At 43.4% G+C, this 230,686-nt stretch carries 177 protein-coding genes and 3 tRNA genes (1 of these 180 cut by a window edge); 109 read left to right on the forward strand and 71 right to left on the reverse strand.

The window, feature by feature from the left end:
- Nucleotides 1–110 precede the first annotated feature (110 nt).
- The 3 genes from M3085_RS03390 to M3085_RS03400 form a co-directional block, all read right to left on the reverse strand.
- On the reverse strand, nt 111–593 hold the full coding sequence (locus tag M3085_RS03390) for a cytidine deaminase (protein ID WP_178256662.1): 483 nt from the start codon (nt 591–593) through the stop codon (nt 111–113).
- 379 nt (nt 594–972) lie between these two features.
- Nucleotides 973–1,320 (reverse strand): hypothetical protein, encoded by a 348-nt coding sequence (locus M3085_RS03395; RefSeq protein ID WP_013619458.1) that lies wholly within the window; start codon nt 1,318–1,320, stop codon nt 973–975.
- A gap of 371 nt (nt 1,321–1,691) precedes the next feature.
- On the reverse strand, nt 1,692–2,591 hold the full coding sequence (locus M3085_RS03400; protein WP_191710077.1) for a helix-turn-helix domain-containing protein: 900 nt from the start codon (nt 2,589–2,591) through the stop codon (nt 1,692–1,694).
- 135 nt (nt 2,592–2,726) lie between these two features.
- On the opposite strand from M3085_RS03400, the gene M3085_RS03405 reads away from it, so the two are divergent.
- The 3 genes from M3085_RS03405 to M3085_RS03415 are packed head-to-tail and all read left to right on the forward strand — an operon-like array spanning nt 2,727 to nt 5,040.
- The gene (locus tag M3085_RS03405) at nt 2,727–3,503 is read left to right on the forward strand and encodes an MBL fold metallo-hydrolase (RefSeq protein WP_087428940.1); all 777 of its coding nucleotides are present in this window, start codon (nt 2,727–2,729) and stop codon (nt 3,501–3,503) included.
- On the forward strand, nt 3,500–4,168 hold the full coding sequence (locus M3085_RS03410) for a radical SAM mobile pair protein A (protein ID WP_087428939.1): 669 nt from the start codon (nt 3,500–3,502) through the stop codon (nt 4,166–4,168). The genes M3085_RS03405 and M3085_RS03410 overlap by 4 nt, the downstream gene beginning before the upstream one ends.
- A complete protein-coding gene (locus M3085_RS03415) occupies nt 4,165–5,040 on the forward strand; it encodes a radical SAM mobile pair protein B (RefSeq protein ID WP_249052280.1) in 876 nt (291 codons plus the stop codon). The genes M3085_RS03410 and M3085_RS03415 overlap by 4 nt, the downstream gene beginning before the upstream one ends.
- A gap of 742 nt (nt 5,041–5,782) precedes the next feature.
- Here M3085_RS03415 and M3085_RS03420 read toward each other — a convergent pair.
- Both M3085_RS03420 and M3085_RS03425 read right to left on the reverse strand, forming a co-directional pair.
- Nucleotides 5,783–6,145, reverse strand: coding sequence for a hypothetical protein (locus M3085_RS03420; RefSeq protein ID WP_149942414.1), 363 nt, complete (start codon nt 6,143–6,145; stop codon nt 5,783–5,785).
- Nucleotides 6,146–6,155: 10 nt separating this feature from the next.
- Nucleotides 6,156–7,367, reverse strand: a complete 1,212-nt coding sequence (locus M3085_RS03425) for a site-specific integrase (RefSeq protein WP_175327148.1) — start codon at nt 7,365–7,367, stop codon at nt 6,156–6,158.
- Nucleotides 7,368–8,524: 1,157 nt separating this feature from the next.
- On the opposite strand from M3085_RS03425, the gene M3085_RS03430 reads away from it, so the two are divergent.
- From M3085_RS03430 to M3085_RS03465, 8 genes are all read left to right on the forward strand, one after another.
- Nucleotides 8,525–12,517 carry a hybrid sensor histidine kinase/response regulator transcription factor gene (locus M3085_RS03430; RefSeq protein WP_249052281.1) on the forward strand — a complete coding sequence of 1,331 codons (3,993 nt, stop codon included), beginning with the start codon at nt 8,525–8,527 and terminating at the stop codon, nt 12,515–12,517.
- A gap of 265 nt (nt 12,518–12,782) precedes the next feature.
- Nucleotides 12,783–13,703 carry a family 16 glycosylhydrolase gene (locus tag M3085_RS03435; protein WP_191709646.1) on the forward strand — a complete coding sequence of 307 codons (921 nt, stop codon included), beginning with the start codon at nt 12,783–12,785 and terminating at the stop codon, nt 13,701–13,703.
- Nucleotides 13,704–13,731: 28 nt separating this feature from the next.
- Nucleotides 13,732–16,923, forward strand: a complete 3,192-nt coding sequence (locus M3085_RS03440) for a SusC/RagA family TonB-linked outer membrane protein (protein WP_249052282.1) — start codon at nt 13,732–13,734, stop codon at nt 16,921–16,923.
- Nucleotides 16,924–16,956: 33 nt separating this feature from the next.
- The gene (locus M3085_RS03445) at nt 16,957–18,651 is read left to right on the forward strand and encodes a SusD/RagB family nutrient-binding outer membrane lipoprotein (protein WP_191709648.1); all 1,695 of its coding nucleotides are present in this window, start codon (nt 16,957–16,959) and stop codon (nt 18,649–18,651) included.
- 38 nt (nt 18,652–18,689) lie between these two features.
- Nucleotides 18,690–19,985 carry a hypothetical protein gene (locus M3085_RS03450; RefSeq protein ID WP_249052283.1) on the forward strand — a complete coding sequence of 432 codons (1,296 nt, stop codon included), beginning with the start codon at nt 18,690–18,692 and terminating at the stop codon, nt 19,983–19,985.
- Between the two features lie 29 nt (nt 19,986–20,014).
- Nucleotides 20,015–22,354 carry a glycoside hydrolase family 3 N-terminal domain-containing protein gene (locus tag M3085_RS03455; RefSeq protein WP_249052284.1) on the forward strand — a complete coding sequence of 780 codons (2,340 nt, stop codon included), beginning with the start codon at nt 20,015–20,017 and terminating at the stop codon, nt 22,352–22,354.
- Between the two features lie 281 nt (nt 22,355–22,635).
- Entirely contained in the window at nt 22,636–23,442 is an 807-nt protein-coding gene (locus M3085_RS03460; RefSeq protein ID WP_410554207.1) for a transposase, read from the forward strand.
- A 585-nt stretch (nt 23,443–24,027) separates the two neighbouring features.
- Complete coding sequence (locus M3085_RS03465; RefSeq protein WP_178256808.1) at nt 24,028–24,918, forward strand: glucosaminidase domain-containing protein; 891 nt, start codon at nt 24,028–24,030, stop codon at nt 24,916–24,918.
- Nucleotides 24,919–24,932: 14 nt separating this feature from the next.
- On the opposite strand, the gene rlmH is transcribed toward M3085_RS03465, so the two are convergent.
- Nucleotides 24,933–25,406 carry a 23S rRNA (pseudouridine(1915)-N(3))-methyltransferase RlmH gene (rlmH, locus tag M3085_RS03470; protein WP_178256809.1) on the reverse strand — a complete coding sequence of 158 codons (474 nt, stop codon included), beginning with the start codon at nt 25,404–25,406 and terminating at the stop codon, nt 24,933–24,935.
- An 83-nt stretch (nt 25,407–25,489) separates the two neighbouring features.
- Between rlmH and nadC the strand changes: the two genes are divergently transcribed.
- Together nadC and M3085_RS03480 are read left to right on the forward strand one after the other, a co-directional pair.
- Nucleotides 25,490–26,344 (forward strand): carboxylating nicotinate-nucleotide diphosphorylase, encoded by an 855-nt coding sequence (gene nadC / locus M3085_RS03475; protein ID WP_191709658.1) that lies wholly within the window; start codon nt 25,490–25,492, stop codon nt 26,342–26,344.
- Nucleotides 26,345–26,579: 235 nt separating this feature from the next.
- Nucleotides 26,580–27,188, forward strand: a complete 609-nt coding sequence (locus M3085_RS03480) for a DUF4923 family protein (RefSeq protein WP_191709657.1) — start codon at nt 26,580–26,582, stop codon at nt 27,186–27,188.
- Nucleotides 27,189–27,281: 93 nt separating this feature from the next.
- Here M3085_RS03480 and M3085_RS03485 read toward each other — a convergent pair whose 3' ends face one another.
- The 6 genes from M3085_RS03485 to M3085_RS03510 form a co-directional block, all read right to left on the reverse strand.
- The gene (locus M3085_RS03485) at nt 27,282–28,475 is read right to left on the reverse strand and encodes an ectonucleotide pyrophosphatase/phosphodiesterase (RefSeq protein WP_249052286.1); all 1,194 of its coding nucleotides are present in this window, start codon (nt 28,473–28,475) and stop codon (nt 27,282–27,284) included.
- 116 nt (nt 28,476–28,591) lie between these two features.
- Nucleotides 28,592–31,795: a carboxypeptidase regulatory-like domain-containing protein gene (locus M3085_RS03490; protein WP_249052423.1), complete on the reverse strand. Its 3,204-nt coding sequence runs from the start codon at nt 31,793–31,795 to the stop codon at nt 28,592–28,594.
- A 718-nt stretch (nt 31,796–32,513) separates the two neighbouring features.
- The gene (locus M3085_RS03495; RefSeq protein WP_178256814.1) at nt 32,514–33,059 is read right to left on the reverse strand and encodes a 30S ribosomal protein S16; all 546 of its coding nucleotides are present in this window, start codon (nt 33,057–33,059) and stop codon (nt 32,514–32,516) included.
- A gap of 111 nt (nt 33,060–33,170) precedes the next feature.
- A complete protein-coding gene (locus M3085_RS03500; protein WP_249052287.1) occupies nt 33,171–35,159 on the reverse strand; it encodes an OPT family oligopeptide transporter in 1,989 nt (662 codons plus the stop codon).
- A 180-nt stretch (nt 35,160–35,339) separates the two neighbouring features.
- Nucleotides 35,340–35,723, reverse strand: a complete 384-nt coding sequence (locus M3085_RS03505; protein ID WP_178256816.1) for a hypothetical protein — start codon at nt 35,721–35,723, stop codon at nt 35,340–35,342.
- 335 nt (nt 35,724–36,058) lie between these two features.
- Nucleotides 36,059–36,505 carry a PepSY-like domain-containing protein gene (locus tag M3085_RS03510; protein WP_249052288.1) on the reverse strand — a complete coding sequence of 149 codons (447 nt, stop codon included), beginning with the start codon at nt 36,503–36,505 and terminating at the stop codon, nt 36,059–36,061.
- A gap of 360 nt (nt 36,506–36,865) precedes the next feature.
- Between M3085_RS03510 and M3085_RS03515 the strand changes: the two genes are divergently transcribed.
- The 6 genes from M3085_RS03515 (at nt 36,866) to M3085_RS03540 (ending at nt 45,964) form a co-directional block, all read left to right on the forward strand.
- Nucleotides 36,866–38,050: a DUF4105 domain-containing protein gene (locus tag M3085_RS03515; protein WP_410554209.1), complete on the forward strand. Its 1,185-nt coding sequence runs from the start codon at nt 36,866–36,868 to the stop codon at nt 38,048–38,050.
- Complete coding sequence (locus M3085_RS03520; RefSeq protein ID WP_249052290.1) at nt 38,047–39,630, forward strand: alkaline phosphatase family protein; 1,584 nt, start codon at nt 38,047–38,049, stop codon at nt 39,628–39,630. Before M3085_RS03515 ends, M3085_RS03520 begins: the two co-directional genes overlap by 4 nt.
- Before the next feature lie 43 nt (nt 39,631–39,673).
- Complete coding sequence (secA, locus tag M3085_RS03525) at nt 39,674–42,973, forward strand: preprotein translocase subunit SecA (RefSeq protein ID WP_178256819.1); 3,300 nt, start codon at nt 39,674–39,676, stop codon at nt 42,971–42,973.
- Between the two features lie 381 nt (nt 42,974–43,354).
- Nucleotides 43,355–44,341 carry a DUF6340 family protein gene (locus M3085_RS03530; RefSeq protein ID WP_249052291.1) on the forward strand — a complete coding sequence of 329 codons (987 nt, stop codon included), beginning with the start codon at nt 43,355–43,357 and terminating at the stop codon, nt 44,339–44,341.
- A gap of 120 nt (nt 44,342–44,461) precedes the next feature.
- On the forward strand, nt 44,462–44,911 hold the full coding sequence (locus M3085_RS03535; protein WP_178256821.1) for a hypothetical protein: 450 nt from the start codon (nt 44,462–44,464) through the stop codon (nt 44,909–44,911).
- Between the two features lie 54 nt (nt 44,912–44,965).
- Nucleotides 44,966–45,964 carry an MBL fold metallo-hydrolase gene (locus M3085_RS03540; RefSeq protein WP_178256822.1) on the forward strand — a complete coding sequence of 333 codons (999 nt, stop codon included), beginning with the start codon at nt 44,966–44,968 and terminating at the stop codon, nt 45,962–45,964.
- Nucleotides 45,965–45,971: 7 nt separating this feature from the next.
- Here M3085_RS03540 and M3085_RS03545 read toward each other — a convergent pair whose 3' ends face one another.
- Nucleotides 45,972–46,610 carry an HAD family hydrolase gene (locus tag M3085_RS03545; RefSeq protein ID WP_191709643.1) on the reverse strand — a complete coding sequence of 213 codons (639 nt, stop codon included), beginning with the start codon at nt 46,608–46,610 and terminating at the stop codon, nt 45,972–45,974.
- An 807-nt stretch (nt 46,611–47,417) separates the two neighbouring features.
- On the opposite strand from M3085_RS03545, the gene M3085_RS03550 reads away from it, so the two are divergent.
- The 11 genes from M3085_RS03550 (at nt 47,418) to M3085_RS03600 (ending at nt 55,666) form a co-directional block, all read left to right on the forward strand.
- Entirely contained in the window at nt 47,418–47,924 is a 507-nt protein-coding gene (locus M3085_RS03550; protein WP_249052292.1) for a dihydrofolate reductase family protein, read from the forward strand.
- Between the two features lie 193 nt (nt 47,925–48,117).
- The gene (locus M3085_RS03555; protein WP_249052293.1) at nt 48,118–48,960 is read left to right on the forward strand and encodes a GyrI-like domain-containing protein; all 843 of its coding nucleotides are present in this window, start codon (nt 48,118–48,120) and stop codon (nt 48,958–48,960) included.
- 7 nt (nt 48,961–48,967) lie between these two features.
- The gene (locus M3085_RS03560) at nt 48,968–49,582 is read left to right on the forward strand and encodes a GyrI-like domain-containing protein (RefSeq protein ID WP_249052294.1); all 615 of its coding nucleotides are present in this window, start codon (nt 48,968–48,970) and stop codon (nt 49,580–49,582) included.
- A gap of 27 nt (nt 49,583–49,609) precedes the next feature.
- Nucleotides 49,610–50,458: an RteC domain-containing protein gene (locus M3085_RS03565; protein WP_249052295.1), complete on the forward strand. Its 849-nt coding sequence runs from the start codon at nt 49,610–49,612 to the stop codon at nt 50,456–50,458.
- Nucleotides 50,459–50,857: 399 nt separating this feature from the next.
- Nucleotides 50,858–51,166, forward strand: coding sequence for a helix-turn-helix domain-containing protein (locus M3085_RS03570; RefSeq protein WP_249052296.1), 309 nt, complete (start codon nt 50,858–50,860; stop codon nt 51,164–51,166).
- A 9-nt stretch (nt 51,167–51,175) separates the two neighbouring features.
- Nucleotides 51,176–51,583, forward strand: coding sequence for a helix-turn-helix transcriptional regulator (locus M3085_RS03575; RefSeq protein ID WP_025019711.1), 408 nt, complete (start codon nt 51,176–51,178; stop codon nt 51,581–51,583).
- Entirely contained in the window at nt 51,549–53,609 is a 2,061-nt protein-coding gene (locus tag M3085_RS03580) for a bifunctional DNA primase/helicase (protein ID WP_249052297.1), read from the forward strand. Before M3085_RS03575 ends, M3085_RS03580 begins: the two co-directional genes overlap by 35 nt.
- Nucleotides 53,606–53,878 carry a helix-turn-helix domain-containing protein gene (locus tag M3085_RS03585; protein WP_117674015.1) on the forward strand — a complete coding sequence of 91 codons (273 nt, stop codon included), beginning with the start codon at nt 53,606–53,608 and terminating at the stop codon, nt 53,876–53,878. The genes M3085_RS03580 and M3085_RS03585 overlap by 4 nt, the downstream gene beginning before the upstream one ends.
- 112 nt (nt 53,879–53,990) lie before the next feature.
- Entirely contained in the window at nt 53,991–54,572 is a 582-nt protein-coding gene (locus tag M3085_RS03590; protein WP_249052298.1) for a Panacea domain-containing protein, read from the forward strand.
- A complete protein-coding gene (locus tag M3085_RS03595; protein WP_249052299.1) occupies nt 54,566–55,027 on the forward strand; it encodes a hypothetical protein in 462 nt (153 codons plus the stop codon). The genes M3085_RS03590 and M3085_RS03595 overlap by 7 nt, the downstream gene beginning before the upstream one ends.
- A 102-nt stretch (nt 55,028–55,129) precedes the next feature.
- On the forward strand, nt 55,130–55,666 hold the full coding sequence (locus tag M3085_RS03600) for a hypothetical protein (RefSeq protein WP_249052300.1): 537 nt from the start codon (nt 55,130–55,132) through the stop codon (nt 55,664–55,666).
- A 136-nt stretch (nt 55,667–55,802) separates the two neighbouring features.
- Here M3085_RS03600 and M3085_RS03605 read toward each other — a convergent pair whose 3' ends face one another.
- The 8 genes from M3085_RS03605 to M3085_RS03640 form a co-directional block, all read right to left on the reverse strand.
- Nucleotides 55,803–56,870, reverse strand: coding sequence for an XRE family transcriptional regulator (locus M3085_RS03605; RefSeq protein WP_249052301.1), 1,068 nt, complete (start codon nt 56,868–56,870; stop codon nt 55,803–55,805).
- A 58-nt stretch (nt 56,871–56,928) separates the two neighbouring features.
- Nucleotides 56,929–57,549 (reverse strand): hypothetical protein, encoded by a 621-nt coding sequence (locus tag M3085_RS03610; RefSeq protein WP_249052302.1) that lies wholly within the window; start codon nt 57,547–57,549, stop codon nt 56,929–56,931.
- A 202-nt stretch (nt 57,550–57,751) separates the two neighbouring features.
- A complete protein-coding gene (locus M3085_RS03615) occupies nt 57,752–63,928 on the reverse strand; it encodes an N-6 DNA methylase (RefSeq protein ID WP_249052303.1) in 6,177 nt (2,058 codons plus the stop codon).
- A gap of 12 nt (nt 63,929–63,940) precedes the next feature.
- Complete coding sequence (gene topB / locus M3085_RS03620) at nt 63,941–66,043, reverse strand: type IA DNA topoisomerase (RefSeq protein WP_249052304.1); 2,103 nt, start codon at nt 66,041–66,043, stop codon at nt 63,941–63,943.
- 11 nt (nt 66,044–66,054) lie between these two features.
- Nucleotides 66,055–67,416 carry a DUF3945 domain-containing protein gene (locus tag M3085_RS03625; RefSeq protein WP_249052305.1) on the reverse strand — a complete coding sequence of 454 codons (1,362 nt, stop codon included), beginning with the start codon at nt 67,414–67,416 and terminating at the stop codon, nt 66,055–66,057.
- Nucleotides 67,417–67,514: 98 nt separating this feature from the next.
- On the reverse strand, nt 67,515–68,360 hold the full coding sequence (locus tag M3085_RS03630) for a hypothetical protein (protein WP_249052306.1): 846 nt from the start codon (nt 68,358–68,360) through the stop codon (nt 67,515–67,517).
- Between the two features lie 3 nt (nt 68,361–68,363).
- Complete coding sequence (locus M3085_RS03635; RefSeq protein ID WP_249052307.1) at nt 68,364–68,849, reverse strand: Panacea domain-containing protein; 486 nt, start codon at nt 68,847–68,849, stop codon at nt 68,364–68,366.
- A gap of 111 nt (nt 68,850–68,960) precedes the next feature.
- Complete coding sequence (locus M3085_RS03640; RefSeq protein ID WP_249052308.1) at nt 68,961–69,773, reverse strand: hypothetical protein; 813 nt, start codon at nt 69,771–69,773, stop codon at nt 68,961–68,963.
- Between the two features lie 953 nt (nt 69,774–70,726).
- Between M3085_RS03640 and M3085_RS03645 the strand changes: the two genes are divergently transcribed.
- Both M3085_RS03645 and M3085_RS03650 read left to right on the forward strand, forming a co-directional pair.
- Complete coding sequence (locus M3085_RS03645; protein WP_249052309.1) at nt 70,727–72,769, forward strand: phospholipase D-like domain-containing protein; 2,043 nt, start codon at nt 70,727–70,729, stop codon at nt 72,767–72,769.
- Nucleotides 72,770–72,782: 13 nt separating this feature from the next.
- Nucleotides 72,783–74,318, forward strand: a complete 1,536-nt coding sequence (locus tag M3085_RS03650; protein ID WP_249052310.1) for an ATP-binding protein — start codon at nt 72,783–72,785, stop codon at nt 74,316–74,318.
- Nucleotides 74,319–74,582: 264 nt separating this feature from the next.
- Here M3085_RS03650 and mobC read toward each other — a convergent pair whose 3' ends face one another.
- Genes mobC through M3085_RS03665 form a run of 3 tightly spaced genes read right to left on the reverse strand, consistent with a single transcriptional unit; the run spans nt 74,583 to nt 78,197 of the window.
- On the reverse strand, nt 74,583–76,577 hold the full coding sequence (gene mobC, locus M3085_RS03655; RefSeq protein ID WP_249052311.1) for a conjugal transfer protein MobC: 1,995 nt from the start codon (nt 76,575–76,577) through the stop codon (nt 74,583–74,585).
- Nucleotides 76,578–76,581: 4 nt separating this feature from the next.
- Nucleotides 76,582–77,820, reverse strand: a complete 1,239-nt coding sequence (mobB, locus tag M3085_RS03660; protein WP_249052312.1) for a conjugal transfer protein MobB — start codon at nt 77,818–77,820, stop codon at nt 76,582–76,584.
- On the reverse strand, nt 77,805–78,197 hold the full coding sequence (locus tag M3085_RS03665; protein WP_249052313.1) for a hypothetical protein: 393 nt from the start codon (nt 78,195–78,197) through the stop codon (nt 77,805–77,807). Before M3085_RS03665 ends, mobB begins: the two co-directional genes overlap by 16 nt.
- A 477-nt stretch (nt 78,198–78,674) precedes the next feature.
- Here M3085_RS03665 and M3085_RS03670 point away from each other — a divergent pair, with 477 nt between their 5' ends.
- The 14 genes from M3085_RS03670 to M3085_RS03735 are packed head-to-tail and all read left to right on the forward strand — an operon-like array spanning nt 78,675 to nt 89,577.
- Nucleotides 78,675–79,469 carry a ParA family protein gene (locus tag M3085_RS03670; RefSeq protein WP_249052314.1) on the forward strand — a complete coding sequence of 265 codons (795 nt, stop codon included), beginning with the start codon at nt 78,675–78,677 and terminating at the stop codon, nt 79,467–79,469.
- Nucleotides 79,459–79,911 carry a DUF3408 domain-containing protein gene (locus M3085_RS03675; protein ID WP_249052315.1) on the forward strand — a complete coding sequence of 151 codons (453 nt, stop codon included), beginning with the start codon at nt 79,459–79,461 and terminating at the stop codon, nt 79,909–79,911. The genes M3085_RS03670 and M3085_RS03675 overlap by 11 nt, the downstream gene beginning before the upstream one ends.
- A gap of 6 nt (nt 79,912–79,917) precedes the next feature.
- Entirely contained in the window at nt 79,918–80,541 is a 624-nt protein-coding gene (locus M3085_RS03680) for a hypothetical protein (protein WP_249052316.1), read from the forward strand.
- 20 nt (nt 80,542–80,561) lie between these two features.
- Nucleotides 80,562–80,861 carry a DUF4134 domain-containing protein gene (locus M3085_RS03685; protein WP_117674172.1) on the forward strand — a complete coding sequence of 100 codons (300 nt, stop codon included), beginning with the start codon at nt 80,562–80,564 and terminating at the stop codon, nt 80,859–80,861.
- A 2-nt stretch (nt 80,862–80,863) separates the two neighbouring features.
- Nucleotides 80,864–81,196, forward strand: a complete 333-nt coding sequence (locus tag M3085_RS03690) for a DUF4133 domain-containing protein (RefSeq protein ID WP_249052424.1) — start codon at nt 80,864–80,866, stop codon at nt 81,194–81,196.
- Nucleotides 81,183–83,714: a TraG family conjugative transposon ATPase gene (locus M3085_RS03695; protein ID WP_249052317.1), complete on the forward strand. Its 2,532-nt coding sequence runs from the start codon at nt 81,183–81,185 to the stop codon at nt 83,712–83,714. The genes M3085_RS03690 and M3085_RS03695 overlap by 14 nt, the downstream gene beginning before the upstream one ends.
- Before the next feature lie 12 nt (nt 83,715–83,726).
- Entirely contained in the window at nt 83,727–84,356 is a 630-nt protein-coding gene (locus tag M3085_RS03700; protein WP_117461998.1) for a DUF4141 domain-containing protein, read from the forward strand.
- 18 nt (nt 84,357–84,374) lie between these two features.
- Nucleotides 84,375–85,403, forward strand: coding sequence for a conjugative transposon protein TraJ (gene traJ / locus M3085_RS03705; RefSeq protein ID WP_249052318.1), 1,029 nt, complete (start codon nt 84,375–84,377; stop codon nt 85,401–85,403).
- A gap of 25 nt (nt 85,404–85,428) precedes the next feature.
- A complete protein-coding gene (gene traK, locus M3085_RS03710; protein WP_249052319.1) occupies nt 85,429–86,052 on the forward strand; it encodes a conjugative transposon protein TraK in 624 nt (207 codons plus the stop codon).
- 4 nt (nt 86,053–86,056) lie between these two features.
- The gene (locus tag M3085_RS03715) at nt 86,057–86,332 is read left to right on the forward strand and encodes a hypothetical protein (RefSeq protein WP_249052320.1); all 276 of its coding nucleotides are present in this window, start codon (nt 86,057–86,059) and stop codon (nt 86,330–86,332) included.
- Entirely contained in the window at nt 86,322–87,596 is a 1,275-nt protein-coding gene (gene traM / locus M3085_RS03720; RefSeq protein ID WP_178537778.1) for a conjugative transposon protein TraM, read from the forward strand. The genes M3085_RS03715 and traM overlap by 11 nt, the downstream gene beginning before the upstream one ends.
- 19 nt (nt 87,597–87,615) lie before the next feature.
- Nucleotides 87,616–88,548: a conjugative transposon protein TraN gene (gene traN, locus M3085_RS03725; protein WP_117461993.1), complete on the forward strand. Its 933-nt coding sequence runs from the start codon at nt 87,616–87,618 to the stop codon at nt 88,546–88,548.
- Nucleotides 88,548–89,117, forward strand: coding sequence for a conjugal transfer protein TraO (locus M3085_RS03730; protein WP_249052321.1), 570 nt, complete (start codon nt 88,548–88,550; stop codon nt 89,115–89,117). Before traN ends, M3085_RS03730 begins: the two co-directional genes overlap by 1 nt.
- Nucleotides 89,118–89,151: 34 nt before the next feature.
- Nucleotides 89,152–89,577 (forward strand): DUF3872 domain-containing protein, encoded by a 426-nt coding sequence (locus tag M3085_RS03735; protein ID WP_249052322.1) that lies wholly within the window; start codon nt 89,152–89,154, stop codon nt 89,575–89,577.
- 917 nt (nt 89,578–90,494) lie between these two features.
- On the opposite strand, the gene M3085_RS03740 is transcribed toward M3085_RS03735, so the two are convergent.
- From M3085_RS03740 to M3085_RS03775, 8 genes are all read right to left on the reverse strand, one after another.
- Entirely contained in the window at nt 90,495–92,840 is a 2,346-nt protein-coding gene (locus M3085_RS03740; protein ID WP_249052323.1) for a hypothetical protein, read from the reverse strand.
- 23 nt (nt 92,841–92,863) lie between these two features.
- Nucleotides 92,864–98,440 carry a hypothetical protein gene (locus M3085_RS03745; protein WP_249052324.1) on the reverse strand — a complete coding sequence of 1,859 codons (5,577 nt, stop codon included), beginning with the start codon at nt 98,438–98,440 and terminating at the stop codon, nt 92,864–92,866.
- A gap of 78 nt (nt 98,441–98,518) precedes the next feature.
- Nucleotides 98,519–102,172: a hypothetical protein gene (locus M3085_RS03750; RefSeq protein ID WP_249052325.1), complete on the reverse strand. Its 3,654-nt coding sequence runs from the start codon at nt 102,170–102,172 to the stop codon at nt 98,519–98,521.
- 14 nt (nt 102,173–102,186) lie between these two features.
- Nucleotides 102,187–108,786, reverse strand: a complete 6,600-nt coding sequence (locus M3085_RS03755; protein ID WP_249052326.1) for a DUF6603 domain-containing protein — start codon at nt 108,784–108,786, stop codon at nt 102,187–102,189.
- 236 nt (nt 108,787–109,022) lie between these two features.
- Entirely contained in the window at nt 109,023–111,827 is a 2,805-nt protein-coding gene (locus tag M3085_RS03760; RefSeq protein ID WP_249052327.1) for a response regulator, read from the reverse strand.
- Nucleotides 111,828–113,103: 1,276 nt separating this feature from the next.
- A complete protein-coding gene (locus M3085_RS03765) occupies nt 113,104–114,138 on the reverse strand; it encodes a hypothetical protein (protein WP_249052328.1) in 1,035 nt (344 codons plus the stop codon).
- A 948-nt stretch (nt 114,139–115,086) separates the two neighbouring features.
- Complete coding sequence (locus M3085_RS03770) at nt 115,087–116,373, reverse strand: PcfJ domain-containing protein (protein WP_249052329.1); 1,287 nt, start codon at nt 116,371–116,373, stop codon at nt 115,087–115,089.
- A gap of 2 nt (nt 116,374–116,375) precedes the next feature.
- On the reverse strand, nt 116,376–116,792 hold the full coding sequence (locus M3085_RS03775) for a PcfK-like family protein (protein WP_249052330.1): 417 nt from the start codon (nt 116,790–116,792) through the stop codon (nt 116,376–116,378).
- Nucleotides 116,793–117,299: 507 nt separating this feature from the next.
- Here M3085_RS03775 and M3085_RS03780 point away from each other — a divergent pair.
- The 5 genes from M3085_RS03780 (at nt 117,300) to M3085_RS03800 (ending at nt 121,048) form a co-directional block, all read left to right on the forward strand.
- Nucleotides 117,300–118,619, forward strand: a complete 1,320-nt coding sequence (locus M3085_RS03780; protein ID WP_249052331.1) for an AAA family ATPase — start codon at nt 117,300–117,302, stop codon at nt 118,617–118,619.
- Between the two features lie 242 nt (nt 118,620–118,861).
- Nucleotides 118,862–119,269, forward strand: coding sequence for a TIR domain-containing protein (locus tag M3085_RS03785; RefSeq protein ID WP_249052332.1), 408 nt, complete (start codon nt 118,862–118,864; stop codon nt 119,267–119,269).
- A 12-nt stretch (nt 119,270–119,281) separates the two neighbouring features.
- A complete protein-coding gene (locus M3085_RS03790; protein WP_249052333.1) occupies nt 119,282–120,262 on the forward strand; it encodes a caspase domain-containing protein in 981 nt (326 codons plus the stop codon).
- Between the two features lies 1 nt (nt 120,263).
- A complete protein-coding gene (locus M3085_RS03795) occupies nt 120,264–120,806 on the forward strand; it encodes a TIR domain-containing protein (protein WP_249052334.1) in 543 nt (180 codons plus the stop codon).
- A 68-nt stretch (nt 120,807–120,874) separates the two neighbouring features.
- On the forward strand, nt 120,875–121,048 hold the full coding sequence (locus M3085_RS03800) for a hypothetical protein (protein ID WP_249052335.1): 174 nt from the start codon (nt 120,875–120,877) through the stop codon (nt 121,046–121,048).
- Nucleotides 121,049–121,666: 618 nt separating this feature from the next.
- On the opposite strand, the gene M3085_RS03805 is transcribed toward M3085_RS03800, so the two are convergent.
- From M3085_RS03805 to M3085_RS03835, 7 genes are all read right to left on the reverse strand, one after another.
- The gene (locus M3085_RS03805; protein WP_249052336.1) at nt 121,667–122,041 is read right to left on the reverse strand and encodes a hypothetical protein; all 375 of its coding nucleotides are present in this window, start codon (nt 122,039–122,041) and stop codon (nt 121,667–121,669) included.
- Between the two features lie 54 nt (nt 122,042–122,095).
- Entirely contained in the window at nt 122,096–122,395 is a 300-nt protein-coding gene (locus M3085_RS03810; protein ID WP_249052337.1) for a hypothetical protein, read from the reverse strand.
- A gap of 222 nt (nt 122,396–122,617) precedes the next feature.
- Entirely contained in the window at nt 122,618–123,070 is a 453-nt protein-coding gene (locus tag M3085_RS03815) for a DUF1896 family protein (RefSeq protein ID WP_249052338.1), read from the reverse strand.
- 5 nt (nt 123,071–123,075) lie between these two features.
- The gene (locus M3085_RS03820) at nt 123,076–124,305 is read right to left on the reverse strand and encodes a site-specific integrase (protein WP_249052339.1); all 1,230 of its coding nucleotides are present in this window, start codon (nt 124,303–124,305) and stop codon (nt 123,076–123,078) included.
- Between the two features lie 381 nt (nt 124,306–124,686).
- Nucleotides 124,687–124,773 (reverse strand) — tRNA-Ser (locus tag M3085_RS03825).
- 35 nt (nt 124,774–124,808) lie between these two features.
- Nucleotides 124,809–124,881, reverse strand: a tRNA-Glu gene (locus M3085_RS03830).
- Nucleotides 124,882–124,891: 10 nt separating this feature from the next.
- A tRNA-Ser gene (locus tag M3085_RS03835) sits at nt 124,892–124,978 on the reverse strand.
- 162 nt (nt 124,979–125,140) lie between these two features.
- On the opposite strand from M3085_RS03835, the gene M3085_RS03840 reads away from it, so the two are divergent.
- The 6 genes from M3085_RS03840 (at nt 125,141) to M3085_RS03865 (ending at nt 132,842) form a co-directional block, all read left to right on the forward strand.
- The gene (locus M3085_RS03840) at nt 125,141–127,783 is read left to right on the forward strand and encodes a valine--tRNA ligase (RefSeq protein WP_249052340.1); all 2,643 of its coding nucleotides are present in this window, start codon (nt 125,141–125,143) and stop codon (nt 127,781–127,783) included.
- A gap of 31 nt (nt 127,784–127,814) precedes the next feature.
- Nucleotides 127,815–128,558 (forward strand): polyprenol monophosphomannose synthase, encoded by a 744-nt coding sequence (locus M3085_RS03845; protein WP_178256905.1) that lies wholly within the window; start codon nt 127,815–127,817, stop codon nt 128,556–128,558.
- Nucleotides 128,559–128,652: 94 nt separating this feature from the next.
- Nucleotides 128,653–129,987, forward strand: coding sequence for a dihydroorotase (locus M3085_RS03850; protein WP_249052341.1), 1,335 nt, complete (start codon nt 128,653–128,655; stop codon nt 129,985–129,987).
- A gap of 11 nt (nt 129,988–129,998) precedes the next feature.
- Nucleotides 129,999–130,898 (forward strand): vitamin B12 dependent-methionine synthase activation domain-containing protein, encoded by a 900-nt coding sequence (locus tag M3085_RS03855; RefSeq protein WP_204499912.1) that lies wholly within the window; start codon nt 129,999–130,001, stop codon nt 130,896–130,898.
- A 31-nt stretch (nt 130,899–130,929) separates the two neighbouring features.
- Nucleotides 130,930–132,084, forward strand: coding sequence for a metallophosphoesterase (locus tag M3085_RS03860; RefSeq protein ID WP_249052342.1), 1,155 nt, complete (start codon nt 130,930–130,932; stop codon nt 132,082–132,084).
- A gap of 26 nt (nt 132,085–132,110) precedes the next feature.
- On the forward strand, nt 132,111–132,842 hold the full coding sequence (locus M3085_RS03865) for a lysophospholipid acyltransferase family protein (protein ID WP_178256909.1): 732 nt from the start codon (nt 132,111–132,113) through the stop codon (nt 132,840–132,842).
- A gap of 173 nt (nt 132,843–133,015) precedes the next feature.
- Here the strand turns inward: M3085_RS03865 and M3085_RS03870 are convergent, their stop codons facing one another.
- On the reverse strand, nt 133,016–133,714 hold the full coding sequence (locus tag M3085_RS03870) for a DUF4369 domain-containing protein (RefSeq protein ID WP_178256910.1): 699 nt from the start codon (nt 133,712–133,714) through the stop codon (nt 133,016–133,018).
- A gap of 203 nt (nt 133,715–133,917) precedes the next feature.
- Between M3085_RS03870 and M3085_RS03875 the strand changes: the two genes are divergently transcribed.
- From M3085_RS03875 to rpmA, 10 genes are all read left to right on the forward strand, one after another.
- A complete protein-coding gene (locus M3085_RS03875) occupies nt 133,918–136,089 on the forward strand; it encodes a S46 family peptidase (protein WP_249052343.1) in 2,172 nt (723 codons plus the stop codon).
- Between the two features lie 16 nt (nt 136,090–136,105).
- Nucleotides 136,106–138,274 carry a S46 family peptidase gene (locus M3085_RS03880; protein WP_249052344.1) on the forward strand — a complete coding sequence of 723 codons (2,169 nt, stop codon included), beginning with the start codon at nt 136,106–136,108 and terminating at the stop codon, nt 138,272–138,274.
- Between the two features lie 394 nt (nt 138,275–138,668).
- Complete coding sequence (gene ilvD, locus M3085_RS03885; protein WP_178256913.1) at nt 138,669–140,468, forward strand: dihydroxy-acid dehydratase; 1,800 nt, start codon at nt 138,669–138,671, stop codon at nt 140,466–140,468.
- 23 nt (nt 140,469–140,491) lie between these two features.
- Nucleotides 140,492–142,189 (forward strand): biosynthetic-type acetolactate synthase large subunit, encoded by a 1,698-nt coding sequence (ilvB, locus tag M3085_RS03890; protein ID WP_178256914.1) that lies wholly within the window; start codon nt 140,492–140,494, stop codon nt 142,187–142,189.
- Nucleotides 142,190–142,191: 2 nt separating this feature from the next.
- A complete protein-coding gene (gene ilvN, locus M3085_RS03895) occupies nt 142,192–142,743 on the forward strand; it encodes an acetolactate synthase small subunit (protein WP_178256915.1) in 552 nt (183 codons plus the stop codon).
- An 86-nt stretch (nt 142,744–142,829) separates the two neighbouring features.
- The gene (locus M3085_RS03900; RefSeq protein ID WP_178256916.1) at nt 142,830–143,573 is read left to right on the forward strand and encodes an acyl-[acyl-carrier-protein] thioesterase; all 744 of its coding nucleotides are present in this window, start codon (nt 142,830–142,832) and stop codon (nt 143,571–143,573) included.
- A gap of 56 nt (nt 143,574–143,629) precedes the next feature.
- Nucleotides 143,630–144,673 (forward strand): ketol-acid reductoisomerase, encoded by a 1,044-nt coding sequence (gene ilvC, locus M3085_RS03905; protein WP_178256917.1) that lies wholly within the window; start codon nt 143,630–143,632, stop codon nt 144,671–144,673.
- A gap of 555 nt (nt 144,674–145,228) precedes the next feature.
- Nucleotides 145,229–146,239, forward strand: coding sequence for a Fic family protein (gene rhuM, locus M3085_RS03910; RefSeq protein WP_249052345.1), 1,011 nt, complete (start codon nt 145,229–145,231; stop codon nt 146,237–146,239).
- Between the two features lie 320 nt (nt 146,240–146,559).
- Entirely contained in the window at nt 146,560–146,877 is a 318-nt protein-coding gene (gene rplU, locus M3085_RS03915) for a 50S ribosomal protein L21 (protein ID WP_191709635.1), read from the forward strand.
- A 20-nt stretch (nt 146,878–146,897) separates the two neighbouring features.
- Nucleotides 146,898–147,167, forward strand: coding sequence for a 50S ribosomal protein L27 (gene rpmA / locus M3085_RS03920; protein WP_178256921.1), 270 nt, complete (start codon nt 146,898–146,900; stop codon nt 147,165–147,167).
- A 91-nt stretch (nt 147,168–147,258) separates the two neighbouring features.
- On the opposite strand, the gene M3085_RS03925 is transcribed toward rpmA, so the two are convergent.
- The gene (locus M3085_RS03925) at nt 147,259–147,549 is read right to left on the reverse strand and encodes a chaperone modulator CbpM (protein ID WP_178256922.1); all 291 of its coding nucleotides are present in this window, start codon (nt 147,547–147,549) and stop codon (nt 147,259–147,261) included.
- Between the two features lie 19 nt (nt 147,550–147,568).
- Nucleotides 147,569–148,498 carry a DnaJ C-terminal domain-containing protein gene (locus M3085_RS03930; protein ID WP_191709634.1) on the reverse strand — a complete coding sequence of 310 codons (930 nt, stop codon included), beginning with the start codon at nt 148,496–148,498 and terminating at the stop codon, nt 147,569–147,571.
- Nucleotides 148,499–148,755: 257 nt separating this feature from the next.
- Here M3085_RS03930 and M3085_RS03935 point away from each other — a divergent pair, with 257 nt between their 5' ends.
- From M3085_RS03935 to M3085_RS03985, 11 genes are all read left to right on the forward strand, one after another.
- Nucleotides 148,756–150,450, forward strand: a complete 1,695-nt coding sequence (locus M3085_RS03935) for a bifunctional metallophosphatase/5'-nucleotidase (protein WP_410554211.1) — start codon at nt 148,756–148,758, stop codon at nt 150,448–150,450.
- Nucleotides 150,451–150,469: 19 nt separating this feature from the next.
- On the forward strand, nt 150,470–150,817 hold the full coding sequence (locus M3085_RS03940) for a hypothetical protein (RefSeq protein WP_178256925.1): 348 nt from the start codon (nt 150,470–150,472) through the stop codon (nt 150,815–150,817).
- A 166-nt stretch (nt 150,818–150,983) separates the two neighbouring features.
- Entirely contained in the window at nt 150,984–153,278 is a 2,295-nt protein-coding gene (locus M3085_RS03945; RefSeq protein WP_249052346.1) for a TonB-dependent receptor, read from the forward strand.
- A gap of 168 nt (nt 153,279–153,446) precedes the next feature.
- Nucleotides 153,447–154,616, forward strand: coding sequence for a DUF3843 family protein (locus M3085_RS03950; RefSeq protein ID WP_204499873.1), 1,170 nt, complete (start codon nt 153,447–153,449; stop codon nt 154,614–154,616).
- A 157-nt stretch (nt 154,617–154,773) separates the two neighbouring features.
- A complete protein-coding gene (locus M3085_RS03955; protein WP_249052347.1) occupies nt 154,774–157,413 on the forward strand; it encodes a DUF5686 family protein in 2,640 nt (879 codons plus the stop codon).
- Nucleotides 157,414–157,589: 176 nt separating this feature from the next.
- Entirely contained in the window at nt 157,590–158,864 is a 1,275-nt protein-coding gene (locus tag M3085_RS03960; protein WP_249052348.1) for a sigma-54 interaction domain-containing protein, read from the forward strand.
- A 22-nt stretch (nt 158,865–158,886) separates the two neighbouring features.
- Nucleotides 158,887–159,378, forward strand: coding sequence for an LPS assembly lipoprotein LptE (lptE, locus tag M3085_RS03965; protein ID WP_410554213.1), 492 nt, complete (start codon nt 158,887–158,889; stop codon nt 159,376–159,378).
- A gap of 4 nt (nt 159,379–159,382) precedes the next feature.
- Nucleotides 159,383–160,129 carry a tetratricopeptide repeat protein gene (locus M3085_RS03970; RefSeq protein ID WP_178256931.1) on the forward strand — a complete coding sequence of 249 codons (747 nt, stop codon included), beginning with the start codon at nt 159,383–159,385 and terminating at the stop codon, nt 160,127–160,129.
- A 5-nt stretch (nt 160,130–160,134) separates the two neighbouring features.
- Nucleotides 160,135–160,503 carry a preprotein translocase subunit SecG gene (gene secG / locus M3085_RS03975; protein ID WP_178256932.1) on the forward strand — a complete coding sequence of 123 codons (369 nt, stop codon included), beginning with the start codon at nt 160,135–160,137 and terminating at the stop codon, nt 160,501–160,503.
- Nucleotides 160,504–160,620: 117 nt separating this feature from the next.
- Complete coding sequence (locus M3085_RS03980) at nt 160,621–161,808, forward strand: DUF418 domain-containing protein (RefSeq protein ID WP_249052349.1); 1,188 nt, start codon at nt 160,621–160,623, stop codon at nt 161,806–161,808.
- Between the two features lie 114 nt (nt 161,809–161,922).
- The gene (locus M3085_RS03985; protein WP_191709627.1) at nt 161,923–162,927 is read left to right on the forward strand and encodes a M20/M25/M40 family metallo-hydrolase; all 1,005 of its coding nucleotides are present in this window, start codon (nt 161,923–161,925) and stop codon (nt 162,925–162,927) included.
- A 110-nt stretch (nt 162,928–163,037) separates the two neighbouring features.
- Here M3085_RS03985 and M3085_RS03990 read toward each other — a convergent pair whose 3' ends face one another.
- Complete coding sequence (locus M3085_RS03990; RefSeq protein WP_178256935.1) at nt 163,038–164,294, reverse strand: phosphoglycerate kinase; 1,257 nt, start codon at nt 164,292–164,294, stop codon at nt 163,038–163,040.
- Nucleotides 164,295–164,369: 75 nt separating this feature from the next.
- On the opposite strand from M3085_RS03990, the gene M3085_RS03995 reads away from it, so the two are divergent.
- The 3 genes from M3085_RS03995 to ffh all read left to right on the forward strand — a co-directional run bounded on the left by M3085_RS03995 (nt 164,370) and on the right by ffh (nt 167,267).
- Entirely contained in the window at nt 164,370–164,537 is a 168-nt protein-coding gene (locus tag M3085_RS03995) for a hypothetical protein (protein WP_204499868.1), read from the forward strand.
- Nucleotides 164,538–164,553: 16 nt separating this feature from the next.
- A complete protein-coding gene (locus tag M3085_RS04000) occupies nt 164,554–165,876 on the forward strand; it encodes an MATE family efflux transporter (protein WP_178256936.1) in 1,323 nt (440 codons plus the stop codon).
- 65 nt (nt 165,877–165,941) lie between these two features.
- Nucleotides 165,942–167,267 (forward strand): signal recognition particle protein, encoded by a 1,326-nt coding sequence (gene ffh / locus M3085_RS04005; RefSeq protein WP_178256937.1) that lies wholly within the window; start codon nt 165,942–165,944, stop codon nt 167,265–167,267.
- A gap of 70 nt (nt 167,268–167,337) precedes the next feature.
- On the opposite strand, the gene M3085_RS04010 is transcribed toward ffh, so the two are convergent.
- From M3085_RS04010 to rho, 17 genes are all read right to left on the reverse strand, one after another.
- A complete protein-coding gene (locus M3085_RS04010) occupies nt 167,338–167,991 on the reverse strand; it encodes a hypothetical protein (protein ID WP_249052350.1) in 654 nt (217 codons plus the stop codon).
- An 83-nt stretch (nt 167,992–168,074) separates the two neighbouring features.
- Entirely contained in the window at nt 168,075–168,803 is a 729-nt protein-coding gene (locus M3085_RS04015) for a hypothetical protein (RefSeq protein ID WP_249052351.1), read from the reverse strand.
- A gap of 11 nt (nt 168,804–168,814) precedes the next feature.
- Complete coding sequence (locus tag M3085_RS04020) at nt 168,815–170,803, reverse strand: RagB/SusD family nutrient uptake outer membrane protein (RefSeq protein WP_249052352.1); 1,989 nt, start codon at nt 170,801–170,803, stop codon at nt 168,815–168,817.
- Nucleotides 170,804–170,815: 12 nt separating this feature from the next.
- The gene (locus tag M3085_RS04025) at nt 170,816–174,091 is read right to left on the reverse strand and encodes a SusC/RagA family TonB-linked outer membrane protein (RefSeq protein ID WP_249052353.1); all 3,276 of its coding nucleotides are present in this window, start codon (nt 174,089–174,091) and stop codon (nt 170,816–170,818) included.
- A 730-nt stretch (nt 174,092–174,821) separates the two neighbouring features.
- Entirely contained in the window at nt 174,822–175,991 is a 1,170-nt protein-coding gene (gene dnaJ, locus M3085_RS04030) for a molecular chaperone DnaJ (protein WP_204499866.1), read from the reverse strand.
- Between the two features lie 83 nt (nt 175,992–176,074).
- Complete coding sequence (locus M3085_RS04035; protein ID WP_225230869.1) at nt 176,075–176,674, reverse strand: nucleotide exchange factor GrpE; 600 nt, start codon at nt 176,672–176,674, stop codon at nt 176,075–176,077.
- A 158-nt stretch (nt 176,675–176,832) separates the two neighbouring features.
- Nucleotides 176,833–178,614, reverse strand: coding sequence for an ATP-binding protein (locus M3085_RS04040; protein ID WP_178256940.1), 1,782 nt, complete (start codon nt 178,612–178,614; stop codon nt 176,833–176,835).
- Between the two features lie 19 nt (nt 178,615–178,633).
- Nucleotides 178,634–179,320 (reverse strand): response regulator transcription factor, encoded by a 687-nt coding sequence (locus tag M3085_RS04045; protein WP_178256941.1) that lies wholly within the window; start codon nt 179,318–179,320, stop codon nt 178,634–178,636.
- A 110-nt stretch (nt 179,321–179,430) separates the two neighbouring features.
- On the reverse strand, nt 179,431–180,483 hold the full coding sequence (locus tag M3085_RS04050) for an asparaginase (protein WP_178256942.1): 1,053 nt from the start codon (nt 180,481–180,483) through the stop codon (nt 179,431–179,433).
- A 118-nt stretch (nt 180,484–180,601) separates the two neighbouring features.
- The gene (trpA, locus tag M3085_RS04055; protein ID WP_249052354.1) at nt 180,602–181,378 is read right to left on the reverse strand and encodes a tryptophan synthase subunit alpha; all 777 of its coding nucleotides are present in this window, start codon (nt 181,376–181,378) and stop codon (nt 180,602–180,604) included.
- Nucleotides 181,375–182,019 (reverse strand): phosphoribosylanthranilate isomerase, encoded by a 645-nt coding sequence (locus M3085_RS04060; protein WP_191709624.1) that lies wholly within the window; start codon nt 182,017–182,019, stop codon nt 181,375–181,377. Before M3085_RS04060 ends, trpA begins: the two co-directional genes overlap by 4 nt.
- The gene (gene trpC, locus M3085_RS04065) at nt 182,016–182,807 is read right to left on the reverse strand and encodes an indole-3-glycerol phosphate synthase TrpC (protein ID WP_249052355.1); all 792 of its coding nucleotides are present in this window, start codon (nt 182,805–182,807) and stop codon (nt 182,016–182,018) included. Before trpC ends, M3085_RS04060 begins: the two co-directional genes overlap by 4 nt.
- A 1-nt stretch (nt 182,808) precedes the next feature.
- Nucleotides 182,809–183,807: an anthranilate phosphoribosyltransferase gene (trpD, locus tag M3085_RS04070; protein WP_249052356.1), complete on the reverse strand. Its 999-nt coding sequence runs from the start codon at nt 183,805–183,807 to the stop codon at nt 182,809–182,811.
- A gap of 140 nt (nt 183,808–183,947) precedes the next feature.
- Complete coding sequence (locus tag M3085_RS04075) at nt 183,948–184,538, reverse strand: anthranilate synthase component II (protein ID WP_249052357.1); 591 nt, start codon at nt 184,536–184,538, stop codon at nt 183,948–183,950.
- 14 nt (nt 184,539–184,552) lie between these two features.
- On the reverse strand, nt 184,553–185,953 hold the full coding sequence (locus M3085_RS04080; protein WP_178256948.1) for an anthranilate synthase component I family protein: 1,401 nt from the start codon (nt 185,951–185,953) through the stop codon (nt 184,553–184,555).
- An 11-nt stretch (nt 185,954–185,964) separates the two neighbouring features.
- On the reverse strand, nt 185,965–187,149 hold the full coding sequence (gene trpB, locus M3085_RS04085) for a tryptophan synthase subunit beta (RefSeq protein ID WP_178256949.1): 1,185 nt from the start codon (nt 187,147–187,149) through the stop codon (nt 185,965–185,967).
- A gap of 288 nt (nt 187,150–187,437) precedes the next feature.
- Nucleotides 187,438–189,405, reverse strand: coding sequence for a transcription termination factor Rho (gene rho, locus M3085_RS04090; RefSeq protein ID WP_249052358.1), 1,968 nt, complete (start codon nt 189,403–189,405; stop codon nt 187,438–187,440).
- 323 nt (nt 189,406–189,728) lie between these two features.
- On the opposite strand from rho, the gene M3085_RS04095 reads away from it, so the two are divergent.
- The 5 genes from M3085_RS04095 to M3085_RS04115 are packed head-to-tail and all read left to right on the forward strand — an operon-like array spanning nt 189,729 to nt 193,964.
- Nucleotides 189,729–190,106 carry a RidA family protein gene (locus M3085_RS04095; protein ID WP_249052359.1) on the forward strand — a complete coding sequence of 126 codons (378 nt, stop codon included), beginning with the start codon at nt 189,729–189,731 and terminating at the stop codon, nt 190,104–190,106.
- Entirely contained in the window at nt 190,107–190,832 is a 726-nt protein-coding gene (locus M3085_RS04100; RefSeq protein WP_249052360.1) for an MBL fold metallo-hydrolase, read from the forward strand.
- Between the two features lie 22 nt (nt 190,833–190,854).
- The gene (locus tag M3085_RS04105; RefSeq protein WP_249052361.1) at nt 190,855–191,232 is read left to right on the forward strand and encodes a VOC family protein; all 378 of its coding nucleotides are present in this window, start codon (nt 190,855–190,857) and stop codon (nt 191,230–191,232) included.
- Nucleotides 191,233–191,245: 13 nt separating this feature from the next.
- Nucleotides 191,246–192,064, forward strand: a complete 819-nt coding sequence (locus M3085_RS04110) for a DUF3805 domain-containing protein (RefSeq protein WP_249052426.1) — start codon at nt 191,246–191,248, stop codon at nt 192,062–192,064.
- Between the two features lie 31 nt (nt 192,065–192,095).
- On the forward strand, nt 192,096–193,964 hold the full coding sequence (locus M3085_RS04115) for an ABC-F family ATP-binding cassette domain-containing protein (RefSeq protein ID WP_249052362.1): 1,869 nt from the start codon (nt 192,096–192,098) through the stop codon (nt 193,962–193,964).
- Between the two features lie 179 nt (nt 193,965–194,143).
- On the opposite strand, the gene M3085_RS04120 is transcribed toward M3085_RS04115, so the two are convergent.
- Complete coding sequence (locus M3085_RS04120) at nt 194,144–194,830, reverse strand: MIP family channel protein (RefSeq protein WP_178256955.1); 687 nt, start codon at nt 194,828–194,830, stop codon at nt 194,144–194,146.
- A 160-nt stretch (nt 194,831–194,990) separates the two neighbouring features.
- On the opposite strand from M3085_RS04120, the gene M3085_RS04125 reads away from it, so the two are divergent.
- Both M3085_RS04125 and M3085_RS04130 read left to right on the forward strand, forming a co-directional pair.
- On the forward strand, nt 194,991–195,218 hold the full coding sequence (locus M3085_RS04125) for a winged helix-turn-helix domain-containing protein (protein WP_178256956.1): 228 nt from the start codon (nt 194,991–194,993) through the stop codon (nt 195,216–195,218).
- Nucleotides 195,219–195,223: 5 nt separating this feature from the next.
- The gene (locus M3085_RS04130; RefSeq protein WP_249052363.1) at nt 195,224–198,229 is read left to right on the forward strand and encodes an AsmA-like C-terminal region-containing protein; all 3,006 of its coding nucleotides are present in this window, start codon (nt 195,224–195,226) and stop codon (nt 198,227–198,229) included.
- A gap of 62 nt (nt 198,230–198,291) precedes the next feature.
- Here the strand turns inward: M3085_RS04130 and M3085_RS04135 are convergent, their stop codons facing one another.
- Together M3085_RS04135 and M3085_RS04140 are read right to left on the reverse strand one after the other, a co-directional pair.
- Nucleotides 198,292–198,936: a hypothetical protein gene (locus M3085_RS04135; RefSeq protein WP_249052364.1), complete on the reverse strand. Its 645-nt coding sequence runs from the start codon at nt 198,934–198,936 to the stop codon at nt 198,292–198,294.
- Entirely contained in the window at nt 198,917–199,729 is an 813-nt protein-coding gene (locus tag M3085_RS04140) for a metallophosphoesterase family protein (protein WP_204499844.1), read from the reverse strand. Before M3085_RS04140 ends, M3085_RS04135 begins: the two co-directional genes overlap by 20 nt.
- 161 nt (nt 199,730–199,890) lie before the next feature.
- Here M3085_RS04140 and M3085_RS04145 point away from each other — a divergent pair, with 161 nt between their 5' ends.
- The 7 genes from M3085_RS04145 (at nt 199,891) to M3085_RS04175 (ending at nt 204,908) form a co-directional block, all read left to right on the forward strand.
- Nucleotides 199,891–200,157, forward strand: a complete 267-nt coding sequence (locus M3085_RS04145; protein WP_249052365.1) for a BF3164 family lipoprotein — start codon at nt 199,891–199,893, stop codon at nt 200,155–200,157.
- A gap of 104 nt (nt 200,158–200,261) precedes the next feature.
- Entirely contained in the window at nt 200,262–200,768 is a 507-nt protein-coding gene (gene fldA, locus M3085_RS04150) for a flavodoxin FldA (RefSeq protein ID WP_178256959.1), read from the forward strand.
- Between the two features lie 59 nt (nt 200,769–200,827).
- A complete protein-coding gene (locus M3085_RS04155; protein WP_178256960.1) occupies nt 200,828–201,199 on the forward strand; it encodes a DUF2023 family protein in 372 nt (123 codons plus the stop codon).
- A 256-nt stretch (nt 201,200–201,455) separates the two neighbouring features.
- Nucleotides 201,456–202,886 (forward strand): carbon starvation protein A, encoded by a 1,431-nt coding sequence (locus M3085_RS04160; protein ID WP_178256961.1) that lies wholly within the window; start codon nt 201,456–201,458, stop codon nt 202,884–202,886.
- A gap of 76 nt (nt 202,887–202,962) precedes the next feature.
- Nucleotides 202,963–203,331, forward strand: coding sequence for a YbaN family protein (locus tag M3085_RS04165; protein ID WP_249052366.1), 369 nt, complete (start codon nt 202,963–202,965; stop codon nt 203,329–203,331).
- Nucleotides 203,324–204,319, forward strand: a complete 996-nt coding sequence (locus M3085_RS04170) for an aminodeoxychorismate synthase component I (protein WP_249052367.1) — start codon at nt 203,324–203,326, stop codon at nt 204,317–204,319. Before M3085_RS04165 ends, M3085_RS04170 begins: the two co-directional genes overlap by 8 nt.
- On the forward strand, nt 204,303–204,908 hold the full coding sequence (locus tag M3085_RS04175; protein ID WP_249052368.1) for an aminotransferase class IV family protein: 606 nt from the start codon (nt 204,303–204,305) through the stop codon (nt 204,906–204,908). The genes M3085_RS04170 and M3085_RS04175 overlap by 17 nt, the downstream gene beginning before the upstream one ends.
- Here M3085_RS04175 and M3085_RS04180 read toward each other — a convergent pair.
- Complete coding sequence (locus M3085_RS04180) at nt 204,890–205,885, reverse strand: pyridoxamine kinase (RefSeq protein ID WP_410554171.1); 996 nt, start codon at nt 205,883–205,885, stop codon at nt 204,890–204,892. The two genes, M3085_RS04175 and M3085_RS04180, sit on opposite strands and share 19 nt — an antisense overlap.
- 179 nt (nt 205,886–206,064) lie before the next feature.
- Between M3085_RS04180 and M3085_RS04185 the strand changes: the two genes are divergently transcribed.
- The 14 genes from M3085_RS04185 (at nt 206,065) to M3085_RS04250 (ending at nt 223,349) form a co-directional block, all read left to right on the forward strand.
- Complete coding sequence (locus M3085_RS04185; protein WP_249052369.1) at nt 206,065–207,579, forward strand: peptide MFS transporter; 1,515 nt, start codon at nt 206,065–206,067, stop codon at nt 207,577–207,579.
- Nucleotides 207,580–207,844: 265 nt separating this feature from the next.
- Nucleotides 207,845–209,521 (forward strand): glycogen/starch synthase, encoded by a 1,677-nt coding sequence (locus M3085_RS04190; RefSeq protein WP_249052370.1) that lies wholly within the window; start codon nt 207,845–207,847, stop codon nt 209,519–209,521.
- 22 nt (nt 209,522–209,543) lie between these two features.
- The gene (glgP, locus tag M3085_RS04195; protein WP_249052371.1) at nt 209,544–212,114 is read left to right on the forward strand and encodes an alpha-glucan family phosphorylase; all 2,571 of its coding nucleotides are present in this window, start codon (nt 209,544–209,546) and stop codon (nt 212,112–212,114) included.
- A 193-nt stretch (nt 212,115–212,307) separates the two neighbouring features.
- Nucleotides 212,308–212,985: a response regulator transcription factor gene (locus M3085_RS04200; protein ID WP_191709614.1), complete on the forward strand. Its 678-nt coding sequence runs from the start codon at nt 212,308–212,310 to the stop codon at nt 212,983–212,985.
- Nucleotides 212,982–214,253 carry a sensor histidine kinase gene (locus M3085_RS04205; protein WP_249052372.1) on the forward strand — a complete coding sequence of 424 codons (1,272 nt, stop codon included), beginning with the start codon at nt 212,982–212,984 and terminating at the stop codon, nt 214,251–214,253. Before M3085_RS04200 ends, M3085_RS04205 begins: the two co-directional genes overlap by 4 nt.
- Nucleotides 214,254–214,364: 111 nt before the next feature.
- Nucleotides 214,365–215,315, forward strand: coding sequence for a DNA adenine methylase (locus M3085_RS04210; RefSeq protein ID WP_204499810.1), 951 nt, complete (start codon nt 214,365–214,367; stop codon nt 215,313–215,315).
- Entirely contained in the window at nt 215,312–215,872 is a 561-nt protein-coding gene (locus M3085_RS04215; RefSeq protein WP_204499809.1) for a hypothetical protein, read from the forward strand. Before M3085_RS04210 ends, M3085_RS04215 begins: the two co-directional genes overlap by 4 nt.
- Nucleotides 215,869–216,738 carry a DNA-methyltransferase gene (locus M3085_RS04220; protein ID WP_249052373.1) on the forward strand — a complete coding sequence of 290 codons (870 nt, stop codon included), beginning with the start codon at nt 215,869–215,871 and terminating at the stop codon, nt 216,736–216,738. Before M3085_RS04215 ends, M3085_RS04220 begins: the two co-directional genes overlap by 4 nt.
- A 174-nt stretch (nt 216,739–216,912) precedes the next feature.
- Nucleotides 216,913–217,350, forward strand: coding sequence for a PepSY-like domain-containing protein (locus M3085_RS04225; RefSeq protein ID WP_191709612.1), 438 nt, complete (start codon nt 216,913–216,915; stop codon nt 217,348–217,350).
- A gap of 163 nt (nt 217,351–217,513) precedes the next feature.
- Nucleotides 217,514–221,002 carry an isoleucine--tRNA ligase gene (gene ileS, locus M3085_RS04230; protein ID WP_249052374.1) on the forward strand — a complete coding sequence of 1,163 codons (3,489 nt, stop codon included), beginning with the start codon at nt 217,514–217,516 and terminating at the stop codon, nt 221,000–221,002.
- Between the two features lie 86 nt (nt 221,003–221,088).
- Nucleotides 221,089–221,469, forward strand: coding sequence for a TraR/DksA family transcriptional regulator (locus tag M3085_RS04235; protein ID WP_178256973.1), 381 nt, complete (start codon nt 221,089–221,091; stop codon nt 221,467–221,469).
- A 59-nt stretch (nt 221,470–221,528) separates the two neighbouring features.
- The gene (locus tag M3085_RS04240) at nt 221,529–222,164 is read left to right on the forward strand and encodes a lipoprotein signal peptidase (RefSeq protein WP_249052375.1); all 636 of its coding nucleotides are present in this window, start codon (nt 221,529–221,531) and stop codon (nt 222,162–222,164) included.
- Entirely contained in the window at nt 222,151–223,005 is an 855-nt protein-coding gene (locus M3085_RS04245; protein ID WP_249052376.1) for a DUF4296 domain-containing protein, read from the forward strand. The genes M3085_RS04240 and M3085_RS04245 overlap by 14 nt, the downstream gene beginning before the upstream one ends.
- A 2-nt stretch (nt 223,006–223,007) precedes the next feature.
- Nucleotides 223,008–223,349 (forward strand): hypothetical protein, encoded by a 342-nt coding sequence (locus M3085_RS04250; protein WP_249052377.1) that lies wholly within the window; start codon nt 223,008–223,010, stop codon nt 223,347–223,349.
- Nucleotides 223,350–223,537: 188 nt separating this feature from the next.
- On the opposite strand, the gene M3085_RS04255 is transcribed toward M3085_RS04250, so the two are convergent.
- The 7 genes in view from M3085_RS04255 to M3085_RS04285 are tightly spaced (at most 45 nt apart) and all read right to left on the reverse strand, a layout consistent with a single transcriptional unit that may run on beyond the window.
- Complete coding sequence (locus tag M3085_RS04255) at nt 223,538–224,638, reverse strand: Wzz/FepE/Etk N-terminal domain-containing protein (protein ID WP_249052378.1); 1,101 nt, start codon at nt 224,636–224,638, stop codon at nt 223,538–223,540.
- A gap of 3 nt (nt 224,639–224,641) precedes the next feature.
- The gene (locus M3085_RS04260) at nt 224,642–225,460 is read right to left on the reverse strand and encodes a glycosyltransferase (RefSeq protein ID WP_249052379.1); all 819 of its coding nucleotides are present in this window, start codon (nt 225,458–225,460) and stop codon (nt 224,642–224,644) included.
- Between the two features lie 5 nt (nt 225,461–225,465).
- Entirely contained in the window at nt 225,466–226,668 is a 1,203-nt protein-coding gene (locus M3085_RS04265; RefSeq protein WP_249052380.1) for a Coenzyme F420 hydrogenase/dehydrogenase, beta subunit C-terminal domain, read from the reverse strand.
- Complete coding sequence (locus M3085_RS04270) at nt 226,665–227,759, reverse strand: polysaccharide pyruvyl transferase family protein (protein WP_249052381.1); 1,095 nt, start codon at nt 227,757–227,759, stop codon at nt 226,665–226,667. Before M3085_RS04270 ends, M3085_RS04265 begins: the two co-directional genes overlap by 4 nt.
- Nucleotides 227,760–227,793: 34 nt before the next feature.
- Nucleotides 227,794–228,915 (reverse strand): glycosyltransferase family 4 protein, encoded by a 1,122-nt coding sequence (locus tag M3085_RS04275; RefSeq protein WP_178256981.1) that lies wholly within the window; start codon nt 228,913–228,915, stop codon nt 227,794–227,796.
- Between the two features lie 11 nt (nt 228,916–228,926).
- Entirely contained in the window at nt 228,927–229,955 is a 1,029-nt protein-coding gene (locus M3085_RS04280) for an EpsG family protein (RefSeq protein ID WP_249052383.1), read from the reverse strand.
- 45 nt (nt 229,956–230,000) lie between these two features.
- On the reverse strand, nt 230,001–230,686 hold the 3' portion of the coding sequence (locus M3085_RS04285) for a glycosyltransferase family 2 protein (RefSeq protein WP_249052384.1). Its footprint extends 259 nt past the window's final position; 686 of the gene's 945 nt are visible here — the last part of the coding sequence; the start codon falls outside the window, past its right edge; it ends in the stop codon at nt 230,001–230,003.

Consider the following 230,686-nt stretch of genomic DNA (forward strand, 5'->3'; position numbering starts at 1 on the left):
TATATTTGTATTTTATTGGGATGCGCAGAAATGCGCAAATGTTAGGCAAGCCACGGCTGGAAATAGTCGGGACTTGCCTTTTTTATTGACTGTTTGAAAACTCAAGGCAGTTACTTTGACAAGAAATCTCCGCCAAACGAGAGCGGCAACAAGTCTTTTACTCCGTCTATCTGATAAATTTCTTTTTCACCGTATAACAAGATACGGATAGGCTGGTGGTAGCGTTGCTCCGTTTCAAGCAATACCTGCCGGCAGGCTCCGCAGGGAGGGATGGGAGTGTCGATAAACCCTGATACCGTGCGGGCGGCAATGGCAAGTGTCTTTACGGCTTGGTCGGGATATTGCGAATTGGCGTAGAACAGGGTAGTTCGTTCGGCGCATATTCCTGAGGGGTAGGCGGCGTTTTCCTGATTACTGCCCGTTACGGTTGCTCCGTTGGCAAGCAGTGCGGCTGCGCCCACTGAAAAGCCGGAGTAAGGCGAGTAACTTCGCCGTGTGGCTTCTTTGGCAAGATCTGTCAGCCGACGGTCTTCTTCACTCAGTTCGTTGTAGCTTAAAGCACGGATTCGGATGTCTAATTTAATTTCTTTCATGGCAGTAATGTTACATTTTCTGCGATTACAAAAGTACGAATAAAAAGTGATAAACAGAAAAATGTAGCAAAGTTATTGGCAGATAGGCGTTTTAGGAAGATGGCTTGAAAAAATGAAAGACAGAAAAAGCAATGAAAAAGCCAAGTTAGGACATCGCACCGTTACCAATTCGTGACCATGCCCAAAACAGGTTATGACGAGGTTGGAAGAATATAGAAAACACTAACTTCCAGTGAGTTACTAACAACTCACGCAAGAAAATGCGGCGTGAACGAGAATTGCAGTATTCCTCAATGATTTGCGTAGCGACGAAGGATTCTTCACGAACTAAATTTGAAACCAAAAAAATTTTAGAACGATGAAGAGTTCATTGCTGCTGTCATTTTGGGTGTCGTTTGTCAAGTTCTACAATTCTGTCAATTCTTCCGTACAATATCTTGCGGAGTGCCGTCTTGTCCATAGCCTTGTATTCTCTCCATTGTCCGTACTGGCTTACAAGGAATGTCCTCAGTATGTCGGAGAAGTCAAACCGCCATCCTTGCAATGGTATCGCACTTTTGAAATAGGTATTGCCGTTTACCTTTTCGGTTATCCAATTCTTTTCCTCTCTGTTCAGTACCTCGCCATTGTTCACTTTCATACGAAGTCTGTAAACCTTGCACTCATGTAGGCTTTCCAATGTCGGAACTTCCCACTTCACGAATTTTGTTGCTACTGCTGCTTCCATATCCATTTGTTTTTATTTTTAATGCGGATTCGAGAGCTGAGGGAGTTGAGTTTCCAACCTTATATGCCTCCCGTTTATCCGACATTTTTTTTAATGCGTCTTTCTGTCGCTTTGGTCGTTTTCGTTTCGGGTGCTTCAAAAAAGGTAGGGAGTGGGTAGAGCAAGGGTTTTCAAATAAAATTCGATACACAAATAGGAATCTGTTAGAAACAAGCTATTTATAAGCTTTTCTCAAAGAGTGAGGTAATGACTTGGCAACGGTTGCTAATTCTGTGATATGCGGTGTATTTCCACCTAAAAACTCTCGCCGACTGCAAAAATACAAAAAAAGAGGATAGGAGTGCAAGTCTTATAAAGTTTTTTCTTGCTTTTCATTCGTATATTCCATTTTGGTAGTCCGTGATATATTGCGTAAACGTCTTTCCCGTCTGTTGCTTGAAGAAACGCATCAGATGGCTGGGGTCGGAAAAGTGGAACTCGTCCGCCAACTGGCTCACGTTGCGGTCGGAGAACAACAACTCGTTTTTCAATTCCTCCAACAGGCGTTGTTTGAGCAAATGGGTGGCGGACACGCCGAACTGCGCCACGACGGAGTTGTTCAGCGTGATGCGACTCACACGGAGCATATCGGCATATTCCTGAACACGCTGCACGGTGCGGATATGCTTTTCGAGCAAGTCCTTGAACTGGAATGCATAATTGTTCTTCGGCACTTCGACCGGCAGACGGTAAGTTTTGGCGTATGCCCGGTTGATAACCACCAACAGATAGTAAAGCACAGATACGATAAGGTTGTAAGTGTCTGCCACAGGATGCAGCAGCTCCTGTTTTATCTTCCCCAAGAGGCGCATATATTCCGCCAGTTCTTCCGGCGCGGCAAACAGGTACGGTGGCGTGTCGGTCTGATAATAATACAGCAGGCGATAGACGAAGAACTTGTCGGCGATGAACGTGTGCATAAAGTCCTCGCGGAAGATAAGGAAAGTGTAGTCCAGTTCCGCTTCATCCACGTGCCATTCCTGTTGCTGGTGCGGCGACAGGAGGAGCACCATATCGTCCCGTAACTCTATTTTGCGGAAGTTTAACAGCACATAGCCATTGGCGCGGCGAAAGAAATAGAAACTGAAAAAATCCGTCTTGAACGTCCGGTGCTCGGTCAAGACACCACAGATGTCCTTGCTCTCGCCTGTGTTGATGTAGAAGTCCACGCCGCAACGTGTCTTGCTGAACGGGACGCTGACCAGTCTTTCGGGGTTGGTTATCGTTTTCATCGCTCTTGTTCTTTGCTTTCTGCAAATATACATCATTCTTTTATCAAAATGGCATATATTCCTCTTTTTAAGGCATAGAGGCATCAGGGGAATCTTCCGAACTTTGCACCCGACAAATCATAAAAGCGTAACATTATGAACGAGAAAGCTATTATCCGGTTGGTGCGCAGCGCCACCTTGAAAATCAATTATGCAGGACACACCATCCTTGTTGACCCCGTATTTGCCGACAAAGGAACCCTGCAATCCGCTCTCGGCGTGTATAAAAGTCCGAGGGTGCATCTGGTAATGCCCATCAGCGAAATCACCGAGGGCGTGGATATGGTACTGCTCACACACAACCACATTGACCATTATGAACCGAGCGTGAAACAACATTTGCCGAAAGACATCCCTTTCTACACCCAGCCGCAAGACAAGGAAACCCTCGTGCAAGATGGTTTTACAAATGTAGAAGCAATTGAAAAGAGCAAGACAATAGGCAACTTGACCATCCACCGCACCACGGGTCATCACGGTTTCGGTCAGATAGGCCAGATGATGGGACCCGTGTCGGGCTATGTGCTGATGGCGGAGGGACTTCCGACCATTTATATAATGGGCGACTGCAAATGGGAACCGTGCATCCTTGAAACCGTGGAAAAATACCGCCCTGATTATATCGTTGTAAACAGCGGCGGTGCGGTGTTCCCCGAATTTTCCAAGACAGACGGCTGCATCATCCCCGACGAACAGGAAGTGATGGCGATGCTCGACACGCTCCCCGCACAAATCAAACTGATAGCCGTACACATGGATGCTATTGACCATTGCCAGACAACACGCGAAATTCTGCGAAACGAAGCCCGCCACCACGGAGTGGATATGAACCGACTGATTATGCCGGGAGATGGGGAGAGCATTACGTTATGAGTGTTTGCATCAAATCGCTGATAAAGAATATGAACATAGTGATAGGCTGCTCAATAGGGTGCAGCTACTGCTATGCCCGTAATAACTGTCGCCGCTTCCATATCACGGACGATTTTTCTGTACCCGAATATATGGGGCGCAAGCTACACATCATCGACACTCCAAAACCTCACGTATGGCTGATGACCGGAATGAGCGACTTCTCCGATTGGAAGCCTGAATGGAACGCGGAGATTTTCGGAAGAATGAAAAGCAATCCGCAACACGCTTATATCTTTCTTACGAAACGTCCGGATAAGGTCTGTTTTTCTACGGATGACGAAAATGTCTGGATGGGCGTGACCGTCACGCGCAGTTCCGAGAAAAAAAGGTTAGAAGATTTGAAAAGAAATATCAAGGCCAAACATTACCACGTCACCTTTGAACCTATCTTTGACGAAATCGGAGAGATAGACTTCGCGGGTATCGATTGGGTTGTCATAGGCACGGAAACGGGACATCGGAAAGGCAAAGTGGATTCCCGTCTCGAATGGGTGCTTCACATTGCCGACCAAGCCAAAGCGCAAGGAATCCCCGTATTTATGAAAGAGGATTTGCTGCTTATAATGGGTGAAGAAAGGATGATTCAGGAACTGCCGGAACAATTTATCAAACGCATACAATGAATATTGAAACAATCAAGGAAATAGACGTACAGAGCGTTATGACCAAATCCGCACTGCCAGTCGGAGGATATTCGGTCAATCCTTACGTGGGATGCCCTCACGCCTGCAAGTATTGCTACGCATCGTTTATGAAACGCTTCACCGGGCATACAGAACCGTGGGGCGCGTTTCTGGACGTGAAGAACTGGAAACCGATAGCCAATCCGCACAAATATGACGGTGAGCGCATCGTGATAGGTTCCGTGACGGACGGTTACAACCCCTATGAGGAACAATTCCGCCGTACCCGCAGGCTGCTCGAAGAACTGCGCGGAAGCAACGCCGAGATTATGGTATGTACGAAGTCCGACCTCGTCCTTCGCGACCTCGACCTGTTGAAACGTTTTCCCAAAGTAACAGTGTCTTGGTCAATCAATACGCTTAACGAACAGTTTCGTGCGGATATGGACAACGCCGTGAGCATAGAACGCCGCCTGAAAGCAATGCGCCAAGTCTATGAGGCAGGCATCCGTACCGTGTGTTTCGTTTCGCCCATATTTCCGGGAATAACCGATGTAAAGACGATTATCAAGGAAGTGAAAGGATATGCCGATTTGATATGGCTTGAAAATCTGAACCTGCGCGGACAATTCAAAGGAGAGATAATGGCATATATCCGTGAGAAGCATCCCGAACTCTTCCCATTATACGATGAGATTTACAACAAGAAAAGGCTTGATTACTGGCAGGCATTGGAGCAGGACATATCCCAATATGCACAGACGCAAGGATTTCCCTATCGGGTGAACGATTTGCCTTACGGACGCTCGGAAAAAGGAAAGCCTGTCATCGTAAATTATTTCTATCACGAAAAAATCAGGCTCAAAAAATAAGATGTATATAAATTCCCGCTATGGGATGATAGCAAACAGCTTCGGTATGCCCGAAACACAAACTTGCTACCATAAAAACAGAGTTCAGACTTTAAAACAACTCATAAACTTTGGGCAACTCAAAGGACTGCTCGCAGCTTCTTTCGGAAGCAAACGGGGGCGTTCAGGGGGCAACCCCACTGGCTCATTGGGGAGTTTTTAGCATGAGCGTCAGCGGTGCGTGAAGAAAACGCCATAATGAGCTATGGCTTTTGTTCCCAAAAGCCTGCGGCGGTGTCGGTTTTCCCTTGTCGGTCGGCAGAACGGAAGTCCGTCTGGCCAGCCTGCGGATGGTGATACTCACCTCCGTTGCTTCCACAGCAGGCTTGATGATGAATGAAAATCCGATGAATTGATGAATGGGCGACTTAACATACTAAAAGTCATAGCGATACATGCTCAACATTCTTTCATCAAACCGCTTGTCAAAAGAAAAGCGATGAGTAAGGCTGTGTCCGTTTTCTCTTTTCATCAGCCATATCCTTTTGTTGAGAGTTTGATGAGGATGTAAACCGCTGTTATTCTTTATGTTTATATATACTTTCATCAATTCATCAAAATAATAAATAGCACTCATGCAAATTACCATGCCGTATTCCGGCAGACTTGCAGGCAAGTCTGAAAGTTTTGAATTATTGAGAAGTGAAGATAACGCATTGATGTTCTGTAATATACGACCTAAACAACCGTTCAACAAACCCGTTCACAAAACATTTGGCGACGAAAAGAAAAATAGCACTTGTCTGTCTTTTCGCAAGCACAGCCTTTCCAACAGGGCGTTGCGTACCCTTGCGGCATTGGGTGTGTTGATACGGAAAGCGATTGCCACGACCATTGGCAGGGCATACGCCTCCGCACAATAACCGTTGGGAAGCCTGATGCGCCTTTCCACATCGCAAGGCTTCAGCACTCCGCTTTTGTACACGGCTCGGATGGCGGCACGGAGTGTCGGGGCGATTACATCGAACAGCCTTACCAACTCCATTTCGTTCATCCACACGTTGGCGGCATCGGACGGCACGGCAATCCTGCCGCACCCGTCCATCGTGATTGTTGTCCGTTCCATAGACTGTGCGTTATAGGACGAAACGTCCGCTTATCTTGCTCTCAAAGGCGGATATGTCGTTTTCAAGTTTAGCGTTGGTCACCTTCGCGTAAATTTGCGTGGTGGTTATATTCGTATGCCCCAAAATCTTGCTCACGCTCTCTATCGGCATACCGTAATTCAATGCCAAAACAGCGAATGAATGGCGGCTCAAATGGAATGAAACCGGCTTTTCTATCCCGCATTTCTTCGCCACAGCCTTGATGCGTTTGTTCACCATGTCAAGCGAGCCGATGTTGAAAAGTCGCTTGTCTCTTCTGAACGGCTCGTAACGCCTGATTATCTGCATGGGGATGTCCATCAGCTTGATTTGGAACGGTACGCCCGTCTTTTGGCGTTTCGACACAATCCATGATGCGCCATTCATCTCAACGATGTTGTCGGTGGTCAGGTTCTTGATGTCCGTGAACGAGATGCCAGTCCAGCAACCGAACAGGAACAAATCCCTCGCCAATGCGAAGTTGGGATTGTCCAGACTGATTGTACTCAACGCCTGAATTTCATCTTCCGTGAGAAAGCCTCGTTCCTTGTGGTCGGGGTCAACGTGGTACATCGCAAACGGGTTTCTCGGTATCTTGCCATTGTAGTGCGCCGTGGTGACGATGTGTTTCAACGGTATGGAGTATATCCACACGGACGATTGCGCCAGCCCGACCTCGTTTCGCAGGTACAGGCAGTAGTCACGGATGAAATCCTCCGTCAATTCGTTCATCGCCATGTCCGTCCGCTTGTACTGCCTCTTAATAAACTCCGCTACGTATTTGCGGACGGTCAGGTACTTCTGGTACGTACGCTTGGAGCGGTCTTTGCCCACCCGCTTGGCAAACGCCTCATTCTCCTTGTCAAAGGCTCGTAACAATGTTTCATACTCCGTGCCGATGCCTTGATAGGCGTTGCGTACCATTTCAGCCGTGACAAATGCCTCACGGTCGGAAAGCCGCTGGTAGTGCTTCGTTATCTGCGCCTTGATGTTGTCAAGCGCATAGTTCACCGTCACCGCCTCGCGGCTCTTGCCTTTCGCCCTGTTGCCTTTAGCATCCCACAAATCCTTGGAGATACGCTGCTTGCAACTGAACTGTGCGATAGTCCCGTTGATTGTAACCCGTCCCATGATGGGGACAATTCCATTCTTTTCCTTGCTTCCGTTTACATAGAAGACGGTCTTGAAAGTACTCCTCATAATCCTTGCTTTTTGTTTGGTGCAAAATTAGTTTATGGGAGTTGTAAAGGCAGAATGTAAACCTACGCAGAACGCAGAAATAGAGACCGTTAGTGTTAAATGTGCATCAGGTGTTGGGTAATGATTTGGAAGTGCATCTATTGCTGTAATCCGCCCAAATCCGTTTTTCCGCCCTTATGTCATTCCGTGCCACCCGAAGCCAAACCCTCTGACCGTCAGTGAGAATGCTCAAATTCGCTTTATTCTGCGTTTTATCCTATTATTTTCAAAGAAAAAATACTACCCGTAGGGCTGGAGATTTTTTCTAAAAACCATTGAGCATCCCAATCCCGGATTTACCTTTGCACCCAGAACGGGAACGATCCACCTGATGCGACTGCCTGAAAGACCATCAAAATGGAGGTAAACGGATGTGGAGGCATATTGGATATGAAATGTTCCGGGAAAAGAAAGGAAATGTCAAAAAAAAGGATACGGCGAAAACGTGAAACTGGCAAACATTCCAAGAAAGTATGTTGCAACCGTGTGGCTAAACCTGTTTAGTTATGCGGTTGCAATTTTCTTTCCGGTTTGCCGTCATGGGTAATGGCACTTTTCATTTATGGAAGGTGTGGTTACCCATGACTTCCGTTTTCGATTAGAGGAACCGACAAAAAAAAAGAAAATCAACAGGTGACAGCCGTAAAAGCACCGCTTGTGGCATAAGCAAAAAAAGAAAGGGGCCTTGCATCATCAGTCTGAACATGGTTCAGGCGTGACGCAAAGCCCTTTTCTATGCTTATGCAATAGTAGGAACATGGTCGTCGATTTATTGACGATGGTGTTCCTACGCCTTAAATCGCTTTTACGGAAAAACTTGTCTGTGGAGCTTAAAAAGCTGGATTTTTATTTCAATATATGCCATTAATATGCTACTTTTGCATACGAAGAGTTCTTTGAAGGTTACGCAACGCATAGAAGAATAAAACAGTAGATAACTAACTAATTCGTAACCTATTACTACTATGAGTTGGTAACTGCAACTCATTTTCAATCACTTAGACCTTTTTCGTAATTTCGTTTGGCGACATTAATATAGTGATAATCATTGAATCATCAAACTCTTTAGCCTTTTTTTATTACATTATTTGAGTACTTGCGAAACTTGAGTTATTTAATATATGAAAATAAATTTAAAATATATCTTATTAGTCATATCTTTTGTGTTGTCTATTTCTGCTTTATATGCCGAATCGTTTGACGGTATGTTTAGTGTTCGTCACATCGGGCGCACTGATGGATTGAGTAGCGAAAGAGTATTCTCGATAGTTGAGGATAATGACAATGTGATGTGGATTTCAACCAGAACTGGAGTGGACAGATATAATGGTCGTACAGTAAAGAATTATTCATTGTCTGCCAATTATTATTATGGTGATTTGGCAGGGAGAATAATCAGGCTTTATTTTGATAATAAACTGGGACTTTTGGCATACGATCATACCGGGAGAATATATAAATATCAACCGAATACGGACAGCTTTGAGTTGTATTTGTTTTTGGGCGAGTATATTGAGGGGGAAATTATTCTTAATAAAATATTTTCAGATGAAAATGGAACGCTTTGGTTTGGATTGAGTAGAGGATTATATTCAAAAAAGTCAGACGGTGCTTTATGTTGCGTTTTAGAAGACAATTATATAAATGATATAGCATGTTTGTGTGATTCTTTATTTGTTGGTACATCGAATGGAGTTTTTCGTTTATCATGTAGGGAAGATTCTGTTTCAAATCAACTTGTTGAAGATAAAAATGTACAAACTCTTTATTTCGATAAGTCTGAAAATAAGTTGTGGATTGGTACTTTCAACAGCGGATTGTGGACTCTGGATCTCGGAAATTATTCATTACATCGTATAAAAGGTCAACATCTGTCTTTTTTTAATCCTATTCGCGCCATTACTCCTTATGACAATAACAGAATACTTGTTGGAATAGACGGTGGTGGAGTATATTTTGTGGACAAACATACCTCAGAAACAAAGTTGTTTGTAAATACAGAGGATAGTGGGGAGTTCTTTTTACGTGGCAATGGAATCTATGCCGTAACCAAAGACTTTCAGGATAATATATGGATAGGCAGTTACACTGGTGGAGTGTCTGTGGCTATTTCTTTGAAGTATCCTATCAATATAATGACACATGAACGGGGAAATCCGCAGTCGTTGGTAAATAATAATGTGAATGATATAGAGGAGAATATAAATTATGATTTGTGGTTTGCCACGGATGATGGTATAAGTATTAGGAATAAGTCTGATCATCGTTGGAAACATATATTAAAATCTATTGTAATAGTAGATTTATGTAGTTCAGGCGATGGAAATGTCTGGGCTGGAACTTATGGAGACGGTTTGTATCTGATTGATAAAGCCGGACGTGTGTTAAAACATCTTGTTCAAAAGCCGGGAGGTCTTACTACGAATTATATTTTTTCGGTGAAGGAGGACAAGGACGGAGATCTTTGGATTGGGGGACTTGACGGAAATTTAATTATAGCCGACAAACAAGGAAAGCGTAAAAATGAGTTTGAAATAAACTGGGTTCATTCCATAGAAGAAGTTGATTCTTTGAGAATGGCTGTTGCTACAGTAAATGGTTTTTGTATTGTAGAAAAATATACATCTCAGTTCAGACGTTATGCCACAACCTCTGAGTTCAATGATAAGAATGTCAGTGCTTATATCATTTCAATGTTGTTTAATGGTGACGGTACTGTATGGCTTGGCACTGAAGGAGGTGGTCTGAATCTGTATGATATGAATTCAGGTGATGTAAAGATCATTACCACTAAAGAAGGCTTGCTGTCCGATGACATATATAGCTTGCAACGTGATAATAAAGGTCGTATTTGGGCAAGCACAGGTAAAGGTCTTGCCGTTGTAAATGGCCTGAAGGTTTCAAATCTGAATTATATTCATGATACAGATAAGACATATAATAAATCGGCATGTATCAAACTTTCTGATGGTAGGTTTGCTTATGGAAGTACTTATGGGGCTATTTTTATAACTCCTGGCGCGATGGCTGTTGAGGAATACGACGCGCCTGTCAGGATAACAGATTTAAAATTGGAGTATATCTCTCCTGAGAAGGAAATACAGATGCGTCCGTCCATTTATGCTATGCTCATGGATAAGAAAGTTGATCTTGATTACAGTTATAATTCATTTTCTGTTACTTTTGAGTCAATAAATTATCGTTTTCAGCATGATATAGCTTATCAGTATATTCTTGAAGGATATGAAAAATCATGGAGTGCGGTGTATTCGAATGGAACTGTCAGATATACTAATGTATCGCCGGGAATGTACACATTAAAAGTCAGAAGTTTGAGAAAAAGTAATGGAGAAATCATTTCAGAAGCTTCGCTTTCAATAAACATTGATCAGCCGTGGTGGAATTCATGGTATGCATGGATAATATATTTGTCATTAGTTTTCGGTATATTTTATTTCATACTTAGATATAAGAGTAATCAGCTTCAAAAAAGACATAATGAGGACAAAATAAAGTTCTTTGTAGAGACAGCACACGATATACGGACTCCTGTAACACTTATCATGGCTCCTTTGGAAGACCTTAGTAAGAAAAAAGACCTTTCGGATGATGTAAGTTACTTGTTGGAAACTGCGCGTAATAATACACGTAAACTACATGCGCTTGTAAGTCAATTGCTTGAGTTTGAGAAAATAGATACAAATAAGAAAAATGTAACTCTTAAACCTGTAAATATCAACGATTTGTTAGTGAAGGAATGTGTAAGCTTCCAGTCATATTGTGATAAGAAACAATTGCATATAAAGATATCTTTGCCTGAACATGATGTGTTTGCAATGGCAGATGAGCAGATGATGGAAATGTTGCTTGACAATCTTATTTCGAATGCTTGCAAATATACCTTGGCAAATGGGACAATCAGCCTGTCACTTTTATCTGATAAAAAGAATGTAGTTATAGAGGTTCAAGACACAGGTATTGGCATTCCGGCTGATGCCGGCAGACAGCTGTTCAAGAATGTTTATCGTGCTGTTAATGCAAGACAGACAAACGAACCCGGCACAGGATTCGGGCTGTTGCAGGTACAGCGTTTGGTGAATATGATGCATGGCAAAATTTCATACAAATCTGAAGTAAACAAGGGCAGTACGTTCTATGTTACGTTACGCAATGCTGATATTGATTCTTCTTTTGATAATAATGTTATACATAAACAGATATCTCCGGTTATAGAAAATAGAACTGAGTATATTGGTGATGATTCTGAAAATATTAAAGAATCTTTGGATACATTGCTTATAGTCGAGGATAATGATGAATTACGCTGTTATTTAAAGAAGATTTTTGAACGTGATTATCGGGTTATAGATGTATCTGATGGAAGTAAGGCTTTGGAATGTTTGGCAGAAGAATATCCGGATCTTATTCTGTCGGATGTTATGATGCCTGGTATCCAGGGTGACGAGCTTTGTCGTATAGTAAAGGAAAATCCACAAACATCCGGCATACCGTTTATATTGCTTACTGCCAAGGTAACCCATGATGCCATGGTTACCGGTCTGAAAAGTGGAGCGGACGACTATATTCCTAAACCTTTCAGTGCAGAAATTTTAAGATTGAAGGTTCATAGTATTCTCGAAACCAGAAATCATCTTCGTGAATATGTTCTGAAAAATGTGGTGGCGCAAATAGAGAAAAATGAAACTGTTGGCACTGATACTTTGAACAATGATGATGAAATACGGCAAACAGACGAGGGCAATGTTCAGAATGATACAGTACCGGTATCAGAGGATGATTTGAATTTTATTAAGCATGCAACACAACTCGTCATGGATAATATGGATGATGAAGAATTTAATATTAACCAATTGTGCCAGGAAATGGCTATGAGCCGTACATTGTTCTACAACCGTTTGAAATCACTTACAGGAAAGGCACCGCAGGACTTCATACGTCTGATTCGCCTTCAGAGGGCGGCAGAACTGTTGAAACAAGGAAAGCCTGTGGCAGATGTAGCCGCTGAAACCGGATTTGTGAATTCTAAATATTTCAGTATATTGTTCAAGAAACAATTTGGTATATCACCAAGCAAGTTTCTGGAGCAAAACTAATAGATAGTTCTATATTTATATTACGGGCTGACAAATCAATAATGTCTTATTTATGAACATTTATTGATTTGTCAGCCCGATTTTTATATGTTTTCTTGGTTAAAAAGCAAAAATGATAGATTTCAACCCTTTTCTGTCAGCATTCAAACCCTGAAAAACAGGATTATACCCAATTTTACCAACAGCTTGGAAGCTGAATGTAATCTTTAGTTAACAGTAAAAGAGAAAGTGAAAATACATAATGTTTAACCAAAAAACTATCGGTATGAAAACAGTAATTTTATTTCTATTATTCTTTTTGGGAGTAAATCTGCAATCGTGTTCGACAAATAATGAACCGGTAAAGCCTGATAATCCGGAAGAGGAAATCAAAGATGATAATGAAGGACAGGAGGAGGAACCTGAGCTGCCTGATGAGCAACCAGGAGAAGAAGATGAACCCTCGAAACAGTGGAAACTTGTGTTTACAGAAGATTTCAACACATTTGATAATTCTGTTTGGACAAAAGAGACTCATGAGCCTGGGTGGGTGAACAATGAACTTCAGGAATATATCGAAGAGTGTGTAAGTGTCGGGAAAGACGGTGACAAGACAGTGCTTGTTTTGACTGCCAAGAGAGAAGGAGATAAATTTTATTCTGGTCGTGTAAACAGCAAAGGCAAGAAAAGTTTTCAGTATGGGAAAGTGGAATCAAGTATAAAACTTCCCAAAACGGCTAATGGATTATGGCCGGCATTCTGGATGATGGGAGACAACGACAAGGAATGGCCTGCTTGTGGTGAAATCGATATTATGGAGATGGGAGAAAAAGCCGGTATAGCCAATAATACAACAGAAGCATACATAAATTCGGCAATTCATTATGGTCCTGATGTTGAAGGACATGAGCAGATTTTCCAGACTAAGACTATGGAAAAAAGTCTTCAGGATGGCAACTATCATGTATATTCTCTGGAGTGGAATGAAAATGAACTTATTGTAAAGGTTGATGATATACTGATCAAAACTTTTAATATCGGACCGGACAGTGGTCGTTTTGAATACTTTAACGATAAATTTTATTTCTTGTTCAATTTGGCTGTAGGTGGTGACTTTCCCGGTATAACAGATCCGGCACAAATTACAGCATTGAAAGATGGAGAAAAAGCCCAGATGTTCATCGATTGGGTGAAAATATATAATTAATCTTAATACTATTACTTATTAAAAACTTATGAGAAGATTAAACTACAAGTACACATTGTATTGCGGTACATTGTTTCTATCCCTTTTTGGAGGAATGCCGCAGTTGAATGCTGGGGTTACGGAAAATAATCTTTCAGTAATGCAACAAAGCCGACAAGTGTCAGGTAATGTCAAAGATGCTATGGGAGCTATAATCGGTGCTTCTATTGTTGAAAAAGGTACTACCAACGGAACCATTACCGATATGGATGGTAATTTTGTCTTGAATGTGCAACAGGGTGCTACACTGGTTATAAGTTTTGTAGGCTACAAAACAAAAGAAGTAAAAGTTGGTACTGCACCACTGGATATCACCCTAGAGGAAGACAGCAAGGTTTTGAGTGAGGTCGTTGTTACCGCATTGGGTATCAAACGTGAACGTAAGGCACTTGGTTATGGTGTTGATGAAGTTAAGGGAGAGGCTTTGACAAAAGCTAAGGAGACTAATGTGATTAACTCTATGGCTGGTCGTGTTCCAGGTCTGGTTGTCAGTCAGACTGCAGGTGGTCCTTCAGGCTCTACACGTGTGCTTTTGCGTGGTAATACAGAAATGACAGGAAACAACCAACCTCTGTATGTCATTGATGGAGTACCTTTGGATAATACAAACTATGGCAGTGCCGGTACGGAAGGAGGTTATGACTTGGGTGACGGTATTTCAAGCATTAACCCTGATGATATAGAGAATATGTCTGTTCTTAAAGGTCCTGCTGCTTCAGCGTTGTATGGGAGCCGTGCCAGTCACGGTGTAATTCTTATCACAACAAAGAAGGCTAGCGGTAAGGATGGTGAACGTATGAGTGTTGAGTATAATGGTACAATGACATTTGAAACTCAACTTGCTAAATGGAACGAAGTTCAGCAAATATATGGTATGGGTAGTGATGGCACTTACAGTATAAATGCTGTTGCAAACACAAATAAGAGTTGGGGACCAAAAGCCGACGGTTCAAATATGCTGGATTATTTTGATGGTGTTTCGCGTCCGTATTTGATAATTCCTGATAATGTATCAGGTTTTTTCCGTACAGGTTTGACTGCAACAAATACATTGACTTTAAGCTCAAGTCATGGAAAGTCGGGAGTACGTTTCACTTACACCGATATGCGTAATAAAGATATAGTTCCTAATACCAATATGAGCCGTAACATATTCAATTTGCGTGCCAATACGAGTATGGGAAAAGTAGATCTGGATTTCAGTACAAACTATACACGCGAATCGGTAAAGAACCGTCCGGCTCTTGGCGACAGCAAAGGTAATGTCGGTAAAAACCTTATGACTCTTGCCACTACATACGATCAGGAATGGCTGAAAACATATCAGGATGCAAATGGTGAATACTCTAATTGGAATGGTTTGGATCCATATAATGTAAACCCTTACTGGGATGTTTACAAAAACTCGAACCAATCTGATAAAGACCAGTTCCGTTTCAATGGTAAGGCAATATGGAACGTTGCTGACCATTTTAAGCTTCAAGGTACTGTCGGAGCTGAATTCAACTGGTTTAAGTTTGAGGATTTCAAGGCTCCTACTACTCCTGGCTATGAAGCAGGCAGATTGCAGATAAGCAATTTCAGAAACCGTATGTACAACTTCGAAATGTTGGCTCTATATAACAACTCCTGGGGGGATTTCGATTTCAATGCGACATTGGGTGCCAACTTGTATAAAGTGAATAATGAGACTACAATCACTACAGCTCAGGATATGAAGATACGTGAAACTGTGGCGCTCATGAGCTTTAATGAAACAAGTGTGGAACAGAATTATTACAGAAAGCAGATAAATTCTATTTATGGTGCAGTAAATGTAGGATGGAGACACCTGATATATCTTGATGCTACATTGCGCGGAGACCGTTCTTCCACATTGCCTTTGAATAACAATACATATATCTATCCTTCATTCTCAGGTAGCTTTGTATTCTCTGAACTTATCAAGAATCACAATCTTCTGCCTTACGGTAAACTACGTGTTTCTTGGGCGCAGGTTGGTAGCGATACAGATCCTTATCAGTTGGGACTGGTATATACGAAATCTAAATTTACTTATCCAGGATATACTTTAGGTTCTATCAGTAACAGTACTATCCCTAATCGTGACCTAAAGCCTACAAGAACCAATTCATACGAAATGGGATTGGAATTGAAATTCCTGAATAACCGTATTGGTTTGGATTTTACTTATTATAATCAGACTAGTAAAAACCAGATTATGGCGATGGCGAGTTCATGGGCTTCCGGTTATACATATCGTATGATTAACGCTGGAGAAATCCAGAATAACGGTATTGAAATAGCTTTGAACACTCGTCCTATCCAGACAAAGGACTTTTCATGGGACTTGAACATCAACTTCTCCAAGAACAATAACAAGGTTAAGGAGTTGGTTGACGGTATTGATTTGTTCGAGCTGGAAAAGGCTACATGGCAGGATGTTCAGGTAGCAGCTGTAGTAGGAGAAAATTTTGGTTCTATCATTGGTCCTGATTTCAAACGCAATGAAAATGGTGATATCTTGATTGATCCAAGCACCGGTTTGCCACAATACGACAATAGCAATCATATTTTGGGTAACGCTTCATGGGATTGGACAGGTGGTGTAGTAACGAACTTCACATACAAGAATGTTTCACTTGCTGCTGTATTCGATATTAAGGTTGGCGCCGATTTGTATTCAATGTCTGCCCGTGCCGCATACGAATCCGGTAAAGCATTGGAAACATTGGAAGGACGCGAAGAATGGTATAAATCAGAAGAACAGCGTAAGGCTCTTGGTATCAGCGAAGCAAACTGGACACCTACAGGCGGTTTCATTGCCCCAGGTGTAATAGACAATGGTGACGGAACATATCGTCCTAACGATATTTACGTAAATCCTGAGGATTATTGGATGAATATCAGCCGTTATGCACCGTCAATGTTCGTTTATGATAACTCGTATATCAAATGTCGTGAAATCACATTGAGCTATTCGTTACCAAAGACATGGTTGAAGAATAAGATTCAAGGATTGACAGTGTCTTTCGTTGCACGTAATCCGTTTATCGTTTGGAAAAATATTCCTAATATCGATCCTGATTCGAACTATAACAATACTACAGGTATGGGTATGGAATATGGCTCATTGCCTTCACGTAAAAGCTATGGTTTCAATGTCAACGTTAAGTTCTAATTAATCCTAAATCATTTCAAAAAGAAATACACAATGAAACGTTACAAATCATATATAAAAACAGCAATGTGCATGGCATTAGCACTTGCTTTTACAGCTTGCAGTGATGAATACATGAATGACATGAATACAGACCCGTCGAAAGCTGAAAATATTGACCCAAATTCACAGTTGACTTTTGCCGAACTACAGACATACGGCGACCTTGGAATGATAGAAATATACCGAAGCTATATAGGTGCCTTTACGCAGCAGCTTATGGGATGTTGGAATACAACAAACTACGGAGGTCAGCACAAAATTGACAATAACGAAATGAATCGTTTTTGGACAAATCTTTATACTACAGGAATCAAGAATCTTGTAGATGCTGAGGTAAAGACAGAAGGTGACGAGAACAAAGTGAACATACATGCCGCTGCTGTGATTTACAAAGTATATCTTATGTCTATCATAACAGATACATACGGTGATGCTCCATACTCAGAGGCAGCCAGAGGTTTTATCAGTGGTATAACAAGTCCACGTTATGATACACAAGAGGAAATCTACAACAGTTTCTTTACAGAACTGACTGAAGCCGCTGCCGCTTTAGACGATAAGAAAGATGAAATCACAGGTGATGTGATATTTAATGGAGATATAAGAAAATGGAAAAAGCTTGCAAATTCTCTTCGTATGCGTTATGCTATGCGTATATCTGATGTTTCTCCACAGAAGGCGCAGGAAGAGTTTGAAAAGGCATTTACAGATCCTGCCGGCTATATGACAAGTGCTGATGATGACGCATTGATTGAATATATGGAGCTTACATTCAATTTTGGTCAGGAAGCATATACAGATTACAGACGTAACGCTTTGTCACAGTTGTATTTTGGTAATGACCCTGCAAATAATCAGACTTATATCTGTTCTACTTTCTTCAATACTTTGAAGGACAATGACGACCCTCGTACTTTTGCACTTACCCGTTGTTATTTCGACAAGGGTCTGACTCAGTCAAATCCTAATAACCGTATTGATCTGACAGACGAAATGCTGGAACTGGGTGCACAGTTCAACCCTTCTAAACCGGGTGAATTCTGGTATGAACCATGGCCGGATAATGGATATTGGAGTGAAATTATAGCGGACCTTAAAGAAAGGTATCCTGACAATACGAATTACTCAAATCCATGGTTACAGGATGCTACCCGTCCTAAATTGGCCCAGAATTTCCTTAAATCTGACAACCCAGGTGTTGTGATGACATACGCTGAGGTTGAGTTCCTATTGGCCGAGGCTAAGCTTAAAGGATGGAACGTAGGTGCTACATCTGTTGAGCAGCATTACGAAAATGGAGTTAAGGCTTCGATGGCATTTCTAGTTGATAACTATGATTGCGAAATTGACGATCAGGATATAAACGATTATATAGCAAATCACCCTATTTCTGCTCTTAGTGACGAAGGCAAGAAAGAAGCAATAAATACTCAGGCTTGGATTCTTCACTTCCATAATCTGTCAGAATGTTGGGCTAACATACGTCGTTCAGGATATCCAAAGCTGAAATCTCCTGCAGAATATGGTTATGCGGCAGACAAGCTTACTGGTGGATACGACATTCCTGTACGTTTGTGCTATCCTATACTTGAGTCTTCTTACAACAAGGAAGGTTATCAGGAAGCTTTGGACCGTATGGGTGGAACTAACAGTTGGAATATTCCTGTATGGTGGGATAAAGAATAAAAATCTAGTACACTAAACAATTTAAATTTCGTATTAAAATGAAAAATATATATTGGATATTATTTATATTGCTCGGTGCAGGTTTCTCTTTTACATCTTGTAGTGAAGAAGAGCCATTTTCTACTGCAACAGCAGATGACGAGCCTCGTATCATAGCTCCTACGTTTCCGGAGCGTGACGCTAATGGTGGACTGGGAACTATTTCTGAAATAGACAGGGATGTATTGTTTTCAATAACAGTAACAACTACGCCTGCTGATTTCACTTCTGTGGTTTGGACTCTTGACGGTGAAGAAGTCGGAACAGAAAAGACGCTCGAGATGAATCTTAATGCTGGTGTTTATCATCTTAGGGTTGATGTCTCAACTCCTGTAGGAAAGACAACTTTCCGTGAAGGACTTGTAAAAATAAAAGCTTTGGCTGAAGATCCTCAGAGTGAAGAAGTAATATCAGAACGTATTGTCGCAACTGGAGGATGGGCACGTCTTAGTGGAACAAATCTTGAAAAGGTTGCAAAAGTAGCATTAAAGCAGATAAACATTGCCGAGTCTAAAACTAATCAGGAAGTGGAAATCTCTGATATAACATACGTGGAATCAGATGGTTATATTGAATTTAAAATTCCTTCAGAATTGTCTGACGGTGAGTATCGTGTGGTATTTATTGATGTGGAAGGCAATAGATACGGTGCTAATACAATGGATGTTACTTCCCGGCCGTTGATAACTGCAGGACCTGAAAACAAGCGTCCTGATGCTGAGTGGACTATTACCGGTTTGAATCTTGACAAGGTCGTTTCGTTGTCATTGGGTGGAAATACAATCACTACATTCGTTGAACAGTATTCAACTCGTCTTACATTCATTTCACCTGCAATTGCAGACGGAGATTATGTATTGACAGGTATATCCAAATCCGGAGAAAATGTTAGTTTCTTTATTGATGGTGAGATAAAGACAGAACTTGCAGTTACGGTAAAAGACTCTCCATTGGAAGTTGAATTATGGAAGGGTCATCACTATGTATCATGGGATTTACCTGAAGGTAATCCAAACAGATTGTTTGATGCGGTGCAGAATGATGTGAAGAATTTGCCTGTAGGAACAAAATTAAAGGTATATTACTCAATTAAATCTGATGATAGCTATCATAAAATCAGATTCTCTTCCGGATGGTGGACAGAACTTCCCGGGTACCCTGAGTTTGATGTTTATGCGGACGGTGTTAGTGACATAATTATGTCACAAGAGATACTTGACTTGTTGAATTCGCAAGATGGATTCCTTTGTGTAGGTTTCGGATATTACGTTGATAGAATTACTTACGAAGAATAATTTATTTACCAAGAAAAAAATTTATAAATATGAATTTAAGAAAAGTATTATTTGTATCGTCAATAATAGGAAATGCTGCCTGCTTCGTACAGGCGGCAACTCCTGTCAGTTTGACGAAAGATACAGAAATAGAGAAGAAGGTTGAAGCTACATTAGCGGGAATGACCTTGGAAGAAAAGGTCGGACAGATGACAGAACTGTCAATAGATGTTCTTGGCAATGTGGTGGGCGGAGAGTTCAAACTGGATAAGGAAAAAGTAAAAAATGCAATTGGAAAGTACAAGGTCGGATCTGTACTGAATGCTCCCGGACCGGTTGCTCAAAGCCGTGAGAAATGGAAAGAAATCATCGGTTATATTCAGGAAGTATCTATGAAGGAAATAGGTATTCCTTGTATTTACGGCTTGGATCAGACTCATGGTACTACTTATACCCTTGGTGGAACGCTTTTCCCGCAGAATATCAATCTTGGTGCATCCTTTAATCCTGAACTGACATACGAGTCGGCCGTTATAACTGCATACGAGACACGAGCAAGCAACTGTCCTTGGACTTATTCACCAACGGTGGATATGGCAAGAGATCCTCGCTGGTCGCGTGTTTGGGAAAATTATGGGGAGGACTGTCTGGTTAATGCCATAATGGGCAGTGAGGCTGTTCGTGGTTTTCAGGGAGATGACCCTAATCATGTTTCAGAAGACCGTGTAGCTGCTTCTGTCAAGCATTACCTTGGTTACAGCATGTCCCGTACTGGTAAAGACCGTACTCCTGCATATATATCAGAATCTGATTTGAGAGAGAAGTGTTTTGCTCCGTTTAAGGCTTGCGTAGAAACTGGTGCGCTGACAATAATGGTAAACAGTGCTTCCATTAATGGTGTGCCTGTGCATGCCAACAGGCAGTTACTCACAGAATGGCTTAAAGAAGATCTGGAATGGGACGGAATGTTGATTACCGACTGGGCGGATATTAATAACCTATATACTCGTGAAAGAATAGCAGCCAACAAAAAGGAAGCTATTGAAATTGCCATCAATGCGGGTATCGATATGGCTATGGAACCTTACAATCTTGATTTCTGTACACTGTTGAAGGAATTGGTAGAAGAGGGAAGAGTGCCGATGAGTCGTATTGATGATGCCGTACGTCGTATTCTCCGTCTGAAATACCGTTTGGGACTTTTTGAAAAACCTAATACTGACTATAAGGATTATCCTAAATTCGGCAGTAAGGAACATGCCGCAATCGCACTTAGAGCAGCCGAAGAATCGGAAGTATTGCTGAAAAACAAGAATAACATATTACCATTGGCAAAAGGTAAGAAAATCCTCGTGACAGGTCCTAATGCAAATTCAATGAGATGCCTTAACGGCGGATGGAGTTATACATGGCAAGGACATCTTGCCGACCGTTTTGCAGGTGAGTATAATACCATCTACGAAGCTGTAAGCAACAAGTTTGGCGCTGATTTGGTAACCCTAGAACAAGGAGTTACATACGTTGCCGAAGGAGCGTATTACGAAGAAAGCACTCCTGAAATAGAAAAAGCTGTGGCTGCAGCAAAGAATGTAGATGTAATCATCGCATGTATAGGCGAAAATTCATATTGCGAGACTCCTGGAAATCTGGCAGACCTTGCAATCTCTGAAAACCAGCGTAACCTTGTTAAAGCTCTTGCTACGACAGGCAAGCCTATTGTTCTTGTAATAAATGGCGGTCGTCCACGTGTTATAAGTGACATTGAACCTTTGGCAGACGGTGTAATTAATATCTTGTTGCCTGGTAATTATGGTGGAGATGCATTGGCAAATATCCTTGCTGGTGATGCAAATCCAAGTGCTAAGATGCCATATACATATCCAAGAAACCAAGCTGAACTTACTACATACGATTATCGTGTAAGCGAGGAAATGGATAAGATGGAAGGTGCATACGATTATGATGCTGTAATTTCTGTTCAATGGCCTTTCGGTTACGGTTTGAGTTATACTACTTTTGATTACAGGAATCTGCGTGTGAATAAAGATACTTTTACTGAAAACGAAAAACTGGAATTTACAATAGACGTTACAAATACTGGAAAGATTGCAGGTAAAGAAGTTGTAATGTTGTTCAGCAGCGATTTGGTAGCATCGCTCACACCAGAGAATCGCAGGCTGCGCGCATTCAAGAAAGTGGAATTACAGCCAGGTGAGACCAAAACTGTAACATTGACTATCAAAGGAAGTGATCTTGCTTTTGTAGGTGCTGACGGAAAATGGATACTTGAGAAAGGTGATTTCCGTATGCAGGTAGGAAATCAAGTCTTGAATATTAAATGTTCTGATACACATAAATGGGAAACTGCTAATATCTGTGTTAATAAATAGCATTGTCTGATTGCTTTTAACGAGCCTGGTCATTTTGAAATTGTAGATTCCAAAACGAAGTGCAACGTTTTGGTCTTTAAAAGTAGTAGATTCAAGGAGGAAAGTGTTAACTTTGTCTCGTGAATCAAAGAGGAGGCGAGCTCTGCTGAGGAGCAACTCGACCAAGCAATAGATTCATGTACCACACTGAAATAGTGTAAAGGAGCGAGGCTGTCTGATTTCAGCCCCGCTTTCATTATTTTAGGAGGTATGTATGGCTAAGAAAACCTTTCCCTGTGGCAATGCAAAAAACAAAAAGGGAGACCGAAGTCTCCCCAAGATTAATTAACTTTGTATTGCTTATGTACAATCAATTAACCCTTGCGCAAAGGTACACAATTTCTACCATGCGCCAAAATGGTTTTTCATTAAAAGCCATAGCAGACGAATTAAACCGTATTGAAGAGGAAGCAGCCATATCCTCCGGTAATCCTCTTCCCGAAAAGAAACGTTCAGCATCCACCATTTCACGTGAGTTGAAGCGTAATAGGACAAAGACCGGTAGATATAATCCCAAACAGGCTGATGAAATGGCCCGTGAAAAGAGGGAGCGAATAGTACGCAACACAGCAATAAAACCTGGGGTGCTGGAGCTTGCCATAAAGTTACTCAAAGGGAAAGGATGGTCTCCGGAACAAATTTCAGGACATCTGAAAAAAGAGGGGAAACGCATATCTAAGGAACGTATCTATCAGGAAATCAGAAGAAAGCCTGAGCAAGGGTTTTCAAAGAAAAAACACTACCCGCAGGGCTGGAGATTTTTTCTAAAAACCATTGAGCATCCCAATCCCGGATTTACCTTTGCACCCAGAACGGGAACGATCCACCTGTTGCGACTTTCTGAAAGACCATCAAAAATGGAGGTAAACGGATGTGGAGGCATATTGGATATGAATGTTCAGGGAAAAGAAAGAAAGGAAATGTCAAAAAAAAGATGCGGAGAAAACGTGAAATCGGCAAACATTCCAAGAAAGTATGTTGCAACCGTGTGGCTAAACCTGTTTAGTTATGCGGTTGCAATTTTCTTTCCGGTTTGCCGTCATGGGTAATGGAACTTTTCATTTATGGAAGGTGTGGTTACCCATGACTTCCGTTTTCGATTAGAGGAACCGACAAAAAAAAAGAAAATCAACAGGTGACAGCCGTAAAAGCACCGCTTGTGGCATAAGCAAAAAAAGAAAGGGGCCTTGCATCATCAGTCTGAACATGGTTCAGGCGTGACGCAAAGCCCTTTTCTATGCTTATGCAATAGTAGGAACATGGTCGTCGATTTATTGACGATGGTGTTCCTACGCCTTAAATCGCTTTTACGGAAAAACTTGTCTGTGGAGCTTAAAAAGCTGGATTTTTATTTCAATATATGCCATTAATATGCTACTTTTGCATACGAAGAGTTCTTTGAAGGTTACGCAACGCATAGAAGAATAAAACAGTAGATAACTAACTAATTCGTAACCTATTACTACTATAAGTTGGTAACTGCAACTCATTTTCAATCACTTAGACCTTTTTCGTATTTTCTTCTTACAAATGTAAGAAAAAACAATCTCTCCTTGTAAATTTCTGTATTTTTAAGTTTTTATCAGAAAGCAATCCGCTATCTTTGCGGGGCATAGTATTAACACCGGAAAGAAATGAAGTTATTACGTTATATCTTGATATGTTGCTTGGTAAGCATGGCCTGTGTGGGCAGTGCGGCCCAGCGTCGTAACAAAGCGTACGAAAGTTATATCCATAAATATCGTAAAGTAGCGGTCGACGAAATGCACCGCTTCCGCATACCCGCAAGCATCACGTTGGCACAGGGCTTGTTAGAATCGGGGGCGGGAAAAAGCGCGTTGGCGCGTCGGTCGAACAATCACTTCGGTATAAAATGCGGCGGAAGCTGGGACGGGAAAACCGTCCGTGCCAATGACGATGCCCCCAATGAGTGTTTCCGCGCTTACGACAGTCCGAAAGACTCGTACCGCGACCACTCGCTTTTTCTGAGTAACGGCGCACGCTATGCCTTTTTGTTCCGGTTGAAAATAACCGATTACAAAGGGTGGGCAAGGGGATTGAAAAAAGCGGGTTACGCCACCGACCCGCGTTATGCCGACCGGCTGATTAACATCATCGAGCTGTACGACCTTGATAATTACGACCGGAAAGGCGGACTGAAGTGGGTGGAAGAGTTCCCGAATCCGCACCAGCCTTATTTGGCAAACGGCATGTTATACGTGATAGCCCGTCGCGGCGATACTTTCAAATCGCTGTCAAAAGAATTGGGTATCAGCAAGAAGAAACTCCGTACGTATAACGAATTGCCGAAAGATTACCAGTTCAGGGGCGGCGAAGTGATTTACTTGGAAAAGAAAATGAAACGCGCCACGAAAGACAACATCGTCTACGTGGTACGCGCCGGCGACTCCATGTATTCCATATCCCAGAAGTTCGGTATCCGGCTGAAAAACCTGTATAAGCTGAACAAGATGGATGAAGATGCTCCGGCACCGAACGTGGGCGACATTCTGCGTTTGCGCTAATGGGATAAACGGTTCTACTCGTGGTGGTAGGGGCTGTTGTGCAGGATGCTCAGCCCGCGATATAGCTGCTCAATGAAGATGAGGCGAATCATCTGGTGTGAGAACGTCATTTTCGACAGCGATATCTTTTCGTGGGCAGCCGCATAAACGGCGGGCGAAAACCCGTATGGTCCGCCGATGATGAATACCAGCCGCTTGCTTACCGTGTGCATTTTCCGCTCTATCCAGTTTGCAAATTCGATGGAGCGGAACTCCTTTCCGTGTTCGTCTAACAGCACCACCACGTCTCCCGGCTGAAGCGATTTCAGTATAAGCTCTCCTTCTTTTTCCTTCTGTAGTTCGGGGGTAAGACTTTTGGTGTTCTTCAGTTCCGGAATCACCTCCATGTCGAACGACGCATACCGTTTGGTACGTTCCGTATAATCGTTAATGGCAGTAATAAAATGTTTCTCAACGGTGCGTCCTACTACGAGTAACGTAAATTTCATAATTCTTTTTCGTTAGTTTGTGTTTGCAAAGATAATGAATTTCTCTACCTTTGCCTTTGTAATTAAAACACATAAAAAACGATATGGACGAAAAAATTGTAAAAGATTTGATTGACCGTCTCATCGACCTTTCGTTTGCAGAGGATATAGGAGACGGTGACCATACTACTTTATCTTGCATCCCGGCAGATGCTATGGGAAAATCGAAACTCTTGATTAAAGAAGAAGGTATACTGGCTGGCATTGAAGTGGCGAAAGAAGTGTTTCACCGTTTCGACCCTGACATGAAGGTGGAAGTATTTATTCACGACGGCGCGCATGTAAAGCCGGGCGATGTGGCTATGGTGGTGGAAGGCAAAGTACAATCGTTGTTGCAAACCGAACGTCTGATGCTGAATATCATGCAGCGCATGAGCGGCATTGCCACGATGACCAATAAATATGTAAAACGCTTGGAAGGTACCAAAACCCGCGTGCTTGATACGCGTAAAACCACACCGGGTATGCGTGTGTTGGAAAAGATGGCAGTCAAAATAGGCGGGGGAGTGAATCACCGTATCGGACTGTTTGATATGATTTTGCTGAAAGATAACCATGTTGACTTTGCCGGAGGCATTGACAAGGCGATTACCCGTGCGAAAGAATACTGTAAGGAAAAAGGTAAAGACTTGAAGATAGAAATCGAAGTGCGTAATTTCGATGAACTCCAACAGGTGCTCGACTTGGGTGGTGTAGACCGTATTATGCTCGACAACTTTACGCCTGAAAACACGCGCAAGGCGGTAGAAATGGTAGGCGGACGCTATGAAATCGAGTCATCGGGCGGCATTACGTTTGATACGTTACGCGATTATGCCGAATGTGGCGTCGATTTCATTTCGGTAGGCGCATTGACTCATTCCGTAAAAGGATTGGACATGAGCTTTAAGGCTTGCTGATTTGATAGATTAAAAACAGGCTCTTAGAGCCTGTTTAAATTTTCCGATTAAGTATTTTTATCCGCCCCTTTTTGAGTTTGTTTCCGGTCTGTTTCCCTGTTTTTACTCGTCAGATAGCCCGCTATCCTCCTTGTAAAAGCCGAAAAACATCCTCGAAAACAATTCTCAAACTGAGGCAGAGCAAAATTTAAACAGGCTCTTAGCCGTTATGAATAAAAAATAGGAGGTAAAAACTATGAAAAGATTGTTTGGAGGTGTTTTGTTGGCTTGTTTGCTCTGTTTCGGAGTAAACCAACTGCCTGCTCAGGATTTAAAGTCAATTCTTTCCGGAGTGGCAAAGGTGGTAGGCAACAAAGTAAGCGGAACAAGCAGTTCGATAGAAGGTACATGGACGTTTGTGGGTCCCGACTGCAAATTTGAGAGTGATAATCTGTTGGCGAAAGCCGGCGGAGAGGTTGCTGCCCAAAAAGTGGAAGATAAAATGAGCGGTATTTTAAATACGCTCGGTTTTAAGGAGGGAACTACATATACGTTTAACGCAGACAGCACGTATACATCGGTAGTGGGCGGACGTACAACTAACGGAACGTACAGCTACAATGCCGAGTCGGGCGAACTGACGCTGAAAACCCGTTTGGGCATAAAGATGAATATGGTGGCTTCGAAAGGATTGACAGGTGATAAACTGAGCCTTTTCTTTAAGGCTGACAAGGTGATGTCGCTCGCCCAGTCGATATTGGGAAAGGTTTCAAACAGTTCATCTAACTCGGCTGTCAGCACTGCCAATTCGTTGCTGAAAGAATACGATGGCTTGCTGTTGGGCTTTGAGATGAAAAAGCAGTAAGAAACATAGAAGCCATTTATAAGTTAGCGGACGAAGTGGATGTATATATGCCACATTCGTCCGCTGATTTTTTTTGTCCTCAGTGAATGTATTTTACTCTGCCAACATGTTTCTTACAGCATCCAGACTGCCGTCGGTGGGAGCGGGAGTGATGTGGAGTAAGTGAGCCAAGAGCGAGTAGATGCAAACGTTCGGAAATTTAGGTGCTTCGTAGCCTTTTTTGAAATCAGGACCGCAGGCACGGAACATGACCTGCATATCGTCATACGTAGGGTCGAATCCGTGAGCACCGCCAACCCGGAAATCTGTTTTGTCGGTTACTAACCATCCCAAGTCGGGGACTACCACGATGTCTCCCACCGAAGGATTCGTTCCGTAATGCAAGTAAGCAGGAATCTCGCTTTTTTTCCATACCCGTACGTGGTCTAACCCTTGTAATGCCTGATAGATGGAGTCATGATATTTCTCCTCAGCATAAATCTGGGCAGGCAGATTACCTTCTATGCGCTTATACCATTCGGGCTTTAAACGTTGGGTGACGGATACACAGCGGTCGGGACTTACAGTAGCCATGCCGTGGTCGGAAGTAACAATCAGATTGACATCTTTGCCGAATGGAAGCGTTTGAATACCCTCCCACAGTTGCTTCATCAGCGCATCAAGTTCGGTGATACATTGGCGCGTTTCGGCACTGTGAGGACTGAATGAATGTCCGTAGTGGTCAGGGTCTTCGAAATACGCCATAATGAGTTGCGGACGGTCTGTCTCCGGTTTCTTTAGCAATTCCAAAACCTTTGCCACACGTTCCGCGTAGTTCAGGCGCGGTGTATGAGCATACACTTCATAGTATGTAGGATATTGTCCTTTGACAGCAATGTCCGAACCTACCCAATACACATTTCCGGTTTTCACCCCTTGCCGTTGTGCTGTAATCCAGATAGGTTCTCCCCCGTAAAAAGAAGCATCGTTTCGGGTCTCGGAATCACTCATCGAATATAACTTCTTTTTTTCGGGATGCCAAAACGAGTTGGCCACGATGCCGTGGTGGTCGGGATAAAGCCCGGTGGCAAGCGTGTAGTGGTTAGGAAATGTCTTCGAAGGAAACGAGGGAGTCATAACAGCCTGTACGCCCTCTGCCGCCATGCGGTCGAAGAACGGTGTGTGATACATCTTGACGTAATCCCATCGGAATCCGTCGAGCGACACGATAACTGTATAATGCTTGTTTCCGGCTGCGAGGGGTGAAAGCAGCAGAAGCAGAGTAAGCAATAAAAGGGGTCTTTTCATAACTGATGAGGTATTTAAATGTTTCAGGCACGAACTGCATCGGTAACACATTTGTCTGTTGAGGTGTACCCGGTGCAATCCGTGCCTGATTGTAAAAATGAGATATCAAATAAAGATTAGAATGTCAGTCTTACACCAACTTGAGCGTGCCAGCGAGAAGATACATCGCTCTTTTCAATTTCAGCTCTGTTATAAGAGTAAGCTGCCGTTTTAATTCCGTCGTTAGTAGTAGTCATATATTCTACTGACAGCGGAGAGAGGTTATAAGCCGAACTGTAGCTTGCTCCCCATTTCTTATTCAGCATATTGGCAAAGTTAATGATGTCAAACGTAAATTCCAGCTTGCCTACACCTTGAACGTTGTAAATTGTTTGGGCGAAGTGAAGGTCAATTTCATGTTCCCAGCGGCTTAGATTGGAGTTACGTTCAGCATATTGTCCGCGGTGGTTCTTTGCATAACTGTCGTTTTCAATCCATTGTTTAAATGCTTCGCGGCTTTCTTCAGCAGTCATCGATAATGGTTTACCGTCTTTATTGACATCAGTAAAGATCATCTTGTCAATTTCAGAATCGGTCGGAATATAAAGCAATGTGTTTCCCCCATTGCCATCTCCGTTAAAGTCAGGTACTTCATTCATGGTTAAGCTGTAACGGCTTCCTGAGAACCCGTTGTATATAACGGCAATAGTAGAACTCATCCATCCGTTCCAGTATTTCGGGCTGGTATAAGAAGCCTGTACCATTACGCGGTGAGGAACGTCGAATTTAGAGAATCCAAGTTCGTTTCCTGAGTTCGTATCACGCGAGTAATTGTATTTCCAGTTAGAATAAGCAACCGAACTTGTTCCATCGTTAACTGATTTGGCATGTCCGAATGTATAAGAAGCCGACAAGTCAAGACCAAAGTTGAAGCTCTTTTCTAACATAGCAGAGATAGCGTAAGTATATCCTTTGTTAGTATTCTTCAAATTGATGATGCTATAATAGTCGCTTTTTTCGTTGCTATAGAACGGAGCAGATGAAGCTTCTACACCGGGAACTACATATACTTTTTCACCGTTATTGCTGATGGCAAGGTTTTCAAAGAATACGTTGTTCATCGTTTTTGAGTAAATACCTTCTAATGTTAATTTTACATCGCCCGGTAAACGTTGTTCCAATGCAAGGTTAGCACGGAATACTTGCGGATATTTGAAATCTTTGTCTACGGTTACGATGTCTGGACGGGAAGCAGAACCTTGCTGTGAGTTGGCTGCTGCCATCGGGTCATGGGCGTATTGTCCCAATTTCGGTGCATCGTTCAGCCAGTTGTTTCCTTCTTTGTTACCGATGGTGGTACCTTTGCTTTCCATACCGGTATTGTTGAATGAATTTGACAACCATACAAACGGAACACGACCGGTGAAGATTCCTAAACCACCGCGCAACAGGGTGTCATGAGAATCGTTGAGATACCAGCGGAAACCTACACGCGGAGAAAACAAAACTTTTGCACTCGGGTTTTCGCCTACGCGCACTCCGAAGTTATGTTGTTCTGCGTATTGGTTGAAAGTTGGGTTTTCAGTCGGATTATTGAATATAACCGGAATATCAATACGTAAACCGTAAGTCAAGTTGAAATTGTTATTTATGTCCCATTTATCTTGGGCATAGAAACCGAATTGTCCGGCTTTCATGGCAGGTGCCCAGCGAGTGTCGCCTCCGGTCAGTTCCGGATCGGTATATTTATACTGGAATTGATAAGGTTCGTCATTCAAGAACTCATCTAAAGAATTGTAGTACCATGAACCGTTTACAGCTTGGATAAACAAGTTCTTCATACGGTATATTTCGTTATGTGTACCGAATGTCAATGTATGTTTTCCCAAATACCATGACAGGTTATCTTCAAAGGTATAGATGTCTTGATTCAAATAGTTAGCTCCTGAAGAATATTCTGTACCGATGTTAGCCGTGATACGTGTTATTCCGTCGGCTGCAAGGATGTTTTTAATTTGTACCGTAGGTCCTTGATAAGCGACATCGCGGTGGTCACGAATGAAACTTGCCGAAGCACGGAATTCATTGTATAAGTTTTCTCCTAAGTGTGAGTTTAATTCGGCTACGATAGAGTTGGTTTTGTTATTCATACGGTAGCCGCTATTGTTAAATGTATATGAATAAGCACTTGGGCCGTAGTTGTCATCGTAAGAATTATTATGCTGGTAACGGATAGCCAATTTGTGGTCTTGGTTGATATTCCAGTCGATACGGGCTAATAATCCGAATGATTTTTGGTCTACGTTACGCTGTGCATAGGCTTCGTTAAATCCAGTTAGTTTATTGTATTGGTCAGCTATTTGCTGGGCTACATCCGAAGTAATGTAATTGCTGGTATATCCCGGATAAACGCTTGACGGATAAGATTCTTTCTTGCCTTCTGCACTTACGAAGTAGAACAATTTGTCTTTGATGATGGCACCACCCAATGTTCCACCAAACGTACGGGTGTATTGCTGAGCCATGGGCGACTTGGCGTAATCGCGGATGGCGCTGTACTTGCCATACATGTTTTGGTTGTTGAAGTAAGTATAAGCCGAACCGTGTGTGGTGTTCGTACCCTGCTTGGTGATGGCGTTGATACCTCCTCCTGTAAATCCGCTCTGGCGAACGTCGAACGGAGCTACTACAACTTGAATTTCCTGAATGGCGTCCATTGAAATCGGGTTGGCTCCTGTCTGTCCTCCGTTCGTACCCGAAGCTGCCAGACCGAATACGTCGTTACTTACCGTACCGTCGATTTGGAAGCTGTTATAACGGTTGTTTGAACCTGCAAACGTGATACCGCCGTTTTTAGAAGTCATAGCCATCGGCATGTTCTTTACGATGTCATACACGTTACGGTCTACCGTCGGGGTGTTTTCGATGCGTTGAGTTGAGAAGTTTTGAGAAGCTCCGGCGTTAGGTCTTGCGTCAGCAACTACTACCACTTCGTCCAGCAGTTCGCTGCTTGGTTCCATTGTAGCGTTCAGGCTCAATGTGTTACCCAGTTCGAGGTAAAGTCCGGTATAAGCTGATTTCTTATAACCGACGTAAGTAATCTCGATTTTGTATGGACCTCCGGTACGCATACCTTGAATGGTATATCGTCCGTCGATGTTAGTTACCGCTCCATACATAGTACCGGATGGTTCGTGAACAGCTACCACTGTAGCGCCGATTACCGGTTCTTGGTTCTCGTCGATAACTTGTCCGCTGACTGCGGAAGTTGTCACTTGGGCGCTGGCACATATTGTCATTGCAGATGCCACTGCCGCCATCAAGAATTTAGATTGATTCATCATAAAGGTTTGATTAAATGATACTTAGTCTCTCTGTTTTCTTAAAGTTGTTATAGTTCGCTTTAGTCAATAGTAGTTTTCGTTATTCCCCTTGCGGGTTTTCATTGATTTTTGTTTCTTTTGATGCAAAATTAAGTATTTTTTTCAATACAGCGTATATTAGGTTTTATTTTAACAAATAAATCGGTAGAATATTAACCTTTTTGTAATGCAGAGTGAGCAAAATTCTTTTATTGATGTTCGTATTTCTTTGGAAAATAGGCGGGTAACAATAATTACAAAATGTAATCATCCCGTAATACAGATGAAAAAAACGTTTCTGTGTACGGTTTTTATACGCTTTATCAGCCTGTTTTTTTTCGGTGGATTCTCGTTGTTGGGGAAATATGTGTAAGTTTTGACGGGCTTTTTGTGTTGAATTTAGAAGAAACTGTTTGGCGAAAGTACGGAGGGGGAATTTCCTTGTCGGAATATCCCGCAAAACGCAACCGTTAGTGTTGCCCGGTTCTAACGGATGCGTTGCCCATTTCTATTCGTAAGACGAGGCAGTTCTACCGCTTGCGTTTTTAAAGCTCTCGGATAAGGTGTAAAAGGTTTAAAATGAACTCGTTGTAAATTAGCTCACTTCATCGATAATCGACCTTTTCGGCAACCTCTTTAACGCAAAAATGGCCGCCTCTTGATAGAGACAGCCATTCCTGTTTTCTTGTAAGAAGAATTATGCTTCAGCCGGAGCTTCAGTAGCTTCTTCAGCGGGAGCTTCTGCGTTTGCAGCAGCTTCAGCTTCAGCCTTAGCAGCAGCTTCGGCAGCTTTCTTTTCAGCTACTTTCTTAGCGATTTCTTCGTTTACTTTCTTTTCAGCTTCCAAGCGAGCTTTTTCTTCAGCTTTCTTAGCTTCCATTTCTTTAGCTCTCAATGCTTCCAAACCGGCTTGTTTGTTTTCTTTCCAAGCGTTGAAGCGTGCTTCAGCCGTAGCTTCGTCGAATGCACCTTTAGCAACACCGCCCATCAAGTGTTTCTTCATGTAAACACCTTCGCGAGAAAGGATGTTGCGTACTGTGTCAGTAGGTTGCGCACCTACCATTACCCAGTAATATGCGCGTTCAAAATTCAAATCTACTGTGGCAGGATTGGTATTCGGGTTGTAAGTACCAATTTTTTCAGTAAACCGACCATCACGTGGTGCTCTTGAATCCGCAATAACAATAGAATAGAACGCATAACCTTTGCGTCCGCGTCTTTGTAATCTGATTTTAGTTGCCATTTCTTAAACGTTAAATTTTAATGTTAATGATTTGAATTATGCCATTAGCTCGTAATGGCGGGTGCAAAGGTAAGACTTTTCTTTTGAATGACAAAGGATTAGTCTTTTTTTTTATTTCTTCAGTTTCATGCTTGCTTTTACGAGGAAGGTAATAAGCAGGATGTAGACAACGAGTGAAACGGCTTCGCTCATCGGGTTGTCAAGCCATGTTTCGTTGACGAAGTTGATGTCGCAATAACGCATGATGGCACTCACCACACCCATCAGTGCACCGCCGGCTATGAATCCCGATGCCAGCAGCGTTCCTTTTTCCCCGCGGGCGTTGTTTACGGCTTCGTCTTTGCTGCGTGTCGTCACATACCAGTTTACAGCTCCTCCTACCAGTAACGGCAGGTTCAGTTCCAGCGGGATAAACATTCCCAGCGCAAATGCCAGTGCGGGTACTTTACAGAATGTCAGTACGAGAGCCAGCAGTGCGCCGATGCCGTACAGCAGCCACGGAGCGCCTACACCGTTCATCAGCGGGTCGATAACCGCCGCCATTGCATTGGCTTGCGGAGCCGCTAATTGTCCGCTCGTAAATCCGTAAGAGTCGTTCAACACCATGATAACGCCGCCTACGGTAGCTGCCGACACCAATGTGCCGAGGAATTTCCAACTCTCTTGTTTCTTGGGAGTGCTTCCTAACCAGTATCCGATTTTCAGGTCGGTAATGAATCCTCCCGCCATTGAGAGCGCCGTACAAACCACACCACCCATTACGAGTGCCGCCACCATACCCGTCGCACCGTTCAGTCCTACTGCCACCATGATTACCGAAGCTAAGATAAGCGTCATCAGCGTCATGCCCGATACGGGATTTGTTCCTACGATGGCGATTGCATTGGCAGCCACGGTGGTAAACAGGAAAGCGATTCCTGCTACCAGCAGGATGGCTACCACGGTGTGGAGGATATTGCCTTGCATCACATCGAAGTAGAAGAACAGCAACACTAATAGCAGGGTAAAGATTGACCCGAAAGCGATAATCTTCATCGGAATGTCTTTCTGCGTGCGCTCTACGTTTTCTTCTGCTTTCTTTCCTCCCATTTCTTTCGCTGCGAGGCTTACCGCGCTTTTAATAATTCCCCACGAACGTACGATACCGATGATGCCTGCCATTGCGATACCACCTATACCGATGCTTTTGGCATATTCGCTGAAAATGGCTTCAGGCGACATGGCTCCTACGGCAGTGGTGATTTCAGGGTTCCATGCGTTCAATACTTGGTCGCCCCAGAACAGTGACATGCCCGGAACGATAATCCACCATACGGCGAGCGAACCGGCACAGATGATGGCGGCATACTTCAGTCCCACGATGTAGCCCAATCCCAAAACGGCAGCTCCGGTATTGATTTTAAATACTAATTTCGCTTTGTCGGCTATGGTTTCGCCCCAGCCGCACACACGGCTCGTAAAGTTCTCGTTCCACCATCCGAACGTTCCGGCTATGAAGTCGTACAGTCCTCCGATGAGTCCCGCCAGCAGCAATGGCTTTGCTTGGTCGCCGCCTTTCTCGCCCGATACCAATACCTGTGTGCTTGCCGTAGCTTCGGGGAAAGGATATTCGCCGTGTTTCTCTTTAACGAAATATTTGCGGAACGGTATGAGGAACAAGATGCCCAATACGCCACCCAGCAGCGAACTGATGAACATCTGCATGAAGTTAACCGTCATTTCGGGATATTTCTCTTGAAGAATATAAAGGGCGGGCAAGGTAAAGATGGCTCCCGCTACGATAACTCCCGAACAAGCTCCGATGGACTGAATCATTACGTTTTCGCCCAGCGCGCCTTTGCGTTTAGTTGCGCTCGATACGCCTACCGCGATGATGGCGATAGGGATGGCGGCTTCGAACACCTGTCCTACCTTCAATCCTAAATAAGCAGCGGCGGCAGAAAAGATAACCGCCATGATGATGCCCCACGTAACCGACCACAACGTTACTTCGGGATAAGTTTTACCGGGCGACATCAGCGGTTCGTATTTCTCTCCCGGTTTAAGCGGACGGAACGCATTATCGGGCAGTCCCGTCGGTTTTTCAAGTTCTTCTTTCATTTTGCAGGTTTACTATTTTTGATAATTAATAATTCGTTTGTGCGTCCAAAAATAGTAAAAGTATATTGAATATAGGGAGAAACAGATGAATTTTTCTTGTAGAGGGGGCGAGGGAGACGAGTTGTATTTGCGTTTGTAGGCGTTCGCCGACTGAATGACGGACGCCTACAAAGTGGGGGTTTACGGTTGCTGGTCTACCACCACTCTTACCAATCTTATGGTAGGTTGATGGGTGAATAGCGGATTTCTGTCTTCTTTCGCGTATTCTTCGGCAGGAGTGGCTTCAAGTTCTACATCATTAACGGTAATGGTTTTCAGTTGGGTTTCTTTGTAGTCTTCTCCCTCTTCCAGAATCCATGCGGTATCGAAAACAACGGGTTCTTTCCACAGCTCACAGCTTACCTCGAATTTGAAGTTGCGGTTATCGTCTAAATGTTCTTCTATTGAATGGTTAAATCGAGTATAGTAACGCCTGTCTTCCCCTTGAAAAACAGTTGTATACCAGAAATTTTTATATTCTTGTAGCGGTTTGATACATTTTATTGAGAAGTCTGTCGGTTCCATAGTTTTAGTAACAACGGGATATCCTTCGCTGTTTACAAATTCAACATAAAAAGTGTAGTTTATAAATTCACAACCGTCTATAGTTTCGTCTTCTTTGCAGCTTTGCATAAAAAGGAAACCGACAAACACTGATAGGATTAAAAAATAGATTTTCTTCATAACGTAGTACTTTAGGATTCCAGTCGCAAGTTAAGAAAATTTGTAAACATTTCAAAGCAAAAGCAGGGAATGTTTGCGGCAGTGCGTGGCTTTGCGGAATATGCAAAAATCGGCTGCTCCGGTAGGGCGGAACAGCCGATGGCTTACGTCGGTTTAATCAAACAGTGGTTAAGAAACTAATCGTTGTCTCGGTCTAAGTCGATAACATTGCATTTGAGGTCGAACTTGATTTCCCAGAAGTTAGACAGCTTCACTTCGTATTCGTAACGGTCTTTTTCGATGTGTACCACTTTTGCATCGGGATAATTTTCTGTAACAAACTTGTTGATTCCGGCGGGGATGGCAGAAGCTGGTACGGTAAGCGTGCGGCATTTGATTTCTTTCCAGTTTCCGTCGCTGTCAAATTCTAATTTGTCGCCGTTGATAAATACAAGGTCGTACGATTTTTTCAGGAAATCGGTCTCCTGTTTCACAAATGCCACCTTTGCATCCGGGAAGTTCTTTTTTACGAAAGTTTGCGCTGCTTGCGGAAGCTGTTCAAACGCAATCGGCTTTTCGCTGTCGGCAAACATCAATTGCATGGAAACCAAAACACCTACTAATAATAATGCTAACTTTTTCATAAGGCTATAATTTAAAGGGTTATTAAATACTTTGTTTGTTTTTCTATCACAAAAGTCGGCAGTGATTCTGAAAAGAATTAGGAATGTCGGCTTTTCTTACAAAAAAATCAAGAAAAAAACGGCAGAAATATGCGCCCGAAACGCAACCGCATACGTTGACCGGTTTATGCGGTAGCGTAAGGTAACTTATGCGGATGAGTAAGTGAACACATGCGGTAGCGTTTTTACCCCAAATTCCGGCATACCGAATCTGTCCTCAGCATGTCAAAAAACGGGTGTGCGGAAAATAAATCTCCATTTGTTTCGGCGATAGGATAAATAGCTGTATTTTTGTGCGCTCAAAGCAATGAAATGAATAATATGATTGTTCGGAACACGATAAAACTCATCATCGGTTTACTGGCGGTATTCGTAACGCTGGCGCCGCTCCGTGCCCAACAGCGCGACAGCATCCGCTTCAGCCTGCTTACGTGTGCGCCCGGAAGCGAGATTTATGAACTTTTCGGGCATACGGCGCTGCGCTATCAGAACGTTACGCGCGGAACGGATGTGGTGTTCAATTACGGCATGTTCAGCTTCAATACCCCCAATTTTGTTTACCGCTTCGTGAAGGGAGAGACCGACTACCAGTTGGGCATTACGCCTTATACATACTTTGAAACGGAATATGCCCTGCGAGGCTCGGCGGTGTACCAGCAGGAACTGAACCTGACCGCCGCCGAAAAAGAGACCCTGTTGGGGCTTTTAGAAGAAAACTACCGCCCTGAAAACCGCATCTACCGTTATAATTATTTCTATGATAATTGTACCACGCGCGCACGCGATCAAATAGAAAAAAGCATACACGGCAAAGTGGTTTATCCCGAAGGCTTGCCGGAAAAGTCTTTCCGCAGCATCGTCCATGAGTTTACGGCGCAATCCCCGTGGGATGAGTTCGGCATCGACCTTTGTTTGGGAGCGGAAGCCGACCGCCCGATTGACAATCGCTTGCAGATGTTCGCCCCCTTCTACATGCGCTATTTCGCATCGGAGGCATACATCGTAAATGAAGACGGAACCAAGCGTCCGTTAGTGGCTAAAGAGACAAAGATAGTCGACGTAGAGCCGGAATCCGTGCCGGGTTTCCCCCTGACCCCTCTGATGGGTGCTTCACTGTTTTTGGCGTTAAACGCTTTGGTGGCTTGGTGGCAGTGGCGGCGGAAACGGATTCTTTGGGGATGGGATATCCTGCTGTACGGCGCACAAGGATTGGCAGGATGTATCGTGGCTTTCCTTTTCTTCGTGTCGTCACACCCTACGGTCGGCTCAAACTGGCTTTTGATACTATTCAATCCCCTCCCGCTTTTATACCTCCCCCGGATGGTTTATTGCGACATAAAACGCAAAAAAGACAGGTACCACGTGGTGAATATCGTCTATTTAACACTTTTTATAGCTATATTCCCCTTTTCGCCGCAAGAATTTAATTTAACAGTATTACCTTTGGCACTCAGTTTGCTGGTAAATACAGCGAGCCATGTTTTAGTTTGGAATAAAAAAGAATGAAAGAACGCATACTGACATCTTTAATTACGGTATTTGTTATTACGGGGCTTCAGGCGCAAACCGCTCCGGGCGCACCGAGGCTGGTGGTGGGGCTGACCATCGACCAGTTGCGTGCCGATTACATCGAAGCGTTTTCCGCGCTTTACGGCGAGCGCGGCTTTAAGCGGCTGATGAAAGAAGGGCGCGTTTACTGTAATGCAGAATACGACTTTATAAACATTGACCGTTCATCGGCGACGGCATCCGTGTATACAGGTACTACACCTTATTATAATGGGGTGGTGGGAACCCGATGGATGGACCGAAACTCTCTGCGCCTTGTGGAGTGCGTGGAAGACCGCGATTTCATGGGCGTTTATACTCAGGAATATTCTTCGCCGAAACGCCTGCAAGTATCTACGCTGTCCGACGAGCTGATGGTGGCAAGTGGGGGAGAAGCGGAAGTTTACTCAATAGCTCCCACACGCGAAATGGCGATTCTTGCCGCAGGACACGCTGCAAAAGGAGCATTCTGGATTAACGACGATACCGGCAAATGGAGCGGAACCACCTATTACGGTACGTTTCCCCAATGGGTGACGGATTATAACGACCGCGAGGGGCTGGACTTCCGTATCGGTACGCTGGAGTGGCAGCCTTATCACGTAGTTACCGCCTACCGCTATGTTACTTCGAACAGCAAGCAGGTAACGTTTAAACATAACTTCTTCGACGAGCGGGCGGAAAAGTACCGGAAGTTTAAAACCAGCCCGTATGTAAACGATGAAGTCAACCGGCTGGTAAATGCTTGTCTGACGGCTACTCCGATGGGAAAAGACAACGTGCCCGACTTATTGACACTTTCTTACTACGCCGGGAATTACGACCATAAGCCCAATTCGGAATATGCAATGGAGATTCAAGACGCTTACGTGCGGCTTGACAACAGTCTGGGTGACCTTCTCGATATGATAGACCGCAAGGTAGGTTTGGCAAACACGCTGTTTTTTGTCACCTCTACGGGCTATACCGATACCGAGCCTGCCGACCCTTCGCAATACCGGATTCCGGGAGGAGAATTCCACATCAAGCGTTGTGCCGCCCTGCTGAACATGTACCTGATGGCAATTTACGGCAACGGGCAGTACGTGGAAACTTATTACGACCGGCAAATTTACCTTAACCATAAACTGATAGAAGACAAAAAGCTGAATCTGACGGAGATAATGAACCGTTCGGCGGAGTTTGTCGTCCAGATGAGCGGTGTTCGCGATGCTTATACCTCGCAGCGCCTGCTGTTGGGGGCATGGACTCCGAAGATTGACAAGATACGCAATTCGTTCAGCCGCGATTGTTCGGGCGACCTCTACATCGAAGTAATGCCCGGATGGACGGTTATCAACGATTATCCGCAGATATCGCAGGTGGTTCGCGAGGCTTACGCTTCTGTTCCGCTTATTTTCATGGGCTATAACGTAAAGCCGGAGATATTGTATGCTCCGGTAAAAATGGCAACCATCGCCCCCACGGTAGCCCACTACATGCGCATCCGGGCGCCCAACGCCAGCGAAGCAGCACCGCTGCTCGACATTCGGAAATAAGAGGAAATAAATTAATTAAGTAAAACAAAAACAATAAATACAAATGGGATTTAATGAATTTATAAGCAAGCTGTTCGGAAATAAAGCCACCCGTGATATGAAAGAAATTCAGCCGTGGGTAGAAAAAATAAAGCAGGCTTATCCGGAAATAGAGAAACTTAGCAATGACGAACTGCGTGCAAAGACAGAAGAATTAAAGAAGTATATTAAAGATTCTGCTGCCGAGGAAACAAAAAAAATAGAAGAACTGAAAGCTACCATTGAGTCGACCGACTTGGAACAGCGCGAAGGTATCTTCTCTCAGATAGACAAGTTAGAGAAAGACGTGCTCGACAAATATGAGAAAGCGCTGAACGACGTATTGCCGGTAGCCTTCTCGATTGTGAAAGATACGGCACGCCGTTTCTCGCAAAATGAAACCATTGAAGTAACGGCAACCGATTTCGACCGTGAACTGGCGGCTCAGGGAAAAGACTTCGTAAGCATAGAAGGCGATAAAGCCATCTGGAAAAACCACTGGAAAGCAGGCGGAAACGATACGGTATGGAACATGGTGCATTACGATGTGCAGTTGTTCGGTGGTGTGGTTCTGCATCAGGGGAAAATCGCAGAAATGGCAACCGGTGAAGGTAAGACATTGGTGGCTACGCTTCCCGTATTCCTGAATGCCCTGACCGGAAACGGTGTGCATGTGGTAACCGTCAACGATTACTTGGCGAAACGTGACTCGGAATGGATGGGACCGCTTTATATGTTCCACGGTTTGCGTGTGGATTGTATTGACAAGCATCAGCCTAACTCGGAAGCACGCCGTCAGGCATACATGGCTGATATTACCTTTGGTACTAACAACGAATTCGGCTTCGATTACCTGCGTGACAATATGGCAGTCAGCCCGCGCGATTTGGTACAGCGCAAGCATAACTACGCCATAGTCGATGAGGTGGACTCGGTGTTGATTGACGATGCCCGTACTCCGCTGATTATTTCAGGTCCCGTACCTAAAGGCGACCAGCAACTGTTTGAAGTGTTGCGTCCGCTGGTAGAACGCTTGGTTGAGGCTCAGCACCGTTTGGCAACACAATATCTTGCCGATGCAAAACGCCTGATTGCTTCTGATAAGAAAGAAGACGTGGAAGCCGGTTTCTTGGCATTGTTCCGCAGCCACAAGGCATTGCCTAAAAACAAACCCCTTATCAAGTTCCTTAGCGAACCGGGTATTAAGGCGGGTATGCTCAAGACTGAAGAAATCTACATGGAGCAGAACAACAAGCGTATGCCCGAAGCCGTAGAACCGCTTTTCTTTGTTATCGATGAAAAACTGAAGAGCGTGGAACTTACCGATAAGGGTATCGACTTGATTACCGGTAATTCGCAAGACCCGACGCTGTTTGTGCTGCCCGATATTACTGCTCAACTCTCTGAACTGGAAAACCGTAAGGATTTGAGCGAAGAAGAACGTTTGGCTAAGAAAGACGAACTGCTGACTAACTACGCCATCAAGTCGGAACGTGTGCATACGATTAACCAGCTGCTGAAGGCATATACCATGTTCGAAAAAGATACCGATTATGTGGTGATGGACGGACAGGTTAAGATTGTCGACGAGCAGACGGGCCGTATCATGGACGGACGCCGCTGGAGCGACGGATTGCATCAGGCAGTGGAAGCAAAAGAAGGCGTGAAGGTAGAAGCTGCTACACAAACGTTTGCTACGATTACCCTTCAGAACTACTTCCGTATGTATCATAAGTTGTCTGGTATGACCGGTACGGCAGAAACGGAAGCCGGAGAGTTCTGGGACATTTATAAACTCGATGTGGTGGTTATCCCGACTAACCGTCCGATAGCCCGTATCGACATGAACGACCGTGTCTACAAAACCAAACGCGAAAAATATAAAGCTGTAATCGAGGAAATCGAAAAGATGGTACAGGCAGGCCGTCCGGTACTGGTTGGTACTACTTCGGTCGAAATCTCCGAAATGTTGAGTAAGATGCTTACCCTGCGTAAGATTCCGCATAACGTATTGAATGCGAAACTCCACCAGAAAGAAGCCGAAATCGTAGCAAAAGCAGGTCAGAGCAGTACGGTGACTATCGCTACCAACATGGCGGGTCGTGGTACGGATATCAAGCTGAGCCCTGAAGTAAAAGCTGCCGGAGGTTTGGCAATTATCGGTACGGAACGTCACGAGTCGCGCCGTGTCGACCGCCAGTTGCGTGGTCGTGCCGGACGTCAGGGCGACCCCGGTTCATCTGTGTTCTTCGTATCACTGGAAGACGATTTGATGCGTCTGTTCTCTTCCGACCGCATTGCCAGCGTGATGGATAAGCTCGGATTCAAAGAAGGAGAGATGATTGAACATAAGATGATATCCAACTCCATCGAACGTGCACAGAAGAAGGTGGAAGAAAACAACTTCGGTATCCGTAAACGTTTGTTGGAATACGATGACGTGATGAACAAACAGCGTACGGTTATTTATACCAAACGCCGTCACGCACTGATGGGTGAGCGTATCGGCATGGATATCGTGGAAATGATATGGAACCGTTGTGCCAACGCTCTTGAGCAACCTACCTATGAGGATGCCCAGCGCGAAATCTTCCATACGCTCGCAATGGAAACACCGTTCACCGAAGAAGAATTCCATTCGGCTAAGAAAGACGATTTGGCAGAAAAAACATTCCAAGAAGCAATGGCGCTGTTTAAGCGTAAAACCGAACGCATGGCGCAGATAGCTAATCCGGTTATCAAACAGGTGTACGAAACGCAAGGAAACTTGTACGAAAACATCATGATACCGATTACCGATGGCAAGCGTATGTATAACATCTCTGTCAACCTGAAGGCTGCATACGAAACCGAATCGAAAGAAATCGTTAAGGCGTTCGAAAAAGCAATCTTGCTTCATACTATCGACGACGCTTGGAAAGAAAACCTGCGCGAGTTAGATGAACTGAAACATTCTGTTCAGAACGCTAGCTACGAACAGAAAGACCCGCTGTTGATATTCAAGTTAGAGTCTGTCAACCTGTTCCGTAACATGGTAGACAAGATTAACAACAATACCGTTTCTGTATTGATGCGCGGACAAATACCGGTGCAAGAACCTCGTCAGGTGCGTGAGGCTGCTCCCGAACAGCCCGCTCCCCGCCAGCAGTACAAGGAAGAAAAGCAAGATTTGAACGACCCGAATCAGCAGGCGGCCGCACAGCAAGATACGCGCGAAAAACAGAAACAGGAACCGATTCGTTCTGAAAAAACCGTTGGACGTAACGATCCTTGTCCTTGCGGCAGCGGACTGAAGTATAAAAACTGTCACGGTAAGAACGCATAAACAGGCTCTTAAACTTAGAAACAGTTTCAGAACACTTTCCTGAAATCATTATTGATTTTAGCTGATATAGGAGGATGGACAACAAACCGCTCGGTGTCCATCCTCTTTTTTTATGGCGGTTTGTTCCGAAAAAAAACGCTACGGGTAGTGTTGACCGGTTCATACGGATAAACCTCCCTGTTCTATTCGTAAGACACAGCAGTCCTATGGGTAGCGTTTTTCAGGCTTGCATGACCGAGTTAAATGTAACGAAAACAGGCATTTGTGTAACCGATTTATATTTAAATTTGTTTTTTCAGAGGCAGTTCTCAATTTTTAACGTATTCTTTTCGTGGAAAATCGTATTTTTGTCTCTCTATCTTATAATAAAGAAGCATGATTATGAAGAAGCATATTTTCCCGCTGTTACTGTTAGCAGCGACCAGCGTTTTTACAGCTTGTGGCTCTATGCAGAGTTTTACTTTTGATCAGCTTTATCCGGCAGACATCACTTATCCGGATCAGGTGAAAAACGTAGCTGTAGTCAACAATATGGCAGAAATCCCTACCCCTAAAGACGATTTGCTGACCATTGGCTTGCTGGAGGGCGACGGAAAAGTGGCAGCCGAAACTTTGGCAGAAGCGCTGGCGGATAGCCGTTATTTTAATCAGGTGATAATTTGCGATTCGGCTCTGCGGGCAAAAGACGAGCTTCCGTCCGATTATTCCACACTCACGCAAGCCGAGGTAGAATCACTTGCTTCGTCGTTAGGAGCAGATATGATTTTTTCGGTGGAACGTGTGTTGTTGCAGACCAACAGACGCGAAGTCTTTTATCCCGAATTGCCGATGCCTTTCGAGGCTGTGGAACTGAAAACCACTCCGTTGATAAAAATTTACATCCCTTCGCGTAGTAAACCGATGGCTGTGGTAAGTAAAACCGACAGTCTGTACTGGGACATCACGCCCGATTTGTCGGACAAGCGAATTGTAACCGACGGGACGATGGACGCCATGACAACGTTAGTGCCTTATCTGATTCCTCACTGGGGACAGGTTACACGCCTGTATTACACGGGAGGCAGCGTTGAAATGCGTGATGCCGTAATCTGTTTGCGTGAGAACGACTGGAAAGAAGCACGCAGACTGTGGCAACAGCTTTATGATAATCGGAAGAAAGGAAGCGCGAAGATGAAAGCCGCGTTCAATATCGCCCTGTCGTTCGAAATGGAAGGCGATATAGACCAAGCCATCGAGTGGTTAGGCAAAGCAAAACAACTGGTAGGTTCTGGCTCGGAAGATAGGCAGGTTATAGCTTATTATGAAGAAGCATTACAAAAGAAAAAACTCGATTTGCCCAAATTAAACTTGCAGATGGGGCGTTTTTAAGACTTCTCCGGTAAGAGAAAGGCTATTCGTCTTTTTTCTGCCTGCGCTGCACAAAAAAGAACAATATCGTTTGCATGACTGAATTTTTTTGTACATTTGAGGTATAAATAATGAATGCCTATGAAAATTAGCGAACAGTCGCACGCGGCGATAGCTTCTTGTGTAAAAGAAGCCGTGGCAAGATATGGTGCGAAAGAGGAAAATTCAACGATTACCGACATCCACTTGCAACCCAAACAAGAAACGGGCGAGTTAGTTATTTTTAATGACGATGATGAAGAACTGGCACGTACAATTATTGACGAATGGGTGGACGATGACAGTAATGATTTTTACACCGAAGTAGAAGGATTGTTACATTCTGAACTTACGGCATTAAAAGAAGAGGGGATTTTTGATAATCTCAATCTGTTAAAGCCATACTCTTTTGTATTGGTCGACGACGAAAAAGAGACGGTTGCCGACTTGCTGCTTATCGACGATGAGGATACCTTGTTATTAAGCGGAGAGTTGCTGAAAGGCTTAGACGAAGAACTCGATGCCTTTCTGAAAGATTTATTGGAAAAATAATACCGCTTATATGGCATGATGTAAGCGATTGTAAACACCGAAGAAGGAGAGTATATGGGAGAGCGAATCACATTCCGGCGAAATAATCATCTGGCTACGGTGAATCCCCGTTGGCGAGGAAACCCGGTGGCTAATGGTAAATTTTTTAACCGGCAGCACCGTTGGCGGCCGGGGATGGGAAGTGTGCTTAAGTGGCGTCTCTCTCCTAATCCGCAGCGCAAAGAAAAACGCACGATAAAATGGAATCCGAAAGTAAACTTCTTGCGTTCGCTTGACGGAGTGGTAGGCAATTCGCTAATCTGGTTGGGGCATAACTCTTTTTTCCTCCAGTTGGGTGGCAAGCGGTTTATGATTGACCCGGTGTACGGAAACATTCCTTTTGTCAAGCGCAGAAGTATGCTGCCGGCCAATCCTTCGATTTTTCAGCATATCGATTACTTGCTTATCAGTCATGACCATTTCGACCATCTTGACAAACCGAGCGTAGCGCGTTTGGTTGCCGATAATCCGCAGATGAAACTGTTTTGCGGATTAGGCACGGGCGAACTGATACAAAGCTGGTTCCCTCAACTGAAAACAATCGAAGCGGCATGGTATCAGCAATATCAGAACGACGGAGTAACGTTGACATTTTTGCCGGCGCAACATTGGAGCAAGCGCGGCGTAAGCGATGGCGGCGAACGTTTATGGGGAGCCTTTATGATTCAGGCAGACGGCATAACCATCTACAATAGCGGAGACACAGGTTATGCCCGCCATTTTCAGGAACTTCCGGAGTTATTTCCCCATATTGATTATTGCATGATAGGTATCGGTGCCTATAAGCCCCGGTGGTTTATGAAACCCAATCATATTTCGCCTTACGATGCATTGACGGCTTCCTCCGAGATGAATGCGTACATCACGATACCGATGCATTACGGGACGTTTGACTTGTCGGACGAGCCTTTGTTCGACCCACCTCATGTGTTTGCCGCCGAAGCCAAACGCCGCGATATGTCTGTGCTGTTGCCCGAATTGGGGGAAATCGTAAAACTGAAACCCCAGCGATAGGGGAGTATCAGATTAAAATACGCAGGCTGTCGGCCACGACAGTGTGCGGATACGCTTCCAACTCTTCGCGTGTGGTAGCTCCGTGAAGAATACCGGCAAAATCAGTACCTCCCGCCTGTGCCGTTTCCGCATCCACGGTACTGTCACCAATGTATAATGTCTCTTCTTTCGAACATCCCAACCGCTGCATGGCAAAGATCAACCCTTCGGGCGAAGGCTTGGCAGCTTTCACATCCTCCCCACCTACGATAATGTCGAAAAAGTCAGTCGGAAAATGTTTGCTTAACAACTCCATGATGCGGTAACGGAATTTGGTAGAAATAATACCTATCTTAGCTCCGCGTTTCTTCAAGCCGTTCAGCACCTCTGCAGTTTCCGGAAACAGGAACGTATTTGCCGTCATATACACATCCGCTTCTTTCACATACTCCTTTTTATATGCCGCAAGCGTATCGGTATCCGTAACCCCCGTCAGGATAGAAAAAGAATTTTCAAGTGTCTTTCCGATAGTCCGTTTTATCTCATTGTCGGTTACTTGCGAATAGTGGTGGCGTTCCAACACACGACGAAAACACATCACAATTCCCCGTGAGGAGTCAGCCAGCGTGTAATCGAAATCGAATAAATAAGCGTTGTAATGTTTCATTTATCATTATTTTTAGCCCCGCAAAGGTACGCTAATTTTTTAAAGAATATCTATTCCATTGAATGGATATTCTTTAAAATGCACGAAAATCAATAAGAAGTTAAGGGCTTAAGAATATGTAAAGACAAATATAAAAAGGAAATTGCAAAATAGAAGCGGAAGCTGGGGAACTCGAACCTTTCAGCTTCAACTCTGTATATCAATTAGTTTTACACTTGTCAAGACTTCTTTCTGTAGCATTTTTGTAGCAAAACTGCCAAATCTCTAATGAACCCTTGTTGACAACCTCCGTCATCACTAATTCATGGTTCAAAGATAATCTTTTTCGAACTAAACGCCAAATGATTGATAATAAATATTTTCCAAGGCTCTCTGCTACACTTTTAGTGCAAGGTGCAAGCCCCTTAATATATAAGGAGGCTTGCACCTTGCACTAAGTGGGCTTTGACCCATGTAATGCAATATAAAACAATATTTCCTATTTCATAGTAGGATATGTTATTGTATTTTGTTAACTTTGCGAAACTTACATAAGAGAATAACGGCGATTTAACGGGATTTTCCGGAATTTCGTCTTTATATATAACATATACGTTCGCCGAACGTCCCAAAGCGAAAACTGGCACTTTTCAAAATGAGGGGATATTCAGCGCAGGATATGCTATGCTTTGTCATAGCGTGGTCTTGCCTGTTTCCTCATTTGGGTATGCCAGTACCTCGCTTTGAAGCAGTGTGAGAACCACGCTTCTTTTTTGGATACTGGCGAACAGTAAAAACGAATTGTTTAACTGTTTAATTCCAAATAACATGAAACAGATTAAAGCACACATAGCCGTATCTCTTGACGGATTCATAGCTACATCAGACAATGAATTAGAATGGCTTCCCAATGATATAAAAGCAACTCTTTTTAAGCAGTATATCATAGCTGATGCTTTAATTATGGGAGCTAATACCTACCACTATATATTTGAGCATTGGGGAGGATGGCCATACAAAGACAAGCAAACTTTTGTGGTTTCACATCATAATACTAACGTAACACCAAATTGTGGAGTAAAATTCTTAACAAACGGACTACTAGATGAGATTTATAAATTGAAGCATAAAACAGATTTGTTAGTAGTTGGCGGAGGCAGCTTAATAACGACTTTAATAAAAGCTAAGCTAATAAATTGCATTACAATCTATACAGTACCTAAACTATTAGGAAATGGTATAAAACTTTTTCCTGAAACACCTAATTGGGACTTAAAACTAATGGATAGTAAGATTTTAAATGATGGTACAATTTGTTCAACTTACGTTTTTTAAAACGTACACTTTAACTTTTTTCCAATCAATCTACCTTTAAAATAGAACATATTAATACAAATGTTTGATTAGTATAAAAAATGGCTATAACACTTTGATATCGCTATAAGAGCTGTTGAAATATAAATTTGGCAAGATTGGACAATCTAATTTATATAATAATACCATATATTTGTGTATTATATTGTTAGCGATGAAAAGTTGTACTGAAAACATATATAAACAAAAAATCAACCAAGTTATTGATTATATAAATTATAATTTACATCAGCCATTACAATTAAATGTAATAGCTGATAAAGTAAATATGTCTAAACGACAACTACTACGTGTAATGGCTTTAGCTCTTGATGAACCTCTATATACGTATGTTGCACGGTTACGAATGGAGCGCGCTGTCATGTATATGCAAACAGAAGAAATTCATTTACAAAAGCTAGCAACAATGGTCGGTTATGATAATGCCCAATCATTTTCAAAAGCTTTTAAGAAACAATTTAAGATATCCCCCAAAGCATATATTAATAAATTAAGATTACAATTAAATGAGCCAATAATTGAAGATAATAAATTTGACTTATCTTCTCAAATATACGATTTTGAAGGATTAGACTTAGTTTATATTCGAATATGCGGTAAATATGGGGAAGAAGAAACGTATAAAAATGCATGGGAAAAGCTAATACATTTCCTTTACAGCAACAATCTACTAACATCAAATACCCGCTTTATTGGAATTAGTTTTGATAATCCTAATATTACAAGTAATAATCAATGTCGATATTATGCTTGTGCATCTATAAAAGAAAAAATATATCCAACAAAAGATTTTGGCACTATACATCTACCCTCTGGTAAATATGCCATTTATACATTAAATGGATTTTATTCAAATTTAGGTGATTTCCATAACCACATACAACGAAATAAAAATTATACTTTAAGGTTTGGAATAATGTTTGATGAATATTTGAATTGTCTAAATCAAGTATCACCTGATGAGTTAATTACAAAAGTTTATATACCAATTAAATAGAATTTATATGTTAGAAAAGTACGAATGGAAAAAAGAAGAAAAAAACTACTATCATCCAAGTAGCAGTCCACAAATAACAACTATTCCTGCGTTTAAATTTTTCGAATTATCAGGACAGGGTAATCCTAATGATGATTTTTTTAAAGATTATATTCAATGTTTGTATTCATTGTCTTATGCAGCCAAAATGCGTTGGAAAAAAGAAAACAAATTGGATTATAGTGTTTATCCATTAGAAGGTATATGGACACTAAAGACGTCTGATTCAATAGGCAAGAATGTTATTGACAAAAATGAGCTTATGTTTACATTAATGATTAGACAGCCTGATTTTATTTCTAATGAATATGCTCATGAGATTATTGAACAAGTTAAAATAAAAAAATCATATCCTTTATTAGAAAAAGTAAGATTTAGCACAATCGAAGAAGGATTATGCGTACAAATACTGCACACAGGAAGCTATGATACAGAATCTGAATCTTTTGAAAAAATGGATTCTTTGATATCATTACATAATTTATCGAGAATAAATTCTATTCATCGTGAAATTTATTTATCAGATGCCCGTAAAACCCAAAAAGATAAATTAAAAACCATTTTACGTTACCAAATCGGTTAAAAGAGATGATAAGATTGTATTTAAAACATGAACGAGTTGATTGATAATATCTTAGCTGAATTAGATGTTGATATTACAAATATCAACATCTATGGCTATGATATTATAGAGTTTTCTCTTTCAATGGTACACCGTTTACAGAAGGCATTAAATGATTTAAGGATCAAATTACAAACTCATAAATTCTCTACTAAAGAAGAAGAAATATTCTTTTTCAAAAATCAGAAACCAGAATTATTAAGTCGATTACTATATTTTCACAAAATATATTGTATTGAAGTACAATGTCCAACAGGCGGTAATGATGTTATAAAGTTATATATCAATAAAGAACTGGACAACTTGACCTATTTCTTCAATCGTAACTTGGACTTCTATCAATATTATCGTTCACATTCAACAATCTATGACGAGTATTATTTTTTACGTGGTAATACAGATCTCCGCCTTTATACAGATAGTACACTGTTAGATAAGGATCCTAATTTTTCAACAGGGTACGACTATAAAGTAGCGAAAATACTCGCCAATGAAATGCTACGTATTTATCTTAACAAAAAACTGCAGAAGCTCGAAAACGAAAGCTATATAGAAAAACAGTACCAAAGCATCAGCACTAAAATACCTATTCGTTTCACAGGAAAAAAAGCAGCATTAATAGAACTTGGCTATGCATTAGTTTCTTCCGGAGATATAAACCACGGAAATATTGAAATAAAAGAGTTCATGAATTATCTTAGCACCATGTTCAATATAGATCTAGGAGGTTACTATGATGCTTATATTGCAATGAAAGAACGCAAAGATCGTACCTCCTATTTAAATAAACTGATAGAAAATCTTTCTAAAAGAATGGATGAGGATGATAGAAGATAAGACCTCATAGATTTCGTATGATAAAATACCGTGTTTATACCAACATGGTATTTTTTTATTTGTATTTACTGTACATAGAATTACTCCACTTTATAAGCCAAAATAAAAGAAATAAGCCTTTATTTTATTTTTACCATGATGGTATAAACCATGACTTTTTATCATGCACATATTCCGACTTTTGCGAAAACAATTAGTCTGCAATATGGATACAACAATATTTAAGATACATGCAAAAACTGAATTGAGTTTATACCCTACTATACTCACATCTTCATTGGATATTATATTGATTAACGACATCATTATGCATATGATGAATTATTTGTTGCAAACGATGCAGGCATTTGCATATAGTGAAACATAACCTATTGGATGTAATTCCTAAATTTACATTATATGAAAACGATAAGTCAGAAACTTAGGAAATTAAGGGATGCAAAGGGTTATTCACAAGAGTATGTCGCTGAAAATATGGGAGTTTCACCATCTACAGTATCCAGAATTGAAACAGACTGTAGTTCAGCAAGAGTAGAGCAATTACAGGCATACTGCGATATTTTAGACATCACTCTTGGTGAGCTGTTTGCATGTGATGCAAGTGAATCCAAACAAAGGAAGATTTCACTTAGTATTTCTCTTAATGTAGATTCCAAAGAAGACTTGAACAGAGTTTATGAAGCATTTAAAATATTAGGTCACCAATAATAGTAAAGTATGGAAGTAATTACCATTGATAGTGAAGCTTTTCAAAGTCTGAAAGAGCAGCTGAACCGTATTGAGAGTTATATCGAGCGTTCAACTACCCTAAGTAAAGAGATTGATGATGCCCTGGAACTGAGTTCAAAAGATGTGATGGAAGCACTTGCCATATCTGAGTCCACGCTATACAGATGGAGAAAGAAAGGCATAATCAGATACAGATATGCTGAATCCGGCGACGTGCGATATTTCTATAATTCGCTTTTTGTGGGAATTAAATGTTATCAGATTAAAGTGCCGGCAATGCCAAAGGAAGAAGCTTTAAGAAGGCTTAGCGAATTCAAGGACAATATAATTCTAAACAGTTACATGAGTAAAGACAGACGAAATGATAAACAAGGAAGAAATACTGGACCGTACTAACCGGGGGCTTGATGTTTTCAAATATTATCTTCGGATAGATTTCCGACCTGGGAAGAACTTCAAGAATCCGTTATATGATGATAAAAACGCCTCATGTAACATCTACTTTGACAGACATTCACGCACCTTCAAAATGAAGGACTTTGGTGACGAAAGTTATTCCGGAGATTGTTTCTGGTTCGTTGCCACAATAAAAGGCTGGAATGTCAAATCAGACTTTTCCAATATAGTCAGTCTTATAAACTCGGACTTGAATCTTAATCTTGCACCAAGTACAACAGGAACATACACCACCACTACAGCAAAAACGACAACAGTATCCAAAGAGGATATTTCCTTAAATATAGCAGTAGAAAAGAATACAAGTTCTTTCAAAGTCGAATCAAAACAATTCACATCTACCGAACTTGGATATTGGCAAAAATATGGCATAAAACTCTCCACTTTAAAGCTTTATCATGTAACATCAGTAAAATCGTATGAAAGCATAAACAGGAATAATGAGCCATTCAAAATAGAATCATCAGATTTAGATCCCATTTTTGCCTATAACGGAAATGGATATGTAAAACTTTATAGGCCATTGAATAACAAAATGCGTTTTCTGTATGGTGGTGAAATGCCTGAAGTGTATTGTTTCGGACTGGAACAACTCCCAAATAAAGGAGATATTGTTTTCATAACAGGCGGAGAAAAAGATGTGATGTCACTCTATTCAAAAGGATTTTTTGCTGTATGCTTCAACAGTGAAACAGCATCTATTCCAACAACCATGATAGAAATGCTTGAAAGGAAATTCAGACACATCATCATTTTATACGATTCTGATGAGACCGGTAAAAGGGAATCACTACGCCATTATAATGCCTTATCAGACCACAATGTCATACGTCTGGAGCTGCCATTGTCAGGAAGCAAAAAGGAAAAGGATATATCGGATTTCTTTGCCCTTGGTAAAAGTGCATCAGATTTACGGGAACTTATCACAAATTCATTGGAAAAACTATATTCTCATACACTCATGTTACTCAAATCATGCGAAATGGACTATAACAATCCACCTGAAATTTCTAAAACTGTTGTATCGGTCAATGATGTACCATTAGGAACATACGACAATCTGTTTTGTATAACCGGAGGTGAAGGTACTGGTAAAAGCAACTTTATTTCAGCCATTATAGCCGGAACATTGATAGATGAAACAACCGATCCTTCTGTTGATACATTAGGATTGGATATTTGCCCAAACTATAATCAAAAAGCAATACTTCATTATGACACAGAACAATCAGAGTATCAGCTTTACAAGAATCTTTCAAAGACTTTAAAACGAGTCTGTATTGATTTTGTTCCGGAAACATATCACACATTTTATCTGGCATCCATGTCCAGAAAAGAAAGGCTACAGATTATAAGGGATAGTATGGACCTGTATTATCATCGTCAAGGAGGAATACACCTTGTCGTTATAGACGGAATAGCAGACTTAATCCGCTCTGCAAATGATGAAACAGAAAGTATAGCCATTGTTGACGAACTATACAGACTTGCAGGCATATACAAAACATGTATAATATGTGTTCTGCATTTCGTACCCAATGGCATCAAACTTAGAGGCCATATCGGTTCAGAACTGCAAAGAAAAGCTGCAGCTATCCTCTCCATTGAGAAAGATGAAAATCCGGCATACTCAGTTGTAAAAGCTATCAAAGTAAGGGATGGCAGCCCTCTTGATGTTCCCATGTTACTCTTTACCTGGGACAAAACAAAGGATATGCACGTCTATGCCGGAGAAAAATCCATTGAAGATAAGGAAAAGCGAAAACGTACAGAACTCTCCAATATTACCAAAGAGATATTCAAGTCACGAAAAAAGGTATCTTACAATAACTTGACAGAATTAATAATGGACATGCTTGACGTAAAAGAACGTACAGCCAAAAGCTATATCCGATACATGAAAGAAAACGAAATGTTGTTGCAAGATTCCAGTAACTATTATATAATCGGGAATATCAGCCTATGAATAATGATGAAGAAATGGATGTATGGATAAAAGAAATCCTTACTCGCCTTAAAGCCATAGAAACTACATTGAGCAATCTGGAGAAGAGCCAACTGCTGGTTGGTCCGGATACTCTTCTCGATGTAGTAGATGTTTCCAAAATAGTCAAGATTGCTCCCAAGTCCGTTTACCGCTGGGCTTACGAAAGAAAAGTAACCTCGGTAAAGATTGGTGGCAGACGATTGTTTTATGCAAAAGACGTTCTTGCACATCAAAAGGAAAGACGATAAGAATATAAGTATTAACGTTTTGCGAAATACGATAATAATTGTAATTTTGCAAACGCTAATAATATCTTCATACAGTTATTTATTAGAATGTTACAACTTTAAAAACAGCATTATGAGCTTTGGATATACAGTAAATAAAGAAAAGAATGGGGTTTTATTAGCATACCTCGCAGAAAGAATTCCTAACATAACCCTTAGGAAGCTATTGAAGCTGGTGTATCTTACAGACGAAAAATTCACTATCGAAAGAGGATTCCCTCTAACCTGGTTCAGTTACTTTGCATGGAAAAAAGGCCCTGTTGCACCTGAAGTATATGATGTAAAGAACGGATCATTTTCAGAGTATGTACAATGCCATCGTAACAACGAAGACAAATGTGAAGTATCTCCGGTTAGTGGTATTATCACACAAGAAAAGCTAAACCTCTACAGCCAGTATGAAATGGACATGATCGATAAAATCATTTCTACATACGGATCCATGTCAGCAGATGAGCTTACAGACATTACCCATCTTGATGATACCTTGTGGAGTAAAGTAGTGAATGAAAACAATCTTACTTTTTCAGATTCAGGTCGTTCTGACTGTGAAATTCATCTGAACCGTCTTATTGAAGGTGATGAAGAAAAAGAAGAAGTTTTTGAGGATGCACTGGAATATATGCAGTTCTGTAATGCGACATCGGTATGTTAAAGGCTAAGAATATTATCTACGGTTTTTGCACCTTTACAAATCCTCCCAAAAACAAGTATCTAATTTCCCTCTATAGAAGTGAGACACTGAATGTTGTTGCCGTATTTCCAACTTCGAGAAAACGTTCCGGTAGCTTATCACCGAAACACGGCAAGAACTACAGAGGACAGGATATTGTATCATACGTATTTGAAGCAAACAGGTGCATTGGAAAGAAGTATGGTTCTGACGAAGACTTCTCTTTTCCACTGGTTACTACCATCCCATTTGATTATTGCTTCCGGGAAGGTGAACAAGAAAACCTTCTAAAGTCCTTCGAATCTGCAGAAGTGGTAGGAGTTCTCTCGGATGAAGAATACATAAACTTGATTTATGCTTTTTCCAAAAGTCCATTAACTCCACGAAAATATATTCCGATTTTTGAGAAGATATTGAAAGAACATTATTCATTCTAAACCTAAGCCTGGTGGATTATGAATTGATATATTTTTTGCATTTTTTATTTAAGGTGTTTTAAATATATTACCATTTACTTCATAAATAGCTGTTATAATATCATGAGATTAAGGAGTTTAATAAAAAATCAAGTTTTATCAATAGACGACCATAAATGGGGATGTCAAGAAGAGAAAAAATGGGATTTCAAACATTGTGATATTCATGTTGATAAAAGAACTAATTTCCCAATTAATGGCAAAATAAGAGAGGTACAAATTAAAATACCTATAAATTCAAATCGTCCTATTGAAATAACAAATAAAAAAAATGGGAATAAATCAAAGCTAGATGATATACCTAATAATTTAAAAAAAGAAATAGAAAACGCTTTTAGCAATGAAGAAATACGAAATGCTTTTGTTGTTGATGTATATGATGTTCTAATAAATTTTTCATCAAAAATTTCCGATGAAGATAAAGCTAAAGAAACTCTTATGAAAATTGCAAAACATTTTAATTTAGGCATACCCACTGAAACAATACCAACTTACGTGGACAACGTATTGTCTAAATATTCTCTTAAATTCAAAATAACAAAAGATGAAGAATATACAGCTGAGATTCAAAAAGGAAATATAAAAATAGGACAATTTTAAGACCGTAATCCAGAAATAAATTAAAGGAGAAAGTCCCCTATGTAAAATATATAGGAACTTTCTCCTTTATCTTTACAAACACCAAATTAGCAAAAATGCAAATAACATTTAAATAGTTCAGTGTTTATTATTCTATTTAGAATGGCTTTAAAATCTTTAGTTTAACATTAAAACCAGGTTTCTCAAAATATTTAAATATTTCATTTACTGGTAATTTAAATGCATCAGCTAACTCCTGATCCGAATAGTCTAATTCTTTTTTCAATAATTCATAGGCTTTATAATAAACAACCGGAGTATCTATTGGAACATATACTGGTTCATTCTTTTTATAACCCTTACGACTTAATTCAATATTAAAATAACTATATTTATCATCAGTTATACACTTAAGATCTTTCGCTCTACGAATAATTGATGCCATAGATGTCATCCAATAAGATTTCAAAGAACTCAAATATTGTAGTTTAAGACCTTGTAATGAACCCTTTATTGCTGATTCTGGCATTAAAAATTCTGAGGCAAAACGATTTGCTTCATTTTCTTTATCACGATGATCTGGAATTGGGTATTTAGAAGACAAATGCATTATAATATGACCCAACTCATGGGCTATAGTAAAACGCTTATGGTCATTACTATAATTTTTGTTTAATATTAAAACCATAAACCCTTCATCTGTTACAAAAGAAACGCCATCAAATATATCTACATCATAATCTTGTTCGACAATAATTATACCATACCGTTCTAACAACGAACATATATTCTCTATAGGCTCATCCTTTAGACCCATATATTTTCTTGTAAATTGTGCGGCAGATTCTGGAGTATAACCTTCTTCCAAATCCAACATACAAAGTCCTATTGGAGGAAATTCAATACTTTCAGACATTTCATCTATTATGTAACCAATCAATTTATTTGCACATTCTATATGATCTTTCTTACTTTTAATAATTCCAGCTTTTCTTCGATAATGGGCATTCTCTACATTATTTGAAATCTTTTCTTCATAGAACTCTTCTGGAAATCCCAGGAAATCTATAATTCGCTTAATTACATCTTCAGATAATAATCCCACACCTTTTTCAAACTTTGACAAATTTGACTGGGACAATCCTTTAATGTGCGAAGCCAAGCTTGTTTGAGAATATCCTAAATACTCTCTCACAAATGTCAATTGTTTGTTATTAAATTTCATAATATTTTTCCTTTCGACTATTTATATAAGAAAATGGTGGTTCAGATTATATTTGTTATTAATTTACATTCTTCTTTATCTTCACATTCTCTTTAATACCCACTTCAGCAGTTGGCAACAAAGGGTGAATAGTTTTGGTTGCTTTAGACAAAGAATTAAGATTGTTTTCATTTATTTCCCAACAGACTTTTCCTTCATCAATATAAACAAGCTTCGGTTGAACAAATAGTCCCAAACTATCTTTTTTATAACCAAAAAACAGTATAGGAGAAGTTCCATCATAATCATCCTCAAAAAGTGAACCTTGTAACTGATTCTCTATGGAATCACTTAAAACAGTTCTTATATTCATAGGCATATTATTCTTATCCAACTTCTTGAAAAAGATAATATAACCATTTACAGTAAGCATTAATCTTCCATATTTACCACGTTTCAAATCTGAACCGAAATGATTTTGAACACATTGGATTAGTTTTGCTAATAGTAAGTTGGCTTCAAATGCTCTAGGTCTTGCACTTGGTGGCGTCTGAGCCACCTCTTTATTATACATCTTTAAAGCTTCATAATATGCTTCAAAAAGAGGCAACAGAACCTCTTTAAGGTCATATTCACATTCTTTTTTATTTATTATACGTTTCCTTTTTCTCGGAAACTCATTTATTTCTATTTTTGTCATAATTTTAAATTTGAAATTTTAAAATCTGAACCACCAGATTTTCTGAAAGAACCTCTGTTGCAGCAGAGGTTACTTTAGCCACAAAGATATATAATTTTAAACGAATATTGTATATTTCGCTATATATTTTTTTAAGATAATTGTATTTTCTGTGTTTGATTATAGTATTAGCTTTATGAGATTATCAAATTTCTTTATATAGCTACGTCATTTTTATCTTTGCTTTCTCATTTATTACTTTTTGTTGTTTTCGATTAGAAGTTTCTACATTTAAACCAACATTATTATCTCCTTCTTTATTCTTATTAATAGTAAGACTGATTTTACAATCCAGCTCAGAAAGTTCAGATTTCAGTTTTCTCAGCTCACCTTCCTTTTTCCACTCACCTGAAGCTATGGCTTTATACGTCTCAACGTCACGTTTTACTTTTTCAAGTTCACGTTCATGGTTTTCTATTACCTTGGGGATTTTCTCTAATGCGGACAGAAAGTTCATGCAAGCCAATTTGGGATCATTTGCCAAATGACCGTTATTATGAGTATAGTATATGTTTCCCATACCCTTAACCATAAAACGGTTATCCACAAAATCGAACATATCCTTTTGGGATGCTTCACTCTTTACTACCACCTGAAAACCATAAATCTCACCTATTTGCTGGTATTCACCATTGGTTCTGGCTTTATTAGAAATCTCCTGGAGCTTTGCTGCAAGGACTTTGACATCCTGACTTTCTATTCCATTCAACTTTAAGTCATTAAGCAAATTACCGTCACTATCTTTACGTGCAAGACGGTTGAACTGCTCCATATCCGCTTTAGCTTCATTCGCCTGCCTTGTATGAAAGTCAATAGATTTGTCAATCGTATTCAAACGGAATCTTGCTTCATCACGTTCCTTGGCAAAGCTCTTACGTTCACTTTCAAGTGCCGTAATCTTCTTTTCCAACTTGGCTTTCTCCAACAAATCCGTGTTGCCAGAAAGAATAGCCACATATTCACTGAAGTTAAGTCCATTCTGTTCATCCATTCCACCTTCATCAATGGTTCTTTTACCCAAGCTGTTAGTCTTTAGCTGATTGATAAACAACTGCTTGTTATGTAACAGATTGAATTTATATGAATCAAGGGACTTCTCTACAGCATATACAATCACATCAACTTTATTGTCAGCATGTTGTTTGGCTACCCAGTTGCCTTTACGAACAGCACGGCCATCACGTTGCTCCAAAGCAGAAGGAACCCAAGGCGTGTCAAGATGATGCACCGCAACCGCACGTTCCTGTGCGTTAACTCCAGTACCCAACATTTCTGTTGAACCGAACAGCACTCTGATAGTTCCTTTATTCATTCCCTCTATCATTGCTTTTTTAGCCTGTTCAGTCTTACATTCCTGAATAAAACGAACCTCTGAGGAAGGGATACCATAATCTTCCACCAGTTTACGTTTGATTTCAGAATATACACTCCATTCTCCAGGCTTATAAGTACCAAGATCGGAAAATATAAACTGTGTACCCTTTACAAAATCAAATTTATTGTAATATTCCGAAATCATTTTAGCACAATGAGAAGCTTTATTGTCCACATGATCCTCGTATGACGGATCTATCATTCGCATATCAAGTGACATCTTTCGTGCATAGTCAGTTGCAATAAGCATCTTTGCATTTTCTTCTTTTTGTGACAATGGCTCTCTGCCCAACAAAGTAGCATCACCTGTACGGGCAAACTCCACCAGCTTTTTTATAAATTCCTCCTGAACAGGTGTAGGTGGAATATTATGAAGAATCTCATTCTTTTCCGGACGGTCTATACCTATATCCTTCGCTGTACGATAGTCGCAGATTTCAGCATAGAAAGCAGCCAGTTCCGGAACTTTGATAAAGTGACGGAATCGTTCCTTCTGCACAATTTCATTAGTTACAGAAAACTCATAGTCAGTAGTCTTCTTCGCAAACACAGCTGCCCAAGCATCAAAACTGTTTATATTCTGCTTTTCAAGTGCCTGAGGCCTTAGATATTTGAACAGCAGATAAAGTTCCGTAAGCGAATTGCTGATAGTTGTACCACTTAGGAAAGTAGCACCAAGATCTTTTCCAGTTCTCTCCTGAATGGTACGGATAGCAAACAGCATATTAAGTGCCCTCAAACTTCCATTAGAGTTTCCAAGTCCGGCTACACGGTCATGGCGTGTGTTGAACATCAGATTTTTAAATTTATGGCTTTCATCTACAAACAGATGATCTATACCCATTCGCTTGAAATCCACCACATCATCCTTTCTTGAAGCTATATCGTCTGCAATACTTTTCAGTTTAGCTTCAAGATTCATCTTTCTCTTCTCCACACCTTTAAGCATGGCACGTGAAACCTCCTTACCCTGCTCGATAAGAACCTGCAGGTTTTCTTCCACACTGTCAAGTTCCTTCTGAAGAATTGCCTGCTGAATATCCAAAGACTGAGGTATCATTCCAAACTGCTCATGCGTAAGGATAATACAATCCCAGTCATTGTTCTTTATGTCATTAAAGATACGCTGTCTGTTCTGTGGAGTAAAATCATTCTTGCCGGGATATAATACTCTGGCATTTGGATAAGCCTTTCTGAAAGTATTTGCAATATCAAACACATTTGCCTTCAGTCCGATAATCATAGGCTTGTTTACAATACCAAGACGTTTCATCTCATATGCAGCACAACACATGATAACAGTCTTTCCGGCTCCCACCTGATGGTCACATATACCACCATTATTCACCTTCAGCATCCAGATAGCATCTTTCTGACTCTTATACAAATCAGGAAAGCCCAAACCTTTCAAATCAAGCTGGGGAAACTCCTGATGACTTCCATCATAATTAGGACGTACAAAACAGTTAAACAACCGGTTGTATTTTTCTGCCAACTTGTTCTTGAATCCATCCGGCTGCGACTGTAGCCAATCTGTAAACCCGTTCCGAATTTCTTCAATCTTTGTATTGGCCAACTGAATGGCTGCACCATCCCTTACCTTAATTTCAGTTTCATTACCATTAAAATCAACAACCGTCTTGCTTTTTGTTATGTCCGGTATCGTATTATGCAAAGCATGTTTCATCAAGTTAATACCGTCATAAGTTTTGAACTCTCCCTTTACGGCATACTTATGATTGATATTACCATTTTTACTGCTGCACTTTACTGAATATTCATCTGCACTTGCAGCAAAGCGCACACTTACATCTGTTTCAAAAAACTCACAGGCAAACTTTTCATAGACCTTTGCCGGAATCCATCTTTCGCCAAAATTAAAGTCAAGCTCTCCGAAAGATATTGGCGTAGGTACAGCAGCCTTCAATGCTTCAAGACTCTTTTTTGCCTCTTCATTGCCAGGATGATTCTCTAGCCACCATTCCACCTGCTCTGCCTTTTCCACGACATTGCCGGATATGAATCTGTCTGCAATTTCATAACCTCCTTCAAGAGGATTATAATAGATTCGTCCGTCCAAATCGGAAATTATCTCATCTTCCTCCTTATCAGGAAGAAGCGAACATATATAAGGCAAATTCACATCACCGTACTTGTTCAAAGAAGCAGCAAGTCCTTCAAGTGAAGTCGTAACAGTCTTGACCTCATTCACTTGAAACGAAACAGGATGGTCGAAAATATCAGCTTTTATAAACTGTCCTTCACGTGAACGTTCAAGAAAAAGTATCTCAGTAGAACCAGGATCCATTTTCAGCACATCCAAATTCTTTTTTGTATTCAGAAAGCCATAGAAACCTACAAAATCATCATAAAGCCGATTCAGTTTACTGCGTTCCTCCTTGTCTTCCGTTCTTGTTTCACTCTCGTTGTCATACAAACGATGATAGCAATCCCTTAAATCAATGTACTTGCCTAATTTTGTCAATTGACTGATTGGAAGATCAAGTGGATTGAAAGTCGGATTACCAAAGGAAGTATTCGACAGAAATCCAAGTTGTGTACCTTGCCTTACTATAGAACCGTCCTTCAGATGCGAAGACATCATTGTGGTATAAGGTCGTGGAGTAGTATCTATTATCAGTTTCGGTTCTACTTTTGGTGGTATAATGTTACGCTTGCCATCATCTATAAGCAGTTCAGAAAACAAGTCAAGCTGCACGTTGTTAGTCTGAACTTTCTTTGTTCTGCCTGAACGGTTGTTACCTTTTGTTTGTCCGGTTTTCTGCTTACTCGTTTGCTGTTTGCCAGTACGTTTCTTTTCAGATGGAACCGGAGTAATTTTAGGAGTAGAAGCCTTTATTTCCTGATTGAACCGTTCCACTTCTTCAGCCCATGCCTGTATAGCTTTATCCGGAAGATTATAATCTTCATCCTCTACCATAACAGAAATGGGATGATGCTCATCATCAAAGTACACAGTCTGACCGTCCATTTCACGTGGAGACTCTATATCTGTTCTTGCACTTTCATACAGTTCAAACAGAGTAAGAACCGGCACACCTTCAGGAACTTTTTCTACTTCCGTACTCTTCTGACGTTCCTCTTCCTCAATCTCTTTCTTATACATGTAGGCATAAACGGAAGGATCCATATTCTCCTTCCTCCATTCCCGCAAACTCATTCCCTCCAATTCTCTACATGCCCGTTCAAGACCTTCATCAAGCCAGTGAGCCTGAGAACCAGACAAAATAGTAATATATCCGTGTTTTGCAGCTTCCTGAAGAATAGCCTCTGTATTCCCATCAACCTTAGCCATAGACTCATAAGCTCTCAAAGCATCGCCTATAGCCTTAACAGAAAGTTGAACAGGCTCTTTTATCTCTTCTGCTATAGTATCCACCACTTCCGGAGTATAACGGTTGCCGACATATTCTTTTAACTCCTGGATTTCATGAAGCTTGGCCGGTTCAAAATGAATATCACGTTCTATCCTTACACCCCTTACTTCAACTTCCTCAATCTCATGAAGAGAAGCATATCCAAGTTCCCATCCATAGCCCATTGTGGTCAGTGTAAACAAATCTCCTGTTTTCCTATCCGCTTCAAGCACATAACAAGTATATGCACCAAACGGCATGAAGTATCTTATATAAGCTACCTTATCACCAATCAGTCCACCATCCGTTTCATACAGGGCAGGAATCTTATCAGCTATCTCCCTCGGCATATAGGTAAAAGCCTGTTTAGCTTCCATTTCACCTTGAAGTTTCTCCTCATAGTCATCATCTCCATAGAACAGTCCTTTTGATAACTCATTTAATATATCCCTGTCCAGCTTTAACTTCAAGTCACTACATATACCTTCAATTCCACCTTCATGGTTATATACCATACATTTCTTACCATAAGGATTAGTCGAAAGTTTTCTTGATGTAGCCACACAATTCTCCATGCTCTCCGTTGCAAACATGGCATTATGAGTAAACAATACCTTATCAGGATTATCAGGATCGGGAACATCAACCGTTTCTATAAACAAGCGTTCCTGTTCGGAAACAATACCTTTACCCGTATTTTTCTGCAAAACAATCAAGTCACTACCAACCTCCGTTCCGGCATTTTCTGTAAACAAATTTTCAGGCAAACGAATAGCAGAAACAAGACTTGAATTATTCATCAGATACTCTCTAATAGGTTTGTTGGACGGTGAATCCAACAAACCCAGTGAAGTAATAAAGGCAAGTATTCCACCTTCCCGAAGAGTATCAAGACCTTTAACAAAGAAATAGTTATGAATGGCACGAGTTGACAAGACCTTTGCTTCCTCCTTTGATTTGGAATATGCACGGTCATATACCACATAATTGCCAAAAGGAATATTACTGGAAATACAGTCGAAACGATTCATCAATTCAGGTGATATTTCCTCAAAACCACGATTGTGCAGAAAAACCTCTCCGGTACTGTTCAAAGCTTTCATTATCATTCCCGTGAGCAGATCCTTTTCAAAACAGAATCTTTCCTCTGCATTTTTCCCGAATGAGTTGATAAAAGAACCCATACCGACCGAAGGATCCAAAAAAGTTTCAAACTTGATACCGTTATCGGCAAAACTTGATGCTATGGTATCAGTTACCCTTGTATCAGTATAGAAAGAAGTAAGCACACTTGATTTGATACTATCCATGAGCAGTTTAGCCTGTACCGGATTTGCAGCACCTTCCTTGATTACCTGTTGTAACTCCTGAACCATAGGAAAAAGTTCAAGTTCCGATTTAGCCCATCTGGAACGGTCAGCCAACGTACTTGCCGGATTCAGGACACACTTCAATCCGCCAAATCCATTATATCTGCCAAGAATCTCCCTTTCCTCTTTACTCGGTATTCTTTTTTCCGCTTCAAGAAGCAATACTGTACGTATAGCCTCAATGTTGTTACGGAGAACAACCTTCTTGTTATATGACATAGGCTATACATTTTATTTATTGTTCTTGAATTCGAATGACGTAGAACCGTCCTCCTTTAATATCAGTACGGCATTGAACTTCTTGCCTGCTTTGCTAACAAGCCCTTTCAGCGTAGTAGTATGACCTTGAGTAATAAGGCTTCTCACTTCCTTATCAGTGAGCAGTTTACCACATACCTCCCTGAAAACTCGGAACTCACAACCCTCAGAAGTACATTTAGCTACTTTAGGATAAATCTTTACAGAATTATTCTTGCAAACCGGACAAGTAAGCAGTTCGGTATTATCCTTTGAGATAATTGACGATTCCAAAAGTTCCGTACATATCTGTCCGGTATAATCCTTTATTTCCTGGTTGAATCTGGCTGCATCATTCTCTCCATTCTCAATCTTAGCCAAGGCAAGTTCCCACATACCCGTCATTTCAGCATTGGCGATTCGCTTATCCTTAACAATATCATAGACTGCCATACCTTTATCAGTAGGAACAAGTGTTTTTTTCTCACGTCTGATATATTCTCTCAGAAGCAGAGTTTCTATAATATTGGCTCTTGTAGCCGGAGTTCCAATACCACAACCGTCCATAGCTTTTCTTACCTCGCCATCCTCAATTTCTCTTCCTGCATTCTCCATTGCAGAAAGAAGAGTCGCTTCAGTAAACAAAGGTTTTGGCTTTGTCTTATGTTCCGTCTCTTTCAATGAAGATATTCTAATGTTTTCACCCTCTTTAAAATCAGGCAAAAATTCAACTTCCTTATCTTCATCCTCTTCTTTTTCATTAAGCACAGCTTTCCACCCTGGATAAGTTACCTTTTCCGCTTTCAAAACAAAATCCACATCAGCACCACGCAATGTAACTGTCAATACATCCTTTTGTGAAGTTTCAGAAAATGCTTCGAGCATTCTTGCCATTATCATACGATAAATCTTATCCTCATTGGCACTCAACTGTTCAGGCTTATTGCCTGTAATCAATAGCGCATGATGGTCAGTTACTTTTGAAGCATCTACAGAACGTCTGTTCAGTTCATGTCTTAGGATCTCAGGAACAACATTTTCAAAACCGAAACCATCCTTTGAGAACTCTATCAGTCCACTGATTTCATCAAACACATCATCACCAATATATCTGCTTCCCGTTCTCGGGTAAGTTATAAGCTTCTTCTCATACAGACTTTGAGCAAGTGACAGCGTTGTATCCGCTGAAAAGCTGTATTTTCTGTTTGCATCTTTCTGCAAGGTGGTAAGGTCGTATAAGAGAGGTGGTTCGGTACGGACTGCCTTTCTTTCGACCTTCAACACGGAAAGACAGCCGTGTCCGTCAGTGGTGATGTTATCCGCAAGGATAGCTTTCACTGCGGACTGGGCTGTTTCCCTTCTCTCGAAAGTAGTCTCTGATACAGCTTTCCATAGAATACCATCTTTATCCAGCATCGCTTCAAGTTTCCAATAAGGAACACTCTTAAACTCTTTGTTCTCGATATACCTTCTGCATATAATAGAAAGTGTAGGAGTCTGAACCCTTCCAAGTGAGAATCCGTTTTTACCTGCAGAGATAGACAAGGCACGGCTGGCATTTATGCCAACTAACCAATCAGCTTCACTGCGTGCCTTGCCTGCACTATAAAGATTGTCAAATTCATTGCCCGGGCGAAGCTTTGAAAGTCCTTCCCTTATAGCCTTATCTGTAAGACTGCTTATCCATAATCTTACATAAGGCTTGTCAGAATTAAGATAGGAATAAATATATCTGAAAATGAGTTCACCCTCGCGACCGGCATCAGTAGCCACGATAATCTTTTCAGAACGATTGAAACAATTCTTGATAATCCCAAGCTGCTTGACTGCAGCCGGATCATTGATATACTCTCCGTCCTTTCTTATTTGACGGACAATAAGACGGAACGGTTCAGGAAGCAACGGAAGATCCTCTTTTCTGAATCCCTCCACACCATACTGTTGTGGCATAGCAAGAGTAACGAGGTGACCTATAGCCCAGGTAACAATATAATTGTTTCCTTCCATATATCCGTTCTCACGGCTATCTGCACCAACAATAGCCGCCAGTTCTCTGGCAACTGACGGCTTTTCTGCAATAATACAAGTCATACCCATAATACTGCAGATTAGATTTTACGACCTTTTTTCTTTTGAACCTCTTTCTTCTGTTTTTCAGTCGGTTCTGTCTGTTCTTTTTTCAGAGGTTCTTTTACATGTTTAGTTGCCTCATTGGTCTTGCCTTCATTGTTCACGGCAACCTGAGTCTTGTTTCCTTCAGCTACAGCAACAACTTGCGCTTCACCCTGTTCCTGTTTCCTGTCCGGATTCCATCTGTAAAACCTCGGTCGGTTTTCTTCCTTGTCAAACTTAACGTATGCATTGAAAGGCTGTCCGGCTTTATCAACCATATTCTTGATGTAAAGTGTACGTCCTTCATTAAGTGCAGCCTGCTGTTTTTCTGTAAGTTCCACTCCGCAAATTTTCCTTGAAACACCTTTCTGCTGTTCCTGATTTACATGCTGAGCCACACTCTGCCTTGGAGTATTGTCAAACTTGAATTCGATACCCTTCTTATCGGCATTAATCTGAATCTGGGCATTGAAAGGCTTACCGGCTTTGGAAATCATATTCTCCACGGCAACAGCCTTACCCATAGCAAGATCTGTCTTCTGTTGTTCGGAAAGCTTAACACCCTTGATTTCATCAGGGACACGCACACGGTCAGCTCTCAAAGCAATCAGTTCATTTGTTTGCGAGTCAACGGATATGAAAGCCTTGAACGGCTCTCCGTTTTTAGGAGTAACGTCAGCCAGTCTTCCAAGATTACCAGTTTCACGAAGCATCTTCTTGTCTTCCTCTGAAAACTCAACACCCATGAAAGGAAAGTCCAACCGTGGCTCTTTTCTGATTGTATGAATAGCCAGTGCAAGATTACCGTCAGTATCTTCACGAAAAGCAAGTCTAGCTTCCGTATAGATAGTCTTATCGCCAAAAGGAACTGCAATAGGCATCAGATTACTCTTTCCCCATCCAAGCATCTTTTCAAGATTGCCAGAAGCCTTCAACTGTTCACGGGTGATGCCAATTGCTGTAAGTTCATTCCAGTCAATACGTTCTTCATTTACCCGCCCAAGCTGTTCTTTTGGAGCATAATCCTCTAGGTTCACACGCATCAATTTGAGCTGTTCTTCATTCTCTTGCGGTTTCTGAAGTATTTCCTGGAGAATCATTACAGAACTTTCCACTTTATCTGCAACCAGTCTGTACAGTCCGGTTCTTGAAGGATCATTAAACTGTCTGGTAAAGTTCTCCATGAAGTTCTTGAAAATACTGTCATTTTCACTGAATTTCATGAACTGTCCTGAATGTGCATCAAGTGGCTCGACTGTCTGTACCTTACCTTCTGCATCAACTGATGAAACTACTGATAGCTTTTTCGATTCCTTATCCTCCAGTACGAGGATGTAGTCATTGGTGTTCGTATCCATAATTCTAAATTTAATGGGTTTGAACACCAAATATATAGCTTACTTATGCGGATGATGCAAGTGAGGGAAAAGTGGGGAAAATGGAGGAAAATTATATATTAATATTTATCTAAAAAGTACTGTTGCTTTTCAAATAAATCTTTTACACTTTGAAATAAGAACTGACTCATGTAATCAAAATGAGGCTTATTAGCAGACATCTTTGAATCTGAACCAAAATTCAAACGAACTCGATAATATTGAACCAATTCACCTTCAGGCTCATTATCAGCAGCAAAAAGATACACAAACTCACACCCAACCATATCCATCATTTGACGAATTTTATCCACCACCTTAATCCAAAACAAAGTTTCTCCCATTTTCATTTCTTCTGGTAAATCCAATGATTTCCAGTATGAATTAGCAGATGCATTTGTTCCAAACAACTTAATTTCAATAGCTGGATGTACTTTATGAACTCTTGTTATGTCTTTATCAACTTCTAATAATTCATCCTGCTTCATCAAAACTTTTTTAGAGGATAACTGTTCAAAGTCCTCAAAGGACAAACCTTCTTCCTGAGCCTTTTCAATATGGGACATTAACTCATCTCTTTCTGCCCCAGTTATAAAAGGATTAGACATCAAAGTACGAATAGCCGAATATGCATTATGACTTAGTTGCATCTTATAGGTAGATGATTTCTCAAACAGTTCTCCACATCTTAAAGAAAAAAAAGCCATTGGCAATCCAGATGGTGAAACAATAACAAAGGAGGCAAGATGACCATCTATGTCATTCCTAAGGTATTCATCAGAAGAAAAAATATCAATAATATTTCTAGCTTCTTCTCCATTTATTATTGGTCCCCTCATATTACGCAAAAAAGAAGGATCAAATTCTTTTGCACGTCTCACTTCAAAACTTTCTAAAATGGATTTTATTTTCTCATTCAATGCCATTTATTATGATTTTTGAAGTTCAGGAACAATGTTTTCAAAATAGAATCTACGAATTTTAATGCGTTCAGCATCTTTAACGATATCGTCTGTACTAATTAAAACATCGCAATGATCATCCGGACCATATCCATATCTTGCTTTTTTCCAACAACTCTCACCATGCGTTAAAATACTCAAACTCCAAGAGTCTTTAACGGCATAATTTTGGAAAACAAAATCTAAAGAATTTTTATACGGAGCTAATTCTTCTTCGGAAGGTCGTAAGTTCATATTTTCTAATTTTTTGAAGCTATTACGAACCACAACCATTACAGGACCATACTTCCATGCTTCAAACTGGTCATTAAACATAGGCTCTCCTGTCTGAATAATAGATTCTCTTTGAGCGAAGTACAATAATTTATGTAACTTCATTTCATCTATTTTTCCTTTCATTTCTTCTTGATATCTTTTAAAAATATAAGAAGCAACTTTAATTACATCAATCATAAAGCCTATATACTATGATAAACAACAATATTTACAATTAATAAAATATGGCATGCAAAATTAGTCATTTTTCAGGACTTTAGCAAACTTCTTACTATAAAACATAGATTTTTAATCATGAATAGTAATCAATCTTATAATCTTATCAAGTAAAGGTTTAGATTTTACTTCTACTTCTTTTGATTTGCCAACCATATTTGAATAAGCTATAAAAACAAGGAAAGCCTTTAAGACTGCTTTATCTAAGTCCTGAGAAATCAAAGCTTCATTATATTGTATTTCCATGAACCCTGAAATTGCGAGGAATACGAAATATGCTGCATAGATCAAAAAATTAATGTTGTTTTTATGAGTCACATAAAGAGCTAGTTCCTGCATTATAGCTTCGTATTTATGCTCTCCCCAATCTTTTAATGGCGATTGATTTTTTATTATCCATTGAATAAAATTAGGAAGATGAACACATAAAATTGCACCTGCTGTTAATGTTATAAAAACAATGGTGGACGTTGAAAAATTTAAATTACACAAATAATCAAAGGCCTTTATTATAATCAAAGGTAGAGCTAAAGAGTAAATTGCAATAGTCAAATAGCTCGCTATAATTGTAAATACTGGTTTTGTTAATTTAAGCCCAATAAAAATGAGATACATTGGTAACATTAATAAAAGCCATATGTTTCTTATTATTTTATTACACTTTTGAACTCTAGTATCACACAATAAAAATATGACTAAACTTGTGAACACATATATCAAAAAATATTCCAATGTTATTAAATCCACAATCCACCAAAACAAAACTAACAGTAAAACTTCAAAAATAAGAATACCAAGTATAATCAATGAGACTTTATTATTTTCTGATATTCTATTCCACCATTTATCTTTCTTTGAATCAATATTTTTTTCTTGTTTGTCCATAATACAATTCTTTTAGTCAAAATCCTTACAAAGGTATAAATTACTTTTTGTCAAAATGATATTTCCACCTCTCTAAAATCGTAAAACTTAATACTGAGCCAAAACAAATCACAATATTATGATTTTTACCGTGACTTATAAATTATATTTTGCTTACATAAGACAAAACAGCCCATAACTATAGCATAGAAATAGAATTAACCCCCAATAAGTAGTATAATAACAAAAACATAAATTTCTATCTAATGGTGAATCCATATTAAAACACAGTAAAATCAGCCCAATTTTCACTTCAAAATAAAACACTTTTCTGCATTTTTGAATAAACATCTCGGTATTTAATTAGAATACCAGCATATTTTAATGAAATAAGAGGTCGTTTTAGACTTCATAATTCTTAATGTATAATCTATCCTATTTAATTCAAATAACAACAATACCGGATAGAAAAAAACGTAAATAAAAATCATTTTGACAAACAATAAACCATCACTGTAACTTTATGTATAACAGATTTAGTATACAAAACTAAAAACCAAAATGTGTAAAACTGAATAGTGTACTTGTTATTAGTGTTTAAAGCAGATTTGTTAATCGCACTCTCATATTTAATAAGCATTTTTAGGCTAAGACACTCACCTGAGTACGAATATGGTAACATATTAGGAGGCTGCAACTTGGACTAGAGATATTAAGCAAAAGTTAATCAGTTATAGAAATATTGTAATAGGAAAACTACAACCAAGGAACAGTATGTCAAATAAATGCTTATCTTTGGGAACATAAGGTGTTGCATAAAGATAAGGTGACAATCCTACTAATTTTATCATTTTCTGAGGATAGAAAGAAACATTATGGCAACAAACTGAAGGGATAAAATAAAGAATTCCACAGACTTCAGGTTTAATGTAAAAATTTTTAGGTTAAAAAATTAAAATACTTAAAATAAAAAAATGATTGGAGATAAAAGTATTTGCAAAATAATTTCTTATACAAAAGAGAAACGTACATTTACCGTACAAGAAGTATATTCTCAAACTGAAGGTTACCTTCCTTTGTCCAAAGATCTTCTTAAAGACAAAACGAAGCTATTTGATGCAATGAAACAAGGAAAAAACATACCTCTACTATGTGTAAAGGTTATGAATGGGAAACCTGTTTATTCTTCAAACATGCAGGCTCTAGATGAAATATCAAAAGAAGAACCGCTTTCTATATCAATAAACTTTTCAGCTGAAAATGAAGATTTCAACTCATCATTATTTGATTCTGTATACAATTTACTTGGTGATACCATTGATAATGACATCAAGTATGATTTAGCAAGACAATTAATTCTTGCTAATAGGAAATTACGTATCCGCCCTTCTTTATATAAAGAGCTTTTCAGCAAATGCAACGCAAAATATGGTGCAAGAATGTGGAAGGAAAATTTAATTTCATATACAAGTAACAGTATCATTACAAGTCTTTGGAAAATTGGCGATACCACAGAACGTCAACAAATTCTTGACAAATTAGGTATTTCTTTACCAGAACCAGAGATTAAAGAAGTTGAGGTCTACAATGGTTCAGTTATTCCTTTATTTGAAAATATTGCCAACAATATTATTACCAAAATCAACGCAGCTAAACATTCTGTCAAAATAGCTGTAGCCTGGTTTACCAATTTTGATTTGTTCAATTGTATCAAGGCTGCTTTAAATAGAAATATACAAGTAACTCTTGTTACAAATAACGATTTGATCAATAATGGAGGATATTGTCTTAACTTTGACGAGTTAATTGATTGTGGGCTAAAATTACATCTTGTAGAATACCCTGAAATGCTTCATTATAAATTCTGTATTATTGATGATAGTACAATAATTACAGGTTCATATAATTGGACTTTCTATGCAGAAGAAATTAATAAGGAGGATGTTATAATTATAGAAGAATTACCTAAAGTAAAAGATGCATTTCTTGCTATATTTGACTCTCTATTAATGCAATTTAATCAGGTATATAAGATGCCTGAGACAGTTCCGGATAGACCACAGTATGATAGGAGTTCATTTAAACAATATATTAGTGATGAATTAGTCCTTAGGGCTAAGAGAAACATTGGCAATAGAAGACAAAATCTCATAGATGCACAAACATTATCTCCTGATAACCAAAATGTAATAGCTGCAATGAAAGAATTTGGAGTCAACACTGATAATTCATCACGTTCAATAGCAGAAATCGATTATGATACTTCACAGTCTGCAATAGCCAAGAGAACTCAAACCTTGGAAACCCTTAATCGTCAACATGCAATGATAAATCAGAAGATCACTGATATTGATAAAGAAAAAAATAAAATAATCCAACAGAAGGAAGAATCCCAAAAACAAGTCGAAGCGCAATTAATCTCAGCAAATTCTGAAGACGAAAGGAATTTGATAAGAAGACAAAGCGAAGAAAATGAGGCTAACTTAAATTCGAGAATAGCTCAAATTGAGCAAGAAAAAAAAGAGACTGAAGCTGAAATAAGCACCGTTGAAAATCAAATAAATACGCTCAATTCTGAAATCGAAATTATTAATAAAACATCTAATATTGAAAGTAAAGGAGGAAGGGGTGGTTTAAAAATTACATTGAAATGGAATACAATCGATGATTTAGATTTGCATGTTATAGATCCTGATGGACAAGAAATATATTATGGGCAAAAAGAACATAAGTGTCAAGATGTAATAGGACGATTAGATATAGATGCAAATGTAAGTACTCCATATACAACAACGCCCGTAGAAAATATATATTGGGATGGGACTGCTCCTATAGGCAAATATTGCGTAAAGGTAAGCTTGTATACAAATAGAAGTTCACTTATGGAGATTCCATTTACAGTAACTGTTTACCCAGAAAATGGAGAACCTGAGGTCTTCCCATCAATAATAATCAAAGAACCTATTGTTGTTACAGAATTTGATTATTCTGATAATGGTATAAAATATATAAAATAATAAATTAGAAAATATGAATATCAAGTCCGTTATTATTGAAAACTTTAGAGGTTATAAAGATAGGCAAGTTATAAATCTTAATAATTTTACAGCTTTTGTTGGTAGAAATGATGTTGGAAAATCAACAATTCTTGAAGCATTGGATATCTTTTTTAATGATAGTAAAGGTGTCGTTGTTATGGATTCTACTGATGTGAACAGAGAAGCAAAAGAAGCAAACGATAAAGTTGATATAGTTATAGGAGTAGAATTTATAAATTTACCTTCTGAAGTATGTATTGATGACAATAATACAACAACCTTGTCAGATGAATATCTTCTTAATTATGAAGGAAATTTAACTGTGATAAAAAAATATACAAATGGTAGTAAAACTCCAAAAGTATATATTTATGCTTATCATCCCAATCATAAAGAATGTTGCGATTTATTAAGTAAAAAACAAAAAGAGTTGCAAGAACTATCTGGAGATTTAGATTGTGATAAAACTAAGAATGCAGAAATGCGTAAAGCAATACGTAATTTATATTCTGATTTTTTAGATTTAAGGATGAAAGAAATAGAGGTTTCAAAAGAAGATGCAAAAAATATCTGGGATAAATTGAAACAATATATGCCTATTTATACCTTATTTCAGGCCGATAGAAGCAATGACGATAAAGATAAAGAGGTACAAGATCCTCTAAAGGAGGCTGTGAAAATAATAATGTCATCTACAAAAATAAGATCTAAATGTCAGGAAATATATGATGCCGTAATTGAAGAATTACAAAATGTTTCGGATAGAACTGTAAAGAAAATTAGTGATATGAATCCTTCATTAGCTAGTTCTTTACATCCAGCTCTACCAACAGCAGATGATTTAAAATGGACTGATGTATTTAAATCCGTATCTATAACAGGTGAAAACGATATTCCAATAAATAAAAGAGGAAGTGGAGTTAAAAGACTTATTCTTATTAATTTTTTTAGAGCAGAAGCCGAAAACAAACAAGAGAAAGCAAAAGCACCAGGAATAATATATGCAATTGAAGAACCTGAAACAGCACAACATGCCCATCATCAGAAACTTCTTATAGACGCTTTAAAAAAACTATCACAAAAAGATGATATACAAGTAATAATAACGACTCACAGTTCTCTGATATTAAAACAATTAGCATTTGACGAAGTACGAATTGTAAAAAACATAGAATCCGGTAAAGTTGTAAATAAAATAAGTGAATCACAATTACCTTATCCATCATTAAATGAAATTGCATTTACCGCGTTTGGGGATGTTCTTGTTGAATATCATAACGAATTATATGGTTATATTGAGTTCGAAGGATGGAAGAATGAATTTAAAAACGGAAAGGAGTTATACCCATATAAGAAAGAAACGACTAAAGGTATAAAGGAGGAAAATTTAATTAAAACTGAAATTATTAGACACCAGATTCATCATCCAGAAAATAAATTAAATACTTATTTTACCCCAGATGAACTTTATAATTCTATTAATGAAATGCGTTCATTCATAGAAACTTATAAGGCTGCTAAAAAATAGCAGCCTTATAACCCTAACAACCTTATCTTCTCGGCCATCTACGACAATGAGAATGAACATATTCAATACGCCCATATCTCTTACGATAATAGTCAGTTACAGAAACAGGTTTCAAGGGACATGTACACCTTATTCTCATATTAACACCTCCTTTCTTTTGTCCCTTGACTACTCAAATGTTGGTGCTAACGAATAATGAATAATAGTACATTACAAAGATAATTTTTTTTGTAATATTGTCCAAAACATATAATATATATTTCTTTAAACCGATAATAGTTTACTCAAATCAGGATCATTCTTTATCCGTTCAGTCTCAGACTCAACCAAAGCAATAATCTCCTGCTTAACTCTACGATAATTACTATCAATAGTCTCACGAAGAATATCGTTCCCGTCATTGTCGGTAAACTCGGCAATGACGGGAATCTTCTTATATGCCTTCATTTCAGCAGAAACTTTGGCAGAATTTACCACAATTTCAGCATGAAAGATTTTCTGCTCAATTCGTTCATCAAAGTTATCACTAACTGCCCCCACAAACATACCCTGAGTAAGATTGGAAATCTTGCTTGCGGGGATAAGAGAATCCATTTGTGTAGATATTGAGGTAGATTTATCATTACGGTTGATGGTCATGGATTGGCGCTTCTGCAACACTTTCCCGAACCGTTCAGAAAGATTCTTGGCTGTTTCACCGACAACCTGACCACTGAAGATATTACCAACAGTATTTTGGATGACCTTGCTTTCCTTGTCACCATAGTCACGGGTAAGCTGACTGAAATCCTGAAAACCCAAGCACACTGCAACCTTATTACTCCTTGCTGTAGCAATAAGATTATCAAGTCCTCTGAAATAGATTGTAGGTAACTCGTCAATGATAACAGACGACTTCAATTGCTTCTTCTTGTTTATTAATTTTACTATTCTGCTATTATATAGACCAAGTGCTGCAGAATAGATATTCTGTCGGTCAGGATTGTTTCCCACCACAAGAATTTTAGGTTCTTTCGGATTGTTTATGTCAAGTGAAAAATCATCACCTGTCATCACCCAATAAAGTGCCGGAGAAATCATTCTTGACAATGGTATTTTAGCAGATGCTATCTGCCCCTGGAGCTGATCTTGCGCATTGGATTCCCATGCATCCATAAACGGACTGAGGTAGTTCTCCAGTTCCGGATATGATGTCAGTATCGGAAATATCTGAGCGTATGGGCGGTTCAAAAATTCTATGGCATGAGGGAAAGTACAATACCTGCCGTTGTCATAAATCTTTAAATACCAGATTATAGCTGCAAGCAAAATTATTGGCGACTCAACAAAGAAATCTCCCTGCTTCTGAATCCAGCTTCGGTTAAGGTTCAACATAATGGTATAGGCAGATTCATATGCATCAGATATGTCAGTCATGAAGTTGGGATTAATAGGGTTACACCGATGGCTTCTTCTTGGATCATCGAAGTTGATTACATAAAATGTTGGTTTTACCTCGTAACGGTCGGCATATTTAAGAAGATGATTATAAGCTATTTCCGACAAATCCGGAAACTTATAATCGTATATATACATAGCAAAAGACTTCTCAATCTGCTGTTTGATGAAGTTGTTTACCACTGCATACGACTTTCCTGAACCAGGTGTACCCAATACTATGGTTGCTCGAAAAGGATTCACGACATTTATCCAACCATTGTTCCATTTCTTCTGATAGTAGAAACGTGTAGGAAGATTTACTGAATATTCGTTTTCCATCAGTCTTGTTTCCTGCATGAAACTTTCATTCTCGACATTGAAAACATCATCCATAAGATTATTTTTCAGCAGTCTGCTCATCCATGTTCCACCCATGAGCAAACATATATAACCGATAGTAAGAGAACTCATATAAAGTATTACCCCTACTTTTGGAATAGCTAAAAGCATCCAGTTAAGAAAGAAAGTAATGAAACCTACAACAAGAAGTATTATAATGTTTCTCCATGTAATTTTCTCGTCCTTCACACCACGTGTACCCAGACATGACAAACCTAAGAACAAAACTGCAAACAGTTTGGTCCATAGCAATGAAGAGAACAATCCAGTGTTCTTCTGAAAGTTCATCAGTATTCTGTCCATTACTTCTATAGTAATATTCCATTCACGGAATGATTCATAACAGAACCAATAACAGTGTATCAATACAAACAATATGGATATGGCACGCATAAAGTCAATGACCTTTGCCAATCCTCTCAAATCATCTTCCTGTGACATAACTTTATTTTTTTCGTTTTAATTTACCTGAATATAATCTTCTCATTTTGCGCTGGAACGCAAGTTCTCTGTAATCAATACCATGCGATGTGCCATCAAGCAGTGAACCTGTCATTTCTGCAATCACATCATCACCTGGTGTATCTGATTCTATAATCTGATCAACCTGCGTATCCTGAGGTAAAGCAGTAAGGAACGGATTGTCTCCATTTCCATTGAAATATTCGTTGAATACTGATGCTGCATATCCCTTTCCAAGTCGTGAGCCATTAGCTACAATACCGTTTTCATGGTCAATAAAGGTAATACCATAGATCCTTCCGGCATTGTTTTCACGAAACACTACATCTGTACCTTCAGCTTTAAGTGTTTCAACAAACTCCTTTCTGTCTGGATTCATCATCATAACCTTACGTACCTTGTTTCTTAAATCCGGCTGTATCTTCTTAAATTCTTTCTTTGAACGTATTATATGATTATGGATAGCATTATAACCATACTTGCGGCCAAGTTTTGCAGCATCTATAGGAACAGTGAGTTTTCTGCCTTCTGAATTTGTAACAGAATACACCATACCATTATATTGTTTTCCGTTATGCTCCTTCTTTACTTCCTCTGCCATTATGTTATAGGCAGAAAGCACAGCATTCAATTCTCCAACAGACTGGAAACTGTATTTCTTCAATATGGATGAAACAATTCCGGCAATCTGTTTCCTTATATCTCCCTTGTCTATATCTGCCTTTTGCAGCTGCTCCCTATCTGGAATATTCTGTTTTTTACAAGTATTCAGATTCCATTTTCTTTCAATCTCCTTACGAATTTTGTCGCTTCGTCTGAACTCGTGACTGTCATTTATCTTCCGTCCATTGGAATCAACGCGAAGAGAAACTATGTGTATATGTTCCCGTTCAATATCACTATGCTTGAAAACGATAAAAGGCTGATTGCCGTATCCCATCTTCTCCATATAATATGCAGCAATATCAAGTAATTCTTCATCGCTCAGTTTGTCGTCCGGATGCGGATTCAGAGAAGCATGAAATACGGTTTTCTTTGTCCTCATGGATGAAGGAAGTAACCTTTGCATATCCTCAAGGGCACGGTTCATATCAGTGTTGCCATTATTGTCAACACTCATGCCTGAGACGAGCAAAACTTTTGCTTCTCCAGCTTCCACTTTATGGAAGTTATACCCTAGTGCCCCTCCAAGGTTAGATGTAGAACTTATTTTTGCAACCATTTACTTCTAATCTCTTCTGCAAGACTTATCGAAGTTTCAAGAAGCCCTTGCAACTCTGCTGTATTATCATTCAGTTTCTCCAATAATGTATATGCCACTTTAGCAGAATGATAGCTGTTTATGGCTCGTACAGTCTGATTATATAACAGTCCGATTTTTCGGATCTGCGCGTTCACTTCTGTCAATCTGTTGTAAAAATCTACAGTGGATCTATCGGTTGTAATCACCTTGAATGTATGAGAAAACAGGCGTGCACGAATAAAATCTGATTTGGTTCTGGCACCGGAACGTTCATACAGACTGATAAAATCGGCATTCTCTTTTTCATTCAACCTTACATAATATCTGTAAGACGGTGTAGCGGATTCCTTATTCATAATCTTTGTTTTTAGTATTCAACTTGCGACTTTGGAGCAAGTATCTTCCCCTTTTCAGGGGCAAGAGTTTTTGGCGGACAAATTTCGGTTTGTCGGACAAAAACACATCTTGCCAAAGGTTATAAAAAAACAGAGATAGTATTCCTTTCAGTCATACTCTGCTTCGCTACAAAGTTAGTCTGTTTATTATCAACAGCTTCCATTGAAGCTGTACGCAATTTTCCACAATATTACCCGGTATTCTCCAAGGTGCGCCAGCCAATGTTTTTTAGATGTTTATTTGCAGTTGTAAGTATCTGCACGCACTGAACAAGTGCATAAAATTACGCACATACACACATTTGCAGATGTGTGGAAACATACATACTTACACACTTATGCATATATGCACAAATATATAAATGTGGATATGCAGATATACATACAAATGGAAATACAGATATGAATATGTTACCAACCATATAAATATTTACAGATATGAAAACAGAAACAAATGCAACTACACACATACGTGTAGGATTCGGCTCCCAGAAAGGGGGCATCGGGAAAAGTACCATTGCTGAAGTACTTGCAAGCTATCTCTACTATGAGAAAAATATCAGGCTGCTGATAATGGACTGTGACTATGCACAACACAGTTTCTACAGACTTAGAGAAAGGGATAAAAAAGCTGTTGAGGAAAGTACAGTTCTGCAGGAGAAATTGAAGGCATATATCAGGAAAACAGGAAAGCGTTCATACCGTGTACTGAAAGCCAAACCTCAGGAAGCCATAAAGGTAGCAGAAGAATACATAGTAGAACATCCGGAAGAGGAAATTTCTGTTGTAATCTATGACTTGCCGGGACGTTCAGACAGTTCTGACCTTCTTTCACTTGCCCTTGAAATGGACTATATAATTTCACCTATAGAAGCAGACCTTCAATCAATAGCCTCGTGCATGGCATACGCCATTACAATCCGTGATATGGGTGTAATGTTAAGTGGAAGCAGGATAAAACAGATATTCATGATGTGGAATAAGGTGGACCGGAGAGTCAATACGAGAATAATGGAAAGCTATGACAAGGAAATCGAGGAATACGGACTTGGACTGCTCAAAACCCGCTTGCCAAGATCTGTAAAGTTCAGCCGTGAACTGTCGATGAATACCGGAGGTGTATTCCGTTCCACCTATATGGCTCCCGAAAAAGACCAGCTTGCCGGAAGTAATATTGAAGAACTTGCCAATGAATTAATAGAAATCTTATCACTGAAAGCGTATGAACAATAACAAAGGAATTTTAGAAGCCAGAATAAAGCAGATGGCCGAAGGAAATTATAAGGAAATGGACAAGGAGTTTTCTCTTGATGACTTTGATCCAAAACCTGCCGAAAAAACAACAACACAGGAGGAAACTGAAACAATAGAAAACAAAAAACCTGAAAAGCCGACAACCAACAAGAAAAAGCCGGTAGAAAGGAATGATCCTTCTGACATGGAAGAATACAGGAACAGATTCCTGATAAGCCGTCCATTCGACAAAAGAACCTCTTTTCCGCTAAACCGTGTAACACTGGATATACTGAAAGACATATTACATGACACAAACAGTCGTGTAAGCCTTTCATCTTTCGTAGAGAATATTCTGCTTGACCATCTGAACAACTACCGTTCACTAATCAATGATGCCACAGCCAAGAATATAAGAAAACATACCATACCAAATATGTAAACAATTATGGATGCAATATTGACTTTAATACTTTCCATTGTGCTTATGGGAACAGCTGCTATTTTTCTGTGGCTATTCTTGCATACCGGAAAGAATGAAAATACGGATTCTATCCGTGAGAAGAAACCTCCCCAAAAAGAAGGAAACACCTCTTCCGTTATAGGCAGGACAAAAACAGATATTACACAATATTCTACAGTTTTACCCAATAATCCTGCTCCCGTAAAAGATGTAGATAATAGCGATAATTTTACGGGCGAGGAAAACGAGTTCTTTCCTGATATTGACGAAGTTGACGAGGAAGAAGTTGAATTGGAAGAACTTTTCGAAGTTACAAAAGATGATATCCGACTTAATGGAACAGAACTGATTAGTAAGGAAATATCCTTGCTTAAAAAAGTCGGCAGCAATGATTCTATTGAGGAAGAGGAAAAGGTTCCCGTTTCAGAAACCATATCAAAGCTGAATGGCAGTGATTTCCTGAAACTGCTGAAAGAGAATGAAGCAAAAGCAGAGAAGAGAAACCAGGAACTCATGCGCATGATAGAAGAGGAAGAACTCAAATCCCCCAAGCCGGCACGTAAAAAGAAAAACAAGCCGGAAGAGATTTCACTGGAAGATTTTTTATAAACCTTTTAAACGGTATTTGTATGAAGAATAAAATGATTATTACACTGCTCATAGCATGTATGCTTGTCCAGCAGACAAGAGCTCAAGGTAATGGACTTGCCGGAATACAAGAAGCAACACAGATGATTACATCTTATTTTGATCCGGCTACCAAACTTATCTATGCCATTGGTGCAGTTGTAGGACTGATTGGAGGTGTAAAGGTGTATAACAAGTTCAGTTCAGGTGATCCGGACACATCAAAGACTGCGGCATCATGGTTCGGTGCATGTATCTTCCTGATTGTGGCTGCAACCATATTACGTTCATTCTTCCTGTAATTATGGCCGGATGGGAAATAAACAAGGGAATCGGGAGGTCAGTGGAATTCAAAGGACTGAAAGCACAATACCTTTTCATCTTTGCTGGAGGACTGCTGGCTGTATTTTTGGTTACAGTCATACTTTACCTCTGTAATGTGGACCAGGTTCTCTGTCTTGTCATGGGAGTATTGGGTGCCACAGTTGTTGTGTGGCAAACTTTCTCCATGAACAGCAAATACGGTGAACACGGACTTATGAAAAGAGGTGCTGTCCGTGACCATCCCAGATATCTTATTAACCGTAAGACGGTGTTTCATATATTCCTAAACAACAGACGATATGAGAAACATTAGCAAAATGTCCACACTTGAACAGAAGTTTCCGCTTTTAGCCATAGAGAACGGATGTATCATTTCAAAGGATGCCGATATTACGGTAGCCTTTGAAATGGAACTTCCTGAACTTTTTACCATCACCTCTGATGAATATGAGGCAATGCACTCCACATGGTACAAGTCTATAAAAGTGCTGCCTAATTATACTATTGTACACAAACAGGACTGGTTTATAATGGAAAGGTATGAATCGGAACTGCAAAAGGAGGATATTTCATTTCTTGGCAGAGCCTATGAAAAGCATTTTAATGAAAGACCTTTTCTGAATCATTCGGTATATCTCTTCATCACAAAAACCAACAAACAGAAGATGATGCAGCAGAGTAATTTCTCCACTTTATGCAGGGGAAACATTCTGCCAAAAGAAATTACAGACAAAGAAGGAGTCAATGCTTTTCTTGAAGCGGTTGATCAGTTTGAAAGAATAATGAACTCATCCGGATTCTTCACTCTCAAACGGCTCGATGCTGATGAAGTAGCCGGGACAAGTGATAAACCGGGACTCCTGGACCGATACTTTTCACTTTCAGAAAGCAACCATGCTTCTCTGGAAGATATACGTCTGGGGGCTGATGAAGTACGTATCGGTGACAAGATTCTTTGTCTGCATACTTTATCTGATACGGACGACCTTCCGGCTCATGTAGTAACTGACTACAGACATGAAAGACTTTCTACAGACAGAAGTGACTGCAGACTATCTTTTGCTGCTCCCGTTGGATTATTGCTTTCATGCGACCATATATACAATCAGTATATTTTCATTGATGACAGTGCGGAAAACCTAAAGAAGTTTGAACGTCAGGCCAGAAATATGCACTCCCTTTCAAGATATAGCCGTGCCAATCAGATAAACAAGGAATGGTTGGAAGAATATATGAATACTGCACATTCAAAAGGACTGACTTCCATACGTGCACATTTCAATGTACTGGCATGGAGTGACGATCGTGAACAGCTGAAGCATATCAAGAATGATGTCGGTTCAGCACTTGCAATGATGGAATGCAAGCCGCGCCATAATACCATTGATACGGCAACTCTCTATTGGGCTGCCATGCCGGGTAATGCTGCGGACTTCCCAGCAGAAGAAGGTTTCTATACTTTCATTGAACCTGCACTATGTTTCTTCACTGCTGAAACGAACTACAAGGATTCACTTTCACCATTCGGTATCAAGATGGCTGACCGTATGTCCGGAAAGCCTTTGCATCTTGATATTTCAGACCTTCCCATGAAGAAAGGAATAACAACCAACAGAAACAAGTTTATCCTTGGTCCGTCAGGAAGCGGAAAGAGTTTCTTTACCAATCATATGATAAGACAATACTATGAGCAGGGAACACATGTTTTGTTAGTAGATACAGGAAACTCTTATCAAGGACTCTGTTCACTTATACAGAACAACACCAAAGGGAATGACGGTATTTACTTCACTTATACGGAAGAGAATCCTATCTCCTTCAATCCCTTCTATACAGACGACAAGGTTTTTGATATTGAAAAGGAAGAAAGTATATGTGCTCTTATCCTGACACTATGGAAGGGTGAAGACAAGTATATAGAAAAGACCGAATCCAATGAACTCGGAACAGCCATACATAATTATATAAGGATGATACAGAAAGACGAAAAACTGATTCCGTGTTTCAACACCTTCTATGAATATCTGCGTGACGTATATCGGGTAGAATTACAAAGCAGAGATATAAAGGTATCAAAAGATGATTTCAATATAGACAATCTGCTGACTACACTCACTCCATATTATCGTGGCGGAAGATATGACTTCCTGTTGAACTCACAACAGAACATTGACCTTCTTAGCAAGAGATTCATTGTCTTTGAAATTGATGCCATAAAGGACAATAAAGACCTTTTCCCGGTTGTGACCATCATTATCATGGAAAGCTTCATCAACAAGATGCGCCGGTTGAAAGGTATCAGAAAGATGATTCTCATAGAAGAAGCATGGAAGGCTATCGCTTCAGCTAATATGGCCTATTATGTAAAATATCTTTACAAAACAGTAAGAAAGTTCTTTGGTGAAGCCATCGTTGTCACTCAGGAAGTGGACGACATCATTCAGAGTCCTATCGTCAAGGAAAGTATCATTAACAACTCCGACTGCAAGATTCTGCTTGACCAGCGAAAGTACATGAACAAGTTCGACATCATCCAGAATATTCTTGGACTTACGGAAAAGGAACGTTCACAGATTCTTTCCATCAATCAGGATTTGGATCCGAAAAGAAAATACAAGGAAGTATGGATAGGACTTGGCGGAACACAGTCTGCCGTATATGCCACAGAAGTTAGCATGGAAGAGAACCTGGCTTATACAACAGAGGAAAGAGAGAAGATGGAAGTAATGGACAAAGTGGAACAACTGAACGGTGATATAGAAACGGCTATCCGTCAGCTTGCCGAACAGAAACGTGAGATAATCAGGAAAGAAGAATCAAGTCAAACTTAATACAATGGAATTATGAAATCAAGACTTATCATCATGGCTTTGACTTTATTGTTGTCAGGACATGAAGTTTATGCACAATGGGTCGTTACAGATCCTACCAATTTTGCCGGAAACATAGCCAATACCGTTAAAGAGATTGCCACAGCATCCAAGACGGTAAACAATACACTGAACAATTTCCGTGAAGTGGAGAAAATCTACAGACAAGGCAAAGAATATTATGATGCCTTGCAGAAAGTAAAGACTCTTGTGTCGGATGCATATAAGGTAAAAGAGACTATCCTAATGGTTTCGGATATATCCGGGATTTATGTCAACTCATACAAGAAAATGTTAAGTGACAAGAACTTTACTCCAAAGGAACTGGATGCTATTGCCTTCGGTTATGCAAGGTTACTTGAAGAAAGCAGCGAGTGTCTGAAAGAACTTAAAGATGTGGTGAACGTGACCTCACTTTCCATGACAGACAAGGAAAGAATGGATGTGATAGACCGTGTATATCGTGACGTGAAAGAATATAAGGGACTCGTAAACTATTATACAAACAAGAACATTTCCGTAAGCTATTTGAGGGCCTTGAAAGCCGGAGATACAGAAAGAGTACTATCACTATATGGTACTGCATCGGAAAGATATTGGTAAAACTAACCTGACTTTACTATGGATGTAAGTAATCTTCACGAGATTCTGAGAGATCTCTATAATGAAATGATGCCACTTTGCGCTGATATGGCTGGAGTGGCAAAAGGGCTTGCCGGACTAGGTGCTCTTTTCTATATAGCCATGCGGATATGGTCAAGCCTGGCACGTGCAGAACCTATAGACGTATTCCCTTTGCTTAGACCGTTTGCACTGGGACTCTGTATTCTTTTCTTTCCGACTATTGTACTTGGAACAATCAACGGACTGTTATCACCTATAGCTCAGGGATGCCATTCCATTGTTGAATCACAAACTTTCGACCTGCAGAAATATAAGGAAGAACGTGACAAGTTGGAATATGAGGCACTGATGCGTAACCCTGAAACTGCATACTTAGTATCCAATGAAGAATTTGACAGAAAGCTTGATGACCTTGGCTGGTCTCCTTCGGATTTGGCTACTATGACTGGTATGTATTATGATAGGGCTATGTACAACACCAAAAGAGCAATATCGGACGGATTCCGTTCCTTGCTTGAAATGATATTTGAAGCTGCCGGACTAATCATTGATACGATACGAACTTTCTTTCTGGTCGTACTATCAATACTTGGACCAATAGTATTTGCCTTTGCCACATGGGACGGATTACAAGGTTCACTGGCAATATGGTTCAGTAGATACATTTCAGTGTATCTGTGGCTCCCGATTTCAGACATTTTCTCGGCAATGCTTACCAAAATACAGATTCTTATGATGCAGCAGGATATTGAAGCACTCAGTGATCCAACATTCGTACCCGACCTGAACAATACGGTATATATCGTATTTCTACTTATTGGAATCATTGGATTCTTTACCGTTCCAACCGTATCCGGATGGATTGTCGAAGCCGGTGGCGGTGTTGGCAACTATGGTAAGAATATCAACGATACATCAAAAGGTGCAGGCAAAGGTGCGATATCAGGTGGCAAGGGTGTTGCTGCGGCATCAGGTGCAGCCGTTGGAAACATAGCCGGAAGAATAAAAGGAACACTTATAAAGTAATGATACAATATAAATATTTCTGATTATGGAATTTAAGTCATTGAAAAATATTGAGACTTCATTCAAGCATATAAGACTCTATGTTATGGTATTTGCAGGACTTTGTCTGTTGGTTTCCGCTATTGCTATATTTGCTTCTTTTTCATTTGCAAGGAAACAGAGAGAGAAGATATATGTACTTGATAACGGTAAATCGCTTATACTGGCATTGGCACAGGATGCAGCAGCCAACCGTCCGGTTGAAGCAAGAGAACACGTAAGAAGGTTTCATGAACTGTTCTTTACACTGGCTCCGGACAAAGATGCCATAGAAAGCAATATGAAACGTGCCTTTATGCTAACCGACAAGACTTCTTATGATTATTACAAGGATTTGGCTGAGAAAGGATATTACAACAGAATCATTTCCGGAAATATCCATCAGCGCATAGAGATAGATTCTATAAGCTGCAATTTTGTTTCACATCCTTACAAGGTAGTGACATTCGCCAAACAGTATATCGTCAGAAGTAGCAACACTACCATAAGATCATTGGTAACTGAATGTAATCTTGTCAACTCTGTACGTTCAGACAATAATCCTCAGGGATTTACCATTGAGAAGTTCATAGTATTGGAGAACCGTGATTTACAAACCATAAACAAATAAAAGCATGGGAAATATACTAAAAGGCATTAAGGAAACTATAAAAGAAAGATGTGAAGCTCTTTCTCCCAAACAGAGAAAACGGGTGCTTATAATCATGTGTCTGCTTTATTTTCTTGCATCGCTATGGATGATAATGGGCTTTTTTATAAAGGACAGACAAAATGAACAACAAGACTTTATGGAACTGTTTGACGGCTCAATATCTGAAGATACTCTCGACATGCCTGAACTTATGAATAACAATAACCAACCATTAAACAATCAAGATTATGAGCAGTGACAAAAGCAAAGGAACTGACCTTATAAAAAAGGAGAAGGCAAAGAAAGCTCTTGTCTTCGGAGGTCTTGGTATCCTCTTTCTGGCTTCAATGTATCTGATATTTGCTCCAACAGACGCAGACAAGGAAAAGGAAGCGTTACAGTCCGGACTGAACGTAAATATACCTCAGGCTACGGATAACAAGCTGACGGACGATAAGCAAAAGGCATACGAATTCAGTTCTGATGAAAAGAAAAATAAAGATAGAGAAAGAGCTATCGGGACATTAGCTGAAATGTATAGTTCTGACAACACAAATGAACCTGATACAGAAAACAGCAATAACAGTAATACAACTGTAAATAACAATAATGAAAGTAGCAGTCATATAGACCGTTCCGTACGTGAGTACCAGGCGGCTTCACAAGCTGTTTCCAATTTCTATGAAAATGATTATGACTACGAAAAGGAACAAATGCGCGAGGAACTGGAGTATCTCCGTCAGGAACTAAAAGATATGGAGGAAAGCCAATCAGAGGAAGAAAAGCAGTTGGAACTACTTGAAAAATCCTACCAGATGGCTTCAAAGTATCTGCCAACGAATATGAATACACAGACTTCTGTCAGTGATACAACCAATAAAAGCCATATAAGTTCGACATTCAATGGCCAATCAATGGAGGTGCTTCCGGCTTCAAAACCGGTTGTGTCTTCATTGATTCAACCAATGACAGACGAAGAATTTACAGAGGAATACTCCAAGGAAAGGAATATGTCATTTATCACACCTACAGCTAATACAGACAATTCGCAGAAAAATACAATTGCCTGTAAAGTGGATAGAACGACCACAATCAGAGACAATGAAACTCTGCAGCTCAGACTGCTTGAATCGGTACGTATCGGTGAAAACATCATTCCAAGAAATGCACTCCTTACAGCAAAAAGCAAACTGTCCGGTAACAGGATGATGCTTTATGTTACAACCATAGAACTAGGAGAAAATATATATCCGGTGAAACTGACTGCATACGACATGGACGGCCTGGAAGGGGTATTCATACCCGGATCCGACGAAATGGATGCATTGAAAGAAGTAGGTGCAAACGTAGGCGGTTCAGTAGGAACAAGCTTTACATTCTCATCATCGGCAAAAGACCAGATAATATCTGATGCGGCAAGAGGACTGATGCAGGGAACTTCCAACTACCTGGTCAAGAAAATCAGAACAATCAAAGTAACATTCAAAAGCGGGCACAGACTTATGCTGATGCCTACCAAGTAAAATAATAAAATCAGAAAATATGAAAAAAGGATTCTTAATTGCGGCTATATGTGTCGCATTCGGTTTGCAGACAATATCAGCACAGGATACAGAAGTAAAATCACACGGTGACTTGTTCCAGGGAATGAGCAGAACCATACCTCAGGGACGTGTGGTACTCCCATACGGACTTGAAGTAACTTTTGAAAAGACTGTTCATCTAATTTTTCCGGCTCCCATAAGATATGTGGATTTAGGCTCGTCAAACATTATTGCCGGACAAGCTGATGATGCAGAAAATGTACTTCGAGTAAAAGCTGCAGTACGTGACTTTGAAACAGAATGCAATCTCTCCGTTATCTGTGATGATGGCAGTTTCTACTCATATAATGTAAGATATGCGGAAGAACCTGAAAAACTGAGTATAGAAATGAAGGATTTTCTTTATCCGGGAAACAACAATCTGCCGGTCAATAAAGCTGACATCTATTTCAAGGAATTAGGTAATGAATCTCCCGTACTTGTGAAACTTATAATGAAAACCATATACCAGAACGACAAGAGGGAATTCAAACATATTGGCGCAAAACAGTTTGGTATGCAATTCTTACTGAACGGACTTTACACCCATAATGGACTTCTATACTTCCATACCGAAATAAAGAACAGAACTGATATGCCTTATAACGTGGACTTTATTACGTTTAAGGTAGTGGATAAGAAGGTTGCCAAACGTACAGCTATTCAGGAAAGAATACTCCAGCCATTAAGGGCATACAATCAGATTACCTGGATAAAAGGGCATAGGGAAGAAAGAAGCATTTTTGCACTCGAGCAATTTACACTACCAGAGGACAAGCGTTTGGAGGTTACTCTCTATGAAAGAAACGGTGGTCGCACAATGACGTTCTATATGGAGAATGAGGATTTAATAAGAGCAAAAAACATTGACAACCTCAAACTGAAATTCTGATGAAAAGGATACTTGTTATTATAATTGCTATTGTCGGTTTGAGCATACCGACAATGGCACAACGATTATTACCACACCAAAAAGGAATTGAGTTCTATGGTGGTGTACCTTTACAGAAACATAATACATTTGGAGACGGTAATTTCAATGCCGGATTTAACTTTACAAGATATATCCGCAACTATCACTATTATCATTTCGGACTAAATTATCTTCAGCAGAACTATCACTATAATGAACTGAAGGTTCCGGTCCGTGATTACATGGGCGAAGGTGGATTTATGTTTCACCTGGTTTCAAGTCCGGGAAAAAGTTTCCTTGTTTATGGTGGCCCATGTATTTCACTAGGTTATGAAGAAGTAAATGACGGAAACAAGTGGCTACCTGATGGTGCATACCTTGAAGCAAGAAACAGATTTGTTTATGGTGCTGGTGTCCAATTATCTATGGAAGGATTCATTACGGATAATGTCGTGGTCCTTGCTAAAGCCAAAGGAACATTCCTTTTCGGAACAGATCTGGATTTATTCAGACCTTCAGTATTGATAGGAATCCGTATTATCATGTAATATCTGTCAAACAAAATCAATGTAATAACACATTATGAAAACTATTAAACATATACAGTCACTTCTTGTGATAATAATTGCCTGCATGACATTTGGTTCATGCAGCAATGAGCTTAATGTCACAAAATCATTTCCATTTATAATTGAAACGATGCCTGTCCCAAAGGAACTCAGCCAAGGGGAAACCATTGAAATCCGCTGCACCTTAACCTGTCCGGCTGACTATTCCGGCACTAAATATACTATCAGATATTTTCAGTATGATGGTGATGGCATACTTCGTATGGGGAAAGACGGTGAGCCATTCATTCCCAATGACAGATACCCAGTAGAGAAAGGGGACTTCCGTTTATATTATACCTCTCAATCTACAGAACAACAAAGTCTGGAGATTGTTTTTGAGGACAATATGGGGCATTCTCAGGTGGTAGAGTTTGATTTTAATGATGAGAGTATGTAAATTAAACATTTTACAGAAGAACGCCATTTAATAAATATCCCTTAATAATAATAAAAAAAAGAAGCCGTGTCTCTATTAACACGGCTTCCAAGTCTTTTCGCAACGGGTTGAAAACACATTCTACTCCCTGCATCATGGAAGAATCACACTAGGAACATCTCACCACTCATGATAAGAAATCCAAAGGTTACCTACTCAATCAGACATTTTCGAATAAAGTTTCTCTTGTGTTTATCACTTTTCCCTATCTCTCAAGGACCTCTCAGTAAGAGCCCCCCTACCATTTCGTTGCATTAATTGTACCTCCTACGCTCATCCCCCCACTTCACGCAGCCGGTATATTAACCGCGCCGGTGACTAGGACATTGAGCAAGTGATTCCATCGTAATAGTTTAGCAACTCTATTGAACGTATAAGACCCACCTAAGATTAATACGAATCAAGCAGAAACAAAACAATCTTGTAAATCAAAAAACAAACTCAACTCAATTGAAAAGAACTACCTCAAACAGTACAATCTTAAAATAAATAATATAAATTCAAAGAACTACCCCTACGCTGATGGTCTGCTAGAGGCGCAATGATAATCTTATCTCCATTTTTCTTTGATACAAAGAAAATAATAAAATTATTAATAACCAAATTTCTAAAGACTTTTTTCAAGAAAAATATATTTTTTTTGAAAAATATCCTTAGTATAAAGCAAAATAGAGGGTATCAAAATTCTTTAAAAAAAATGAACCTTCAATTTGAAATTTGAACATTATAAAAACCTGAAGAAATGACCATATCAAGCTCATTTATGAATTATGATACGGCCATTTTTTTCAGTTTTACAGTTATAAAATATAACTTTTCAAAGGGAAAATTTAGTTTTTGACCACTCTCTTTTACATTGATAAAACGCCATTGTAATATTATTCATTCGGCTTCAGTTCATCAAAAATGAGACTGCTACCGGCTTCAGTATGCGACTGACGCTTGTAAAGTCCAAGCCAGTTGTAAGTCCGACCATTGAGCCAGCGGGCGCGCTGGTAATTCTTTGTCAAACGGATACCCGTAGCCTGGACTGCTTCTTCGTGAATAACCATAGGCAATTCTTTATTTATACCGTTTTCAAAGATAATCTCTGGACGAAGAATGGTTCCGAGCGGACGAACAGGAAGAATATCGAAATCATTAGTCTTCTCGTTGTAAAGATAGCATGGCATCTTTCCACGGCGAAGAATCATCTCACGGCCTCCCAAGAAAAACGGATTGTTCATGCTCTGACCATTTGTTATTCGCTGAGGAATGAATGGTATCCAGTTGTAAGGAACTTGTGACTGTAACATATAGCGATAGTTAGCCACTTGCGCATCATTTTCAGGTAACAATATCTGTGCATCCATACCGTCAGCAAATTGGACAATTTGAGGTTTACGTTTGGGTAATCCCTTTTCGTTAACTTTATTAACATAGGCTTGAAGATGTGTAGCATAGAATTTTGCATCAAGGGTTTCACCACATCCATCAGGCACGACTTCCTCTACCCCCCATACCATGTTTGCCATTTCATCGCGTAAAATCTTCACTTCCTCAATAGGCTTTCCCTCAACTGTTGCTGCTAACTGGGGAACAAAATAAAGCCCCTGAATATCAGTTACACGACGATTGCCAAAGTTGGTGTTAGTAAACATTTGCCAAGCCTCATTACGCAACCCCATACTACCTTGATCATACTCGAGCTTTCCAGCACGTTCATTACCAGAAATCACAGTCTTACCGCCGAAAGTATCAATAACTTCAATTTTCTCTACGGTGATATATTTTCCAATCTCAGTCTCTAAAGGAAACAGCATCCAATCATTAGAGTACATTGCAGCATACTTCATTACTACAACGTTAGCTTCAGATTGCTGAGAAAGACTGTTACCCATATAGACTTTACGATCTTCCATCTGCCAAAGTCGTTTATTAGGTGCCGCAGCGAAAGTTGCCGGAGTTGGAAGAGCCAAGACATGACGTTCAGATATCAATACTTCATTTTTATCTTTAATATCACCATTATTTTGTACTTTTTCAAGAAGCGTATTTTTAACAATCTTCAAAATATCCTCATAGCTAATTTTTCTTCTTTCTGATAAATCAATAATAAACTTTCTGATAGTATTAAACTCCATACTCCCTTTTAGGTTTTTACCTTCAATGGAATTTATAACATCTTTAATATCTATTCCGTTTTTAACGGAAAAATCTATAATATCATTTATAAGATTTTCAATGTCCTGTTCCATACTAGGCTTAGAACCAGGAATCAATATAGTCTGCTGTGAATTACGTTTAGGCTTTAAACCAAGATTTAAAGTAACTGCATTATGTCCAGCATTTAAAACATATTCTTCATTTGGTTTATCATATAAAGAATTTTTTAATTTAATAACTTTATCAGGGACTCTTGTTTCTGCATCATTTTTAATGGTTATATTATCATCCCTTTTATAATCCTTATCGTAATCGAATGAGTACCATGAAAGTCGCCCCCCCTGATATCGATCACCTTTGAAATGTTTTTCACCAGCAAAAGCTTCAACTTCATAACAAAGATCCTCATCTAACCAATGGTCATTAGACTTACTTGTCGGTTTATACTTATCACGAAACCAGTTAATAAATTTATCTCTGTAAGGTTCAAAACCTCTGATAGTCTTTCCTGTGGTCAATGCTTCATATAATTTACTTCCATCAAAGGATTTATTTACGTATCCTTTTATAAAATCTGCTTTGTTAGTATTAAGCAAGTATTCATATTCCAATATATCATTACTAGATAAGACTGTCTTATTGGAACTGTATAGATACTTCTGATCGATGCCGTAAAGGGTTCGACACTCATCCCTGAAAGCTTTTGTTTCCACAAAATCATGATCTTCTCTATACAAATCCAACGCAAATGTAGCAGCCTCAATGCGGGCAAAGAGATCAATTTCCGGATTCATCTGTTCTGTAACAGGTTCAATAGGATCAATTGAACAGTCCTCCTCTTTAATGATACAACGAACAGACATAGCTGTTCCTGCATTGTTACCACGAAACTCACCCATCTGCCACTGACGGGTCAACATCCATAGAGGATCATGTACGCGCAGCCGCAGAGCTTCAGTGATATCATTGTTACGGGTACGTCCCTCAATACGCGTTTTATTTAAATCTACTGTAAATGAATCAGCATTAAAATGTCTGATATCTACATATTTTTTGAGATAATCAGCAACCTTAATCATATGTTCAACTATTAAATGTTTTTCTAATATTCTTTGTACTCAAGAAGTGGGAAAACACCACTTGTCCACGAATCGCGGCTAATCAAATCTGGTGTGACAGTGCGAGTCTTAATCATATGGACAGCACTCTTTAAAGAGTTAACCAGCATATCTTCGTTCCATTGACTCTTCTTTCCGTCCTTTGTTGAAACGGCAAGAAGTATTGTCTGTGGTGCCTCAGCATCAGGCTGATCATAAGCGAAGCTCACGGCTGCACTCTGAGCACGATAAGGAATACGGTCAACAAAATGATCAAATACCAAACCTGCCAATTTAGGTTTTCCACTCTCAGTAGCCTTTACAATTCGATCAGGATTCATCACAATATATGTAAATGCATCAGTAACGGCATTCTCAGATGAGACCTCAGCACCAAGCCACTCATCACCAACAACTTCACTATTTTCTGAAACGATCTGCATCGGTACTATAGGAGCAACATCAAGATCGTTGATTTTCTGGAACATACGTATCTTGTGAAGATTCATTATAGGTTTCTCAACCTGAGCGAGATCGCCAACAAGAGTCTCGAGACCAATCCTGTCGATATTCTTGAAATAGTTACCACATGCTTGTGCTGCAAGATTTATGAGAGGAACGTACTTATCAGGCTGGAATGTAGCAACAACTTTGAAGCCATTGACAAGCAACGTCTGAATGGCAGTAGTGAAAACTGTATAATCAGGAACTGTAGCAGCAGCTATAGTCTTCTGTACACTACTAAGCTTTTGACAGAAATCATCGTATACAGATTGCAGACTCTTAAAAAGAGAATGTTGCTTATTAACGATTTCTTTCCAAGCCTTAATATCTTCTACCATTTTACGGTTACCGATGACGAGATCAGGCTCTATTTCATTGAGTGCTGTAACTTGTCCGATTCGATAAGAGTCTATAAGTAAAGCAATGGCCTTAAGAGTGATATCATCAGGCAATACGGTAATGTCGTAGTTACTAGTCTGAGGATTCTGTATTGCCATCTGCTCATTAAGTATTTTAGCAATTTCGTCAAGCATACGCTTGATGTATCCCTCAAGCTTGTAATACGCTCCGCTCATATTGTCAACGACAGAATGGTCAGGCATTCCCGTACTTTTTACCATCTCCTCATTACGCAAAGCATGAGCTGACACAAGAAGACTACGGACTTCATCTGCTGCAACTTGCATCTCTGACAGAGAATGACTGTCAAGACAATCGGTTGCCAAAACATCCTCTACAACAGATGCATAATCATAACCTTTCATCCAACGTTGCAATTCAATAAACTTAGTAAACGCTGCATTATCGGCTGAGAGATATACGAACTCTGATGCCGATATTCCCAGTTCGCCAAGACTGACAGAAGGAGAGTAAACAGTTTCATCGTCATCGTTTTTCTCTTTGAAAGAAACAAAAATATTATTCATAGAACCAAGCATCTGTTCAATCCACGCATCAACTTTGGGTTCTGTTTCTGCAAGAATGTTTGTCGTATTGCTATTACGCACAACATCCACATCAAGCATTGCCATTGTATAATTATCAATCTGTGCACTTGTGATAGGGATATTCACCACATCAGGCATTGGAATGTTTCTCATCTCATTGAGAGCCTGAGCCAATGCGTCAGAAGCCTCACGATTTCCAATCACAAGCTTATATACACTCTCCGAAAGTACAACATCAGTCAGTGCATCGTATTCATCATCTACCTGATCAATAAGTTCAAGCAGATAGTCATATTTCAACTCAACATCAATCTGGTCAGGGAAAAAACCTCGCCGTTTAATCCAGCTGCGCAAATAAATCTGCAATTTATCATTATTGCCACGAGCCATACTGATTGCGTAATTCTTTTCTTTACGATAATCCTCAAGAAGTGCAGCTCCATTGATTACAGATATATCATTATTGGATTTCATATCAACAAGAGGATAGCACTTACGCATAGGATAAATGCATACGTCCATCTCAAGATGATGTCCTTTGTAAGGCGTTTTATATGCTTCATGTATGAAACGTTCAAGATCGGCACCAAGAATATTACCTAAAGACAAACCGTTCTGAATACCCTCAATGATACGAATGGCTGAACGAACACGTTCTGACGACAGATTGACACTCATATCATAGTTCTGATCACCATTCTTTAGGCTGTTATTATACGAACTGCGAAGAACTGCGCCTGTAATAGCATGATTGACAGAAGGAGCAAGGATATACTCATTGGTATTCTCATTAGTGAGTTCATTTTCACGGAGGTTAAACAACCAACCAAAACTTCCTATAGCTACTTTGTGCGTATTGTTCTCCATACGCTCACGAAGCTTATTATTCAACATACCCATAAACCATGCGTCAAGACGATAGTTAAACAGGTCAAAAAACTCAATGACTTGATTCTTAAGAACTTCGCTGTCAGTACTAAGTTGAATACCTTTAATATTCTTGTTGTTCTCATCTTCAATTTTATTTTTAAGATAAGAGACTATATTATCAATCCTCAAGCCATCAACAAGTTTTGTTACGCTATTTTCAATGGCATTGCCATCCTTGTCGGTCTCGGTAAGAAAATCAATGACAGGGATATAGTCATAGTTTGGTATGATAGATTTCAATTCCTCCTTGCTCTTTACAAGACCCAGATCGTTAGCTATGGCAAACAATTCTTCAATTTGACGGCTATTTTCTTCACCACGGAAAAACTCGGCATTGAGCACATTTTCATTTTTGATCAGCGCACGTTCATAAAAAGCAGAACTACGAGGCGTACTGTTAAGAATATCCAGATAATCACGAGTAGTGACAGTCGTTGCATCTCCATTGTCTTTACCGTAACATTTGACATTATTATTTTCTACAATCTTATTCCAATGTGTAGTCAATGCTAAAAGAAACTTTTTCACGATACCAATAGATCTTCGCACCTTTAAATTACGGAAGTCACATATAGGAAGAATACCATAAGGCTGGTCAGAAATACGCAGCATTGGGAACGGTCCACGAGGCAATACATCATTTGCTACGAAACTGTAGATATCATTATTCTTCTTTATCGCTTTTATAAGTGGATTCCCCTTTTGAGCCAGATAGTCAATCATTAATTCATTAACTTTTCTACACAACTGTATCTCAGCGGAACCTGCAGACTTAGGATCGTCAAGATTGCCCAATACACTCTCCTTAAAGCAGCAGAGACGATCAAGAATATCGAGGTCGTTATTTGGTTCCGGTTTGTGAGGGTAAACACAATTATGAACCTGATACTTGAAACGCTCACGTTGTTTTTCCTCAGAGCTGTCAAATACAAATTCAGTATCTTTGTCATCAAGTATATTCGAAGGAGTCTCGAACGAAATAATATCCATAGGATAATCTGAATAGAGATGACCGCACATCAAATCATGAAGAATTTTGGAGCATTCATCAGCAGATGCCTCATTAATACCATACACATAAATTGAAGAGAAATCGAACGAACGTAGCCGAATAGAGGATTTGATTTCTCTTCTCTTTTGGAACATCTCGATTTTTCTCTCTATATCTTGTTTTATTTTTGTATTTTTTGAATTTTCGTACATCTTACGCAACTTATATAATCTTTTCAATCTCTCCCTTGCGTTTATACGGTCTGTTTTAGTATCGCTTCTTTCATATCTCATTTCTTCAAGAGGTAATGATATTGCCATACCCATTTTCTCTGCCAAATCATAGTCAGTCATCCAGCTAAGGCTACCATTCAGATAAAGTTGTTTCTGATTGTCAGTACCCGATTTCACTACGGTTGAATCTTCAAGATTGTTGAGGTCAAGACCTATTTGAAGTTCCGCAGGAAGACGATGTCCGTAGTGTACCATAGTACATTTCTTGCTTTTATTAATATTTATTTCTGCACGAAGGACAAAACGGTCGGGCAAGAGGCTGGTGGTAGGAATAGTGAAAAGTTTTTCCTCGTTATCAACATATGTTGTCGGGAATGAATTTACAAAGTTTTGGTCAATTTCTTTAATAAACTCATCTTCAGACAGTTTATTGTCGTTGAACTGCTTTGCCTTTCTGCACATCACATTATAGTTTTCTTTTGGGAAAGTTTGTTTAAGGATGAATGCGGAACGGTGAGCAGGGTATAGATCGCAGATTGACAACCAAAGCGAATGATTGTAATTCTCTATCTCAGTACTGTCTTTTGCCAACTTACGATTGTTGTTGAAAATATATTTCAACCAAAAACTCTTACCTACAAGATACTCTGCACGGTTAATTTGTTTTACGGTCTCTGTCATGGCTACTACATCTGGATATATGCGCACACAAAGACTCTTTTTTGCTTCTTTGCTTAAGAAACTACATTTATGTATAACTTTACAACTCTCGATATTTAATTCAAGATTACATTCTTTGGAGCTATTAACAAGTTCTTTATAATGATTGATGATAGTTTTGTTTATTTTACATAATAAGTTTTGTTCTGCATAGAAGTTGCAGTACACATGATTTATCAAAAATTTTGTAGAATCTAATTTCTTATAGAAATCCTTTCGCAGATTTTTCCGATAATCGTAATCCTTATTGTAACGGTACTTGGCAAGAAGAATTTCAAGAGACAGTAATCTTGTTGCCAATATGCTGTATCGTTGGTACGGTTTGTCAGAAGACATATCTTTCGTTCCAAGATTTGTTTCTAGATATTGAAAGATTTTATGCCATTTGCCATTTTGGAACTGCTTAATTTCTGGGAAAAGCTTTTCCTTTACAAATTTAATAAGTGCACTGCGCGCATTCATGCTGTTTATATATGCGGGGCTACCTTTGGGGGCTGTTATTTCGGCATAATTATAACGCCAAAGGAGAATATCAGCACTATTTTGACCAGAAATATTGCTATCAAGCAGTGTATTCCATTTTTTAACAAGGTTATTATAGCGGGTAAGCTGCTCCCTATAGACCATTCCCTGAGGAATACGGTAAACCTCGTTATCGACATTTTTAAGGAACTCATAAACCTTACGGAAATGATTTAGTGCCTTAGTATATTGAGCCTGCTGAGAGTAATAATCAGGGTTCATTTTACGTAACCATCCATTGTAGTCAGGTCTGGTTACTGTCTCAACTAACATTCTGGTAATTTTCTCCATTTTGTCCAGAAATGCTACAGAAGCCTTATCGCTTATTGTTGATACGCAAGTAACATCCTTAAGCGAAGTAATTACAGGCATGAAGGCATCCTGTAACTCTACAGTATGGAATGCATTGTACAGATTCTGCGTAAGTTCAAGTAATACAGCTTTATCCTCTCTGTACATCATATCAATCATCTCCACATCGGTCTTCATCTTGACAATAGCCTTCTTCACATTGATAAAACTGACATCGTCACAAGGCTTGTGGTACTCATTTAGTACATTAGCCAATGATTGAAAAGCTTGGAGCGAATTCTCTGGTTCAGCAATAGTGCTGTAATCATGCTGCATGATTTTTGTTTCCAGACGCACAGGGAACATCATCAACGATGTGTTCACTCCTTTCTTTGCAAAATTTCTTCCAGTCTGGTCACGCAATATGTCTTGATATTTTTCCATTTTTATCGTATGTTTTTCATTCAAAAAAATTGAATGTAATTATTAGCATAGTATATCTTATAATTTTGATTGGCAAAATCAGACGGGCTTCTGCCCTGCAGGTATTGCAAAAATGCAAGGCTTTACCACATTAAATGAATTATTGATAGGTGCACCGTCTTTTTGGTCAAACTGCAACGACATCGGCATCTGCTCAAATACGAGGTAGTATTTGTAAAGATATTCCTTTTTTATATCTTGGAAACCTACAAGGTATGTATCTTCTGTGAGCCATGACGACATACATGCTTTCAATACCCTATCTGTATCCTTTTCCCGCAGATAAATATCTGTATCAGGGAAAACCTGCATCAGTTCTCCCTTGATAGCAAACACTAGCATCTGAGATTTGCCTTGCATATGGTTTTTACCAAGTAAAGAGTCCCAATTATGGAGTGGTTCGACATCAAAATACTTATCAAGCTCGTCCTTTTTTGGAAGTTCAGATTGATCCCAAAACTTGCGGAAATAAGAGCCGCGCTGATCGGTCGGATATTCACGCCACAACAGTTCATGTCCCATCTCTGTATTCATACCCATGAGTAATGCTTCTTCAAAAGCAGGGTTGCTATAGAAGCATGATATGGTATTCTTAAGCAGTTCGCCGGCACCAGGAAGTACATAGTTTACTGACAACTCACGCAGATAAAAGAAAGTAGGGTCAAGAAAATCAGGATATACCATTATCGGATATTTGCTATTAAAGTTGTCCTTCAACTGAGCCACCTCCGTGATACCATATTCATTGACAATATTCACAATACGATCTTTCGCCAACTGGTCAGGATTAGGAATTTCATCGGAAATAATATGATCTTTATCTTCCACTTTCGCTGCCGGAGTCTTACGGTCAGCAAATTTTCGTTTAATATTGGCATATTCTGCTTTAATTTTAGTCAACAGTTCGTCAGTACTAAGGTCTATGTCATTTTCCGTCTTCTGAACATCCTTGACAAGTTCATTGGCCCTTATAATACTGAAGTCATCTAAATCCAGATCTCCAACATCTATATGAGTAGGCTGATAAAGAATATGTTCAAATTTGCTCAAATTTGAACGAATTTCCTCAATAGCATAAATATATGTCGAGTAATAGTATGTAAGAAGATTATTATCTGATCGGATTATATTTTTGTCAAAAGCATCCTTGAAATTCCAAATCTGCCATGGGTGTTCTATTTTTTTAAATGAGAACCCAATAGTCTTATTGGATTGAAATATACAGAATTGGCTCCATGGAAATTTTTTTAATGTACTTTTTCTTTTTTCCTTATTATAATCATCATGAAACCATCTGTCATAATCTCTCATAGCTTCACGAAGCGTATCTATAGTATATGAGATTTCATCAAATAAGAATTTCGAATAACTGTTAAATTTATATATATCTAATTCCGGCGAAGATGGCTCATCCGGTAAATTTACGCTAAAGCCACCATTTCTATTCAACTCACAACTATAAGAGTTCTGTTTGTATCTGAGTGAATATTTAACATTATTTATTCGTTTATCAAAGTAATCCTTCGTAATAAAGAAAAGATATTCTTTTTTATCATTATCACGTTGATATTCAATTGCCAGCGGCTTATCCAATTTCTTATTAGAAAAAGAATTACCTTCTAAAATATAACCATATCCCTGTTTTGACACAACATTTATAGGTCTTACATTAACATAATTGAAAACTTTCGTACTGTCATAAAGTACCCCCTTCTTGTTCAAATTTACTAGTGACAAAGCTCTGATAAGAGAATTAATATAAAAATAATATTCTCCATTCTCTTTAACACGTTGAACAGCAGAACATATATCATAAGCTGTATCATACCATCCTGTTAATGGGTGATATATGTATGAAGCATCATCAAGAGCTAAACAATCCTTATCTGTTAGTCTTGGACAGAAATATGCCTTATCATTTTTCCACCTTACATATAAAAATTTGTCAAGAAATGCATATTCTGAGAATGTCTGATATGCACTATCTCCCAAACGGCTATTTTTACCGGTAGTCTCTTTGATTTTATCCAATATAATACCTTCCCTTCGCGCTCCTTCCCACTGTTTTGGATCATAAAGTTCCAAAAGGAATTCACGTGGCAACCCTATTTTTGATATTGGATTCTCCTGCTTGTTCATCTCTGTATTTGCAACCATAAGCATCTTGTCAGGGGCAACACTATTGTAGTAAATGCCTGACGATTGTAGCATTTTCAGAGCAGCATCGCTGAGAAGACCGATGGTCTTCTCAGTAACTTTGTCCTTTTGGTTAAAGATATCCGTACGGGGACTACGTTCTTTGGCACATTCGTTTACCTGATTCATCTGGTAATACTCACGAATAACTTGATTAACGGTATTAACTACTTCAACCTTCTTCCAGGCACGATTCACGAATTGTTCCTGATTCTTTTTCACAATTTGTGCCCCCAATCCCGCCACTATACGGTTGCGCATACGAAGATTGACATCATTTACTATATTATAATGGTTATCGTTAATAGTATTATTTTCAAACTCCGTTTTTGTTGTAAGTTTATGACGCGCACCATATACAGGTGGAACAATCCAAGGGTCAGATTCCATATCAATCTCCTCGCTCTCATTTTCAGAGAGGACAGGATTGAGCATTAGTGTCTCCTTTAAGATCTGACGATAATCATCGTCTTCTTCGCGTAAGTTAGTCGGTTTCTCATTAACGATGAGAGAAGCTGGTACATCGATAACAGCATTTTCGGATTCTACATGGGCAGAGATCAGTCCACTCTGAGCAATATCAACATCAAGATATGCCCTCATCTCTTCATACTCTTTCTCACTGGTGTGGAAGAGTTTTTTAGCCAATGTTATGAAGTTGTCCGCACCAAACGATGTAGTTATCTTCCACTTTTTGTAAAGTGGAAAGGTCATGCCGTTTGGACGTTTCATTTGTTCTTCTAAAGTTGATGACCAGGCACATGTGTTGAGACCTGTAGAGTCAATACTTAAATCAAGCGCTGCAAGTCGCCCTAACTCGTAGGAAGGAATAAGGAGAATATTATAAACAGTGCTTGGTTCTAACTTACTTGAACATAGGATACGCGATATTCCACAGTCAGGGTTCTCTTCAAGAATCTCATTTACCAGTTTTTCTATCCTACTTTCATCACTATTATTTTCAAGTCGGTCATCTTTCGTATCAATCTGTACATGAGCTACATCCTTCAACACTTTGGATGTAGGAAATACTTCTATATAACGTTCGGCTGTAAGATTAAGTTCCACAATTTTTATACTTCCATGCATACTGACCTTCATCTCGTCTTCTTTCACGGCTATAAGAGCCATCCAAGGATGAAAATCCGGATGATCGGCCGCCAGTGGTGTATAGCGCCAAGGAAGATCCTCTTCATAGAATTCGATAAACGGACTGTACTTGCAATTGATCCGTATGTCACCGGTTTCAGCCGGTGACATGCGGATGATAGCATTACTACTCAACATCTTGATATCGGAAGGCCCCAAAAGCTCTATTGACTTCCCTTTTACAAATTCATCCGTATTGAAACTATCATCTGTATTGTTGACGGTTGACGCTTTCACTTTAAGGCCAACCTGTATTTCTGCACGTTTCTTTCCTTTAGTGTCTTCATCCTTATCAATATAGTTGGCGAGACCCTTTCGAAGATATGGAAATATATATACTTTACCCATAATATGTATATTTTTTATTGAATTGAATCAAGAACCTTCATATAACGATTAATAGCTGTCTTATCAGTTTTATGATAAGTGACACGCTTTCCTGTAACATTATTTGCACTTGTCAGTGGTGCCATTGACTCAGTTTGGACCTGATTATATTCATGAGTTTTGTATTCTCCATATTCATAGTCATAATCACCAAGTTCAACAGTTTTTCCTTTACCAACCTTTCTGCTTCCATCATTTTTCAGTGTAAATCCAGAAGCATATTTCTTATAAGACTTTGATTCCAATTTCTCTTGATTAGTCATTGATTTGAAAAGAGCTGGAGCAAAATCATTGTCTAAAGTTACACCAACAACCGAAAGTCTGAAATTCTCGTTTTCTTCTATTTTTCTATTCTCTTCAGCATTGAGAATTTGTCGTTCGTTCTTATTCAAGACTATTTGATCAATCATCATCTTTTTATAGTCGGTAGGAACAGCATTGTTACAGAGATCCATGGTTTCCTCCATAGGTATAGCGTTCTGGTTGAATGCCAAAATACTACCAGGAGCAAGAATAAGAACCTCACTTGTATCTTCAGACTGTCCTACCTTATTCTCAATGGTTACTACATCCCAGTCACGTCCAGACTCATCAACGAACCAGTTCTTTGGATTGTTAACCTGTTCTTTGAAGAGCCCCATAACATTTATCTGTTTCTTTGGCAGTTCAGATTGTTTGTCACCCCATGTTATATCAAAACCGACCTTAACAGGTATAAATAGGAAATAGAATTTTGCTTTACCTTTAGCGTTCCAAGGTTTAGGACCGCTAAGCGACAATGACAAGTCTATCGAAAGGACTTTTAAGCGTCCTACCATCACAGCCATGCCAGCTTCTATACTGAACATGAACATAAATGGATCGAATTGGAACAAAGCGTCGAAACCAGCATATCCGATGATACCAAACTTATCCCATCCAATCTTTATGTCAAGACGAGCACCTATCTGGAATGAATTAGAGGTAACAGCAAAATATGTCTCCAGTCCAACCCTCAGAACATCATAGTCAAGTTTCATAGACAGTCGGCGCATATCCGAAACATGCATACCCGCTTCCGGTTTATATGCCGGATGGAAACCACCGACACTCAGCAGGAATCCTTTCGTATCTCCGCCCCAGAACAGACGGAATGCCATGTCGCCTTCAAGTGTGATACCTACGATTGACGAATCGTAGATTGAAGCATCAAACTGAAGCCCCTTCTTGAAATCAAGACTGCCCGAGAACGCTACATTAATCCTTATAATATCAGTATCCTCTATTGACACCTTCAAGATTCCCACAAGGATTATCTCGAACGGGTCAGGCAATTGCAACATCAATCCGGCTGTACATTTCACTACCGGTTCGAAACTTATCTGCCCCAACAATCCTACAAAGAACTGGTCTTCTTTTGCAGGGAAAATCTTTTCGGCTGTTTTCTTCATTTCTGCAATATGTTTTACCACATCAGAAACAAAGAATGTACTTTCGAGCGTTCCGCTACGTACAGCCTCACGAATAGCATTATAGTCAAGCATGCGCTGCAACCCCAGCATACCGCCAATGGCTGTAAGTGAAAATCCCATACCGAGAGGTATACCTGGAGAGAAACGTGTAGAAAGCATCGCCATCATGCTGAAGAAATGACCGTCAACGATACCGAGATCGAGCAAAAGCATCGCAGAAACGCCAAATTTCTCTATGACATCAAGCTCAAGAGCACCAAACAACTCACCGGTATCTTGATTATAGTTGATTATGGCCGCACCTTTTACAGCCGGACAATCAATGGCAACGCCGATACCATCAGGGAATTTGAAATTGAAATCGAAATCAAAATCGCCTAGACTGAAGTCTTTCTTGAAAATATTTATATCAAAACCCAGTTTGAGGTTCTCAAACGACATTGATACGGCTTCGCCCATCTGTAAGCTGAACGTAGTGCCGGTACCCAGTCTGAGAGTTCCGAAATCATTCTTCGGACAACCGATATCAATTCCGAGATTTGCAAGTGTCAACGGACCGATCTTCTTGTTGTTACAGTCAATATCAATATGGAAGCAATATCCGCCATCCATCTTGAAGCCCTTAAGATAATCGTATAGCAACTGCAACGAGAACTTGGCTGATATATCGTCCTTAAGCAGTGTTGAAAAGAACTTGTTCTGCCGTAGCTTCAGTATGAATTCAACATCTTCCAATCCTCCCATAATTCCGGTACTGAATCCTTCAACAGGTTCTTTTTCATCGAGAATTGCCTGCACATCCTCCGGATATGAATGGTTGTAAAGCACATATCCGGTCATAGGATAATTTCCTATACGAATATCAAGGTATTCGGTACTGAGCAGATCGGCTGGGTTTGGATTTGCTTCGCTACTGATTCTCTTGAAATTGATATAGAATATACCATTAAGACCTTTTGTTGAACCAAAGCCATGGAATATACTCGTCACACCTTTTTCCGGATCTTTCTTCGACATACAGAAACCAATAGCAGTATCGCTCATAGCATTGTCTTTCTTCAGCATCTCACCGATATTTCCTTCTGCCATTATTTCCATGTTGTGGTTCTCACCGAGATTTTTACTGAAAAGAACCTTTCCACTAAGCATGATGGTGAAGAATACAGCCGGAACACTATTGTCTTCTTTTTCTTCTTCGGTATCGGCAGAATCCTCAGTCTCATCTTCATTCTTATCTTCAGTATTATCGTCGGTTATCTCTTCTACCTCGATAAACTCTTCACTTGTGTATCGTCCCACCATGATGAATAACTGCAGCTTCAGTGAAGCGTCAAATCCGTCAATGTCTTTTTCATCAGTCTTGAGGTCAAGCAGAGTAATGTTACACATCATGTTATCAAGGTCGTAGCTGCAACTTACATCATTCAACATGTCAGTAAAGCTGTTCTTCGGCAATGACGGCAGTGAAGGCATGACATCGGCGATATCATTCTTGATACTTTCAGGTATGCCCTTATATAGAGACTGTACAAGACTAATGACCTCCTTCAAGCCCATATCACTTTGAACAAAGTCGAGTGTTGAAGTAAGAATGTTCTGAATCCAGATAACATATTCGTAAGAAACCTCAATCTTTAAATCTGTCTTTATTTCTATACTGAGAGTAAGCTCCTTCAGTTTATCCATAACTGCAGGATTGTCTTTCACGAACTTGTCAATCACGTTGATAAGACCAGGCAACTGGTTCAAGTTGGAGATACCATTGACAAGGTCGGCCTGTTCGATATAATCCTTTACTTCCTTTATGTCCTTCACAGTATTATATACGCTACGGAACTTCTGTATGAAGTCTCGTTCGGCCATGAAGAGTGAATTTAAAGTAGGAAGTTTGCCTAGCATTTCCTGTACACCGTTCTCCACATTCTCCTGAACATTAGTTATCGCCTCTACTATCTTTCTTACAGTATTGCGGATAACATGTTTGACAAAGAATATCACCTGGTTCTTAATATAATTCAACAATGGAATGATATACTCGTTCTTAATGCGCTGCCATACTTCGCTAGCAAGGTCTTCAAGACGTTCCAGGAATTTATTGGCGAAGTCCTTAAGTTTGTCTTCTATAGTCGAACCAAGATTCTTAAGGATTGTCAAAACCTCGGTTGTGAAGAAATCCTTTACCTTATTAATTCTGTCAGGCAGTCCCTTTGCAATATCAGCAATGGTACGTGCAGTACCGATGATATTCTCAATGAGTGCACAAACGGCAACTCCAATCTGAGCAGCTTTTTTGTCAATAGCATCCTGCAGTTTCTGTACAAGATTCTCGGCAGCTGCAGGAATATTTTCGAAAGTCTTCTTTACTGCCGAAGTTATATTGACGATGTTATCCTTGATATTCTGAATCTCAGCCACTATACGCGCTGTAAGCTTTGATATAACCGCCAGTATAGTCTGCTTGAAGCTAGTATAGAAATATTCCGGATCAGGGATAACAACATCATTAACTGCTGTTTCCAGAATTGTGATATAGTCGGTAATATTAAGATTGTCCTTCAAATCTTTCTTTACAGCCGACGAGTCTCTCAGGAGTTTCATTGCCCCCTCTTTTGATATAAGTCCGGTGATATTGCCAAGATCGTTCTTGAATTCCGCTTTGAGCTGAGTCAATACGATATCGAGACGTTGCTTCCACACCTTCTTGTCAGTCAATGTCTGGATTGTTGTCAACATACCATGAGCCCATACGTTAAGGTCGGGCAGTACTTCCTGCTGTACAAGTGCAGCGATGTCAGGCATTTCTATTGCAACATCAGCACCGTCAAAAGCGAGAATGCCAAGAGTCTCGTCAAGATTCAGGATACTTGCCAGTTCTGGTTTTTTCTCTATTATAGTCGTCAGTCTGGTATAATCTTTTTTGAGTGATGTCACACATTTCATCAAGTCGTTACGCTCCTGACTAAAGTCGAAGAGACACTGGACATCAAGCTCCACAACCTCCTTGAGCGAACAGTTCACAGCATTTGTCAACGGTTCTACAAAAGTGTTTTTCACCATCTTTGGCATGTTCATCTCCGGCATCTTCGGCATTTGTTTTTTATATTTGCCGAAATTATCGGAAAAGTCCTTGACAATGTCAGACAAAATATTTGATGCCTGATTAGCACCTGTATTCAATCCGTCTTCCACCTGGTCGACAGCATCTGTAACCTTATTCTTGATGTCGGTCGCAATGGTATTTATTCCGTTCTCAATCTCATTAATCTTATCGCCCATTGTTTTGGCGATGTCATTCACACTCTTTCCGGCTTTATCCAGACCTTCTTTTACATCGTTTGTCAGTTCGGTAAAGCCTTTCTTTATCTCATTAAATTCATCCTGCAAATGGTCGGCAATGATATTTACACCTTCCTTTATATCCCCTATCACCTCGCTCATCTTCTCCTTTACAACTAGAGCCAGCTCCTTCAAGGTTTCGATGATATTACGTATAGTGGTGACTATAGGCTGGAACCAATCCCATACCTTATTTATAAGTTCCTGAAGTCTGGTTTTAGCTTCATTGCCAAGCTCCTTCATTTTATTCTTTACCTCTGTGATATATTTCATCACATGCTGCTGGAGTTTGCGCAGAAGGTCTTCAAGAAGATTCTTCAGTGAACCGAAGTCCGGTATGTCAGGATTGATATTGTGTAGGATATCCATGAATTTCCGCATCAGATCTTCTGCATCCTGCATGCTGTTTATAGGATAGATAGATTTGAAATGCTCTACAGGTCGGGTAAACAGGTCAACGATATTTTCCCAACTCAAGACATTAACCTTCACAGTATAACGGAAATTCTTTATATTCTCAAGTTCCCCTTTAAAATCGCCCAATGCACTTTGAGCCTTCGATGCATAACTTGATGCATTTCTCAAAGCACCGTTAGCTCCGGCAACCATTTGTGCAAGTCCCTTTTCGAACTCGGCCGTACCGCTGTTCACCATTTTTTCTACACACTGCAACTGTATGTCGAGTTTTCCTGCAGCAGCTACACCAATACCGGTTACCTCCTTAGTGGTCTTCATTACATCGCTCATCTCGTCCACAATATTCGATGTGGCGTTGCTTACAAGTTCATAAGCTGTATCTTCAGTCGAACCGATAGCTCCAGATACCTTGTCTGCGGAACTTTGCACTTTACCGATAAGCTCTTTTATCTGCTTAGGCAATTGTAATGTCAACTGCTTTTCTTCAAGAATGCCGAGGAATTCGAGAATGGAGTTAGTGATACTCAATGCGTGCGCTATCTTAACATAAGTGTCTTTCATGTCCTGTGCCGTCTGCACAAAATCGTTACCAATGTGGTCTTTCATCTTTTTGTACAACAATGAGGCATCTTCGAGAGTCTCTTTCATATTGTACTCTATATGCTCAATATCTGCTTGAGCATCATTTAATATGTCTTCTAGCGATATCCTTATTTCATTGCTCAGATCGCTCACATTATTTACCAAATCTTTTACTCCACTTTCAATGGTGAGTTTTACGAAATCTATTTCGTCCTTGAATACGCTTTGAGCATTCTTCAATAGGGTCATTAAGATATGATCAAACACCTTGCGGGCAAAATCTCTTGTCAGTATGTTCTCTTGTATATACTGACCAATATCTTCGCCTGAGACAATGATATCTTTTGATACTTTGTCCCATTCCATATCCATAATAGTACGGACAAGCCCTACAATATCCTTAATAAGAGGAATTACATTCTTAGCAATTTCTGTCAATTCTTCACCGGATACTTTACCATTAGCAGACGCATTGGCAATGCTATCCATCGCGTTACCAATTTTCTCAGTCACACGGATAAGCTCTTCTACAAATTTGCGGACATCATTCAGGTTCTCGTAATGACTTATATCATAACCAACCCGAGCAAAAATGGCATCTACGATATTCATTCTTGCCTCCATGAACTTCATCAGTTCTTTACTGTCCTTATTGTCAGGATTATCAATCTTAACAAGGGCTTCTTTTACACTTTTAAACTCTTCCTCCAAATCGTAGATAAGAGCATCTTTAATTTTCTGAAGAAGCACCGCAACTTTTTCAAGTATTCTGCTGTTTGTATTTCCCATAATACTATTAGATTACAATGCCAAACGGCATTTTGTTTGCATTTTATTATAAATGCAAAATAAAAATATTATGAGTACTCTTGTTATAACACACAGTGCATTGTGAAGAAAATATTAGTTCATTCGAAGCAATTTAATACAAAGTAATTATAACATACGGCGCATTTATGTCATATAAAACACTTATAAACAGACTTTTAAATAATGCTTAAATTTATAAAGTCCGAATTCATAAATCAAGAATTCTCTTTTCTGTATTCGGACGGTGTCATACCAAATTTTTCCTTGAACAATTTGGTGAAATAGCTTGCCGATTCGAAACCGCACAATAGAACAATGTCTCCGATTGCCCTTTCGGGATCCCTCAAAAGAACCTCAGCATGAGCAAGTCTTGACTGTTTGATATATGCAGCGGTATTTATACCTGTTATAGACTTCACTTTACGATTGAGTTGGGATTTGCTCAAGCACAAATTGTCTGCAAGCATTTCAGAATTCAGATTAGGATGGGAGATATTGGATAAAATGAAGCTATTTAACTTGATCAAGAATTTCTTTTCTTGTTCCGGAGCATCCGTTTCTTTCGAGATTTCCTTGTTATCAATTAGTATCTGACTATACTTTTCCCTGAGCATACTACGATAGCTGACCAATTTGAGAATTCTAAGTTTCAATTCATCAGAACTGAACGGTTTTATCAAATATGCATCAGCCCCACAGTCAAATCCCTGCAGTTTGTGTGCATCATCGTTTTTTGCTGTTACAATAATCACTGGTATGTGATTAAGAAGATTTGACTTACGGATATCCCTTGTCATCTCCAAACCATCGTATTCAGGCATCATGATATCTGTAATAATAACGTCTGGAACATATTCTTCTGCTTTTGTTATTCCCTCCCTTCCATTACGTGCATAGATAACGGAGAAATTATCTTTTATGATATTTCCTATATATCGGGCTATATCTTCATTGTCCTCAACTATAAGTGCAATATCCGAATCCTTTGAAATAATATCATCCTTATTTACAATATCCTTATTGTCTGCAAAGAAATGTTTTTCGTTAGTTACCTCTTCATCCAGTATTGAATTCCACCTATCAAAACTATTCTCTCCATGCTTTATCGGAATAAACAGAATAAAGGAAGTACCTTCTCCTTCTCTGCTATATACTTCAATACTACCTCCCATTGCTTCGACCATCTGCTTTGTTAAAGACAGACCAATACCTGAACCTACGTTGGGATTGGGGTTTGACTGGAAAAAGGGCTCAAATACATGTACCAGATTTTCCGGTTTTATTCCGCAACCAGTATCCTCTACTCTAATCCTAATACTTTTCTTCACGACCATACTCCTAATTATTATCCTATCTCCTTTGGACGTGAATTTCAGCGCATTAAAAAGAAGGTTCATTATAATCTTGTACATAAAATCCGGTACAAAATCCATATTGACTTCTTTTTCGTTAGATCTATATTCAATTTCCACAAGTTTTTTTATGGCCTGAGGACGAATCTGCTCTACAACCATCTGAATAAAAGCTACTATATCTCCGTTTTTCCAATCTGCATTGCCTATTACAGACCGTACTTTAGCTATATCTAAAAGCTGGTTTACTAAAGTCAGAAGCCTTTGTCCTTGTCTTAAAATGGAACTTATTTCCATTTCATCCCCCCTGATTCTGGCTTTTGATTTCAGCTCTTCTGCACATCCGAGGATAACAGTGAGTGGAGTGCGGAATTCGTGAGTAATATTTGTAAAGAATTCCTGCCTCATAAGACTAGTTTTCTTAATTATATTCTGCATTTTAGCCTTAACTGTCAAAGCATATATGAGAGATGAAATCGCTACAACCGAAACAAGCAAGACTATAATAAGGAAATAAAGTATAATCTTCTTTTTCTGCTGTTCATTAACATATGCCTGATTTATAAGTTCTTTCTCTTTATTTCCTTTTTCTGTTATATAATTCAACCGGAGATTGTTTAGGTGATTAATATTCTTTTTATTTGCTATGCTGTCAGTATATGCTAAATATTTCTTATAATTTTCAAGTGATTTCCTATAGTCACCTGTTTTTTCTTCAAATACTGCTTTTAAGCGATAAGCTTCTACAAGATGTTCCCAAGATTTTATCTCCATAGCAGTTTTTACCCCTTCATCAAGATAAATGTAGGCATTCTCACTTTGCCCCATAGCAAGATATACTCTTGCTATGGAAAGACATGATTCCAGCCAATGCCACCTATCATTTTCTCCAGACATCAAACTATATGATTTTTTGTATGATTCTAATGCCTTACTATAATCCTCTTCTTGCTCTGCCAGCCTTCCTTGATGGTTGTAACACAACGATATGCCAAGTTTTGAATCTGCAAGTCGGTTATGCTCCATAGAATATCCGTAATATATCCATGCCGAATCTTTCTCACCAATAGTTTCTTTCACAAAGCCGATGTTTGCATAGTTAATAGCTTGCCCAAGATGACTTCCAAGGCTTTTTTCTCCAGAAAGTGCTTCCTTGAAAATTTTTTCAGCTATATCATTGTTTTGAAGTGTAAGATGAACATTTCCTATTCCGTTGAGCGATACCACTCTTTGTTTTTTAGCCCTGAATGAAGACTTGTCACTGTATTTATCACAATAAGAAAGAGCCCCGTAATGTCTGTCTGCTGCTTCATTTAGAATTCCGAGACGTCTGAAGTCTGTTCCAAGCTGATTCAGTATATATATAATATTATTGGTATCTTTCAGTTCTTTTGCCAATGACAATGCTTTTTCATGATAGTTCAGAGCTAGAATAAAGTCAGACGATTCACGATGAATTTTACCGAGTTCTCTCATTACCACCATCATTCCCACATCATCGCTATTTGCTTCGTATCCTGACAAAAGGGACTTCAAGGAATCTATATTCTTATTGGCATATACAATGCTGTCAATCCGTGTGACATAATTGACATAAAACATATTTTCATTATTCCTTCTACAAGATAGAACAACAAAAAGAGTTATAAAAATTAATATCCATTTCATAAATTACTAATTAATAAAAATTATTATACTTTGATTTACATAAAAACAAAGGTAACAATTCCACATAAAAGGAAAAAATCTAGCAAAGTTTTTTTGAATATATACATCTGAAATCAAATTATTATTGCCAAAACTCTAGATGATAGATATTATTACATTAGCTATATGATAAGTGAAACCAGAAAGAAAAGAGTAAATGACATTTTCAAACTAAACGGGAATGTAAATGCCTGCAACAGATTCCTTAGACTAACTTTCGTACTCATAAGAGAGGCATCATAATTCACATTTTGTATGGTGTAGAGAATAAAGTTACAGCCATCATTCACATAACAGAGACCAAGGTAAACGATGTCATGGCAATGGATAATAATACTTTATGAGTCTGGCTCTTTCTATGTTATCGACCGTGCATATTATTATTATCATCGTCTCTATAAAATACATATGATACATTCGTTTTTCGTTATACGGGATAAAACAAACATAAAGTCCACAGAACTAAAATGGACATGACGTTAACCTAAGAATATATTATCTGACAGTGAAATTAAACCTATCAATTTCTACACAAAAAATCCTATCCTGAATCTTTCCATTTGATGAGATATTGGGATGAAGAATACTAACAAGAGTTTGTTTAACAAATGTAAAACATATACCGGCACTACAAGTTGTAGAACTTTACATGAATAGTTAGCAGGTGGAACTGTTCTTTAAATGGCTCAAGGAGCACTTGAAGATAAAAAATCTTAAAGTATTTCCGAAAACACAGTAAAGATACAAGTATACTCTGCAGTCAAAGTCTACCGTCTTGTGGCTATCATGCAACAAAATATGAGATTGGACAGATAGACATACAAGGTTTAACAATTTTACTGCATTTTTTTACGAACAAGATTCCATTAAGGAATCTCTTCAGCAAAACTAAATTCAATGATGCCAAAGAACAAAGGGGTCTTGAAGGAGCATATTTATTTAGTAATCATAATTTTTAATTCGTCCTCTAATTTTTAGTGGACAAAAAAGACCTAAACAGCATGATATAATTTTACAGAAAAAAAATCAGAAGAATTCACTAGGCTTCTTCCTGAGCGCCATGTTCTGTCGGTTAAAATTGTGCGAAAAATTCAGATAAGCATAATAACAATGTCATATGAAGTGGTAATATTCTATCATCTTCATATGACATTGAATATTTCAGGGACATTTACTGAATATCCCCATATTAAATCTGCCAATATATCGGGTCAGGCATTAACATAATATTTATTCATTATCCTTTGGAGTCAGGTCTGATATAATGTGGTCTATCTTCCTCTTCGGTTTCTCCCTCAGATTTATCATTTTCTTTATCTCCCATACCTAAGGGGGTAGGATAAAGTCTCTTTAGATCTTTGGGAGAGCCATCTTCATTCATATATTTTTCTAAAATCGAACCTTTCCCTGTAGGATAAAGTCTATTGGGGGTAGAAGCGTCTTCTGACGTGGAGGAATCACCCATACCTAAAGGTGTAGGGTAAAGTCTCTTGGGTGGTTTCGGGGAGCCGTCCGCATTCATATATTTTTCTAAAACGGTTCCTTTCCCAGTAGGGTAAAGTCTGTTTGGGGTAGAAGCGTTTCCTTCAGAACCTGGTCGTACATAATGTCCACCGGAAGCAGAGGTGTTTTCTTCAGAACCTGGTCGTACATAATGTCCACCGGAAGCAGAGGTGTCTTCTTCAGAACCTGGTCGTACATAATGTCCACCGGAAGCAGAGGTGTCTTCTTCAGAACCTGGTCGTACATAATGTCCACCGGAAGCAGAGGTGTCTTCTTCAGAATCAGGTTTGATATATTGCCCGTTATCTTCTTCACTTCCGGTATCGGTTGATGTATCAGAAGGTGGTATGTTTCCACAAATCACTCGATGTGAAACTACCAACGGCTCTCCCTTATCTCCTCCATAATACCAACAGTCGGTTTTACCGTTGAAAAACCAGTTCACAGTTTCACCGCCCAGATTACCTGGTCTGAGCCAGCCGATGCAGATATCATCATTCCAGTTTCTGTATTCGTGCTCATATATCAAATCGTAATCACAATGGCGGATTTTTATATATATCAGCCCAAGGTTAGTAGAAGGGATTTTTGCATTTGGCTTCATGAATTTCTGACAATACACCAATTGCTCATTTTCCAATCCATCTGTAGCTCCGGTGAATAATCCGTATCTTGTATTTGGATTACCTTTATTTGAATACCATCCGGACACCATTAAATTACTTGATTCCAGAGTATTAAATACCCTAATCTTTATTTTCTTTGCCATGATGAATGAATATAAGAGGAGTTATATAATTAATTTTTCTTTCTCGTTTAGGAGAGCAGGCCCCTTTAACTTTCCCTAACAAAATTATATTTTCAAAAATAACTTATTTATTTTATAACTCCAAAAAATAATCATTTTTTGGAGTTATATATTGTCATTGAAGTAAAATTTTAATAGAAATGACGTGCAGTTTTTTATCTTTCCACAAATTAGATTTACGATGATTACTATTTATAAATAATATGGTTCCCACATTTTTTCATTATTAACCTGCCTTTAGAACAAGCCCCAAAAAGAATCTATATGAAAATATTACATTTTTAGAGATTGACTGTTTTGACTGTCTTATTAAGTTTCAATATGATATCATGTGACAAAACAATAATAACGGTATAAGAAATTTAGAAGAATTAGAGGGCGAATAAATACTTATTACGATAAGTATTCTTTTATTGAAAGTGGTGAATTTGTTGAAGGTGAAGAAACATATGATTTTGAAACACCTCAATATGACTCTGAAAAAAGACTATCAAAAAACGGACCAAAAAGATATTTATAGAAGACACCGTCCATAATTTTGTGTAAATGGAAACGAGATTCAGTTATAGAATCTAGAAATTTAATACCCCACAAAGTTAAGAAGTTTCTCATATTGTTTTAACTAGCAACAAGTAGTGGGCGGAAATTCCGCCCACCTTCATTCTATTAACTTGAGAAATTTAAGAGGTCCGAACTCATCGGATTTTCTTCCCCATGTCCAATCGTGTTCATACATATCATCTCCCGACTGCTGTGGGGAGTCAAAGACAACTTTTACGTTCACTGAATACTTACATTCTTCTATTTCAGTAATAGTACCTTTTACCATTATACCGGTAAACATACATTCACACCTTTTTCCAATTATACTCTGATTTATTTCTGTAGTTTTCATATCTCAAATATCCGTTAAGCGACCAAACATTTCTGTATCATCCCCATATTCTGATTCACCAAGTTGATGATTTGCTCATGGAATTCGGTATTCTTATTACATACACCTCGACTTTGTACGACCTTTAAAGTTTTCAATGAAACCTCAATTGTTTCAATACGTTTTCCTTCAATGGTAGCCGATAGTATCAAAGAGTTTTCTTTCAGATAGTAGGAATTTGAAAATACGCAATGGTGCATTATCTCAGCTTCCTCAATAAAATCATGAACACTGCTCAAAACGTGTACTTGAATTATGCCGTCCGTAAATGAAATACCGAAGAACTTACCCTTTTGCTCTTTATATATCCTTTCATTTTCAATAGCTTGAGCCTTTTTGCGTTCATTATCTTCTCGTCTGATTTCATCATTCCTTCTTTTAACCAACTTGTCATGTTCTGAAACAATATCTTTCGGACAAACGTATTTGGAATTTTGAATGTCCATACCAAAGTGTTTCAGCAGTCTGATATAATCACACCATTCAGAAGCATTGGTGATTTCATAACCATTACGGATGCAGATTTTTAAGGCTGCCCAATATTCATTAATACCAGCATTTGAACGAATGAAATGACGGAACATTTCTATCTGACCGACTTTAAGTAATGTTTCCATCTTGTTATCAGATAGGATTGCCTTGAAAAAAGCATTGGGGGATATATTGTAGAACTTTCCCTTGAAGCCATTTCGTCTGATTTTTTTCATAATTCTGATATGTGGATAGGTGCATTGTGGAGTAATATCGTATGCAAAGTGGTTACTATTTGACCTCAGTTCCATGCAGCTGTGTTCATTCCACAAATCATAATACATAGAGTACATACACCGCAAACGTGCTATAATTTCACCTCTACCATTAGGAGCAATCCACTGCTGCACTATTTCATTAATTTCATATTTCGCTGAATAGCCAACCTTTCTATTGGCTCTGACAATAAAGAAACGGATTACCTGATAACCTTTACAGGTTGTAATGATAGAGAAATATTCTGTAGCTTTAAACACTCTCTGACGAGTTTTCATTATCTCCAATTTACTTCCACAATGAGGACAAATACATTCCGCATGGTCTGAGGAAGGGATATTTTCACCCTTCCAAGAATGACCACAATCGGTACAAGTCACAATTCCCTTACTCGTCATACGAGCAATATGGCTGAAACAATGCTTGTATGCGTATGCTTTTTGCTTCTCTGATATGCTTTTCAGCCTTTTTGATAATGTAACAATTTCAAACTGAATACGTGTTTTCGGCTTCATAATCAAAAATCAAATAATGAGGGTTGAACATTGGTTGTCTGAGTTGCAGATGATTTCTGTTTTGCTCTGCTCTGTAACTTGCTGAGTTCCATTTGCTGATATTGCTCAATAGCCTTTCTGCGTGCGTTCTGCTTTTCCTCTTCAGTAAGTTCAACATGGTGGTTTACCATTACTTTACAACTGATAGGCTTTCCGATTTCAATATCATCTTCATCATAGTAATGCATAGCCATAGAATAGATTTCATCATCATCAAATCCGTTCATTCCGCTTTTCTGAACTTCATTAAGTATATAGGTTATGCAATCGTCAATGTTCTTTGCCGGATTTGCGTATCGTGGTGCAAACAAATCGTCCGTCATTGCTCTATACTCCAAGTAGTTTTGGATAGCAGCCTTGAATAATTCAGTACCTTTCATATCTCACAAGTTTAATAGTTAAAAATTTTATGCGGATTCTAGAGCTGAGGGAGTTGAGTTTCAACCTTTGGTATCTGCCTCTCGTATATCCGACATTTTTTTTATGCGTCTTTCTTTCACTTCGGTCGTTTTCGTTTCAGGTGCTATAAAAGGTAGGTATTAGCAGATACAAGGTTTTTGTATAAAATACTACCCGAAGGGCTGGAGATTTTCTACAAAACCACCGGCTTGACCTTGTATCTGAGTAAAATACCGTAATTACCTTTGCACCAGAACGTAAATGGCCGTCAGAAGTGTGGAAAGAGAAATGAATGGAGGTATGCGATAAAAGAGGTAGACAAATTGAAATTGAAAGGACTTTCTGATTTTGTCACAAAATCAAAAAATAATATTCCAAGAAACAAAGGCGATTATACGAGTTTTTCTCACGGAAAACAAAACATAACCATTGAAAAATTTGTTATTCTTACAATACTAATATATTTTTGTACCTAAATTGAAGCTTATATGATAGAATCATTCATTGTAAAAAACTATAGAAGCTATCGTGATAGAACGGAGTTATCATTTGTGGCTTCAAAAAAAGAAGGCAATAAATCAAAAGATTTACCGCCTATTTGGTATAAAGAAATTAATGGTAAGCGTATATTACGTTTACTTTTATGTGTAGGTTTAAATGGAACAGGTAAATCCAAAATGTTTTCAGCTTTAAATTATTTGCGAATGATAGCAACTGCAAAGCCGCAAAAGCCATTTGATAAACCAGAATACAGACCATTCCTATTGGATAATTTTTCTAGAACACAACCTACTGAGCTTTCACTAACATATTATATTAATGATGTTTGTTTCAATTATAATGTAAAAATATCATCTGAATGTATTGAAGAGGAAGAACTTAAATTGATTCAATCCCGGGGTTCTCGTATATTTTACAGACATCACGATAAAGAACTAGATAAAGTTGTAATAAGCTTTGGCAATGCATGTGATTTGTCTAAATCAGACCAACATGATTTGGAAGTAAATACCCTTGCTAATGCTAGTGTACTTTCAACTTTTGGTTCATTGAATTTAGATAGCCCAATTTTATCTAATAATTTGAATTATTTTGAGAATCGCATAAGTATGGTTCACAAATCTGATAAAAGTTTGGCTGATAAACTTCAAACTGGAGATTCTGAAAAAGATAAGGTTTTGAAGAAATTACTTTTACGATTATTAGACGATGTAGGAACAAATATTTGTGATTATGTTATAGAAGAAGCTAGTTTAGATATAACACAACTTAAAACAAACGGTGCGCCAGATATAGTTATTAAGGCTATGATGGAGCAATATCCATCAGGAATTATTACTCACAAAAATTTACGATTTATCCATTCAACAAAAGATGGGAAAAATGGATTAGATTTTGAATTAGAATCTTTGGGCACAAAAAACATTATAAAATTACTAGTAGTATTATATGATATAATTATTGGTGAAAAAACTACTTGTATAGATGAAATAGAGTATGGTATACATACTAAAGCACTTGCTTTTATTCTTAAGATGTATTTAACTATTGCCGAAAATTGTCAACTTATAGTAGCTACACATGATTTATCCTTACTTAATACTGATTTTTTAAGGAGAGATGCAGTACGGCTATTTGAAAAAGACGAATACGGTTCAACTAGTGTTCGACGTAGAGACTATTTACATAATACAATAAGTTTTTATAAAACTTACGAGAAGGAAGTGTTTCCTCAAATAGATGAACTTATGAGTAAAATAGATATGTTTCTTAAGTATAAGGACGATATCGAGAACAATTTTCAATAACATTAAAATGATAATAATATTAAGAGCTTCTATATGGAGCTCTTTTTTATTGTGCACCACCTTACACATCTATTTTACCACGGTAAATACTATATATAACTATATCCTTATAGTATAAACTTTTGTTTTACGTGAAAAATTCACGTAAAAGTTTTGTTTCTACACAATAAAAAAATATATTTGCATCGTGAACTCGAATTTAAGACCCTGGCTAATGGACCAGAGAGTTCATATTTTTTATTATGTATAGAATATTTATTTCTCATTCATGGTCGTATTCAAAGGATTATGACAAGATTGAATCTTTCCTTCGTCAAGAAGGGGTTACTTTTTACAATCATTCTGTTCCAAAAGATAATCCTATACATACAAATGGAACAGATAAGCAATTATCAGATGCTATAGAGGCAAAAGTTAAAGGATGTAGCTGTGTTATAATTCTTGCAGGTGTTTATGCTACTTATAGCAAATGGATAAATAAAGAAATAGCAATGGCAAAAAGATATAACAAACCAATAATTGCAGTCCAACCATGGGGGGCAGAGCGCACTTCTTCTGTAGTAAAAGATGCTGCAACAGTTATTGTTGGTTGGAATGCTAAATCTGTTGCAGATGCAGTTCGTAACTATGCTATTTATCAAACACTTTAACACTCTAGCTACATGAAAAAAGCATTATTAATTGGAATCAATGATTATCCTGATGGGAATGAGCTGACGGGATGTATAGAAGATATCAATAATGTCAGAGCTGCAATTGAACGACATGAAGATGGTTCTCCGAATTTCGGCGTAAAGATGATGCCGAATGCACAAACTTCAAGAGAGGTAATGGAAGCTATTAAACAACTTTTTGCTGGAGATAATGATACTTCCCTTTTATATTTCTCAGGACACGGTTATGCGAACAACACTGGAGCAGAGATAGTTATGCCACAGGATATTTCAATAAAAGGTCAGTATTATACAGGAATACAGATGTCAACGATAATGAATATCGTCAATCAATCCCATGTTCATAATAAAGTTATAATCTTGGACTGCTGTCATTCTGGGAATATGGGAAAATACAATCTTCAAGATGCAGGTAGTGTTTTGAACACAGGTGTCTCTATTTTAACTGCTTGCCGTGACGATGAGGTTGCTATGGAAGCTGGTGGTCATGGACTTTTTACCGAGTTATTGTGTGCTGGACTTAATGGAGGAGCATCAGATTTCTGTGGTAATATTACAATCGGTGGTGTTTATGCATATATTGATCGTTCATTTGGACCATGGGATCAAAGACCTGTCTTTAAAACAAACGTTACGGAATTCGCACCATTACGTAAAGTTAAGCCACAAGTTCCTCTATCGGTTATTCGCGAACTTACAAACCTTTTTATAGATCCTAATGAAGATATGGCTCTAGACCCATCTTTTGAGGACACAAATAACCCATCAGTACATCATGAGTATATCCCACCTTATGCTAATGCAAACAATGTCAGAAAATTTAAATTATTGCAAAAATTACAAAGTATAGGATTTGTCAAACCTATAGATGAAGAGTTTATGTATTTTGCAGCAATGCATAGTACTGGGTGTAAATTAACGGAATTAGGAAAATATTATTGGCGATTAGTAAAAGAAGGAAGAATTTAATATGGAATATTTTAGTGAATCATATTTTCGCAATATAGTAAATAAGATATCTATTAATGAGCAACGTTCATATAGTGAAGGGGTTCAGGGAGCACCTTTTAATAAACAGTTCGATATATTTCTTTCTTACAATATTTCTGATTTGAATGTTGTAAAAGGTATATATTATGTTCTATCAAAGATGGGTTTTAAAGTCTATCTTGACTGCATAGTTGATCCTGATATGAAAAGGAATGAGACTGATAAAAACACAGCTAGAAGGTTACAAAATAGACTAAAGAATAGCAAATCTTTAATTTATGCTCAATCTCCAGAAGCAGGGAAAAGCAATTGGATGCCATGGGAACTAGGTGTTGTAGACGGTCATACAGGTAAATGTATGATTATGCCTGTTACAAAAGAAGCCCAACCGGTAACTCCTAGACGTGAATACCTACTTCTTTATCCATACATTAAGCCTTATGGAATTGATGATAAAATGAAAGTTTTCACAGATTCATATTCATCTACTGGAGAAGATCTTATTTCATATATTCGGAAATAATTTGTTAATATCAAGCAGAGTTGTCTCGACTGTATAATTCGAGATATATAATTATAAGAAAAAACAACATGGCAACAAATTCACCGTACGGAGATGGACATCGTAATGGAGCAGTAAGAGGTAGGTCACAAACTTTTAATCCGAAAACTCAACAATATGTAAAGAGAGACACTCAAACTGGCCGTTTTATTGATGTAAAAAAAGACGGAACCCCATTCAAAGGTGTCCGAAAAGAAAAATAAATGTAGTATTTGAAGCGTGATGGTATCAAAATTCATTTTTGAAAAGATGAACTCATAATTGAAATTTGAATATCCTAGAAGAGTAAAAAATGGTCGTATCATTACTATATAGAAACCTGGTGCGGCCATTTTAATATTATACTTACAATCTGTAACTTTTTTTGGGGGCATATTAATTTGACACACCTCTCTTATTATGAACGCCATTATAATATGTATTATAATTCCTAATGAAGCTAATTTACTGAAAATGCATAATCAAAAACAGAATGGTATGAGATAAATGATAATATTTATGATAATACACAAGCTGACAAATTTCTATGCAATATTCTTAAACTCTTATTATGCGAAACACTGAACTGCTAATACTATAATAAGGTTTTTCCTATAATATTCTACCTATTTTTACTTCTTCAGTATCTTTACTCATCCTGCTTCATATTGCAATATATCTAAGATTACAAAATTACAGAAGATTTTTCATCATTAGAAATATACTTTTTTTCATGCTCAGTCACATAATGCAGGAATTCAATCGTCTTCAAACGTTGTTCAACACTTGTTTTAGATACAAGTACAGGTTCTTCATCACTGGCACACCAATGGGCATACATATCAATAAGTGCCTGGATTTCTTTCCTTATATATTGTGGAACACGCATGGTTACAGAAGGAGAGTTTCCGGCAAGTTTCTTCCTGCCAGTTCCTTTTCTTCTTCCCCCCTTTCTTTTGTGTTATAATCTTCTCAATATCAACAGAAGTTAGAATTTGAGGTCTATAATATTCAGGTAAACCACCCTTGGCCTTGTAATAATAGCTGCCATAAGGATTTCTCCATACCCGATCGAGTTTGTTCAACAAGTAGAGTCGAATAACTTCTTTGCACAATTCATGGTCATAAATATTCCTGACTGATTTTGTCACATTTTCAGAGGTATAAAATGGTATAATAATATCGTATTTCGTAACGAGAGTATTTGTCGGTTTCATAATATAAAATGAGTTATTTGATTTTGTTACTTTTTCAAAAGGCATAATTAATGCTTATATAAAGCATACCAGGAACAGAATGATTGCAGCAATCGCAATCCATTTGACGATAGTGAGTATTACAGAGAATGCAAACCTCATTATGCTTGAAATGAGAGTAAAGCCAATAAGCAGCCCTATGGCTATAACCACTTCTTTGGTAATGATGCAGTTAAGCAGCCAGCAAAAGCCTATCAGAACACCAATATAAAATATCAGCTTGATTAGAGATATAACTCGATAATGTGAAGCAGGCTGATTTACAGGTTGCTTCTTCAATGATTCATTTGATATAAAAGTAGGTTCTGTTTTCATAAGCATCCATTTTAGAAAGTTAATATTAGGTCGGGATAGAACAACCTTTGTTTCAAGAGCTTTATAAAGGTCGGATTTCAGAAAAGGCAAGGACTATGGGATAAATACAACCTTCAGGTGGAGATTTCTCCCATAGCCTTTGGGAATCCTTGCCGATTGAAAGCCGGAAATTACCTTTGCACTTGAACAAAGGTTGTCCCGACTTTAACAGGTAAAACTGAATCAGAAAACAGGAAGCTCGTTTCTTTCAATAATAATCTGTATGCAACCTGTTAGTTCAGTGTAAAGTTCATCATACTCTGGTTTACCGTCAAAATCATCATCAAGTTTATATTTGGCAAATGTTTTCTGAATAGCTGTATTGCCCAAAAGGATAGCTGCCAACCTCTCAGCAAGACTCTGAGGTATATTTTCTGCAAACTCATTCCATAATACTTCTACAATTGTATCATACTTGGAAAAGTGAAGTCCATTGTACATAATTTCATTTGCAGCTTCTTCAGCTTCAAGATCTGAAAGACCAATGGTTATGGCATTGGCATATACATTCAATGCTTCATCTGCACGGCTACTTAGGAAAGCTTTGTCATTGGACAATTCCGGATGATGTTCACTGATATACTTCCCCAATAAAGACTGGAAGTAAGAAAGTTCTCTTTTTTCGTTTGTTTTCATGTTACCTACTTTTTTATTTGGTTAATGGAATCATTGAAATTATCTAATTTACCTGCAAGTGCCAGCATATCTTCTTCTATCTTCTTGTTTGTTATACGGGCATATACTTGTGTAGTCCTTATATTGGTGTGACCAAGCATTTTTGACACAGATTCAATAGGAACACCTTTACTTAATATCATTGTAGCAAATGTATGTCTTGCCAGGTGATAAGTCAAATTCTTTTTAATACCACAGACATCACCGATTTCTTTTAAGTAACTGTTCATCTTCTGATTGGATAATATAGGAAGAAGTTTACCATCCTTCGTTCTTCCTCTATACTTTTCAATAATCATAGCCGGAATATCGAGCAACAAAATATTACTTGGGACTTTTGTCTTCTGACGTGTAGTCATTATCCATCGTTTACCATTAAGTGTGACTATATTGTCTTGTGTTAGATTTGCCACATCTATGTATGCCAACCCACAGAAGCATGAAAAAATAAAAATGTCCCTTACAGCTTCAAGTCGTGCTGTCGGAAATTCCTTTTCCATGATACATTTTATTTCTTCATCTGTAAGGAAACCTCGGTCAACATACTCCAATTGGAAATGATGATTCATAAACGGATCATGAGTAATCAAGTCTTTCTTTTGGGCATCCCTAACAACAGTCTTAAAGAACTTTAATATTTTGGTTGCAGTGTTGATTTTAAGATTAGCTACAGAACGCAGGTATGTTTCAAAATCATTGATAACCTGATGTGTCAGTTCTTTGGGCATCAAGTCTTTACGTCTATACTTATATCGCAAAAAATTCTCAAAATGACGTTTGGTCCCTGAATATTTGTGATAGGTAGCTTTTGCTTTGATTGTTCCTACCTGAGCCTGCAGTTCTTTTAAATAATCATCATAGAATTCAAGAAAGGTAATTTTTGCCTTATCCTTCCCAAGAAAAAAATTCTTTATTTTTTCAAGAGTAAGGTCAGCATCACTCTCATGGCGCTTAAAGATTTCCTGGAAAGATGTAGATATTTCATCCAATTGAGCATTGACAACCAATGCCTCCTGAGTACGCCCTTTCATTCGGCTTGTTGAATTACACCACAATTTTTTATCCACATAGATACTGGATGAACCTACATTAAGCATTTCTTTGTTTAAATAGATTCTGATCATCAATGGAGATTTACCACTTTTGTTCTCGTAATTGGAGCGTACATAGAACGACACTTTAAAAATCATTCTCATAATAACTAATCATTTTTTAGTGTAGCAATTTTGCCACAAAGTTCGACATAATTTATTATGAATGAGTGATTTATAAGGCGTCAATTTGGCTATCTTTTGACCGTCACTGCTACATTTTTTTGCCAAAAATGCAAAGTCATTTTCTGTAGCAGAGAATTCAAGATGGTATTCATCTCAAATTTTCTGCTACATTTTTGTGACAGCAAAATTTCTGTAGCAGAAATTGTAGCAGAAATTGACTAAGATATGACTGCCAACCGATGCTGGATGGCCTTCATCTTGAAACAAAAATATACGAAAAAAGCACCGTAATCAATTGATATACGGTGCTTTGACTCCTTGAGTGAAGGTTTAATTGAATACCTTCTTTTAGTCTCGTTGCGGAAGCTGGGGGATTCGAACCCCCGGTACGGTAACCCGTACGGCAGTTTAGCAAACTGCTGGTTTCAGCCACTCACCCAAACTTCCTGTTAATGGAAAATTAACATTTTGAAATTGAAGTGTAGCGCATACGGGAATCGAACCCGTGTTTCAGCCGTGAGAGGGCCGCGTCCTAGGCCACTAGACGAAAGCGCCATGTTTTTTGCGGAAGCTGGGGGATTCGAACCCCCGGTACGGTAACCCGTACGGCAGTTTAGCAAACTGCTGGTTTCAGCCACTCACCCAAACTTCCAAAGAATTCATTTTCTCTCAAATGCGGTGCAAATGTAGGAGAACTTTTTCATTCTTGCAAACATTTACATGATTTTTTTATCGTGTTTTCTATGGATATTTATTAACTTTGCACCAATGAAAACGATAAGCATTTAACACTTAACAAGATAATAATAAAACAATGGAATTAGCAAGTAAGTACAATCCCGTTGATGTGGAGGGGAAATGGTATCAGTATTGGCTGGATAATAAACTTTTCAGTTCGAAACCCGACGGACGCGAACCGTATACCGTCGTTATTCCGCCACCCAATGTGACCGGAGTTCTTCACATGGGACACATGCTTAATAATACTATACAAGATATATTGGTGCGTCGTGCCCGCATGATGGGCAAAAACGCTTGTTGGGTTCCGGGAACCGACCATGCTTCTATCGCTACTGAGGCGAAAGTGGTAAATAAGCTTGCTCAGCAAGGTATCAAAAAAACGGATCTTACCCGCGATGAGTTTTTGAAACATGCTTGGGCGTGGACGGATGAACATGGTGGCATTATCTTGAAGCAGCTTCGGAAGTTGGGAGCGTCTTGCGACTGGGACAGAACTGCGTTTACGATGGATGAAAAACGCAGCAAAAGCGTTATCAAGGTTTTTGTCGACCTTTATAATAAAGGACTTATTTATCGCGGTGTACGCATGGTAAACTGGGACCCGAAGGCCTTGACTGCGTTGTCGGATGAAGAGGTGATTTATAAAGAAGAACATAGTAAACTATACTACCTGCGCTACATGGTAGAGGGTGATGCTGAAGGACGTTATGCCGTAGTTGCCACTACACGTCCTGAAACGATTATGGGTGATACGGCGATGTGTATCAATCCTAATGACCCGAAAAATCAATGGTTGAAGGGTAAGAAGGTTATCGTGCCTTTGGTTAATCGCGTAATCCCGGTTATCGAAGATGATTATGTGGATATCGAGTTTGGTACAGGATGTCTGAAAGTTACTCCGGCACACGATGTAAACGACTATATGTTGGGTGAGAAACATAATCTGCCCAGTATTGATATTTTTAATGATAACGGAACTATCAGTGAGGCTGCCGGACTGTATGTGGGCATGGACCGTTTTGATGTGCGCGAGCAAATAGAGAAAGACCTTGCGGCTGCGGGATTGTTGGAAAAAGTGGAAGCCTATACTAATAAAGTTGGATGTTCAGAACGTACCAACGTTCCTATCGAGCCTAAGTTGTCCATGCAGTGGTTCTTAAAGATGAAGCATTTCGCAGATATGGCGTTGCCTCCGGTTATGAACGATGAACTGAAGTTTTATCCTCCTAAATATAAAAATACATATAAGTATTGGATGGAAAACATTAAAGACTGGTGCATCAGTCGCCAGCTTTGGTGGGGGCATCGCATCCCGGCTTATTTCCTTCCTGAAGGCGGGTTTGTTGTGGCTGAAACGCCGGAAAAAGCGCTTGAACTTGCCAAGCAGAAAACCGGACGTGAGGATATGAAGATTGAAGAACTGCGTCAGGATGACGACTGTTTGGATACTTGGTTCTCATCGTGGTTGTGGCCTATCTCTCTGTTCGACGGCATTAACAACCCCGGCAATGAAGAAATCAAATATTATTATCCTACCACCGATTTGGTTACCGGTCCTGATATTATCTTCTTCTGGGTGGCGCGTATGATTATGGCGGGTTACGAATATATGGGCGATATGCCGTTTAAGAATGTTTATTTTACCGGAATCGTGCGTGATAAGATCGGTCGTAAAATGTCTAAATCGTTGGGTAACTCGCCCGATCCGTTGGAATTGATTGATAAGTACGGAGCCGATGGTGTGCGTATGGGTATGATGCTTTGTGCGCCTGCCGGAAACGATATCTTGTTTGATGAAGCTCTTTGTGAACAAGGTCGTAACTTCAATAACAAGATATGGAATGCGTTCCGTCTGGTTAAGGGATGGCAGACTGCCGAAATAGATCAGCCGGAATATGCACGTTTGGCTACAGAATGGTTTGAAGCCATGTTGAACAAGACGATTGCCGAGGTAGAAGACCTTTTCGGAAAATATCGTTTGAGCGAAGCGTTGATGGCTGTTTACAAATTATTCTGGGATGAGTTCTCAAGCTGGTATTTGGAAATGGCGAAACCGGCTTATGGTGAGCCTATTGATAAGGTTACTTACGAAAAAACGCTCGGTTTCTTCGATACGTTGCTTAAACTTCTCCATCCGTTCATGCCTTTTATCACCGAAGAATTGTGGCAGCATATTTACGACCGCAAGGAAGGCGAAAGCATCATGACTCAGCAGTTGCCGGCTGTACAGGACGCAACGGCAGAAACCGATACTATCTTGAGTCGCTTTGAAACCGTAAAAGAAGTGGTCAGCGGTATCCGTACCATCCGTTTACAAAAGAATATAGCTCAGAAAGAGCAACTTTCACTGGAGATTGTCAATACGGGTTCGCTCGGCGAAGCATGGGGAGAAGCCATTATCACCAAACTTTGCAATCTTTCTTCGATAGAGGTGGTAACAACTAAATCTGAAGGAGCTGCTACCTTTATGGTAGGTACTACGGAATATGCTGTCCCGTTGGGCAATCTTATTAATGTTGAGGAAGAACTGAAAAAACTGGAGGCCGACCTGAAGTATCAGGAAGGATTCTTGCAGAGCGTACTGAAGAAGTTGGGTAATGAAAAATTTGTGAGCAAAGCTCCGGCAAACGTTATTGAAATGGAACATAAGAAACAAGCCGATGCCGAGACCAAGATTGCCGCATTAAAGGAAAGCATTGCCGCATTAAAAAAATAATTTATCTAATCAGGCTAAACACAGAAACGCCATGCAAGGAAGTGATAGTATAGTCATTATTCCTACTTATAATGAAAAGGAAAATATAGAAAACATTATCCGGGCCGTATTTGGCTTGGAGAAATGTTTTCATATATTGGTTGTCGAAGATAATTCGCCCGATGGCACAGCCGATATCGTGCGTCGGTTACAGAACGAATTTCCCGAACGCTTGTTCATGATAGAGCGGAAAGGGAAGTTGGGATTGGGTACGGCTTATATCGCCGGATTCAAGTGGGCTATCGAGCGGACGTATGAATATATCTTCGAGATGGATGCCGATTTCAGCCATAACCCGAATGACCTTCCCCGTTTGTATCGGGCATGTCATGACGAAGGAGGAGATGTATCCATCGGTTCACGTTATGTAAGTGGAGTAAATGTCGTAAACTGGCCCATGGGACGTGTATTGATGTCGTACTTTGCATCGAAATACGTACGGTTCATTACGGGCATACCGATTCATGATACTACGGCGGGGTTTGTATGTTACCGTCGCTCCGTGTTACAGACTATTCCGTTAGACCAGATACGTTTCAAGGGATATGCTTTTCAGATAGAGATGAAGTTTACCGCCTATAAGTGCCGATTTAAGGTGGTAGAGGTTCCGGTTATATTTATTAATCGCGAGCTGGGCACATCGAAGATGAACAGCAGTATTTTCGGCGAAGCCGTGTTTGGAGTCATTCGTCTGAAGTGGGATAGTTGGTTCAAGAAATATCCGATAAAAAAATAAAGAAAGGGTAATGAAGAAACACTTGCTGTTACGTCGGGAAGTCTCTTCATTACCCTTTTTTAGTCTTTAATTTTCATTCTTTTTTATTTTAGACATGCTGTGTATATATAATGCGATTATAGTAAACGAAGGTAGCCGTTTTGTTGGCTCTGTACTGGTGGAAGGCGAAATAATCCGTAAGGTAATAGCGGGCGAGGGACGTCCGGCAGAGCAGTGCGACGAGTGGTTGGATGCACAAGGCTGTTACCTCATTCCCGGTGTTATAGATGATCACGTACACTTTCGCGACCCCGGACTGACGCATAAGGCTGATATGGCTACCGAAACGGCTGCTGCGGCTGCCGGTGGGGTGACATCGTTTATGGATATGCCGAATTGTAATCCGCAAACTACCACCCTTGAGGCTCTCGATAACAAGTTTGCCGATGCCGCTACCAAGTGTGTGGTAAACTATTCATTCTATTTCGGGGCGACCAACAATAACGCTGATATGCTGAGCCAGTTAGATAAAACACATGTATGCGGCGTGAAACTTTTTATGGGAGCCAGTACGGGCAATATGCTTGTCGACCGTATGGATGCTTTGCGTAAGATTTTCTCTGGGGCGGGGATGCTGATTGCCGTCCATTGCGAAGACCAGCAGGTGATTCGCCGCAACACAGAGCGTATCCGCGAACAGTATGGCGACGACCCGGATATCCGGTTCCATCCTGTTATCCGCAGTGAAGAGGCATGTTACCAGTCTTCATCGCTCGCCGTACAGTTGGCTAAAGAAACCGGTGCGCGGCTACACATTTTGCATGTCAGTACGGCTCGCGAGTTGGAGTTGTTCGAAGATAAACCGCTTTCAGAAAAGCGTATTAGTGCCGAAGCGTGTGTTTCTCATCTTTGTTTTTGCGATGAAGACTATGCCACGCTGGGAGCACGCATCAAGTGTAATCCGAGCATCAAGACGAGCGCCGATCGGGATGCGTTGCGCAAGGCGTTGTCTACCAATCTTATCGACGTAATTGCCACCGACCATGCCCCCCATCTGCTGTCCGAGAAGCAGGGTGGTGCATTAAAGGCGGTGTCGGGAATGCCCTCACTCCAGTTTTCTTTGGTAAGCATGTTCGAGTTGGTTCGTGAAGGCGTGTTTACGGTAGAACAGTTGGTACAGAAAATGTGTCATGCACCTGCCGAACTGTTCCAGATTAAAAACCGTGGATACATTCGTCCCGGATATCAGGCAGACTTGGTGTTGGTTAATCCTGATAAAGAGTGGGTGCTGACGTCTGATTGTATTCAGAGCAAATGCGGATGGAGTCCGATGGAGGGCAGACACTTCCATGCGAAAGTAGAAAAAACGTTTGTAAACGGTGCGCTGGTTTATACCGATGGCAAGGTAGACCGTAGTCACCGTGGACAGGCTTTGACGTTCGACCGTTAACAGATACCGTTATGGAAGGGAAGATTATTTACCGGATACACGAACTGACGGAATACATCAATTGGATTTATTTCTTTCATGCGTGGGGATTCCAGCCTCGTTTTGCTGCAATAGCCGATGTGCATGGATGCGATTCTTGTCGGGCAATGTGGCTGACCCAATTTCCTGAAGAAGAACGTGGTAAAGCGGCAGAGGCCATGCAACTTTATAAAGAGGCACTCCGGATGCTGGACGGGCTGGACGAAGACTATCGGGTATATGCCGTTTATCGGTTGATGGAGGCAAATGCCGATGGGGATAATTTGTTGTTAGACGGGAAACGTTTTCCGCTGTTGCGCCAGCAGACCCGCGTTCGCCCCGGCGATCCGTATCTCTGTCTGAGCGACTTCGTACGCCCGCTTTCTCATGGGACCGATACTGTGGGAGCTTTTGCCACAACCGTGGATGCGGAAATGGAAGAACTTTATGCCGATGATGATTATAAGCGTTTATTGGTAAAGACACTTGCCGAACGGCTTGCCGAGGCTGCTGCGGAGAAAACCCACGAAACCATCCGTAAAAAGATTTGGGGCTATGCTAAGGATGAGAATCTGACGATGAAACAACTCCTGCGTGAGGAGTATCAGGGGATTCGTCCGGCGGTGGGGTATCCCTCATTGCCCGATATGTCTGTATCTTTCTTGCTTGCAGAGTTGTTGGATATGGAAGGCATCGGTATTCGGCTGACGGAAAACGGAATGATGCAGCCTCATGCTTCGGTGTGCGGACTGATGTTTGCCCATCCTGCTTCGCGCTATTTTTCGGTAGGCAAGATTGACGGCGAGCAACTTGCCGATTACGCCCGGCGGCGCGGATATTCGCTTGAGACAATGAAAAAATTTTTGGCGGGAAACATTGAATCCGCCTCTTGAGAGAATTGAAAATCTTTTATTAGTGTGATATATGATTTTACTGAGAGTATCATTAATGTTTCTTCTCCTGCTGTTGCTGCCCGACTGGTATATCTATAAAGTATACGTACGTGGTGCGCAGCGTAAATGGATAAAGAGGCTGTATTGGCTGCCTACCGTGTTGCTGCTGCTGGTATTGTTGGTTTTTCTGATTATCAACGAAAATTTCGGACACTATTTCGGGGTATATCTTGTGGTTACGTTATGTATTGCTGTGCCGAAACTGGTATACGTCCTTTCCAGTCTTTTGCTGCGCGGTGTCGGTAAGCTGTTCCGGTGTGCCGTTCCTCACGGCATGATTTCTTTGATTCCGGCATTGGCTGTGTTTTGTTATATTTATTACGGAGGGACAAAGGGGAAAGAAAATTTCCGGGTGAATGAAGTAACGTTTGTCTCGCCCGACCTCCCCGATGCGTTCAACGGTTATCGGATTCTGCAAATATCAGACATTCATTCCGGCAGCTGGGAGCGGAATCAGGAAGCCTTGCAAGATGCTATCCGCCTGTGTAATGAGCAGCATCCTGACTTGGCGGTGTTTACCGGCGATTTGGTGAACAGTCGTGCCGATGAAATGAAAGACTTGATGCCTGTATTCTCACAGTTGAAAGCAAAAGACGGTGTTTATTCCATCTTGGGCAATCATGATTATGCCACTTATACTCATTGGAATTCGGAAGCTGAGCGATTGGCGAATGTCGATACGCTTATCAGTCGCGAGAACCGTATGGGGTGGCAGATGTTGCTTAACGAAAATCGTATCATCCGCAGGGGAAACGATTCGATAGCGCTGGTGGGAGTGGAGAACAGCGGGAATCCGCCTTTCCCAGACCTCGGCGACTTGCCCAAAGCCTTGCGCGGAACGGATGGCATGTTTAAAGTGCTGTTGAGTCACGACCCGACCCACTGGCGGCGTGAGGTGTTGCCCCAAACAGACATTCAACTGATGTTGGCAGGGCATACCCACGAAATGCAGGTCAGTGTGTTCGGATTTTCGCCCTCCCAATTCATTTATCCTGAGCATTGCGGAATGTATCTGGAAGGCAAGCGCGGACTTTATGTCAATATAGGTTTGGGCTACGTACTGTTCCCGATGCGCTTGGGGGCATGGCCTGAAATCACAGTCATCACTTTACAGAAAGAAAAATAATTGTTTATCATCACAAAAACTGATTTATGAGATATTTGTATATTGTTTACCAAATTTGTATCGGATTACCTATCTTTATCGTTCTTACGTTGCTTACCGCTCTCACCACGATGGTTGGTTGCTGGCTGGGGAACGGACACTTTTGGGGATATTATCCCGGAAAAATCTGGTCGCAACTGACGTGCCTTGTTTTCTTGTTGCCGGTAAAGGTCGAAGGGCGCGAAAACATCGACCATCATACCTCGTATGTTTTCCTTGCCAATCATCAGGGAGCGTTTGATATCTTCCTGATTTACGGCTTCTTGGGGCGGAACTTCAAGTGGATGATGAAGAAAAGTCTGCGCAAGATTCCGTTTGTGGGAAAAGCGTGCGAGTCGGCAGGTTTCATCTTCGTCGACAAGTCGAATCCGCGTTCGATGTATAAAACCATCAAGTATGCCGAACGGGTGCTGACCAACGGTACTTCACTCATGGTTTTCCCCGAAGGACGCCGCACGTTTACGGGTAAGATGAACGAATTTAAAAAAGGGGCTTTTTTCATTGCCGACCAGCTTCAAATGCCTGTCGTGCCGATGACGATAAACGGTTCGTTCGAAATATTTCCCCGTACCGGAAAACTCCTGTCGCGTCATCCGCTGACGCTTACCATTCATAAACCCATCTATCCGATAGGGAAGAAGGGTACGGAAAACCTCGAAATGCTGATGGAAGAATCGTATAAGTCGATAGCAAGCGGGTTGGACGAAAAATACAAATAAGCCGAATTCAGCGCATTATCCCAATAAAAACGCGGGGACATTTCGACAGAACGTAATGTTCGTTTCACTCGAAATGTCCCCGCGTTTTTTTCTATTCGAAAGGCAGGTGGTTTCTATTCGGAAAGCTCAGTGTTTCTATGGGTAGAACCGACCGGTTCTATGGGTAGAAAAAATCAGTGAATGATACCCATCTTTTCCATGTTGCTGCGTGCGGCACTCACATAGTCTTTTACCATCGGATTATTCTTGAACGAATCGGGAGCCTTTTCTACGATTTCCTCCATCGTGGGCGTAAGAAACGGGAACGGCATGTTGCTTCCTATCCAAAAAAAGATGCCCGGCCCCAGCGCATTTTCGTAATTGTCTTGGATAAAGTTTTTGATGAGATTGTTTCGCTCTTCTTGCAGTTGGTTGCGTTTTCTTACAATTTCGTGTTGCTCCTGCGGTCCATACGTGCCGTCCATAATCATGCGGCTTTCTTCGTACTCTACTTCCGAAGCGCGGTCGTCCAGCGAGTTCTGGCTCAAAATGAAATTGTTGAAACTGTCATTCAGCGGTGTACCTTTGATGGTGATGCGCGCATTATCTATCCGGATAGAAATGTTACCCTGCTCAAGCACGATGGGGATGATTTTCTTGTCATCCATGTATAGCATCGTGAAAACCGTAGAGTCGACCTTCCCTTTCATCTTGAACAGGCCGTGTATGATTTCTGCCGAGTCTATATCAATCAGGTTATCGCCCGTCGGTACTTTGATAAAAAGCATCTTGCCGTCAAGCGTAGAGACGGAAGAAGAGCCCTCTATTTTATACTTTTTACTGCAAGAGGCGCATAGAACAGCACACAACAGGAAAAAACAAAATCTAAACATGTAAATCTCCTTTTGAATTTTACACAGCAAAGGTATAATCTTTCGGTTAGGGTAGGAAAAAAATTATCATAAATTAAACTATATAGAGGATTATTACTGATTTACGGGGGAATGTTCTTTTTTTTACTATTTTTGCAGTTCAGACAGGTCGTAGCGTGTGGCCTGACGGATTATTTTAATAGACTCATGTAAAAAATAAAGCAATGAAAAAACTGAAAGTATTAGCACTCGCATTGATTTGTGCAGCCTTCACTCCGGCAAAGGCGGACGAGGGTATGTGGTTACTCCAGCTTATGCAGGAACAAAACCTTGCCGAGCGCATGAAAGCGCAAGGGTTGGCAATGGATATTGCCGATATTTATAGTCCGGACCATGTGACGTTGAAAGATGCAATAGGTATATTCGGACGCGGATGTACGGGCGAAATCATTTCGCCGAACGGATTGATTCTGACAAACCATCATTGTGGTTACGATGCCATCCAGCAGCACAGCTCGGTTGAGCATGATTACCTTACCGACGGATTTTGGGCAAAAAGCTATGCGGAAGAGTTGCCTACTCCGGGGTTGACATTCAAGTTTGTAGAACGCATTGTGGATGTTACCGACAAGGTGAACGAGGATATCAAAAAAGGAAAGGTTACCGAAGCCGAATCATTCGGCAGCAAGTATCTGAAAAAACTTGCCGACGAGGGACTGAAGAAGAGCGACCTGAAGGGCAAACCGGGCATTTCTACTCAAGCGCTTCCGTTCTACGAGGGCAATAAATATTATTTGTTTTTCATTAAAACGTACAGCGACGTGCGCATGGTGGCTGCCCCGCCTTCATCCATCGGTAAGTTTGGCGGTGAAACGGATAACTGGATGTGGCCCCGGCATACGTGCGACTTCTCTGTGTTCCGTATCTATGCCGATAAAAACGGTAACCCGGCAGAATATAGTCCTGAGAACGTTCCTCTCAAAGTGAAAAAACATCTTGCCATCTCGCTGAAAGGGTTGCAGGAAGGCGATTATGCCATGATTATGGGATTCCCCGGCAGTACAAGCCGTTACCTTACCGAGAGCGAAGTGCGCTTGCGTATGGAGGGTACGAATATCCCCCGCATTGCCGTGCGCGAGGCACGTCAGGCTGTGTTGCGTAAAGAAATGGCTGCCAGCGATAAAGTGCGCATCCAGTATGCCAGCAAGTTTGCATCGTCAAGCAACTACTGGAAAAACTCCATCGGTATGAATAAAGCCATCATCGATAATAAGGTGTTGGAGGCGAAGGCAGAGCAGGAAGTAAAATTCCTTGAGTTTGCCAACAGTAAAAACAACGATGCGTATGCAAAGGTAGTGGGGCAGATTGATGCCTATGTAGACCGCGTATTGCCGATTCGTACCCAGTTAACTTACTTTGCGGAAACGTTCCGTAACGGTATCGAATTTTCGTTGGCTTCTAAAGTGTCGGTTTTGAGCGACTTGGGTGTGGCTTTGGAAAAGAACAAAAAGAAAGACATCGAAAAGGCGATAGCCGACTTGAAAGAGGCTTACGCCGAAATCCATAACAAGGATTACGACCACGAGGTAGACCGCAAGGTGGCTAAGGTATTGCTGCCGCTGTACGCCGGAAGTGTGCCGGCAGAAGCATTGCCCGGATTCTACAAAACCATCCAGACCGAGTTTAAGGGCGATTACAATGCTTACATAGACGCTTTGTATGACAACAGCATCTTTGCCAATGAGAAAAACTTCAATGCCTTCATCGCTAATCCTACCCGGGAAGCCATCGACAAAGACCTGTCGGCACAATATGCAAACGCGGTAAGCGATATGTATAAGGAGTTGACTAACAAGCTGGATGAGGCAAACGGCGATATCAATCTGTTGCATAAAACTTACGTTCGCGGACTGTGCGAAATGTATGCTCCCACGCCGAAAGCTCCGGATGCAAACTTCACTATCCGTCTTACGTATGGAAACGTGAAATCGTATGACCCGAAAGACGGTGTTCACTATAAATACTATACCACACTGAAAGGGGTAATGGAAAAAGAAGACCCGAATAATCCGGAATTCGTAGTGCCTGCTAAGTTGAAAGAACTTTATGCTACCAAGAATTACGGACGTTATGCTCTGCCTAACGGCGAAATGCCTGCTTGCTTCCTGACTACGAACGATATTACGGGCGGTAACTCCGGTTCGCCGGTGATGAATGGCGACGGTGAGTTGATCGGAGCAGCTTTCGACGGCAACTGGGAGTCTCTTTCAGGTGATATCAATTTCGACAATAACCTTCAGCGTTGCATCGCGGTGGATATCCGTTACGTGTTGTTCATCATCGAGAAGTTGGGCGGCTGTAAGAATTTGATTGACGAAATGACGATTGTAGAATAAAATAATCACACTCAGTATGAAAAAAGCGATTTTATTGTGCTCTTTGCTGGGCTCGTTGGCGGTCTCTACGGCGCGTGCTGATGAAGGCATGTGGATGCTGACCGACCTGAAGCAGCAAAATGCGGCGGCAATGCGTGAGCTGGGACTGGATATCGGTATCGACCAGATATATTGCCCCGACAGCATCAGCCTGAAAGATGCCGTTGTCCACTTCGGAGGCGGCTGTACGGGCGAAGTCATTTCGGCAGAAGGTTTGGTGCTCACCAACCATCACTGCGGGTATAAATACATCCAGCAACACAGCTCGGTGGAACATGATTACCTGACGGATGGCTTTTGGGCTATGAACCGCTCGCAGGAGCTTCCTTGCAGCGGGCTTACGGTGACGTTTATCGACCGTATCCTTGACGTGACAGATTACGTGCGCGAACAGTTGGCTAAAGACGAAGACCCGGAAGGGTTGAACTATCTGTCTCCGTCGTACCTGTCTACGGTGGCATCGCGTTTTGCCGAACAGGAAAACATTGCTGTCGATACGTTTACTGTTCTCGAACTGAAGCCGTTTTACGGTGCCAACAAATACTATCTGTTTGTGAAGACCGTTTATAAGGATGTGCGCATGGTAGGAGCTCCTCCTTCTTCTATCGGAAAATTCGGAGCCGATACGGATAACTGGATGTGGCCCCGTCACTGCGGCGACTTTTCTATCTTCCGTATTTATGCGTCGAAAGACGGAAAACCGGCAGAATACAGTGCCGATAATGTTCCGCTGCGCGTAAAGAAACACATCGCCATCAACCTGCGGGGTGTGAAAGAGGGCGACTTTACTTTCGTCATGGGATTCCCCGGACGCAACTGGCGTTATATGATAAGCGATGAAGTGGAAGAACGTATGCAAACCACCAACTTCATGCGCGACACCGTGCGCGGAGTGCGTTTGCGCGTGTTGGGTGAGGAAATGAGCAAAGATGACAAAACCCGCATCCAGTATGCTGCCAAGTATGCTTCGTCTGCCAATTATTGGAAAAACGCCATTGGCATGAACGAGGGACTGGTACGGCTGAAGGTGTTGAATACGAAGAAAAAACAGCAGGAGAGCTTGCTTGAGTTCGGACGCGAGACTGGTAATGATGATTACCTTAAAGCATACGAAACCATTAAAGACATCGTGGCAAAACGTCGGGATGCGGTTTATCACCAGCAAGCCATCTATGAAGCACTGATGTTGGGTACGGAGTTTTCTGAAATCCCCAATACCGATAACCTTTTGGAGGCTTTGCAGCAGAAAAACAAAAAAGCGATAGCCGAAGAAACCCAACAGCTCCGCGAGGCAGGAAAGAAATTCTTCAATAAAGATTACAGTCCGTCGGTAGACTGTAAGGTGTCGAAACAGCTTATTGCGCTTTATGCCCGTTTGATACCGGCTGCGCAACGCATCAGTGTGTTCCGTCTGATTGACGATAAATATCAGGGCAGTACCGATGCGTTTGTAGACGCTTGTTTCACCCGTTCCATTTTCAGCAGTGCCGAAGCGTTGGAGAAATTCTTGAAAGGCCCTGCTGCGGAAACGTTGGAAAACGACCCGATGGTAATCTACGCCAAGTCGGTAAAAGAAGGATATCAGGCTACGAGCGACGCTATGAAGGCTGAAACGAACGCCTACAACCTTGCCCATAAAACGTGGGTGGCAGGTATGTTGGAACTGCGTCGCCGACAGGGGAAAGCTATTTATCCGGATGCCAACTCTACGTTGCGTCTGACTTACGGTAAAATAGGCTCGTACGAACCTGTTGACGGTGTGGAGTATTTATATTACACTACCTTAAAAGGCGTGATGGAAAAAGAAGACCCCGATAATCCGGAGTTTGTAGTGCCCGCTAAGCTGAAAGAACTTTACGAAAAGAAAGATTATGGCGAGTATGCGATGCCCGATGGCAGAATGCCGGTTTGCTTTGCTACGGCAACCGACAATACCGGAGGTAATTCGGGTTCGCCGGTGTTTAATGCGAAAGGTGAACTTATCGGTACCGGCTTCGACCGCAACTATGAAGGGCTGACAGGCGATATCGCTTATAATCCCCAGTTGCAACGCGCCGCTTGTGTTGACATTCGCTACACATTATTTATTATAGACAAATATGCCGGAGCGCGTCATCTGATAGACGAAATGACGATTATCCGTTAAGACAAAAACAGATATCATCTTGATATGCCTGCCCGCCTGCCTGCATCTTGCAGAAGGCGGGCAGGCTTTTTTTATGATGAGCTTATTGATAAACTGACAATAAAAACAAATGAATACTTACGAATATTAGTTTATTCGAAAAAAAAGTGTCAATTTATTTGTTTGTAATAAAAAAGACTTTACCTTTGCATTTGTAAAACAAAACAGATATTTAATTATGACATCAACTCATACATTGGCAAACTTGGCAGTCCTGCATATTATTATTCGCGTCGTGGTGATGACACCAAGAGGTGAGGAAGTTTCGCGTATGTAGTTGTGAAATAAAGATATGTATGAAAGCCTTTCTCACCGATGATGAGAGAGGCTTTTTAATTGAAAAAGAGAGAAAGAGATGAAACATCAGTTACGCAGTTCGATGAGTACGGAAGGTCGCCGCATGGCAGGTGCAAGAGCCTTGTGGGTGGCAAACGGAATGAAGAAAGAAATGATGGGTAAACCGATTATAGCTGTGGTAAACTCGTTTACACAGTTTGTTCCCGGACATACGCATCTGCACGAAATCGGTCAGCAGGTAAAAGCCGAAATAGAAAAGTTAGGCTGCTTTGCCGCAGAGTTTAACACCATAGCCATCGACGATGGCATTGCGATGGGCCATGACGGTATGCTGTATTCGTTGCCCTCACGCGACCTGATTGCCGACAGTGTGGAGTACATGGTCAATGCCCATAAAGCCGATGCGATGGTGTGTATCTCTAATTGCGATAAAATCACGCCGGGGATGCTGATGGCTGCCATGCGTTTGAATATCCCTACGGTGTTCGTGTCGGGAGGACCGATGGAGGCTGGCGAATGGAACGGACAGCATCTTGACCTCATTGATGCGATGATAAAGTCGGCAGACCCCACGGTGAGCGATGCCGATGTTGCCGAAATCGAACGTCATGCCTGTCCCGGATGCGGAAGCTGTTCGGGCATGTTTACAGCCAATTCGATGAACTGTCTGAATGAGGCTATCGGGTTGGCATTGCCGGGAAACGGAACGGTGGTGGCTACTCATGTTAATCGGAAACAGCTCTTTAAAGATGCGGCTGCACTGATAGTAAAAAATGCCTTTAAGTATTACGAAGAAGGCGATGACAGCGTACTTCCGCGAAGCATAGCCACTCGTCAGGCTTTCTTGAATGCCATGACGCTGGATATAGCGATGGGAGGGTCGACTAACACGGTGCTTCATCTTCTGGCGATAGCCCATGAAGCGGAAGTTGATTTTAAGATGGACGACATTGACATGCTGTCACGCCGTGTTCCTTGCCTCTGTAAGGTAGCTCCCAATACACAGAAATACCACATTCAGGATGTGAACCGCGCAGGAGGTATTCTGAACATCTTGGGCGAGTTGGCAAAAGGCGGACTGCTCGATACGTCGGTTCACCGTGTAGATGGTACTACACTGGCAGAGGCCATTACCCGATACGATGTTTGTAAACCGGAGGTGGATGCAGAGGCTTTGCGTATTTACACCAGCGCTCCGGGCGGGAAGTTCAATATCGCCCTCGGTTCGCAGAATAATGTTTACCGGGAACTGGATACCGACCGTGCGACAGGATGTATCCGTGACCTGCAACATGCGTACAGCAAAGACGGCGGACTGGCTGTGTTGAAGGGAAATATTGCTCAAGACGGCTGTGTGGTGAAAACCGCAGGCGTAGACGAAAGCATCTGGAAGTTTGCTGGTCCGGCTAAGGTGTTCGACTCTCAGGAAGCTGCCTGTGAAGGTATCTTGGGAGGAAAGGTAGTGAGCGGCGATGTAGTGGTGATTACTCACGAAGGCCCCAAAGGAGGTCCGGGAATGCAGGAAATGTTATATCCTACATCGTATATCAAATCGAAACATCTGGGTAAAGAATGTGCATTGATAACCGACGGACGTTTTAGCGGAGGAACTTCGGGATTGAGCATCGGGCATATTTCCCCTGAAGCGGCGGCAGGCGGAAACATCGGAAAGATAATAGACGGAGACATTATAGAAATAGATATTCCCAACCGTACCATCAATGTGCGGCTGAGCGATGAAGAGCTGGCTGCCCGTCCGATGGCTCCGCTGACTCGAAACCGGGAAGTATCGAAAGCCTTACGCGCTTATGCCAGCATGGTAAGCTCGGCAGACAAGGGTGGGGTGAGAATCGTATAGTAAATCTTCATTAAAGTAAGAATATGTCGAAAGAAAAAATAACAGGGTCGGAAGCATTGATGCGTTCGCTGGAACACGAGGGGGTAAAAACCATCTTCGGTTATCCGGGCGGAGCTATCATGCCGGTGTTTGATGCACTTTACGACCATCGGAATAAATTAAATCATATATTGGTGCGTCACGAACAGGGAGCTGCACATGCTGCTCAGGGATTTGCCCGGGTTTCGGGGGAAGTCGGCGTTTGCTTGGTAACAAGTGGGCCGGGAGCCACGAATACGATAACGGGCGTTGCCGATGCCATGATAGACAGCACACCGATTGTGGTGATTGCCGGACAGGTGGGAGCCGGATTGTTGGGCACGGATGCGTTTCAGGAGGTAGACCTTGTGGGTATTACACAGCCTATTTCGAAATGGAGCTATCAGATTCGCCGTGCCGAGGATGTGGCGTGGGCGGTATCGCGTGCGTTTTATATAGCGAGGAGCGGACGTCCCGGACCGGTTGTCCTTGATTTTGCCAAGAATGCCCAACAGGAACTTACTGAGTTTGAACCGATGAAGGTGGATTTCATCCGCAGTTATGACCCCGACCCTGAAACCGACCCGAAGGCAGTAGCCGAGGCGGTTGCGCTGATTAATGAAGCCAAGAGGCCGTTGGCGCTGGTTGGTCAGGGGGTAGAGTTGGGAAATGCGCAAGCCGAACTTCGTGCCTTTATTGAAAAGGCGGATATTCCTTGCGGATGTACACTGTTGGGACTTTCCGCGCTGCCAACGGAGCATCCTTTAAATAAAGGTATGTTGGGTATGCATGGCAACTTGGGACCGAATGTGAAAACCAACGAGTGTGATGTGTTGATAGCCGTGGGTATGCGCTTCGATGACCGGGTAACAGGAAAGTTGGATACCTATGCAAAGCAGGCGAAAGTTATTCATCTGGATGTTGACCCGTCGGAAATAGGAAAGAATGTGGCGGTAGATGTACCGGTTTTGGGCAACTGTAAACGTACATTGGCTTTGCTTACCGAATTAATCCAGCATCAAGAGCATAAAGAGTGGATTGACAGTTTCAAGACGTACGAAGAAAAAGAGTATGCTGCGGTTATCGAGAAAGAAGTGTTCCCTAAAGAAGGTCCTTTGAACATGGGAGAAGTGGTTCACGCCGTAAGCGAGGCAACGAACAACGAAGCCATACTGGTAACGGATGTGGGACAAAACCAGATGATGGCATGTAGGTACTTTAAATATACGAAAGAACGGAGCGTGGTAACTTCCGGCGGCATGGGAACGATGGGATTCGGACTCCCGGCAGCCATAGGTGCTACATTCGGCCGCCCCGACCGCACGGTGTGTGTGTTTATGGGAGACGGTGGCTTGCAGATGACCATGCAAGAGCTGGGCACGGTGATGGAACAGAAAGCCCCGGTGAAGATTATCTTGCTGAATAATAATTATCTGGGCAATGTGCGCCAGTGGCAGGCTATGTTCTTCAATCGCCGTTATTCGTTTACGCCGATGATGAACCCCGACTACATGCAGATAGCAGCAGCCTACGGCATCAAGTCGCGCCGCGTAATAGAACGTGCCGAACTGAACGATGCCATCCGCGAGATGCTTGAAACCGACGGGGCATTTCTCTTGGAAGCCTGTGTAGTGGAAGAAGGAAACGTATTGCCGATGACGCCTCCGGGCAGTTCGGTTAACTATATGTTAATGGAGTGTTGATTATGGAAAACAAAACATTATATACTATTATTGTTCACTCTGAAAACCTCGCCGGTATTCTGAATCAGGTAACGGCGGTGTTTACTCGCCGGCAGTTGAACATCGAGAGCCTGAATGTTTCGGCATCGTCTATCAAGGGCGTACATAAGTACACCATTACGTGCTGGACTACGCGAGATATCATCGAAAAAGTAGTGAAACAAATCGAGAAGAAATTAGACGTTATTCAGGCGCATTATTTCACCGACAGCGAAATATTCCAGCGTGAAGTGGCAATGTATAAGGTTTCGATGCCTGAATTTCAGTCGAATCCCGAAGCCTCGAAAGTGGTCCGCCGTTACAGTGCACACATCGTAGAAGTTAATCCGGTGTTTGCCATCGTGGAACTGACGGGCATGAGCGACGATATTACCTCGCTTTATCAGGAACTGAAGGCGCTGAATTGCGTGTTGCAGTTCGTCCGTTCGGGACGTATTGCCGTGTCGACAAGCTGTTTCGAGCGTGTGAACGAATATTTGGCTCACCGTGAAGAACGCTATAAGAAAGGGCTTTAGTCCGTCCGGGCGGTTCTGCCTGTAAGTGTTTTGCGCGTTGAGGCTTTTGAATGAAGATATTTACAAACTCATAAACTCAGAAAAGAATGTCTGAAGAAAACAAAATCGGGACGTATCATTTCGTGGCTGAACCTTTCCATGTCGATTTTAACGAAAGGCTGACGATGGGGGTTTTAGGAAATCACCTGCTGAATTGCGCCGGATTCCATGCCGAGGAGCGTGGCTTCGGAATCGCCACGTTGAATGAAAACCGTTATACATGGGTGTTGTCGCGTCTGGCTGTCGAGATGGAAGAAATGCCGAAAGCGTATGAATCGTTCAGCGTTCAAACGTGGGTGGAGAACGTATACCGTTTGTTTACCGACCGCAACTTTGCCATTCTGAATGCCGATGGGAGACCGATAGGCTATGCGCGTTCGATTTGGGCGATGATTAGCATGGAAACCCGTAAGCCCGCCGATTTGCTGACCTTGCATAACGGGTCGATAACGGAGTATATCTGCGACAAAGACTGTCCGATAGCCAAACCGAGCCGGATTAAGGTTAGCGAAGACACCGTGGCGGGAGAGCATCGGGCAAAGTACAGCGACATCGACATCAACGGTCATGTAAACAGCATCAAGTACATCGAACACATCCTCGATCTCTTCCCGCTGCAAACGTTTCGCGAAAAGCGCGTACACCGTTTCGAAATGGCGTATGTAGCCGAAAGTTATTACGGCGACAAGCTGACGTTTTATCGCCAGCAGACGGGCGATAATGAGTATGACATTGAGGTCAAGAAGAACGACACGGAAGTGGTGGTTCGCAGCAAACTGATATTTAAGTAACTAATTTAATAATTAACCGTGCAGCTTTTGGGCTGCGTAAAAAGATTGTAAAAACAATGGCACAACTGAATTTTGGCGGAGTTATCGAAAACGTAGTAACCCGCGAAGAGTTTCCTTTGGAAAAAGCACGTGAAGTATTAAAGAATGAAACGATTGCAGTTATCGGATACGGCGTACAGGGTCCGGGACAATCATTGAATTTGCGCGATAATGGTTTCAACGTAATTGTAGGTCAGCGTCAGGGCAAGACTTACGAAAAGGCAGTAGCCGACGGATGGGTGCCGGGCGAAACGCTGTTCAGCATCGAAGAGGCTTGCCAGCGCGGTACCATCATCATGTGTCTGCTTTCAGATGCAGCCGTAATCTCTGTATGGCCTACCATCAAGCCGTATCTTACTGCAGGAAAGGCTTTGTATTTCTCTCACGGATTCGCCATCACATGGAACGACCGTACGGGCGTGGTTCCTCCTACCGACATTGACGTTATCATGGTTGCCCCGAAGGGTTCGGGTACATCTTTGCGTACCATGTTCCTCGAAGGACGCGGCTTGAACTCTTCTTACGCCATCTATCAGGATGCTACGGGAAAGGCTTACGACCGCACCATCGCACTGGGTATCGGCATCGGCTCAGGCTACTTGTTTGAAACTACCTTCCAGCGCGAAGCAACTTCCGACCTTACCGGCGAACGCGGTTCGTTGATGGGAGCCATTCAAGGTTTGCTGCTGGCTCAATACGAAGTGCTTCGTGAAAACGGACATACACCATCCGAAGCATTTAACGAAACGGTGGAAGAGCTTACTCAGTCACTGATGCCGCTGTTCGCTAAAAACGGTATGGACTGGATGTACGCCAACTGTTCTACCACCGCTCAGCGCGGTGCGCTTGATTGGATGACTCCGTTCCACGATGCCATCAAACCCGTTATGCAGAAACTGTACGAAAGCGTAAAATCAGGTCACGAAGCACAGATTTCAATCGACAGCAACTCTCAGCCTGACTACCGCGAAAAGCTGAATGCCGAACTGAAAGCATTGCGCGAAAGCGAAATGTGGCAGACTGCGGTTACCGTCCGCAAGTTGCGTCCGGAAAATAACTGATACGGTTCGTTAATCCGTATATCCTCCGCCTGCAATTCATAGCCGAGTTGCAGGCGGATTTTTTTATGCCTTTCCGAAGCCTTCTGTATCTCTTTCTTATTGAGCCTGTTAAGATTTTTCGTCCGACCGAATAGGAGGCTTGGAAAACACTAACGGTTAGACCATTCATCGCTATGGGTAGAACCGGGCAACTCTTCCGCATGAAATAGGTAACGCTAACGGTAGCGTTTCAGTCCCACCGCAACCTCCATAAAGAGTATAACACAAAAACGCAGTTGCAGAAAAAGATAGTGGTTCACTTCTTGGAAATTCAAAACATTTAATATTAATCACTACCTTTGCAGATAGCGTCAATCTATGTTATCGCATCCTTGTAAGATGAACTGAATATGGGGGCAGAAAAGATTAACCGACTGAAAATAATATGGGTAGAGCAAAGTAAAACAGGGAAATGGTTAGCCGGGCAGTTAGGGAAAAACGAAGCAACAGTTTCATGCGGGTGCTCCGATACAGGTCAGCCGTCTTTTTTGTTGAATCTGTTTTAAGAGTTAAGGTATGAACTTGAATGATAAAATTGTAATATATCGTTCTGCTGATGGAGAAACACAGTTGGATGTTAAAATAGACAAGGAAACTGTGTGGTTGAATGTAAACCAAATGGCAGAATTATTCGGAAGGGATTCTAAGACAATTCGAAAGCATATTGATAATGCTATTCGTGAAGAATTAATGGGAGAAGTGGTTGTCGCAAAATTTGCGACAACCACTCAACACGGGGCTATGGCAGAGAAAAGCCAGACACATGATGTAAGTTTCTATAATCTGGATGTGATTATATCCGTAGGTTATCGTGTAAAATCTAAAAAGGGTGTTGAATTCCGTCGTTGGGCAAACAAGGTTCTGAAAGATTATTTGGTGAAAGGCTATGCCGTCAATAAGGTTTTGACGGAGCAACGTTACACGGAACTGAAACAGTTGGTCGCCGTCTTAGGCAGGACGGTCAAGGCACAAGAAACATTGACTTCCGATGATGCCCTCAATCTGGTAGAAGTTGTTTCCGATTATGCTTATGCCCTCGATACATTGGATAAGTACGATTATCAACAACTGACGGTAGATCAGACTACGAACGAAGCAAAGTTTCATGCCACCTACGAAGGAGCCATGCAAGCTATCGAAGAACTGAAAGCCAAGTTCGGTGGAAGCCAATGGTTTGCCCATGAGAAAGACGATTCATTCAAGAGTTCCATCGGGCAGATATACCAGACATTTGGCGGGCAAGACCTCTATCCATCGGTAGAAGAAAAAGCCGCCATGCTGCTTTATCTCGTAACCAAGAATCATTCGTTCAGCGATGGCAACAAGCGCATAGCCGCCACGCTATTCTTATGGTTTATGGCAGGCAACGGCATCCTTTACAATCCGGACGGTACGAAACGCATAGCCGACAACACCCTTGTCGCCCTCACGCTGATGATTGCCGAAAGTCGTACGGAGGAAAAAGACGTAATGGTAAAGGTGGTGGTGAATTTGATAAACAGAAATAACTGGAAGTTGGAAATGTAAATCGAATAATTGCCTTTATAATATTATTAAGATCAATACTTTGGTAAAGATTTACCGAAGTATTGACTCAAATGAAACATTGCAAAAGGTAAAAATGGCGGATATGATAAATCTGTTATTTGAATATCATAAAGAGATATGTCAATTATCAAAGTTTGTTTATGTTTTTATATTTTATTCCGATAAAAAACTTGTCCAACCCTTTGGCTATGTGAGATAAAAGCAGTACCTTTGCGTCCGATTTAGTCCGTGGAGGTAGACAAGTAACCGGAGAGGACGGTTCACCTTGCGGAGAAAACCCGTTTAATATAAAATAAAAGATGTACGTAATTGTAGAAATTAACGGTCAGCAGTTCAAAGCTGAAGAAGGCAAAAAGCTGTTTGTTCAACACATTCAGAATGCAGAAAACGGCGCAACTGTTGAATTTGACAAAGTTTTGTTGGTAGACAACAACGGTACTGTAAAAGTAGGTGCGCCTACCGTAGAAGGTGCAAAAGTGGTATGCGAAGTAGTTTCTCACCTCGTAAAAGGCAAGAAAGTGTTGGTATTCCACAAGAAGAGAAGAAAAGGTTACAAGAAGCTGAACGGTCATCGTCAGCAGTTTACCGAATTGACAATCAAACAAGTTATTGCTTAATCATTAAAACGTAGAAGAAAATGGCACATAAGAAAGGTGTAGGTAGTTCTAAGAACGGTCGTGAATCAGCAAGTAAGAGATTAGGCGTAAAGATATTCGGCGGCTCAGTTTGCAAAGCCGGTAACATTATTGTTCGTCAAAGAGGAACAGTTCACAACCCGGGTAACAACGTAGGTATGGGTAGTGACCACACTCTTTACGCTTTGATTGACGGTACAGTATGTTTCAAGAAAGGACGTGAAAACAGAAGCTATGTTTCTGTAGTTCCGTTTGCTGAAGCTGAAGCATAATCAGGGTACTGTTACGAAACGATAAAAAATCAGGCACGGATGTACGGTGTTTCCAAAGAAACCGTAATCCATGCCTGATTTGTTTTTATGCTTACCGGCGGTAAAAGCGCAGTTCGTTTTCAAGCCGGCGAACCTTTTGCTGCAAGTCTTCTACCCGTGCCAGCAGGTGGCGGATGGCATCGATGCCTTCGATGTTGATAGAGAGGTCATAATACAGGTGAGCGTATCGTTCCAGTTCGTTCAGTTGTTCGGCAGGGAAATAGCTGACGTTATTTCGTATCTCAATGTCTATCAGCCCGTCTTCGCCCAACATCATGACGAAGTCCGGCTCTATGTTACAGCGGCTGCAATAGTCGCTTATGATAATCAAATCGTTCTGCATAATTGTCCGTTTTTAAAAGTTATCCTTGTTGCAACTGACGGAACAAATCTTTCTGATGTTCGGTCAGCGTGGTAGGAATTGATACATGATAAGTCACTATCAAGTCGCCGAAGCTACCTTCCTGTTTATATACCGGGAATCCTTTGCCCTTCAGACGTACCTTCGCATCGTTTTGTGTTCCGGGGCGTACCTTCAGTTTAACCTGCCCGTCGAGGGTATTCACGGTCACGTCTCCACCCAATACGGCAGTGTACAGGTCGATGTTGACATCGGTGTACAGGTCGTTATCCTTCCGTTTAAAGGCAGGGTCATCGCTTACTGCGAACGTGATGTATAAGTCTCCGTCCGGACCTCCGTTCATTCCTTTGCCTCCATGTCCTTTCAGCTTGATAACCTGCCCGTTTGCTACGCCCGCCGGAACGGTGATTCGTAATGTTTCGCCGTTGATGCTGAATGTTTGTTTGTGTGTAACAGCGGCTTCACGCAAAGAAAGTTGAAGTTCGGCTTCAATGTCTTGACCGCGAAATCCGCCGCGTGTTCTACCTCCCGTTGCCCCCCGATGTCCGAACAATTCCTCGAAGAAATCAGAGAATCCGCTTGCGTTACCTCCAAATCCGCTCGTAAAATGTTCTCCGTCGGTAGAGTACCAGTATTCACCTTGCCTGTTTCCGTTTGCTTGCTGTTGGGCGCGATAGGCTTGCTGTTGCGCTTCAAACTCGTCGGCATGTTTCCAGTTTTCGCCGTAAGCGTCGTATTTCTTACGCTTTTCCGGGTCACTCAATACCTCGTTGGCTTCGTTTATCTCCTGAAACTTGTCCTTAGCCGTAGGGTCGTTCGGGTTCAAGTCCGGGTGATACTTCCTTGCCAGCTTACGGTATGCTTTCTTAATGTCGTCTTGGGTTGCATTCCGCTCAACGCCAAGCACTTTGTAATAGTCTATGTAAGCCATATTGTCAGTTAATTTAATTGCTTGAAGTGGAACAAATTACATGCCAATCGGGTTGTCCGGCAGGCTGTTTTTCTTCCTTTCGGAGGCAGAGAGACGTTTCGTGCCGGAAACATACGAAACATGTATCGAGCGGCTTATTATTATTGGGACAGTTGTTTCCTATCTCGATTTTCTTGACTATCTTTGCGGCATAAATCTGACAAATTGTCTTTATGAAGTCATTGAAATCTCTCCTTTGCCTGACGGCAATTATCGGTATGGGCTGTATACAGTCGTGTACTACTTCCGGCGAAAAAGAAATCACGTTAAAGTTTATCGAGACCAGCGATGTTCACGGGTGTTATTTCCCCTACGATTTTATCGGCAGAAAACCCCTCGACGGCAGTCTGGCGCGGGTAAGTTCGTATGTAAAAGAACAGCGCGAGGCGTTTGGCGACAACGTGGTGTTGCTTGATAACGGCGACATCCTGCAAGGACAACCCACGGCATATTACTATAATTTCATTGATACGGTATCGGACCACGTATGTGCCCAAATGCTGAATTACCTGCGTTACGATGTGGGAAACATGGGAAACCACGATGTGGAAACCGGACACGCCGTGTACGACCGTTGGGTGAAGCAGTGTAACTTCCCCGTACTGGGAGCAAACGTTATCGACACGCTGAGCGGCGAACCCTACCTTCCGCCTTATCAAGTGTTGGAACGGGAGGGAGTAAAGATAGCTGTATTGGGAATGATTACCCCTTCCATTCCATCGTGGTTGCCCGAAAAGTTGTGGAGCGGACTCCGTTTTGAAGATATGGAAACCTGTGCCCGCAAGTGGGTGAAGATTATCCGCGAGAAAGAAAATCCCGATGTACTGATAGGATTGTTTCACGCCGGTCCGGAAGGAAACAAGCTGGATAATACGATAGAAAACGGTTCGGGCGAGGTGGCTCGTAACGTTCCGGGATTCGATGTCATCTTTATGGGACACGACCACGTGCGCCGTTGCGAAAAGGTAGCCAACGTAGCGGGCGACTCTGTCTTGTTGATTGACCCGGCAAATATGGCACGCACCGTATCCGACGTTACCCTGAAAGTAGTAAAACGCGGCGATAGGGTAGTAAGCAAGTCGGTAGAAGGCAAACTTGCCGATATGACCACTTATCCCGTTGACGAGGACTTTATGTCGGCATTCAAAGAACAATATCAGGCCGTAGATACTTTTGTTTCGCGCAAGATAGGAAGCATCGACCGCACCATTTCCACACGCGATGCCTATTTCGGTTCGTCGGCGTTCATCGACCTCATCCAGCAGTTGCAGTTAGACATCACCGGAGCAGACATTTCGTTCTGCGCCCCGCTGTCGTTTAACGCTGAAATCAAGAAAGGCGACATCTACATGAGCGACATGTTCAACCTCTATAAGTACGAAAACATGCTCTACGTGATGGAACTGAGCGGAAAAGAGATTAAAAACTTCCTTGAAATGTCGTACGCCATTTGGACGAACCAGATGCAATCGGCATCCGACCATCTGCTGCTGCTCAACGAAAAAGATAATGGATTCGAACGTTTTAAAAACCCCAGCTTCAATTTCGATTCGGCCGCCGGCATTATTTATACTGTCGATGTAACCAAGCCGCAGGGCGAAAAGATTTCCATCAAAAGTTTAGCCGACGGACGCGCTTTCGATATGAACAAAACCTACCGCGTAGCTGTTAATTCATACAGGGGCAACGGCGGGGGAGACTTGCTGACGAAAGGTGCCGACATCCCGAAAGCAGAACTGGCGAAGCGTATCGTTTTCTCTACCGACAAAGATTTGCGTTATTACCTGATGAAACGCATTGAAGAGGTAAAAACGCTTCATCCCGTAGCGTTGAATCAATGGAAATTTATCCCGGAGGCATGGACGGAAGTTGCAGCCAAAAGGGATTACCTACTTTTGTTTGGCAATAAATAATACAACTGAGTAAGTGAGAATGCAGACATACCATATTCGTGTGTGGGCGTTAAGCCTGCTTACCCTGTTCGTGGCGTATTATACGAGTGTCGTCGTATTTGCCCACGTCCATGTGGTAGGCGGGGTAATGATTGTCCATTCTCACCCTTTCACTCAGCATCACTCTCATACTGCCGGACAAACCCTTTCGTTGCACTTTCTTTCCAGTTTCTATTCGCTGGACGAGGAAGAGACCGAGCTGGTTAAACCGGATTGGCATGTTGTTTATTCGTTATTTTGCGTGCAGGATAACTTCCGTGCCGTATCAGCGCATACGGCAGGAATCCATCTGCGCGCTCCTCCCTTTATGTCTTTTCAAATCAGTTAGTTGCCGGGCTGTTCCCGGCATGGAAAATCCTACCCGAAGTGTTGCTGAAAACATCCGCATGGACTCCCGTGTGCATCCGTATGCGCAAGGGAACACATCCGTATGCGTTTTGGCGGCAGTGTGGGCAGGTGTTTTACACGCATTAATCAACGAACAAAAAAACGTAATGAAGAGACATATATTAATATTGACGGGATTGCTGTGCGCTCTTGTAAGCATGGCGGTTAATCCGGTGAAAGAGGGAAACATTATTACCGGACATGTGATAGAAAAAAATACGGAGGAAGGTTTGCCATACGCCAATGTATTGATAGTTGAAACGGGCGTAGGGATGGCTACCGATGCCGAAGGCTACTTCCGCTTTAAGAATGTTCCGGCAGGAGAATATACGCTGAAGGTACAAAGCATGGGGTATTCTACCCAAACTAAGCGCGTAACGGTGAGCAATGATTTCACTGTTGACATGCACTTTGTGATGGAAGAAGAAACGATTATGACCGATGAGGTGGTGGTGTCTGCCAACCGCAACGAGACCAACCGAAAGCTGGCTCCGGTGGTGGTAAACGTGATGAATAACCGCCTGTTTGAGATAGTCAACTCGAACGACCTTGCCAAGTCGCTTAACTTTCAGTCGGGACTGCGCGTGGAAAACAACTGCCAGAATTGCGGATTCCCGCAAGTACGCATCAACGGACTGGAAGGTCCTTATTCGCAGATTCTGATAAACAGCCGTCCGGTAATGAGTGCGCTGTCGGGCGTGTACGGATTGGAGCAGATTCCTACCAACATGATTGAGCGCGTAGAGGTGGTGCGTGGCGGCGGCTCGGCGCTGTTCGGGGCAAATGCCGTGGGCGGAACCATCAACATCATCACCAAAGACCCGGTGAACAATTCGTTTCAGGTATCGTCTACCATGTCGAATCTCAACGGAAAGGTGTGGGAGCAATACGTGGGTGCCAATGCCTCGCTGGTGTCGTCTGATAATTCGTATGGCATCGCCCTCTACCAGTCGTACCGCAACCGCAATCCTTACGATGCCGACGGCGACGGTTTCTCGGAACTGGGTAAACTGAACATGAATACCTTCGGGCTTCGTGCTTACTACCGCCCCACACAGTTCAGCCGCATCAGCATCGAGTATCATACCACGAACGAATTCCGGCGCGGAGGTAACAAGTTCGACCTTCAGCCTCACGAAACAGACATTACCGAGCAGACGAAACACGTTATAAACAGCGGCGGACTGACGTATGATGTGTTCTTCCGCGAATATCGCCACAAACTGTCGGTGTATGGTTCGGCGCAACACATCGACCGCAACAGTTATTACGGCGCAGGTGAAGACCCCAATGCTTACGGAAAGACCAAAGACCTTACAGCAGTGGGCGGGGCGATGTATGTGGGAAACATGGACAACTGCTTTTTTGCTCCCGCCACGTTTACGGGAGGACTGGAGTATAGCTACAACTCCCTTCACGACGTAATGACGGGGTATAACCGCGACCTCCGTCAGGATGTGAGGATAGCCAGCGGTTTTGCGCAAAACGAATGGAAGATGGAACATTTCACCTTGCTTGCCGGATTCCGTTTGGATAAGCATAACTTGGTAGACGACATTATTTTCAGTCCGCGCGTCAACCTGCTGTGGAATCCTTCGTCGAAGCTGCAAGGCCGCCTTACATGGTCCACCGGATTCCGTGCGCCTCAGGCTTACGATGAAGACCTTCACGTGGCGGCGGTAGGCGGCGAAGCGATGATGATTACGCTGGCAGACGGATTGAAGCCCGAACGCTCGAACAGTGTGAGCGGCTCGCTGGACTGGACTGCAAACTTCGGGCACTTTCAGTCGAACCTCTTGATAGAAGGTTTCTATACGGCTCTTAACGATGTGTTTTATCTAGAAGCTATGGGCAAAGACCCTCAGACCGGAACATTGAAGCAGGAACGGCGTAACGGACACGGCGCGCGCGTTTACGGGGCTAACATTGATTATAAGATAGCTCACGGGCGGGAGGCGCAGCTCCAATTAGGATTTACCGTACAGCGCAGCCGTTATACCGAAGCCATTCATTGGAGCGAGGATGCAGACGTGGCACCTATCAAGCGGATGCCTCGTACACCCGATTATTACGGTTATTTCACGTTTACTTCCGCTCCGCTGAAGAACTTCGATTTCTCCATATCGGGTGTCTACACGGGTAAGATGATTGTTCCTCACTTTGCAGGATATATTGCGAAAGACCGCTTGGAACATACCCCCGACTTTATGGATTTGGGTGTGAAGTTGAATTATACCTTCGTGCTGAACGACCATTTGAAACTTCAGTTGAACGGCGGTGTGCAGAACATCTTCAACGCCTTCCAGAAAGACCTCGACCGTGGCAAACTGCGTGACTCGAAGTATTTCTACGGGCCTACACAGCCTCGTACTTATTTCATCGGGATAAAGTTCTTTAACTAAGAGTCTTTCTTAGTATTGATAACGCCCGGTCTTGTCTGTCAGTAGCAGTGAGGCCGGGCGTTTTACAATGCTTTTCTGCAAAAGAAACCGCACGAAAGAAATATTTATTAAATTTGCAAGAACAATAAAAGCTCATTCTTATGTAGAATAATCAACCGACGAATAAAAATGAATAAACCAACAATATATCTTAAAGACTGGATGGCTATCCATCCTTATGCCACTCCGCAACCCTCAGACGAGTATTTTGTAAAACTTGCAGGGCGACTCTACAAGGCTGTTATGCTCTCCGGAATGCCGGAAGCGTTCCGTAAAAAAATGTGTCTCTACGTAGCGGCTTATCTGGAAGATGTGATTTCCGGACTGGGGCTGTGGCGTAGTTTTATCGACGAGCATATCCGGCTGTATGGCAAGCCTTTGCCGTTCTACACGCTGGCAGACGATTACCTGCGCGATGAAGTGAATGAAGAAGATGTACGCTTCATCGTGTGGAATACGTGGCAGAAAGCTCCTTACGAGCATCCGTACGTCAACCCCTGCGATGAGCGGATAGCAAAGCAGGCGGCTGCATTTTACGAAGTGTTGGCAACGGCATACGAAGAAGCTCCGGAAAATGAGTTGCTCGAAAATTATTGGAGCGGCTACTCGGATGCCCGCGATGCCGACCGTAAACTGACGTGGCTGTTCGGGCATACGTATCTTACCGAACCTTCGATGGCACCATACATTGAGCGGGTTACCGCTACCGACCGTTTCATCATCCCCACAGGGCCGCTTGCTCTGTTCCTTCACGAGTGGATAGAACGGTTGGCGGGAGATAACGCACCGGCATGGAAACAGGTAAAAGGACTGTTCCCTGATGAACCTGTCGTGCCCGATGAAGTGCGCGAAAAAAGTGCAGAGATGTACCGCAACTTTGTGGCAGGAACGAACGGAAAGCGAATCGTTTACCTGAACGGCTACGGCGAGCTGAGGCGTTTCTTGGTGGAGGTGCTGAAATGGACAGACGATGATAACCATACGTTGCCTCAAATGAAACCGTTCCGCAACTTTGTGCTGATGACCGAACCGGAAAAAGGCATCTTGCTGGCAAAAGACGTATGCGAGTGTATAGCCGACCCGGACAACCCGATGTATGCCCCCGATGCGGCGGCGAAGAATGCTTTCCGGCTGCTGACGGAAGAAACGCTTTGTCCGCCCGACTTGCTCTTGCATTGTTTGGAACATCATTTGTTGCCCGACGCCGTTTTCCCGGATGGAGAAAGCCGGACTACGGTGCAGGAAAATGCCGATTTCATAGCGCGCCACGCTTTGCTTTATTACTATCGGGGAGACTGATTGGGCAGAAATAATATTCTATTATTCATAAAAAAAGGTAAGATTATAGCTTTTTGTCGGCATAAATTTGTAAGAGACTTCAACACTCTGTAACTTTACGCGCTCATTCGTTGCGCAATAAGTATAAAAAAACATAGAGAAGGTATTGAAACAATATATGGTAAAAAGGTTATTTTTTCTGTTGGTATTGTGTATGGGAGTTGCGAAACTTTCTGCCCAGATTCAAGGAGTTGTGACAGACTCTGAAACAGGAGAACCCATTCCTTATTTGAATGTGTATTACGACGGAAAAGGGGTGGGGACAATTACCGACATAGATGGAAATTACTCGATAGATGCCCGTGCGGGGTGGGATAAACTGACTTTTTCGATGGTGGGTTATGCCACGCAAGTGCTGAAAGTGTCTCCGAATACGCATCGGCTCGATGTGAAAATGAAAGCCGATTTGGTATTGGACGAGGTGATAGTCAAGCCTAAGAAAGAAAAATATTCGCGTAAGAATAATCCGGCGGTGGAGATGATGAAAAAGGTTATCGCCGCCAAAGAGTTGAACGACCTGAGCGTAAACGATTATTATCACTATAATAAATATCAGAAGATTACTTTTTCGCTGAATAACATCACGACCGACTCGTTGCGCGAGTCGAATCTCTTTAAGAAATATCCGTTCTTTCGCGACCAAGTGGAGGTGAGCGACGTAACGGGCAAGAATATCCTGCCCATATCTGTCGACGAAACCGTATCGGAGAAAGTATACCGCAAAAATCCTCACAGCGAAAAGACGATCATAAAGGGGCTTAATTCATCGGGTATCAACGAGCTGTTTAATACGGGCGACATGTTGACCACGGTGCTGAAGGATGTGTTTCAGGATGTAAACATCTACCAAGACCGTTTCCGCTTCTTGCAATATCCTTTTGACAGTCCGATTTCGGATGCGGGAATTAATTTCTACCGCTATTACATCATGGATACATTGACGGTAGACCGCGATGAATGTTTCCTGCTCTCGTTTGTTCCCAACAATCCGCAAGATTTCGGCTTTACGGGAAGTCTGTATATATTGGCAGACTCGACGTATCGTGTGAAGAAATGCACCATGAATTTGCCAAAGAAAACAGATATCAACTTTGTGGATTTGATGATTATCGAGCAGGAGTTCGGTCAGTTGCCTTCAGGCGAATGGGTATTGATGGTTGACGACATGACCTGCGAACTTTCTTATTTGCGGAAGTTGCTTGGGTCGTTTCAGGTAAGGCGTACCACAAGGTATTCAGACTTCGGGTTCGATGAAATCCCGGACAGGATTTTCAAACGGAAAGGCAGTGAGATAAAAGACGTGAATGCCATGATGCGTGGCGATGAATTCTGGAAAGAATACCGCCCCACACAGCTTACTACCTCGGAAAAACAGATGGATTCGTTTGTCGATAACCTGAGCAAGATAAAGGGATTTAAATACATCATGTTTGTGGCAAAAGCCTTTATCGAAAACTTTGTGGAAACCGGTGTCCGTGGAAAACCCAGCAAGGTGGATATAGGGCCTATCAACACCATGATTTCAAGCAACTACATCGACGGCCTCCGCTTGCGTGCGTCTGCTCAAACCACGGCAAATCTGCATCCGCATCTCTTTTTAAGAGGATATTATGCGTACGGATTTAAAGATGCGCGCTCGAAATACAAGGCAGAAGTGGAATACTCGTTCAAGAAACGTGAATATCTGCCGAGGGAATATCCGATTAATTCGTTGACTTTCTCTTATTCGTACGACAATATGCTGCCAACCGATAAGTTCATGGCTACGGACAAGGATAATGTCTTTACGTCGCTGAAAGTAACGTCGGTAGACCAATATAATTACGAACGTACGGCAAGTGTGAAATATGAGTTGGAACGCGAGTCGGGACTGAAAACCACATTCATTCTGAAACACTCCAATTACGAGCCGTGTGGCAAACTGTTCTACCGTACGATGGCAGGTGAGACCCAGTTGCAGCAGGCGATAGCAGACGGCAGTCTGTCGGGTACGGAGTGGGTGCGTTCACCTTATAATGTACACGACTTTTCGGTGGCGGAGGCTACAATAGCCTTGCGTTATGCCCCCGGCGAAACATTTATCAATACCAAGCAGCGACGTCTGCCCATCAATCTTGATGCTCCGGTGTTTACCTTACAGCACACAGTGGGACTGAAAGGTGTGTTGGGATCAGACTATACTTATAACATGAGCGAAGTGAGTTTCTATAAACGTTGGTGGCTCAGTTCGTGGGGAAACATTGATACTTCGATAAAGGGAGGAATCCAGTGGAACAAAGTTCCCTTCCCGCTGCTGATTATGCCCGCTGCCAACCTGTCGTATATCATTCAGGAAGAAACATTCAACCTGATTAACAACATGGAGTTTCTGAACGACCGCTATGCTTCGCTGGACGTTTCGTGGAACATGCAGGGAAAACTCTTTAACCGCATCCCGCTGCTGAAGAAACTGAAATGGCGCGAGTTCATCGGCATTAAATGTTTGTGGGGAACGCTTACCGACAAGAATAATCCCCTATTGCCGCAGAACCGAAACGATGCAGAACTGATGATGTTTCCCGGACATTACGATGCAAATGGCAATTTCTATACATCCAGCTATATAATGGATAAAAAGAAACCTTATGTAGAGCTGAGTGTCGGCATTCATAATATATTCAAGTTGCTGCATGTAGAATACGTACGCCGTTTAAATTATAATGACCTGCCTACGGCAAACAAGTGGGGCATCCGCTTTATGATTCGCACCGTATTCTGATTCGGTGGGGATACAGGTTTGTAACCAATCAGAAATACAAACCGGAAACAGACTTAGAAGAAACTGATAAAACGTTGCTTTAATTGGAAAAATGAAGCAGGCTCTTACTTTTTTCTTTTCGGAATAAGTAGCCAAGCCAAAGTTTTTATAATTTTGTCATATATAATACGAATTATATGGTAAAATCAGAAATACAGAATGTGAAATTACGGTTCGGCATCATCGGAAATACCGAGGGGCTGAATCGGGCTATAGATATAGCCATGCAAGTGGCTCCTACCGATTTGTCCGTATTGGTAACTGGGGAAAGCGGGGTAGGTAAGGAAAGCTTTCCGCAAATCATTCACCAGTTCAGTCGTCGGAAACACGGGCCGTATATTGCGGTAAACTGTGGGGCGATACCTGAAGGAACCATCGATTCCGAATTGTTCGGGCATGAGAAAGGTGCTTTTACCGGAGCTATCAGTGACCGGAAAGGTTATTTTGCCGAAGCAGACGGAGGTACGATTTTTCTGGACGAGGTGGGCGAACTCCCGCTGTCTACACAAGCCCGGTTGCTGCGCGTGCTCGAATCGGGCGAATACATCAAGGTCGGCTCTTCGAAAGTACAGAAAACCGATGTGCGGATTGTTGCTGCTACGAATGTCAACTTTGCCGAGGCATTGGCGGAAGGGCGTTTCCGTGAAGATTTGTATTACCGCTTGAATACCGTTCCTATCAAGATACCGCCTCTGCGCGAACGCCCGGACGACATCGTGCTGCTGTTCCGGAAGTTTGCCGGAGATTTTGCAGAAAAATACCGGATGCCTGCCATTCAGCTGACCGAAGAAGCAAAGCAGATGCTGACGGCTTACTCGTGGCCGGGAAATGTGCGTCAGCTTAAAAATATTACCGAACAGATTTCTATTATTGAAACCAACCGGGATATAACGCCGGAGATTCTTCGTAATTATCTGCCCACCCAGTCAGATTCTCATTTGCCAACACTGCTCGGTGTGAAGCCTTCGGGCAATAAAGGTTTTGAGAGCGAACGTGAGATTCTTTACCAAGTATTGTTCGACATGCGGCGCGACGTAACGGAGCTGAAGAAATTCATGCATGACATAATGGCAGAACGCAATGGCAATGCACCGGTTTCCACCCATCAGGATGCTTCCGTGCGCTACATACCGAATACTCCGGTGAGCATCGTCCAAGACAATCCGGTGGTGATGAGTTCCGTACCCTCTGTCAGCCATATTGCATCCGTAAAGACAGTGCCGGCTGAAGAATCCGAAGTGCAAGATACCGAAGAATATGTCGAAGAAAATCTTTCGCTGGACGACGTAGAAAAAGAAATGATTCGCAAGGCGCTTGAGCGGCATCACGGAAAGCGGAAAAGCGCCGCAAACGATTTAAAGATATCCGAACGTACCCTTTATCGAAAAATAAAAGAATATGGGCTTGATTAAAAGAAAATGGAAAATAATAAGCATGTGGATGACGGCCGTGTGCTTGCTGGCGGCTTGTACAGTGTCTTATAAATTTAACGGTTCGTCTATCAACTATGAGAAAGTAAAAACCATTTCGTTTGAAAACTTTCCGAACCGTTCGGCGGCGTTTGTATGGGGGCCGATGGAGTCGATGTTCAACACAGCCTTGCAGGATGCTTACATGCAGCAGACGCGCTTGAAGCAGGTACGTCAGGGAGGCGATTTGGAACTGTCGGGAGAAATCACCAACTACGATGCTTATAATAAGGGTGTGGGCTCTGACGGTTATTCAACGATGGCAGAACTGCGTATGACGGTGAATGTACGCTTTGTAAACAATACCAATCACGTGGAAGACTTTGAACAATCGTTCTCGGCGAGCCGTGAATATAACGCCAGCCAGCAACTTTCTGCCGTGCAGGAGGAGTTGGTTGACCAGATGATTGACGAAATTGTGGAGCAGATTTTTAACGCCACAGTAGCAAACTGGTAGACTCATGATGCAACAGCAATTACAAGAATGGATAAAACACCCCGAACGGTTGGATAAAAACAGTTTGTATGAGTTACGTACGCTGTTGGAGCGTTATCCATATTTCCAAACGGCGTGGGTATTGTATCTGAAGAATCTGTTTCTGCTGAACGACCCGGCTTTCCGCGATGAATTACGTCGGGGGGCTTTGTTTGTTGCCGATATAGGCGTGTTGTTTTATTATCTTGAGGGAGACCGTTTCCGGCTGGAAGAACACGAACCGGTAAGTGCTGTTGCCGACGGAGCCGACCGTACACTCGACCTTATAGACCGTTTCCTTTCCGGACATTCAGACGCTGCACCGGCCGAACTTCCGGTACCCGATATGGCGGCGGTGGATTATACATCGGTGCTGATGGGCGAATCCGTCTTGCCTGCTGCGGAAGAAGCCACACCTCCTTTGCGCGGACAGGAGCTGATTGACCATTTCATAGAAAGTGCAGACGATGAACGGAACGTTTTACCCGAAGATGCCGATGCAGCCGAGCCAGAGGATGAAGATACGGAAACCGAAGAAAAAGAGCCCGAAACAGACAACGAAGAAGATTATTTCACCGAAACATTGGCTAAAATCTATGTCAAACAGCAACGATATGATAAAGCTCTGGAAATTATTAAAAAATTAAATTTGAAATATCCGAAAAAAAATACTTACTTTGCAGACCAAATGAGATTTTTAGAGAAATTGATTATTAACGCTAAATCAAAATAAAGAAAATGTACTTATTATTTGTTGTATTAATGGTGCTTGCAGCCATATTGATGTGTTTCGTCGTATTGGTGCAGAACTCGAAGGGGGGAGGTCTTTCTTCCGCATTTGCGTCTTCTAATCAGATTATGGGTGTTCGTAAGACAACCGATTTCATTGAAAAGCTGACGTGGGGATTGGCTGTTTTTATGGTGGTTATCAGTATTGCGACTTCTTACGTGATACCTCATCAGACTACCAATTCTTCTGTTATCATGGAACAGGCTATAGAAGAACAGAAAACAAATCCGTTGAATGCTCCTGCTGGTTTTGATGCTCCGCAGACCGAAACTCAGGATGCTGCTGCTACTCCGGCACCGGGCGATTCGGCTAAATAAATATATCGCGATGTTATAAACGGGCGCGGATTACAGACTTGTTATACCTAAATACGTAGGGTGGAAATCTGTAATTCGTGCCTTTGTCTTTTTTATCTGCTTTAATTCTATTTTTCTATGGGAACACCGATTCAAAAAAAAGAACGTATTTTGGCTGTCGATGCGTTGCGCGGATTTGCCGTAATGGGCATCGTGTTGCTTCATAATATCGAGCATTTTAACTTCTATTCTTTCCCTCCGCCTGCTACCGGACTGTTGGGGTGGTTTGACACTCACATTTGGGATACGCTTTTCTTCCTGTTTTCGGGTAAGGCATACGCCATTTTTGCCCTGCTGTTCGGCTTTACCTTTTATCTCCAGAGCCGCAGCTCAGAAAAGCGTGGCGAAGATTTCAAAAACCGCTATATGTGGCGGTTGCTGTTACTGTTGGGTTTCGGATTCATCAACGCCAGCTTCTTCCCCGGCGAAATTTTGGTGCTTTACGCCATTTTAGGCTTTGTGTTGGTGCCCGTCCGTCATTGGAGTAATAAGGCAGTATTCATACTCGCTTTGTTTCTGATGCTTCAGCCCTTAGAGTGGGTTAAAGTGATTTGTGCTGTGATAAATCCGGAGTTTGCTCCCAAGCAGATGATTTATTCGTTAGGAGATGTATATCCGCAGTTGGGAGGAACATCGTGGTGGGAGATGGTAAAGGCAAACTTTGTAACCGGGCAGTTGGCAAGTCTGAATTGGGCTTGGTGTTACGGGCGCGTATTCCAGACTTCATCGCTTTTTATGTTCGGAATGTTGCTGGGCCGCATGGGATATTTCAGTGCATCTGCTCCGGAAAGCTTGTCACGGTCTCGTTCGTTCTGGCGTCGCGTTCTGTACGTCAGCATCCCTTCGGCGTTTGTGATGTATTTTGTAAAAGAATTCGTTTTCTCGCAAATCGACTCGAAGTTCATTCTTGAAACCATGAAAACCATTCTTAATTCTTGGTATAATCTGTTCTTTATGTTGACGTTGGTCAGCGCGTTCTTATTGCTTTACTGGGCAAATAACGGAAAGGTGCAACGCTGGTTGGCTCCCTACGGACAAATGAGTCTTACAGATTACGTCATGCAGTCGGTGATAGGGAGTTTCCTTTATTTCGGCTACGGGCTGGCACTTCATAAGGTGTGCGGTAATACGTACAGTTTCCTGATTGGCTGTGTGTTCTTCCTCGCTCAGTTGGCTTTCGCCCATTGGTGGTTCCGTCATTACCGTCGCGGTCCGCTGGAAACCATCTGGCATAAGCTGACGTGGATGGGAAGCCGTAACAAGTAAATGTCAAGATAGATATGCCCATAAACACACGCGGATAAGAAAGTCAGAATGGCTTATTCTGAAAAGTATTTTTTATATTTGCGAAAACATAGCCTTAAAAAACACACAACGAATATGTATAAGAAAATTTTGGGAGTTTGCTGCTTCTTTGCGGCATCAATGGGGGTGTGGGCACAAGCACCCGTAGAGAAAGGATTGCAGAGCATCAGCCGTGACAAGGCGGAAGCTATCGTAGAATTTCTGGCAGATGATAATCTGCTGGGGCGTGAGGCCGGACAGCGGGAGTCGCGTATCGTGGCACGTTATTTGGTTTCGGAACTGAAAGAGGCGGGCATCCGGCCTTTGCTGGGCGACACGTATTATCAGCCATTTGAGGCGTGTGCCGTGGAACGCCAGCAGAAAGGACGTTTCCAAGTACACCCGGACTCGGTGGCACGGCTCAAGCAAGGCACATACCGCAGCCTGAAGCTGGCAAACGTGCTGGGATGGATACCCGGTGAACGTGCTGATGAGTATGTGGTTATCGGGGCACACTTCGACCATATCGGTTACGACCCCACTTTGGCCGGCGACCAGATTTATAACGGAGCAGACGATAATGCTTCAGGCGTATCGGCTGCCTTGCAGATTGCGCGGGCATTTGCTGTGTCGGGCAAGAAGCCGAAACGAAACGTCATCTTCGCTTTTTGGGACGGGGAGGAGAAAGGATTGCTGGGCTCAAAATATTTTGTGCAGTCATGTCCTTTCGTAAACCAAATCAAAGGATACCTGAACTTCGACATGATAGGGCGTAATAACAAACCGCAGCAGCCCAAACACGTGGTCTATTTCTATACCGAGTCGCATCCTGTGTTCGGTCAGTGGCTGAAAGATGCCATCGCCCGATATGATTTGAAACTGGAACCGGACTACCGGGCTTGGGACCGCCCCATAGGAGGCAGCGACAACGGGTCGTTTGCTTTGAAGGATATTCCCATCATCTGGTATCACACGGATGCCCATCCGGATTACCACCAGCCTACGGACCATGCAGAACGGATTAACTGGGAGAAACTGACAGACATCACCCGCGCGGCATTCCTGAACATGTGGAATCTGGCTAACGAGGAAACCTATTAATCTGTAATCAACTTCATAGACATTCCGGACGGATAGGAATGAACTAAAAAAAGGATGCGCCTTCATTGGAAAGACGCATCCTTTAGTGTTTTTATGACAAGATATTATGTTTATTTGTCACCACGGATAGCAGCGATACCCGGCAATACTTTACCTTCGATAGCTTCCAGCAAAGCACCACCACCGGTTGAGATGTATGATACTTGGTCTGCCATACCGAACTTGTTGATACAAGCTACTGAGTCGCCACCGCCAATCAGTGAGAATGCACCTTCCTTCGTTGCTTCAGCGATTGCTTCTGCAATGGCTTTTGAACCGCCCGTAAAGTTGTCGAATTCGAATACACCGGCAGGACCGTTCCACAAGATAGTCTTGGCACCCTTGATGGCAGCCTTAAATGCTTCGCGGCTTTCAGGACCTGCATCCAAGCCTTCCCATCCGTCAGGAATGTTGTTAGCCGGGCAAATCTGCGTGTTAGCATCGTTAGAGAAGTCATCGGCAGCTACACAGTCAGTACCCAATACCAAGTTTACACCTTTAGCTTTAGCTTTTTCGATGATTTCGAGAGCCAAGTCGAGTTTGTCTTCTTCGCAGATTGATTTACCGATTTTTCCGCCCTGAGCTTTAGCGAAAGTAAATGTCATACCGCCACACAGAATCAGGTTATCTACCTTGTCCATCAAGTTTTCGATGATACCGATTTTGGTAGAAACTTTAGAACCACCCATGATGGCAGTAAACGGACGTTTGATGTCTTTCAAAACGTTATCTACCGCTTGAACTTCTTTTTCCATCAGGTAGCCCAACATCTTGTGGTCAGCGTCGAAATAGTCAGCGATAACAGCAGTAGAAGCGTGTTTACGGTGAGCTGTACCGAAAGCATCCATTACGTAGCAGTCAGCGTAAGAAGCCAATGTTTTAGCAAATTCTTTCTGGCGTGCTTTCATTTCTTTCTTAGCGTCTTCGTAAGCAGGGTCTTCTTTTTCAATGCCTACCGGTTTGCCTTCTTCTTCCGGATAGAAACGGAGGTTTTCGAGCAGCAACACTTCGCCCGGTTTCAAAGCTGCGGCAGCTTCCTGAGCTTTAGCGCAGTCGGGAGCGAACTGAACCGGAGTACCCAATGCAGCAGCAACTGCATCTACAATTTGGCTTAAAGAATATTTCGCATTTACTTTACCTTTGGGTTTACCCATGTGTGACATGATGATAAGTGCACCGCCGTCTGCCAAAATTTTTTTCAATGTGGGCAGCGCTCCACGGATACGGGTGTCATCAGTAATTTTACCTTCTTCGTTCAAAGGTACATTGAAGTCCACACGAACGATTGCCTTTTTTCCGGCAAAGTTGAATTTGTCAATAGTCATCATAATCTTAATATTTTAAGTATGTTAAAGTGTTACATTTGTATCTCAGTTGCAGCGCAAAGTTAAGAAAAAAATGAAATGGAAGGGAAAAAGCGGGCGTTATTTTCATCGGTTTTGTTATTTTTGGTTAAAGTGAAGGCTCCTTCCCGGCAGGCTTGTAAACCGATGCAGGGCGCGCGCCTGCCCCACAGTTTCTTGTCAGCAGAATTATTTGTATCTTTGCCAATCGTTTTTCCGCTTGTTTAGTTTATAAAAATTTTTTATGTATAGCAATAAAGAAATATGGAATGTTACTTATCCTATATTTTTAGGATTGTTGGCTCAGAATGTTATTAACGTAACCGATACGGCGTTTTTAGGACACGTAAGCGAAGTGGCTCTGGGGGCTGCGGCGATGGGCGGTTTGTTATACATCTGCGTATACACCGTGGCGTTTGGTTTCAGCGTGGGGTCGCAGATTCTTATCGCCCGGCGTAACGGAGAGGGGAATTACCGTTCGGTAGGTCAGGTGATGTGGCAGGGGACGGCGTTCAGCTTTGCGATGGCGGTAGTGCTGCTTGCCGTGATGTATATGGCAGCCGAGCCTTTGATACGTTTGCTCATAACGTCGGATGCAATCTTTCACGCCACCTATGAGTTTTTTACGTGGCGTATTTGGGGATTCTTGTTTGCATTTGTAAATGTCATGTTCCGTGCGCTGTATATCGGTATCACGCAGACCAAGACGCTGACGATGAATGCCGTGGTGATGGCGCTGGTCAATGTGGTGCTCGATTATGCACTGGTGTTCGGCGAACTCGGATTCCCGGAGATGGGAATCAAGGGAGCCGCACTTGCTTCGGTGATAGCCGAGGCTTCTTCGCTGGTGTTTTTCTTGTGTTACACTTACTTCAGGGTCGATTTGAAGAAATACGGATTAAACCGTTTCGGGCGGTTCGACTGGGCGATGGTGGGGCGCATTTTGCGGATTTCCTGCTTCACGATGGTGCAATATTTTCTGGCAATGGCTATCTGGTTTGTGTTTTTTATGGCACTCGAACGGTTAGGGCAGCGCCAGCTTGCCATAGCCAACATCGTGCGGAGCGTGTACGTGGTGATGCTGATTCCGGTACAGGCCCTTTCTACTACCGCAAACACGTTGGTTAGTAACCTGATAGGTGCGGGAGGCGTTTCCCAAGTAATCAGGCTGCTTCACAAAATAGCCAAAATGTCGTTTTTGTTCATGCTGGTTTGTGTGGCGCTATGCGTCATTTTCCCCCATGCCATCCTTTCGGTTTACACGAACGAAGCCGCACTGCTTACCGAGTCGGTTTCGGCACTTTACGTGGTTTGTGTGGCAATGGTGGTGGCATCGGTGGCAAACGTGTATTTCAACGGAATTTCCGGCACGGGAAACACGCAGGCGGCATTGGTGCTTGAGGTGGGAGTGCAGGTTTTCTACGCACTTTACATCATCGTGGTAGGGATGGTTATTCAGGCTCCGGTGGATGTTTGTTTTACTACCGAACTGATTTACTATGTATTGATGCTGACATTCAGCCTCATTTATCTGAAAAAAGCAAAATGGCAGAACAAAAAGATTTGAGTGAATCGTTTTTTTTGTAATTTTGCACCTCGTTGTAAAAGAAGAAATTAAGCAAAGCAAAAGATATGTTCGACAATTTAAGTGAAAGATTAGAACGGTCGTTTAAAATATTGAAAGGTGAGGGAAAAATCACCGAAATCAATGTAGCAGAGACCTTGAAAGATGTTCGCCGCGCACTGCTGGATGCGGACGTAAACTATAAAGTGGCAAAGAGCTTTACCGATACGGTAAAAGAAAAGGCGTTGGGACAGAACGTGCTTACAGCCGTGAAACCGAGCCAGTTGATGGTAAAAATCGTACACGATGAGCTGACCAAACTGATGGGTGGAGAGACTGCCGAAATCGAACTGAAAGGACGTCCCGCAGTCATCCTGATGTCGGGTTTGCAAGGTTCGGGTAAGACCACTTTCTCAGGCAAGTTGGCGCGGATGCTGAAAACCAAGAAAAACCGTAAACCTCTTTTGGTAGCGTGCGACGTGTATCGTCCGGCAGCCATCGAACAGTTGAGGGTGTTGGGACAGCAAATCGAAGTGCCCGTTTACAGCGAACCTGAAAGCAAGAACCCCGTTCAGATTGCTCTTAACGCCATCCAAGAGGCGAAGGCGAAAGGATACGACTTGGTTATCGTCGATACGGCAGGTCGCTTGGCGGTAGACGAGCAGATGATGAACGAAATCGAAGCCATCAAAAACGCCATCAACCCCGATGAAACTTTGTTCGTGGTAGATGCCATGACAGGACAGGATGCCGTAAACACGGCACGCGAGTTTAACGAGCGTTTGGATTTCAACGGCGTAGTGCTCACGAAGTTAGACGGTGATACCCGTGGTGGTGCGGCGCTCTCTATCCGCACGGTGGTAAACAAGCCCATCAAGTTTGTGGGTACAGGTGAAAAGCTGGATGCCATCGACCAGTTCCACCCCGCTCGTATGGCAGACCGTATCCTCGGTATGGGTGATATCGTTTCGCTGGTAGAGCGTGCGCAAGAACAGTACGATGAAGAAGAAGCAAAACGCCTTCAGAAGAAAATCCAGAAGAACCAGTTCGATTTTGATGATTTCCTCGGACAGATTCAGCAAATAAAGAAGATGGGTAACCTGAAAGACTTGGCATCGATGATTCCGGGTGTGGGAAAAGCCATCAAGGACATCGATATCGACGACAATGCGTTTAAGAGCATCGAAGCGATTATCTATTCAATGACTCCCGAAGAACGCAAACGTCCGGAGATACTGAACGGTTCGCGCCGTATGCGTATCGCCAAAGGTAGCGGAACGAACATCCAAGAAGTAAACCGCCTGTTGAAGCAGTTCGACCAGACCCGTAAGATGATGAAAATGGTTACGGGTAGCAAAATGGCCGGCATGATGCAGAAAATGAAACGGAAATAAGTCCGAGCATCGGATACCGATAGAAAACGGAATCGCCCGAAGCAACCACTGCTGCTTCGGGCGATTCCGTTTATTTTTTGAAATAATGATTTACAAGTTCCACAACGTTCTTTATATTCGTAAAGTCTGTCGGATTCTGCTCTATATAAGCCTCTACTTCCGCACGTTTTTCCTTGTCAAACAGCTTTATAAATTCTTTAGTATTGCTGAAGCGTTTGGTCTTTTTACCAACTTTCAGCTCATATACCTTATCTATTTCCGTCACAATTTTATTACTCAACTGCTGCCCTCCGCTCAGGGTTGCACCTATCAGGTTGCTGTAACTGTCTACAGCTGCCGTTTGGGTTTCTCCGCCATACGAAGTAGATTTGGGAGCGTTTTTAGTCATTGCGTCATACTCCACACACAGGTAAGGATTAGCTTGAATAATCTCAACTAAAGCTCTTTCCGACATCAGGAATGTTTTCCCTTCTATCTTGATAAGGGAGAGCCCTTCCGGATATAGTTCCTTTACAAGATTCCGGTCTGCCGAATCTATGAAAAACCAATGGTTGGTCACTAAATCATAATTGACCTTCGCACTATATTGGGCTTCTTTACCTATCAGAAGTGCCTGCTTGAATCCGTTGAAAAAATACGGCGAATGAGTTGGGCGTTGGGCAGAAGCAACAAAAGCGCCCAAAGACAGCCACAGCCATACAACTGAAAGTAAATATTTACGCATATATTATGATTATTAAGTGTATTAAATCGGAAAAAGGACAATGCTCACGCACTGTCCCTTCCTGTTAAATTTATGCTAAAGCATTATGGTAGGTATGTCAAACGTATTTCATATAAGCGTCTGTATTCTTCTACACCGGCCGGTCGGTGTGTACGGTTATTTCTTACCAAATACCTACGCGGTTGAGTAAAGTCTGCGGGCATTCCCAAATCGGGTGCATCGTCTTGAGGCTCTACTGTACATGCGTCATAATCTACCAAGGTAAAATCACAAATCAACTCGTTTGGTTTAATCGGCAACTTTACGTTTTGCGACTGGTTATCCACAGGGTCTATCAATTCAAATTCACCTGAAAATTTCGATCCGTCAAATAAGAATCCTTTATTCGGTGTCGCATAAGTTGCTTCCGGTAATACGTATGAATGTAATACATACACCTTGCCGTCGGGGGCATTGGCATCGTTTTCTTCCGTCATCGTTCCGGACAGGCTGACCGTAGCGCCGGGTGCTACAACGGTTCCGTCTTCTAACGTATAATCCGCTCCCGTCTCATTGACCCATGAAATGGTTGTGCTACCCCCTACTACTACCGTATTGAGGTAATTTTCCACCCATTGCCCATAATTTACAGCCCAAATCTTGTTTTCAAACAATTCTCTCGACCTTACTGTAAAAGCACTGAGTCCCACTTCCGAATAAACACTTTCCGGGGCTTCCTCGTATGTCAGGCCTGCTTTGCAGCTGCTGAAACCTATACAGCTACCTAACATCACCAGCCCGACGCAAAGTCTGCTTAATATTGCTATTTTCATATCTTAATATTTTAATCGTTATATCTAAAGTCCGTCCATCCCGGATTTTGCTGCAACTGCGTGTAGTCACGAAGTGTGGTAATAGCAAACGGGACGAAATAGTATCTCGCGTTGTCAAATTTTCTGTCGTAGTAGGAGTAAGGCATTTCAAATGTTTCAAAATAAGGTTCGAAATATCCAGCCTCGCCCGGTTCTGCCGGGTAACCCTCTATGCCGATTTCCTCACTTTCTTTGCCCTTGCGGAATATCCACAAACCTCTTGATGGTGTATTTAATTCATCAATGGTAGTTTTCCCTTCCGCTTCACCCCAACGCAACAGGTCGAAGTAACGGAACCCCGGGCACTCAAATGCAAACTCCAAGCGGCGTTGAAGTTTCATTTCCTCCCAAAGGTCATGTCCTGCTTCACCGGCATTGAAGTTATCCAAGCCCGCGCGGTTACGTATTTGGTTGATATAACCTTCCGCATCAGTCTGGCCTAATTTGATGCCTGCCTCGGCACAGTTCAAAAGCACTTCTGCATAACGGATGTTGAAATAGCAGGTAGTACGCTGGTCTTTATTGAGTGTTCCGTCTTCATTAAAGGCATCGAAATGTGAGTACTTTCTTGAATAATAGCCGGTGATGGTTTGCGCTGAACCACGGTTGATAGGCGCACTGTTCATGTTGTCCAAGTCACGATAACCAGTATGCAATGCGCTATATTTCAACGTGTTCTGTGGGTCTGAATTGTCAATCCATGTTTGGATGATATACATTTCATTGTTTTCAGGTCCCATATAAGCTCCATCGTAAGTTACCGTTGCATAGAAACGTTTGTCACGATTTTCAAAAATCTTGCGGTAATCAGCACCTTTTCCCTCGATTTCACCATCTCCGTCCACTGTCACGCCCAATGACTGTGCCTGCGAAGTTTCCCACCAATGTTTCCATTTGCCGTCAACTTCATCCTTTTGCAGGTAACAGTCTACCAAGTCTTGAGTGGGGAACAGTCCGCTACGCATCTCCCAACCGTAACTGTGCTCTTGGGTTCCGCCATAATAGGTTCCGTCGGGCCCATTAACTGCTGTCGGGTTGAATCCTTCACGGTTCGAGCGTTGGTACATCACCGGCCAAATGGATTCTACGCTGGTGTGGGCTGTTTCGCTGATAAACAAATCCTCGTAGTCAGGTTCCAAAGAATATTTTCCGATAACGGCTTTGGCTGCGTCATACGCTATCTGATAGTAGTGTTGCGCATTCTTTTCGAACTTGAACAAACCGGCTGCATCGTCAGAATAGATACCGCTTGCGGAAGCCTCTGCTGCATTTGCCGCATACAGGGCCACACGCGACTTGAAAGCATTCACCGCATCCGCATTCACCATACCCACATCGGGGGTTCCGCCGTATGCTTGGAAATATCCTAATGACTTGTCAAGGTCGGCAAGCATATTGTCGAACAGGGTTTCACGCTTGGTCTGAGGAATATAGGTATCGTCTTCCAAAGTCAATGCTTTCTCAACGTAAGGTACCGTACCCCAGTATTTTTCCATGTCGAAATAAACCCATGCACGGAAAAAGTAAGACTCGCCAAGCAACTGGTTGCGCATTTCTTCGGTAACTGCTTCATTTTCCGGCAAGTTTTCAATCGCCAAATTAATGGAGCGTATATTTTGGTAAGCAGCACTCCACGGAGCGGTAAAACAGGTAATGCCGCTGGTTTCGTCGTAATTGCGCTTGTTGAAGTTTTCTTGCCGGTATGTATTCCAATCCTGCTCATAGTTCCCCTGACAGTTGTCAGACCATTGTTCCGATTGGAAACTTTGTCCTGAAGCGGAAGGGGCAAACGTATAAAAATTGTTTACATACGAGCGTATCAACTGGGAGTTTTGCCAAAAGCGTTCTTCGTCTACTGTCGTAGTTGGCTCGATTCCAAGCGGATCACAGGCTGTAGTACCTCCCATCAAGGTAGCAAACAGCAGTCCGCCGAATATATATTTGCTTATATTCTGTTTCATATAAAATATACTTTATAGAGTAATGGTAAGACCGAAAGTATATGAACGCTGGGTAGGATAGCTTCCCAAAGTTCCTACATTTTCTGAATCATAGATTGAAGAACCGGTGGTAATGTATTCCGGATCTTGAAGACCTTTCAGCGGATAAGACTTCTTGGTCCATGTAAATGCGTTGGTCACCACAAAGCTAAGCTCAAATCCTTGTATAACATTCACGTTTTTCAGCAGGTGGCGCTTCATGTCGTAGCGGAGGCTGATGTTTTTCAGTTTCAGGTAAGACGCATCAAACGCCCAACGGTCTATCAAGTTATAGCCCCATCCGTTACCTTCTCCAACCGGAATCGGAAGAGCGGCATCCGTGTCGGGGTTGCTCGGAGTATATGCGTTTTGGAATCCGTATTGTCCGTAGTTCCACATCCAGCTCTGCTGGCAGCGGAACGGAGAAGGCATCGCACCGGTTACCTGACTTGCTCCTTGGAAGAAAACTTCAAAGTCGAAGCCGTTCCAGTCTGCTCCCAAAGTGACACCATACTGGGTGAGAGGCACAGATCCTCCTACCTCAAGGCAGTAATAATCGTTTACTTGGCCATCGCCGTTGATATCCACCGTCTTCACCGTACCCAATGTTTGGTTTCGTGTGCTGTGAAGCATGGAGTTATACATCTCATTCCAATTTCCGAACAAACCGTCGGTTTTGAGGGCAAAGCCATAAACGCCGTTCATATAACGCTTTCCGACAGTGTCCCATACGTCATAATACCAGTCAGAATAGGTATCGGTGTGGCGTGTGGTGATTTCGTCCCAATGAGAAAGCGTCAAGCCGACGCGGTAACCTACTTTGCCGATACGGTCTTGCCAGTTTACCTGAATTTCAAAACCGCCTTTGCGGCTGGTCACATAAGGCGCATTGATCTGCGGCACGTTCGGCATACCCAAGATGTCTGAACGAATCATGTCATCGGTCATGTTCATGGCTTCTCCTTTGTTCAAATAAAGGAAAGTATCGAAGCTACCGGTCAGGCGGTCATTGAATAATCCGAAGTCAAGACCGAGGCCCATCTGCTTACTGCTGGTCCAAGACAAATCGCTGGCTACTTTGCCTACATACCACCCAACGTTTGAAGCCATGTTGGAACCGAACAACAGGCGTGTACCGTTTTGCGTATAACTGGTCAGATAAGAGAACGGGTCGCCTACTTCCTCACCAACCAAACCGAAACCTCCACGGAGTTTCAACATGCTGATGATTTTCGGGTTGATGGCTCTTTTGAACCATCCTTCTTCGCTCATGACCCAACCGAGAGACACTGCTTGGAAATATCCCCAACGCTTATCCGGGCTGTAACTCAACGAACCATTATAGTTTCCACTGTATTGGAACAGGTATTTGTTGTCATAGTCGTAGGTCGCACGGAAGATATATGAAGCCGAACCCCAGTCTTCCGCAGTTCCGCCCATTGAATCCATGGATGCACCTAAATTAATCTGGGGTGCCAATGTGGTAGGATAACCGTATTTCTGTACATAATCCTCGTTGGTGCGGCGAATTTGGCTTTGGTAGTTGGCCATCAAACCGACATTGTGCTTGCCGAAAGAGCGGTTATAATCGATTTGGAAAATACCGGTCAACAGCTTATAGTTATGCCAATACTCATACAGTTTGGCATTGTTCTGATTGTATGACGAAGTTGCAGTAGATGCCGGATTGTCATAAACGCCTTCCTCATCATGACTGAATTTCTTGGTACGGTCATAAGAAGTAGTGAAGTTCACACTGGCGCTTGCCGACAAGCCTTCTACCCACGGAATGTCCCATTTCAATGCTGCGTTCATTTGGAAACGGTAAGCCTCGGTGTTGTTGAATCCGTTATTCAACAGTGAATTAGGCGAACCTTTTTTAGGCAATCCCGTACTCCATATTTCCGGTCTTCTGGGCATATTGTCTCCGTACATTGCATCGGTGAATACCGTACTTGAAGCCGGTTGTTTTCTGTTGGTGGTATTTCCGTTCAAATTAAATGTGAACTTCAAACTCTTATCTTCCAACAGGTAAGCATCCGTGTTCAATACGAAGTTAATTTGCTCATAATCGTACGTATCGCTGATACCCTGTTGGTTCAGGTAGCCCAAACTGGAATAATATTTGATACGTTCACCACCACCTCTTAAACTCAAGTTGGTTTGGTACATCGGCTGCACATGGTCGAACATCTCCCACGGGTCGTAAGTAGAATAATAGTCTTGGATGTTTCCGCCCTGAGTGGCAAACGGGTCGAACAAGTCGTTAATCTCGTTCATCGTGTAGTTCATGTTGTACCTTTCGTTTACCATATTCATGATGCTGGTGCGGTCATATCCTTTCTGCCACAAGTCACCCATGTAGTATTTCGACATTTCTGTGTTGTTGAAAGCAGGAGTTTCATTGTAACTTGCCAAATAAATCCTGTTAAGTTCCTGTGCATAGTCGTATACGCTCATGCCTTTCGCACGGTATGAGGGGGTCATGGCAGAAATTTTTTGGTTGAACGTGATGGTCGGTGCCCCGTCCGTACCGCGCTTGGTAGCGATTACAACTACACCGTTCTTAGCGCGTGGGCCGTAAACCGCCGTGGCTGCCGCATCTTTCAACACAGACATTGAAGCAATATCATCCGGACGCAGACGGCTGAAGAACTCATTACCTTGTTCTGTTTCCATAACCACGTCATCTATTACATAAAGGATATCGCTACCACCACGGACCCAGATTCGTATGTTTTCACCCGGAGCTCCCGAAGGCTGCTGGGTAATCACACCGGCTACACGACCTCCCAAACCTTCGGCTATGGAAGTAACAGGTAGTTTTGCCAACTGTTCTACTTTTACTACAGAAGCAGAAGCGGTCATGGTCTTTGCTTTCTGTACGCCACCATAACCGGTAACCACTACTTCGTCAAGCATTTGTTCGTCTTCCCGCAGCACTACTTTAAGCGGCGTACCGTTATAAGTTTCTTCTACTGTCTGATAACCAATAAAAGAAATCTGGATAACAGCACCTTTTTTCACACCGGGAAGTACAAACTTACCATCCATATCGGTAAGAGTTCCATTGGTCGTTCCCTTAACCACTACGGACGCGCCGACTACCGTCTCACCTGTTTCGTCTGTCACGGTACCTGTACACTGGGAATCTTGCTGGATGCTTTCCGCAGCATTCACGTCAGGTACAGAGGCAGCACAGACTATCCCGCCCGGGACGGCTCCCCAAAGAGCCAACAGCATGCTTACTGACTTGAATTTCTTTAGCATAGATAATAAAATTAAAAAATAACAAACTCGGATTCAATCATCTGCAATCTTTCTCCAGAACCATATAATTAGCTTCTTTAATCAACCGGGTATCTCTTGAATAGAAAAAGGAATCTCAAATAACGCAACAGAATGGCTGTCTGGGCATGATTTTCAGTAAATATTCAAATCCCGAATACATCAAAGGAAGATTAAATCTGATTTATTAAAATAGGTTCAAAAAAGCACTTCTTTTGATGTAAACCTTTATTAACACGATGCAAATATAAGAAAAATTCCAATATATTCAATAAACAATAAAAAAATTTCTAAAAAAACTGTTGTTTAATTATATCCGAAGATATCTTTTACAATTTGATTAAGGAAGGCAGAGATTCCGTTTCCCTGTTGCCACTCGCCAGATGCAGGCTATCTGACGAAGAGCAGAAGTGAACATGGCCAAAAATCGCTCAAGTCACGCACGAGAAATTCAAAACAGTTTCTTTTATTTCTGAAAAATGTTAGCGGTTGCACCGGTTGACACTACGAATAGAAATGGTAAGTTCATCCGCATGAGACGAATGACACTAACGGTAGCGTTTTCAGCGTATGAGGGCGCAGATTTTTTATGATTCCATAGGGTGGGGAAGATGTACGACAAGCTCTAAGTGATGTGGAAATAAAAAACATCGCCCGAAGCGAACTCTCTGCTTCGGGCGATGCTCTTCTATGCAATAATTAAAAAGCGTAGTTATTCGAAAAGGCTTCTGAATTTCTTGAATATCTTTTCTTTCAGGCTGAGATTGGGTTGGAAGTTTTCAGCCTCCTGCCACTTTTCGAGCAGCTGGCGTTCTTCCTTCGTAAGCGTTTCGGGGATATATACGCTGACGTTTACCAGCAAATCGCCCGTGCCCGTGCTGTATCCGTACCGGTTGATGTTCGGCAAACCTTTGCCCCGCAAACGAAGCACCTTGCCCGGTTGCGTTCCCGGTTCAATCTTTATCTTAGCCTTCCCGTCGATGGTGGGGATTTCTACCGTACCGCCCAATGCAGCCGTCGGCACACTCAGCAGCAGGTTATAAATCAAGTCGCTCTCGTCGCGAATCAGTTCGGGATGTTTTTCCTCTTCGATGAGTACCAGCAAGTCGCCCGGCACACCGTTGTGCTTTCCGGCATTACCTTTGCCGTTGATGGTAACCTGCATTCCTTCTGCCACACCAGCCGGAATCTTCGCCGTAACCACTTCTTCGCCGTAAACCACGCCTTCGCCGCTACATTCCTTACATTTATTCTTGATGATTTTACCTTCTCCGTTACATTGCGGACACACCGTTTGCGTCTGCATCATGCCGAAAATGCTTTGCTGCGTGCGTGTAACGCTTCCTGTTCCGTGACAGGTAGGACACGTCTCTACGCCTCCGTTACCTTCAGCCCCTGTTCCGTGGCAGTGAGGACATTCCACATACTTCTTTACCTTGAATTTCTTCTCCACTCCCGTAGAGATTTCTTTCAAGCTCAGCTTTACCTTCACACGCAGGTCTGCGCCACGGAATTTGCGTTGGTGCGTCTGGGCGCTTCCTCCTCCAAACCCGCCGAATCCGCCGTGTCCGCCAAAGATATCGCCGAACATTGAGAAGATGTCATCCATTGACATGCCTCCGCTGCCGAATCCGCCGAATCCGCCTCCTGCTGCTCCGTCTACTCCGGCGTGTCCGAACTGGTCGTAGCGGGCGCGTTTGTCCGGATTGCTCAAAACCTCGTAGGCTTCTGCCGCTTCTTTGAACTTCTCTTCCGCTTCCTTGTCGCCCGGATTTTTGTCAGGATGATATTGTATCGCTTTTTTTCTGTATGCCTTTTTTATTTCGTCTGCCGATGCCGACTTGCTTACGCCTAATACTTCGTAGTAATCTCTTTTCGCCATTTTTTATAGAAGAATTAAAAAAAAGATGGAGAACCGGGGAAAGAAGATTTTCCTTTTCCCGATTCTTCATCTTTTACTGATTTTTATTGTGCCACAACAACTTTTGCGTGGCGGATTACTTTATCATTAAGTTTATATCCCGTTTGTACACAGTCTAACACCTTGCCTTTTTGTTCTTCGGCAGAAGCAGGTACAAGGGCTACGGCTTCATGATAATCCGTGTCGAAGTTTTCGCCTATGGGATTCATTTTCTCCAATCCTTCCTGAGTCAGGTTTTTCAGGAATTTTTGGTAGATCAAGTCAATACCTTCATGGATAGCTTTCAGATCGTCTGTTTTCTGCATGTTTTCCAGCGCGCGTTCCAAGTCGTCCAGTATCGGGAGGATAGCCGAGATAGCCTTTTCACCTCCGTTTTTAATCAATTCCGCTTTTTCTTTTAAGGTACGCTTGCGGTAATTGTCAAATTCGGCAGACAAGCGCAGGTATTTGTCTTTTTGTTCTTCAATGATGTTTTTAGCTTCTTCAAGCTCCTTAGTCAACGTTTCTTCCGGAGTCAGTTCGGCTTGTTCCTCTTCGTTCGGTTGAGGTTCAGCTTGCGTTTCCCGATTTTCGGCGGCAGCTTCAGCTTCTTTTTCTTTTAATATTTCCTCGTTTTCCGAAGTCTGATTTTTTTTCATATCCATAGTTATATTCGTTTGATTATTTCTGTAATATTTATATGGGGCTAATAGCAAATAGTGTGCCTGAGCGGTCGTTTGTATGAGAACGGCTGCAAAAATAGTGAAAAAATGTCAGACTGACAGCGTAGAGTTGGCAAATTCCTTATGTCGGTGTGTATTATTTACAAATCTTTTTGCAAGGTAAATACAAATTCCAGTCCGCCCGACGGTGCGTTTTTGGCAAAGATGGTTCCTCCGTGGAAAAGCACGGCGTTTTTAACGATGGCAAGTCCCAGCCCCGTGCCTCCCAGTTTGCGCGAGCGTCCCTTGTCTACCCGGTAGAACCGTTCGAACAGGCGGTTAAGATGTTCTTCAGGTACTCCGATGCCTGTGTCGGAAAAACTGAAATAATAGAATTTCTCGTCTTCGCGGAAACAGTTGATAGTAACCTGTACGCCTACTCCCGCGTATGCGATGGCATTGTCGGTCAAGTTGCGGAAAATAGAGTACAGCAACGAGCTGCTTCCGGTCAGGATAAGGTCGTGGGGCATGAGGTTGACCACGCGCATCTGTTTTTCCTCCAGTCCCAAAGCCACTTCGTTTAAGATGTTTTCTACGATGCGGCTTAGGTTTACCGTTTCTTTTTCTACCATTCCGGGAGCCTCATCCATACGGGTCAGTACCGAGATGTCGCGCAGCAACAGGGTGAGCCTGTTACTCTGTGCATAGCTTCGTTCGAGGAATGTGCGCATATTTTCCGGTGAGATGTTCGGATTGCTGATGATGGTTTCCAAGTATCCCTGAATACTGCTGACGGGAGTTTTCAGCTCGTGGGCTACGTTTTGGGTAAGTTGCCGTTTCAGTCGGGCACGTTCTTCCTCTTGCGTTACGTCGTTGATGGATATTTCGAACGAAAGGTCTTGGAAGATGATACACTCCAGAACGAACGAACGGGCATTCTTGTCGATGTGCATCGACAGTCGTTTCTCTTCTTTGCTGTAATTTCCCTCGTTCTTGGTCAGGAAATCGGTAATCGGCTTCAGATCCGGTATCAGGAAGATAGAATCTGACGAGCTGAGATTGCGGTCGGAAATGTTGTTGATGTACTGTACGAAAAGATTGTTCACCAGAATCTCTTTCCGCTCTTTGGTGAATACACCCAATCCCTCGTGCGACGTCTGTAAGTGTGAAATCAGCTTTTCACGCTCAATGTACAGAGCTTCTTTGGCCCGGTGCAGACGCTTATATATTTTTATGATGTGTTGTGATATTTCTCCCAGTTCGTTTTTCGGGAAAGTGTCTAAAATGGCAAGGTCGATAGGCTCGTTGCGATCGGCCTTCATTGCAAACTGTTGCAGTTTGGAGATAGACATCCCTAACTTGCGTGTAAACTGATAAAACACGCCTATCAGAATCAGGCTGATGAAAAGGGCAAACCATAAGAAAGAAGAATCGGCTTTCAGATGTTCGCTCAGGCTGAGGTTGTATGGCAATGCTGAGCGGATAATCAGCCGGAAAGGAGGATAGTAACGTGCGGAGTAGAAATATTCTTCGCCCTCAATGCTTTCCGAGTTACGTCCGATGGAATACCCGCTGCCATACATCAGTGCTTCTTGTACTTCCTTGCGTGTGGAATGATCTTCAAAGTTTTTCCAGTCTTTTCGTATATTGTCATAAATAACCTTCCCCGACGGCGTAATGAGGGTAACGCGCAGGTTGGGCATCATGTGGGTTGCCACATAATTTTGCATGGAGTCGATATCCAGTTCGCCCCGGTCGGTAATGAAATTGCCAAGCTGGTTGTTGTAGCTTTGCAACTGGATGTTCAGCAATTCGCTTTTGTAGGCTTTTTCGCGTTGATACTGAAACGCGATGAAGCAGATGGCAAAAACGAGGAAAAGGATAAGGACAGAAAGAAACAGCCTCTGGCTGAACGAGAGGATACGATAAGAAAGTTTAGTCATAATAAAGTTTCAGGATAGTTTATTCACATTCAAAGCAATAACCATAACCTAACCGCGTAACGATGCACTGTCCGTATTCGCCGATTTTTTTGCGCAGGCGGGTAATGTTGACATCAATGGTGCGGTCGAGTACATACACTTCATCGTGCCATACACGGGCGAGAATGTCTTCGCGCGAGAACACCCGTCCCTGATTCTGGAGTAAGAAAAGCAGGATTTCGAACTCCTTTTTAGTCAGCGCCACTTCTTCATCGTCGATGGTTACTTTCTTTTTGGGAATATCAATAACCAGCCCTTTGTAGGTCAGTTTTTCAGCATTTTCGTTCGGCGTACTGCTTGTTCTTCTCAGTACGGCCTTCACACGCAGGATAACTTCGCGGAGTGAGAACGGCTTCGAGATGTAATCGTCTGCTCCGAGGTTAAATCCCGTAATCGTATCGTTTTCCGTATCTTTTGCCGTGATGAAAATAATGGGAATGTCTGCCGTTTCCTTGTTTTTCTTCATCATGCTTGCCATTTTGAATCCGGATATTTCGCCCATCATTACGTCAAGTAACAACAAGTCGTAGTTGGTGAGTTTCAGTTTGAGAGCATCTTCGGCAGAGGTAGCAGTGTCTACCTGATAGCCTTCCATCTCAAGATTAAACTTCAGTATTTCGCAGAGGTCTTCTTCGTCGTCAACTACTAATATTCTGTAATCGTTCATATTGTATCCGCTAAATGAATTGTTATTTACAAAAATACGATATTTATCTTTACGATTGCAAAGTTGACTTTATTTTGTTTCGCCCTTATGAAATACTTATTACGATTTTGTTACAACATTTCGGGGCGTGTAAATTCTCCGGCGATGGGACGGCTCATTTCGTTTCGTATTTCGCGTGGCGACATGTTGTGTCCTAAGAGGAACATCAGTTTGGTAAGCACGCTTTCTGCCGTCGAGTCATAACCGCTGATAACGCCTGCGTCCAGCAGGTGAAGCCCGGTTTCGTAGCGTGCCATTTCCACCATTCCGGTTTGACACTGCGAGATGTTTACAATAACGATTCCCCGCTGCGTAGCCTCTTTCAGCAAGCGGATGAACCACGGTTTCTGAGGCGCGTTGCCCGAACCGTATGTTTTTAGCGCCACAGCTTTCAGTCCCGGCGTATTCAGTACCGTGCGCACGATGTTTTCTTGAATCCCCGGAAACAATGTCAGGATGATAACATTCGTGTCGAACACATAGTGAGGATGCATGGGGATGGAAGGGTCTGCCTTGCGGATGCGGTCATACTCATACTTGATGTGGATACCCGCCGTAGCGAGGGCAGGGTAGTTGTATGAGCGGAACGCATTAAAGTTTTCAGCATTAATCTTCGTGGTACGGTTTCCGCGCAGCAAGTGGTTTTCAAAAAAGATACATACCTCCGGCACTATCGCCGTACCGTCAGGATACTTGGCGGCAGCTATTTCGATGGCAGTAATCAGGTTTTCCTTTCCGTCGGTGCGCAACATCCCGATGGGGAGCTGGCTTCCTGTAAGAATAACCGGCTTGCTCAGATTTTCGAGCATGAAACTCAGTGCCGACGCAGTATATGCCATCGTGTCTGTACCGTGCAGGATAACAAACCCGTCGAAATTATCGTAATTATAATGTATGATTTTTACGAGCTTCGCCCATAATGCCGGTTCCATGTCCGAAGAATCGATAGGCGGAGAAAACTGGTAAGAAGAAATGCGATAGTTGAAGCGTTTCAGTTCCGGCACATTTTCTTGCAGTTGGTCGAAATTAAAGGCTTCTAATGCTCCCGTTTCGGGGTTTTCAATCATACCAATCGTTCCTCCGGTATAAATTAACAAAACGGAAGGATAGTCGGATTTTATCATGGGCTTTTTCTTTTAATTATGCCACAAAGATAGCTTTTAATGTTGAAATACCGAAACGGGAGCGCCTAAAAATAGCAAAATGATTAAAATCGGGGGCGGATGCAGACATTCCTTAACCTTATTTGCTGAGTGCATCCATCAGTCGGTCGGCGGCACGGGCGGCATCGCCTCCTTCTTCTTCGAGCAGCGTGACAAATTTGCTGCCGATGATACATCCTGCCGCGTGAGCTGCCGCAGCCTCATACGTCTGACGGTTTGAGATACCGAAACCAATCATGCGCGGGTTGCGTAAATTCATTGCTTCGATGCGGCGGAAGTATGCCTGCTTCTGTTCATCGAAATCTTTCTGTGCCCCCGTGGTGGCTGCCGACGATACCATGTAGATAAATCCGTCGGTATGGGCGTCGATTTGGCGGACGCGCTCTTCGCTGGTTTCGGGCGTGATGAGCATGATGACTTTTACATCGTAACGCTCGGCTATGGGGCGGTATTCTTCCTCGTAATCCCTGAAAGGAAGGTCGGGGATGATAACTCCGTCGATGCCTGTACGCCGGCAGTCGCGGCAAAAGTTCTCGAAGCCGTATTGCATGATGGGGTTCAGATAGCCCATCAGTATAAGCGGTATCTGTACGGTATCTCTGATGTTTTCTAATTGGGCGAATAGTTTTCGCAGAGTCATTCCGTTGCGCAGGGCACTGGTTGCGGCGGCTTGAATCACCACACCGTCTGCCATCGGGTCGCTGAACGGAATACCGATTTCAATCATGTCCACCCCTTTTTGTTCGAGGGTGCGGATGACGTCTGCCGTGCCTTCCAAAGTAGGAGTGCCGGCACAGAAATAGAGTGAGAAAATTCGGCTTTTCTTGGTACTGAATAATTGATTGATGCGGTTCATAATGTTGACGTGTTTAAAGGGTTGATGGATGTAGTTTTTTTAAATTCGGCGATAAAGCGGGCGAGGGTTTGCGCGTCTTTCATGCCCGGCGCGGATTCAAAGCCGCTGTTCAGGTCGATGCCCTCCCAGCGCGGATGACGGAAAGCCTTCAGTGCCTCCATGCTTTCGGGACGAATCCCTCCGCTCAGCAGAAAAGGCGTACTGCCGCGATAGTGTTCCAAGACGCTCCAGTCGAACGAGCGTCCCGAACCGCCGTATTGCAGGCAGGGAGTGTCGAAGAGGAAGTAATCGCATACGCCGGCATACGGCTCGGTGATTTGGAGTTCCTCCGCACGGTGGATGGCAAACGCCTTGACCACCTTCAGTCCGCTCTTGCGCAGCCGGTCGCAACAGTCGGGCGATTCCGTACCGTGAAGCTGTACGGCGTGCAGTGCCAATGCCTCCGCCTGCCGGAGACAGACCTCCGGAGCGGCATTGACAAACACGCCCACACGCACCACTTTTTGCGGGAGGTATTCCGGCACGCGGTCTATAAAGCGCGGAGAGCGTTCGTAGCAGATAAATCCCATCCAATCGGCTCCCGCCCGTTCCACCTCGCGGATGTTGACGGCATCGCGCATACCACAGACTTTCACTATCATGGCTGTAAGGCTTTTATGAAACCGGAGAGGGTGGCGGCGGGGGCGGCAGTTTTCATGAATGCTTCGCCCATCAGGAATCCACGGAATCCGGCTTCGCGCAACTGACGCACGGTTTCGGGCTGCGATATTCCGCTTTCCGATACCAGCAAGAAATCTTTCGGCAGGCGGTCGGCAAGACGGAACGAGGTCTCGACATCGGTGCGGAACGTCCCCAAATGGCGATTGTTTACGCCCACCATGTCAACGAACTCATTCACGTGTCCCAGTTCTGCCTCATCGTGCAGTTCGAGCAACACCTCTAATTGCAGCTCGTGGGCTTGGCGTGCCAATGTCCGGCATTCTTCTGCCGACAGCACAGAGGCGATGAGCAATACGGCGTCGCTCCCCGTCACCTTTGCTTGGCAGAGCTGGTAACGGCTCACGGTAAAATCTTTGCGCAGGATAGGGAGCGAGGTGCGAGGGCGTGCGGTGCGGATGTCTTTCAGCGTTCCGCCGAAAAACCGTTCGTCTGTCAGGATGGAGAGGGCAGAGGCACCCGCCTGTTCGTAAGCCGGAGGGATGAGCGCAGCGTCCGCCTCGCGGTTAATCCAGTCTTTCGAAGGCGAGCGGCGTTTAAACTCGGCGATGATGCCCGTGGGCGATGCGGCGAGACGCTGCTTCATGCTGACGCACGGCGCGAGGTCTTCCAGCAGGTTTTCTAACTGTGTCATCGAAACCACCTCTTCTTGCTGTTTTATCTCGATACGCTTGTGGGCAACGATGGTTTGCAGGATATCTTGTTCTTTCATGTCAGTCGGCGTTTAGTTCGATAAATTTGCGGAAAGTTTTCAGTGCCTTTCCGCTTTCCAACGATTCGCGTGCGATGGCTACACACTCTTCAATCCGTTTCATAGGCTCTACGGCTTGGATGGCGAACGAAGCGTTAATCAGCACACAGTCGGTTTGGGCTTTCGTGGCGCGGTTTTCGAGCACGTTGTCGAAGATGCGTGCCGCCTCTTGCGGTGTATCGCCTCCGTACAGCTCCTCTTGCCGGGCAATGGAGAACCCCAAGTCGGCAGGGCGGTAGATGGTTTCGTAACGGTTGGTCATCACCTTAAATTCGTCGGTGAGCGAAATCTCGTCGTATCCGTCCAGATTGTTGACCACGGCAAATCCGATGCCCAGACGCTGGAGCGTGTTGGTGTAGAGGCGCATCTGAGGCAAGTCTGCCACCCCCAGCAACTGGTAGGCGGGCAGACAGGGGTTTATCAGCGGGCCTAACAGGTTGAACAGCGTGCGCACGCCCAATGCCTTGCGGATGGCGGCAACCGTCTTCATGGCAGGATTAAACAGCGGGGCGTGGAGGTAAGCCATGTTGCAGTTCTCTATCGAGCGGATGAGGCGTTGGGCATCGTTGGTGAACTTTACTCCGTGCAGCTCCATCACGTTGCTTGCCCCGCTCACCGAGGTAGCCCCGTAATTGCCGTGTTTCGCCACGCGGTAACCCGCACCCGCCACGATGAAGCAGGCACACGTAGAGATGTTGAACGTATTCTTTCCGTCGCCTCCCGTCCCCACGATGTCGATGGGTTGGTAAGCCGAGAGGTCGATGGGGATGCGTGTACTGAGCAGGGCATCGCGGAAACCGATGAGTTCGTCAACCTTCACGCCGCGCATCTGGAAAACCGTAAGCAGGGCGGCTATCTGCGTATCGTTGTATCGTCCGCGCGTAATGTCTTGCAGCAACCGGCAAGCCTCTTCGTGCGTAAGTATCTCGTGATTGAAAAGTCGTATAAGTATTTGTTTCATAGGTGTATCTGTATTTTGTTTTTATACCGGGAAAACGCTACCGTTAGCATCATTCTTTCCAAGCGGTAGCGATGCCCGTTTCTATCCGTAGAACCGGTCGGTCTTACGGGTAGGATTTTTTCTTTCTCTTACTTCCTCGTTTACAGGGCGTTGCCCGAAGCCTCGGCCGGATGAGCCAACCAGTTCTGAATCATGCGCTTGCCGTCGGGCGTCAGTACCGATTCGGGATGGAACTGTATGCCGCGCACGTCGAACAGCTTGTGGCGTAACGCCATGATGTATCCCTCGCGGCTCACGGCAGTAACCTCCAAGCAGGAGGGGAATGCTGCGGTATCTACCACCCACGAGTGGTAACGCCCCACGGCGATTTCGTCGGGCAGTCCGTCGAACAGATAGTCCCGGCACACGATGCATACGGGGCTTTGGATGCCGTGATACACTTCCTTCAGGTTGGTAAGCCGTGCGCCGAACGCCTCGCCGATGGCTTGCTCACCCAGACATACCCCCAAGATGGGTTTCCGTCCGGCATACGTGCGGATGACATCGAGCAGCAGACCCGCCTCTTCAGGGATTCCCGGGCCGGGCGAAAGCAACAGCTTGTCGAATGCTTCAAGTTCTTCCATGCAGAACCGGTCGTTACGCAATACCGTGACCGCCGCTCCTGATTCTTTCACCAAATGACTCAGATTATAGGTAAACGAGTCGTAATTGTCGATAATTGCTATATTCATAGTTTCTTTAAGTCTTATAATTGTTCTGCCAAGAGGATTGCTTTTTTCAATGCTCCCAGCTTGTTGTTTACTTCTTGCAGTTCGTTTTCTTCATTGCTTTTTGCCACGATGCCTCCTCCCGCCTGAAACCACAGCTCGTTGTTCCGGCTCACGAAGGTGCGGATGGTGATAGCCTGATTCAGCGTGCCGTTCAGTCCGATGAACCCGATACATCCGCCGTATGCCCCCCGGTTATGCGGCTCTAATTCGCTGATGAGCTGCATGGCACGCACTTTCGGAGCGCCGCTCAGCGTACCGGCCGGAAAGGTATCGACGAACGTTTTTACCGGATTCGCCCCCTCGTTCAGCATTCCGCTCACGCGGCTCACCAAGTGGATAACGTGGCTGTAATACTGCGGCTCTTTGTAGAAGTCCACTTTTACATCGTGGCAATTCCGGCTCAAGTCGTTCCGTGCAAGGTCGACCAGCATCACGTGTTCGGCGTTCTCCTTCGGGTCGGCAAGCAGGGCGGCAGTCAGTTCGGCATCCTTCGCCTTGTCTCCGTTCCGGCGCGTGGTTCCCGCTATCGGGTCGATGGTAGCCCGCCCGTCTTCTATCTTGCAGTGGGTTTCGGGCGAAGAACCGAAGATGCGGAAGCCTCCGAAATCGAAGTAGAACAGGTACGGCGACGGGTTGATGCTGCGCAGCGCACGGTAGAGCTTGAAGTCGTCGCCCTCGTAACGCTGGACGAAGCGGCGCGAAAGAACAATCTGAAACACGTCGCCCCGCATACAGTGTCCGATGCCCCGGCGGATGTTCGCTTTATGCTCCTCGTCGGTCAGCGTGCTGGTCGTTTCGCCCACGGCACGGAAATCGTACTCGGTAAAATTGCGGTTGTTGATGGCTTTCTCCACTTCGCCGATGTGCGACTGTTCTTTCTCGTCCTGCATTTCGATAAGCACCATTTCGCTCTTGAAATCGTTGAACACCACGAGGTATTTATACAGGATGTACAGCAAGTCGGGCGCATCGTTTTTAGGGTCGCAACTGTCTTTGATGGGGATATGCTCGAAGTAGCGCACGGCGTTGAACGTGGTGTAACCGTAAAGTCCGCAGTAGCGGGCATACTCGCCCGACACGTGGAAGCGCGACAGGAACCGACTGACGGCATCCTCTACGCGGTAGTTCTCTGTGATGGGATGTTCCTCGGTACTGCCGTCGGGATACTTTGCCGTAGCCACGCCGTGGCTCACCCCGATGCTTGCTATCGGGTTCAGCCCGATGAACGAGCGGTTGTTTTCCACCCCGTGATAATCCGAACTTTCCATCAATACACTCTGCGGAAAAAGGTCGCGCACCTTCATGTATGTGCTGACCGGCGTATGGAGGTCGCCCAATAACGTCTTATGCTGGGCAGTATAGCTGTAAGTTTTCATAATCAGATAGTTTAGTAAGGATTGTTTGCCAAGTAAGTTTCAATGTCTTTGTCTCCGCGTCCCGATACGGTGAGCACCACCACGTCGGTGGGGCGGAAGTTCATCTTTTCCAACGCTCCGAGGGCATGAGCCGACTCTAATGCCGGGATGATACCCTCCAACCGGGTCAGTTCGTAAGCCGCCCGTACAGCCTCATCGTCGTTTATGGCGAGCACCGTGGCTCGATGCTGCCTTGCCAAGTTAGCGTGCATCGGTCCGATACCCGGATAATCCAGTCCGGCAGAGATGGAATAAGGCTCCGTTATCTGTCCGTCTTCGTCCTGCATCACTAACGTGCGCGCACCGTGGATGATACCTAACCGTCCTAATTGGATGGTAGCTGCCGACATCAGCGTGTCGATGCCCTTGCCTCCGGCTTCCGCCAGCACGATTTTCACGCGCTCGTCGTCTAAATAATGATAAATGGTTCCGGCGGCATTGCTTCCTCCGCCCACGCAAGCCATCAGATAATCCGGATAGTCGCGTCCCTCCTGTTCCGTCAACTGCTTTTTGATTTCCTCGCTGATGACCGACTGGAGCCGTGCCACCATGTCGGGATAGGGATGAGGCCCTACGGTAGAACCGATGACATAATACGTGTCGGCAGGATGGCAACACCAGTCGCGAATCGCTTCGTTGGTGGCATCTTTCAGCGTCATGTTGCCCGATGTTACCGCCTCCACCCGCGCTCCGAGCATCTTCATCCGCTCTACGTTTACGTGCTGGCGTTCCACGTCTGTTTTACCCATGTAAACCACACATTCCATGCCCATCAGCGCACAGACCGTAGCGGTGGCAACGCCGTGTTGTCCGGCACCCGTTTCGGCGATGATGCGTTTCTTTCCCATCCGTCGGGCTATCAGTACCTGACCGATGGCGTTGTTTATCTTGTGTGCTCCCGTGTGGTTTAAGTCCTCACGCTTCAGGTAAATCTTGCAGCCGTACTTGTCAGACAGTCGGCGGGCGAGGTAGAGCGGCGAGGGACGGCCCACATAATCGCGCAGCAAAGCGGCAAATTCTTGTTTGAAATCCTCGCTGTCCATTACCTTCAGGTAGGCGTTTCGCAGCTCTTCCACACACCGGTGGAGAATTTCGGGGATGTATGCCCCGCCAAATTCTCCGTAATAGCCATTCTCGTTTACTTGATAAGTTTTCATAGTTGCATTTGTATTTTGTATGATTCTGATTCGAAAAAAAAAAACGGGCTGCCGTAAAGTACGACAGCCCGTTACGCTATATCTTGATTCGATTGGTATATACACACGACTGATTTCCCTTACGACCTATGGAGTTGTAAGAGGCGCCACCAGAAGAATGTATTTACCATCGTTTGTTTCATATCAAGTTGTTCTTTTCAGTTATTCGATGCACAAATGTAGGCATAAATTTGGTGATTCCAAACAAAATGTCGTTTTTTTTAAGAAAATAGCGTTTTTTTCTCCGGATTAAGAGTTCATGCTCATCAGGAACTCTTCGTTGTCTTTCGTTTTCTCCAAACGGTCTTTCACGAAATCCATCGCCTCTATCGGGTTCATGTCCGACAGGTACTTACGCAGAATCCACATGCGGTCAAGCGTCGTCTTGTCGAGCAGCAAGTCATCGCGGCGCGTGCTTGAAGCCACGATGTTGACAGCCGGGAAGATGCGCTTGTTGCTCAAGTTGCGGTCGAGCTGAAGCTCCATGTTACCCGTTCCCTTGAACTCTTCGAAGATAACCTCGTCCATCTTCGAGCCCGTGTCGATAAGAGCCGTGGCGATGATGGTCAGCGAGCCTCCGCCTTCGATGTTTCGTGCCGCTCCGAAGAAACGTTTCGGTTTGTGCAGGGCGTTGGCATCCACACCACCCGAAAGCACTTTGCCCGATGCCGGCGAAACGGTGTTGTAAGCGCGTGCCAGTCGGGTGATAGAGTCGAGGAAGATAACCACATCGTGTCCGCACTCTACCATGCGTTTCGCCTTTTCCAGTACGATGCCCGCTATCTTCACGTGGCGTTCGGCAGGTTCGTCGAAAGTCGAAGCAATCACTTCGGCGTTTACGCTGCGCGCCATGTCGGTTACTTCTTCCGGACGTTCGTCGATGAGCAGCATAATCATATACACCTCCGGATGGTTGGCTGCGATGGCATTGGCGATGTCTTTCATCAGAATCGTCTTACCCGTCTTGGGCTGAGCCACGATAAGTGCGCGCTGTCCTTTTCCGATGGGTGAGAACAGATCGACTACGCGAGCCGAAAGATTGTCGTCATAACCCTTGCAGAGCTTGAATTTTTCGTCGGGGAAAAGCGGTGTAAGATGGTCGAACGGAACGCGGTCGCGCACCAGCGACGGTTCAAGTCCGTTGATTTTAGATACTTTTACCAGCGGGAAATATTTTTCTCCTTCTTTGGGCGGGCGGATGATTCCGTCTACGGTATCTCCGGTTTTCAGTCCGAACAGTTTGATTTGCGACTGAGAAACATAAATATCGTCGGGTGACGACAGGTAGTTGTAATCAGATGAGCGGAGGAATCCGTAACCGTCGGGCATGATTTCCAGAACGCCGGTTCCTTTCAGGATATCGTCAAATTCGTAAACCTTTTCAACCGGTTTGGCAGGTTGCGGAGCTGCGGCGGGTTGGTTTGCCGGTGCTTCCGTCTGTGCAGCCGGGGTATTGTTATTATTGTTGTTCGGATTATTGTTAACGTTCGGGCGGTTATTGTTCCGATTGTTATTCTGCCGTTGTTGGCGCGGTTGGAATTTCGGGTTTTTTTGCTCTTTGGCAGGGAGAGTAGGAGGTTCTACTTTGGTAGCTTCGAATTTGCCGAGCAGTTCCGAGGGGATTTCAAATTTTTCGGAAGGAAGGTCTTCGATGGGAACGAAATCGTCTCCGCCCTTCAGGTCGAGCGGTGGAAGCTCCATGTCATCTTCAGCAGCAGGAACAACTACCTCTTGGGCTTCTGTATTTTTCTCTTCTTCCGCTTTTTTCTGTGCTTCCATTGCCTCGCGTGCCAGCGTCGATTTGTTTTTCGAGCCCGGTTTGCGTCCGCGTTTCTTAGGCTGCTTTACTTCCGGTGTTTCTGTTTTAGCTTCTTCTGTTGCGTTGGCTTTTTCAGTCGGGGCTGCGGCTGCCTCTTCTTTAAACAAAAGTGTAGGTGCAGGTAACGCAGGTGTGTTGGCTTCTAATTTTTGTGCCTTGTCTTTTGTTGCAGTATAAACTTTGTCTCCCTCTTTTTTAACGCTGATGCGTGAACGTTTGCGGGGTTGTCCCTCTTTCCGTTCTGCCGCTTTGTTTGCGCCTACGATGGCTTGTTCGTCTAAGATACGGTAGACTAAGTCTTCTTTACGAAGCGATTCGACTTTTTTCAGACCCAACTCTTTGGCTATCTGTTGAAGTTCCGACAAGTCTTTGTCGTTTAATTGAATGATGTTATACATATAAAAATGTGTAATGAGATTAGTAATTTAGCGGCAACGCAGTACATAATGCCGATTAACACTGATCATAAAGAATCGGTGTCGTAATCGTTGCGCGTCAGTAAATTACGGATTTAATTGATATTATTCTTTATTTGGTATAATAAGGAGTAGCCATGCCAGAGGTGTCTTGCTAACCTCGTTTTACATGATTACATCGACAAAGGTAAATGTTTTTTGTCAGAAAATCTAATAAATGCCGTTTTTTTTCTCTTTTCTGCCCACAAATGAAAGATTTGTGCTAACTTAGCCGTTGAATTAATTTAAATAGATATTTAAGAACGATGAAGAAGGTTATTTTTACAGAAAAAGCTCCTGCGGCAATCGGTCCGTACAGCCAAGCTATCGAAGCAAACGGTATGGTGTTTCTTTCCGGACAGATTCCGGTAAATCCGGCAACGGGTGAGTTTGTTGAAGGAGGAGTAACGGAACAAACGATTCAGGTTTTCGAAAATATTAAAAACGTATTGGCTGAAGCCGGACTTACCACGGCGAACATCGTAAAAACAACGGTTTTCCTTGCCGACATGTCGCTCTTTGCCGATATGAACGCCGTATATGCCAAGTATTTCGAAGGCGATTTCCCGGCACGTTCGGCTGTGGCTGTAAAAGCGTTGCCGAAAGGGGCATTGGTGGAAATCGAATGTATCGCCGTGCGGTAAATGGAATTAATCTATTTGTATCACAGCGGTTTCGCTCTGGTGGGCAGCGGTTTTACGCTGGTATTCGATTATTTTGAGGATTCGGAAGGTCCGGACAGCGGAATCCTTCACAGCGAGTTGCTGCAACGTGACGGACGGTTTTACGTGCTGGCGAGCCATTTTCATGCCGACCATTTCAGCCGGGAGGTGCTGAAGTGGCGCGAACAGCGTCCGGACATCGTTTACCTGTTCTCGAAAGACATCCTGCGCCGCCGCCGCGCCGGAAAAGATGAAGCCATATTCCTGAAAAAAGGCGATACGTATGCCGACGAGTGTCTCGCCGTGCGCGCCTTCGGCTCTACCGATGTGGGCGTTTCGTTCTTGGTAGAAGTCGGGGGAAAAAAGATTTTCCATGCGGGCGATTTGAATAACTGGCACTGGATGGACGAGAGCAGCGAGGCGGAGTGGCGCGGATACGAAAAGAATTTCCTTCATGAGCTTGCCGACCTTCGCAGTTATACCTCCGGGCTCGACTTGGCGATGTTTCCCGTCGACCCCCGCTTGGGACGCGAATACATGCGCGGCGCACGCCAGTTTGTAGAGCAGGTGAAGACCGCCGTGTTTGTACCGATGCACTTCGATGAGGCGTATGCCGAGGCAGCAGCTTTCCGCTCCGTGGCAGAGGCGAACGGAGGAAGGATGATTGTGCTTGCCCGCCGCGGGCAGCGCGAATTATTATTTGAGTAATCACTTATATATAATAATGTATATGAAAGTAAAAGGAAGATTTGACCATTTCAATATCAATGTAACCGATTTGAAGCGCAGTATCGAGTTCTACGATAAGGCATTGGGACTGAAAGAGTCTCACCGCAAGGAGGCTGTCGACGGCTCTTTCACGCTGGTTTACCTTACCGACGAGGTGAGCGGCTTTCTGCTGGAGCTGACGTGGCTGCGAGACCACACCGAAGCCTACGAGCTGGGCGAGAACGAGAGCCACCTCTGTTTCCGCGTGGGCGGCGATTACGACGAGGCGCGTGCGTATCACAAAGAGATGGGCTGCGTATGTTTCGAAAACGAGGCGATGGGGCTGTATTTCATCAACGACCCCGATGATTACTGGATAGAAATTCTTCCCGAAAAATAACCTGATGCCTATGATGAAGTATATATCTCCGGGGTCATGGTTTTCGTTGGAATATCCCGACAACTGGTGTGAGGCGGAAGAAGCCGAAGACAGTTTCCTGTTTTACAATCCCGAAAAGTGGAACGGAAACTTCCGCATCTCGGCTTATCAGGGCGAGAACCGTAACTATGCCAAAGACTGCATGGCAGACGAACTGCGCCACACGTCCGGTTCCAAACCCGTAAAGGTGGGCGCGTGGGACTGCGTTTACTTTGCCGAAGCATTTAATGAAGAAGGCACCGATTACGTTTCCCACATCTGGATAACCGGTTGCGGAAGCATAAGCGTGGAATGTTCGTTTACCGTGCGTAAAGGCGACAGCCCCAAACCGGGCGAGGACATTGTGGCATCGCTCCGCGTGCGTCAGCCGGACGAAAAACCGTGGCACGATGTCATCCCCGTGCGTGTTCTCGAAATCAACACCATCAACGAAGGCTATGACTGGGCGGTTTCTACGCTGAAAAAGCAGTTGTCGAAAGATTTCACGGCGCATGAGGCAGACATTGCCAACCTTCAGCGCATGGTAGACGAGGGGAAATTCAAGCCCGGAAACCGTCAGGCGTGGGAGAATTTCGGCATCGCTTTCGGTACGATATTAGTCAACGAAATGGACGGAATGGACTGGGTTACCGTCATCGACGGGAAAAAAGAATATCCCGCACTCCGTTTTGCCGATACCCGGCTTATGGTTTACCCCGTATCGCTGATTTGGAACAAGGTAAGCCGCGGTGAGCCTTGCGACTTGAAGGCAGAATACCTGCGGATACGGCGCGAGGCGGAAGCCGTTATTTAATCGAAAAACCATCCATAGAAATAAAACAATCATGGTTCCGTATTTACAAGTAGAAAACCTGACCAAATCGTTTGGCGACCTTGTGCTTTTCCAGAACATATCGTTCGGCATTGCTGAAGGACAGCGCATCGGGCTGATAGCCAAAAACGGGTCGGGGAAAACCACCCTGCTGAACATTCTGGCAGACAAGGAGGGGTATGATGAGGGCAAGATTACTTATCGGCGAGACCTGCGCGTGGGCTATCTGGAGCAGAGTCCGCACTATCCCGGCGAGCTGACCGTGCTCGAAGCCTGCTTCTATCACGGCACGCCTGTGGTGGAGCTGATAAAAGAGTATGAGCGGTGCATGGAAACGCCGGGCAATCCGGGGATGGACGACCTGCTGGCGCGCATGGAGCATGAAAAGGCGTGGGATTACGAGCGGCGGGCGAAACAGATTCTGTCGCAACTGAAGATTCGCGATTTCAACCAGCCGATAAAGAACCTCTCCGGCGGACAACTGAAGCGGGTGGCACTTGCCAACGTACTGATTACCGAACCCGACTTGCTGATAATGGACGAGCCGACCAACCACTTGGACCTCGACATGACCGAGTGGCTCGAAGAGTATCTCAACCGTGGGAAACTCAGCCTGCTCATGGTGACGCACGACCGTTACTTTCTTGACCGCGTGTGTTCGGAAATCATCGAGATAGATAACCGCCGCATTTATTCGTATAAAGGAAATTACAGCTATTATTTAGAGAAACGGCAAGAGCGCATCGATGCGGCAAATGCCGAGACCGCCCGTGCCAATAACCTGTATCGTACCGAGCTGGAGTGGATGCGCCGGATGCCGCAGGCGCGCGGACACAAGGCACGCTACCGCGAGGAGGCGTTCTACGAGCTGGAGAAAGTGGCGAAACGCCGCACGTACGACGCGCAGGTGAAGCTCGACGTGAAGGCTGCCTACATCGGGTCGAAGATATTCGAGGCAGACCATCTGTGTAAGAGCTTCGGCGACCTGAAGATACTCGACGACTTTTCGTACATCTTTTCCCGCTACGAAAAGATGGGCATCGTGGGCAATAACGGTACGGGGAAATCTACCTTCATCAAGATTCTGATGGGGCTGGAGAAGCCCGACAGCGGACGGATCGACATCGGCGAAACGGTACGCTTCGGCTACTACTCGCAAGAGGGATTGCAGTTCGATGAACAGATGAAGGTAATCGACGTGATAACCGACATCGCCGAGGTAATCGAGCTGGGCAACGGCAAGCGGCTCACGGCATCGCAGTTCCTGCAACATTTTCTTTTCACGCCCGAAACCCAACACAGCTACGTGTATAAGTTGAGCGGCGGAGAGCGCAGGCGGCTGTACCTGTGTACGGTACTGATGCGTAACCCCAACTTCCTCGTGCTCGACGAGCCTACGAACGACCTCGACATCGTGACCCTCCAAGTGCTTGAAGAATACTTGCAGAGCTTCAAGGGGTGTGTCATCGTGGTGAGTCACGACCGTTACTTTATGGACAAGGTGGTAGACCATCTGTTGGTGTTCAAAGGGCAGGGAGACATCCGCGACTTCCCCGGCAACTATACCGACTACCGCGAGTGGAAGCTCGCCAAAGAAGAACATGAGCGGAAAGCAGCGGCAAAGCCGAAGGAGGAAAAAACCAAGCGCGTCCGCACCAACGAACGCCGCCGCATGACCTTCAAGGAGCGTAAGGAATTTGAACAGTTAGAGGTGGAAATCGCCGGACTTGAAAGTGAAAAGAAAGCCATCGAAGAAGCCCTGTGCAGCGGTACGCTGAGCGTAGACGAGCTGACGGAGAAATCGAAACGCCTGCCCGTGCTCAACGATGAGCTGGACGAAAAGACCATGCGCTGGCTCGAATTGAGTGAAATCGAAGGATAATCTTTTGTTCGTATGTATAAAAAAATCACTCCCCGGACGCTTCTGGGGAGTGATTTTTTTCTTTTATTAGCAGAGCTTCCGCTCTATGAAATTTTTCCGTCAGAACGCTACCGTTAGCCTCCTTTCTTTCAAGCCGTAGGGTTCATGGTTTCTATTCGTAAAGCTTGCCGGTGCTGCGGTTAGCGTTTTCTGCCGCCTCCGATGGTCTTCCATACCATCGAACTGAATGCCGCCCCCACAAAAGGAGCCACGATGAAAAGCCAGAGTTGAGACAGTGCCTGTCCGCCTTCCATCAGTGCCGGACCGATGCTGCGTGCCGGATTGACCGATGTCCCCGTGATAGGGATACACACGATGTGAATCAGTACCAGCGACAAACCGATGGCAAGTCCCGCCAAGTTTCCGGCACCTTTCTTCTCATCGGTCGTACCCAGCACCACCAGCACGAAGATGAACGTAAACACCGCCTCGGCAACAAACGCCTGAGCCGTCTCGCCGGGGTCGAACGTGTTCGAGCCGCTCAGGGTAGGACCTCCATGCCCGCCCGTAGAAACCAGCAGCGTAAGAATCAGCGAACCGATGATGGCTCCGATGATCTGGAATATCATATACATGATGGCATCTTTATTCGTCATCCTGCCCGAAAGCCATACGCCCAGCGTAATGGCAGGGTTGATGTGGCAGCCCGACACTCCGCCGATGGTATATGCCATTGCTACTACCGCAAGCCCGAATGCCAGAGCAACACCCAGCGTACCTACGCCGGCTCCCACTTCAGCGGCAGCGTTTCCAGCAAAAACCGCGCTTCCGCATCCCATAAGAACGAGTACCATCGTTCCTATCATTTCTGCTAAATACTTTCTCATACGCTAATAATTTAAAGATTAAACAATCGAAATAAAATCTTAAAAACGACGTATAAATATAGGAAGAAACTTTGAAGCAGCATAATAAAAAAGTATGAAAATTTGGATGATTCGACAAAAATTATGATATTTGGGAGGCAAATCTAAAAAACTTACAACTATGAATGTACAAACGATTGGTGAATGCGCCGGTATCGTCTGGCGCATATTGCATGGCGATAATCGCCGATGGGAGTATAAAGAGTTAAAAGAGGCTTCAGGGCTTAGAGACAGAGAATTAAATGCAGCCATCGGGTGGCTGGCACGCGAAGGAAAAATTCAATTCAGCGAAAATGAAGAGAACCATAAAGGGTGTTTGTATCTTGAATTGAGTTACTATATCGGATAGAGAAAATGAAAGTGCGTAAAGTAATCAAGGCGACCTCAATAACGCTTGTCTCGCTCATTGTTGTGATACTGGCTGTTATTGCGGTCGCCATCAATTTTGTATTTACTTCCGAAAAACTTACGCCCGTGGTGTTGCAGGTGGCGAACCGCTCGCTGAACGCAAAATTAGACATGCGGAGCGTGGAGCTGACTTTCTTTTCTTCGTTTCCGCGCTTCGGGCTGAAGCTCACGGACGGGTCGCTGGTTTCGAAGGCCGTGCGCGACACGCTGTGGCAGAAAACCGATTCGCTCGTATCGTTTAAGAAATGTGTGGTGGTGATCAACCCCATCGATTATCTGAAAGAGAAAAAGATAAACTTATATTATGTAGGACTGGAAGATGCCTCTGTATATGCGTATAAGGGGAAAGACGGGGTGGCTAACTGGGACATCGCGCTGACCGACACCACTGCCGCGGCGGTGGAGGACACCGTGAAGCAGGACACGGCGATGATGATAAGCGAAATCAACATCAACCGTGTAAGGCTGAAGCGGGCGAACGTTACGTTCGACGACCGTGAGACGCGCGTATATGCCGACCTGAAGAATGCGAATCTGAACCTGAGAGCGTCGCTGAAAAAAGGGCACTCGATGATGAACCTGAAATTCGACAACGAAAATATTCTCTTCTGGCAAGACGGGCAGTTGCTGGCTAACAAGATTGCCACGGAGGTGGAAACCGATGTCGACCTGAACCGCGCCACACGGACGCTTACGCTGCGGAATGCACGGCTGGCGGTAAACGGTGTCGAACTCGACGTGAAGGGGACGCTACGCCGCGATACGTTGCGCCGTGTCCTCGAAACCGACCTCACATACGGGCTACATGCACCCTCGCTCGAAACGGTGCTTCATATAATTCCTGAAAGCGTGCTGAAGAAAGAAAAAGTGAAGGCGCAGGGAAACGTGACGGTGGAGGGAACGCTGAAGGGGTTATACGGTAAAAATCAAATGCCCGTGTCTACGCTCAAGGTAACGATAAAGGATGCGTCGGCGAAATATGACCGGATGCCTTACGGGATTGACAATTTCGAGGCTGACTTTTATGCCTACGTTGACCTGATGCGGCACACTCCTTCGTATGCCGATTTGAAGATTTTCCGTTTCCGGGGTGCGCATACCGAAATCTTGGCTGATGCGAAGATTCAAGATTTGCTGGGCGACCCGGACATTACTTTCAATACCCAGTCGAAAGTAGACCTTACGGCGCTTGCCCAGACGTTCCCGCTTCAGAAAGGGGTTGCCATCGAAGGTAAGCTGGATGCCGACCTGCGGCTGCACTGCCGGCTGTCGTCGCTCAAGAAACAAGACTTGGGGCGTATCCGTGCGGGCGGCAAACTGAACATGCAGGGGCTTGCGCTGCGCGACTCCACGAAGCATTTCGAGTTTCTGGGGGATGCTTCGCTGGCGTTTATCGGAAACGATTTCTTGGCGGCAAAACTGGACGTCAGCACCATCAAGGTACGTGCGCCCCGCTTGTCGTCGGACGTGGCTCATCTGAAAGCCACCGTCAAGTCTACCAACCCGCAAGACACCACGCGGATTGTGAGCGTAGAATGTAAATTGGAGGTCAACCGGCTGAAGGGGGCGCTGGGCGATTCGTTAGGCGTGTATTGCCAGAAGGCAAACGCTACCGTGCGCTTGCAGCCTCAGCGGAAGAATCCCGAAAAGCCTCAGGTCGACTTGTCGCTGAAAACCGATACGTTGTTCTGCCGATTAGGCGACATGAAGATGGGAATGGACGAAGGAGGCTTTGCCGTGACAGCCGACAAGGTGCGCGATTCGCTGTGGATTCCGAAAGGCATCATCGGCTTCAACCGCCTTACCGTTCGTACGCCGCAGTTCGCCTTGCCCATACGGATGCGGAAAACTTCGGTCACGGTGGGCAACCGGGCGATTACGCTGCGGAATGCAAGTATGCGCATCGGGCGTTCGAACCTGACGGCGTCAGGAGCGGTACATGATTTGTACGGAGCCATGAAACACCATCGGATGTTGCGTGCCAATCTTGAAATCTCATCGCGCAACTTAGACTGTAACCAGCTTATCAATTCGCTGAATTTCCCGCAGGATACCTTGCAGGCAGAAGTGGATACGGCGAGCAGCGATGCCCCGATGGAACTGTTTGTCATCCCCAAGAACATCGACTTTGAGTTGCAGACCAACCTGAAGCGGGTTACTTACGGAAAGATGGTGTTCGAGAACGTAAACGGGGCGGTAGACGTGCGTAATCAGGCGGTTCACCTGAAAAACCTCAGTATGCGCGGACTGGATGCCGACATGCGTGCCACGTTAGTGTATCGCGCCAAACGCAAGGCGAGGGGATATGCCGGCTTCGATTTCCGCCTGAAGCGCATCAACATCGGCAGGCTGGTAGAGTTTGCCCCGTCGCTCGACACCATCGTCCCGATGCTGCGCTCGTTTAAAGGAACGGTCGACTTTGAGGCGGCTGCCGAAACGGTACTCGACTCGGCACTCAACATCAAGATACCTTCGCTGCGCGCGGCGGTTCACATCAAAGGAGACAGTCTGGTACTGATGGACGGAGAGACCTTTGCCGAAATATCTAAGAAACTCCTGTTTAAGAACAAAGAGCGGAACGTGTTCGACAGTATTTCGGTCAACCTTACCGTTGACGACGGCGACGTTACCATCTACCCGTTCGTGGTTCAGATAGACCGCTACAAAGCTGCCGTGGGAGGAACGCAGGGGCTGGATATGAATTTCGATTATCACATCTCCATCCTCAAGTCGCCCGTGCCGTTCAAGTTGGGGCTGAACATTTCCGGTAATCTGGACGACATGAAGTTCCGACTCGGCAAGGCAAAATATAAAGATGCCGTAACGCCTGTTGCCATCCGAAAGGTAGACAGTACGCGCGTGAACATGGGTAGGAATATCGTCCGCGATTTTGAGCAGGTGATGAACCGGAGCGGCGGACGTATGTCTGCAAAGGCGAGGGAAGCGGAATAACTACGAAACACGAAAGGATGCGCCACACATACACACCGTGGGCATCCTTTCGTGTTTTTGTCTCAGTCTCTGAACAAGTACACCTTCGCCCCGAACGAGATGCGGAGGATGTCTTTCATGCTCAGGCTCTTGTTTGTAGCTTTGCTGACGAGGTAAAGCTCGCAGGTACTTATTTCGTAATAAAACGATACGTTGCGCAGCAGCGAGTGGGGAACATCTACCCCGAAGCGCTGTCCCACGAAGATATACGGGCGAATCTTCGTACTGAAGTTGTAATACGAGTTAGGGTATCGTCCCGGCTCTTTTTCCCAAAACTCCTCTCCCGCGATGGTGGTTATGTAAAGTCCGCAGTAGAAAGGCTCCGCCACCCAGCGGTCGGCAAACGTGATGCTCCACGGGATGTAATTCTGCTTCACCGTAAACGTCAGCCGGAACTTGCTGGCATATTTCTTGGGCAGGTAGCCGATGAGGAAGTCTGTTTCCCACTGGCGGCGTTTCCCGTAGTCCCATCCCACTCCTACGCTCGATACGCCCATGCCTCCGGCGTACTGCCATTTGGCATGAGTAGGCTTCAGCCGTTCCCAGCCTTTATATTTCAGGTGTACGCGCTTGTCCCATTTCCGTGGGGCGGCAAGCGAGTCGGACGAAGCTGCCCGGGCAGACACCAAGACGATGCATAGCAACAAGTTAGTAATAAACCACTTCATAGGTATAATCGTTTTCGTTGATGGTAAAGTAAAGGTACGCCCGCTTTTTTGCACACGGACACTGGTAATACAGCGTACCGTCGTCGAAAAAATCGTTCACCGTAATGTTATGCCCGTGTCCGTGGATACAGAATTGCAGTTTCGGGAATTGGTCGATGATATAGTGAAAAATGGGAGCCACGTTGTTGTTAAACTGCTCCGAGTAAGGAGCGGCGTGCATCGCCACCACCGTCTTCTCCACCTCCGGCGTGAGCGATGCAAGCTCGTTTGACAAGAAAGTGAAGTCGGGGACGGCATCGGTGTAGTCAAACTCCAGTGCATTGGTGTTCAGGCAGATAAAGCGCGTGTTGCCATACGTAAACGCAAAATCCTCTTCCCCGAAAATGATGTTGAACACCTCTTTCCCCGTGGCAAGGCAGTCGTGATTCCCCAGCAAACACACGTAAGGCACGTTCAGGCGGTTCAGTATGTCGCGTTGTTTCTCAAATTCCAGCTTCGCTCCGAAGTCCGACAGGTCTCCCGTATGCACCACAAAGTCCACGTCCGTGCGCCGGTTGATAGCCTCCACCGCATCCTCCGTTTCATCGTACCACCGTTGCGTATCGCTGATAACGGCAAAGGCAAATTCCTTTCTTCCTTTACCCGTTTCCTCGATAATCGCGATGTTCTTCTCGTTGATACCCGTCTCCCCGTCGATGTCCAAGTCATACGGATGATACTCTATCATGTCACACCCCGCCAACAGCAGGCACACCGTGAGCAAAAAAGTTGAAATTTGGTTTTTCTGTGTCATGGCTGTTACATTTCTGTTGCAAAGAACGGAAGAAAAAACCAATCTTCCGTTTTCAGATATTCGGTAAAAATGTTCGATTTGAAAGAAGATGAATGAAAACGGGAATTTTATTGAGCATTACAGATTACGCAGAGTAGGTAAAAACGAATAATCGGTATGGATTGGATTACGATGCAAGTATTATGGGGCTGGGTGCAATGGCAGTTTCGGATGAGTTGATTTGCTTCCTTTATTCTCCTTTAAGCGTGAATGAGTTTGACATGCAGGGAGGCGCATCCAGTGAAGTATTGTGTTTTGACTGGACGGGTAATAAAGTACGGAAGTATATCCTGCCTTTCCCTGTCAATACATTTTGCGTAGACAAAAATTATTTGTATGGAGTAAGGGAAAATGAAAATGAATCCGTCTTATACAGATTCCCTTTGTAGTTAGTTCTCTTTTCCGCACGAACTGAAAAATCCCAATTTTTAGGTATTTCATAACTGCCTGCGATGCTGTTACTTTGCGGTATCGAATTTTAATAATGAAGACAATGAAAAAAATTGGTATTTTTTATGGTTCTACAACAGGCACTACCGAGTCTGTTGCACGCATGATTGCTGAAAAATTAGGTGTGGCTGCTGCCGATGTGCACGATGTGAGCAAGATGACTGCCGAGCTTGCCGGGAGTTACGAAGCATTGGTGCTGGGTACTTCGACATGGGGCGACGGCGAACTGCAAGACGACTGGTACGACGGTGTTAAGGTGTTGAAAGGGATGAACCTCTCCGATAAAGTGATTGCCCTGTTCGGCTGCGGCGACTCGGAATCTTACTCCGATACTTTCTGCGACGGCATGGGGGTTATCTACGAAGACCTGAAAGACAGCGGATGCCGTTTCGTGGGGGCTGTGCCCGACACCGGATATACGTACAGCTCGTCTATCGCCGTGACAGACGGAAAGTTTGTAGGGCTGGCTATCGACGAAATGAACGAAAGCGACAAAACCGAGGCGCGCGTATCGGCATGGACCGACCTGCTGAAAGCTGACTTGGCATAACCCTTTTCTCTCTGTTTCTAACGAAGTTTCACTGACACATATATAAATCGAAAAAGCCTATGATAACCCCCGATATTCATCCTTCCGAACTGAAAGTGTTCCTCAACCACGTTTACGAGTTTAAGAAAGGCGTGCGCCAGATGGTGCTTTACACCACCAACAAGAAGTACGAAGACTTTGCCGTAAACCGCCTGAAAAGCCAGCATATCCGTTTCGTTATCCAGCCCGTGGACGGCGAGCGCATCAACTTGTTTTTCGGCAAGGCGGAGTGCATCGAAGCCATCCGTCTGATGGTGACCCGCCCGCTGAACATGCTCACGCCCGAAGAAGATTTCATACTGGGGGCGATGTTAGGCTACGATATATGTGCGCAGTGCAAGCGTTACTGCGACCGCAAGACGCGCAAACGCTGCACGATGAAAAAACAGTAACTGAAAGGTGAATAATGAATGGCAGACAGGGCATTGCCGTCATTCATTATTCACTCTTCCGTTTTTCTTTATATATTCCTTTTCCATTCAGCCACCGTGACCGTTCGCCTCTGCTCGCAGGAAAAGCACGAAAATACACACACGCCAATACACCGGAGGAAACTTTTTTGTAGAAACACAAGCCGGTTTATAAAGATTATTCATAATTTTGCATCCGTTTGTTACAGACTGAAACAATTTAACAACAGATAAAACTATGATAACATTTGTATTGAGCCTTGTGGCCCTTGTGGTGGGCTACCTTGTTTACGGGCGCATTGTAGAGCGGGTGTTTGCTCCCGACGACCGTCCCACCCCGGCGGTAAGCATGGCAGACGGGGTAGATTACGTGGTGCTTCCCGGATGGAAAATTTTCATGATTCAGTTTCTGAACATTGCAGGCACAGGCCCTATCTTCGGGGCGATTATGGGTGCCAAGTTCGGTCCTTCTGCCTACCTGTGGATTGTTTTCGGGTGTATCTTTGCCGGAGCCGTCCACGATTACCTGAGCGGTATGCTTTCCATGCGCCACGGCGGGGCAGGGTTGCCCGAACTGGTGGGCGCTTACTTGGGCGGACGCACCAAGAAAGTGATGCTGGTATTCTCCGTCTTCCTGCTGCTGATGGTAGGTGCCGTGTTCGTGTATAGCCCGGCAATCATTCTCGGCAAGCTGTGCAGCGATTCGCTCACGTGGGTCTACATCTGGTGCCTCATCATTTTTGTTTACTATTTCCTTGCCACCATGTTGCCTATCGACAAAATCATCGGCCGCATCTATCCGCTTTTCGCCATAGCCATGCTGTTTATGGCAGTGGCATTGATGGTCGTGCTTTTCGTCAGATGGCCCTCCCTGCCCGAACTGACCGACGGGCTTGCCAACATGAATCCGTCTTTGGGTACGATATTCCCCTGCCTGTTCATCACCATCGCCTGCGGAGCCATCAGCGGTTTCCATGCCACCCAGAGTCCGCTTATGGCACGCTGTATCAAGAGCGAACGTCAAGGGCGGCCCTTGTTTTACGGTGCGATGATAACCGAAGGCGTGGTAGCATTGATATGGGCCACCGTGTCTATGTATTTCTTCTATGGAGGTGCCGCCGGCGAGCTGGGCGTACCTGCCACGCTCCAAGCCCCCGAAGTGGTTACCACCGTATCTCAAGGATGGTTGGGAGTATTCGGCGGAGCTTTGGCGATACTGGGCGTAGTGGCAGCCCCCATCACCAGCGGAGACACCGCCCTGCGCAGTGCCCGGCTCATCATAGCCGAGTTCCTGCATCTGGAGCAACATACCATCCGCAAGCGCATCTATATCTGCATCCCCGTATTCGGTGTCACGCTGGCACTCCTGTGGTATAACATTGCCGATGAAGACGGGTTCAACGTGATATGGAACTACTTCGGATGGGCAAACCAGACTTTGGCAGTATTCACGCTCTGGACGTTGACGGTTTATTTAGTGCGCAAGAAAAAGAATTACTGGATTACCCTCCTGCCGGCGATGTTTATGACAGCGGTCTGCATTTCTTTCCTGCTCATCTCCGACAACAGTTTCGGGTTGCCTCCCGTCGTGGGCTATGTATCGGCAGCCGTGGCATTCGTTTTGTCGGGCTTGCTTTTTGCCGTGTGGAAAACCCGGTGCGTGAAATGAAGTGTGTGTACCGGCGTAGAAAATAAAAAGCAATGAAATTTGAAAAATGTGGTGAGAACAGCCTATCTTTGCCGGCATGAAATACATTTATCTGTCAGTAGGCACACTCTCTTTAGCGCTGGGTGTGGCGGGCATCTTCTTGCCTGTCTTGCCCACCACGCCTTTTCTGCTCCTCACCGCCGCCCTATACTTCCGCAGTTCGCCGAAGGCATACGGGTGGCTGCTCCGTCATAAATACTTGGGTGAGTACATCCGCAGCTTCCGTGAAGACCGCGCCATCCCCCTGCGTGCCAAAATCGTGTCGCTCACGCTGCTCTGGCTCACCTCGCTCCACTGCATCCTGCTGTTGTTCCACCCGTGGTGGCTCAAGGCGCTGATGCTTGCCGTGGCTGCGGGCATTACCGTCTATATCACCTCGTTTAAAACCCGCCGCAGCCATGAGTAAGCTCGTGTTCCGTCCGCGCGCCGAGGCGATACGGCGCATGAACCGCTGGGGGAGCGAACGCCGCGAGTTCTTCTTCCTGATCGATTTCGATGAGGCGCACTGCTTGGTAGAACCGTTGGAAGAAATCCCCGCTGATGAGCTTCGGTATGTTTTCCCCGGTCGTTCGAATACCGATGAACCGCTCTTGCCGTTGCGTCACTCCGTCTTATGGGAAGCATTTCCGCAGCCGTTTGAAGCCTACCGTCGCTCGTTCGATGTGGTGAGACGGAACATCTACGCCGGCAACTCGTTCCTCACCAATCTTACTTGCGCCACACCCGTAACGACGAACCTTTCACTGCTCGACGTGTTCCGCCATACCCAAGCCCGCTACAAGCTCTGGCTGAAAGACCGCTTCACGGTGTTCTCGCCCGAAATCTTCGTGCGCATCGCCGACGGGTTCGTGTATTCACATCCCATGAAGGGAACCATCGATGCCCTGCTGCCCGATGCCGCTTCCCGCCTGCTGAGCGATGAGAAAGAGTCTGCCGAACACGCCACGATAACCGACCTGATACGCAACGACCTGAGCCGGATAGCCACCGAAGTAACCGTAACCCGCTATCGCTACTTAGACCGCTTGCAGACCCACTGCGGCGCGTTGCTCCAGATGAGTTCGGAGATACGCGGACGCCTCCCCGACGACTACCGCGAACGCTTGGGCGACCTCTTTTTCCGCCTCCTTCCTGCCGGCTCGATAACCGGTGCGCCGAAGCGGAAAACCGTGGAAATCATCCGCGAGGCAGAGACCTGCGAGCGTGGATTCTACACCGGCATCATGGGCTGGTTCGACGGGACGAACCTTGACAGCGCGGTGCTGATTCGCTTCCTCGAACAGCGTCCCGACGGGTCGATGGTGTTCAAGAGCGGCGGAGGCATTACCTTTATGAGCGATGCGCGCAGCGAGTACGAAGAAATGATACAAAAAGTTTATGTGCCGATTTATTGAAACGATACGGATAGAAGGGGGCAGGGCGTGGAACCTCGACCTGCATAACCGGCGGATGAACGCCACGCGCACCGCCGTATGGGGTGGGGTAGAACCGCTCCGGCTGGAAGACGTGATTCACCCCGGAGGTTATGCCGGCCGGACGCGCTGCCGCGTGGTGTACGGGCGCGGGGTGGAGCAGGTGGAATATTTCCCCTACCGCATACGCCCCGTGAAGAGTCTGACGATGGTAGATTGCGATGAGGCGGACTATCGTTACAAGAGCGCCGACCGCTCGCTGCTCGACCGTCTGTTTGCCCTGCGCGGAGCGGCAGACGATGTGCTGATAGTGCGTCGCGGACTGATTACCGACACTTCGATAGCCAACGTCGCCCTGTGGGACGGAACGGGGTGGTACACTCCCTCACATCCCCTGCTCTGCGGTACCCGGCGCGCCTCGCTCTTGGCTCAGGGAGTGCTGGCAGAGCGCGACATCCCCGCCACCGAAGTGGGAAGGTATCAGAAGATGCGCCTTTTCAACGCCATGATTCCCTTCGGCGAGGTGGAACTGCCTTGCGCTGCCGTCTCATATCACTCCACCAACTCGTAACTGCTCACCTGAATGGGCATGTCCAAGTTATGAAGCACCTTTTCAAGCATGATGCCCTCCAAGTTGTTATACTCGTAGCCGAAGGTGGCTCGGATGCCTTGCAGGATGAACTGCGTGGCGCGGTCTAAGGCGATGGGCAGGCTGTCGCCCTGCATGAGCGACCCCGTAACCACGCTGGTAAACGTGTCGCCCGTGCCCGGATAATGAGCCGGCAGGTAAGGACACGTCACCTTCCAGTAACGGCGGGCGGTGCGGTTATAGGCGTACACCGACGTCGTATGCGGATTGTCTGCCACCGGTACGCTCGTCACGATAACGATTTCCGGACCCTTTGCGGCAAGTTCGCGCAGGGCGGTCTTCAGCTCGTCGTCCGTCACCGTAGGCTGATACGGCTTGCCCCACAGCAGAAACATCTCCGTAAGGTTCGGCGTAATGATGTCGGCGTTCCATGCCAGCGTCTTCATCTCGGTCACCATCTCCTCCGAGATTCCCTTATACAGGCTCCCGTTGTCGCCTAATACCGGGTCTACCACCACCAAGTCGGTGGGCCGGCGGAACTTGCGGATAAAGTCTTTTACTATTTGAGCTTGGCGGGGCGAACCCAAATAACCCGTGTAAAACGTGTCGAACCGGATGTTCAGTTGCTCCCACTTCTCGATGATGCGGCTCATCTCGTCCGTCAGGTCGAGGAACGAATACACCGGATACTGCGTGTGGGTAGACAGCACGGCGGTAGGCAGCGGACACACCTGAAAGCCCATCGACGACAGGATGGGGATAACCGCCATGAGCGACACCCGTCCCACGCCCGAAAGGTCATGCACCGCCACAATCTTTTTTGTCTGATTCTGAAACAGCACGCTCGGTTTCCGTTGCGTCTCCGCCGCCTTCCGCCGTTTGGTTTTCTGCGCCTGTTCCCATGCCGCCTTGCGCGCCTGATACAGTTCGTACTGTTTTTCTATGTAATTATCTGCCATGACAATGTCGGTTTTAAAAGTAAGCTACGGCGCAAATGTACGAAAAATAATGTACCCCCGGCGCGCCTTGTCGGTCGAAAATACACTTTAAAAATAAGCCAAACCATTAGGATATTCGAGGATTTTGCCTATATTTGCCCCTAATTTACTATGTATTAACTTAAAATCTTCATTAACTTATGTTCAACAAACATCCAAAAGGACTGGTCGCAGCTTCATTGGCAAACTTGGGGGAACGTTTTGGGTTTTATACCATGATGGCGATTCTGGTGCTTTTCTTGCAGGCTAAATTCGCTTTGAGCCCGAAAGAAGCCGGTCTGATTTATTCTACATTTTATTTTTCTATTTACATCTTGGCATTGGTGGGAGGTGTGATAGCCGACAAAACTCGTAACTATAAAGGTACTATCCTGACGGGGATTGTGCTGATGGCGGTGGGATACGTTCTGCTTGCAATCCCTTCCGAGGCTACCGAGGCTAACAAAACGATGCTGCTCACGATGACTTGCGTGGCACTGTTTGTCATCGCTTTCGGAAACGGACTGTTCAAGGGAAATCTTCAGGCGCTGGTAGGACAGATGTACGACAATCCGAAGTACGCCAGTATGCGCGACTCCGGCTTCTCGCTCTTCTACATGTTTATCAACATCGGAGCCATCTTCGCTCCGCCTGCTGCCGTGGGCGTGCGTAACTGGTGGCTGATTCATAACGGATTTGCCTATAATGCAGACCTGCCCGAACTGTGTCACGGACACTTGGCGGGAACGCTTCAGCCGCAGGCAGCCGAAAACTTCCGTGCGCTGGCTGCCGAAGTGAGCGGACAGGCGGTGACCGACCTCGATGCCTTTGCCCACGCTTACCTCAACGTGTTCTCTACGGGATTCCATTACGCTTTTGCAGTGGCTATCGCGGCTATGCTGCTCTCGCTGGCAATCTACGTGATAAACAAACGCCGCTTCCCCGACCCCGCATCGAAAGAAACCGCAGCAAAGGGTGGCGCGGCAGCGGTAGAAATGAGTCCGCAGGAAGTAAGACAACGCATCATGGCGCTGTTTGCCGTGTTTGGCGTGGTAATCTTCTTCTGGTTCTCGTTCCACCAAAACGGGTTGACCCTTACGCTCTTTGCTAAAGAATACACCGACCTGAACCTCTTCGGTATGCCTATCACCGCTGAGCTGTTCCAGTCGCTGAACCCCTTCTTCGTGGTGTTCCTCACCCCGCTGGTAATGGCAGTGTTCGCCCGTCAGCGCGCGCGTGGCAAAGAACCCTCTACGCCGAAGAAGATTGCCATCGGTATGGGTATCGCCGCTACCGGATTCGTCATCATGGCGTTAGGTTCATACTCAGCCAACCTTCCGCTTCATGCCGACATCATCGCTGCCGGAGTATCGCCCGTTAAAGTGACTCCGCTGCTGCTGATGGCTACTTACTTGGTGCTCACCATTGCCGAGCTGTACATCTCGCCGCTGGGCATCTCGTTCGTGTCGAAAGTTGCGCCTCCCAAGTATCAGGGCATCATGCAAGGTGGATGGTTAGGAGCTACCGCCGTGGGTAACCAGCTGCTGTTCATCGGCGCCGTGTTATACGAGTCTATCCCCATCTGGATGACGTGGACGGTATTCGTGGTGGCTTGCTGCATCTCGATGTTCACCATGCTCTTCATGCTGAAGTGGCTGGAGCGCGTAGCCAAATAATATTTTTCTTCATAACATTCCGCCTCCGGGCGAACATACAGAACCGCTGGGAAACCCTGCCGCTTGCGTAGGGGATTCTTAGCGGTTCGGTGCTTTATCCCATGCGGATGAGATCCGGCATAAACTTGCTTTATCGGAAAATTAAAACAGGCTCTTATTTAGGCTGTGAAAAAATACGGAAATAAAAAACAACTATTTTCTTGTTTTGTTCGTTGTAATTCAATGTTTTTTCGTAACTTCGCGCCTGATTTAGAAAATATTAGTAATGATTAGTGATAAACTTTTAACTCCGGACTATATCTTCGAATCGAGTTGGGAAGTTTGTAATAAGGTTGGAGGTATCTATACCGTACTTTCTACACGGGCGAAGACATTGCAGGAAGCATTTCCGGACAGACTTTTTTTCATCGGACCAGACGTTTGGTCCGGCAAAGAGAACCCTTTGTTTACCGAAGACGATGAGTTGCTGAAAGCATGGAGAACAGAAGCGGAAACGAAGGATAATCTGAAAATCCGGGTAGGACGATGGAACATCCCCGGAAACCCGATAACAATATTGGTAGACTTTACTCCCTTTTATGCCGTAAAAAATGATATCTATACGCAGGCTTGGCTTGATTTCCAAGTAGATTCGCTTCATGCTTATGGCGATTACGACGAAGCCTCGATGTTCTCGTACGCGGCAGGAAAAGTGGTTGAAAGTTATTACCGCCATAACCTGACAGTTGCCGACAAGGTGATTTATCACGCCAACGAGTGGATGACCGGACTCGGTGCTTTATATATTCAGAAACACGTTCCTCAGATAGCGACTGTTTTTACTACCCACGCTACTTCTATCGGCAGGTCTATTGCCGGAAACAACAAACCCCTTTACGATTATTTATTTGCTTACAACGGCGACCAGATGGCACGCGAACTGAACATGGAATCGAAACATTCCATCGAAAAACAGACGGCGCACCATGTGGACTGCTTCACTACCGTGAGCGACATTACCGACAACGAGTGTAAGGAACTGTTGGAAAAACAGGCAGACGTGGTACTGGTCAACGGCTTTGAAGACGACTTCGTTCCGAAAGGAAGAAGTTACAGCGCAAAACGCCAGAAAGCACGCAAGGCGCTGCTGAACGTGGCAAACAAGCTGCTGGGTACCCGGCTGGGAGACGACACCATGCTGGTAGGAACGAGCGGACGCTATGAGTTCAAGAATAAAGGCATAAACGTGTACTTGGAGGCGCTGAACCGCTTGACGCGCGACAAGAACCTGAAACGGGATGTGCTGGCGTTTGTCAGCGTGCCGGGATGGGTGGGAGAACCGCGCAAAGACTTGGCTGACCGGCTGAAGAGCAAGGAAGACTTTGATACCCCCCTCGAATGTCCGTTTATCACCCACTGGCTGCATAACATGAGCCATGACCAAGTGCTCGATATGTTGAAATATTTGAATATGTCGAACGCTAAAGACATGCGCGTGAAAGTAATCTTCGTGCCCTGCTACCTCGACGGTAACGACGGCATCGTAAACTTGGCTTATTACGACCTGATGCCCGGATTCGACCTTACGGTATATCCCTCTTACTACGAGCCGTGGGGCTACACGCCGCTGGAAAGCATGGCGTTTAAAGTTCCTACCATTACGACAGACCTTGCCGGATTCGGACTGTGGGTCAACACCTTGAAAGGACACTACGCCACACTGCAAGACGGTGTGAAAGTAATTCACCGCACCGATTATAACTATTCGGAGGTGGCAGATGCCATACGCGACACGCTGACCGAATATTCGGCACTCTCGCCCAAAGAAATCGAAAAGGTGCGGAAAAACGCAGCCGCCGTTGCTGAACAGGCTCTGTGGAAATATTTTATCAAAAACTATTACGTGGCTTACGACGTGGCGTTGCGTAACGCAGCCAAACGTCTTGAGGAAAACAAATTTTGAAACCAAATTTAAAACTTGAGATATGAAAGTCAAAACTAATTATGTGAATGCTCCGGTGTGGAAAGAAGTGAACGTTAAGTCGCGCATTCCGGAATCATTGAAGATGTTGGAAGAAATGGCTCGCAATATCTGGTGGGCTTGGAATGACGAAGCAACTGAAATGTTCAGAGAACTCGACCCCGAACTGTGGTCGTTCGTAAAACAGAATCCGGTTGCGCTGTTGGAACGGTTGAGCTACGAAAAGCTCGAAGCATTGTGTAACAACAAGGAAGTATTAAGCAGAATCAATCATATTTACGATAAGTTTAAAACCTATGTCAACACCAAACCCGACGCCTCTCGTCCGTCGGTAGCTTACTTCTGTATGGAGTACGGTTTGACTCACGTGCTGAAAATCTACTCAGGAGGTCTGGGTATCCTTGCCGGCGACTACCTGAAAGAGGCTTCAGACAGTAACGTGGATATGTGTGGTATCGGTTTCCTGTACCGCTACGGATACTTCGACCAAAGCCTGTCGATGGACGGACAGCAGATTGCAAACTACGAAGCGCAGAACTTCGGAAGCCTGCCCATCGAACGTGTGTTGGACGAAAACGGAAGCCCGCTGGTGCTCGACGTTCCTTACCTCAACTACTACGTTCATGCGTACGTATGGAAAGTTAACGTAGGACGTGTGCCCCTCTACTTGCTGGATACCGATAACGAAATGAACAGCGAGTTCGACCGCCCCATCACGTACCAGCTTTACGGAGGCGACTGGGAAAACCGCTTGAAACAGGAAATCCTGCTGGGTATCGGCGGTGTATTGCTGCTGAAACGCCTCGGCATCAAGAAAGACGTTTACCACTGTAACGAGGGACACGCCGCTCTGTGTAACGTACAGCGCTTGTGCGACTACGTGGAAAGCGGAATGTCGTTCGAAGAAGCTCTCGAAGTGGTACGCGCTTCTTCACTCTATACGGTTCACACGCCGGTGCCTGCCGGACACGACTACTTCGACGAAGGGCTGTTCGGAAAATACATGGGCGGATATCCGCAGCGCATGGGCATCAGTTGGCAGGAACTGATGGACTTGGGACGCATCAACCCGGGCGACAACAACGAACGTTTCTGTATGTCGACCTTCGCTTGCAACACCTGTCAGGAAGTAAACGGCGTAAGCTGGCTTCACGGAAAAGTTTCGCAGGAAATGTTTGCAGGCATCTGGAAAGGATACTTCCCCGAAGAAAACCACGTGGGATACGTTACCAACGGCGTTCACTTCCCCACATGGTGTGCATCGGAATGGAAAGCCCTGTACAGCAAGTATTTCGATAAGAACTTCATGGCAGACCAGTCGAACCCCTCTATCTGGGAAAAGATTTACAACGTGCCCGACGAAGAAATCTGGCAAACCCGTATGGCGCTGAAGAACAAGCTGATCAACTACGTGCGCAACCAGTACCGCGATACGTGGCTGAAGAATCAGGGAGACCCCTCGCGCGTGGTTACGCTGATGGATAAAATCAACCCCAACGCGCTGCTCATCGGTTTTGCCCGCCGCTTCGCTACTTATAAGCGTGCACACCTGCTGTTTACCGACCTCGACCGCTTGTCGAAGATTGTAAACAACCCCGACTATCCGGTGCAGTTCCTCTTCGCAGGAAAAGCTCACCCGCACGACGGAGCCGGACAGGGATTGATTAAGAAGATTGTAGAAATCTCTCGCCGTCCGGAGTTCATGGGTAAGATTATCTTCCTCGAAAACTACGATATGAAGCTGGCACGCCGCCTCGTTTCGGGTGTCGACATCTGGATGAACACCCCGACCCGTCCGCTCGAAGCATCGGGTACGTCGGGCGAAAAAGCGCTGATGAACGGTGTGGTAAACTTCTCTGTACTCGACGGATGGTGGCTGGAAGGCTACCGCGAAGGAGCAGGATGGGCGCTTACCGAAAAGCGTACTTACCAGAATCAGGAATACCAAGACCAGCTGGATGCCGCTACCATTTACAGCATCCTCGAAACCGAAATCCTGCCGCTGTATTACGCGCGTAACAAGAAGGGATATTCTGAAGGCTGGGTGAAGACCATCAAGAACTCAATCGCGCAGATTGCTCCTCACTATACGATGAAACGCCAGCTTGACGACTACTACACGAAGTTCTACACCAAAGAAGCAGAACGCTTCCACGCACTGGCTGCCAACAACTTCGAAAAGGTGAAAGAACTGGCTGCATGGCAGGAAGAAGTAGCTGCGAAGTGGGATTCTATCCAAATCGTTTCAATGGATAAATCGCAGGAGCTGCGTCAGGGCAACGTGGAAAGCGGAAAAGATTACACCATTACTTGCGTGGTAGACGAAAAAGGACTGAACGATGCCATCGGTATCGAGCAGGTTATTACTTACACCAGCGTAGAAGGCAAAGAACACATCTACTCGGTTGCGCCGATGAAGATGATCAAGCGCGAAGGCGACCTGTATACGTTCCAAGTAATCAACAGCCTGTCGAACGCCGGCAGCTTCAAGGTGTCTTACCGTATGTTCCCGAAACATCCGTACTTGGCTCACCGTCAGGAGTTCTGCTACGTGCGCTGGTTTAACATGGACTAAAATACTGTCGTGAGACAGATACTTTGCTTTTCATGAATTTTTAATTTTAAATTCACAGTGACAAGCTGCGGTTTCTCCGGTGGGAGGAGCCGCAGCGTTTTTATACCCTCTTGTGTTGGCAAATTGCAGGCATTCATTTTTTTATTCCGCCGGATTTCGTATATTTGCGCATCACCCTAATCATGAAACCGATATGAAGATACTCATAGTAGAAGACGACAACGACCTGCGCGAGATAACCACCCGCTCGCTCGAAAAAGAACGCTACGTGGTGTCGCAGGCTCCCGACTACATGACGGCACTCCGCAAGATAGAGGATTATGATTACGACTGCATCCTGCTCGACATCATGCTGCCCGATGGCAACGGACTCGACCTGCTCGGCGAGCTGCGTGCGCTGGGCAAACGTACGAATGTGATTATCCTCTCGGCAAAAGACTCGTTAGAGGACAAGGTGAAGGGATTAGACCTCGGAGCAGACGATTACCTGCCCAAACCTTACCACCTTGCCGAACTCCATGCCCGCCTGAAAAGCCTCTTCCGACGCAACACGCGCGAAGGAGAACACACCATCCGGTACGGGAACATCGAGCTTGTCCCCGACCTCTTCAAGGTGCTGATAGGAGGGAAGGAAGTGGAGCTGAACCGCAAGGAGTACGACATTCTTTCATACTTCATGCTGCGTCCCGGACGGCTGGTCAACAAGAACACGCTGGCAGAATCGGTGTGGGGCGACCACATCGACCAAGTGGATAACTTCGATTTCATCTACGCCCAGATAAAAAACCTGCGCCGCCACCTGAAAGAAGCGGGAGCCACGCCGGAACTGAAGGCTGTTTACGGAATCGGCTATAAATTTGTGATAGAATGAAGCTCTTCCATCTCGTTATGTGGCGCGTGTCCGCCCTGCTCGTGGCAATCCTCACGGTGTGGGCGGTGTTCTTTTACTGGGCTATCATCGAGGAGGTAAACGATGAGACCGACGACTCGCTGGGCGATTACGCCGAGACGCTCATCATCCGCTGGCTGTCGGGCGAAGAGATGCCCTCGAAAAACAGCGGCTCGAACAACCAGTATTACCTCTACGAAGTGAGCGAAGAATACGCCCGCTCGTATCCCCACATTACGTACCGCGACGAGATGGTATACATCGAAGAAAAAAAAGAAACCGAGCCGGCACGTGTGCTCATGACCATCTTCCAAACCGATGACGGACGCTACATGGAGCTGGTGGTTTACGCTCCCACCATCGAGAAACTCGACCTGCGGCGCGCCCTCTTGGGGTGGATTGTTTTCCTCTACGTGTTGCTGCTGCTCGCCATCCTTGCCGTCAATGCGTGGGTGTTCCAGCGCAACATGAAACCCCTCTACCGCTTGCTCGGCTGGTTAGACAAGTACCGCTTGGGCGGCAAGAATGAACCCCTGACGAACGACACCCCCGTCTCGGAGTTCCGTAAGCTAAACGATGCGGCGGTGGTGTTCACCGAGCGCAGCGAGAAAGTGTACGAACAGCAGAAACTTTTCATCGGAAACGCCTCACACGAGATGCAGACTCCCCTTGCCATCTCCCTCAACCGGCTGGAAATGTTGATGGAAGACGACACGCTTACCGAGAAACAGCTCTCCGAGCTTGCCAAGACCCATCAGACGCTGGAGTCGCTGACGCGCATGAACCGCTCGCTCTTGCTGCTGTGTAAGATAGAGAACCACCAGTTCTCCGACGAGAAAGAAATCTGCCTGAACAAGCTATTCCGCACCTACCTCGACGATTATCAGGAGGTATACGCCTACCGCCACATCCGGGTAGAAGTGACCGAAGCCGCCACTTTCCGCGTAACGATGAGCGAGTCGCTGGCATCGGTGCTGGTAGCCAACCTGCTGAAAAACGCCTTCGTACATGCCGACGAAGGTGGCGAGATAACCGTCTCCTTTACTGCGGCCTCCTTCGAAATTAGCAATACAGGCGAACATCCGCTTGACGATAAACGCATCTTCGAACGCTTTTATCAGGGCAGCAAGAAAGAAGGTTCCACGGGACTGGGACTGGCTCTGGTCGACTCCGTATGTAAGGCGAGCCATCTGTCAGTAACTTACCGCTATGCCGACGGAAGGCATGTGTTTACCGTATCGCGCAGCTGATTATGCAGGAAACATAAATTACCTCGATAGGAAATTTTAAGCAGCCTCTGAGCCCAAAATTCATATCGTATTTTGTACCTTTGTATTCTAATCGAATATTTTATATACACAATGACAAAAGCGAAACCTTTCATCAAGTGGGTTGGCGGGAAAACCCAACTCATCGAACAACTTGAAGCATTGCTTCCGGCTGACTTTGACAAAAGGGAGGAAATTACTTACATAGAGCCGTTTGTGGGAGGAGGTGCTATGTTATTTCACATGCTTCAATCGCATAAGAATATAAAACATGCCATTATAAATGATATAAATCCGGATTTGACAACGTGTTATGTAACGGTTCGTGACCATCCGGAGGAACTTATACGCTCTCTTACTGCTATTCAAGAAGATTATTATCGAGTAGAGAGTGAAGAAGCGAAAAAGGAATATTATATGCGTATCCGGGATCGCTTTAATAATAAGCCTTCCGACCCGATAGAAAATACTACTCTTTTCTTTTTCCTTAACCGTACCTGCTTCAATGGTCTGTACCGTGTGAACAAGGCAGGAAAGTTTAATGTCCCCTGCGGGCGTTATAACCGTCCGCTTATTTGCGACGTTAATACCATCTATGCAGATAGCAGGCTATTGCAAAATGTAACGATTCTGACAGGCGATTTTGAGCAAACTTTTGAGTATATAAAAGGCGATACATTTTTTTATTTCGATCCGCCTTACCGCCCATTGAGCAATACTTCAAGTTTTAATGATTATGCAAAAGAATCATTTAACGATGATGCTCAAATCCGCCTGAAGCATTTTTGCGATCGGCTTCAATCTATAAATGTCCCTTTCATGCTGAGCAATTCCGATTGCTTGGGGCGGGATGGAAGCGATCGTTTTTTTGATGATTTATTCGAAGATTACGATATCAATAGAGTATGGGCTTCCAGAAGTGTTAATGCTGATGGCTCAAAACGTGGTAAGCTCACTGAAATTTTGGTGCGTAATTATACAGACAAGCAACAAAAAAATATTATTTACCGACAAGTAGAAAAGCAATTAAGTTTAAGACTATGATTAGAGGTGGAACAGGAGGATCCAACACATTGACCGGGCTCCGATATGAAGCAAAAGTAGACCTGAAAGATTTTCTGAATACGCAAAAAGATTATTCTGTTGAAGATACAAAAGTATATTTCAAGGGAGAACTTGTGGCACGGTTATTCAAGAAACATGAATTATATAAGTTTTTGGGGCGAAATAACATTGATTGGACAAAACATATTTCTAAAAAACTGCTTCCGGATAATTGCATTTATGTGATAATCAATAATACGGCATTTATATTGGAAGTAAAACATCAGGAAGTGGCTGGCAGTGTGGATGAGAAATTACAGACGTGTGATTTCAAAAAGAAACAATACATTAAACTCTTTTCTGAACTCAATTACCGGGTTGAGTATTGTTACATCTTAGACAGCTGGTTTAAGAAAGAATGTTACAAAGATACGTTAGACTATATTATTAGTGTAGGGTGTAAATATTACTTTGACTATATACCTTTGCAAGAATTAGGGCTGCCTGTTCCGGATGAAAGTATAGATGAAGAAATTGTTCCGTCTTATCAACGATGATGCAGGCTTATTATAAATCTTTTAACCGCGATTTCACTTTGCTTGAAGGCGATTGTACGGATTTGCTGTCACAATTTGATTTTAAGTTTGACATGATATTTGCCGATCCGCCTTATTTCCTCAGCAATGGTGGCTTCAGCGTTCAAAGTGGTAAAGTGGTAAGCGTGGATAAAGGAGCATGGGACAAAGGTGGAACTGCCGGATCTGTCGATGATTTTAATTTGCGATGGATTACTTTATGCAGGGAAAAACTGAAAGATAACGGAACGATATGGATTAGTGGTACTTACCACAATATCTTTTCCGTGGCAAATGCCTTACAGCAGGCGGACTTCAGGATTCTTAATGTTATTACGTGGGCCAAAACCAATCCTCCGCCCAATATCTCTTGCCGTTTTTTTACATACAGCACAGAGTTTGTTATTTGGGCAAGAAAGCATAAGAACAAGCCTCATTACTACAATTATGAGTTGATGAAAGCTGTCAATGGCGGAAAACAGATGACGGATGTTTGGAATCTGCCGGCTATCGCACGTTGGGAAAAGTCTTGCGGGAAACACCCCACACAAAAACCATTAAGCTTGTTGGTCCGGATAATCCTTGCATCAACAGAGCCTAAAGCGTGGATACTTGACCCTTTTGCAGGAAGCAGCACCACGGGTATAGCTGCCTCGCTTACCGGGAGACGTTTTTTGGGCATTGAACAAGATAGCGGATTTTTGGCTTTGAGCAAATCGCGCAGGGAGGAGATTGATGACTGTGGCTTGCGAATGGCCTATTGTAAGAAAATTAAAGATATGGCATTTGTACCATCCCCGCAAATGGTTTGTGATGATTGCCTCGATGATTATGGTTTACCTTTTTAGAATAAATAGAGCAATGAAAAATGAACAACGGTCATGCTTGTTCACATCCCATTATTCATTTTTCATTCCTCTATTATTAATCCTTAATTATCCCTGATTTCAAATTCTTTTCAGATTCGTTTCCCATCTTTGCAGTAGCGAAACGATTATCCCACTTTTTAAAATGTATGAATCATGAAGAAATTATTCCTTTTGCTTGTATGCGTGTTTACGTTTTCGACTGCCGCACTTGCCGACAGCGACAAGCCCATCCAGATAGGACAGTTGCCCACACCGGCGCAGACTTTCATCACCACCCATTTCAGTAAGCACAAAGTGGCGCTGGCTAAAATGGAAAGCGATATGCTCTCGAAAAACTACGAGGTGATATTTACCAACGGCGACAAGGTGGAGTTCGACCGCACCGGGGGGTGGACGGAAGTGAAATGTACACGGAACCCCGTGCCGGAGGCAATCGTGCCCGCAGCCATACGCGATTACGTGAAAACGAACTATCCCGACGCCGAGATTCTGAAGATAGAACGAAGCAAGAAAGAATACGAAGTGAAGCTCTCTAACCGCTGGGAAATCAAGTTCAACAATCAGATGCAGGTTATCGACATCGACGACTGATGGAAACCATTTTTAAGTGTTGTTAATGAGAATACTATCTCAAATGTTTTACTCTTATTCTTTTTTCTTATAAATTTGCACCCTAAATTTGGGGAGGTTATTTCCTCCCCGCCGAATGTGCAAGTTTTAGGAAATAATAAAAGAAAAACAAGAGAGATAGATTATGAGTAAGAAATTTACCGAATATTCGCAGCTCAACCTGTCGGAAGTAAACAAGGAAGTGCTGAAAAAATGGGATGAGAACGATGTCTTCTCCCGCAGTATGACGGAACGCGAGGGCTGTCCTTCGTTTGTATTCTACGAGGGCCCTCCTTCGGCAAACGGTATGCCGGGCATTCATCACGTGATGGCGCGTACCATTAAAGATACTTTCTGCCGATTTAAAACCATGAAAGGATATCAGGTGAAGCGGAAAGCGGGATGGGATACCCACGGGCTGCCCGTCGAACTGGGGGTTGAGAAGGCATTGGGAATTACCAAAGAGGATATCGGTAAAACCATCTCGGTGGCAGAGTATAACCGCCACTGCCGCACGGATGTGATGAAATTCACCAAAGAGTGGACCGACCTTACTCACAAGATGGGTTACTGGGTAGACCTCGATAACCCTTACATCACTTACGATAACCGATACATCGAAACCCTGTGGTGGCTGCTCAAACAGCTCTACGCGAAAGGATTGCTGTATAAAGGATATACCATTCAGCCTTATTCGCCCGCTGCCGGAACGGGGCTCAGCTCGCACGAGCTGAACCAGCCCGGATGTTACCGCGACGTGAAAGACCTCACCGTGGTGGCTCAGTTTAAGATGAAAAATCCCAAACCCGAAATGACGGGGTGGGGGACGCCTTACTTCGTGGCGTGGACCACTACGCCGTGGACGCTCCCCTCGAATACCGCCCTCTGCGTAGGACCGAAATATACCTACGTGGCAGTGCGCACCTACAACGCTTATTCGGGCGAGAAGATGACCGTGGTGCTTGCCGAAGACCTGCTCTATACTCACTTCAACAAGAAGGCGGAAGGCATCGCGCTGGCCGACTACAAGCCGGGCGACAAGCTGATTCCCTTCGAGATAGTGGGACGCTACAAGGGTACCGACCTCGTGGGAATGGAGTACGAACAGCTCATCCCGTGGGTGAAACCCGTTGAGGCAGCCGAAGACGGCACGTGGCACGAGGCATCTGCCAAAGCGTTCCGCGTCATCCCCGGCGATTACGTGACCACCGAAGACGGTACGGGTATCGTTCACATCGCGCCCACTTTCGGAGCCGACGACGCTTTCGTGGCACGCGCGGCAGGCATCCCCTCGCTGTTCATGATTACCAAGAAAGGAGAAACCCGCCCGATGGTAGACCTCACGGGTAAGTTCTTCCTGATGAGCGAGCTGGACGAAACATTCGTCAGCACTTGCATCGATGTGGAAAAATACAAGGAATACGAAGGACGCTGGGTGAAAAACGCTTACGACCCCCAGTTCACCATCGACGGAAAATACGACGAAAAGGCAGCTCAGGCAGCCGAATCGCTCGACGTGTACCTCTGCATGATGCTCAAGCAGCAAGGCTTGGCGTTCAAGACCGAGAAACATGTGCATAACTATCCGCACTGCTGGCGCACCGACAAGCCCGTGCTTTACTATCCGCTCGACAGTTGGTTCATCCGCTCTACCGCCTGCAAGGAACGCATGATGGAGCTGAACAAAACCATCAACTGGAAACCCGAATCGACCGGCACGGGACGCTTCGGCAAGTGGCTTGAAAACCTCAACGACTGGAACTTGAGCCGTTCGCGCTACTGGGGTACGCCGTTACCCGTATGGCGCAGCGAAGACGGAGAGGAAAAATGTATCGGCTCGCTTGAAGAACTCTATGCGGAAGTGGAGAAGGCTGTTACCGCAGGCGTCATGGAGTGCAACCCATACAAAAAAGCAGGGTTCGTGCCGGGCGTATATACGAAAGAAAACTATGACCTCATCGACCTCCACCGCCCCTACGTGGATGACATCATCCTCGTTTCGCCGAGCGGAAAACCGATGAAGCGCGAAACCGACCTGATTGACGTGTGGTTCGACTCCGGCTCGATGCCTTACGCCCAACTGCATTACCCGTTCGAAAACAAAGAGCTGATAGACAGCCGTTCATACTATCCCGCCGACTTCATCGCCGAGGGAGTAGACCAGACCCGCGGATGGTTCTTCACGCTCCATGCCATCGCCACGATGGTGTTCGACAGCGTGGCGTTTAAAAACGTGGTGTCAAACGGACTCGTGCTCGACAAAAACGGAAACAAGATGTCGAAACGATTGGGCAACGCCGTCGACCCCTTCGGAGCCATCGAGAAATTCGGTTCCGACCCCCTGCGCTGGTACATGATAACCAACTCCTCGCCGTGGGACAACCTGAAGTTCGATACCGACGGAGTAGACGAAGTGCGCCGCAAATTCTTCGGCACGCTGTATAACACTTACTCGTTCTTCGCCCTCTATGCCAACGTCGACGGATTTACCTACGCCGAACCCGAAGTACCCGTAAGCGAACGTCCCGAAATCGACCGCTGGATACTCTCGCTGCTTAACTCGCTGGTAAAAGATGTTGACGCTTGTTACACCGACTACGAACCCACGAAGGCAGGACGACTGATTACCGATTTCGTAAACGACAACCTCAGCAACTGGTACGTGCGCCTGAACCGCAAACGCTTCTGGGGCAGCTCGATGTCGGCCGACAAGCTCTCGGCATACCAGACGCTGTACGTATGCTTGGAAACCGTGGCACGCCTCATGGCGCCCATCGCACCGTTCTACGCCGACCGCCTGTACATGGACCTCACCTCGGTAACCGGACGCGACAACGTGGTGTCTGTACACTTGGCAAACTTCCCCGTGGCAGACGAGTCGCTCATCGACAAAGAATTAGAGGCACGTATGCAGATGGCACAAGATGTTACCTCGATGGTGCTCGCCCTGCGCCGCAAGGTGAACATCAAGGTGCGCCAACCCCTGCAATGTATCATGGTGCCGGTGGTAGACGAGGAACAACGCCGCCACATCGAAGCTGTGAAAGACTTGATAATGAGCGAAGTAAACGTGAAAGAACTCCGCTTCGTGGAAGGCGATTCGGGCGTGCTGGTAAAACGTGTGAAGTGCGACTTCAAGAAGCTCGGACCTAAGTTCGGCAAGCAGATGAAAGCCGTGGCAGCCGCCGTGTCGGGAATGACGCAAGAAGAAATCGCACGCTTGGAGCGTGAAGGCAGCTACACGTTCACCCTCGACGGTGTGGAAGCTGTGGTCGAAGCCGCCGACGTCGACATCTTCAGCGAAGACATCCCCGGATGGCTCGTGGCAAACGAAGGCCGCCTCACCGTGGCGCTCGAAGTAACCGTAACCGACGAGCTTCGCCGCGAAGGTATCGCCCGCGAACTGGTAAACCGCATCCAGAACATCCGTAAGAGCAGCGGTTTCGAAATAACCGACAAGATAGACATTGTTTTGTCGAAAAATCCGAACACCGATGATGCGGTAACCGAATATAATACGTATATTTGCAACCAAGTATTGGCAAACTCGTTGACGCTTGCCGACGAAGTGGCGGATGCCACCGAGCTGAGCTTCGACGACTATTCGCTGATGATAAAGGTAACCAAATTGTGAGAAAAGAACACATCCGTCTCTGCGTCCTCGTGCTGAGGACGCGGAAGACCGGATACTATTAATTAACTTTTTAAAACTTAAAAACTATGGCTGAAAAAACGAGATATTCGGATGCCGAACTTGAGGAGTTCCGCGCCATTATCATGGAAAAACTTCAGCTCGCCGAGCGCGACTATGAGAAATTAAAAAGTAGTATCATGAACACCGACGGAAACGATACCGACGATACTTCGCCCACCTACAAGGTGCTTGAAGAAGGCGCCAACACGCTTTCGAAAGAAGAAACCACCCGTCTGGCATCCCGTCAGTTGAAATTCATCCAGAACCTGCGTGCGGCACTGGTGCGCATCGAGAACAAAACGTACGGAATCTGCCGTGAAACCGGCAAGCTGATTCCTGCCGAACGCCTCCGGGCGGTTCCTCACGCTACGTTGAGCATCGAAGCAAAACAGGCCGGAAAGAAATAATTAAACAAGTAAAAAAAAAGAAGGGGAGGCGGTGTGTCTCCCCGTTTCAATACCTGCGTATGAAGAAATGGCTCACTCAGGGGCGGATGGCTGCCCTGATTGTTTTTTTGGTATTAGTGATTGATCAGGTAATCAAGATTGCGGTGAAAACCAACATGGCGCTCCACGAAAACATCCGCGTCACCGACTGGTTTTACATCTATTTCACCGAAAACCCCGGCATGGCGTTCGGTTTGGAGATATTCGCCAAACTGTTTCTCACGCTGTTCCGCATCGTGGCTGTAATCCTCATCACATGGTATCTGGTTTCAATCGTGCGCCGCAAGGAACGCCGCGTGGCAAACGGATACGTGGTCTGCCTCGCGCTGATACTCGCCGGAGCCGTGGGAAACATCATCGACTGTGTGTTCTACGGTGAAATATTCTCAGAGAGCACTCCCTTTCAGGTGGCTACGTGGACTCCCATCGGAGAAGGCTATGCCGACTGGCTTCACGGAAAGGTGGTCGACATGTTCTACTTCCCGATTATCGACACCTACTGGCCGCAGTGGATGCCGTGGGTGGGTGGCGACCATTTCATCTTCTTCAGCCCGATATTCAACTTTGCCGATGCCTCAATCAGTTGCGGCATCATCGCCCTGCTGATATTTTACAGCCGTTACCTGAACACCAAAGAAGAGCATGAAAAAAAGTAAGAGATACGCAAGTTGGCTTGTGGCAGCAGCCGTGACAGGCGCACTGGCGGGATGTGGAAAGCAGATTCCGTCCGACATCATCCAGCCTGCCGAAATGGAAAATCTGTTGTACGATTACCACCTCGGCACCACGCTGCAAGGCGAATTGCCCCATACCGAAAGTTACAAGAAAGAGGCTTATGCCGCATACGTGTTCAGCAAGCACGGCGTGACCGAGGCAGAGTTCGATTCGTCGATGGTGTGGTACTCGCGTCACGGTGAGGAGTTGGCTGCCATCTACGACAATCTGCTGAAACGCTTCGAGGCCGACGGAAAACAGGTGCGCAAGTTTGCCGACCGGCGCAGCGGGCAGACCTCGCTTACGCTCTTCCGCGACACGGTAGACATGCCTTCGCTTTACTGGCTCTCATCGTCTGAACTGACCAATAAGGTGACTTTCGAACTGCGTGCCGACACCTCGTTCAGGCCTCACGACGGCATGACGTGGGAGGCGAATTTCCTTTTCATGCCTCAAGCCCGCCAAAAAGCCAAAGCGGTGATGGGACTGAACTTTACCTTCGACAACGACAGCACGCAAGGCATTACGCGCGTCATCACCTCGTCGGGGACGCAGCGCATTACGCTCCGTGCTGACTCGGCGTATAAGTTTAAAACCATCAACGGATTTATTTATTACGATTCCGACCTCGCCTCAGAGGGCAGCGTGCTGATAAACGGCATCAGCCTGACGCGCAACCACAACGGCAGTGCCTCGGTAGCCCCGGCATCGAAACCTGCCGACGACGAAGCGGAAGCTCCCGAAGTGAAAAACCGCAAAGTGCGCACCGCCTCACCCCGATGATTATGAAGCGATTTGCCGCCCGCCGCATCTATCTGTCGAGCGAACAGAGAATGCTCGACCTCCACGTGGTAGAGCTTGACGACAGTGGCATCGTGCGCACCGTCTTTCCCCTGTGTGAAGAAATCAGTCACACCGAGTGGGTGAGCGGCATCATCGTCATCGCCCCCGGTTTCCCCCCGCGCCGTCCCGAAGAACCCTTTTCCGGTTACGCCGACCGCCTCCGCAGCCAGCCCGCCGCACCGCTGCACGCCGTCCGCATCGCTCCCTTCAACCTCTCCGCCACGGAGTTCACCCCCCACAGCCGCGTTATCCCTCTTTTCTCACCACCGATTACACGGATATAATGCTGTGTGGGAATTTTCACCACAGATTACACAGATTAAACAATTTATTATTTTGCGTATGGAAATGTTTTTTAACACAGATTACACAGATTTTCGCAGATGAAGAAATAAAATTATTACTCCGCGTAAATCCGCGTGAATCCGCGTTTCAAAAAAGAATAATCTGTGTAATCTGTGGTGAAAAAAAACTACCCGCGGATTCCTTTTTTCACATCCTCCCACAGCTCTTTGCCGAAGAGAATCCACGCCCCGCTGCCTACCACGGCGAGGAACACAAACCCGATGAGAATGATTACCTTGCGCGGAGCCGACGGCTTGAGCGGCACACTGGCAGGCTCTACCACGGCAAATACCGGCTTGTCTTCCTGAATCTTCGCGCGGAACACCTCCAACTGCGTGGCAGCCTGCTGGAACAACTGGTAAGCAAGGTCGTACTGATCTTTCATCCGCTCCTGCTCAATCTTTGCCGACTGAAGCGTTATCTTCTGGTTCCGGTCGACATACCGCGCATACTCCTGCTGCAAGCTGTAAAACTCCGCCTTCGCCTTGTTATAGATAACCTCCTGATAGTTAAAGTCCTCGGTAGCCTTCCGCGTGCGGTAGTCGGCAATGTACTGTTGCAACTTGTTTACCACGCTGTCAGCCACCACCGCCGTCACCACAGGGTCTTGCAGCGTAACCGTGATGGTGGTAATCCCCGTAGTCTTGTCGGCTTCCGCTTTCATCGATTCTTTAATCAACATCAGGCTCTTTTCCTCCTTGCGCGTCAGGTGGAACGGGTCGGGCGCGATACGTTCCTCCTCTTCCTTATCGCTGAACAACGACATCACTCCCCCGATAGCCTTTCCCGGAAGCGCGAAAACATACCCCCACCACGGTTTGCTTTGCTCCTCCACAAACTGGTGCAACGCCACGGTGGTATCACTCTTTTCCGGTTTTACCTGCATGGAGTACAGCTCCAGCGCAAACGGTGTCGATGCTATGATTTCCGGGAAAAGCGATACGTTCAGTGCATCGGCATCGGCGATGGTAGCATCGCTTAGCCCCAACATCGAAGCCATCCCCATCAGACTGCTTCCTCCTGTCTTTCCCGATTCAGGCGAGAGCGTGACCGACACGGTGTACTCCCTCGGCAGGCTGAATGCCACCACTAATCCTATCAGTGCGCCATATCCCGCCGCCTTGCAGATTTGTTTCTTCTTTCTCCACAGTTTTCCTACCAGCTCCAGCAGGTCGATTTCCTGTTCCTTCCGGTTTTCAGTTTGCGTATTGTTGATGTTCTGTTCCATAATTTATTTTCTGAGCAAATGTTTATAAATGAAACCACGTATACTGTTTGGCATCAGTCTGACCACCAGCCGTATAGCCACATTCTGGCAAAACACGGGTGTCGAGATGAAGCCTATCTTCCTCATATACCTTAACAAATTAATCTCCTTTTTCACGTACTCCCATCCGCCCCTGCGTTTGAACGTGTCGGGCGAAGTGCGGAAGTACAACACACTTTCAGGCAGGTTATAGAAACGGCATCCGCGTGCCAACATCCTCACCCACAGCCCGTAATCCTCATACATCGGAATAGGCGGATAGCCCCCTGCCTCTAAGACCTTTTCCTTACGGAACACGGTAGCGGGGTGGTTTACCGGACACCGCTTGCGGGCATACCTCAGGATTTCCGGATGCAGCTCAGGTAGTTTTTTCACCGACACCACCCGGCTCGTATCCTCGTAAAACTCCTCAATCCACGCGCTGCACACGTCCACTTCGGGATGCTCCGCAAACACCCTGATTTGCTTTTCAAACCGCTCCGGCTTGGCGATGTCATCGGTATCCATTCGTGCCACGAGCGAGAAAGAACAATGCTTCAGCCCCTCGTTGAGCGCACAGCCCAGTCCCCGATTCTGCGGCAACGCCACCACCTTCAGTTCCGGGTGTAGCTGCACATATTCGTCAATCGTGCGGTCGAGTTCGTCGGTGAGCGGACCATCCTTCACCAACACGATTTCATCGGGCATTAAAGTTTGTGTGAATAAGCTGTCGAGGCATTCTCGGAGGTAAGCCGGCTGTTCTTTTTTATAGACGGATAAAAGAACGGAAAAAGGTTCAGCCATAATTTTTAATGGTAGATTTTTTTTATTAGTGATATGATAGGTGAGGGCAAACGGAGAATAATGTTTTTTATTCCTAATTTCAGTCGTTGTTTGCCCGTCAGACTTTCGCGATAATGTTTTATAGTGTTTTTAAGCGGTATATTTTCATCGGCAAGTTCAGTCAACAGCCGTTTACGTAGCGGGGCGTTGGGGGTATAGGTTTTTCCCCAACTTTGATAAGGAATTACGTCCGTTTGCCGATGTCTGTTTGTTATGAGTCGGTCTTTTACATCTTTGAACAGCGATTTACCAACCTCGGTAACGGGAGTGACAATCGAAACTCCCTTTTTATTGAAATCATAGAGTTTTCCCCAAAAATCTCCGATTCGTATATCCGTGTATTGCAGGGTACTTCTTAGTTCGCAAGTATGACAGCTTTCGTTCAAAACGTGGTCGGAGAAGAAAAGTGTGTAAAATGAGTCATTGACTGTAGGACTTATATATTTCCCTTTAGGAGTGTTTGCCTCTATGCAATATCGTCCCCATCCCCGGTGTTTGCTTCTGAATCTTACATTGCTTAAAGTGCCGTTGTCGGGTAAGTTCTCTTTGACGTATTTTTTCCATAGGTTGAGCGATGGGCATCCGTGACAGTAAAAGTCTATTAAGATGGCTTGTTCGCGCTTTTTCCTGAACCTTAGATATTGGTCGATGGCGAAAATGTGGCAAGGAGTTCCGAATACGGCTATCTTCTTGCCTGCGTATTCGCTGATTAGTTTTTTAAATGCCGAAAATGTGTACGATTGTATATATTTCGACCCTCTGAACGCAAGAGTTTCAGCCTCATTAACGGCAATTTGGTTTACAGCCCGGTTTGCATCAGAATCGTAAGTTACTCCGCAGCAGTAATATCCTTGTTTGATTAACTCACGGGCAAAAACGTCTGCTACGCCTCCCGATGTGGTTTCTTTCAGTACCTGCTCATCTTTGCAGGCAGCCGCCCATACCTCAATGTTCGGGTAGTCTGATGGTGGAGTGGGAGTTATCGGTTTGTACTTGTAGCAAACTTTGGTACATAAACCGCAGTCAATACAGAGTGATTCATCCAACACGGGGCGGTAAAAACCTTCCTCGTTTGTCCGGATTGTGATAGCTCCTTTAGGGCATACTGCTGCACATAGCTGACAGCTTGTACAAGGGTGTATGCTGTTAGGCGATGTTATGTTATTCATGCTTTTACCTGTTTAATCATGCTGTCGAGATACGCCATTGATTCAGCCCTGCGTTTTTCCATTTCCTTGTTTACTTCGGCATAGTCGATGGCTTGGGCGAATACCTTTTCAAAATCCAAGTCGCCCGCTGTTATACGGTCGGTCAGACTGTATTCTTTCAGCAGGTTGCAGAGTTTGTTTCCGTTGTCACGTGTAATCACGGCAAACTGCCTGTTGGTAATGAGAGACATCACGCTTCCGTGGAATGTGTCTGTTATGATGCAGCGGGCATGTAAGAAATAATGCAACAGCCGGACGGGGTCGGCATTGATGTTATAATCGCACCAGTCATGATAGAATCCCGCCGAAACTATTTTAAGGTTGTGACGTTTCGCGTATTCCCGAATGGCATCCGTTTCGGTTTTGCCGTTCATGTTCTTGTCGTAGGCATATACCAACAAGTAGGGAGGCAAATCAACCGGAACGGTTTGCGACAATTCGTTGGCATATCCGTATAAGATAACGGGGTCGCATACCAGCGTGGGCTTGGTGTTCGTCAGTTGCTCTACTATCTGAGCCGAATTTAAGTCGCGTACCGAAATCCCTTGTAAAGAAGCCAGTCCGCTTGTCACGAAAGGAACGCAGTGAGCCTCTTGGATGTCTTTAAGATTCGTAGGTCCGAAACTGCCGGCATACGAGAATGCAAAGTCGCAAGGACGTGCGTGTCCGAAAAAAATAGGCGTGGGTCCCGTATGCAGCGCAAACACCTCATCGCTGCCTATAACGACTGCACTCAAGTCTTTTTCCCTCGTATAATATCCTCCTACAAGGTTTTGTTGCTGTTTGAAAGCCTCCAACAGCTTCTTCTTTTTAACGTTGAATGTGGTTTTCTTAACCCCCTGTTCCTTCAGATATTCCAAGTAAAAAGCGACAGATTTGATACTGATATTATATTTGTTTTTCAGTTCAACGCCCAAAAAGTCGTAATTCTTGTCGAATTGTAGCGCATAAGCCTTGATACCCTTTTGCGACAAGACTTGTACCAGCGCGTTTAACTGAAGCAATGCACCGTGGTTATGTACATCGTAGTGGGTGATAATACCGAATTTCATAGATCTATTTGGTGTAAGTTTGATAATTAAAAGTTTACGTTCTCTTTGAGAAAGGTATTCCGATTGTTTTCATGAATGTTTCAACCGAGTTTTCCGGACTGAATTTCTTCAGTTGCCCTTCTACCTTTCGGGCATAATCGTCATACCGTTTTGTCAACGTTTCAAATCCTTCGGAAATCTCTTGTATGTTATACGGATTGACTTTTATGCCGGCTTCTCCAGCCACTTCCGGAAGGCTGGTTCTGTCAGATACCAATGTTGGTTTCCCATATAGGAATCCCTCGATAGGCGGGATGCCGAAACCTTCACAGAAAGAGAGTAGGACGGTAGCAAAACATTTGCTGAACAAGTAGTCGACTACGTTTCCGGGCTGATACCCCAAATAAAAAACGTTGCTTCTGTTTTTTATGTAATTAATGATACTTTCTCCCTTGTGTGTGGGTTTGCCTACTATGATAAGTTGCCAGTCGGGATTATTTTCCATAAATAATCTAAATCCGTCTACCATTCCTTGTATGTTTTTTCCGGGTTGCAGGCTTCCCACATATAAGAAAAATCGTTTGTTCAAGTCTACGTTATTACCGTTTACGTCTTTTATTTTCTGAAGAGTGATAGTCTGTGGAGGGGAGGGTAAAACGAAATTATAAGTGATTTCTATTTTATTTTTGTCAATATTCAGTAAATCGCAAATTTCATTCTTGCTGTATTCTGATACGGTGAACACTTTTCTGCTTTGCCTGATGTATAGTTTGGTAATCCATTTCAGATACATGGTTTTAATTTTACCGTATCGCTTGCTGAATGTCAGATAGTACACATCGTGTAAAGTAAAAAACCTTTTCGTTCTGACAAAGAGCGGCATCGAAGTGCAAAAACTATAAAAAGCATCACATTTTTTTATGTAAAAATAAAACAGAGTCTGTTCGAATATAATTCGCCGAATCCCGTTACCCAATGTTGGTACATCAACAAAGGTTACATTTAATTCGGGTGGAACTTCAAAATATTCTTTCGGGATATGTTTTTGCTTGTATATGATGAATAGACAATCAGATATTTGATATTTTCCCATTTGAGTCAATATCCTTTTGATATAGCTGAAAGGTCCTGTCCCGGTTTGGGTGCTTAGAGCTATTAAATTGATTCCGACAATCATATTTTCCGATATTAAAAAAATGAAACATCAAAATTGTAGGGGATACCCACGTTAGCTTTGATCAGGAATAACAGAAATATTAGATACGTTATCCCTATCATGATAAGCTGTGAAGTTCTTTTGAAATATTCCGCACAGTAGGGAATGAGTAAGATTAAGTATGTAAAGAAATAGAGATAAAGCCGTCGGGCAGGTTGAAACAGATAGAATGTGTTGTATAAAATCATTCCGATAACAACCATGTTTAACAGTATGTGAAAATAAGCGCATTTTGACGGTGGTCTGTACATAAATAAGAATAATATGCCACATGCAAACAGGTTATAAAACAGTTTCAATACCCCGCTGCTTACTCCTGCGTCAAAATCATCTACGCCGTATTGATAAAGGTCAAGTGAGGCTAAAGACGGCATGACATAATTAATGAGTGTGTTTAGAATCGTGTTCCCAAACAAGAAACTGATGGCTAATGCCGCTAAAAGCAAAATAGGAGGATAGCGGAAACGGCTTAATAATATGAGAGGGAAAATAATCAAGACGCTGGTGTGAAACAAGGCGGCAAAAAGAATCCAAATCATGTATTTCCTTATCTTTCCCTCCACCAAATAGTGAAATCCGCAAAATAATATGGATATGGCTACGTATTGGCGCACAATGTTGGCTGATTCGTAATAGAGTCCGAGCAAGACAAATAAAGTGACAGACACGTAAAAATGGGAAGACATATTTTTTATCCCTTTATAAAAACAGACCATCACGATTACGGAAGTAAAGAAAAAGAATCCTCTTGCTTGAAATCCCAAATAGCGTAAGATATAATTAATCAAATGCCAAATGGGTTCTACCGCATTGGCTTGTACCGAATCTGGAACGTTATAAATCAGTTCGTAAGTGGGGTAGTCTTTCCCAACATCATGGCGTAAACCGAGAATTAATATCAATAGGAATATAAAAACCTGTTTGGCAAAAGGTACTTGCAGTTTAGTACCGCACCATGACAGGAGAATGCTGATTAATAAAAATAATGTAAGTCCAATCATGAGTTTTGTGGTAGCTTTTATTGGAAAAACTATGATGGAAATCCTTTATCGCACTGATAACTTTTTAAGTATAACGTAAAGTCTTTTTCGTATAGGGAAAGGAATACCGGCTAAAAAAAGTATGGCTTTTTCTTTTTTGGATAAGGCGACCTCTTTTGCTTCTTTCTTGATTTGCTTGAAGAAACTGTCCTGACGCGATAACTCAGGATCGGTTAAACCTCCTAATAACGAACGTATATGAGCATGAATGATGCTTTCTTTACATGTATGTTGCAGGTGGGCATTTTGTAAAGACTCCATTAAATGCTTATCAAATACTTTTTCATAATTCCAGCTGTTGACAAAGCGGTGAAGACTGCTGTCAGGATATTGAATATAATTATATACATGGTTACTTATGACTCGTATTTGTTTGGCTTTTGCTGCTAATCGGATGTTCATTATAAAATCCTCTCCTCTGCGGATGTTTCGGGGCAAATCCAATGTGAAGTGATCGAATAAACTTCTTTTAAAAAGTCTGCCTACTGGATATGTTCCGATTTTATGTTCTAATAGTTTCTTTATGAAATCAGTTGATGATAAAAGCATTGCTTCTGAAACAGATTCTTTTTTGAGCATCTCACCGGTGGGAGTTATGGGTATTACATTTCCAACCACAATGTCTACGTTATGGCTGTTATCAATAAGTACTTGCAGAGAATCCGTCGGAAGGGTATCGTCACCGTCAACGA

It is taken from the genome of Bacteroides caecicola, assembly GCF_023337095.1.
Lineage (GTDB): Bacteria > Bacteroidota > Bacteroidia > Bacteroidales > Bacteroidaceae > Phocaeicola > Phocaeicola gallinarum.

What these genes read in the sequence shown, in the direction of transcription:
- M3085_RS03390 (WP_178256662.1), bottom strand. Translation starts at nt 593, where the DNA reads ATGAAAGAAATTAAATTAGACATCCGAATCCGTGCTTTAAGCTACAAC.
- M3085_RS03395 (WP_013619458.1), bottom strand. Translation starts at nt 1,320, where the DNA reads ATGGAAGCAGCAGTAGCAACAAAATTCGTGAAGTGGGAAGTTCCGACA.
- M3085_RS03400 (WP_191710077.1), bottom strand. Translation starts at nt 2,591, where the DNA reads ATGAAAACGATAACCAACCCCGAAAGACTGGTCAGCGTCCCGTTCAGC.
- M3085_RS03405 (WP_087428940.1), top strand. Translation starts at nt 2,727, where the DNA reads ATGAACGAGAAAGCTATTATCCGGTTGGTGCGCAGCGCCACCTTGAAA.
- M3085_RS03410 (WP_087428939.1), top strand. Translation starts at nt 3,500, where the DNA reads ATGAGTGTTTGCATCAAATCGCTGATAAAGAATATGAACATAGTGATA.
- M3085_RS03415 (WP_249052280.1), top strand. Translation starts at nt 4,165, where the DNA reads ATGAATATTGAAACAATCAAGGAAATAGACGTACAGAGCGTTATGACC.
- M3085_RS03420 (WP_149942414.1), bottom strand. Translation starts at nt 6,145, where the DNA reads ATGGAACGGACAACAATCACGATGGACGGGTGCGGCAGGATTGCCGTG.
- M3085_RS03430 (WP_249052281.1), top strand. Translation starts at nt 8,525, where the DNA reads ATGAAAATAAATTTAAAATATATCTTATTAGTCATATCTTTTGTGTTG.
- M3085_RS03435 (WP_191709646.1), top strand. Translation starts at nt 12,783, where the DNA reads ATGAAAACAGTAATTTTATTTCTATTATTCTTTTTGGGAGTAAATCTG.
- M3085_RS03440 (WP_249052282.1), top strand. Translation starts at nt 13,732, where the DNA reads ATGAGAAGATTAAACTACAAGTACACATTGTATTGCGGTACATTGTTT.
- M3085_RS03445 (WP_191709648.1), top strand. Translation starts at nt 16,957, where the DNA reads ATGAAACGTTACAAATCATATATAAAAACAGCAATGTGCATGGCATTA.
- M3085_RS03450 (WP_249052283.1), top strand. Translation starts at nt 18,690, where the DNA reads ATGAAAAATATATATTGGATATTATTTATATTGCTCGGTGCAGGTTTC.
- M3085_RS03455 (WP_249052284.1), top strand. Translation starts at nt 20,015, where the DNA reads ATGAATTTAAGAAAAGTATTATTTGTATCGTCAATAATAGGAAATGCT.
- M3085_RS03460 (WP_410554207.1), top strand. Translation starts at nt 22,636, where the DNA reads ATGCAAAAAACAAAAAGGGAGACCGAAGTCTCCCCAAGATTAATTAAC.
- M3085_RS03465 (WP_178256808.1), top strand. Translation starts at nt 24,028, where the DNA reads ATGAAGTTATTACGTTATATCTTGATATGTTGCTTGGTAAGCATGGCC.
- rlmH (WP_178256809.1), bottom strand. Translation starts at nt 25,406, where the DNA reads ATGAAATTTACGTTACTCGTAGTAGGACGCACCGTTGAGAAACATTTT.
- nadC (WP_191709658.1), top strand. Translation starts at nt 25,490, where the DNA reads ATGGACGAAAAAATTGTAAAAGATTTGATTGACCGTCTCATCGACCTT.
- M3085_RS03480 (WP_191709657.1), top strand. Translation starts at nt 26,580, where the DNA reads ATGAAAAGATTGTTTGGAGGTGTTTTGTTGGCTTGTTTGCTCTGTTTC.
- M3085_RS03485 (WP_249052286.1), bottom strand. Translation starts at nt 28,475, where the DNA reads ATGAAAAGACCCCTTTTATTGCTTACTCTGCTTCTGCTGCTTTCACCC.
- M3085_RS03490 (WP_249052423.1), bottom strand. Translation starts at nt 31,795, where the DNA reads ATGAATCAATCTAAATTCTTGATGGCGGCAGTGGCATCTGCAATGACA.
- M3085_RS03495 (WP_178256814.1), bottom strand. Translation starts at nt 33,059, where the DNA reads ATGGCAACTAAAATCAGATTACAAAGACGCGGACGCAAAGGTTATGCG.
- M3085_RS03500 (WP_249052287.1), bottom strand. Translation starts at nt 35,159, where the DNA reads ATGAAAGAAGAACTTGAAAAACCGACGGGACTGCCCGATAATGCGTTC.
- M3085_RS03505 (WP_178256816.1), bottom strand. Translation starts at nt 35,723, where the DNA reads ATGGAACCGACAGACTTCTCAATAAAATGTATCAAACCGCTACAAGAA.
- M3085_RS03510 (WP_249052288.1), bottom strand. Translation starts at nt 36,505, where the DNA reads ATGAAAAAGTTAGCATTATTATTAGTAGGTGTTTTGGTTTCCATGCAA.
- M3085_RS03515 (WP_410554209.1), top strand. Translation starts at nt 36,866, where the DNA reads ATGATTGTTCGGAACACGATAAAACTCATCATCGGTTTACTGGCGGTA.
- M3085_RS03520 (WP_249052290.1), top strand. Translation starts at nt 38,047, where the DNA reads ATGAAAGAACGCATACTGACATCTTTAATTACGGTATTTGTTATTACG.
- secA (WP_178256819.1), top strand. Translation starts at nt 39,674, where the DNA reads ATGGGATTTAATGAATTTATAAGCAAGCTGTTCGGAAATAAAGCCACC.
- M3085_RS03530 (WP_249052291.1), top strand. Translation starts at nt 43,355, where the DNA reads ATGAAGAAGCATATTTTCCCGCTGTTACTGTTAGCAGCGACCAGCGTT.
- M3085_RS03535 (WP_178256821.1), top strand. Translation starts at nt 44,462, where the DNA reads ATGAAAATTAGCGAACAGTCGCACGCGGCGATAGCTTCTTGTGTAAAA.
- M3085_RS03540 (WP_178256822.1), top strand. Translation starts at nt 44,966, where the DNA reads ATGGGAGAGCGAATCACATTCCGGCGAAATAATCATCTGGCTACGGTG.
- M3085_RS03545 (WP_191709643.1), bottom strand. Translation starts at nt 46,610, where the DNA reads ATGAAACATTACAACGCTTATTTATTCGATTTCGATTACACGCTGGCT.
- M3085_RS03550 (WP_249052292.1), top strand. Translation starts at nt 47,418, where the DNA reads ATGAAACAGATTAAAGCACACATAGCCGTATCTCTTGACGGATTCATA.
- M3085_RS03555 (WP_249052293.1), top strand. Translation starts at nt 48,118, where the DNA reads ATGAAAAGTTGTACTGAAAACATATATAAACAAAAAATCAACCAAGTT.
- M3085_RS03560 (WP_249052294.1), top strand. Translation starts at nt 48,968, where the DNA reads ATGTTAGAAAAGTACGAATGGAAAAAAGAAGAAAAAAACTACTATCAT.
- M3085_RS03565 (WP_249052295.1), top strand. Translation starts at nt 49,610, where the DNA reads ATGAACGAGTTGATTGATAATATCTTAGCTGAATTAGATGTTGATATT.
- M3085_RS03570 (WP_249052296.1), top strand. Translation starts at nt 50,858, where the DNA reads ATGAAAACGATAAGTCAGAAACTTAGGAAATTAAGGGATGCAAAGGGT.
- M3085_RS03575 (WP_025019711.1), top strand. Translation starts at nt 51,176, where the DNA reads ATGGAAGTAATTACCATTGATAGTGAAGCTTTTCAAAGTCTGAAAGAG.
- M3085_RS03580 (WP_249052297.1), top strand. Translation starts at nt 51,549, where the DNA reads ATGATAAACAAGGAAGAAATACTGGACCGTACTAACCGGGGGCTTGAT.
- M3085_RS03585 (WP_117674015.1), top strand. Translation starts at nt 53,606, where the DNA reads ATGAATAATGATGAAGAAATGGATGTATGGATAAAAGAAATCCTTACT.
- M3085_RS03590 (WP_249052298.1), top strand. Translation starts at nt 53,991, where the DNA reads ATGAGCTTTGGATATACAGTAAATAAAGAAAAGAATGGGGTTTTATTA.
- M3085_RS03595 (WP_249052299.1), top strand. Translation starts at nt 54,566, where the DNA reads ATGTTAAAGGCTAAGAATATTATCTACGGTTTTTGCACCTTTACAAAT.
- M3085_RS03600 (WP_249052300.1), top strand. Translation starts at nt 55,130, where the DNA reads ATGAGATTAAGGAGTTTAATAAAAAATCAAGTTTTATCAATAGACGAC.
- M3085_RS03605 (WP_249052301.1), bottom strand. Translation starts at nt 56,870, where the DNA reads ATGAAATTTAATAACAAACAATTGACATTTGTGAGAGAGTATTTAGGA.
- M3085_RS03610 (WP_249052302.1), bottom strand. Translation starts at nt 57,549, where the DNA reads ATGACAAAAATAGAAATAAATGAGTTTCCGAGAAAAAGGAAACGTATA.
- M3085_RS03615 (WP_249052303.1), bottom strand. Translation starts at nt 63,928, where the DNA reads ATGTCATATAACAAGAAGGTTGTTCTCCGTAACAACATTGAGGCTATA.
- topB (WP_249052304.1), bottom strand. Translation starts at nt 66,043, where the DNA reads ATGGGTATGACTTGTATTATTGCAGAAAAGCCGTCAGTTGCCAGAGAA.
- M3085_RS03625 (WP_249052305.1), bottom strand. Translation starts at nt 67,416, where the DNA reads ATGGATACGAACACCAATGACTACATCCTCGTACTGGAGGATAAGGAA.
- M3085_RS03630 (WP_249052306.1), bottom strand. Translation starts at nt 68,360, where the DNA reads ATGGCATTGAATGAGAAAATAAAATCCATTTTAGAAAGTTTTGAAGTG.
- M3085_RS03635 (WP_249052307.1), bottom strand. Translation starts at nt 68,849, where the DNA reads ATGATTGATGTAATTAAAGTTGCTTCTTATATTTTTAAAAGATATCAA.
- M3085_RS03640 (WP_249052308.1), bottom strand. Translation starts at nt 69,773, where the DNA reads ATGGACAAACAAGAAAAAAATATTGATTCAAAGAAAGATAAATGGTGG.
- M3085_RS03645 (WP_249052309.1), top strand. Translation starts at nt 70,727, where the DNA reads ATGATTGGAGATAAAAGTATTTGCAAAATAATTTCTTATACAAAAGAG.
- M3085_RS03650 (WP_249052310.1), top strand. Translation starts at nt 72,783, where the DNA reads ATGAATATCAAGTCCGTTATTATTGAAAACTTTAGAGGTTATAAAGAT.
- mobC (WP_249052311.1), bottom strand. Translation starts at nt 76,577, where the DNA reads ATGTCACAGGAAGATGATTTGAGAGGATTGGCAAAGGTCATTGACTTT.
- mobB (WP_249052312.1), bottom strand. Translation starts at nt 77,820, where the DNA reads ATGGTTGCAAAAATAAGTTCTACATCTAACCTTGGAGGGGCACTAGGG.
- M3085_RS03665 (WP_249052313.1), bottom strand. Translation starts at nt 78,197, where the DNA reads ATGAATAAGGAATCCGCTACACCGTCTTACAGATATTATGTAAGGTTG.
- M3085_RS03670 (WP_249052314.1), top strand. Translation starts at nt 78,675, where the DNA reads ATGAAAACAGAAACAAATGCAACTACACACATACGTGTAGGATTCGGC.
- M3085_RS03675 (WP_249052315.1), top strand. Translation starts at nt 79,459, where the DNA reads ATGAACAATAACAAAGGAATTTTAGAAGCCAGAATAAAGCAGATGGCC.
- M3085_RS03680 (WP_249052316.1), top strand. Translation starts at nt 79,918, where the DNA reads ATGGATGCAATATTGACTTTAATACTTTCCATTGTGCTTATGGGAACA.
- M3085_RS03685 (WP_117674172.1), top strand. Translation starts at nt 80,562, where the DNA reads ATGAAGAATAAAATGATTATTACACTGCTCATAGCATGTATGCTTGTC.
- M3085_RS03690 (WP_249052424.1), top strand. Translation starts at nt 80,864, where the DNA reads ATGGCCGGATGGGAAATAAACAAGGGAATCGGGAGGTCAGTGGAATTC.
- M3085_RS03695 (WP_249052317.1), top strand. Translation starts at nt 81,183, where the DNA reads ATGAGAAACATTAGCAAAATGTCCACACTTGAACAGAAGTTTCCGCTT.
- M3085_RS03700 (WP_117461998.1), top strand. Translation starts at nt 83,727, where the DNA reads ATGAAATCAAGACTTATCATCATGGCTTTGACTTTATTGTTGTCAGGA.
- traJ (WP_249052318.1), top strand. Translation starts at nt 84,375, where the DNA reads ATGGATGTAAGTAATCTTCACGAGATTCTGAGAGATCTCTATAATGAA.
- traK (WP_249052319.1), top strand. Translation starts at nt 85,429, where the DNA reads ATGGAATTTAAGTCATTGAAAAATATTGAGACTTCATTCAAGCATATA.
- M3085_RS03715 (WP_249052320.1), top strand. Translation starts at nt 86,057, where the DNA reads ATGGGAAATATACTAAAAGGCATTAAGGAAACTATAAAAGAAAGATGT.
- traM (WP_178537778.1), top strand. Translation starts at nt 86,322, where the DNA reads ATGAGCAGTGACAAAAGCAAAGGAACTGACCTTATAAAAAAGGAGAAG.
- traN (WP_117461993.1), top strand. Translation starts at nt 87,616, where the DNA reads ATGAAAAAAGGATTCTTAATTGCGGCTATATGTGTCGCATTCGGTTTG.
- M3085_RS03730 (WP_249052321.1), top strand. Translation starts at nt 88,548, where the DNA reads ATGAAAAGGATACTTGTTATTATAATTGCTATTGTCGGTTTGAGCATA.
- M3085_RS03735 (WP_249052322.1), top strand. Translation starts at nt 89,152, where the DNA reads ATGAAAACTATTAAACATATACAGTCACTTCTTGTGATAATAATTGCC.
- M3085_RS03740 (WP_249052323.1), bottom strand. Translation starts at nt 92,840, where the DNA reads ATGATTAAGGTTGCTGATTATCTCAAAAAATATGTAGATATCAGACAT.
- M3085_RS03745 (WP_249052324.1), bottom strand. Translation starts at nt 98,440, where the DNA reads ATGGAAAAATATCAAGACATATTGCGTGACCAGACTGGAAGAAATTTT.
- M3085_RS03750 (WP_249052325.1), bottom strand. Translation starts at nt 102,172, where the DNA reads ATGGGTAAAGTATATATATTTCCATATCTTCGAAAGGGTCTCGCCAAC.
- M3085_RS03755 (WP_249052326.1), bottom strand. Translation starts at nt 108,786, where the DNA reads ATGGGAAATACAAACAGCAGAATACTTGAAAAAGTTGCGGTGCTTCTT.
- M3085_RS03760 (WP_249052327.1), bottom strand. Translation starts at nt 111,827, where the DNA reads ATGAAATGGATATTAATTTTTATAACTCTTTTTGTTGTTCTATCTTGT.
- M3085_RS03765 (WP_249052328.1), bottom strand. Translation starts at nt 114,138, where the DNA reads ATGGCAAAGAAAATAAAGATTAGGGTATTTAATACTCTGGAATCAAGT.
- M3085_RS03770 (WP_249052329.1), bottom strand. Translation starts at nt 116,373, where the DNA reads ATGAAGCCGAAAACACGTATTCAGTTTGAAATTGTTACATTATCAAAA.
- M3085_RS03775 (WP_249052330.1), bottom strand. Translation starts at nt 116,792, where the DNA reads ATGAAAGGTACTGAATTATTCAAGGCTGCTATCCAAAACTACTTGGAG.
- M3085_RS03780 (WP_249052331.1), top strand. Translation starts at nt 117,300, where the DNA reads ATGATAGAATCATTCATTGTAAAAAACTATAGAAGCTATCGTGATAGA.
- M3085_RS03785 (WP_249052332.1), top strand. Translation starts at nt 118,862, where the DNA reads ATGTATAGAATATTTATTTCTCATTCATGGTCGTATTCAAAGGATTAT.
- M3085_RS03790 (WP_249052333.1), top strand. Translation starts at nt 119,282, where the DNA reads ATGAAAAAAGCATTATTAATTGGAATCAATGATTATCCTGATGGGAAT.
- M3085_RS03795 (WP_249052334.1), top strand. Translation starts at nt 120,264, where the DNA reads ATGGAATATTTTAGTGAATCATATTTTCGCAATATAGTAAATAAGATA.
- M3085_RS03800 (WP_249052335.1), top strand. Translation starts at nt 120,875, where the DNA reads ATGGCAACAAATTCACCGTACGGAGATGGACATCGTAATGGAGCAGTA.
- M3085_RS03805 (WP_249052336.1), bottom strand. Translation starts at nt 122,041, where the DNA reads ATGAAACCGACAAATACTCTCGTTACGAAATACGATATTATTATACCA.
- M3085_RS03810 (WP_249052337.1), bottom strand. Translation starts at nt 122,395, where the DNA reads ATGAAAACAGAACCTACTTTTATATCAAATGAATCATTGAAGAAGCAA.
- M3085_RS03815 (WP_249052338.1), bottom strand. Translation starts at nt 123,070, where the DNA reads ATGAAAACAAACGAAAAAAGAGAACTTTCTTACTTCCAGTCTTTATTG.
- M3085_RS03820 (WP_249052339.1), bottom strand. Translation starts at nt 124,305, where the DNA reads ATGAGAATGATTTTTAAAGTGTCGTTCTATGTACGCTCCAATTACGAG.
- M3085_RS03840 (WP_249052340.1), top strand. Translation starts at nt 125,141, where the DNA reads ATGGAATTAGCAAGTAAGTACAATCCCGTTGATGTGGAGGGGAAATGG.
- M3085_RS03845 (WP_178256905.1), top strand. Translation starts at nt 127,815, where the DNA reads ATGCAAGGAAGTGATAGTATAGTCATTATTCCTACTTATAATGAAAAG.
- M3085_RS03850 (WP_249052341.1), top strand. Translation starts at nt 128,653, where the DNA reads ATGCTGTGTATATATAATGCGATTATAGTAAACGAAGGTAGCCGTTTT.
- M3085_RS03855 (WP_204499912.1), top strand. Translation starts at nt 129,999, where the DNA reads ATGGAAGGGAAGATTATTTACCGGATACACGAACTGACGGAATACATC.
- M3085_RS03860 (WP_249052342.1), top strand. Translation starts at nt 130,930, where the DNA reads ATGATTTTACTGAGAGTATCATTAATGTTTCTTCTCCTGCTGTTGCTG.
- M3085_RS03865 (WP_178256909.1), top strand. Translation starts at nt 132,111, where the DNA reads ATGAGATATTTGTATATTGTTTACCAAATTTGTATCGGATTACCTATC.
- M3085_RS03870 (WP_178256910.1), bottom strand. Translation starts at nt 133,714, where the DNA reads ATGTTTAGATTTTGTTTTTTCCTGTTGTGTGCTGTTCTATGCGCCTCT.
- M3085_RS03875 (WP_249052343.1), top strand. Translation starts at nt 133,918, where the DNA reads ATGAAAAAACTGAAAGTATTAGCACTCGCATTGATTTGTGCAGCCTTC.
- M3085_RS03880 (WP_249052344.1), top strand. Translation starts at nt 136,106, where the DNA reads ATGAAAAAAGCGATTTTATTGTGCTCTTTGCTGGGCTCGTTGGCGGTC.
- ilvD (WP_178256913.1), top strand. Translation starts at nt 138,669, where the DNA reads ATGAAACATCAGTTACGCAGTTCGATGAGTACGGAAGGTCGCCGCATG.
- ilvB (WP_178256914.1), top strand. Translation starts at nt 140,492, where the DNA reads ATGTCGAAAGAAAAAATAACAGGGTCGGAAGCATTGATGCGTTCGCTG.
- ilvN (WP_178256915.1), top strand. Translation starts at nt 142,192, where the DNA reads ATGGAAAACAAAACATTATATACTATTATTGTTCACTCTGAAAACCTC.
- M3085_RS03900 (WP_178256916.1), top strand. Translation starts at nt 142,830, where the DNA reads ATGTCTGAAGAAAACAAAATCGGGACGTATCATTTCGTGGCTGAACCT.
- ilvC (WP_178256917.1), top strand. Translation starts at nt 143,630, where the DNA reads ATGGCACAACTGAATTTTGGCGGAGTTATCGAAAACGTAGTAACCCGC.
- rhuM (WP_249052345.1), top strand. Translation starts at nt 145,229, where the DNA reads ATGAACTTGAATGATAAAATTGTAATATATCGTTCTGCTGATGGAGAA.
- rplU (WP_191709635.1), top strand. Translation starts at nt 146,560, where the DNA reads ATGTACGTAATTGTAGAAATTAACGGTCAGCAGTTCAAAGCTGAAGAA.
- rpmA (WP_178256921.1), top strand. Translation starts at nt 146,898, where the DNA reads ATGGCACATAAGAAAGGTGTAGGTAGTTCTAAGAACGGTCGTGAATCA.
- M3085_RS03925 (WP_178256922.1), bottom strand. Translation starts at nt 147,549, where the DNA reads ATGCAGAACGATTTGATTATCATAAGCGACTATTGCAGCCGCTGTAAC.
- M3085_RS03930 (WP_191709634.1), bottom strand. Translation starts at nt 148,498, where the DNA reads ATGGCTTACATAGACTATTACAAAGTGCTTGGCGTTGAGCGGAATGCA.
- M3085_RS03935 (WP_410554211.1), top strand. Translation starts at nt 148,756, where the DNA reads ATGGGCTGTATACAGTCGTGTACTACTTCCGGCGAAAAAGAAATCACG.
- M3085_RS03940 (WP_178256925.1), top strand. Translation starts at nt 150,470, where the DNA reads ATGCAGACATACCATATTCGTGTGTGGGCGTTAAGCCTGCTTACCCTG.
- M3085_RS03945 (WP_249052346.1), top strand. Translation starts at nt 150,984, where the DNA reads ATGAAGAGACATATATTAATATTGACGGGATTGCTGTGCGCTCTTGTA.
- M3085_RS03950 (WP_204499873.1), top strand. Translation starts at nt 153,447, where the DNA reads ATGAATAAACCAACAATATATCTTAAAGACTGGATGGCTATCCATCCT.
- M3085_RS03955 (WP_249052347.1), top strand. Translation starts at nt 154,774, where the DNA reads ATGGTAAAAAGGTTATTTTTTCTGTTGGTATTGTGTATGGGAGTTGCG.
- M3085_RS03960 (WP_249052348.1), top strand. Translation starts at nt 157,590, where the DNA reads ATGGTAAAATCAGAAATACAGAATGTGAAATTACGGTTCGGCATCATC.
- lptE (WP_410554213.1), top strand. Translation starts at nt 158,887, where the DNA reads ATGTGGATGACGGCCGTGTGCTTGCTGGCGGCTTGTACAGTGTCTTAT.
- M3085_RS03970 (WP_178256931.1), top strand. Translation starts at nt 159,383, where the DNA reads ATGATGCAACAGCAATTACAAGAATGGATAAAACACCCCGAACGGTTG.
- secG (WP_178256932.1), top strand. Translation starts at nt 160,135, where the DNA reads ATGTACTTATTATTTGTTGTATTAATGGTGCTTGCAGCCATATTGATG.
- M3085_RS03980 (WP_249052349.1), top strand. Translation starts at nt 160,621, where the DNA reads ATGGGAACACCGATTCAAAAAAAAGAACGTATTTTGGCTGTCGATGCG.
- M3085_RS03985 (WP_191709627.1), top strand. Translation starts at nt 161,923, where the DNA reads ATGTATAAGAAAATTTTGGGAGTTTGCTGCTTCTTTGCGGCATCAATG.
- M3085_RS03990 (WP_178256935.1), bottom strand. Translation starts at nt 164,294, where the DNA reads ATGATGACTATTGACAAATTCAACTTTGCCGGAAAAAAGGCAATCGTT.
- M3085_RS03995 (WP_204499868.1), top strand. Translation starts at nt 164,370, where the DNA reads ATGGAAGGGAAAAAGCGGGCGTTATTTTCATCGGTTTTGTTATTTTTG.
- M3085_RS04000 (WP_178256936.1), top strand. Translation starts at nt 164,554, where the DNA reads ATGTATAGCAATAAAGAAATATGGAATGTTACTTATCCTATATTTTTA.
- ffh (WP_178256937.1), top strand. Translation starts at nt 165,942, where the DNA reads ATGTTCGACAATTTAAGTGAAAGATTAGAACGGTCGTTTAAAATATTG.
- M3085_RS04010 (WP_249052350.1), bottom strand. Translation starts at nt 167,991, where the DNA reads ATGCGTAAATATTTACTTTCAGTTGTATGGCTGTGGCTGTCTTTGGGC.
- M3085_RS04015 (WP_249052351.1), bottom strand. Translation starts at nt 168,803, where the DNA reads ATGAAAATAGCAATATTAAGCAGACTTTGCGTCGGGCTGGTGATGTTA.
- M3085_RS04020 (WP_249052352.1), bottom strand. Translation starts at nt 170,803, where the DNA reads ATGAAACAGAATATAAGCAAATATATATTCGGCGGACTGCTGTTTGCT.
- M3085_RS04025 (WP_249052353.1), bottom strand. Translation starts at nt 174,091, where the DNA reads ATGCTAAAGAAATTCAAGTCAGTAAGCATGCTGTTGGCTCTTTGGGGA.
- dnaJ (WP_204499866.1), bottom strand. Translation starts at nt 175,991, where the DNA reads ATGGCGAAAAGAGATTACTACGAAGTATTAGGCGTAAGCAAGTCGGCA.
- M3085_RS04035 (WP_225230869.1), bottom strand. Translation starts at nt 176,674, where the DNA reads ATGGATATGAAAAAAAATCAGACTTCGGAAAACGAGGAAATATTAAAA.
- M3085_RS04040 (WP_178256940.1), bottom strand. Translation starts at nt 178,614, where the DNA reads ATGACTAAACTTTCTTATCGTATCCTCTCGTTCAGCCAGAGGCTGTTT.
- M3085_RS04045 (WP_178256941.1), bottom strand. Translation starts at nt 179,320, where the DNA reads ATGAACGATTACAGAATATTAGTAGTTGACGACGAAGAAGACCTCTGC.
- M3085_RS04050 (WP_178256942.1), bottom strand. Translation starts at nt 180,483, where the DNA reads ATGATAAAATCCGACTATCCTTCCGTTTTGTTAATTTATACCGGAGGA.
- trpA (WP_249052354.1), bottom strand. Translation starts at nt 181,378, where the DNA reads ATGAACCGCATCAATCAATTATTCAGTACCAAGAAAAGCCGAATTTTC.
- M3085_RS04060 (WP_191709624.1), bottom strand. Translation starts at nt 182,019, where the DNA reads ATGATAGTGAAAGTCTGTGGTATGCGCGATGCCGTCAACATCCGCGAG.
- trpC (WP_249052355.1), bottom strand. Translation starts at nt 182,807, where the DNA reads ATGAAAGAACAAGATATCCTGCAAACCATCGTTGCCCACAAGCGTATC.
- trpD (WP_249052356.1), bottom strand. Translation starts at nt 183,807, where the DNA reads ATGAAACAAATACTTATACGACTTTTCAATCACGAGATACTTACGCAC.
- M3085_RS04075 (WP_249052357.1), bottom strand. Translation starts at nt 184,538, where the DNA reads ATGAATATAGCAATTATCGACAATTACGACTCGTTTACCTATAATCTG.
- M3085_RS04080 (WP_178256948.1), bottom strand. Translation starts at nt 185,953, where the DNA reads ATGAAAACTTACAGCTATACTGCCCAGCATAAGACGTTATTGGGCGAC.
- trpB (WP_178256949.1), bottom strand. Translation starts at nt 187,149, where the DNA reads ATGAAAACTTATCAAGTAAACGAGAATGGCTATTACGGAGAATTTGGC.
- rho (WP_249052358.1), bottom strand. Translation starts at nt 189,405, where the DNA reads ATGTATAACATCATTCAATTAAACGACAAAGACTTGTCGGAACTTCAA.
- M3085_RS04095 (WP_249052359.1), top strand. Translation starts at nt 189,729, where the DNA reads ATGAAGAAGGTTATTTTTACAGAAAAAGCTCCTGCGGCAATCGGTCCG.
- M3085_RS04100 (WP_249052360.1), top strand. Translation starts at nt 190,107, where the DNA reads ATGGAATTAATCTATTTGTATCACAGCGGTTTCGCTCTGGTGGGCAGC.
- M3085_RS04105 (WP_249052361.1), top strand. Translation starts at nt 190,855, where the DNA reads ATGAAAGTAAAAGGAAGATTTGACCATTTCAATATCAATGTAACCGAT.
- M3085_RS04110 (WP_249052426.1), top strand. Translation starts at nt 191,246, where the DNA reads ATGAAGTATATATCTCCGGGGTCATGGTTTTCGTTGGAATATCCCGAC.
- M3085_RS04115 (WP_249052362.1), top strand. Translation starts at nt 192,096, where the DNA reads ATGGTTCCGTATTTACAAGTAGAAAACCTGACCAAATCGTTTGGCGAC.
- M3085_RS04120 (WP_178256955.1), bottom strand. Translation starts at nt 194,830, where the DNA reads ATGAGAAAGTATTTAGCAGAAATGATAGGAACGATGGTACTCGTTCTT.
- M3085_RS04125 (WP_178256956.1), top strand. Translation starts at nt 194,991, where the DNA reads ATGAATGTACAAACGATTGGTGAATGCGCCGGTATCGTCTGGCGCATA.
- M3085_RS04130 (WP_249052363.1), top strand. Translation starts at nt 195,224, where the DNA reads ATGAAAGTGCGTAAAGTAATCAAGGCGACCTCAATAACGCTTGTCTCG.
- M3085_RS04135 (WP_249052364.1), bottom strand. Translation starts at nt 198,936, where the DNA reads ATGAAGTGGTTTATTACTAACTTGTTGCTATGCATCGTCTTGGTGTCT.
- M3085_RS04140 (WP_204499844.1), bottom strand. Translation starts at nt 199,729, where the DNA reads ATGACACAGAAAAACCAAATTTCAACTTTTTTGCTCACGGTGTGCCTG.
- fldA (WP_178256959.1), top strand. Translation starts at nt 200,262, where the DNA reads ATGAAAAAAATTGGTATTTTTTATGGTTCTACAACAGGCACTACCGAG.
- M3085_RS04155 (WP_178256960.1), top strand. Translation starts at nt 200,828, where the DNA reads ATGATAACCCCCGATATTCATCCTTCCGAACTGAAAGTGTTCCTCAAC.
- M3085_RS04160 (WP_178256961.1), top strand. Translation starts at nt 201,456, where the DNA reads ATGATAACATTTGTATTGAGCCTTGTGGCCCTTGTGGTGGGCTACCTT.
- M3085_RS04165 (WP_249052366.1), top strand. Translation starts at nt 202,963, where the DNA reads ATGAAATACATTTATCTGTCAGTAGGCACACTCTCTTTAGCGCTGGGT.
- M3085_RS04170 (WP_249052367.1), top strand. Translation starts at nt 203,324, where the DNA reads ATGAGTAAGCTCGTGTTCCGTCCGCGCGCCGAGGCGATACGGCGCATG.
- M3085_RS04175 (WP_249052368.1), top strand. Translation starts at nt 204,303, where the DNA reads ATGTGCCGATTTATTGAAACGATACGGATAGAAGGGGGCAGGGCGTGG.
- M3085_RS04180 (WP_410554171.1), bottom strand. Translation starts at nt 205,885, where the DNA reads ATGGCAGATAATTACATAGAAAAACAGTACGAACTGTATCAGGCGCGC.
- M3085_RS04185 (WP_249052369.1), top strand. Translation starts at nt 206,065, where the DNA reads ATGTTCAACAAACATCCAAAAGGACTGGTCGCAGCTTCATTGGCAAAC.
- M3085_RS04190 (WP_249052370.1), top strand. Translation starts at nt 207,845, where the DNA reads ATGATTAGTGATAAACTTTTAACTCCGGACTATATCTTCGAATCGAGT.
- glgP (WP_249052371.1), top strand. Translation starts at nt 209,544, where the DNA reads ATGAAAGTCAAAACTAATTATGTGAATGCTCCGGTGTGGAAAGAAGTG.
- M3085_RS04200 (WP_191709614.1), top strand. Translation starts at nt 212,308, where the DNA reads ATGAAGATACTCATAGTAGAAGACGACAACGACCTGCGCGAGATAACC.
- M3085_RS04205 (WP_249052372.1), top strand. Translation starts at nt 212,982, where the DNA reads ATGAAGCTCTTCCATCTCGTTATGTGGCGCGTGTCCGCCCTGCTCGTG.
- M3085_RS04210 (WP_204499810.1), top strand. Translation starts at nt 214,365, where the DNA reads ATGACAAAAGCGAAACCTTTCATCAAGTGGGTTGGCGGGAAAACCCAA.
- M3085_RS04215 (WP_204499809.1), top strand. Translation starts at nt 215,312, where the DNA reads ATGATTAGAGGTGGAACAGGAGGATCCAACACATTGACCGGGCTCCGA.
- M3085_RS04220 (WP_249052373.1), top strand. Translation starts at nt 215,869, where the DNA reads ATGATGCAGGCTTATTATAAATCTTTTAACCGCGATTTCACTTTGCTT.
- M3085_RS04225 (WP_191709612.1), top strand. Translation starts at nt 216,913, where the DNA reads ATGAAGAAATTATTCCTTTTGCTTGTATGCGTGTTTACGTTTTCGACT.
- ileS (WP_249052374.1), top strand. Translation starts at nt 217,514, where the DNA reads ATGAGTAAGAAATTTACCGAATATTCGCAGCTCAACCTGTCGGAAGTA.
- M3085_RS04235 (WP_178256973.1), top strand. Translation starts at nt 221,089, where the DNA reads ATGGCTGAAAAAACGAGATATTCGGATGCCGAACTTGAGGAGTTCCGC.
- M3085_RS04240 (WP_249052375.1), top strand. Translation starts at nt 221,529, where the DNA reads ATGAAGAAATGGCTCACTCAGGGGCGGATGGCTGCCCTGATTGTTTTT.
- M3085_RS04245 (WP_249052376.1), top strand. Translation starts at nt 222,151, where the DNA reads ATGAAAAAAAGTAAGAGATACGCAAGTTGGCTTGTGGCAGCAGCCGTG.
- M3085_RS04250 (WP_249052377.1), top strand. Translation starts at nt 223,008, where the DNA reads ATGAAGCGATTTGCCGCCCGCCGCATCTATCTGTCGAGCGAACAGAGA.
- M3085_RS04255 (WP_249052378.1), bottom strand. Translation starts at nt 224,638, where the DNA reads ATGGAACAGAACATCAACAATACGCAAACTGAAAACCGGAAGGAACAG.
- M3085_RS04260 (WP_249052379.1), bottom strand. Translation starts at nt 225,460, where the DNA reads ATGGCTGAACCTTTTTCCGTTCTTTTATCCGTCTATAAAAAAGAACAG.
- M3085_RS04265 (WP_249052380.1), bottom strand. Translation starts at nt 226,668, where the DNA reads ATGAATAACATAACATCGCCTAACAGCATACACCCTTGTACAAGCTGT.
- M3085_RS04270 (WP_249052381.1), bottom strand. Translation starts at nt 227,759, where the DNA reads ATGAAATTCGGTATTATCACCCACTACGATGTACATAACCACGGTGCA.
- M3085_RS04275 (WP_178256981.1), bottom strand. Translation starts at nt 228,915, where the DNA reads ATGATTGTCGGAATCAATTTAATAGCTCTAAGCACCCAAACCGGGACA.
- M3085_RS04280 (WP_249052383.1), bottom strand. Translation starts at nt 229,955, where the DNA reads ATGATTGGACTTACATTATTTTTATTAATCAGCATTCTCCTGTCATGG.